The organism is Xylanimonas ulmi (assembly GCF_004216535.1).
Lineage (GTDB): Bacteria > Actinomycetota > Actinomycetes > Actinomycetales > Cellulomonadaceae > Xylanimonas > Xylanimonas ulmi.
On the sequence record NZ_SGWX01000001.1, the window covers coordinates 288,199 to 518,416 of the forward strand.

Here is a 230,218-nt window from a genome sequence, read left to right on the forward strand (position 1 = left end):
CCCACCTGTGCGGGTTTCGGCTGGCAGACTGGTCGCATGAAGTCGCGTGTTCTTGTCGTCGACGACGACACCGCCCTGGCCGAGATGATCGGCATCGTGCTGCGCGCCGAGGGCTTCGAGCCGGTGTTCTGCGCCGACGGCGACGGCGCCGTCGCCGCGTTCCGCGCGGCCCAGCCCGACCTCGTCCTGCTCGACCTGATGCTCCCGGGTAAGGACGGCACGCAGGTGTGCCGCGAGATTCGCGCCGAGTCGGGTGTCCCGATCATCATGCTGACCGCCAAGAGCGACACCGTCGACGTCGTCCTGGGCCTGGAGTCCGGCGCCGACGACTACGTGCCCAAGCCGTTCAAGCCCAAGGAGCTCGTGGCCCGCATCCGCGCGCGCCTGCGCCGCACCGAGGACCCGGGCCCCGAGCGCCTGCTGGTCGGCGACCTCGAGATCGACGTGACCGGCCACACCGTGACGCGCGACGGCGCCCGCATCGGCCTGACGCCGCTCGAGTTCGACCTGCTCGTGGCCCTGGCCCGCAAGCCGTGGCAGGTGTTCACCCGTGAGGTGCTGCTGGAGAAGGTGTGGGGCTACCGGCACGCGGCCGACACGCGCCTGGTCAACGTGCACGTGCAGCGGCTGCGCTCGAAGGTCGAGCGTGACCCTGAGAACCCGGAGATCGTCCTGACCGTCCGCGGCGTGGGCTACAAGGCGGGCGCCCCGCGGTGACCACCTCGGGCGCCGCCGCGCCGGCGGACTGGGACGCCCGGCGCGCCGGGCCGGGTGGGCTGTGGCGTCGCCTGCGCGTGCTGGTCGGTCGCCGCGCGCGCGCCGCCGTCTACCGCTGGCGCTCCTCGATGCAGGTGCGCGTGGTCACCTCGGCGCTCGCGGTCGGCGTCGTGACCGTCGCGCTGCTGGGTGAGTTCCTGTCGACGTCGGTGCGCGACGGCCTGTTCGAACAGCGGGTCGCGCAGCTCGACCTGGAGGCGGCGCACTCGGCCGTCATCGTGCGCGAGGCGTTCGCCTCGGCCCCCGTCACCTCGACGGCCGACGTGCAGGCGTTGGTCATCACGCTCGCCGACACGCGGCGCAACGGCGCGTCGAGCGCGCGCGGGTCGATGCTGGCCAGCTCTCCGGACGCGTCCGCCGCCCTCAACACTGTCGCCTCACCCCAGTGGATGGCCCGCGACGACGTCACCTCGCACGCGCTGCGCGCCGCGACGCTCGCCTCGGACCACCAGATGTGGCAGTCCGTCATGATCCCCGCGGCCTTCAGCGAGTCCGGTCACGACGAGCCCGGCGTGGTGTTCGGTGCGGCCGTCGACGTGCCCCTGGGCGGCAAGTTCGGTCTGTACACGCTCTACTCGCTCCAGCCCGAGCAGGAGACGCTGCGGTTCGTCCAGCGCACGCTCGCGCTCGGCGCGCTCGCCATCGTCGCGCTCATCGGCGTGATCACGTGGCTCGTCACACGGCAGGCCGTCACGCCCGTGCGCCGTGCCGCGGCCACGGCCGCGCGTCTGGCCGACGGGCACCTGTCCGAGCGCATGCCCGGCAAGGGCTACGACGAGATGGCCACGCTCGCCCGGTCGTTCAACGAGATGGCCGCCAGCCTGCAAGACCAGATCCGGCGCATGGAGGCATTGTCGACCGCCCAGCGCCGCTTCGTCTCCGACGTCTCGCACGAGCTGCGCACTCCGCTGACCACGATCCGCATCGCCGGTGAGGTCATCCACTCCGCGCGCGACGAGCTCGACGACGGGGCGCGCCGCTCGGCGGAGCTGCTGCAGCAGCAGCTCGACCGCTTCGAGGAGCTGCTCGCCGACCTGCTGGAGATCTCGCGGTTCGACGCCGGAGCGGCGGTGCTCGACGTCGAGCAGCGCGACCTGGAGGGCATCGTGTCCGCCGTCGTCGACACCGCGACCCCGCTCGCCGAGCGCAAGGGCGTGTTCCTGTCGGTGCACCTGCCCGACGAGCCCGCGGTCGCCGACGTCGACCCGCGCCGCGTCGAGCGGGTCCTGCGCAACCTCGTGGTCAACGCCGTCGAGCACGCCGAGGGCAAGCCCGTGGAGATCACTGTCGGCGCCAACGCCCAGTCCGTCGCCGTCGTGGTGCGCGATCACGGCATCGGCATGACGCCCGAGGAGGTCGCCCACGTGTTCGACAGGTTCTGGCGCGCCGACCCCGCCCGGGCCCGCACCTCGGGCGGGACCGGGCTCGGCCTGGCGATCTCGCTCGAGGACGCGCACCTGCACGCCGGGCGCCTCGAAGCCTGGGGCCGCACCGGGCACGGGGCCAGCTTCCGGCTCACGCTGCCGCGGCGCGCCGGCCTGTCGGTCGAGGACCCGCCGTTGCCACTGGTCCCGACGCCGCGCGCGCTGACGGGCCTGCCGACCGGCCAGATCCCCGTCGTCATGCCCGCCGAGGGGCCCACACCGAGCGCGATCCCCGACCTGAGCGCGCTGCCCGACGTCGAGCCGTCGACGGCGCCCGCCCCGCAGGGACGCGAGGCGCGCGCATGAGCGGCGCGCGGCGGCTGCGCGCCGCCGTGGCCGCCGCCGTGGCCGCCGCGCTGCTGGCGGGGTGCAGCGCCATCCCTGTCTCGGGGCGGGTGCAGGAGGGCGGCACCGACGTGCGGCGCGACCCCGGCATCGGGTTCATCGCCGAGAGTCCGGTGCTCGGCGCCGAGCCCGACGCGATCGTGCGCGGCTTCCTGCTCGCCGCGCAGGCCGGCCCGACGTCGACCACGCCGTTCAGCGTGGCGCTGGAGTACCTGACGGCGGGGGCGGGCACGACGTGGAAGCCGTACGCGCAGGTGTTCGTGCTCGACGGGGTCGCCCAGCTCACCGTGTCCGACACCTCGGACGACCAGCAGGGCCACGCCGTGGTGCACGCCTCGGGCACCGTCGTCGCCTCGCTCGACGAGCAGGGGGTCCTGACCGAGGAGCCGACGCCGATCAGCAAGGAGACGACGTTCGAGCTGACCAAGGAGAGCGGGCAGTGGCGCATCGACTCGCTCGAGGACGGGCTGTTGGTCCCGTCCCAGGTCTTCACCACCACGTTCCACCGCACGCGCCTGAACTTCCTGTCCCCGGACCAGCAGGCCTGGGTGCCCGACGTGCGGTGGTTCCCGCAGCAGTCCTGGCGCACCAACGCCGTGCGGGAGATCCTGGCGGGCCCGCCCGACTGGCTCGGCGCCGCCGTCGAGCCCGTGCTGCCCGCCGGGACGGCGCTCGCGCTCAACTCGGTGACCGACGGGCCCGACGGCAACCTCCAGGTCTCGCTCACGGACCAGATCAGTGAGGCGTCGGCCACCGCGCGCGGCCTGTTCGTGGCGCAGCTGCGCGCGACGCTCTCGGACGGCACGGGCGAGTCGATCGGCATCACGCTGCTGGACCGCAACGGTCCGATCGCGCCGTCGGACGTCGCCTCGCTCACGCCGCCGCGGCCGTCCGGGCCCGCGCTCGTGCTGCGCGACGGCGCCCTGTGGTCGCTCGCGGGCCGCGAGCTCGTGCAGTCCGACACGGCCGTGAGCCTGGGCGGGCTCGACCCGACGGCGCTCGCGGTCGGCTCCGGCGGGGCTCCGGTCGTGGTGCGTGACGGCGCCGGCCGCCTGGTGCGCGTGACCGGCGATCCCACCGCGCTGCTGCAGGGCACGACGCTGCTCGCGCCGTCGGTCGACCGGTTCGGCGCCGTGTGGAGCGGCGAGCCCACCGGGCCGATCCAGGTGGTGCTGCCGAGCGGGGGGGTCTACCCGGTCGCGGCGCCATGGCTCGACGGACGCACCGTGACGTCGCTGGCGGTCTCCCCCGAGGGCGCCCGCGTGGCCCTCGTGTCGGTGGGCCAGGGCGGAACCCAGGTGCAGGTCGCGGGCGTCGTGCGCGACGTCCACGGCGTCCCGACGGCGCTCGCGCGGCCCCTCATCGTGGGGCAGTCGGTCGCGGGGGTCACGCAGGCGGTGTGGCAGGACGAGACGGCGCTCGCGCTGCTCGGCCAGGGTGAGGGCAGCGCCGGGGTGTACCTCGCGGGAGTGGGGGGCCTGGCCGGGTCGGCCGGAGGGCTCGCGCGCCGGGTCCCCGGGGTCAACGGGGTCACCGCGCTCAGCGCGTCGGTCGGCACGGGCGACATCCTCGCGCTCGACGCGCAGGGTGTGCTGTACCTGCACCAGGCCTCGGCCGTGTGGCCGGTGATCGGCCAGGACGTGAGCCTCATGGCGTTCCCCGGCTGAGGCGCCCGCACGCGGCGGCCCGCTGTGGATCGCCGACGTCGTCCACAGCGCGCGCCGCGGCGGCGCCCCCGTGCGCGGCGGCGGCGGCAGGATGCGGGCATGCCCCGACCGTTGACCGCCGCTGTGCGCGACCTCGCCCGCCTCGTCGTGCCGGTCGAGTGCCCCGGCTGCGGCATGCCCGACGTCGCGTGGTGCCCCGCATGCGCGGCGCCGTTCGCCGGCCGCCCGGTCCGCGCCGAGCGCGCCGCGGCGCGCCTCGACAGGCTCGACGGCGTCGCGCCACTGCCGGTGTGGACGCTGGCGCGCTACGAGGGCGCGGTGCGCGGCGTCGTCGTCGCCTGGAAGGACAAGGGGCGCGTCGACCTCGACGCGCTGCTGGCGCCGGCGGCCGCGCGGGCGGCCGGCGCGCTCGCCGGGACGCTGGCCCGCGCCGTCGGGAGTCGGCCCCTGCTGGTGGTCCCGGCGCCGTCGAGCGCGGCCGCGCGCCGTGTGCGCGGGCGCGAGCACCTGGCGCCCGTCGCCCGCGCGCTCGCGGCGGGACTCGGCGCGCGGCCCGCCCCCGCACTGCGTCGCGTCCGGGGTTCGGACCAGGTCGGTCTCGGGGTCCGTGAGCGGGGCGCGAACGTCGCGGTGCGCGCCGACCTCGCGACGCTGGCGCGCGCGGCCCGGCGCACGGGACGCGGGGGCGCGCCCGTGTGCCTCATCGTCGACGACGTCGTGACCACGGGCGCGACTCTCGCCGCCGCGGAGCGCTGCTTGGAGGCGGCTGGGACCGACGTTGTCGGCGCATTTGCGCTGGCCGCGACACCCTCCCCGGGGCGTACGGCGGATCTGGTCGCGCCACGCGGCCCTTAGCGGTGTTGCACAGGCGTGACCGGGGCTAGCCTGAGGGCTCACCGAGGGCGCCAGTCCCGCTCTCGGGCCGCCGCTGGCCCGTGTCACGGGCGCGTCTTGGAGGTGGTGCCGTCACCGGCATCCGGTCATCCGGATGACCCCAGAGCACACCGGGCGCTCGCGGGACGGGCGCCCTCCCCAGAAGGGAGCTACACGATGGAGATCGTCGTCGTCGGCAGGCACACGGAAGTGCCCGAGCGTTTCCGCCGCCATGTAGAGGACAAGCTCGCCAAGGTCACACAGCTCGCGCCGCTCGCGCAGCGCGTGGACGTCGAGCTCACGCACGAGAACAACCCCAAGCTGGCCGACGTCGCAGAGCGCGTCGAGCTCACCGTGCGTGCGAAGGGACCCGTGATCCGCGCGGAGGCCGCTGCGGACGACCGGTACGGCGCCCTTGACCTCGCCATCGACAAGCTGACCGAACGCTTGCGCCGCACCCGCGACCGCCGCAAGGACCACCGCCGCAGCTATGTGCTGGCTCCGGTCGACGTGCGTCCGTACGACGAGGTCAAGGCCTCCGAGCCCGAGCCGGCGGTCGAGGCCGCCGCGCTGGTGGCGGACGGCGCCGCCGTCGAGCACCAGCTCGGCGACTCGCCCGTCACCATCCGCCAGAAGCTCCACTCGGCCGACCCGCTGACGGTTGACGAGGCCGTGTACCAGATGGAGCTCGTCGGCCACGACTTCTTCCTGTTCATCGACAAGGAGTCGGCGCGGCCGTCCGCGGTCTACAAGCGCAAGGGCTGGACGTACGGCGTCGTGCAGCTCGACCAGCAGTGCATGGGCGTGCTGCCGGTGAGTGAGCTGACCTGATCCGACCGGCGACCGATGTCGGTGGCGGCGGGCACCCTGAAGGGGTGACCGTCGCCACCGTCGTGTCCGGGCGCTCCCGCGCGCGGGCGCCCGAACGCCTCTCGCTCTCGCAGGCGCGCCGCGTCGCGCTCGCAGCCCAGGGTCTGCACCGCGCCCGCCCCGACGGCCCCGCGCCCGGCCTGCGCCAGGTGACGGCGGCCGTGCGCCGCCTGGGGCTGCTGCAGATCGACTCGGTCAACGTGCTCGCGCGCGCCCATCTGGTGCCGTTGTTCTCGCGCCTGGGCCCCTATGACGTGGGGCTGCTGGACCGCCTGCACTCGCGCGCGCCGCGGCGGCTGGTCGAGGCGTGGGCGCACGAGGCGTCGTTCGTGCCGGTCGAGACGTGGCCGCTGCTCGCCTGGCGCCGGCGCGCCTACCGCGACCACGCGTGGGGCGCGATCTCCTCCGCCGCCGACGCGCACCCGGCCGAGCTCGCGGCGGTGCGCGCGATCCTCGCCGAGCGTGGCCCCGTGACCGGCTCGCAGGTGCACGCGCTGCTGACCGAGGACGGGGTCGGCGCCCGCGCGGCCAGCCAGGAGTGGGGCTGGAACTGGTCGGCCGCCAAACGGGTGCTGGAGCTGCTCTTCTTCACGGGCGAGGTCGTCTCAGCCGGGCGCACGCCCCAGTTCGAGCGACGCTACGACCTGCCCGAGCGGGTGCTGCCGCACGCCGTGCTCGACGCGCCGCCCGTGTCGGACGCCGAGGCGATCAAGGCGCTGCTGGAGGTCGGCGCACGGGCGCACGGGATCGCCACCGTGCGCGACCTGCGTGACTACTTCCGGCTGCGGCGTGGGGTCACCAACACCCTGGTTCCGACCGCGCTGGCCGAGCTCGTGGAGGAGGGCGCGCTCGTGCCGGTGGACGTCGAGGGGCTGCGCGGGCCGTGGTACCTGCACCGCGACGCCGCCCTGCCGCGCCGGGCGCAGGGGGCGGCGCTGCTGAGCCCGTTCGACCCGCTGGTGTTCGAGCGATCACGTCTGGAGGAGCTGTTCGGGACGACGTACCGCATCGAGATCTATGTGCCGGCGGCCAGACGGGTCCACGGGTACTACGTGCTGCCGTTCCTGGACGGCGAGCGCGTCAGCGCGCGCGTCGACCTCAAGGCAGACCGGCAGGGCGCGGGTGGGGGAGCGTTGCGCGTGCGCTCGGCGCACGCCGAGCCGTGGCTCACCGCGCCCGACCGCGGCGCGACGGCGGCGCGACTGGCCGCGCAGCTGCGAGCGATGGCGGGGTGGCTGGGGCTGGGCGACGTCGTCGTCGAGCCGTCCGGTGACCTGGCGCCGGCGCTCACCGCCGCGGTTGCGTCCGACGGCGGTTGAGCCCGTCGGAATGAGGTCGTGCGCGCGCCGCGTCGTGCGACGCAGGCGGACGGGGGGTTCTCCCACGGGCGAACCCCGCGTCGTCGCCGCGGCCCTCGGGCCTAGGATGGCCGGGGTGACCTAGGGAGCGACGACTTGTCGCGCCCTCGATATGACATAGGAGAACCGCGTGCCTGCGATCCTCGAGAAGGTGCTCCGGCTTGGCGAGGGCCGGGTCGTGAAGAAGCTGCACGGGCTGGCCCAACAGGTCAACGCCCTGGAGTCGGGCTTCACGGACATGAGCGACGAGGAGCTGCGCGAGGAGACCGCACGGTTCCGCGAGCGGCTCGCCCACGGCGAGAAGCTCGACGACCTGCTGCCCGAGGCGTTCGCCACGGTGCGCGAGGCCGCGCGCCGCACGCTCGGCCAGCGGCACTTCGACGTGCAGCTCATGGGCGGCGCGGCCCTGCACCTGGGCAATATCGCCGAGATGAAGACCGGTGAGGGCAAGACCCTGGTCGCGACCACGGCCGCCTACCTCAACGCCCTGGAGGGCAAGGGCGTGCACGTGGTGACCACCAACGACTACCTGGCCAAGTACCAGGGCGAGCTCATGGGCCGCGTCTACCGGTTCCTCGGCATGACCACGGGCGTCATCGTCACGGGCCAGCAGCCCGCTGAGCGCCGTGAGCAGTACCAGTGCGACATCACCTACGGCACCAACAACGAGTTCGGCTTCGACTACCTGCGCGACAACATGGCGTGGGCGACCGACGACCTGGTGCAGCGCGGCCACCACTTCGCCATCGTCGACGAGGTCGACTCGATCCTCATCGACGAGGCGCGCACGCCGCTGATCATCTCGGGGCCGTCGTCGGGCGACGCCAACCGCTGGTACACCGAGTTCTCGAAGGTCGTGCGCCGGCTGAGCGCGGGCGACGACTACGAGGTCGACGAGAAGAAGCGCACCGTCGGCGTGCTTGAGCCGGGCATCGCGAAGGTCGAGGACTACCTCGGCATCGACAACCTGTACGAGTCGCTCAACACGCCGCTCATCGGGTTCCTCAACAACGCGATCAAGGCCAAGGAGCTCTTCAAGCGCGACAAGGACTACGTCGTCCTCGGCGGCGAGGTCATGATCGTCGACGAGCACACGGGACGTATGCTGCCGGGCCGCCGCTACAACGAGGGCATGCACCAGGCGATCGAGGCCAAGGAGGGCGTCGAGATCAAGGCCGAGAACCAGACGCTCGCCACGATCACGCTGCAGAACTACTTCCGCCTGTACTCCAAGCTCGCGGGCATGACCGGTACGGCCGAGACCGAGGCCGCCGAGTTCCAGGGCACCTACAAGCTTGGCGTCGTGCCGATCCCGACCAACAAGCCGATGATCCGCATCGACCAGCCCGACCTCGTGTACAAGAACGAGGAGGGCAAGTTCGCGGCGGTCGTCGCCGACATCGTCGAGCGGCACGCCAAGGGCCAGCCGGTGCTCGTGGGCACCACCTCGGTCGAGAAGTCGGAGTACCTGTCGGCGCAGCTGCGCAAGGCCGGCGTGCCGCACTCGGTGCTCAACGCCAAGGAGCATGAGCGTGAGGCGTCCGTCGTCGCGCTCGCGGGCCGCAAGGGCGCCGTCACCGTGGCGACCAACATGGCCGGTCGAGGCACCGACATCATGCTCGGCGGCAACGCCGAGTTCCTCGCCGTGCAGCAGATGGCCGAGCGCGGCTACGACGCCGTCGAGCGGCCCGAGGAGTACGAGGCCGCATGGCCCGAGGCGCTCGAGAAGGCCAAGGAGGCCGTCGCGGCCGAGCATGACGAGGTCACCGCGCTGGGCGGCCTGTACGTGCTGGGCACCGAGCGCCACGAGTCGCGCCGCATCGACAACCAGTTGCGCGGCCGGTCGGGCCGTCAGGGCGACCCGGGTGAGTCGCGGTTCTACCTGTCGATGCAGGACGACCTCATGCGCCTGTTCAACTCGGGCCTGGCCGAGTCGATGATGAACCGCGCCGGGTTCCCCGACGACGTGCCGCTCGAGTCCAAGATGGTCACGCGCGGCATCCAGTCCGCGCAGTCGCAGGTCGAGGCGCGCAACTTCGAGATCCGCAAGAACGTCCTGAAGTACGACGACGTCATGTCGCGTCAGCGCGAGGTCATCTACGCCGAGCGCCGCCGCGTGCTCGAGGGCGAGGACCTCGTCGAGCAGGTGGGCCACTTCCGCACCGACGTCATCGGCGCCTACGTCGACGGCGCCACCTCCGAGGGCGCGCCCGAGTCGTGGGACCTGGAGGGCCTGTGGACCGCGCTCAAGTCGGTCTACCCGGTCTCGATCTCGGTCGACGACGTCGTCGAGGAGGCCGGCGGGATCGGCCGCGTCACGCGTGAGATGGTGCGTGACGAGCTGCTGTCGGACGCGCAGGTCGCCTACGAGGCGCGCGAGGAGACGCTGGGCGAGTCGGCCATGCGCCAGCTCGAGCGCCGCGTCGTGCTCTCGGTGCTCGACCGCAAGTGGCGCGAGCACCTGTACGAGATGGACTACCTCAAGGAGGGCATCGGCCTGCGGGCGATGGCCCAGCGCGACCCGCTGGTCGAGTACCAGCGCGAGGGCTTCCAGCTCTTCTCGGCCATGACCGACGCCATCAAGGAGGAGTCGGTCGGGTTCCTGTACAACCTTGAGGTTCAGGTGCAGCAGGCGCCGGCCGAGGGCGCCCCGGCCGTCACGGCCGCCGACGCCGCGGCCGCAGCGCAGTCCGCCCCCGGCCTGGCATCGGCTGCGCCGGCGCCCACCGCAGCGGCCGACGCCCCGGCTGCGCCCGCGGTGCCGGCTGCGGCCGGCGCCCCGGCCCCGGCGAGCGCGGGCAGACCGGTCGCGCCGGTGCTGCTCGGCAAGGGTCTGGAGGATCGCGGCCCCCAGGTGCCGCTGTCGTTCAGCGGTCCCAGCGAGAGCGGCACGGGCGTCACCGCGGCCGCCGACGGCGAGGCGGACCGCCGCTCGCGCCGCGCGCTGCACGGCGAGGCCCAGGCGACCGAGGCCGACGGCCGCACGTTCCCGGGCACCCCGCGCAACGCGCAGTGCCCGTGCGGCTCGGGCAAGAAGTACAAGGTGTGCCACGGCCTCAACGAGAACGAGTAGAGCCTCTGGTCAGCGATGGTGGGCGCTACAGGCAGCTAGGGGTCTGTAGCGCCACCTACGCTCGCGCGTAGGTCAGAGAGTCCCTGTTCGTTGACCAAGCGTGGAGAAGAAGGCAGCCGCGAGGACCCGTCTGGAACCGGGCGAGACGTCCATCGATCGGAACACACCGACCCAGCGCGAGGACGGCACCGTGGTCCTCGGCTGGGCGGTGCGTCTGCGCAACTGCCGGTTGGTCCGCAAGCGCACGCAGGGCGCCGGAGTCGGGGTCAACTTTCGGCTCTGGCGCGCTTTCGGTGGTGGCTGGCTGGCGGTGTGATGTCAGGACATCGTGGACGATGTGTCTCGGGACATCGTGCACGTTCGTATGTCTCTGTGAGTCTTCAGGTGGCTGGTCCGGGACTGGCTGCTGAGGATGGCGCTGGTCGTCTGCTCTTGCTGTGACTCGTTGTGTCTCTGGCCCGCGTCGTGTGGTGCCTTGGTCCTGAACTGTCCGGTGGGTGCGGGTGGCCGGCGCCATCCCGGCCCACCTCGGTGGCTTGATCAGAAGGCTGTCCGACCCCGCTGTCGCGGACTCGTCGTGACTCATCACAGAGCTGCCCTGAAGTGACTCTTCCCCGGGTCGGCGCCGGCCGTTGCGGCCGGACCCGTTGTTCCCGGAAGGAAGGACCCAGTCGCAGTGACAATCGTCGCGCATGCTCACCCGTACGTCGTCGGGGTCGACACCCATGCCCAGAACCACGTCCTGTCGATTCTGGCCGCCGCCACCGGCGAACAGGTGGACGCCGCCCAGTTCCCAGCTGCCGAGGCCGCGATGGCGCGAGCCCTGGACTGGGTGGCCCGTCGCACCGGCGGTGACCTCGATGTGCTGTGGGTGATCGAGGGCACCGGCTCCTACGGATCGCGCTTGGCAGCGGTTGCTGCCCGCCGCGGCTATCAGGTCGTCGAGGCGGCCCGGATGGACGCCCGCTCCCACCGTGGGGTAGGCAAGTCTGATCCGCTCGACGCCCGCCGGATCGCTGCCGCCGTCCTGCCTTTGCAGGTCGATCAACTGCGCCACCCGCGCCGGGAGGACGGGGTACGTGCAGCGTTGCGGGTCTTGATCATGTCTCGCGACGCGATGACGACCGAGCGGACTGGCTACGTCAACGCGCTGACCGCGCTGGCGCGCACCGTCGACCTGGGGCTCGACGCGCGCGAACCGCTGACGAACGCGCAGATCGTCGAGGCGTCTCACTGGCGGACCCGCGCTGAGGACGTCGGCGCCGCCACCGCCCGAGCCGAGGCCGTGCGGATGGCCAAGCGGATCACGGCCCTGACCGACGAGCTCGCCGAGAACACCAAGCACACCCTCGAACTCCTTGAACGCTCCCCAGCGAGGGTGCTGCTGGAGAAGATCGGCATCGGCCCCGTCACCGCCGCCGTCGTGACGGCCGCGTGGTCACACCCAGGGCGGCTGCGTGACGAGGCCGCGTTCGCCTCCCTCGCGGGCGTCAACCCGATCCCGGCGTCGTCGGGCAACACCGTTCGTCACCGGCTCAACCGAGGCGGGGACCGGCGAGTGAACCAAGCCCTCCACGTGACCGTCGTCACCCGCATGATCCATGACCCCGAAACCCGGGCCTACGTGGAACGACGCCTCGCCGAAGGGCGCACCAGACGTGAGATACGACGCGTCCTCAAGCGCTACCTCGCCCGCCAGATCCACCGCACCCTGACCGCCGCCTACGAAGCCGCCGCCAGCACGGCCGCCGGGACACCCGCCCCGGCTTGACAAGACATAGAAGGTTCAGGACTTCGTGGGCGGTTGACTTTCTGCCCTTGGCGTGTGGTGGAGGCGTAGAACTTGCAGCCGAGCGCGCCGACGTATCCGCCCTTGGGGACGGTGCGTTCGACGGGGTCGGGTGCGCCGGCGGTCGGGGTCTGGTGGACGCTGGCGAGGGGGAACCCGTCCGGGTTGCGGGGGCCGTAGTACTAGCCCGTCGACATCGGGCGCGGGTAGCGGGTCAGGGACTCGCCGTCCTGGATCGTGAGCATGTCCGTCACGCGAGGGGCTGCCCCGACGTCAAGGTCCACGCCGCCGTTCGTCCGTGGCGGTGCGCGATCACTCAGGCCGCCGTGGCCATGGAAGGTGATGAGGGCGAACGGGCGGGCGTGTGAGCAACGGAGCGCGGAGAAGACCGGGCCCTGCGCTGGCGAGACGAACGGTGACCTCACTCACGGGACGCCGGAGCGAGCATCCAACTCCCGGTCAGGACACAGCGACTCGCTGAGCGGACCCCCCGCCCGGTGGGCGGGTAGTCAGGTCGCGCGGCCCCATCCCGCGACTACCAGCGCTACGGTGAGGAGCAGTGGCAGCAGGAGCACGACCCGCGCTGCCATCACGGGTCCGCGCTGCGACGCGTCGTCGTCATCGAGCGGGGCCCGGATTACGTCGACGGTGCGCGGGGCCGCGATCTGGGCCCACACGGTGCCAGCCGCGACGGCCAGCAGGCCGACGGAGACGACCCACCTGCTTGGAAGGTCGAGGTTTCCTCCGATCGTGAGGGCACCTGTGGCGAGCAGGAGGGCGAGCAGCACGAACGTCAGACCGACGAGGATCGTGATGGCCAGGAGGCCCCAGCGATGGGAGACGGCCGCTCGCAACAGTGGCGCCGCCCAACGCGCCGCGAGCACGAAGGTCGCGACGGCGAGCAGCGTCGCGAGGATGACCGAGACCCGCACGATGACGTTCGCCCCGGTCGCGGCTTCTGGCGCTGCGGTGATCGCGGCCATCATCCCGGGCACCCAGAGCACCACCGGCCAGACGGTGCGCAGGGTGGCCGCGGTGGTCTGGTCGGGCGCGGTGGGCAGGCCCAGACTGCGGGCATAGTCGGCCGGCTCACCGAAGGCGTCGCGCGCTGTCTCCCCGCTGTCGACGACGTGTGACTCCACCTCCGCCAACGACGCGCCGACGTCCGCGCCGCTCACGCCCGCCAGACGGAGCTCGAACACAAAGGTCTCACGCCAGGCGGGCTCAACGTGGGGGGCGATGTCGGGGTACCAGCCGGGTCTTGGTGTGCTCATGAGAGAGCCTCCTCGGAGGTGTTCTGCGCGTTGGCGAATGACGTGACGACGGCGGCGAACGCGTTCCAGATATCTGCGCGCTCGTTGAGGACAGCCCGACCGGCTGCGGTCAGGACGTAGAACTTGCGGCCAGGGCCGCCGTCGCCGGGGCGCCAGTCGACCGTGACCCACCCGGCGCCCTCGAACCGCTTGAGCAGCGGGTAGAGCGTGCCGCCCTTGACAGTTCCCAGGCCGCGCTCGGACAGGGCCGCGGCGATGGCATACCCGTAGGTAGGACCGTCGCCGACGATGCGAAGCACGCAGAGGTCCAGAGCTCCCCGCATGAGATCGGCTGGCCACAGGCGCTCGTCCATGACTAGATGGTATCGCTGACTAGATGGTGAGCCAATCCAGTGGGTGCGGCCCGCCCAGCGTGACGCTGGACCGGCGTCTGCGCTGCCGGGGATGCGGTTCTCCACGGCGACCCGCCCCATGAGGACGCCGACCTGTTGACGACGCCTGAAAACTGACCCTGTGGCGACGGATGAATCTTGACCCCTTTGGCTGAGTCTGGAGGGATGATCTCGATGGAGGACTGGGCGGAGATCCGCCGGTTGCACAGGTCTGAGGGCGTGCCGATCAAGGCGATCGCGCGGAGGCTGGGTGTCGCGCGGAACACGGTGCGGGCGGCGTTGGCGGCGAGCGATCCGCCGCGGTACTCGCGGCCGGCGAGGGGTTCGCTGGTCGACGAGGTCGAGCCGCTGGTGCGTGAGCAGTTGCGGCTGGACCCGACGATGCCGGCGACGGTGATCGCCAAGCGGATCGGGTGGACGCGCTCGTTGACGATCCTCAAGGATAGGATCCGCGACATCCGTCCGGAGTATCGCGGGATCGATCCGGCCGACCGGGTCGTGCACGAGCCCGGAGACACGGTGCAGTGCGACCTGTGGTTCCCCGAGCCGCGGATCGCGGTGGGGCATGGGCAGGCGATGATGTTGCCGGTCCTGGTGATGGTCGCGACGTACTCGCGGTACATGTGCGCGGTCATGGTGCCCTCGCGGCGCAGCGGGGACCTGACCGCGGCGATGTGGCAGCTGCTGGGGCAGATGAACGCGGTCCCGCACCGGTTGTGGTGGGACAGGGAGTCAGCGATCGCCACCACGCGCGGGGTGCCGACGCAGTCGATGCGCGCGTTCGTCGGTTCGCTGGGCGCCCGTGCGGTGATCGCTCCGGCCGCGGACCCGGAGTTCAAGGGCGGCGTCGAGCGCCACAACCGGTACCTGGAGTCGTCGTTCTTGCCGGGGCGCCGGTTCGCGGGACCGGGCGACTTCAACACCCAGCTCGGCGGGTGGCTGGCGCAGGACGCCAACCAGCGCGTCGTGCGGGCGCTCGGCGCCCGGCCCGCGGAGGTCTTCGATCGGGAACGGCCCCTGATGCTGCCGCTGCCGCCGGTGGCCCCGACGACGGGCTGGCATCACCGGGTGCGCCTGGGCCGGGACTACTACGTGCGCCTGGACTCCAACGACTACTCCGTCGACCCGTCCGTCATCGGGCGGATGGTCGAGGTGCACGCGGACCTGACGAGGGTATGGGTCACGTGCGAGGACCGGCAGGTGGCCTCCCATGCCCGCTGCTGGGCCGACCACGCCACGATCACCGATCCCGCGCATGTGGCCACCGCGGCGGTCCTGCGCAAGCAGTACCAGCAGACCATCGACGCCCGCGCCGAGCAGGCTCGACTGGCCGGCGCCAGGACGCACGCGGACGGCACGATCGTGCCGCTGCGCGCCTTGTCTGACTACGACACCCTGTTCGGCGTCGACCCCGCCATCGGCCACGCGGCCGCCGAGGACGGGCAGGGGGTGGCCGGATGAACGCCGAGCAGACGACGTCCCGGATCGCCTACCAGGCCCGGGCTCTCAAGACGCCGACGATCGGGCGGGTGTTCGCCGAGCTCGGCGATCGGGCCCGCGCCGAGGGCTGGTCCCACGAGGAGTACCTCGCCGCGGTCCTGGACCGCCAACTCGCCGACCGGGAAGCCGCCGGGATCGTCACCCGCATGGGCCAGGCGCACCTCCCTGCGCTGAAGACGCTCGAGGACTTCAACACCACCCACCAGCCCGGGCTTCGCCGCGATCAACTCGCGCACCTGGCCTCGTGCGCGTTCGTGCCGAAGGCCGAGAACGTGATCCTGCTCGGCCCGCCCGGGACCGGCAAGACCCACCTAGCGATCGCGCTGGGCATCAAGACGATCCACGCCGGGAACCTCGCCCTGTTCAACACCGCGACCGGATGGCTCGACCGCCTCGCCACAGCGCACGCCGCCGGCCTCCTGGACGCCGAGCTGCGACGCCTGCGCCGCTACAAGGTCTTGATCATCGACGAGGTCGGCTACATCCCGTTCGACCATGACGCCGCGAACCTCTTCTTCCAGCTCGTCGCAGCACGCTACGAACAAGGCTCGCTGATCATCACCTCGAACCTGCCCTTCGGGCGCTGGGGTGAGGTCTTCGGCGACGAGGTCGTCGCCGCCGCGATGATCGACCGCCTCGTGCACCACGCCGAGGTCGTCACCCTGACCGGCGACTCCTACCGCACCCGAGCGCGCCGCGAACTACTCACCACAAAAACCGACAAGTAGGACACAACCACCACCGGAGGGGTCAACTTTCAGACGACGATAAGGGGTCAGTCTTGGGCCGTCGTTGACACGACCACCCGGCTGTCGCACACCGCGACCTGCGCGTAGGCGCTGTCCAGGCAGGTGCGCCAGTAGACCTCGAGGGCGCCTCGGACGCGGCTGCGCTTCTTGGCATTCCGGTCGATCGAGAACGCCTGGTTGATGATCGGCGCGACGGCGTCGGCGTCGAGCCGCTCGTAAGGGCGGTGCAGGAGCCGTGTCACCGTGTTGCCGCGGTGGCGTCTGCCAAACCCGGCGAGCCGCCGCGTCGATCACGACGGACGCGAGCAGCGCCGCGCTGACTAGGGCGGTCATCGGACCATCCACACGTCCGTGGCACCGAGAATCAGACCCAGTGGTGCGGACCTGGAGACCCATCGGCGTGACCGCCCTCGACAGGTCTGCGCCGACGAACGTGATCTGAACTAGGCCGTGGGCCAGGACGTACATGGTCCGGCTGGATGGTCAGCGACCCTCCCCACTCGCGGGCGCCCGACCTCATGGCGCAGGCGTGTGCTCACCTGCGGACACGAGCCACTCGCGAATGGCTGCCACAGCCCGTTCGGGAGCCGGAGCCGAAGGGCTGACCGTGAGCTCGAGGTAGTCACCGGACGAGATGCCCAACGAAGCCAAAGGCGACTCACGCAGCCTGACCACGAGCGCACCTGCGGCCAGGAGATCCTGAGACTTGTCGAGGTCCACGCCAGCCTTCGCGGCATGCCAGTAGCCGCCGTCGTACTCCACCATGAGGGTGCGCCCGCTCGCGAGATGCACTGTCACGTCCGGCACCCACACCGTGCGTCGCTTGAAGGCCGGGTTGCGGACAGCCAAGCCGCTGAACGCCTCCCCGAACTCAGTACGCAGCGCCTCGAAGTACCGCAGCTCGACCATCGACTTCCCGCTCTCGCGGCACATCGGACACGTCGACCCCTGCACACGCGCCGTCGCGGCCATCCGCCAACGGTGCGTGGCGTCCTTCGGGCAGACCCACTCCGGGGTGAAGGTGAGCGATCCGCTCGGACGAACGTGCCAGGCGCTCAAAGGGTTGTCCTTCGACCACTGCGCTGCGAGATCGGGGTGATGCCAGGCGAGGGAGTCGAGGATCGTCCGGCACTCCGGGCAACGCAACCGCGGTCGCTTCTCGCGATCGGCCGGCGTGGCGACCCACCCGTGCCCACACACCGGGTCACGCCAATGGACGCGCCGCTTGGAGTTGGGCGAGATCGTCGTGACACGCAGGGGGTCGTTGAGTGTGGGATGCCACTGCTCGACCAGCTCGGGGTTCAGCCGAGGCACAGGGTCAAACGCCTGCTCAGGCTGACCCTGGACCGACGCTGGCCGCCGGGGGTTGACCTGGCAGCTACAACCCCAGCCGATGTCGCCCAGACGGTCGGCGGTGATCCGCCCGCAGTACCGACAGCGAACCCGGTATGCAGGCGGGATCGGAGCCGCTCCGAGGTAGTCGTACCCATGCGACTCCGCCACGAGCCGGGCGTGCTCGTCGTCAACGATGTCAGCACCCACCAGTTCTGCGCCAAAGCGCAGCGCGGTAGCCGTCCACTTCGCCCAGTGACAGGCACGGCACGTCGGTTCTTGATCGCGGTTCTTGTCGAGCGTGTAGACGAACCGGTAGTGCGCCTCGCAGCCGCACGCGAGACACCGTGTCAGCCGGAAACCGGTTGAGCTGGCGAACGGCTCCAGAGGCTCAAGACCACCCCGCCGGAGGATCTCGGTGATGTGCTCATCGCACCACGCGGGCTTCGTGCGGGTGCCGTAGGCAGCAAACGAGTCGCACCCGTCCCATGAGCACTGCTTCACCGCCATGGCCCGATTATCCAGGAGCGCATCCACGGCCAGAAGTAGGAACGGAGCGGGAGCAGAACTACCGGCGCCCTACCTCCGGCGGATACGACGTCACCCCGGTCGCCGACGCGCACACCACTGGCCACGGCAGAGCAAATCGTGGCGCACACCAGCATCTACCTTGCGGGTCTGATGGAGCCGGGCAGTCGTTCACCGTGGCCGGGCACGCATGGGTTGCGGCATCCGTGAAGCACCAACCCTCTGGCAGCGAGTACGAGGTGGTCGCATGAACAACCAACAGTCCCCGAACCGCAACACCAGGAATCTCCCGGCTTCAGCCGGGAGAGGAAGTCAACACAGGGCAAGGCGGCGTCGTTCATGGCCCCTGCGATGTGGACGCTGTTCATCAGGATCACTGGAGACACCATCTGGGGCACGCTCGGGATCCTCCTCGTGGTCCTCGTCGGCCTTGGTGATGTTCCTGACGCTACGCGGCGAGCAGGAGCGGACCGTCACCGCTTGACGACGACGGTGGAGGGGCGGGTGCCGCCGCTCGCGCTGCGTGCACCCGCCTCGACGGTGAAGCATGGCGGCATGGGAGACGTCACCGACTACCTGGCCACGCTCGAGGGACCCGAGCATGAGGCCGTCGCGCACGTGCTCGACCGCGCCCGTGCCCTCCTCTCCGAGGTCGAGGAGGGGCGGTCGTACGGGATGCCGGCGCTGCGCTACCGGGGGAGCCCGCTGATCTCGGTCATGGTGACCAAGCAGCACCTGGGGCTGTATCCGTTCAGCCCGGCCGCGCTGGAGGGCGTTGCCGACCGGCTCGCGGGCTTCCGCCTCACCAAGGGCTCGGTGTCGTTCCGGCCGGAGGCCCCGCTGCCCGACGACGTCGTGGACGCCATCGTGCGGGCGAGAGCCGCGGAGATCGACAGCAAGCAGAAATAGTGTGCCAAGAAGCTCGCCTCTATGCTTGACCCACCGTGACCGCCAGGCGTCGGCGACAACGGCTCGAGCAGAGCCCACTGCGCGTCCGTCATCGAAGACGACGGGTAGAAGTGCCTCCGCGTCGGGACGCCGCCCCGGCCCGTGACCTGGGCGCGCCGAGCACAGACACCTGCTGGAGGCCGAGGACGAGACGCTGTGGGCCGGGTTCGGCGAGCAGACCATGGACGGGCTGAGCCTGTACTTCCGGGCGATGCGCCACCTGCCCGTCTCCGAGATACGTCGGCTGGCCATCAACGAGGACGCCTCGCTGCGCGCCATGGGCGGCTCCGAGCGCACCATCAGCTCCGTGTACGGCATCGCGCTGGCCGCGATGAACTACTTCTCCGACCCGACGGTGATGATGCTGACCTCCGGCCCGCCGTCGGAGACCGTCGACATCGCCAGCCTGTCGTTCCCGCGCCGGCTCGCCGTGCGCCTGGACCCCGCCTACGTGCGCAACAGGGCCATGGGTGGCTCCCAGGTGCGGTGGTCGGCGTACGCCGACCCGCTGTTCTCCGAACCGCTCGGTGGGCGCGTGACGTTCGAGTGCGCCGATGCGAGGTGCGCCGCCAAGACGGGCAAGGTGACCGGCGCGTGGCCCGACGACGGCCTGTGCCCCACGTGCCAGGCGGCGATGGTCGACCTGGTGACGCCGGACCCCGAGTTCAGCCACACGGACACCCTCACCCAGAACGGGTGGGCCTACTTCTATCTACGCGGGATGTTCCCGGCCGACACCACCTACGTGCTGCTCGAGGCCGTCTCCCAGACCGCCGGGACCACGGTCGAGACGATGCGGTTCCGGTTCGACAAGGGCTACCGCCACGCCGACCGCGGCCGGACGATCGTGACCAAGCCGCTGACCGGCGAGCGGATCGTGCGCGACGGGCTGCTCACCGAGATCGCGGTGGGCGGCCAGCCGCGCACCTCGGTGTACGACCAAGAGCTCGTGGCCAAGCGAGACGGCCAGGCCCACCTCGAGGAGGTCGCCACGCCGATCGTGCGCTCGACGTCGGTGCGGTACTCGCAGTCGCCCAAGGCGCTGTTCATGATCACCCCGCCGCACCTGGACAAGTACGCGCGCCTGCTGCTGGTGCTGCTACGAGACATGGTCGACCTCAACTTCGAGGCGGCGTACATGACCCGCACGAACCAGCAGCCGGACCTGGGCACGAAGTTCATGCTCGACGAGATCGGCAACCTCAAGTCCGAGGGCAACGGTCTGCGCGGCTTCGAGACGCTGCTGTCCATCGGTCTCGGCCAGCGCCAGCAGTTCCATCTGATCCTGCAGTCCTTGCAGCAGCTCACCGAGATTTACGGCGGGTCGGTCGAGTCGATCCTGCAGTCCAACACCGCGAACCTGATTTTCCTGAAGTCCACCGACACCGAGCTCATCGAGCGGCTGTCGAAGATGAGCGGGCAGCGCCACGTCGCCTACCGCGGATCGAAGACGGTGACCAAGGACATGGAGGATCTGCTCCAGTTCAAGTCCGTCGAAGGGCGCGTGTCGTACACGATGGCCCTCGACACGGAGAACGTCATTCTCGCCAACGACTTGACGTTCTTGCCTGCCCGTAACTGGGTTGTGCTGCGCAGCGGTGAGTACCCGATCTGGAACCGCGACGAGACCATCATGCCGATGGCGTACGCCCTGCTGGACAAACAGCCGCCCGTCGGGGCGCCGACGTTCTCACTGCAGAACCTGCCGTCGCTGTCGAACGCCGGCGCATATGACCCGCGCAAGGACACCCCGAACTTCGAGTCCGCGCTGCAGCGCATCTGCGCCCAGGCGTTGGCCTCAACCCAGTCCAAGGCCGAGTACCAGCAGGTCGCCGGCATCGACGAGGACGAGATCACCTACATGGAACCGGACTTCTACGCCGAGCAGGTCATGTCGCTGATCCAGGCCAATGTGGTGGGGCGCCCGTCCCTCGACGAGACCATCGCCCTGCTGCGCGAGGAGTTCGCTCCCTGGGTCATCGGCGCGACCGCTCAGGGGTCCACCTCGACGGCGTCGGCGGCCGGCGGCGCCGCCAGCGAGCGGATCATGGGCGACTCGGGGTCTGGCGAGGCCGCCGCGGGAGCCGCGTCCGGCCAGACGGCGGACAAGCCCCGCGGCGGCCCGGCGTTGATCGTCGACGACGACGAGGGGTTCCCCCTGGACTTCGACGACTACGACGAGCCCGGGGCTTGAGCCCCGTGCGCGAGCGCTCTGTCTTTGTGCGAGTCGCCTCTGACGCCGGGCGCACCGTGATCTTCCTGCTAGCGGCGCAGACTCCGTCCTTCAGGGCGGAGATAGCCGCGTCATTCTGCCCCCGTACCGGTTACGGGACAGGTGTAGCACCCCACCCCACAGAGGTGGTGTCGAGTTCATGGATGGGAGGTTCCACCGTTGAGTATCAGGGCGCGTCTGTATCCGACCCCGGCCCAGGCCGAGGCGATGGTCGTGCACTGCGGGCATGCCAGGTTCGTGTGGAACCTCGCAGTCGAGCAGTCGAACATGTGGCGCCGTGACAAGGGTCCGACCCCGAACTATGTCGCCCAGGCTGCTCAACTCGCTCAGGCCCGCCGTGAGCATGCCTGGTTGGGTGCGGGGTCATCGGTGGTCCAGCAGGCCGCGTTGCGTGACTTCGACCGCGCCCGGCAGTCCTGGTGGAAGAACCCTCACCACTTCTCTCGCCCGACGTGGCGGAAGAGGGGTGTTCATGAGGGGTTCGTGATCCGCGACCTGACCGTCACGAAGGTCAACCACCGGTGGGCCACCGTGCACGTGCCCAAGGTCGGTGCGGTCAAGTTCCGCCTGACCCGCCCCCGGGCTCAGGTCACCGCCGCCACATCAGCACGGGTCACGTTCAAGGCCGGACGCTGGCACGTGTCCCTGGTCACCCCACCTCCTGTGTTCGACCGCAAGCCCACGGGCGCGGTCACCGGGATCGACCGGGGTGTGGCGAACACGATCGCGACCTCGGAGTCGGTCATGGGTTCCATCCCCGGGTGGACGCCCGGGGAGCAGGCCCGCTACGTGGCGTTGCAGCAGCAGTTGGCCCGCCAGGTCAAGGGCTCCAACCGGCGCGCTGTCACCAAGGGCAAGATCGCGCGCCTGCACCAACGCCTGACCGACCGGCGCACCGACTGGATCGAGCAGACCACCACCACCCTCGTGCGCGAGCACGACCTGATCGGGATCGAAGCCCTGAACACCCGGGGCATGGTCCGCAAGCCCGCCCCGAAGCCCGACCCCGAGAACACCGGCGTGTTCCTACCTAACGGCGCGAAGGCCAAGGCTGCCCTCAACAAGACGATCCACGCCTCGTGCTGGGGCAAGTTCGCGAAGCGCCTGCACGACAAGGCCGCAAACACCCCGGCCGGTGCCAAGACCCTGGTGGTCGAGGTGCCCGCCAGATACACGTCCCAGCGTTGCCACCACTGCGGTCACACCGCACCCGAGAACCGCAAGAACCAAGCGGAGTTCCGGTGCGTCGACTGCGGTCACGAGGCGAACGCCGACACCAACGCCGCCGAGAACATCCTGTCTCGCGCGATCACCCTTGCCGCCGGACAGGCGGTAGACCCCCGACCACGTCGGACGGTCGATGGACGCAACCGTGGCACGACCACAACCGCGTCAACCACCCGAGAACGGAAGGCAGTATGACCGCCAACCAGAACCCGGGAATCCCCGTCCTTCAGGGCGGGAGGATGTCAACTCGCATGGATACCAGTACCTCTGTGGTTCCTACGACACTGAGGTATACGCCGGCCTGCAGGACGAAGGCCGGCTGGACGTGCCCGGCCGTGGTGAGCGCGAAGATCCCGAGAGCGGTGGCGAGGACACCACTCATCAGGTGCAGGATGCCCTGTAGGCGCCGACGTGGACGTTCGTCCCACCGACGAAACGCCCGCCGAGAGCTACCCCATGCATGGGCGAGGAACGCGATGCCGAGCAACAGGTTCGTCGGCACGACGAGGACGTCCAGTCGAGGGATGAGGGTGAGCAGCAGGCCCAGCAGCAGGGCCTGGGCCGTGATGAACCGCCAGTCGAGGTTGTGGACGGTGCGGAATCGAGCCACGTACCGGCTCACGCGGACGGTTCCCCAGACGGCGAGGATGAAGACGCCCGTCGCCCCGACGATCTGCACGGCGAGCGAGGGCAGTGCCATGAAGAAGATGCCCAGGGCCAGGGAGCCGACGCCGCGCAGGGTGCGGTTGTCGCGCCCGATCGCGCGGTAGTCGGCTGAGGCCAAGGTGCGTGCGGCGACGCGCAGGGCGAGGGCTACCGGCCGCCGTGTCTGGGGGCGCGAGCGCATGAGGGCGACGAGCACCGACTCGACGCTCCCGTAGTCGACGTGCGCGATCTCGGTGGTCAGGCGTGCGCCCCCCGCACCGAGCGCGCCGAAGAGTGCGTTGGTGAAGTCCCTGCGGTCGTCGACGGTGGCGTCGCGCAACCACTCGTCGATTGCTCCGTTGAGGACGCCAGCGCGGCGGGAGATCTCGGCGACCTCTTTCAAAGAGGCGCGCTCGACCTGCCAGCTCATGATGTCGTGCTGGAGTAGTCCTCGTGCGTCGCTCGCGACGACATGGGTGGGTGGGTCGTTCTCGAACAGTGCGCCGATGAGCGCCCACTCGGGGACGACTTTCGTGATGCGGTCGCTGATCCGGTTCAGGCCTGCGCGATCGATGAGGTCGGTGCTGAGCCCGGGCCCGTCGTTGCTGTGGACGTCGAGGAGCCGGGCCTGGTGCTCGGGCGGGAGGAGCATGGCGGAGTAGACGGCGAGGTTGCCTCCTTTGGAGTGCCCGCCGACGCGTAGTGGGGTCGTCGTGCGCTCGGCCACGGCCCGCAGGTAGGAAGCGGCTTCGACCTGCGCCGGCATGACTTGGAAGCTCATCGCGAAGTCCTCGCGCCACCCCATGATCGTGTTGTCCGTGCCGCGGAAGGTGACATAGGTCGTGTCGTCGTCGAGCTGGATCGTCAGGGCCGAGAACTGCATCCCCAAGCTCTCGTCGGAGTCGTCGCGGTAGTCGCTCAGGAGCGCATCCGCGAAGCGCGCAGTGCGAGCGACGTCGTCGAGGAGTGTCGCCGGCACGATGTCCAGCCGGCGGTCGGTGCCGCGGTGCTCGTGGGTGGTCGCACGCACGGCGGCCTGCCTGATCGAGATCGAACCGGCGCCGGGTCCGGGGACGATGCCGTCGAGGTCGAGGTACGCGAGCGCGCTGATGACAAGGTTGTCGACGATGTTGAACGGCCGTTCCGCCAGCGTGACGTCGCCGCGCCAGCGAAGGTAGTCCAGCACGTCAGCCACGCGAGCTCACCCGGCTGACGATGCTGCGGGGTGCGCCATCAGGCCCGGCCAGAGCAGCGACACCGCGGTGTCGACGGTACCCAGACGCGCGCCGAGCGCTGACCAACGACGGTCATCGCCTGCGCCGAGGACGTGCTTAACCAGCGAGGACAGGTCGGCGAGCGTGTAGTGCACCCCCCGGTCGTTGCCATTCGGGCCGAACAGGATTGCGGCGTCCGCGTCAGGGTGTGACGGACGCGGCTCGTGGTGCGGATCCGTGGCGATGTCGCAGAGACGGACGTGGTCACCGAGCGGACCGACCGAGCTCGTCCCAGCACGTCCGGTCAACGCGATCCGTAACTCGGGTGCCGGAAGGTCGCGGGTCTGGATGAGGCCCCGGGAGTCGGCCACCAGGATGTCCGGCTCACCGAGCCGGAACGCCCGCAGCCGACGGCGATCGCGAAGGCTTGGATCTGAGGCCACCACGACGGCACCGATCGACCAGCACGCCCACGCGGCCACGGCTCGTGCGCTCGCCCTGTCGATCGCAATCGCCACCCTCACACCGAGGCCTGCTCCCGCCGCTGCCAACCGACAGGACATCGTCGCAACCTGTTGCGAGAAGGTCGATATGCCGTTCCCGGCTCGGCGAATGCTGCACAGGTCAAGTTTGGCGTGGGGCTCGAGCTCGGCGGATGGGGTCGCCTCGTCTTCTACGTTCATGGGTCATCGCTCGCTCACTGAAAGGGTCGGGGCACCATCGTCGCCAGAGACGGTTGCCAGTGTCGTCACCCAGCCGACGTAACGCCCATACCGCGTCGGCCGTACGTCGCGTCGTGCCTTCAGGCGCTCCCGCCCGGGGTGACCAGGCCGTTCTCGTATGCGAAGACCACGAGCTGGGCGCGGTCGCGCGAGTCCGTCTTCATCATGGCGCGGTTGACGTGGGTCTTGGTCGTCGCCGGGCTGATGAACAGCCGACGCGCGATGTCGATGTTCGACAGTCCTCGTCCGACCAGCGCGGTGATCTCCCGCTCGCGCGGGGTCAGAGCCTGCAGCGCCGGCCCGGCGGAGAGGGGCGGGATGTCCTCATGTGAGGTCGCCGGCGAACGAGTGCCGCTTGCGCGGCCCAGAAACCGGCCGATAAGCGCGGTGGTCGCGAGCGGTGACAGCAGGGAGTCGCCCGCTGCGACGGTCCGGATCGCGTCGAGGAACGCACGAGGCTCGACGCCTTTGCTGAGGTACCCGCTCGCGCCTGCGGTGATCGCCTGGATGACGAGGTCCTCCGTCTCGAAGGTGGTCAGGACGAGAACCCTGACGCCTGCCAGGTCGTCGTCGGACGTGATCCGGCGCGTCGCCTCGATGCCGTCCATCTCGGGCATGCGGATATCCATCACGACGACGTCCGCGCGGTCGGAGCGAGCGCGGGCGACCGCCTCGACGCCGGTGGCGGCCTCGCCGACGACCTCGAGGTCCGGTGTCGCGTCCAGCATCAGACGGAAGGTCGAGCGCAGCAGGGTCTGGTCGTCTGCGAGCAGAACGCGGATGGGCGCCGCCCGGCCCTCGGGGCCGACTGGTGGTGTGACAGCGACGTCATCGTTCATCGGTACCGCCGGGGTGCGTCGTGGGGATGTGGGCGCGGACGGCGAACCCGCCGTCGTCGCGTGCCGCCGAGTCGAAGCGGCCGCCGGCGGCGAGCGCTCGTTCGCGCAGCCCGATGAGGCCGCTGCGCGATCCGATACCTTGCACCTGCCGGCCATCGCGGCGTAGCCCGTTGACGACCTGGATCTCGAGCTCGTCGGGTCGCCAGGTCAGGTGCACCCGGATGTCGGACCCGGGTGCGTGCTTGAGCGCGTTCGTCAGGGATTCCTGGACGATGCGGTATCCGGCGAGGTCCCCGCTCGTGGTCAGCGGCTGGGGCTCACCCTCGAGGTGGAGGGTGATGCGGGCCCCTGACGCGCGGAACTCGGAGACGAGTCGCTCGACATCGCCCATCCCCGGCGAGGGTGTGCGTGCCTCCACGGTCGCCGTGGTCTCCCCACCGTCCTCGCGCAGCACACCAACGGTGGTGCGCAACTCGTCCAGCGCCTCGCGGGTGTGTCGGGCGATGTCCTTCACGGCGGCGCCAGCCCCGGGCTGTCCCTCCTCGACCAGGTACTCGGCGACGGACGCCTGGGCGTTGACGAGCGTCAGGCGGTGGGCGAGCGCGTCGTGCAGCTCGCGTGCGATCCGCATCCGCTCGTCCACGACCGCCCGGCGAGCGTGCTCGGCGCGGGCCTGCTCCTGCCGGTGGATCCGCTCCCGACGGGACGACTGCGCGGCACCGACGACTGTCGCGAGCACCACGGTGTCGAGCATGACGAAGTCGGTGGTGACCAGCCCTGACCTGCCCGCCACCAGGCCGGTGACAAACAGCGCCGCGGCGGCCACGACCCCGGGCGCCCAGCCACGAAGCCCGGGGTGGCGGGCGGCGAGGGTCCACGCGGCGAAGGACGTCGCGAGCGGGACGGGCTGGTACGCCCCCAGGCCCACCGCGTCTGCGAGCCCATGGGCGTCGACTGGGAGAACCACGATGTGCAGACACTCGACCACGGCCGTGCCGACGAGCGCGACCAGCGGGTACGGCCTTCGCGCCGCGAGGGGCGCCCACGCGCCGACGACGAACACCAGGAGCAGCCCATCGGGCGCCTTCCACGAGCCCTCGTACAGCCAGGACACGCTGAGCATGGCCACGAGAACGACGAGTAGGACGACGGACTCGGTCAGCCACGTCCGCGTTCTCGAGACCGGCTTCACCGGCCCGCTGATCGCGTCCCTCACGGCTGACCGCTCCCCTCGTGGTGGTTCCTCGGGCGCCGTCGCGGCGCCAAGACCCATCGTGCCGTGCCCCGGGGTCCGCGGTGTCCTGGTCGCGCCGATGTACACCAACAGCGGTATGGCGATACCGCACCGGTCCGACGACTGCGAACGACCGAGCAGCGAGGGTGGCGACATCCAGTCCAGCTCCCGTGGAAGGCCGTGTCCATGTCTGCTCTCGCCCGGTGGTCCGTCAGGCACCGCTTCGTCGTCGTCGGTATCTGGCTCTTGTTGTTTGCGGGTGCCGGTGTCGGGGTCCTCACCGCAGGCAACGCCTTCACCGACGAAACGTCCGCGCCCGGGACCGAGTCGAGCACGGCCTATGCTCTGCTCGCTGACGCGGGAGCGGGCGCGACGAAGGCGAGCGCCGGTACCGCGAAGATCGTGTGGCACGTCGAGGACGTACCGATCGACGACCCGTGGGTCGTCCAACAGGTCGACACCTTGCTGGCCGAAGTGGCCGAGGTTGACGGCATCGAGTCGGTCCTGAGCCCGTACGACGACGCGGGAGCCGCTCAGCTCAGCACGGAGACCGGTACTGCCTACGCCACGCTGGGCGTAGCGGACGGTGCCGACACGGCGGCCGTGACCGAGTTGGTGGACACGTTCGACGAGTCGGCCGGGTTCGATGCCGCAGCCTGGGGCTCGCAGTTCCATCAGTCCTTCGGCGGCGCTCCCGTCGAGCTGATCGGCGTGGTCGCTGCGCTGCTCGTACTGCTCCTGGTCTTCCGCTCGGCCTGGGCCGCAGTGCTACCAATCGCGACTGGGGTCGCCGGGGTCGCGTTGTCCGCGCTGGTCGTCATGCTTGGCTCCCACGTGATCGACCTGTCCAGCCAGACCACGTCGATGGGCTCGCTCATCGGGCTCGGGGTCGGCATCGACTACGCCCTGTTCATCGTGAACCGCCATCGCAAGGCGCTGCTGCGCGGCAAGTCCGTCGAAGCGGCGGCGGCCGAGGCGATCAGCACGTCCGGTCGCGCAGTGATCTTCGCCGGCGGGACGGTCATCGTCGCGCTCTTGGGCCTGCTGGTGCTGCAAGTTGGGATCCTGTCCGGCATGGCCGTGGGAGCGGCGATCACGGTCGCACTCACAGTCGCCTCCGCCGTGACTCTCCTGCCGGCCTTCCTCGGCTTCATGGGGCATCGAGTGCTGAGCCGCAAGCAGCGCCGCGCCCTACCCATGGACAGTGCGGTGACGGAGACGGCCGGCGGCGTGTTCGCGCGCTGGGCTGCGACCGTCGGGCGCCGGCCGGTTGCCGCCGCCGTCACGGCGGGGATCGTCATGCTGACGCTCGCTGTGCCCGCACTGAGCATCCGCCTGGGTTCGGCCGACGCGAGCAGTGACCCCGTCTCCTCCGCCACGAACCGCTTCCACGTCCTCATGGCCGACGGTTTCGGAGAGGGCTTCGACTCTCCGCTGCTGCTCGTGGCCCAGACTCCGGACGACGCTGCTCGTACGAGCTTCGACAAGCTCGCCTCCGAGATCACGGACACGCCCGGAGTCGCGAGCGTCGCCGCTGCCCCGACGGGACCAGATCAGCAGATCGCGGTCCTGACCGTCACACCCACGACCACGGCGCAGGACGAGGGGACGGCCCGACTGGTCGACACCCTGCGGTCCGACGTGATCCCCGACGCAGAGTCCGGAACGAGGCTCCAGGTGTACGTGGGCGGCACGACGGCCTCGAACGTGGACTTCGCGCAGTTGCTCACGTCAAAGCTCCCGTTGTACCTCGCCATCATCGCGACCCTGGGATTCCTGCTGCTCGTCCTCGCGTTCCGCAGCATCGTGGTCCCGCTCGTCGGAGCGCTCAGCAACCTGCTGACGATGGCGGTCTCCCTCGGCGCCGTCACCGCAGCCTTCCAGTGGGGCTGGCTCTCCGGCCTGCTTGGCGTCGGCGGGGCCGCACCGATCGAACCCTTGGTTCCCGTGGTCGTCGTAGGCATCGTGTTCGGGCTCTCCATGGACTACCAGGTGTTCCTCGTGAGCCGAATCCACGAGGAGTGGAGCCTCACCCGGGACAACCACCGCGCCATCCAAATCGGCATGAGCGAGACCGGCCACGTCATCGCCGCCGCCGCAACGATCATGTTCCTGGTCTTCGCCTCGTTCGGCACGATCGGGTTCCGCATCATCGCCGAGATGGGCATCGGCATGGCCGTCGCCATCCTCGCGGACGCCTTCATCGTGCGACTCGGCCTGATGCCAGCCCTGATGCACCTCATCGGCCCTCGCAACTGGTGGTTCCCCCGCTGGGCCGACCGCATCACACCGCAAGTCTCGATCGAAGGAGAGCACCTCAGTCGCACGGTCGACGCCACCCAGCCCTTAGCGACCTCGACGCGATGAGCAACCGGTACGTGGGGTACCGCACCTGCGGTACCCCACGTCCTACCCCGGTCCGATGCCCCGCACCGGACCAGGCTCGCATCGTGGTCTCACCGACACCAGAGAGCAAGGAACACCATGATCGAGCTGCACGAGCTCACGAAGAGATACGGCGACAAGACCGCGGTGGACGGGATCACCGCAACGATCCAGCCCGGCGCCGTCACCGGGTTCCTCGGACCCAACGGGGCCGGCAAGTCCACCACGATGCGCCTCATCCTCGGTTTGGACGGCCCGACGTCAGGCCATGCACACGTCAACGGCAAGCCCTACTCGACATCCAAGGCGCCGCTCGCCGAGGTCGGGGCGGTACTGGACGCGAAGGCGATCGACGGCGGACGCTCCGCCCGCAACCACCTCCTCGCCCTCGGAGCCAGCGTGAAGGTCGGCCCGCGCCGAGTCGACGAGGTCATCGACCTCGTCGGCCTGACCGACGTCGCGCACCGTCGGACCCGACAGTTCTCCCTCGGCATGGGCCAGCGCCTCGGGATCGCCTCAGCGCTACTCGCCGACCCCGAGATCCTCATCCTCGACGAGCCGGTTAACGGGCTCGACGTCGACGGCGTGCAGTGGCTGCGCGGCCTCCTCACCGACATGGCCGCCGAGGGCAGGACCGTCCTGCTCTCCTCGCACCTCATGAGCGAGATGGAACTCGTTGCCGAGCGACTGCTCGTCATCGGGCAGGGAAAGATCCTCGCCGACTCCACCATCAGGGACTTCATCCAGCACTCCGCTGTGGGGTCCGTCTCGGTCGTCTCCCCAGACGCCGACCGGCTCATTCATCTGCTCCAGGGCGACGGGATCGCCATCACGACCACCGGGAGCGAGCGGTTCCAGGTGCAGGGGATGGGAACCCGAACCATCGGTGACATCGCCTTCCAGAACAGGCTGCGGATCCACGAGCTCGCACCGCACGCTGGTTCGCTCGAGGAGGCCTACATGGCCATGACGCGCGACGCCGTCGAGTACAGCGGGACCCACGCCCACACACCGGCAAGCACCACCGTGACAGGAGCCCTGCGATGAGCACCACGATCACCACCGATGTCGGCGCACCGCGGACCGTGCCGTACCGGCAGACCATGGCGACGGTCATCCGGTTCGAGTGGATCAAGGCACGCAGCCTGTCCAGCACCTGGTTCCTCGCCGGTGCCGTGATCGCGCTGATGATCGCCTTCGCCATCATCGCAGCCGCGGTCCAAGGCGCCGACACCCCCGACGACGCGGTCACGACGATCATGTCCGGGGCCTCCATCACCGTCCTGGTCATCGGCATCCTCGGCTGCCTCACGGGCGCTCGCGAGTACGGCTCACGGATGATCGCGGCGACGATGTCCGCCGTCCCCAGGCGGTGGAAGGCTCTGGCAGCCAAGGCCATCGTGCTCACCGGCCTGAGCGTCGTGACCGCAGCGATCGCCGTCGCCGGCGCGTTCTTCATCGGCGCCGCCGTCCTGTCCGGGAACGGCGACCCTGCCCCCGCACTCGGTGACCCCGGGGTCCTGGGCGACCTGCTGGGCATGGTGCTCTACCTGACCGTGGTCGCACTGATCGGCCTCGGGGTCGGGCTGCTGCTGCGGAACGTGGCAGGCAGCATCGGGACCGTCGCCGCCGGGCTGCTGCTTGTCCCCGGGCTGATGGCCGGCCTGCTCCCCGACAGCTGGGGCCCGGCAGTGCTCAAGTTCATGCCCAGCGAGGCCGCAGCCGGCATCACCACCGTGTACGGCACCGGCTCAGAGTCGCTCGGCGCAGGAGCCGCGATCATCGTCGAGCTCGCGTGGGTCATCGTTCTGGTCGGCGGAGCCGTCGTCGCAGTCAACCGGCGGGACGTCTGATTCGCTCGCTCATGTGCCGGACGTCCTATTCCAGGGACACTGGCGCGCGCATGGCGAGCAGCCGCCGGGCGCCGCCAGCGCGGCATCCCGAGGGGGGGAGTGCATCTCCGGGCATGCAGCGAGCTCACCGCAGGTAACGACATCGACATGCTCCACCGCACCCTGCGCGTTCGCCGGCTCGCCGAAGACCTGCCGCGCGAGGCTGCCGGACGGATACGCACCGTGCGCCCGCCCCGCGTGCACGCCAGGTCCGGCCCGGCGCTGGTCGTCGACGACGAGGGGTTCCCCCTGGACTTCGACGACTACGACGAGCCCGGCGCTTGAGGTGCGCGAAGACGCGCTGCCCCCGGGATGCTCAGCGCGGTCGGCACCAGGACTCGAGGGCGTGCGCCAGGGACGGCACATCGCGCATCGACCCATCGGCCACGGACATGATCAGGTCGAAGATCTCGTCCTGGGGTGCGTCGAAGTCAAGGCCGTTGAGGCCGTAGAACACGAACACCGCGACAAGGCCGGCGCGCTTGTTCCCGTCGACCAGTCCGTGGTTGTTGACCACGGAGTCCAGCAGCGCGGCCGCCTTGAGGTGCAGGCTCGGGTACGCCTCGACGCCGAGCATCGCGGCGCGGGGGCGTGCGAGCGCGGACTCGAGCATGCCCAGGTCGCGCACCTCGGGCTCGTTGCCGAGGAGCGAACCCGAGAGCGTCAGCAGGTGGAACAGGTCGAGGTAGCGGACCTCATCCGTCATGCGCCCTGGGCCAGCCGGTCGAGCGCGTCCTTGTACCGGTCGATGCCCTTGGCCACGAGAGCGGCGAACTGCTCGTCGTCCTCGGCGTACCGGCGCACGGCGTCACGAGCCGCCTCCTGCTTGCTGATCCCCCGCCGTTGGGCGGCGCGCTCAAGAGCGGCGTCCTCGGCGGGTGTGAGCCGCAGTGTCATTGCCATCGTGGGATCTCCTTCGTGGTATCTGCATGATACCGCCCGACGGTTTGGACGGGCGCGGTGGTCGACCGGCGCACGTTCGTTGAAGGGGCATGACGCTCTACACCGAGCAGCTGGCCATGGTCCCGCCCGCGCAGCGGGCGGGGTACATCGCAGACCAGCCGTCCTACGAGATGGTCGCCGACGACGACGGCGACGTCCTGGACCTGCCTGACTGGCTGGCGTCCGACGCCGGCCGGTCGTGGCTCGCCGGTGGTGACGCGCCCGCCGAGCCGGCGGCCTCGAGATCGAATCCGGCGCCGCCGAGCGAGACCTCGGCTCAGACGGCCAGCCGGGCGCTGCTGGACGCGGCGCGCGCACAGTCGGTGGCGCTGCGAGGAGCCACAAACCGACCGTGCCTGCGCCTGCAGATCCCGGTGGACCTGGCCGTCGAGCTGCTCGCCGGGCACCCGGCGCTGGCGTTGGCGGTGCGCGAGCTCGACACGCGCAAGACGCCGAACAAGGACACCGTCGCCCCGCAGGCTTTGGCCGCGGCGCTGCTCGCCGCAGCCTCGCTGCACGGGGCCAGCGTCGAGCACGCCGAGCCCGACCTGACCTGGGTGGCCGCCCGGGAGGCGGCCGCCGCGTCACGAGAGGCGGTGCGTGAGTCCGCCGCTGCGACATCGGACCTGCACGGCGAGATCTCCGGGCTGGGGGACAAGATCGCCGCAGAGGTCGCCCGCGCAGCGGGCCAGGTGGCCCGCGAGGTGGCCAGCGTCGTGGCGGCACAGGTAGCCGACGCGGCCACCGTCAGCCGGCTCGCCGCGGAGAGGGCCGACGAACGGGTCATGCTGCGGCTGCTGGCGACGCTGCTGGCCCACTCGCCAGTGTCATCGGGCGCCGACTCGATCGACCTGGTCGCCTCCGACAAGACGACCCGGATGGAGAACGCCGTGCGCGAGCAGGCGGGTGAGCTGTTGGCCACCGACGCTGGTCGCGGGCAGGTGCTCGCACGCGCCGCCGAGTCGGGCGCCGACCCGCGCACGGTCGTGGTCCACGGCGCGCACCTGCAGACCGCCATGGACGCCGCAGCGACCACCTCGGGCGCCCCACTCGGGGTGGCGGACTGGGTCCGCAGCGAGCTGACGAAGCTGCGCGCCCTGCGCGCCCCGCGCGCCCCGCGCGGCCCGGGCGGCCGGGTGACCTGGGCGTTCGACAACCCACGCCAGGTGCTCGACGCCGCCGACATCATCGATCTCGTCGGCGCCGACCACGTGCTGTTGACGGGGTTGACGGAGACCACGCTCGAGGCGTTCGCGACCGTCGTGGACGCCAACCCGTCACCGGCGTTGCGGCGGCTGAGCACCGGCGCGAACTCCGAACACGTCACCGCGCTCAAGCGCGGCTCGTCGGTGGTGTGCTTCGAGCGGGTTCGTTGAGCTACAACGGTCTGCCTGTCGGCGTACACAGACATCGCAGGAGTGTCTGCGTACGTTGACATCATGGAGGTGTACAACGCGAGGTCGCTGCCCCGTCTGGGCTCATCCGTCAAGAGCCTGCGGCTCGCGCGCGGGCTGACTCAGGCGACCCTGGCGTCCTCGGCCGACGTCTCGCGCCAGACCGTCGTCGCGCTGGAGGCGGGCAAGACACGCGGGATGGAGATAGGCGTCATCCTGCGCGTCCTGGACGCCCTCGACGCGAGCCTGCTCATCCGCGACGATTTGGAGACGCGATGACGAGAGCCAGTCGCCTCGCCGTGCTGCTGGCGGGCGAGCACGTCGCAGACGTCGAGCGCACGCGCGCCGGGGCCCTGCGCCTGACGTTCACCGACCTCGGACGCACGCCGGGTTGCACGCCCCTGTCCCTCTCGCTTCCTGCGAGGACCGGGCCGCACACCGGCGAGGCGGTCGAGTCGTACCTTTGGGGCTTGCTGCCCGAGAGCGACGCGGCCGCGTCGAGGAGGCATGGCTGCTGGGCCGCGTCGCGCACATGGCCGACCGAGCGCCCGACCTGTTCAGCGACGCGCTCGACGAGGTCGACGACTGGGACGGGTCAGTCAGTGTGTTGCGCGAACGGCTGCTGCCTGCCCTGCGCTCCCACGCTCGACGCATGGCCGGCGGCTGCGGCGGTGGGCGATGATCGCTCAGCCTGGCGTCAACGACCTTTCACCTGTCTTGCGTCACCGCAGGTCGCAGGGCTTCGGCGTCCGTCGCCCCACCCACCCCGGCCGACCCGTCGGCTCCGCGAGCGCTCAGGCGAGCTCGAGGACGGTGACGCGCCACTGGCCGCGGTGGGCCTGCAGGCGCACGGCCGCCGCGCGGACGCGTCCGTTGTCCTCGACGATCACCGCGGCCTCGGCGGACTCTCCGCGCAGGTCGACCCGCACGCGGCGCACGTGTGCCGGCCGGCCTCCGGGGGACTGGCGGGCCGTCTCGCGCAGCACGCGTGCGCGTTCGGTGAGCTGGTCGAGCACCACGGGGGAGACCCAGCGGGCCAGTTGCGCGGCCGCGCGCTCGCCGCGCAGCACCTCGACCGCCGCGCGGACCACGGAGCAGCACATCGCCGTCGGATCGGGCAGGGGCGGTGCGGGCCGCTCGGCGACGGGTCGGGCCGAGGCGAGATCTTCGGCGGCCTCGGAGGTCAGCACCCGGTCGGAGCCGAGCCGCACCCGCGCCACGCGCGGCGGACGGGTCGGGGCGCGAGGGGGTAGACCCGGACGCGGAGTAAGTCCGCGCACGGTCAGGCGGGGGACGGCGGGCGAGGGGTGCTCGACGGTGGTGGACATCGGTGTCTCCAGGGTGTCGGGGTCGTGCGTCAGGTGGGCCGGACGAGGATCTGGCCCGGCAGGATGAGGTCGGGGTCGTCCCCGATGACGGCGCGGTTGGCCTGGTGCCAGGCGAGCATGGCGGCGAGAATCTCGCCGTCGGTCGGTCGGCCGCCGAGGTCGCGCGCGGCGATGTCCCAGAGCGTGTCGCCGCGCGCCACGACGACGGTCTCGGCGCCACGCGAGGTCGGCGCCGGTGTGACGATGACAGGCGAGATCTCCTCCGTCGGCGCCGACGTGCCCGGGGTCTGGGGGGTTCGCGATGCCCCCGCAGTGGCCGCATCTGCCGTCGCGGACCCGGACGTCCCGGCGCCTGTGGAGGCGTGCGACGGCGTCGGGGCCGACGTGGGCGCCTGCGTGCTGGCCGCGGCGGAGGCGGACGGCGTCGTCGCTGAACCGGCGGGGGTCCCAGAACTCCCCGGCGTGGCCGCGCCCGCGGAGGCCGGGGCGGGGTTCGCCGCGGGGGACGGGCCCGCTGAGGGGGTGAGGTCCGAGGCTGCGGAGCGGTCTGCGGTGGGGGACTGGGCCACCGTGGGCGACAGCGCCGCGGTGGACCGCCAGGCGAGGTCGAGCCCGCCACTGGCGTTCGCGCCGACAGTGAGGATCGCCCCGGCGCCGGAGTCGCGCCCCGCGCCGCCTGCGCCGAGCGCGCTCGGGCCGGCGCCATCAGGGAAGCGGGCGCCCTCGTCGACGCCTCCCTCATGGATGGCGTCACCCTGCGCGACGGCGGCGATCGGATCGGGCGGCGCGGTCGCGGCGAACGCCGCCGCGGGCGTGAGCGCGAGCGAGGCGCCGACGCCGACGCCCGCGCCGACCCGCACGAGCCGCCGCACGACGCCGGGCGCCATGCAACGCACCACGGCCTCACCCGCATGCCAGCGCGCTCCGGCGCGCGAGCAAACGACGACGGCGAGTCCGAGCAGCGCGCTGACCCCCACCCAGGTGGCCGCAATCGCCGCGGCGGCGAGGACGCCGAGTTCGACCCAGTCTTCGACTCGTGCCGCGGGCGAATGGGCCTGCGGCCAGATCGCGACAGCGCGCGAGACGAGCGCTGCCACTGCCGCGCCGAGTCCGGCCGCGAGTGAGAAGAGCGGTCCGACAGTGATCGGGCGGCTTCGCGGCCTCATAGCGGCTCCTTGTGGTGACGTTTGACGTCGTTTGGCGACGATGGCTGCCGGAAGGGAAGCACGCCTCGCGGCGGCTGTCCAGAGTCGTGTCGCAACGGGACTCACGGGTGTCAGGGCGATCCGTGGCACGCTGTGCCGCGGCGCCGCAGGGCGCCACCGGCCGCGTCAGGCCGATCCGGTGGGTGTCACAAGGAGGGGTGATGACCGCAGCGGGAGCCCAACGCTGGGACCTGCTCTTCGCCGACCTCGAGGCGCAGCTCGTCGCGCACGAGCAAGCCGTGCGCGACGGTCAGGTCGCCGAGCTCACGCGCGCCGAGCACGCGCAGATCGCGCTCGCGGACCGGCTGCGCGCCGTCGTCGGCGCGCGCGTGGCCGTCGACCTGGGCGACGGCGACGGTGTGCGGGGCGTGGTCCGCCAGGTCGCCGCGGCATGGGTCCTGATCGAGGGACACGGCGCCCGCGGGCGGACCGAGCACCTGGTGCCGTTGGCCGCCGTCGGCGCGATCACGGGCCTGACCAGGCGCTGTGTCCCGTCGACGGCGCGTACTGACGCCCTCGGGTTGGGCGTCGTGCTGCGCGAGCTGCAGCGTGACCGCGCTCGCGTCTTGGTGCGGACGAGCGCGGGGCAGGCGGTCGGTCGCCTCGCGCGCGTCGGACAGGACCATCTCGACCTGGAGGAGTCCGACCGGGCGCCCACCTGCGTGCGGACCGTGCCGTTCGCGGCCCTGCGGTGCGTCAGCCAGGCGTAGGGCTCACAGCTGTCCGGAGTCGATGCGCTCGCGGGTGCGCGCGTACTGGCGCGCGATGTAGGCCTCGAGCTCGCTCGCCTCGACCCGCCAGACTCCGCGTCCGCCGATCTGGATCGCCGGCAGCTCTCCGCTGCGCACGAGCGCGTACGCCTGGCGGGTCGAGATCGCGAGCATCTCCTCGACGTCGGCGAGGGACAGGAAGCGAGCGGCCATGGCGTCAGTCTCGCACAGCGGAGCCAGGCAGGAGATGTCGTTTATCCACAGGTGGCTTCGTTGTGTGGCGGTAGACCGCTGATGATGTTCGCTGCCGACCCGGCACCACGACGAAAGGACGCGCATGAGCGACCAGAGCCTCTCCGCGCCGCTGGCGCCCCGCCTGCGACGCCCGTCCTGGCGCGACCCTCGGCTGGTCACCGGCGTCGTGCTCGTGGCCCTGGCGGTCGCGCTCGGCTCGTGGGCGGTGTCCTCGGCGTCACGCACCGTCCCCGTCTGGGCGGCCGCCGGAGCGCTCACGCCGGGCGACCCGGTGACCGCCGAGACGGTGCGTGCGGTCGACGTGCGGCTGGCCGACGGCGTCGGGCGGTACCTGCCGGCCGACGAGCCGCCGCCTGCGGGACTGGTCGTGACGCGCGCCGTGGGTGAGGGCGAGCTCGTGGCGCGCTCCGCGCTCGGCGACGCCGCGAGCCTCGACCTGCGCTCGGTCGCGGTCCCCGTCTCGGGCGCGCTGTCGCCGCGCGTGCGCAAGGGCGCGGCCGTCGACGTCTGGTTCGTGCCCGACGAGGGCCCAGGCGCGACGGCCGCGGCGCCGCAGCCGCGCGCCGTCGTCGAGGGGGTGCTGGTCGAGAAGGTCGACGACGCCGGGACGCGGCTCGTGGTCGGGTCCTCCACGACGCTGCACGTGCTGGTGCCGTCCGCCGACCTCGCCGATCTGCTCGCCGCGCTCGCCGCCGACGGAACGGTCGGGGTCGTGCCCGTCGCCGGGTCGGGGGCCTGATGCCCACTCCGGTCACCGTCCTGGCGGCTGTGCGCGGCGCGGCCGAGACGCAGGTCGTCGTCGCGCTCGGAGCCCCGGACTCGGGGGCGAGGGTCACACGCCGGTGCGGCGACGTCGTCGAGCTGCTCGCGGCCGCCGCGGCGGGAGCGGGGTGCGTCGCGATCGTCTCCGGGGACCTTCCCGGCCTCGACCGAGAGACGGTCACCCGGCTGCACGCCGCGGGGGTGCGCGTCGTCGGGCTCGACGACGGACAGGTGGCGGGGCGCCTGCGCGCGATGGGCGTCGACGTCGTGCTCGACGTCGCGTCCGGACCGGCGGCAAGCGAGCTGGTCGCGGCGGTGGGCGAGGCGGCGAGCGCCGTCGAGCCCGCGTCCGAGGGGCCCGCCGGCGCGCCCGCGGTGCGCGGCGCCCCGTCGCCCGACGAGGCGGCCGCCGCGGGGGAGCCCTCGGGTCAGGTCGTGACCGTGTGGGGACCAGTCGGCGCGCCGGGGCGCACCACCGTCGCGCTCGAGCTCGCGGCGCACCTGGCCGGTCTGGCGGGCTCGGGCGCCCGCGCAGGACGGCGTGCGGGGACGGGCCGCCACGCGCGTCCGGCGCCAGCGCCCGTCGCCGGCGACGTGTTGCTGGTCGACGCCGACACCTACGGCTCGTCGCTCGCCATGCGGCTGGGGCTGCTCGACGACGCTCCCGGACTGGCCGCCGCGTGCCGCGCCGCGGGCCAGGGCTCGCTCGACGCCGCCGCTCTGGCCCGCCAGTGCCCCGTGGTCGCGCCGGGCCTGCGGGCCCTGACGGGGCTCACGCGGGCCGCGCGCTGGCCCGAGGTCCCGGCCTCCGGGTTGGAGGTCGTGTTCGAGCAGGCCCGGCGGATCGCGGTGTGGACCGTGGTCGACACCGGCGCACCGATCGAGGCCGACGAGCTGCTGATGTACGACACGCACGCGCCGCAACGCAACGCCGCCGCGCTGGCCTCGCTCGCCGCGGCCGACCATGTGGTGGTCGTGGGTTGCGCCGACCCGGTGGGGATCGGGCGGTTGGTGCGCGCGCTGGAGGATCTGCGCGAGGCGCCGATCGCGGTGGCCGCGCCCAGCGTCGTCGTGGTCAACCGCGCGCGGGCGTCGTCCGTCGGGCCGCGACCCGAGGCCGCGGTGCGCGAGGCCATGGCACGCTACGCGGGGCTCGACGACGTCGTCGTGGTCCCTGACGACCCGGGCGCCGCCGACGGGGCGCTGTTGGCGGGGCGCAGCCTCGCCGAGCACGCCCCTGCCTCACCCGCCCGTGCGGCGATCGCCCAGGTGGCCGACCGACTGCGGCGCGCGGCCACCTGATCTGCGGCGGCGTGGGCTTCGACACACTGGCGCACATCGATTTGTCGCGTGACCGCTTGGGGGCGCACCCTGTACAGGTTGCCCGCGCGCACCGTGCGACCACTCCGCGGCCCGGGCGACGGATCCGACGACGGTGAGAGGGCACAGCCATGACCGCGACCATTGAAGGCGCTGGGAGCGCTCTCAGGCTCGAAAAGCCTGGTGAGGAGCACGGCTTCTACCGCCTGACCTGGACTCAGCGCATCGGCTTCGGCTCGGGCGACCTGGCCCAGAACCTCATCTACAACACGGTCTCGACATACCTGCTGTTCTTCTACACCGAGGTCTTTGGCCTCTCGGCGGCGGCCGCGGCGACAATGTTCCTGGCCGTGCGACTCATCGACGTGGTGTGGGACCCGATCGTCGGCGCGATGGTCGACAAGCACTCGACCCCGTGGGGCCGCTACCGCGGCTACCTGGTGATCGCGGGCATCCCGCTGTCGGCGCTCGCCGTCCTGGTGTTCTGGACGGGGATGTCGGGCTCGCTGGTGTACGCCTATGTCACCTACGTCGGCCTGTCGATGCTCTACACGCTGCTCAACGTGCCCTACGGCGCCCTCAACTCCTCGCTCACGCGTGACAACGACGAGATCTCGGTGCTGACCACCACGCGCATGTTCCTCGCGAACATCGGCGGCCTCGCCGTCGCGTTCGGCGTGCCGGTGCTGGTGCGCCTCTTCTCCGCCGACGGGCACTGGGACACCCCGGCCGCGGCGGGCGGATGGCTGACCACCATGGCGATCTACGCCGCCGTCGGCCTGGCGGTGCTGGTCTTCACGTTCACGCAGACCAAGGAGCGCGTCGTCATGGACGACGCCGCCGCCGAGCAGGTCCGCGTCTCCGACCTGGCCACCGAGTTCCGCCGCAACCAGCCGCTGCGCGTGGTCGCGTTCTTCTTCATCACGGCGTTCGCGATGATGTCCGTCGGCAACGCGGGCGCGGCCTACTACATGAACGACGTCGTGCGCGCCGAGGGCGCCGTGCAGTGGTTCAACGCGCTGGGCGTGCTGCCCGCGTTCGTGTTCCTGCCGCTGGTGCCGCGCATCAAGCGCCGCGTCGGCAAGAAGCCGCTGTTCATCGGGTTCCTTGCGATCGCGATCGCCGGCATGGCGATGCTCTACCTCATCCCGAACCCGGCCGAGCATGTGGGCCTGGTCATGGCGGCCCAGTTCGTGCGGTCCACGGGCGTCATCGTCGCCACCGGCTACATGTGGTCGCTCATCCCTGAGGTCGTCTCCTATGGCGAGTGGCGCACCGGTCGACGCATCTCGGGCATCGTCAACGCCCTGACCGGCATCTTCTTCAAGGCGGGCATGGCCCTGGGCGGCGTGGTGCCCGGCGTCGTGCTGGCGATCACGGGCTACCGCTCCGACGCCGGCACGCAGTCGCACGCCGCCACGCAGGGCATCTTGTGGCTCGTCTCGGTCATCCCGGCGGCCCTGCTCGTGGTGGCCATGGTCGTCATCAGCCGGTACGACCTGGACGACGACCGGCTCACCGCGATGAACGCCGAGATCGAGCAGCGCGCGGCATCTGACGCCGCAGCCGCCTGAGCCGCCCGGCTCGGGCACAATCGGGACATGCGCCTCTACGTGCCCGCCACGCTCGACGACCTGGACTCCGCCGACGTCACTGACGTCGGCGCCACGTGGACGGTTCCGGGCCGCCTCGCCCACGCGGTCACGGCCGGGCTTCAGACCTCCTTCCCCGACGAGGACGAGGAGGGGCTGGAGTGGCAGGCGTTCCTCGCCGCGGCCCACGACTCGCTGCTGCGTGTCGCCGAGTCGCCCGACGGCGTTCGGCTGCGCGTCGTGGTCACGGTCGAGGTGCCCGACGACGTCGTCCAGGTGCCGCGCGCCCGCACCAACGCGCTGTCCCAGGTGTGCGTGACCGACGACGTGCCCGGGGTCGAGGTTGTGGCGCTGCACGTCGACGAGCCCGACGCCTTCCTCGACATCGCCGACGTGCTCGACGCCGCGGCCGACGAAGCGCCCGGCGCCGACGCGGCGCTCGACGACGCCATCCAGCGCGTCACCGACCGTGACCTGTTGTGGTACGCGCCCGCCGAGCTGCGCGCGATCCCGCGCGCCTGAGACGCGGCGCCGCCTGAGTCTGTCGCGCCGACGTCGGCGGCACCTGAGGCAGCGGTGCCTGCGGCTGCGGCGCGAGCGTCCTGAGGCGTGAGCCTCCTGGGAGCGCTACGCCGCGAACACCGCACGCCGGGCGGTGCGGCGCAGCACGTGCAGCAGCCCCGGGCCGAGCACCGTCAGGAGCACGACGCACGTGATCGCCCGCCCGAGGTTCCACCCGAGCGAGGTGACGGTGTTGACGACGGCGAAGGTGCGCAGGTTGGCCCACGGCCCCGCGGCCGGGTCGAACCCGGCCTGGGAGCCGGTGCCGAACACGAAGGGCCAGAACGCCAGGTCAAGCAGATACCCGTAGGCGAACGAGGCCACGAAGCCGTAGGCGCCCAGGAGCGCGACCTCGGCGCGCGACCCCGCCCGAGTCGGGGGCAGCAACCCCGCGCCCAGGCCCACGAACGCGGCGGCGACCATCTGGTACGGCATCCACGGGCCCACCCCGGCCGTCACGAGCGCGGAGGCGAAGATCGTCAGGGCGCCCAGCAGGTAGCCGAACCCGGCGCCGAACGCGCGCCCGCCGAGCACGATGAGGAAGAACACCGTCTCCAGCCCACCCGCGCCCGCGCCCAGCGGGCGCACGATGGAGCCGATGGCGGCGAGCACACCGAGCATCGCCAGCGTCGTGGTGCGCACCTCGCGCGCCGACAGCTCGACCAGCACCAGTCCGGCGACGACCAGCAGCACGACGCCCATGACGACGGGAGCCACGCTCGCCCCGGTGCGGTCGTCGCCGACCAGCGACGACGGGTCGACCAGCAGCGGCCAGGTGAACGCGAGCAGCCCGATCAGGGCCGCGGCGACGAGCGTGACCCGCGCTCGGGGGGCGAGCGGGACGGCGCGCACCCGCGGGGCGCGGTCGGCGCGACCGCCGGGGTCGGGGCCACTGGCCGACGCCGGGGCCGGCGCCCGAGCCGGGGCCGTCATGCCCGACCGCCTGCGGCCGGGTCGCGCTCGGGCCCGCCGGCCTGCGGCCGCGTGTGCAGGCCCGCGCGCACGTCGTCGAGCGTGAGCCACGGCAGCGGCCAGAACACCTTCGCGAGCTGCGGGGCATAGGCGGGCGACGCCGCGCAGATCTCGCGCGCGGGACCGTCGGCCACGACCTGGCCGTCCGCGAGGATGACCGCGCGGTCGGCGACCTCGGCGGCGAACTCGACGTCGTGCGTCGCGCACACGACCGTGGCGCCCTCGCTCGCGAGCTCGCGCGCCAGGGCGGCGAGCCGCTCCTTGGTCGCGTAGTCGAGCCCGCGTGTGGGCTCGTCGAGCAGCACGACGGCGGGGCGCGAGACGAGCTGCACGGCCAGCACGAGTCCGAGGCGCTGGCCCTCGGACAGGTCGGCCGGGTCGGCGTTCGGGTCCGCGCCCAGCCGGCGCTCGCCGTCGCCCCGTTCGGCGCCCTCGAGCCGGGCCAGCAGCCGTGCGGTGCTGCCCGGGGCCGCCGCGCTGTCGCGGTCGGCCTGCGCGCACTCGGCCGCGACCGTGGGCAGGTAGAGCAGGTCGGAGGCCGTCTGCGGCACGAGCGTCACCACGCGCCGGGCGGCGCCGGCGGGCAGCCGGCGCGGGTCGGCGCCCGCGACCGAGAGCGCGCCCGACGACGTCGTCGCCCCCGCCAGCGCCCACAGCAGCGAGGACTTGCCCGCGCCGTTGCGCCCCATGACCACGGTCACGGTCCCGGGCGCGAGCGTCAGGTCGAGGCCGTCGACCGCAGCGGTCTCCCCGTACCGCACGGTCAGGTCGCGGGCGACGACGGCGGGCTCCGCGCAGCCGGGCCCCGGGCCGTCGTGGCCCGCTCCGGCGGGCGCCGCCGCGACGGATGCGACGGCCTTCGCCAGCTCGGGGTGCTCGCGGCGCACCGTGCGCCGCGCCTCGCGCACGTCGAGCGGCACGCTCGGCCAGCCGAGCTCACGCGCGAGCGCCGCCAGGGGCGGGCGCACATCGGCGCGCGCGAGCACCTGCGAGCCCGGCCCGACGACGGCGGACCCGTCGCCCGGAAGCCACACGACCTGGTCGGCGGCCTGCATGACCCGTTCGACGCGGTGCTCGGCGAGCACCACGGTGAGCCCGACGTCGTGCACCAGAGAGGTGATGGCCGCGAGCACGTCGCCCGCCGCCGTCGGGTCGAGCGCCGACGTCGGCTCGTCGAGCACCAGCACGCGCGGCTGCGCGGCGAGCACCGACGCGATCGCGACGCGCTGCTGCTGCCCGCCTGAGAGCGTCGCGAGCGGCGCCCGGCGCAGCTCGCCGATGCCGAGCAGGTCGCACGTCTCCTCCACACGCTTGCGCATCGCGGTCGGGGCGACGCCGAGCTGCTCCATGCCGTAGGCGATCTCGTCCTCGACCCGGTCGGTGACGAACCCGCGCAGCGGGTCCTGGCCGACGTAGCCGACCAGGCGGGCCATCTGACGCGGGGGATGCTCGCGTGTGGCGCGCCCCGCCACGGTGACCGTGCCGCTCATCGTCGCGCCCGTGAAATGGGGCACCAGTCCGTTGACCGCGCCCAACAGCGTGGACTTGCCGCTGCCGGTGCGCCCGACGACAAGGCACAGGTCGCCCTCGGCGACCTCGAGGCCGACGTGGCTCAGCACGGCGCGGCGCGACCCCGCGGGGGTGATCGTGACGTCGTCGAACCTGATCATCGCGTGGCCTCCGGGGCGGGCGCGGGCGTCCACAGCAGGGCGCTCGCGGCCAGCGCCGGGACGGCGAGCATGGCCAGCGTAGGCGCAGGCCACGGGGGAGTCGTCGGGCGCATGACCGACGTGGCGGTCGCGAGCGCCCACGCCGCGACGGCGAACGTGGCGGCCCCGGTGGCGGCCAACGCCCACTCGACGCGCGTCCACTCGGTGGGGCGGTAGCGCGTGACGGCCAGGCGCCGGCGCGCGAGGGTCACGGCGCCGGCCGCGCAGGCCGTCCCGGCGACCAGGCACGCCGTCCCGGTGGCGCCCGCGCCGGGCAGGCCGAGCACGGCGAACGCCCCGAACCCGAGCAAGGCCAGCGCGGTCGCCGTCAGCGCGGTCGTCGCAGGCGGCACGCGCCGGGCGTCGAGCGTGGCGCCGTAGCCGCGCGCCTCCATCGCCGCGGCGATCGACACCGACCGGTCGACGGCGTCGCCGAACACGGGCAGCACCACCGTGCGCATCAGGCGCAGGCGCCCGGGCGGTCCGCCGCGCAGGCGCCGGGCGCGGCGCACGCGGGCCGCGGAGTCGAGCAGCTGCGGGGCCACGGTGAGCGCGATCGCCAGCGCGGTGGTGACCTCGCCGAGCGCGGCGGGCACCGTGCGCAGCGCCCGCCGCGGGCTGGCCAGCACGGCCGCGGCGCCGACGCACATGACGATCGCGGCCAGGCGCGCGCCGTCGCCGAGGGCCAGCGCCAGGCCGTCGGTGGTCACGGGGCCGCCGAGCCGGATGCCCGCCGCCCAGTCGGGCAGGGGGACGCGGGGGAGCGTGAACAGGACGGCGCCCGAGCGGTTGACGCCGAGCAGCGCCTGGAACACGACCCGCACCACGACGATCGCCGCGCCGAGCCCGGCGTACAGCCACCACGTGCGGCGGGCGCCGTCGGCCGGGCGCCGGCGCAGCGCGACGGCGCCCGCGACGGCCGCCACCAGGACGGACAGCAGCGCGTGGGTGGTCAGGGAGACGGCCGCGGCCGCGCCCAGGGCCCACACCCACCAGGCGCCTGGGTGCGCCTCGCGCCCCCGGGGGGCACGGGCCATCGCTCAGCCCACGGGGTCCGGCTCGGTCACGCCGGCGATCTTGGGCGGGGCGCACACGTCGCCGTAGCACCAGCCCTCGATCGAGCCGGGGGCGGGCACGGCGTCGTCGGACCCGGTCGTGGCGAACTGCCACTGCCCGTCCGGGACGGCGCTGTAGTACTGCCAGAAGCGGCCGTCGAACGTCGTGGGGCACGCAGCTGGCTCGCCGCCAATCGCACAGATCAGGCCGTTCGCGTCGCGTGCGATCTCGAGCCCGGCGGCCTCGAGCGCGGCGGTCCCGGTCTGCGGGGTTCCGACGCACTCGTCGGCCAGCACGGTCCCATCCTCGGCGCCCACGACGAGCCAGACGTCGCCCGCCGTCGTGCAGCCGGCCACGTCGACGACCTCGGCGCCCGTCGCGGCGTCGGTGGGCTCGGGCGAGGATCCGCCGTCGGACGACGGCGAGCTGGAGCACGCGCCCAGCAGGAGCAGAGCGCCGCACGCGGCGGCGAGGGCGCTCAGCGCGCGACGGGAGCCCGGGGTGGGGGCGGGGCGTGTCGGTCTCATGGTGCCTCCTGGAGACGGGCGCGACCAGGCGTGGGCACCGCCGACGGCGGGGTGACCCACCCGCAGTCCGCGACGGGTGTGGTGCTCGATGCGGTGCGGGGAGGGCGGTCCGGCTCGGCGCGCACGCGCCTCACGGTTGCGGGTCAGCTCCGGATTCGCACCGGATTCCCCCGCCCCGACGGGGGCAACGGTAGCCCGCGGCCGTCGCCGCCGCGCTCACGTCTGCGCTCTGTGACAACTGGTCCTGCGGATCGAACGATTACTGGTCCAGATCTACCCGGCGGCGCGCGGCGCGCCGTTCCTAGCCTGGCAGGAAAGCCGCTGGCGAGGCGCCCATCCCCGGGCGCCCGACCTGCGGTCGGGCGACGAGGCCCGGTCCGACGGGTGACAAGGAAGTGACTGTGGACATCAACGAAGTGATCGTCTGGATCCTCATGATCTGCATGGTCCTGGGTGGCCTGGACCGTGCCTTCGGCAGCCGGTTCGGGCTGGGCCAGCAGTTCGAGGAGGGGTTCAACGCGATGGGGCCCCTCGCCCTGGCGATGGTCGGCGTCATGTCGCTGTCGCCGGTCTTGGCCAAGGTGCTCGACCCCGTGATCACGCCAATCTACTCGCTCGTCGGAGCGGACCCGGCCATGTTCGCCGGGACGCTGCTCGCGTGCGACATGGGCGGTTGGCCGTTAGCGATGGAGATGGCGCCAGGCGTCGACGGGGTTCCGTCGATGGCGGCGCAGCTCTCGGGCCTGATCCTGGGCTCGATGATGGGCCCCACCATCGTCTTCTCGATCCCGGTCGCCCTGTCGATCATCGACAAGAAGGACCGCGGCTACCTGGCCAAGGGCATCCTCGCCGGCATGGTCACCATCCCGCTGGGTGTGCTGGTCGGCGGTCTGGTGGCGGGCTTCCCGCTGTCGATGGTGCTGCCCAACCTCGTCCCGATCATCGTGGTCGCGATCCTCATCGCGCTGGGCCTGTGGTTCATCCCCAACAAGATGACGCGCGGCTTCGAGGTCTTCGGCAAGGGCCTGGTCGGCCTCATCTCGATCGGCCTGGTCGTGGGCGTCTTCGAGGAGCTCACGGGCACCGCGATCATGCCTGCGGGCTGGGAGCTCATCCCGCCGTCCGAGGGCATCGCCGTCGTCGGCTCGATCGCCATGATGTTGCTCGGCGCGTTCCCGGCCGTGCACCTCATCATCCGGTTCGCGTCCAAGCCGCTGACCAAGGCCGGCACGCTCATCGGCGTCAACGACACCGCGGCGGGCGGCCTCATCGCGACGCTCGCGAACAACATCCCGATGTTCCAGATCATGAAGGACATGGACCCGCGCGGAAAGGTGGTCAACGCCGCCTTCGCCGTCTCCGCGGCCTTCGCGTTCGGCGACCACCTCGGATTCGTCGCAGGCGCCTCGCGCGACCTGATCTTCCCGGTCATCGCGGGCAAGCTTGTCGCGGGCATCACGGCGATCGTGGTCGCGCTGCTCATCTTCGGCCGGTCGATGCCCGCCTACTCGGACGAGGTCAGCTCCGACCTGCCCGCCGGCGCCGCGGGAGAGGCGGCCTGAGATGCTCATCGCCCGCGTCGTCGGGTCGGCGGTCGCCACGATCAAGGCGGACTCGCTGCGTGGGGTCAAGCTCCTCGTGGTGCGCAGCGCGACGCCCGCCGACGAACTGGTCGGCGAGCCGTTCGTGGCGGTCGACGCCGTCGGCGCGGGCCAGGGCGAGCTGGTGCTGGTGGCGCGCGGCAGCGCGGGCCGCCAGACCGGCCCGACCCAGGACGCGCCCATCGACGCCGTCATCATGGCGATCCTCGACTCGCTCGAGGTCGCCGGTGACGTGACCTTCAGGAAGAGCTGAGGGCGGCGACGTGGCTGAGACGCGGCAGGTGCTGAGCGTGGGAATCGACATCGGCACGACGACGAGCCAGTTCGTCGTCTCGCGTCTGACCGTGAGCAACCAGGCGCGCGGCGGGCTGGTGCCGCGCCTCGGGGTCGACGACCGCGCCGTGCTCTACCAGTCCCAGCCGCACCTGACGCCCCTGGCCGCCCCCGACCGCGTCGACGTCGCCGGGGTGCTCGCGATGGTCCACCGCGAGTACGAGCTCGCCGGGATCGACGCCTCGCAGGTCGAGAGCGGCGCCGTCATCGTGACGGGCGAGACGGCGCGCACCCGCAACGCCGAGGCGATCCTCAACGGCCTGTCGGACCTGGCGGGCGAGTTCGTCGTCACCGTCGCGGGCCCTGCCCTGGAGGCGCAGATCGCGGGGCGCGGCTCGGGGGCGTGCGAGTGGTCGAGCGGGCACTACGCGACCGTCGTCAACGTCGACATCGGCGGCGGCAGCTCCAACGCCGCGGTGTTCCGCTCGGGCAAGCACATCGCGTCGGCCGCGGCCATGGTGGGTGGGCGCCAGGCGATGGTCGACCCCGACACGGGCGTGCTGACCCACCTCAAACCCGCGGGCGCGCAACTGGTCGAAGCACTCGGCCTCGACGACCTGGTCGTCGGCCGGCGCGTCGAGGTGGCGGCGCTGCGCCGGCTCACCGACGCGATGGCCGACGTCGTCGTCGACCTCGTGTTGGGCGCGACGACGCCGCTGACCGAGTTGGTCGCGCTCACCCCACCACTGCGGGTCGAGGAGCAGGTGTCCGCGTGCTTCGTCTCGGGTGGCGTCGGGCACCTGTACTACGCCGACGAGCCGTGCGAGACGCTCGCCCAGGTCGCGCGCTTCGGTGACGTCGGGCCGCTGCTGGCGCGCTCGCTGCGCGAGAGCCCGCGGTGGGCCACGCTGCGCGTCGAGCGCCCGCAGCAGACGCTGCGGGCCACGGTGCTGGGCGCCTCCAACCAACAGGTCACGCTGTCGGGCTCGACCATCTGGACAGACGCCGCCTACCTGCCGCTGCGGAACCTTCCGGTGGTCGAGCCGCGCTTCGGGGCGCTGCTCGACGGCGCCGTCGAGCCCGACGACGTGCGCACCGCCGTCGCCGGGGCCGTGCGGCGCTGGGACCTGGAGGCCGAGCGCGGCACCTTCGCGCTCGTGCTCGACCTGCCCGAGCGCATGGCCTACCGGCAGGTCGTCGGCCTGGCCGAGGGCCTGGCCGCGTTCGCCGGCGACTACCTGCCGCCGTCCCGACCCCTGGTGCTGGTCACCGAGGCGGACTACGCGCAGGTCATCGGTCAGACCCTCAAGGGGCGCCTGCCCGACCTGCCCCTCGTCGTCGTCGACCAGATCGGCCTCGACGAGGGCGACTTCATCGACATCGGCGAGCCGTTGTTCGACGGGCGGGCAGTGCCCGTGTCCGTCAAGACGCTCGTCTTCTACCAATGACCCGACTCATGACCGACAGATCGAAGGAGGTGGCCCGATGATCCTGCGCACCAAGCTGTTCGGCACGACCTACGAGTTCGGCTCGGTCAAGGAGCTCCTGGCCAAGGCGAACGAGCCGAAATCCGGTGACCAGCAGGCAGGCATCGCGGCGCGCAGCCAGGCCGAGCGCGTCGCGGCCCGGTTCGTGCTGGCAGAGGTACCGCTGAGCGTGCTGCGCGAGAACCCGGTGGTGTCCGTCGAGGAGGACGAGGTCTCGAGAGTCATCGATGAGGGCGTCAACGAGACCGTCTACCGGGAGATCAAGGGCTGGACGGTCGGGGACCTGCGCGAGTGGATCCTGGCCAACTCGACCGACTCGGACATGATCCGGAGGGTCTCCAACGGCCTGACGGGGGAGATGGTCGCGGCCGTCACCAAGCTGATGAGCAACCTCGACCTCATCCTCGCGGGCAAGAAGATCCACGTGGTGCGCCACTGCCAGAACACCATCGGGCTGCCCGGCACACTCGGCTCGCGCAACCAGCCCAACCACCCGACCGACTCGGTCGAGGGCATCCGCGCGACGCTGTACGAGGGGCTGTCCTACGGGTCGGGCGACTCGGTCATCGGCATCAACCCGGCCGACGACTCGGTGGGCTCGGTCTCCCGGCTGCTCGACATGACCAAGGACGTCATCGACCGCTGGCAGATCCCGACGCAGAACTGCGTACTGGCGCACGTGAGCACCCAGATGGAGTGCCTGCGGCGAGGCAGCCCCGTGGGCCTGGTGTTCCAGTCGATCGCGGGCTCGCAGAAGGCGATGGAGTCCTTCGGCGTCTCGGTCGCGCTCATCGACGAGGCCGCCGAGCTCGCCGCGAAGTACTGCTGGACCGAGGGCCCCGACTACATGTACTTCGAGACGGGCCAGGGCTCGGCGCTGTCGGCCGACGCCCACCACGGCGCCGACCAGCTCGTGCTGGAGGCGCGCATCTACTCGATGGCCAAGCGGTGGCACCCGTTCCAGGTCAACACGGTCGTGGGGTTCATCGGCCCCGAGTACCTCTACGACGCCGTGCAGATCACCCGGGCCGGCCTCGAGGACCACTTCATGGGCAAGCTGACGGGCATCTCGATGGGCTGCGACGTCTGCTACACCAACCACGCCAAAGCCAACCAGAACGACCTGGAGAACCTGGCCGTGCTGCTCGCCGCCGCCGGCGGCAACTACATCATGGGCGTCCCGATGGGCGACGACGCGATGCTCTCGTACCAGTCCACGAGCTACCACGACGCCCCCGCCCTGCGCCAGGCCCTGGGCCTGCGCCCGCTGCCCGAGTTCGAGGCCTGGATGCAGGACCTCGGGCTGTGGCGTGACGGGGCCCTGACCGACCTGGCCGGCGACCCCTCCTTCTTCCTGCAGAGGTGAACCCATGACCGAGGAGATCACGCGGGCTCAGAGCCCGGCGGACATCGAGCAGATCGTGGCCAAGGTCATCGCCGAGCTCGTGCGTGAGGGCCTGCCGCTGGGCGTGCCCACGCCCGGGCCGCGCGCGGTGGCCGGCGACGACGGCGGGCTCGTCATCGACCTGCCCGACCCCACCCTGGAGCCCGCGCGCCGCACGCTCGGGGTCGCCCACCCCCACGACCCGGACGGCCTGCGCAACCTGTGCGCGGCCACGACGGCGCGGCTGGGCGTCGGGCGCACCGGCGCGCGCCCGCGCACGGCGTCGCTGCTGTTGTTCCAGGCCGACCACGCGGTCACCCAGGACGCCATCTACGGCGTCGTGGAGGAGTCGACCAAGGACGCGCTGGGGCTGTTCACGGTGACCACGCAGGTGGCCGACCGTGAGGAGTACCTGCTGCGGCCCGACCTGGGGCGGCGGCTGTCGGAGGAGTCCAAGGCGACGATCGCCGAGCGCTGCGTCAAGGGCGTCGACGTGCAGCTGTGCGTCGGCGACGGGCTGTCGGCGGCGGCCATCACCAACAACCTCGCCGACATCTACCCGGTCATCGAGCAGGGCCTCAAGGCGGCCGGACTGAGCCTCGGGACGCCGTTCTTCATCGAGAACGCGCGCGTCGGGGTCATGAACGACATCAACGCGATCGTCGGCGCCAAGGCCGTGGTGCTGCTCATCGGCGAGCGCCCCGGCCTGGGGATCGCCGACGCGATGAGCGCCTACATGGGCTTCGACCCGCAGCCCGGCAAGTCGGACGCCGACCGCGACCTGATCTGCATGATCACCACCCACGGGGGGACGAACCCGCTCGAGGCGGGCGCCTACGTCGTGGAGTTCGTCAAGAAGATGATCCAGCACTCGGCCAGCGGCGTCCGGTTGCGCGACGCCATCGGCGCGCAGTGAGACGAAGGAGCCAACGGCCATGCCCATCCTCGAACCAGTCAAGCCCACCATCCTCGCCACGCGGATGATCCCGAACGTCGACCGCGGCTACGCGGCCAAACTCGGGCTCAGCGACGCGCAGCGGTCGATCGGCCTGATCACGTGCGACATCGACGACTCGCTGTACGTCTCGCTCGACGAGGCCACCAAGTTCGCCGAGGTCGACGTCGTGTACGCCAAGAGCTTCTACGCGGGCTCGGGCTACCCATCGGGCCCCCTGTCCGGCGAGATCATCGGCATCCTCGCCGGCCCCGACCCGGCCGAGGTGCGCGCCGGAATGGACGCCTGCATCGCCTATTGCGAGGAGGAGGCGTGGTTCTACTCGGCGAATGAGGCCGGTGACCTGACCTTCTTCCCGCACCTGATCAGCTCGACCGGCTCGTACCTGTCGCAGGGCGCGGGCATCGCGCGCGGGCAGTCGCTGGCCTACCTCATCGCGCCGCCGCTCGAGGCGACGTACGGACTCGACGCGGCGATCAAGGCCGCCGAGGTCGAGATGAAGGTCTTCTACGAGCCGCCGTCGGAGACCAACTTCGCGGGCGGCCTGCTGACCGGCTCGCAGAGCGCGTGCCGTGCGGCGTGCGCCGCGTTCCAGGACGCGGTGCTCGACGTCGCGGCCTCGCCCCGCAAGTACTGACCCGGACCACACGACACGCGCCAGGAGGTGACCACACCGGTGAGCACGACTCAGAGCACGACCGCGGGCGTGACGTCCGAGGCGGAGACCGGCCGGTTCGACGCCGACCTCGTCGCGATCCAGCACGCCCGTGACAAGGTCGTGGCCGCGCACGAGGCGATGCGCTCGTTCCAGTTCGCCTCGCAAGAGGAGGTCGACCGCGTCTGCGAGGCGATGGTCGCGGCCGCGATGCGCGAGGCGGGACCGCTGGGCCGCATGGCCCACGAGGAGACCGGGTTCGGTGACCCCGCGCACAAGCGGATCAAGAACGAGTTCGCGGCCTCCAGCGTCTGGGAGTCGATCCGCGACGTGCGCACCTGCGGCGTCATCGGCCGCGACGAGGCGCGTGGCATCGTGGAGATCGGCTGGCCGGTGGGAGTGGTCGCGGCGCTCGCGCCGTCGACCAACCCCACGTCAACCGCCATCTTCAAGGCGCTCATCGCCGTCAAGGCCCGCAACGGCGTCGTCGTGGCGCCGCACCCCTCGGCGCGTCGCTCGACCGCCGAGGCCGTGCGGGTCGTGGCCGAGGCGGGTGAGCGCGCCGGGATGCCTCCCGGGCTGGTGTCCTGCCTGACCGAGGTGACGGTCGAGGGCACCCACGCGCTCATGAGCCACCGGCTCACGTCGCTGGTGCTCGCCACGGGCGGACCCGGCATGGTGCGCGCCGCGCACTCGTGCGGCAAGCCCGCGATCGGCGTGGGCCCCGGCAACGTGCCCGCCTACGTCGACCGCAGCGCCGACGTCGAGCAGGCCGCGCGCATGATCGTCGAGTCGAAGGCGTTCGACTGCTCGACGATCTGCGCGACCGAGCAGGTGGTCGTCGCCGACGCCCCGATCGCCGACCGGCTGCGCGAGGCCATGCGGGCCAACGGCGCGCACTGGCTCACGCGCGACGAGGCCAACCGGCTCGCGGCGATGATGTTCCGCCCCGGTGGGCTCATGGTCGCCGACTACGTCGGACGCACCCCGCAGCACCTGGGGGAGCGGGCCGGGATCGCGGTGCCGGCCGACGCGCGCGTGCTGGTCGCGGACCTCGACGGCGTCGGGGCCGCGCACCCGCTCTCGCGCGAGAAGCTCACCACGGTGCTCGGCTTCATGGTCGCCGACGGCTGGCGGGCCGGGTGCGAGCGCTCGATCGAGCTGCTGCGGTTCGGCGGCGACGGGCACTCGATCGTCGTCCACGCCAGCGACGAGGAGGTGATCCTCGCCTTCGGCGTCGAGAAGCCAGCCTTCCGCATCCTGGTCAACACCTGGGGGTCGCTCGGCGGCATCGGCGCCACCACGGGCCTTGACCCGTCCCTGACGCTGGCGCCCGGCGGCCTGGGCGGGGCGACCGTCTCCGACAACGTCTCGGTGCGGCACCTGCTCAACGTCAAGCGCATCGCCTACCACCGAGCCGACCCGCCGCCCGGGGCGCGGGTCGCGGGCGGCGGAGCCCCGCGCGCCGTGGCGCCGCCCGAGGCCGACGCCGACGCGGCGGCCATCGAGCGCATGGTGCGCCGCGTCCTGGAGCAGCTCGGGGGAGGGGTGAGCCGTGGCTGACGACACTCCCAGCGTCCCGCCGCCCGAGGTCCCGCCGACGGCGCCATCGCCCGCAGCCGAGGCCGCGGGCCTGCTGCCCGCGGCGCGCGCGACGCCCGCGTTGCCCCCAGCGGCATCACCGCAGGCCGCCTCACCCCGTCCGGCGCGCAAGAGGGCGCCGGGCGCCCGCAAGGACTCCAAGGCCGCCACGAAACCCACGACGGCGCGGGCGAAGGCCCCGCCACGGCCCTCGGAGCCGCAACAACCCCCGGCCGCCCGGCCGGCGTCCACCAGCATCACCACATCCCGCACAGCAAGGAGCACTCTCATGGCTGACGTACAGATGATCGCGCTCGGCATGGTCGAGACCCGGGGACTGATCGGCGCCGTGGAGGCCGCCGACGCCATGGTCAAGGCCGCCAACGTCAAACTCATCGGCAAGGAGCAGATCGGCGCCGCCTACGTGACGGTGATGGTGCGCGGCGACGTCGGGGCGGTCAAGGCCGCGACCGACGCCGGCGCCGCCGCGGCAGGACGCGTGGGCGAGCTCATCTCGGTCCACGTGATCCCGCGGCCGCACACCGACGTCGAGCAAATTCTCCCGCAGGCCCAGTAGGGGGTGACTGGTGATGGGTCGCATCGCAGTCAGTGCCGCTGACGTCCGTGCGGCCGGCGAGGGCGGGCGGCTCGTGCTGCCCGCTCGGGCGGTGGTCACGCCCCTCGCACGCGAGGTGGCCCGTGACCTGCGCGTCACCCTGGTGGACGACACGCCTGCGGCGGGGCAGACCTCGCCGCAGGCGCCCGCCACGCCGGTCCACACGCCGGTCCAGCCAACGCCGGGACCCGGGCCGTCGTCGACGGCGGGACCTGGCGCCCCGACGCCCGGACTCGCCGGGCAGTGCGCCGACGGCGTCGAGGCCCGCGTGCGGGCGATCGTCGCGTCGGTGCTGGGCGCGGTCGCGCCCACGTCCGCCCCGCCGCCCGCTCCCACGCCCGCACGCCCGGTCGTCCTGGCCCGCGCGTGTGACGCGCCGCTGGCGCCGTTCGGGCACCCGGGCCCCGAGCCCGGCCAGGACGTGCGCACCGTCGACGTCGTGACGTCCGCCCATGGCGCGCCCATGGCGGCCGGCTACATGACGCTGACCAAGGGCTCGTTTCCCTGGACGTTGACCTACGACGAGGTCCAGGTCGTGCTCGAGGGCGAGCTGCGCATCGGCACGAGCGACGGCGAGCGCGTCGGACGCCCGGGCGACGTGCTGTACGTGCCCAAGGGCTCGCGCATCACGTTCGGCACGCCGGGATGGGCGAAGTTCGTCTACGTGACCTTCCCGGCCGACTGGGAGGGGCAGGCGGGGTGATCCTCACCGAGGCTGACCTGCGCGACCGCCTGCGCCGGCCCGTTGCCGGGGCGGTGGTGGCCGTGCCGCCGGGCGTGCGGCTGACGCCGGCCGCGGCCGACTTCGTCGCGCAGTGGAAGCTCGAGTTGACGCAGGAGCCCGCCGACATGACCAGGCAGACGCCCGCCACGCCGACGCCCCCGCAGGGGGGCGGCCAGGCCACGCAGCCCGCCGCACCCGCCCGACCCGACTGGGACGCCGACGCGTCGTTCCCGGTGGACCGGGACGCGACACCGCTGTGCACGCAGTGCGGCTGCGCCGTGACCGCCAAGCCCGCGTGGCTGACGCAGCTCAACCACAACCACTATGTGGCCAAGACACATCCGCGCATCGTGCTGCGCGGCCAGCTCGACACCCTCGGCGCCCAGCTCCTGGCCGCGGCTGCCGAGGCGTTGGCCGCCGGGCAGCAGGAGGCCGGCGCCAACCTCGCCACGCTCGCCGCCTACTGCCGCGAGCTGCTCAGCGCCGAGTACAACGAGCGTCCGGCGGGTGAGCTGGTCATGGCGGGGTGGGACGACGAGCGGATCCACCGGGCGACCCACGACCCCGTCACCGAGGTCGGCGTGCCGCATATGACGCTCACCGAGCGGTCGGCGCCGCTGCAGCACCACGTCAACCTGGCCCGCGCCCGGTCGCGCGAGGTCGAGGTCACCGCGGCGGGCGTCTTCCCCAGCCCGCACCACCCCTACGGCGCCTCGGTCTGCCAGGGCCTCAACCGCCTGTCCTCGGCGTGCTACCTCGTCCAGCTGCTCCTGGCGCGCGGGGGTGTCACGTGAGCGAGGCCACCGGCGAGCGTGCCGCGCAGGGGATCGACGAGCGTGTCGACGCCCTCATGGCACGCGCCCGCGCGGCGATCGACTTCCCGCAGCCGATCGCGCTCGACGTGCCCATCCGCGTCGGCGTCGACCTCGGCACCGCCTACACCGTCATCACCGTGACCGACGCCGAGGGCGTCCCGCTCGCCGCGGCGACGACGTTCGCCGACGTGGTGCGCGACGGCGTCGTGTGGGACTTCGCGGGCGCGTCGGCCGTGGTGCTCGGTCTGCGCGAGGACCTCGAGCAGGCGACCGGGCGGCGGCTGGCGTGCGCCGCGGTGACCCTGCCGCCCGGCGTCGACGTCTCCGACGCGCGCGCCCACCGCTACGTGCTCGAGTCGGCGGGCATCGAGTGCGTCGCCGTCATCGACGAGCCCACCGCGGCCAACGCCGTCCTGCGGCTGCGCGAGGGCGCCGTGGTCGACATCGGTGGCGGCACCACGGGCACCGCCGTCGTGCGCGGCGGCGTCGTGGTCGCGACCGACGACGAGCCCGGCGGCGGGACCCACCTGAGCCTCGTGCTCGCCGGAGGGCTCGGCATGTCGTTCGAGGAGGCCGAGCTGCTCAAGCGTGACGCCGCCTTCCAGAAGCGCTACCTCCCGCTGGCCGTGCCCGTCTTCGAACGGCAGGCGGGCATCGTGGCGCGTGCCGTGGCCGGGTACGAGGTGACCCAGATCGTGCTGGTCGGCGGCACCTGCGCGTTCGCCGGGATCGACCGGGTCGTGGCCCGGGTCACCGGCGTTCCGTGCGTCGTCGCGCCCGAGCCCGCGCTGGTGACCCCGCTCGGGGTCGCCGCCTTCGCCCCGACCATCACCGAGGACGGTGCCCTGCCATGACCGCCGACGCACGCTCCCGCACGCGCGAGGCCTTCCAGTTGCGCGCCTACTGCCACATCGACCGCATGCAGCCGCAGTTCGCGGCGTTCATCGGCACCATCACCCAGGGCGACCCGGTCGTGGAGGGGTGGGCGGCGCTGTACGTCGAGATGGCGCCCGGCAACTGGGTCTTCCCCATCGTCGACCGCGTGGTCAAGTCGACCGACGTGCGCCCCGGAAGCCAGATCGTCGAGCGGCACTACGGCATGTTCGAGGTGCACTCGGGCTCGCAGGCCGACGTGCTGCGGGCCGGCGAGGTGGTGCTCGAGGAGCTGGGGCTCGCGCAGTCGGAGCGGATGCGCCCGCAGGTCGCGTCGGTGCAGGTGGTCACCAACGTCAACCCGTTCCAGTGCCAGCTGCTCAACCGCTTCAACCGCGGGTCGATGATCGTCGCGGGCGAGACCATGCTGGTGCTCGAGGTCGAGCCCGCCGCGTATGTCACGCTCGCCGCCAACGAGGCCGAGAAGGCCGCGGCCGTCCGGCTCAACCACTTCTCCTCGGTCGGCGCGTTCGGGCGGCTGTGGATGTCGGGCACCGAGGCCGACGTGCTGGCCGCGCGCGACGCCGCGCTGACCGCGCTCGAGGCGATCGACGGAGTCGACCATGCGTGAGTCGGCGTGGCCCGAGTCGGCGTGGCCCGAGGCGCCGCCGCGCGCCACGTCCGGGCCGCGCCCCGTCGCGGGTCACCCCGTGTGGACCCGCGCGCGGGTGCGCGACGCGGTCGGGAGCGGGCTGCGCGAGTTGCGTGTGCCGGCCGGGGCCATCCTCACCCCCGACGCCCGCGACCTCGCCCGTGACCACGGGCTGCGGCTCGTGGTGGCCGTCCCCGGAGCGCGCGTCACACCCCCCGAAGCGATCCCGGACCTGCCCGCGCAGGCCGCCGAGCGGCCAGGCGCCGCGTTCCTCGCCACCCTGCACGCGCGCGCCCGCGCGGCCGACCGCACGATCGTGCTGCCCGAGGGCGACGAGCCGCGCGTGTGCGCCGCCGCCGCCCGCGTGGTCGCCGAGCGCCTCGCCCGCGTGGTGCTGCTCGGGCCCGACGACGTCGTGCGCGCCACCGCGCGCGAGGCGGGGCTCGACCCGGACGCCGTGGCGATCTGGGACCCGCAGACCTCCCCGCACCGTGAGGCCTTCGAGCGCCGCTACCTGGAGTTGCGCGCCCACAAGGGCGTCACCTGCGACCAGGCGCGCGCCGCGATGGGAGACGTGTCGTACTTCGGCACGATGATGGTCGAACGGGGCCTGGCCGACGGCATGGTCTCGGGCGCGGCCCACACCACCGCGCACACCGTGCGCCCGGCGCTGGAGGTCATCGGCGCCCGCGAGGACGCCGACCTCGTCTCCTCGGTGTTCCTCATGTGCCTGCCGCACGGCGGCGACGACGTGCTCGTGTTCGCCGACTGCGCGATCAACATCAGCCCCACGGCCCCGCAGATCGCGGCGATCGCGGTGACCTCGGCCCGCACAGCGCGCCAGCTCGGCGTCGAGCCGCGCGTGGCGCTGCTCTCGTACGCCACCTACGGCTCGGGCGCCGGGCCCGACGTCGACCTGGTGCGTGAGGCGACGGCGCTGGCGCGCCAGGCGGCGCCCGACCTGCCCATCGACGGACCGCTGCAGTACGACGCCGCCGTCGTGCCCGAGGTCGGCGCGCGCAAGGCGCCGGGCTCGCTCGTCGCGGGGCGCGCCACGGTGCTCGTCTTCCCCGACCTGTCGGCCGGCAACATCGCGTACAAGGCGGTGCAGCGATCGGCGGGGGCGCTCGCGGTCGGGCCGGTGCTGCAGGGCCTGCGCAAGCCGGTCAACGACCTGTCGCGCGGGGCGAGCGTCGAGGACATCGTCTCGACGATCGCCGTCACCGCCGTCCAGGCGACCGGATAGCCCGTTCGGCCCCCGGGCCGAGGGCCGAGGCGAGCGCGACGGCGAAGCCGCGCGCCGCGAGCGCCGGAAGGTTGCTGTAGTCCACCACCAGGGCGGCGCGTTGCGCGTGCACCGCGAAGTCGCCGAGGGTCGAGCAGCGGAAGCCCGCCTCGCGCACCGCGCGCGCGATCCGGAAGGGGTCGGCTCCGGCGGGCAGGACGACGACAGCCTCGGTGCCGCTGCCCGCGCCGCGCACGCGCACGGTGGGCGCGCGAGCCGCGAGCGCGGCGACGAGGGCGTCGCGCCGATCCTGGACCAACCGCAGCGTGCGGGCGTGCTGGCGGTAGAGGGCGCCTGAGGTGAGGTAGTCGGCCAGCGCGCGCGCCGTGAACCCGCAGACGGGCGCCGACGCCTCGTCGCGACCGGGCGCCCGACGCGCGCCGACGAGCCACACGACCTGCAGGTCGGTGGCGACGAGCTTGGCCGAGGAGCCGAGGTAGACCAGGTTCTCGCAGGCGTCGTCGCCGCGGGCCTGAGCGAACAGCGGCACGGAGGGGGCCGAGTCGAAGACGAACAGCGCGTCGTGGTCGTTCTCGATGATGACGCCGCCGGTGCGGCGCGACCAGTCCAGCAGGGCGGCCCGGCGCTCGGCGCTCAGGGGCGCCCCTGTGGGCCACTGCCGTGCGGGGGTCACGTGCACGGCGGCGACCTCGTTGCCGAGCAGGTCGACGCGCAGCCCCTGCTCGTCGACGGGGACGCAGCGCACCCGGCACCCGGACATCGCCAGGCGGCGCTGGAGGCCCGGCAGGCAGGGGTCCTCGATCGCGATCTCGCGGCCGGTCAGGTCGAACGCGTCGATGACGTCGCCCAGCGCGGCGCCCAGGCTCGGGCGCAGAACAAGCTCTTCCGGGGTGGTGACGATCCCGCGGGTCGTGCGAAGGAAGTCGACCAGGGCGTCGCTCAGGCAGGCGTCCGGCGCGAGCGGCGCGATGGCGCGCCGCCACGCGCGGTTCCAGTCCTTGGGGTCGAGCGCCTCGGATGCGGCGCCTCCGGGCACCGACAGGTCGATGGAGTCGGGCGCTCGACGCGGCGGCGCGCGCGGCGGCTCCGGTGTGGCGGGGTCGACGAGGCGGGCCGCCCCGAGCCGCACCGCCGTCGCGCGTCCCTGCACCGCGATGAGCACGCCCATCCCGGCCAGGCGCTCGTAGGCGCACACCACCGATGAGCGGGCGATCCCGCTGGCGTCGGCGAGCGCGCGCGACGACGGCATCGGGTCGCCGTCCTTGATCAGCCCGTCGCGCAGCGCCCGCACCACGCCGCGCACCACGCGTTCGGTCGCAGGTCGGACCGCGGGGTCGAGGGCGAGGCACGGGGTCACGGTGGCTCGACGTCGGGCCATGCCCCCACAGTGGCGCCTGGTGGACCCTGCTGTCCGCAATATGGCAGACGCAGTATGCGCGTGTGGCACGCTCGCGCTGGCGAGATGCGTCACGCCGCGGGCGGGGGCGGCGCCCGCGGGCCGTCAGCCGAGGTAGACCAGGACCTCGTCGTGCAGGCGCCCGTTGGTCGCCACGGCGTTGCCGCCCCACGGACCGGGCTCGCCGTCGAGCGAGGTGAAGCGTCCGCCCGCCTCGGTCACGATCGGCACGAGCGCGGCCATGTCGTAGAGCTGGAGCTCGGGCTCGGCCGCGATGTCGGCGGCGCCCTCGGCCACGAGCATGTATGACCAGAAGTCTCCGTAGCCGCGCGTGCGGTAGCAGCGGCGCGTCAGGTCGAGGAACCCGCCGAGCTTGTCGCGCTCCTCCCAGCCGCCGAGCGAGGCGTAGGAGAACGAGGCGTCCTCGATGGCGCGCACCCCCGAGACGTTCATGCGCGTGGCCGAGGAGAGCGCGCGGCCGGTCCACGCGCCCTGGCCGCGGGCGGCCCACCAGCGCCGCCCGAGCGCCGGGGCGGACACCAGGCCCATGACGACCTCGTCGCCGTCGGCGAGTGCGATGAGCGTGGCCCACACGGGCACGCCGCGCACAAAGTTCTTGGTGCCGTCGATGGGGTCGATGATCCAGCGCCGCGCGCCGCCACCGGCCGTGCCGTACTCCTCTCCCACCACGGCGTCCCGCGTGCGGGCTCGCTTGAGCTGCGCGCGGATGAACTCCTCGGCGGCTTTGTCGGCGTCGGAGACTGGCGTGTTGTCCGGCTTGGTCTCGACGTGCAGGTCGAGGGCGCGGAAGCGCTCCATGGTCAGGGCGTCGACCTGGTCGGCGATCACATGCGCCAGTCGCAGGTCGTCCTCGTACGTGCGATCGGTGCTCACGCTCACACGCTAGCGGTGCGCGAGGCCAGAAGGCGTCGAAAGCTCACCACACGGGCCTGCCGTGTCGCCCGCGTCTCGGCGTCGGGCGACGCCTCAAGCCACTCGTCGAGCGCGCAGTCGGGCGCTTCGGCCAGGTGCGTGCACCCGCGCGGGCACTCGGCCGCGGCCTCGTCCAGGTCCTCGAAAGCGGCCAGCACGTGGTCCACCTCGACGTGCGCGAGGCCCAGCGACCGGACGCCCGGGGTGTCGACCACCCAGCCCTGTGCGCCCGGCAGGCGCAGCGCCACCGCCGACGTCGAGGTGTGCCGTCCGCGCCCGGTGACGTCGTTGACGTGCCCGGTCGCCCGCCGCGCGCCCGGCACCAGCGCGTTGACCAGCGTCGACTTGCCGACGCCCGAGTGCCCCAGCAGCACCGAGACGCGCCCGCGCAGCCGCTCGCGCACCGCGTCGAGGGAGGCGGGGTCGGTGAGCGTCGAGGTGACCACGACGTCGACTCCGAGCGGCTCATAGAGCCCGCGCAACCCGTCGGCCGGGGCGAGGTCGGACTTGGTCAGGCACAGCAGCACGCGCATCCCGGCGTCGTACGCCGCGACGACCGCGCGATCGATCATCCCGGTGCGCGGCTCGGGCTGCGCCAGCGCTGTGACGATCACGAGCTGGTCCGCATTGGCGACCACGATGCGCTCATACGGGTCGGTGTCGTCCGCGGTGCGCCGCAGCACCGAGGTGCGCTCGGCGATCCGCACGATGCGCGCCAGGGTGCCCTTGTCGCCGCTCGTGTCGCCGACGACGTCGACGCGGTCGCCGACGACGGCGCGCGTGCGCGAGAGCTCGCGCGCCTTCATCGCCAGCACCGCCCGCTCGTCGTCGCCGCCCTCATCCAGCAGCAGCGTGTAGCGCCCGCGGTCGACGCCCGTCACCAGGCCCGTGACGGCGTCGGCGTGCTCGGGGCGCTGCTTGGAGCGGGGCCGGCTGCCCCGTTTGGACGGGCGAGCGAACGCCTCGTGCTCGTCGCGCCCGCCCCGTCGCGCCATCAGAGCATCGCCTGCCACAGCCCCGCGAACCCGGGCAGGGTCTTGGCGGTGGTCTCGACGTCCTCGACCATGACCCCGGGAACCCGCAGGCCGAGCAGCGCGCCCGAGGTGGCCATGCGGTGGTCGGCGTAGGTGTGGAACACGCCGCCGTGCAGGGGACGGGGAGTGATGACGAGCCCGTCGCGCGTCTCCTCGGCCTGGCCGCCCAGCCGTGTGATCTCCGCCGCCAGCGCCGCCAGGCGGTCGGTCTCATGCCCGCGCAGGTGCGCGATGCCGCGCAGGCGGCTGGGGGAGTCGGCCAGCGCGGCGAGCGCGGCGATCGTGGGGGCGAGCTCTCCCGCGGCCTTGAGGTCGACGTCGACGCCGCGCACCGTGCCGTCTCCGGTCACCGTGAGCACGCCGTCGGGCGACAGCGACGTGGAGGCGCCCATCTGCTCCAGCAGCCCGGGCACGAGCGCGCCCGGCTGCGTGGTCGCAGCCGGCCACCCCGGCACCGACACGCGGCCCCCGGCCACGAGCGCGGCGGCCAGGAACGGCGCCGCGTTGGACAGGTCAGGCTCGACGCGCACGTCGCGCGCGGAGATCGGTCCGGGGGTGACCACCCAGATGCCGTCCCGTGAGTCGTCGACGCGCACCCCGGCGTCGCGCAGCGTGGCGACCGTCATCTGGATGTGCGGCAGGCTCGGCAGCGTCGTGCCGACGTGGCGCAGCGTCAGACCCTGCTCGAACCGCGCGGCGGCCAGCAGCAGGCCCGAGACGAACTGGCTCGACGCCGACGCGTCGACGTCCACGGCGCCGCCGCGCAGGCCGCCGCGCCCGGCCACCGTGAATGGCAGCGTCGAGGGCAGGTCGGGGGAGCCGGGCGCGCTCACGACGACGCCGAGGGCGTGCAGCGCGCGCAGCACCGGACCCATGGGGCGTACGCGGGCCTGCGGGTCGCCGTCGAAGCGCACGGGGCCGTCGGCCAGCGCCGCGACGGGCGGAAGGAAGCGCATGACGGTGCCGGCCAGACCGCAGTCGATGTCGACGTCGCCCGTCAGCGGGCCGGGGGTGACGTGGAGCGTGGAGGGCGCCTCACCCTCCTCGACGCCGACGCCGAGCGTGCGCAGCGCGCCGATCATGAGGTCGGCGTCGCGGCTGCGTAGTGCGCCACGCAGCGTGCCCGGCCCGTCGGCGAGCGCCGCCAGCACCAGCAGCCGGTTGGTCAGCGACTTGGAGCCGGGGACCTCGACGGTCGCGTCGAGCGGCCTCGCGGTGACGGGCGCCGCCCACAGGTCGGCGGCGGTGGGCTGGGGCGCCCCGGCGGGCGCGGTCGACGTCATGGGGCCCAGGCTACTGGGCGGGGTGAGGGCCCCTCGCGGCGCGGCCGGAGTCGGTCGGCCGACCGGACTGCCGCTGACGGCTAATCAGCGTGGCGGACGTCGGCCTGGCGCGCCTGCGCCTTGAGCCTGCGGGCGTTGCTCACCCGCCACGACAGCCCCGGCTTGCCCTCGGTGTCCAACCCGGCGAGCAGCGCGCCCCCGACGAGCCCGAGCGCGCGCACGAACCGCGCGGACTTCTCGGCGCGCTCGGGGCCCCTGGTGGTGAACGGCTGGTGTGCCACCGCCAGCGGCGCCGTGAGCGCCGCGAGCTTGAGCGAGGCGACACGCGGCAGGAGCCCGACGCCCAGCCCGACGCCGAGCGCCGCCGTGAGCCCGCCGTGCGCGCGCACGGCGAGCGTGAGGTTCGCGTCGGTGAGCCGGGCGACGCCCAGACGGTCGGTGACCTGGTCGGCGAGTCCTCGCGCGGCCTCGACGTGCTCGTCGGGGTGCAGGGCCGCCTGGACGCCGTCGTACACGAACGGAGCGGCCAGGAGGGGGCGGGCGATACGACGCAGCAGCATGGCTCCACCATTCCAGAGCGGCGGGCCGCGCGCAGGCCGGCGGCGGCGCCGACCGCGCCACACCGCGCTGTGGCGCGCCATGGCGCGCGCGGGAATGCGGACACCGCGCGTGGGCGTTGAGCCCAACGATGTCGTACGCACCCTGCCCCAGCCGACCCGCGCCACCCGTCGCGCAGGTCGCCGCGCCTCGTCCCGTCGAGACGGTCCGGCTGTTCGCCTTCCCCGCCGAGGTCGACGGCGTGACCAAGGAGCGCGCGTCGGCGAGGGCCTGGCCGCCCGGCGCGATGGTCCAGGGGCTAGGCTCGTCGGCGATGAGCGACGACCTGACCGACGAGCGGGACACCGACCTGGGCGAGCCCGGGACGGCCCGCGCCCCCGAGGGCGAGGACGCCACCGCGCGCGCGGCGCGCTTTGAGCGGGACGCGATCGTGCACCTGGATCAGCTCTACTCGGCCGCGCTGCGCATGACGCGCAACCCCGCCGACGCCGAGGACCTGGTGCAGGAGACCTTCGCCAAGGCGTTCGCGGCATTCCACCAGTACCGTCCGGGCACCAACCTCAAGGCGTGGCTGTACCGGATCTTGACGAACACGTTCATCAACAGCTACCGCAAGAAGCAGCGTGAGCCGCAGCAGTCCCAGACCGACGACGTCGAGGACTGGCAGATCGCGCGCGCGGCGTCGCACACCTCGCAGGGCCTGCGCTCTGCCGAGGCAGAGGCCCTGGACCGCCTGCCCGACTCCGACGTCAAGCGCGCCCTCGCGCAGCTTCCGGAGGACCGCCGCATGGTCGTCTACTACGCCGACGTCGAGGGCTTCCCCTACAAGGAGATCGCCGAGATCATGGGCACGCCCATCGGCACCGTGATGTCCCGGCTCCACCGCGGTCGCAAGCAGCTGCGTGAGCTGCTCGCCGACTACGCCGCGGAGCGAGGGCTGGTCGCACCCCACGTCCCTGCGCAGGCGCACGGAGGCACGAAGTGAGCAAGCCGATCCCGCACGACACCACGGGCGAGTCCGAGTGCGAGCACGCGCTCGTGCACCTGTACGAGTTCCTCGACTCGGAGATGACGCCCGACGATGAGCAGCGCATGCGTGACCACCTCGCGCACTGCTCGCCGTGCCTCGCCGAGCTCAGCGCCGAGGAGATCGTCAAGAAGCTCGTGCGGCGCTCGTGCGCCGAGCGCGCCCCCGAGGCGCTGCGCGTGCGCATCCACGCGCAGTTGACGGTGATGACGACGGGCTGAGCGCCCCACCCTCGACGCAGATGAGGCCGCGGACCCTGGGGGGTCCGCGGCCTCATTCGCGTCAGCGACGGCTCAGGCTGTCCTTGTGAACGCCTGAGCCTGCGGCTTCGCTGCGGGCGAGTGCCTCGTACCTCGGCCCTCACCCTCCGCTACGCCTACGGCTCAGGCTGTCCTTTTGAACGCCTGAGCCTGCGGCTTCGCTGCGGGCGAGTGCCTCGTACCTCGGCCCTCACCCTCCGCTACGCCTACGGCTCAGGCTGTCCTTTTGAACGCCTGAGCCTGCGGCTTCGCTGCGGGCGAGTGCCTCGTACCTCGGCCCTCACCCTCCGCTACGCCTACGGCTCAGGCTGTCCTTTTGAACGCCTGAGCCTGCGGCTTCGCTGCGGGCGAGTGCCTCGTACCTCGGCCCTCACCCTCCGCTACGCCTACGGCTCAGGCGTTGGGACGCTTGCCGTGGTTGGCGCCGTTGCCCTTGCGGGCGCGACGCTTCCGACCGCGCTTGCTCATGGTTACTCCCACTGATGGTGGACGGGGGTCGCTCCATGATCCCACATGGGGTTGGCAGTCCACGAAACGCGATATATCGTGTTCGGGAGAGACGCGATATATCGCGTCGCCCCCCGGAGTTCGAGGAGAGCACGACCATGGCGGCAGAGCACTGGACCGTGACCGGTCCGCAGACCCTCGAGCTCGAGGGCGTCACGTCGTTGTCGGTGCGGTGCGTCGACGGGCGCGTCGACGTCGTCGCGCACGACGAGCCGGTGACGCGGGTCGAGGCGCACGCGGTCGACGGCAGGGCGCTCGAGGTGCGCCTTGACGACGACGGCCGGCTCGTCGTCGGACACGAGACGCTCAGCGGCTGGAAGGCGTTCTTCGAGAACTTCGCCGACTTCACGGGGCGCGCCCGCGCCGACCTGCAGGTGGCCGTGCCGCGCGCCGTGCCCGTCAGCGCCGGCCTCGTGCGCGGCGACGTGCTGGTGGCCGGAACCCGCGCCGCGACACGCGTGCACACGGTCACCGGCTCCGCGCTCGCCGCCGACGTGCGCGGACCGCTCGACGTCAACACCGTCTCGGGCGAGGTCACCGTGCGCGACCTGCGCGGCGACGTGCGCGCGAACAGCGTCTCGGGCGACCTGACCGTCACGGGCGCCGTCCCGTCCGCCGACATCAGCACGGTCTCGGGCAACGTCACGCTCGACCTGCACGAGCAGCCGCGCTGGGTGCGCTGCAACGCCGTGTCCGGGTCGTTCGTCGTGCGCGTGCCCGACGCCGAGGCCGTGCGCGCGCGACTGACCGGCGTGGGCGGGCGGCTCGTGGTGGGCGGCGTCGAGGCGAGCGGGTTCGGGACCAAGACGCTCGGGCCGAGCGGCTCGGTCCCCACGACGCTGGAGGCGAACGTCGTCACGGGCGACGTGACCGTCATCGGCGCGAGCGTGGGAGCCCGCTGATGCCACCGGTCTTCGCCCACGGCGAGCTGCGCCTGTACCTCCTGGCCCTGCTCGAGGACGGCCCGCGCCACGGGTACGAGCTCATGACCGCGCTGAGCGAGCGGTTCGGCGGCACCTACCGACCCAGCGCCGGCACGGTCTACCCGCGGCTGGCCCGCATGGAGGAGGAGGGGTTGGTGCGTCGCGACGACGCCGGGCGCACGGCGCCGTACGTGCTGACCGAGGCGGGCCGCGCGCTGCTCGACGAGCGCCGCGGCGACCTGCGCCGCCTGGAGCACTCCGTGGCCGAGACGGTCCGCGCCCGCGCGGACGAGCTGCGCGCCGACGTGAGCGCGGCGATGCGTGGCCTGCGGGCCGAGCTGGCCGCCGCGGCGCAGGAGGTGCGCGCCCGGCCCGCCCCCGACGTGCCGCCCGACCCGCGCCGGGCCCAGTCATACGCCGCGCGCCGCGAGGTCGAGGCGCTCGTGCAGGGGTTCCGCGCCGACGTGCTTGCCGACCTGCGCCGGGCCGACGTCGAAGGGGCGATCAGCGCGCTCACCGTCGAGACCGCGCGCACCGTGCTCGACGGCGCCCGGGCCGCGATCCGCGCCACCGTGCGCCCCTGAGGGCCGGGCCGCGCGCGGCCTCACTCCTGGTCGGGCAGCCCCAGCCAGGCGTGCCACCCGGTGTGCAGCACGAGCCACGCCATCAGCCCGTAGCCGGCCTGCCCGGGGTAGAGCGAGGCGTTCTGCGCGAGGTCCGCGAGCCACTGCTCGTGGTGGGCCAGGGGTGTGTAGGTGTCGACGTAGGGCACACGCCGACGCGAGGCGACGTCCTCGAACGCCGCCGACAGCTCGGCGATCCGGTCGCCGTCCTCAGGCCGTCCGGGCGGCGGGCCGACGACGAACGCCGCCACGCTGCCGTTCGCGGCCACGTCCAGGATGTTGGCGAGGTTGAGCCGCGAGCGCGCGATCGAGAGCCCCGCCGTGACGTCGTGCCGACCGAGCGCGACCACCAGCCGGTTCTCGCACTCGGCGCCAGGACCGAACCGCGTGGCGACCTCCGGCTGCCAACGGGCGCCGAGCCCCGACGTCGTCTCGCCCGGCACCGCGAGCGTGAAGTGCATCGCGGGATGGTCGAAGTGCGACCGTGCCATGACGCGGCCCACCCAGCCCAGCGCACGAGGGTCACCGACCCCCACGCTCAACTCGTCGCCGACCACGCAGATGCGCACCGCTCGTGCGGTCACGGCCCCACCCTGCCTTCCGATGTCGTCACCCCCGCGCCGACATTCTCGCGTGCGCAGCCCGCGATGGCGGGGATGTCAGAGCAGCGTGGCGCCCCAGCGCACGACGTGCACGTCACCCGGCGCCAGGCGCACCAGGCGCTCACCGGTGTTGAAGGCGTCCGCGACGCAGCTCATCGGCTCGGCCGCGAGGCCCGCGCGGTGGAAATGCGGGATGTGGTCGGCCGAGCACACCTGCCAGGCGTCCATCGACTCGTCCATCCACACCGCGGGCGTGCGCCCGTCGGGGCGCCCGAGGCGGCACCACGAGCGGCCCTCGGCGTCGCGGGTGACGCCGAGCCAGGCGTCGTCGAGGTCGAGTCCGGCGAGCGAGCGCTCGGCGACCAGGTCGAACGGGCCGGCGACCGGCTCCGTGCCGGTGGGCAGCAGGCGCTCGTCGACGGTGACGTGCGTCGTCGCGTCGAGGCGCACCGTGCACTCGTCGAGGCTCGCGCCGCCGGGCGACAGCCACGGGTGGAACCCGACGCCGTAGGGCGCCGTCCCGACGCCGACATTGCGTGTCGTGAGCGTGACCTCGAGCCCGGCGTCGGACAGCGCGTAGCGCGCCTGCGAGACGAGCTGGAACGGCCAGCCCTTCTGCGCCGGCAGAGCCAGTTCGAGCGTCACGGAGCTCGCGGTGGTCTGGACAAGCGACCAGCGGGTCCAGCACGCCAAGCCGTGCAGCGCGTTGCCGCGCGCGGGCTCGCTCTGGGCGAGCTCGTAGGTCGTCCCGTCGACCGTGTAGGCGCCATCGCGCAGGCGGTTGGGCCACGGGAGCAGCACCGCGCCGTTGAAGACGGGGGCCACCTCGCTCTGCGCGAAGGGGACGAACACGTCGCGCCCGCCGACCGTGTACTCGCGGACCATGGCGCCGACCTCGACGATCACGGCACGATGCTCGGCATAGGAGATGACATATTGGGCGCCCGAGGGCGCTGGAACGATTTCGGGCTCGCTCAGGGTCACGAGCACACCGTAGCCGCCCGTCGAGCGGTGCGCGTCGTACTGTGTGCTCACTGAACTATCGGGGAGGAACGATGGAACGACGGGTTCTCGGCCGCACGGGCCGGCTTGTCTCGGTCGTCGGCCTAGGCACCTGGCAACTGGGCGCCGACTGGGGAGAGGTCAGCGACGACGACTCGCGGGCCGTCCTCGAGGCGGCGCTCGAGTCCGGAGTGACCTTCTACGACACCGCTGACGTCTACGGCGACGGGCGGTCCGAGCAGGCTCTCGGACGGTTCGTGAAGGACCATCCGGACGCTGGGATCACGGTGGCCACGAAGATGGGCCGCCGGGTCGACCAGACGCCCGAGAACTACGTGCTGGCCAACTTCCGCGAGTGGACCGACCGGTCGCGGCGCAACCTCGGCGTCGACACGCTCGATCTGGTCCAACTGCACTGCCCGCCGACGTCGGTCTACTCGACGGCGGAGGTCTACGACGCGCTCGACACCCTCGTGGCCGAGGGCGCGGTCGCGAACTACGGCGTCAGCGTCGAGACGTGCGACGAGGCGATCGAGGCGATCAAGCACCCCGGCGTGGCGAGCGTGCAGATCATCCTCAACGCCTTCCGCCTCAAGCCGCTCGAGCAGGTGCTGCCCGCCGCGTCGGCCGCCGGGGTCGGCGTCATCGCGCGGGTTCCGCTGGCCTCGGGTCTGCTGTCGGGGCGCTACACCAAGGAGACGGCGTTCGCGCCAAGCGACCACCGGTCCTACAACCGGCACGGGGAGGCGTTCGACGTCGGCGAGACGTTCTCGGGCGTCGACTACGACACGGGCGTGACGGCCGCGGCCGAGTTCGCGGCGCTGACGGCGACGCTGCCGGGCGGGCTGAGCCCCGCACAGGCCGCGATCGCCTGGATCTGGCAGCAGCCCGGCGTCTCGACCGTCATCCCGGGGGCGCGCAGCGCCGAGCAGGCGCGCGCCAACGCCGCCGCGGGCGCGGTCCCGGCGCTCGGTCCGCTGTTCGCCTCGGAGATCCGCGAGCTGTACGACCGCCACCTGCGCGACCAGATCCACTCTCGCTGGTGACCGTCTGGCCACCAGCCGACCACAGACCGCGAGGCTGACAGTTCGCCTGAACTGTCAGCCTCGCGGTCTGTGCCGGCGCGGCCCGCGTCAGCGGGCGAAGGCCTCGGCGATCAGCGTCTGCTGCTGGGCCGCGTGCAGGCGGTGCGTGCCCGCCGCGGTCGCGGCGGACGCCGGTCGGGACACGACGCGCACCGTGCGGCGCAGGTCGGCCGGCAGCGCCAGGTGCAGGTAGGACCACGCGCCCTGGTTCTGCGGCTCGTCCTGGACCCACACGACGTCGTCGGTCCCGTACCTGGCCAGCTGCGCGAGGATCTCGTCCTCGGGCAGCGGGTAGAGCTGCTCCAAGCGCACCAGCGCCGTCGAGGTGTCACCGCGCTGCGTGCGCTCGGCGAGCAGGTCGTAGTAGACGCGGCCCGAGCACAGGATCACGCGCGTGACGCCCGCCGCGGGCGTGGCGACGTCGGGCAGCACCGGCTGGAACGTGCCTGTCGTGAAGTCCTCGACGGCCGACGCCGCGGCCTTGAGGCGCAGCAGCTGCTTGGGCGTGAACGCGATGAGCGGCTTGCGCGGGCGCTGGTAGGCCTGGCGGCGCAGCAGGTGGAAGTAGGACGCCGGGGTCGAGGGGTGCGCGACGACCATATTGTCCTCGGCCGCGAGCTGCAGGAACCGCTCGATGCGCGCCGACGAGTGGTCCGGCCCCTGGCCCTCGTACCCGTGCGGCAGCAGCATGACCAGTGACGAGGACTGGCCCCACTTCTGCTCGGCCGAGGAGACGAACTCGTCGATGACGGTCTGCGCGCCGTTGACGAAGTCGCCGAACTGCGCCTCCCACAGCACGAGCGCGTCGGGGCGCTCGACCGAGTAGCCGTACTCGAAGCCCAGGGCCGCGTACTCCGACAGCGAGGAGTCGTAGACCCAGAACTTGGCCTGGTCCTTGACCAGGTAGTTCAGGGGCGTCCACTCGGCGCCGTTGGTGCGGTCGTGGAACACGGCGTGGCGCTGCGTGAACGTCCCGCGCCGCGAGTCCTGACCCGCCAGGCGCACCGGGGTGCCCTCCATGAGCAGCGAGCCGAACGAGAGGATCTCCCCGAAGCCCCAGTCGATGCCGCCGTCCTTCGACATGATGCGGCGGGTCTCCAGGAGCTTGAGCAGCTTGGGGTGCACCGTGAACCCCTCGGGCGGGGCCGAGTGCGCCTCGCCGATGCGCTCGATGACCGAGTGCGACACGGCCGTGCGCCAGCCGACCATCGTGCCGGCGTCCTCGCGCTGCGACTCGGGCCGCTCCAGGCCGCCGACGTGCTCGGCCTTGGGCTTGGCGCCGACACCCTGCTTGGTCTCGGTGAACACGCGCTCCAACTGCTGCTGGTAGTCCTGCAGCGCGAGCTCGGCCTCCTCGACCGTGATGTCGCCGCGGCCCACCAGGCTCTCGGTGTACAGCCGGCGCACCGAGCGCTTCTTCTCGATGAGGTTGTACATGAGCGGCTGCGTCATCGACGGGTCGTCGCCCTCGTTGTGGCCGCGGCGCCGGTAGCAGATCATGTCGATCACGACGTCGCGGTCGAACTGCTCGCGGTAGGCGAACGCGAGCTCGGCGACGCGCACGACGGCCTCCGGGTCGTCGCCGTTGACGTGCAGCACCGGCACCTGGAAGCCCTTGGCGATGTCGGTCGCGTACGTCGTCGAGCGAGATGAGGACGGGCCCGTGGTGAAGCCGACCTGGTTGTTGACGATGATGTGGATCGTGCCGCCCGTGCGGTACCCGCGCAGCTGCGCGAGGTTGAGCACCTCGGGCACCACGCCCTGGCCGGCGAACGCGGCGTCGCCGTGCACCAGGATCGGCAGCACGGAGAAGCCGTCGCCACCCAGGTCGATGCGGTCCTGCTTGGCGCGCACGATGCCCTCGAGCACCGGGTCGACGGCCTCCAGGTGCGAGGGGTTCGCGGCCAGGTGCACCTTGGTGGTCGCGCCCGACTCGGCCGTGAACGTGCCCTCGGTGCCGAGGTGGTACTTGACGTCGCCCGAGCCCTGGACCGAGCGCGGGTCGAGCTGGCCCTCGAACTCCTTGAAGATCTGCCCGTAGCTCTTGCCCGCGATATTGGCCAGCACGTTGAGCCGGCCGCGGTGCGACATGCCGATGCCGACCTCGTCGAGTCCGTTCTCGGCGGCCTTCGACAGGATCGCGTCGAGCAGCGGGATGAGCGACTCGCCGCCCTCGAGCGAGAAGCGCTTCTGGCCCACGAACTTGGTCTGCAGGAACGTCTCGAACGCCTCGGCCGAGTTCAGGCGGCGCAGGATGCGCAGCTGGTCCTCGCGCGGGGTGCGGGCGTAGCCCGTCTCCAGGCGGTCCTGGATCCACTTGCGCTGTGTGCGGTCGGCGATGTGCATGTACTCGATGCCGATGCTGCGGCAGTAGGAGTCGCGCAGCAGGCCGAGGGTCTCGCGCAGCGTCGCCTTGGGTTTGCCGCCGAATCCGGCGGTGGGGAACGTGCGGTCCAGGTCCCACAGCGTCAGGCCGTGGTTCTGCACGTCGAGGTCCGGGTGCTTGCGCAGGCGGTAGGCGAGCGGGTCGGTGTCCGCCATGAGGTGCCCGCGCGAACGGTAGGAGTGGATGAGCTCGGCGATGCGCGCGGGCTTGGCGGCCTCGTCGTCGGCGTCGTGGGTGTTGTCGCGCACCCAGCGCACGGGCTCGTACGGGATGCGCAGCGACGTGAACACGCGGTCGTAGAAGCCGTCGAGGCCCAGGAGCTTGTCGGAGATGGCCTTGAGGAACTCGCCCGACTGCGCGCCCTGGATGATGCGGTGGTCGTACGTCGAGGTCAGGGTCATGACCTTCGAGACGCCCATCTTCGACAGTTGTTCGAGCGAGGCGCCGGCGAACTCGGCCGGGTAGTCCATGGCGCCGACGCCGACGATCGCGCCCTGGCCCTGCATGAGGCGCGGCACCGAGTGCACCGTGCCGATGCCGCCCGGGTTGGTCAGCGAGATCGTGGTGCCCTGGAAGTCCTCGACGGTCAGGCGGCCGTTGCGCGCCTTGCGCACCAGGTCCTCGTAGGCGGAGACGAACGCCGCGAAGTCGAGCGCCCCGGCGTCCTTGATCGAGGGCACCAGGAGCTGGCGCGAGCCGTCGTCCTTGGCCAGGTCGATGGCCAGCCCGAATCCGACGGCGGCGGGCTGGACGACGCCCGGCTTGCCGTCGACGAGCGTGTAGTGCGCGTTCATCACGGGCGTGTCGGCCAGCGCCTCGATCAGCGCGAAGCCGATCAGGTGCGTGAAGGAGACCTTGCCGCCGCGCGTGCGCGCGAGGTGGTTGTTGATGACGATGCGGTTGTCCACCATGAGCTTGGCGGGCACGGCGCGCACCGACGTCGCGGTCGGGACCTCGAGCGAGGACTCCATGTTGGTCACGACGCGCGCGGCCGGGCCGCGCAGCTTCGCGACGGCGTCCTGTGCGGCCGCCTGTGGCTTGGACTTGACGACGGCGGCCTCCGCGTACGGCGCGGTGGTCGGCTGTGCGGTCGCGACAGGGCGCTCGGCGGGCAGCGGGTCAGTGGGGAGCACCGGCCCGGGCGCCGTGGCGGGCGGCATCGGGGCCCGGCTCGCCTGGGTGGAGGAGCCGTTGGCGGACACCGTCCGTTCGGCCACGCCCGACGGGGCGTACCCCTCGAAGAAGTCCCACCACGCGGGGTCCACCGTGCTCCGGTCGTTCAGGTACTGCTCGTACAGCTCGTCCACGAGCCCGGCGTTGGCGCCGAACGCGGCTGCGGCGCTCTCGCTGATCGACGTCGACTCAGCCTTAGGGGACACCACGCGTGTTTCGCCCACTTTCCCGTGTTGCAGAGGGTTTGGTTGTCGCCCGGAGTGATACGCGGCACACTCTCGGACGCGCCCAGCCTATGCCTTGTCGCTCGGTGATCACCGGGGTGTCCGGCCGGTGTTCCTGACCCGGTCGGGGGCAGGCAAAAGGTCGGGCAAGGCCTGTCCCAACGGACTGGTGAAACGTCAACCGCCGGCATCCGTCGGCTTGGTAAGTGGCCCCTCACCTGCGTCTGGCGTGATCGAAATCACACCTTGATCGCTCGTGGTGGTGTTCAGGTGTCGGACGCCGCCGTCGTGACGCCCGGCGCCGGACGCGCCTTGGCGGGCAGCACGAGCCGCATCGTCGCGCCCCTGCCCGCGGGCGAGTCGGTGACGCCCACATGCCCGCCGTGCAGGTCGACGGCCCAGCGCACGATGGCCAGACCGATGCCCGTGCCCCCCGACGCTGTGCCCACCCCGCTCGTCGCCGCACCGCTCGCGGCGCCGCCGCGCGCGAAGCGCTCGAAGACGCGCTCGCGGTCCTGCGGCGCGATGCCCGGCCCGTCGTCGGCGACCTCGATGACGACGTCGTCGCCCTCGGGGTAGGCGTCCAGCCGGATCTCGCCGCCGGGCGGCGAGTGCCGGATCGCGTTCTGCAGCAGGTTGACGACGATCTGCCGCAGCCGCTCGGCGTCGGCCTCAAGCACCAGGTCGGACGGCGTGACGTCGACGACGTAGCGCAGGTTCTTGGCCGCCTCGACCATGCTGAGCGCCTGCGCGCACTCCTCAAGGAAGTCGCCGACGTCGATCGGGGTCACGGTGAGCGCCGACGCGCCCGCCTCGACGCGCGACAGGTCGAGCAGGTAGGTGACCAGGCGGGTCAGGCGCTCGGTCTGCGCGAGCGAGAGCTCCAGGGCCGCGGGCGTCGGCTCGGTGACGCCGTCGACCATGTTCTCCAGCTGCGCCTGCAGCGCGGCGACCGGCGTGCGCAGCTCGTGCGAGACGTTGGCGATCAGGTCGCGGCGCGTGCGGTCCGCCGAGGCCAGGTCCTCGGCCATCTGGTTGAACGCCGTCGCGAGCGCGCCGACCTCGTCGCGGCTGGTCGCCGTGACGCGTTGGTCGTAGTCACCGGCCGCCATCGCCTGTGCCGCGGCCGTCATCTCGCGCAGCGGCGAGGTCATCCCACGCGCGAGCACCTGGGTGATGACCAGCGCCAACACGATCACCAGGGGGAACGTGCGGCTGGGGCCGAGGTGCTGGCGCAGCCCCAGCCAGGTCATCGCGGCCGCGAACGTGGCGGCGGCGACCACCAGCACGCCCAACTTGATCTTGATCGACCTCAGGGGGTCGAGCGGACGGATCGCCATGGCGTGCCTCCGGCCCCTCAGGAGGCCGGCGGCTCGAACGCGTAGCCGACGCCGTGCACCGTGCGGATCAGGTCCGGCCCGAGCTTGCGGCGCAGCGCCTTGATGTGCGAGTCGACGGTGCGCGTTCCGGACGCGTCGGCCCAGTCCCATACCTCGGCGAGCAGGCGCTCGCGCGTGAGCACGGTCTTGGGCGAGGAGGCCAGCATGACGAGCAGCTCGAACTCGGTGGGGGTCAGGTGCACCTCGTCGCCCGCGCGGTGCACACGCCGCTGCGCCCGGTCGATGGTCACATCACCCATCACGAGCGGCGGGTCGGCGGGCGACGTCGCAGCCGCCTGCTGGGCGCGCTCGACGCGGCGCAGCAGCGCCTTGAGCCGCGCGACGAGCTCGCGCATCGAGAACGGCTTGGTCATGTAGTCGTCGGCGCCGACGCCGAGCCCCACCAGCATGTCCGTCTCGTCGTCGCGCGCGGTGAGCATGAGGATCGGCAGGGGGTGGTCGGCCTGGATGCGGCGGGTCACCTCAAGCCCGTCGATGCCGGGCAGCATGACGTCGAGCACGACGGCGTCAGGGCGCAGCCTCGCGGCCGCGTCCACGGCCGCGAGCCCGTCGCGCGCCACCTCGACGCGCCATCCCTCGGCCGTCAGACGCTGGGCGACGGCGGTGGCGATCGCGGGCTCGTCCTCGACCACCAGAATGGTGGCCGGTTGCTGGTTGACGTCGGTTGCCATGACCTCAGGTTGGCACACGCCGATGGGCGAAGCCTGGCAGGTGGTCGCCGCGGCGTCGTCTCGCGCCGCGGCGGGCGCCACGTCGCGGATGCGATGTGACCCGGACGCGACAGGCTCCGGACGTGACGTGCTCGAACGCCCGACGCCGATACGATCGGTGCCGATGGATGAGCCTCGACATCCCAGCGCCCTTGCCCGCCTCACAACGTCGCACGTGCCATGACGGGCGAGTGGCTCATGGTCGCCCTCGGTGTCGCCCTCACCGTGGGCACGGCGGTCTTCGTCGCCGGCGAGTTCGCGCTCGTCACGCTGGACCCGGCGACCCTCAGCGACGGGTCGGGCCGCCGCCACCGCGCGGTGCGCGCAAGCCTCAAGCACCTGTCGATCGAGCTCAGCTCGGCGCAGGTCGGTGTGACGGTCACGACCATCCTGCTGGGCTACACCACGCAGCCCGCGCTGCTGTCGCTGTTCTCGGCGGGGTTGCGCGCCACTCCCGTCGCCCCGGCGCTCGCGTCGGTGCTCGCCGCGGTGTTCGGCCTCATCGTCGTCAACGGATTCTCGATGCTCGTGGGCGAGCTCATCCCCAAGAACTTCGCGCTGTCGGCGCCGTACCGCACCGCGCTGTGGGTGGTGCCCGTCGTGCGCGGCTTCACCCGCGTGTTCCGCCCGCTCATCCTGGTGCTCAACCGGTCGGCGAACGGGCTGCTGCGCCGCGTGGGCGTCGAGCCGCGCGAGGAGCTCTCGGGCGCGCGCTCGGCCCCCGAGCTGCTGTCGCTGGTCAAGCGCTCGGCGCAGGAGGGCACGCTGGAGCAGTCGGTCGCGACGCTGCTGACCAACTCGATCGAGCTCGACGAGCTCTCGGCCCGCGACGTCATGACCGACCGCCTGCGCATGGCCGTCGTCGGGCGCGAGGACACCGCCGACCAGGTCATCGCGCTCGCCCGGCGCACCGGCCACTCGCGGTTCCCGGTCATCGGCGCCGACCGCGACGACGTCGTCGGCATCGTGCATCTGCGCCGCGCCGTCGGCGTGCCCCACGAGCGGCGCGCCGAGGTGCCGGTCGCGGCGCTCATGGGCGACGCGCCCCGCGTGCCCGAGACCGTGCGCCTGGGCCCGCTGCTGGTCGAGCTGCGCTCGTTCGGGCTGCAGATGGCCGTCGTCGTCGACGAGTACGGCGGCACGTCGGGCATCGTCACGCTGGAGGACGTCGTCGAGGAGCTTGTCGGCGACGTGGCCGACGAGCACGACCCCCGTCGAGCGGGCGCCGTGCGCGCCGCGGACGGCTCGTGGATCGTCCCGGGCGTCATGCGGCCCGACGAGTTGGAGGAGGCCACGGGCCTGGTGGTTCCCGAGGAGCCGGCCTACGAGACGCTGGGCGGGCTCATCATGGCGCGGCTGGGGCGCGTGCCGACTGTCGGCGACGTCGTCGAGGTGCGCGAGCCGCGCGGCGGCGTGCGGCTGCGTGTCGAGGCGATGACGGGGCGGCGCGCCGAACGGGTGCGCGTCCTGGGCGTGGAGGAGGAGCGATGAGCACGCCCGTCGCGATCGCCATCGGGGTGCTGCTGCTGGCGGGCAACGCGTTCTTCGTCGGCGCCGAGTTCGCCATCATCTCCGCGCGTCGCGCCGCGATCGAGCCTCGGGCCGCCGCGGGCGACCGGCGCGCGCAGGTGGTGCTGTGGGCCATGGAGCACGTCTCGCTCATGCTCGCCGCCGCGCAACTGGGGGTGACGGTGTGCTCGACCGGGCTGGGCATCGTCGCCGAGCCCGCCGTCGCGGCGCTGCTGGAGGGCCCGTTGCACGCGGTGGGCGTGCCCGAGGCGCTCGCGCACCCCGTCTCGTTCGTCGTGGCGATCACACTGGTCGTCTACCTGCACGTGGTGCTGGGCGAGATGGTGCCCAAGAACCTCGCCGTCGCGGGACCCGAGGCGGCCGTGCTGTGGTTCGGGCCACCCCTGGTGGTGCTCGCGCGGGCCGTGCGACCCGTGATCGGGGCGCTCAACTGGCTCGCCAACCACGCCGTGCGCCTGGCGGGCGTCGAGCCCAAGGACGAGGTCGCCTCGGCCTTCACCGCGCAGGAGGTCCAGTCGATCGTCGAGCACTCGCAGGCCGAGGGTGTGCTGAGCGACGAGCAGGGCCTGCTCGGCTCGGCGATCGAGTTCTCCGCGCGCACGGCGGGCGACGTCATGGTCCCGGTCGAGGACCTGGTCACCGTGCCCGACGACGTCACACCCGACGCCGTCGAGCACCTGGTCGCGCGCACGGGCTTCTCGCGCTTCCCCGTCGCGGCGCCGGGCCGCGCGGGAGGCGAGCTGGTCGGCTACCTGCACCTGAAGGACGTGCTCTACGCCTCTGACGGCGACCGCCACGAGCCGGTGCCGGCCTTCCGTGTGCGGGCACTGGCCATGGTGCGTCCGCACGACGAGGTCGAGGACGCGCTGCGCGCGATGCAGCGCAGCGGCGCCCACCTGGCACGGGTCGAGAGCCCGGGCGGTCTGGTCGGCGTCGTCTTCCTCGAGGACATCCTCGAGGAGCTGGTGGGCGAGGTTCGCGACGCCATGCAGCGCCATCTGCCGCGCGCCTGAGGCCTCGGTGACCTTCGTCACATGAGGCGCGGGTTGCGCCACAGCGTGCCCGATTCGGCGTCTTTCATCACGGAAGGGCTTGGCGGGGGCGGAACGCCCCGTTATGGTTCCGTGACGAGCGGGCCGTGGCGGAGGCGGACCACGCCGGCTCTTGCGAGCAAGACCCTTCGTGACCAGGACAACAGTGACGCCTGCGCCGGTCGGCGGCGCGTGAACGGGAGGCAGACGTGGAGCAGATGAGCGCCACGTCTCGACCCCCGGGTCAGGTCCTGATGACCCGACGAGAGCGCCGCGAGGCCGAGGCGCGCGAGCGCGAGGCGGCACTGCGCGCGACCGGGCGCTCCGGCGACACCGTCGTGGTCGGAGGCATCACGTTCCCCGGCCCAGCGCCGGTCAGCCCCGCGCTCGGCAACCCGGTCGTCGAGCCGGCGCGCCGCGTGGTCCAGCCGCGGCACGGCGCCGTGGCGGGTGGGCCGACGCCGCCCGCGAGCGCCCCTCGGCCCAGTCGCCCCGACGTGCCCGCCCGACTGCCCGCGCTGAGCCGGCCCGACGCCCACGCGGGCCGCCCATCGCCAAGCGGTCCCGACGCTCCTGCGGCCCGCCCGTCGCCGCGCCGCGCCGAGCGCGTCGCCCCGGCGGCCCCCGCAGCGCCCCGGCTGTTCCCGGCGACCGCCGTCCCGGCCCCAGTGGCGCCCTCGGCCCCGGCGCCGTGGCACACCGCCGTCTCGCCCTTCCCTGAGCCCCGCCCCGCCGCCGTCGTCCCCGCCCGCGAGGTCCCGATCGCGGCGCGCCCCGCCGAGCCCCGCCCCGCCGTCCCCCGCCCCGCCGTGCGCACGCGCGCCGAGCGCGCCGGGCGCACCCGCTCGGCCCTGCCCGAGCAGCCGTGCGAGCGCAAGCGCGGCGCCTGGCTCCCGCGCGTCGCCGTGCTCGGCACACTCGCCGCGGCCACGATCGCCGCGCCGCTGACCCCTCTCAGTTCGACGCTCAGCGCCGACGCGCGCTCGCCGTTCGACCTCGACATCGCCCCCACCGGCCCCTCGACGCTCGACGTCGTGCGCGACCCCGTCGTCGCGTCGGCGACTGCGCCCGGCATCGCTGCCCCGCCGGCTGTCGCGCGCGCCACGAGCGGCGCCTCGCGCTCGTTGGAGCGCGACCCGCTGCCGGGGTGCGACGGCGCGGTGACGGTCACCAGCACCAACGGCCACCTGACGGACGGCGAGCTGTGCGACCTGCCGTTCGCGCCCGGGATGCGCCTGCAGCCGCGTGCCGCGGTCGCGCTGACGGCGCTCAACGAGGCGTTCCGCGCGCAGTTCGGCACGGACATCGGTCTGGTGGACTCCTACCGTTCGCTCGGCCGCCAGTACTCGGTCAAGGGGTCGCGCGGCTATCTCGCCGCGCAGCCGGGCACGTCCATGCACGGCCTCGGCCTGGCCATCGACCTGTCGTCGGCGGTCACGGGCAGCTCGGCCGCATACCGGTGGCTGGTCGAGAACGGCGCCGCGTACGGCTGGGAGAACCCGGCGTGGGCGCGGCGCGGGGGCAGCGGCAACTATGAGCCCTGGCACTTCGAGTTCCGCCCGGGCGTCGAGGAGCTGTCGGCCGGCTGAGGTCGCTACAGGGCGAGCCGGGTGTTGGGGCCGAAGTCCTGCCGGAAGCTCGGCCCGGCCTGGGCCAGCTCGCGCGCGAATCCCGCTGCCCACCCGCTGAACGGGTCCACCGCGAGCGACTCGTTGGAGAACCGGCGGTCGTCGGTCAGCTCGGTGACGCAGAACTCGGGAATCTGCAGGTCGACGACCGGACCGGAGCGCTCGCACTCGGCGACGATGAGCGGGTGGTTGGCGCCGCCGAACACGTCGATGACCCAGCCGTCGGCGCCGAGCCAGGCCGCGTAGCGCGTCTTGAGGATCTGCGCGCCGCCGCGCCGCACCAGCTCGACGCCCACGCTCGGCTCGATCTCGCGCTCCGCCTCGTAGCGCGTGCCGCCCACGCTCGGACCCTTGACCGTGACCGCCGCGAAGTCGACCTCGCCCTGGTGGCGGTCGAGCACCTCACGCGCGTCGGACGACGCCCCCAGACCCGCCTCGACCCCCGACGCTTGGCAGCGCACCCGCAGCGCGTACCCGCCGTCGGACAGGAAGTAGCTCTGCACGATGAGGGCCGGGGTGTCGCGCAGCGTCGCCGGCAGATCGCGCACCAGGAACCGACGCTCGAACTCGAAGTCGGCGTAGCCGGGGGTCTCGTCGGTCATACGGCCACCCTACGAGGCCGTCCACCCGGGCACGGACCGCTCGGCGACGCCGTCGTAGGCGGCGAGCGGGCGGATCAGCGCGTTGCGCGCCTGCTGCTCCAGGATGTGCGCGGTCCAGCCGGTCACGCGCGCTGCGACGAACAGCGGCGTGAACGTCGGGGTGTCGAAGCCCATGAGGTGGTAGGCGGGCCCTGACGGGAAGTCGAGGTTGGGGTAGATGCCCTTGCGCTCGACGAACGCCGCCTCCAGGGCCTCGTAGAGCGTGAGCAGGTCAGGGCGGACGTAGTGCTCGACCAGGTCGCCGAGCGCGGCCCGCATGGTCGGCACGCGCGAGTCGCCGTGCTTGTACACGCGGTGGCCGAACCCCATGATCTTGCGCTTGTCGGCGAGAGCCCGCTCCAGCCACGGGACCACGTTGTCCGCCGCGCCGATCTCGTCGAAGGTGTGCATGACCATCTCGTTGGCCCCGCCGTGCAGCGGCCCCTTCAGAGCGCCGATGGCCCCGACGACGGCGGAGTACAGGTCGCTGAGCGTGCTCGCGATGACGCGCGCGGTGAAGGTCGAGGCGTTGAACGAGTGCTCGGCGTACAAGATCATCGAGCGGTTGAACGCGTCGACCACGACGGGGTCGGGCAGGGAGCCGTGCGTCATCCACAGGAAGTTCTGCGCGTAGGTGAGGCTCTCGTCCGGGGCGATGGGCTCCAGCCCGTGCCGGCGCCGTTGCCCGTAGGCGACGATCGCCGGCAGTGCGGCGAACAGGCGCAGGCTGCGCGCGACGTTCTCGGCCCGCGTCCCCGCGGTCTCCTCCAGTGCCCGGCCGGCGGTCTCGGCGGCGCCGATGATGCTGACGGCGGTGCGCACCTCGTCCATGGGGTGCGCGTCGCGCGGCAGCGCGTCGATGGCCGCGCGCACCTCGGGAGCCAGCGACCGGAACGGGCGCCCGTTGGCGTGCAGCCAGGCGAGCTCGTCGGCGGTGGGCAGGTCGCCGTTCCACAGCAGCCAGGCGACGGCCTCGAAGGGCTGGGTGTCGGCGAGCTGCTGCACGGGGTAGCCGCGGTAGAGCAGCGAGTTGGTCTCCGGGTTGACGCGGCTGATTGCGGTGGCGTCGGCGTAGACGCCGGCGAGGCCGGGGTGCACTTGGGGGTTCACTGCTCCTCCTTGAGTGTGAAGTCGTACACGGCGCCGTCGAACGCCGCGTAGGCGGCGTAGTCGAGCAGCTCATACAGGCGCGAGCGGGTCTGCATGCCCGCGACCTGGGAACGCAGCGACCCCTGCGCGCGCAGGGCGTCCAGGGCCCGCTCGGCCGCCCCCATCGCGACGCGCAGCAGGGACACCGGATGGATGACGATCGCGACGCCGGCGTCACGCAGCTGCTCGCGGGTGAACAGCTCGCCCTTGCCGAACTCGGTCATATTGGCCAGCACGGGGACGCCGAGCGCGTCGGCGAACGCCGCGAACTCGTCCAGGCTGGTCAGCGCCTCGGGGAAGACGGCGTCGGCGCCGGCGTCGACGAGCGCGCGCGCCCGATCGAGCGCCGCGTCGAGGCCGAGCACCGCGCGCGCGTCGGTGCGCGCCATGAGGAGCAGGTCGGGGTCGCGGCGCGCCTGGGCGGCGGCGCGCACACGCTGCGCCGCCGTTGCGTCGTCGACGACCTGCTTGCCGTCCAGGTGGCCGCACCGCTTGGGGTTGACCTGGTCCTCGAGGTGCAGGCCCGCGACGCCGGCGTCCTCGAGCGTCTGCACGGTGCGCGCCACGTTCATGGCCTCGCCGAAACCCGTGTCGGCGTCGACCAGCGTCGGCAGGTCGGTCATACGGGCGATCTGCGCGGCGCGCGCGGCGACCTCGCTCAACGTGGTCAGCCCGACGTCGGGCAGGGCCAGGTCGGCGGCCACCACGGCGCCTGAGACGTAGACGCCGTCGAACCCCTTGTCCTGGATGAGGCGCGCCGCGAGCGGGTTGAACGCGCCTGGCAGGGTCAGCAGCTCACCGCTGCGCAGCCTCTCGCGCAACGCGCGCCGCTTGGCGGACGGCGTGAGCGTCGAGTACAGCATCAGAAGATCCCCCCTCGTGGCGCGTGCGCGGCCGCGGGGTCGGTCAGCGGGGTGACGGTCAGGCCGTCGAGCTCGTCGGGGCGCAGGTCGGGCAGGCGCTGGGCCAGGTCGAGGAACCGCTCGGCCTCGGCGTCGGCCACGACGCCCTGGGCGAGCGTGCGGAACTTGCGCACGTAGTCGGCGCGCGCGAACGGGCGGGCGCCCAGCGGGTGCGCGTCGGCGACGGCGATCTCCTCCACCACGGTGTCCCCGCTGGTCAGGGTGATCTCGACGCGCCCGCCGAACGCCTTCTCGTTCGGGTCCGGCGAGTGGTAGCGGCGCGTCCACTCGGGATCCTCGGCCGTGGTGACCTTGCGCCACAGCGCGAGGGTGTCGGGGCGGGCCGCGCGCGTGGGGGAGTAGGAGTCGACGTGGTGCCACGCGCCGTCCTGCAGCGCGACGGCGAAGATGTAGGGGATCGAGTGGTCGAGCGTCTCGCGTGAGGCCGTCGGGTCGTACTTCTGCGGGTCGCCGCTGCCCGAGCCGATGACGTAGTGCGTGTGGTGGCTGGTGTGCAGCACCACCGACTCGACCGCGGCCGGGTCGCGCAGCTCAGGGCGCTCGCGGCCCAGGCGGCGGGCGAGGTCGATCCACGCCTGGGCCTGATACTCGGCCGAGTGCTCCTTGGTGTAGGTGTCGAGGATCGCCCGGCGCGGCTCGCCCGGCTCGGGCAGGGCGACGTCGTACGCGCCGTCGGGCCCGTCGAGCAGCCAGGCGATGACGCCGTCCTCGCCCTCGTAGATGGGCGACGGGCTGGTCTGGCCGCGCATCGCGCGGTCGACCGCCTCGACGGCGGCCTTGCCCGCGAACGCGGGCGCGTACGCCTTCCACGTCGAGATCTCGCCCTTGCGCGACTGGCGGGTCGCGGTGGTGGTGTGCAGCGCCTGCGCGACGGCCTGGGAGATGGTGGCGGCGTCGAGCCCCAGCAGCGTGCCGATCCCGGCCGCCGCGCTCGGGCCCAGGTGGGCGACGTGGTCGATCTTGTGCGCGTGCAGGCTGATGGCCTTGACCAGGTCGACCTGGATCTCGTAGCCGGTCACGACGCCGCGCACGAACGCCGCGCCGTCGGCCCCGGTGTGCTGCGCGACGGCGAGGATCGGCGGGATGTTGTCGCCCGGGTGCGAGTACTCCGCCGCGAGGAAGGTGTCGTGGTAGTCGAGCTCGCGCACCGCGACGCCGTTGGCCCACGCCGCCCATTCGGGGCTGGTGCGCTGGGCGCTGCCGACGACGGTGGCGCCGCGCCCGCCCGACGACGGCGCGTGCGCCTGCGCCTGCGCGCGCGCGGCGAGCACCGGGGCGCGCCCCAGGCTGGCGACGCTGACGGCCGCGTTGTCGATGACGCGGTTGACCACCATGTCGGTGACCTCGGGCGTCGGGTCGATCCGCTCGGCGGCGACCGTGGCGATCGCGTGGGCGAGCTGGCGCTCGCGGGGCAGGGGCTCGTCGCTGCGGTGGACGCGGACGTGATGGGTTCTCATGCGGGCTGTGCTCCCGTTCGGATGACGTTCTCGAGGCTGTGGTGCAGGTGGACGTGGGTGGCGTGCGCGGCGAGGTCGGCGTCGCCCGCGGCGATGGCGGCGGCGATCGTTCGGTGCTCGACGGCGGCCGCGGCCAGGCGGGCGGGGTCGTCCTGGGCGACGCGCCGGATGCGCTCCAGGTGCGTGCGCACGCTCGCGAGCGCGGCGGTCAGGTAGTCGTTGGCGGCCGCGGCGTCGATCGCGGCGTCGAGGCGGGCCACGAGGCCGTAGTAGGCCGCGCGGTCGGGGGACTCGGCCGCGCCGGCGCCGTCGGGCGTGGGGCGCGCGCCGTCGGGCGTGGGGTGTGCGCCGTCGTCGGGCCGGGGCTGGGTCGCGGCGAGCTCACGCGCGAGCGCGGTGAAGACGGTGGGGTCGCCGCGGCGGGCGGCCAGCCGCGCGGCCTGTGTCTCCAGCGCCTGGCGCACCTCGTACAGCGCGTGCACCCGCCCCAGGTCCATGGGAGCGACGGCGAGCCCGCGCCCGCCGACGGCGACCGCGAGCCCGTCGGCGACCAGGCGGGCCAGCGCCTCGCGCACCGGGGTGCGCGAGACGCCCAGCCGTTCGGCCAGCTCGATCTCGCCGAGCGCGTCGCCGGGCCGCAGCTCCCAATGGACGATGGCCTCGCGCAGCGCGCGGTACGCGCGCTCACCCGCGCGCGGTGTGACATCGGCGACACTCATGTATACAGAACGTAGCCTTCCGCCGCCCTTCTGGCTAGAGCCGGGCCGGTTCTGTATACGCGGGCCCGCTGTGACCGACGTCGGCCGACGTGTCCCCGCGGCCGGCGTGACGACGGGACTACCGTCGGAGCACGACGAGAGGAGCACTCATGAACGCCCTCCACCACGGCGGCGACTTCCCGCCGCAAGACCTGCGCGGGTACATCGAGTACCTGCGCGAACGCGGCTACTCGGTGCGCGACGGGCAGTCGCCCGACCCCGACCTCATCGACCCGCACGGCAACCCGGTGCTCACCTGGCAGGAGGGGTACCCGTACGCCGAGCGCATGGAGCGTGAGGAGTACGAGCTGATGAAGTACCGCCTCCAGGTCGAGCTGCTCAAGTTTCAGTACTGGTTGGAGGACCACGGGGAGCGTGTCGTGGTGCTGTTCGAGGGCCGCGACGCCGCGGGCAAGGGTGGCACCATCAAGCGCTTCACCGAGCACCTCAACCCGCGCACCGCGCGCGTCGTCGCGCTGACCAAGCCGAGCGAGCGCGAGCGGGGGCAGTGGTATTTCCAGCGGTACGTGCGCCACTTGCCGACGGCCGGGGAGATCGTGCTCTTCGACCGCTCCTGGTACAACCGCGCCGGCGTCGAGCGGGTCATGGGCTTTTGCACCGATGAGGAGTACGAGAGCTTCATGGTTCAGGCGCCGGTCTTCGAGCGCATGCTCGTCGAGTCCGGCATCCGCGTGATCAAGCTGTGGTTCTCGGTGTCGCGCACCGAGCAGCGCACCCGGTTCGCGATCCGCCAGCTCGACCCGGTGCGGCGCTGGAAGCTCTCGCCGATGGACCTCGCCTCGCTCGACCGCTGGGAGGACTACACGGTGGCCAAGGAGGCGATGTTCCAGCGCACCGACAAGCGGTACGCGCCCTGGACCATCATCCGCTCGAACGACAAGAAGCGGGCGCGCACCAACGCGATGCGGTTCTTCCTCAACCAGTTCGACTACGAGGACAAGGACCCCGCCGTCGTCGGCGCCCCCGACCCCCTCCTGGTCATGCGAGGCAAACAAGAGACCGCCGACGAATAACCCACCCCCACCCCACCCATTCCCGCGAGATACCGGAATCCCGTCGAAGTACCGGGGTCTGGTGCCCGAGAACCGGTACCTCGACGGGATTCCGGTATCTCGCGGGGGTGCGGGTGGGGTGCGGGTGGGGTGGGTGTGCGGACGGCCCGCCACCCATGGGGTGGCGGGCCGTTGCGTGTGGTGCGCCTGAAGGGACTCGAACCCCCGACCTTCTGCTCCGGAGGCAGACGCTCTATCCACTGAGCTACAGGCGCGGGGCCGACCGGGCTCTCACCCAAGCGGCCGGGACGAGACTACCAGCACCACCGCGCTCGTCGGCGCCCCCAACGCGGCGCCCGCCCATCGCGCGACCGCGAGACGGTGGCGCGGCGACGGCGCTGCGACACCGACGAGACGGCCCCGAACAGGCCGCGCGCTGGCCCCGGCCAGCCTGCGCCCGCCGGAAATCCGCTGTCCGCGCCCACGTAGAATCGCCCCCGTGACCCCCGACGAGCTCTCCCGAGCCCTCAGCGCTGCCCTCGCCTCGGCTGTCGCCGACGGCGCCCTCGCCCTCGACCCCGCGGCCGTGCCCGCGCAGGTCCACGTCGAGCGACCCCGGCAGCGCGAGCACGGCGACTGGGCCACCAACGTCGCGCTCCAGCTCGCCAAGCGGGCGGGCACCACGCCGCGCGCGCTGGCCGAGGACCTCGCCGCGCGTCTCGCGGCGGTCGCGGGCGTCAAGAAGGTCGACGTCGCCGGACCCGGGTTCCTCAACATCACGCTCGACGCCGCCGCCGCGGGCGAGCTCGCGCGCGCCATCGTCGAGGCGGGGCCGGCGTACGGCCGCAACGAGACCGAGGCCGGCAAGCACATCAACCTGGAGTTCGTCTCGGCCAACCCCACGGGGCCGATCCACATCGGCGGCGTGCGCTGGGCCGCCGTCGGCGACTCGCTCGCGCGGGTGCTGGAGGCCAGCGGCGCGCAGGTGACGCGCGAGTACTACTTCAACGACCACGGCACGCAGATCGACCGCTTCGCGCGCTCGCTGCTGGCCGCAGCCCGCGGGCAGGCCGCGCCCGAGGACGGCTACGGCGGCGCCTACATCCAGGAGATCGCCGACGCCGTCACGGCCGCCGCGGTCGCCGACGGCGAGACGCCCCCGGCCGAGCGCGACGACGTCGCGGCGCAGGAGGCGTTCCGTGCGCGCGGCGTCGAGATGATGTTCGGCGAGATCAAGACGTCGCTGCACGACTTCGGCGTGGACTTCGACGTCTACTTCCACGAGGACTCGCTGCACGAGTCGGGCGCGGTGGACCGCGCCGTCGAGCGCCTGCGCGAGCTGGGGCACATCTTCGAGGCCGACGGCGCCACCTGGCTGCGCACCACCGAGTTCGGCGACGACAAGGACCGCGTCGTCATCAAGTCCGACGGCGACGCCGCGTACATCGCGGGTGACATCGCCTACTACCTCGACAAGCGCGAGCGCGGCGCCGACGAGGCGATCTACATGCTCGGCGCCGACCACCACGGCTACGTCGGGCGCATGATGGCGATCTGCGCGGCCTTCGGCGACACGCCGGGGGTGAACATGCAGATCCTCATCGGCCAGCTCGTCAACCTGGTCCGCGAGGGCCAGCCGGTGCGCATGTCCAAGCGTGCGGGCACCGTCATCACCATCGACGACCTGGTCGACGCCGTCGGCGTGGACGCCGCGCGCTACTCGCTCGCGCGCTTCGCCGCCGACTCCACGATCGACCTGGACCTCGACCTGCTGGCCAGCCAGAAGAACGAGAACCCCGTCTTCTACGTCCAGTACGCGCACTCGCGCACGGCCGCCGTCGACCGCAACGCCGACGAGCGCGGCGTGCGCCGGGCCGACGGGTTCGACCCGTCGCTGCTCGACCACGAGACCGAGTCGGTGCTGCTCGGCCGCCTGGCCGAGTTCCCGCGCGTCGTGGGGGAGGCCGCCGCGCTGCGCGAGCCGCACCGCGTCGCGCGCTACCTCGAGGCGCTCGCGGGCGACTTCCACTCCTGGTACCAAGCGAAGGACGCGGACGGCGCTCAGCGCCGGGTGCTGCCCTACCCCGACGAGCCGGTGACCGACACCCACCGCACGCGCCTGTGGCTCAACGACGCCGTGCGCCAGGTGCTCGCCAACGGCCTCGGCCTGCTCGGCGTCTCCGCCCCGGAGCGCATGTGAGCCCCCGCCCGGCGCCCGCCCTCGGCGGGCCACCGTGGCCGTCGTCGGCGCGCCGCGGCGACGACGGCGCCCTCGTGCTGGGTGGTGTGGGCGTCGCGGCGCTCGCGGCCGAGCACGGCACGCCGGCGTACCTGCTCGACGAGCGCGACTTCCGCGACCGCGCGCGCGCCTACCGCACGGCGTTCGAGGACGCGTTCGCCGCGGTGGGCGCGGGCGTCGACGTGTACTACGCGGGCAAGGCGCTGCTGACGGTCGCCGTCGCGCGCTGGGCGCACGAGGAGGGCTTGCGGGTGGACACCGCCTCGGGCGGCGAGCTCGCCATCGCGCTGCGCGCGGGCGTGCCGGGCGCCGACCTGGGCCTGCACGGCAACAACAAGTCCGACGCCGAGCTGGCGGCGGCGCTCGACGCCGGGGTGGGCCGCGTCATCGTCGACTCGCTCACCGAGATCGAGCGCGTCGCGGACCTCGCCGCCGCGCGCGGCGTCGTCGCGCCCGTCATGGTGCGCGTGACCACGGGCGTGCACGCGGGCGGCCACGAGTACATCTCGACCGCGCACGAGGACCAGAAGTTCGGCCTGTCGGTGAACGCGGGGCCCGACGGCGGTGACTCGCCCGCGGTCGCGGCGCTGCTGCGCGTCCTGGAGCGCCCGAGCCTGCGACTGCTGGGCGTTCACAGCCACATCGGGTCGCAGATCCTCGACGGCGCGGGGTTCGTCGAGGCCGCGCGCACCGTGCTGCGCCTGCGCGCCCACCTGGCGTTGCGCACCGGCGTCCTGGTCGAGGAGGTCGACCTCGGCGGCGGCTACGGCATCGCCTACCTGCCCGGCGAGGAGACGCTCGACCCGCGCGCGGTCGCGGGTGACATCGCGGCGGCGGTCGCCCATGCCTGTGACGAGCTCGGCACCGGACTTCCGCGCATCTCGATCGAGCCGGGGCGCGCCATCGTCGGCCCGGCCGGCGTCACGCTGTACACGGTCGGCACGGTCAAGCCCGTCGTCGTCACCGACGGCGGGCAGGGCGATGACGCCGCGTTCACGCGTCTGTACGTCTCGGTCGACGGGGGCATGAGCGACAACATCCGCCCCGCGCTCTACGGCGCCCGCTACCACGCCGAGCTGGTGGGGCGCGCGAGCGACGCCGAGCCGGTGCGCGCGCGTGTGGTGGGCAAGCACTGCGAGTCAGGCGACATCGTGGTGCACGACGTCGAGCTGCCGGGCGACATCCGCGCGGGCGACCTGCTGGCGGTGCCGGCGACGGGCGCCTACGGGCGCTCGATGGCGTCGAACTACAACCAGCTCACGCGTCCGCCGGTGGTCGCGGTCGGCGACGGCGCGTCGCGTGTGCTGGTGCGCCGCGAGACCGTCGAGGACCTGCTGGCCCTCGACCTGGGCTGACCGCCGCGTCCCGCGTGGTTTCGACAGGCTCAACCCCCGGTGGTTGAGCCCGTCGAGACCCCCGGCGAGTTCGGTGGTTGAGCCCGTCGAAACCACCCGTCCGGACAGGGCGGCCTCCGCGGGCTCGACCATCGACGATCCACCCGGCGACGGCGTGGCGCTCCACGCGCTGGACGGGGGCCGTCTCGCCCGCCAAGACGCCCTATCCTGGGGCCGACATCCCCCCGATGACCGGAGGTGCCCTGTGCCCGAGACGTCGAGCCCCGCCCCGCTGCGCGTCGCGCTGCTCGGGTGCGGTGTGGTGGGCACTGAGGTGGCCCGCGGAATCCTCGAGAACCCGATCGACCTCGCAGCCCGCGTGGGCGCCCCCGTCGAGCTGGCCGGGATCGCAGTCCGCTCGCTCGACGCCGAGCGCGACCCCGCCGTCCCGCGCGACCTGCTGACCACCGACGCCACGGCGCTGGTCGACGGCGCCGACGTCGTCGTCGAGGTCATGGGCGGCATCGAGCCCGCGCGCACGCTGATCGCGCGCGCCCTCGCGGGTGGCGCCGCCGTCGTCACCGCCAACAAGGCGCTGCTCGCCGAGCGCGGCCCCGAGCTGTTCGAGGCGGCCGACGCGGCCGGCGTCGACCTGCTGTACGAGGCCGCGGTCGCCGGCGCCATCCCGATCGTGCGACCCATCCGCGAGTCGCTCGCGGGCGACCACGTGCGCCGCATCCTCGGCATCGTCAACGGCACCACGAACTACGTGCTCGACCGCATGGCCACCGAGGGGCTTGAGCTCGACCAGGCGGTCAAGGAGGCGCAGGCGCTCGGGTACGCCGAGGCCGACCCGACCGCCGACGTCGACGGGTTCGACGCCGCCGCCAAGGCCGCGATCCTGGCCAGCCTCGCGTTCCACACGCGCGTGGCGCTCAAGGACGTCGCGCGCGAGGGCATCCGGGGCGTCAGCGCCGCCGACGTCGCCTGGGCGAGCCGCACGGGCCACGTCATCAAGCTGCTCGCGGTCGCCGAGGTCATCGGCCCGGTCGACGACGGCGAGATCTCGGTTCGCGTGCACCCTGCGCTCGTGCCCGCCGACCACCCGCTGGCCGCGGTGCGCGGCGCGTTCAACGCGGTGTTCGTCGAGGCCGACGGCGCGGGTCCGCTCATGTTCTACGGCCAGGGCGCCGGCGGCCGTCCGACGGCGTCGGCGGTGCTGGGCGACGTCGTCTCGGTCGCGCGCCGGCGCCTGACCGGCGGCAAGGGCCTGCGCGAGTCGAAGGACCAGGCGTTCCCGGTGCTGCCGCCCGAGGCGGCCGTGACCCGCTTCCAGGTGCGCCTGTCGGTCGCCGACCGCCCGGGCGTGCTCGCCCAGGTCGCGGGCGTGCTGGCCGACCACGGCGTCTCGATCGACACGGTCCGCCAGTCCTCGCCCGACGAGGAGGGCGGTGCCGCGCACCTGATCATCTCCACGCACGCGGCGCGTGAGGCCTCGCTGCGCGCGACGGTCGACGCGGTCGCCGGCCTGGAGCCCGTGCGTCAGGTCATCTCCGTCCTGCGAGTCGAGGGAAGCTGAGGAGCCCACCAGTGGCCAAGCAATGGAACGGCGTCATCGCCGAGTACGCCGACCGCCTGCCCGAGCACGTGCGGCAGACGGTCGTCACGCTGGGCGAGGGCGGCACGCCGCTCGTGCCCGCGCCGGCGCTGTCGGAGCGCACCGGCGCGCAGGTGTGGATCAAGGTCGAGGGCATGAACCCGACCGGATCGTTCAAGGACCGCGGCATGACGACGGCGATCTCGGCCGCCGCGGGCCGCGGCGCCAAGGCCGTGGTGTGCGCCTCGACGGGTAACACCTCGGCGTCGGCGGCCGCCTACGCGACCCGCGCGGGGATGCGGTGCGCGGTGCTGGTGCCCGACGGCAAGATCGCGATGGGCAAGCTCTCGCAGGCCATCGCGCACGGCGCGGTGCTGCTGCAGGTCGACGGGAACTTCGACGACTGCCTGGTCGCGGCGCGCAAGCTCGCCGAGGCCTACCCGGTCGAGCTGGTCAACTCGGTCAACCCCGACCGCATCGAGGGGCAGAAGACGGCCGCGTTCGAGATCGTCGACGCGCTGGGCGACGCGCCCGACATCCACGCGCTGCCGGTGGGCAACGCGGGCAACATCACCGCCTACCGCAAGGGCTTCGTGGAGTACGCGGCCGACGGCGTGGCGTCGAAGGCGCCGGTCATGTGGGGCTTCCAGGCCGCGGGCGCCGCGCCCATCGTCAAGGGCCACCCGATCGACGAGCCCGAGACCATCGCCACGGCGATCCGCATCGGCAACCCCGCCTCGTGGGAGCAGGCCGTCGCGGCGCGCGACGAGTCGGGCGGCGTCATCGAGGCCGTCACGGACGCGCAGATCCTCGCGGCCCACCGCGTGCTGTCGAGCGAGGTCGGCGTGTTCGTCGAGCCCGCCTCGGCCGCGGGCGTCGCGGGCGTGCTGGCGCGCGCCGAGGCCGGGCTCGTCCCGGCCGGCGCGCGCATCGTCATCACGGTGACCGGGCACGGACTGAAGGACCCGGGCTGGGCGCTGCGCACGCTCGAGGGCGAGGAGGTCGAGCCCGTGCGGGTCACGGCCGACGTCGTCTCGATCGCCGCGGCCCTCGGGCTCGAGTGACGCGACCGGACTGAGAGGAGCGGCCGTGCAGTTCGGAGCGGACCACGTCGTCGTCCGGGTCCCGGCGACCAGCGCCAACCTGGGCCCAGGCTTCGACGCGCTCGGTCTGGCGCTGGCGCTCTACGACGAGCTCGAGGTGCGGATCGTCGCGAGCGACGACGTCGTCGTCGAGGTCTACGGCGAGGGCGCGGGCCAGGTGCCGACCGATGAGGAGCACCTGGTGGTCCGCGCGCTGCGGCACACGCTCGACGCGGTCGGCATGCCGCAGACCGGGCTGCGGATGCGCTGCTCCAACCTCATCCCGCACGGCCGTGGGCTCGGCTCGTCGGCCGCGGCCGTCGTCGCGGGCGTGATCGCGGCCCGAGCGCTGCTCGCCGACCCGCGCGTGCTGGACTCGCGCGCGGTGCTCGGCATCGCGACGCAGTTCGAGGGCCACCCCGACAACGCGGCGCCCGCGATCATGGGCGGCGCCACGGTCGCGTGGCAGGACGCCGACGGCCCGCGCGCCGTCGGGCTCGACGTCGACCCGTCGGTCGTCGCGACGGTGCTGGTGCCCGACGCGCGCCTGGCCACCTCGCGCGCGCGGGCCGTGCTGCCCGAGGCCGTGCCGCACGCCGACGCGGCCTTCAACGCGGGGCGCGCCGCGCTGCTGGTCGAGGCGCTCGCGCGCCGGCCCGAGCTGCTGTGGGAGGCGACCGAGGACCGGCTGCACCAGCAGTACCGCGCGGGCGTCATGGCGGCCTCCTCGGAGCTGCTGCGCGCGCTGCGCGCGGAGGGCTTCGCCGCGACGGTCTCGGGCGCCGGCCCGACCGTGCTCGTGCTCACTCCTAAGGACGACGTGCGCGCGCTCGACCAGGTGCTGGCCGGGCTGGTCGACGGCCTCGCCGGGTGGCGGGTGCTGCGCCCTGGCGTCGACACGCAGGGCGCGCGGGCGCGACGTGTGGCATCGGCGTCCAGTGGCGTCACCCCGAGTGGTAGAGTGCAGTAAGCCTTCAGGCATCGGCCACACCCATTTGCGGTCAACGGCCGACCTCGGAGCCACCCCCACCGAATCGCGCAGTTCGAGCGCTTGTTCTGCCTGTTCCGTACGTGTTCGCGGGCGCAGGCGCCGAGGGAGAAGGCCAAGAACCCCGTCAGTGACGTCGACGTACCGCTGACGCGGGGATCACGCGCTCCGGCGACACCGCCGGACGCCCCGCGAACGAGGGGGAAGGGTCCTTCGTGACAGACACCACCGAAACCCGGGTCAGCTCGACCGGGTCCCTGGGCTCGATGAAGCTCGCCGAGCTCCAGGCGCTGGCCTCCCAAATGGGGGTCAAGGGCACATCCAAGATGCGTAAGGGTGACCTCGCCGAGGCCATCCGGGCGGCCCGCTCCGGCAACGGCAAGGCGGCCTCGGCCGCGCCGACCGAGCGCGCCGACGCGGCGGCAGAGGCCGCGGCCCCGGCCCGCCGCTCGCGCCGCGCCACGCGCCCGACGGGCGTCGAGCGCACCGCCGACGCGCCGTCGCAGACCGCGCGCGCCGAGCAGCCGACCCGCACCGCCGACCAGCAGGTCCGCGCTGAGCAGCCCGCGCGCGCCGAGCAGCCCGCGCGCGCCGAGCAGTCGGCGTCCGACGCCGACCGCGCCGCGCGCCTCGCCGAGCTCGCCGACGCCGTCGCCGCGCCGCGTCAGCAGCGCCGCCAGGGTCAGGGCGCCGGCCAGCAGGGCCGCGCGAACACCGAGCAGGGCGAGGGTCAGCAGCGCGAGCAGCGCAGCGACCGCCAGGGCGACGGCCGTCAGAACGACAACCGCCAGGGCGACCGCCAGAACGACAACCGCCAGAACGACCGCGGCTTCGGTCCGGACGACGAGCGCGGCTCGCGCCGCCGTCGGGGCCGCGACCGTGGGCGCGACCGCAAGCGTGGGCGCAACCCGCGCGGCGGCGCCCCCGACATCGTCGGTGGCGAGGACGTCGAGGTCCGCGAGGACGACGTCCTGCTGCCCGTGGCGGGCGTGCTCGACGTGCTCGACAACTACGCGTTCGTGCGCACCAGCGGTTACCTGCCGGGCCCGAACGACGTCTACGTCTCGCTCAACCAGGTCAAGCGGGCGGGTCTGCGCCGCGGCGACGCGATCGTCGGCGCCATCCGCCAGCCGCGCGAGGGCGAGCAGCAGCCGCAGGGCAACAGCGCGCGCTCGAAGTACAACGCGCTCGTGCGCCTCGACTCGGTCAACGGCATGACGCCGGAGGAGTCGCGGCAGCGCCCCGAGTTCACCAAGCTCACGCCGCTGTACCCGCAGGAGCGCCTGCGCCTGGAGAACCCCGAGGCCACCAAGCTCACGCCGCGCGTGATCGACATCGTCGCCCCGATCGGCAAGGGCCAGCGCGGCCTCATCGTCGCGCCGCCCAAGGCCGGCAAGACGATCATCATGCAGCAGATCGCGAACTCGATCACCGCCAACAACCCCGAGGTCCACCTCATGGTGGTGCTCGTGGACGAGCGGCCTGAAGAGGTCACCGACATGGAGCGGTCGGTCAAGGGAGAGGTCATCGCCTCGACGTTCGACCGCCCCGCCAGCGACCACACGATCGTCGCCGAGCTCGCCATCGAGCGCGCCAAGCGTCTCGTGGAGCTGGGTCAGGACGTCGTCGTGCTGCTCGACTCGATCACCCGGCTGGGCCGCGCCTACAACCTGGCCGCGCCGGCGTCGGGTCGCATCCTGTCGGGTGGTGTGGACGCCGCGGCGCTCTACCCGCCCAAGAAGTTCTTCGGCGCCGCCCGCAACATCGAGCACGGCGGCTCGCTGACCATCCTGGCCTCGGCGCTCGTGGAGACGGGCTCGAAGATGGACGAGGTCATCTTCGAGGAGTTCAAGGGCACCGGAAACATGGAGCTGCGCCTGTCGCGCAACCTCGCCGACAAGCGCATCTTCCCGGCCGTGGACGTCAACTCCTCGGGCACGCGCCGCGAGGAGATCCTCATGGCCCGCGACGAGCTGCAGATCGTCTACAAGCTGCGCCGCCTGCTCGGGGCGCTCGACCAGCAGCAGGCGATCGAGCTGCTGCTGGGCCAGCTCAAGAAGACCAAGACCAACGTCGAGTTCCTGCTGCACGTCCAGAAGACGACCCCGGGCAGCCTGCAGGACGAGAACGCGGGCGAGACGATCTGACGCCGTCCGCCCCCGGTGGTTGAGCCTGTCGAAACCACCCCGCGTCACCCGGTGGTTGAGCCTGTCGAAACCACCCCGCGTCACCCGGTGGTTGAGCCTGTCGAAACCACCCCACCGACCGGTGGGGTGGCCTCGACAGGCTCAACCCGCGTCTGGCCCGCTATTCGACGTCGAGCAGCCGCCGTGCCGTCGCGCCCACCTGGTCCCACTGCCAGCTCGCCAGCACCCGCTCGCGGCCCAGCGCGCCCATGCGCGCTGCGGCCGCGCGGTCGGTCAGGAGCTGCACGACCCGTCGCGCCACCTCCTCGGCGTCGCGCGGGTTGACGACGTACCCCGTGACGCCGTCCTCGGTGGCCTCGGGCGCGCCGCCGCTGCGCCCCACGATCACGGGCTTGCCGCACGCCATGGCCTCGAGGAACACGATGCCCAGGCCCTCGGCCTCCAGGCCCAGCAGTCGTGAGCGTGACGGCATCGCGAACACGTCGGCCGCGTCCATCCACTCGGTCATGTGCTCGACGAGCCCGGCGAAGGTGACGGCCTCGGCGACGCCGCGCCGCTGCGCCCGCTGCTCCAGCCGGGCGCGGTAGGGCCCGCCGCCGACGATGACGAGCCGTGCGTCCGGGACCTGGGCGAGCACCTGCGGCCAGGCGTCGATGAGCGTGTCCTGCCCCTTGCGCCGCACGAGGCGCGCGGCGCACACGACGACGGGGGTGGAGTCGTCGAATCCGAGGTCCTGGCGCACCTGCGCGCCGCCGCAGCCGGGGTGGAAGCGCTCGGTGTCGACGCCCGGGGCCAGGCGCGTCTGCTTGGCGCGCCCCGCGGGGGACAGGGCTCGCCCGATCTGCGCGCGGGTCCAGTCGGAGATGTCGGTCAGCGCGTCGACGCCGTCGCCCGCCCGGCGCAGCGCCTGCCGCGTGCCGGGCAGCCGTGCCCACCACACCTCGTGCCCGTGGGTCACGGCGACCACGCGCTGGGCGCCCGCCGCGCGCACCGCGCGCGACAGCAGCCCCAGCGGCATCGAGGCGCCGAACAGCACGCGGTCGCACTCGTGCTCGCGCATCGTGCGCACGACGGCGTCGCGCACACGTCGCGTCGGCACCAGCATGGTGGACCGGTCGCGCACGACGGGGTAGGGGAGCGCGGCGTCGACCTCCTCGGACCCGGGCATGGTCGCCGTGTAGACGACGACGTCGCCGAGGCGGTCCGCGAGGGCGTGCACGAAGGACTCGATGCCGCCTCGGCGCGGAGGGAAGTCGTTGGTCACGATGAGCGTCCTCGGCATGTGCCGGATCGTACGGGTCGTGGACGCCGTTTTCGGAACGAGGGCGTCTTCTGGCACAATGATCTGTCGGCCTGCCGGTTCACGGCCCACGTGAACACTCACGCCAGTGGGGCGACCCGGCGGCACCAACCACCAAGGAGCATCATGAAGTCCGGTATCCACCCCGAGTACGCGGTCACGCAGATCACGTGCACGTGCGGCAACTCGTTCGTCACGCGCACCACCGAGACGTCGGGCCGCATCAACGTCGAGGTCTGCAGCGCGTGCCACCCGTTCTACACGGGCAAGCAGAAGATCCTCGACACCGGTGGCCGCGTGGCCCGCTTCCAGGCGCGCTACGGCAAGAAGGACGCCAAGTAGCACACCGGTAGCGCCGGTGGTCCGCCCGACGATCTCGACAACCTCTCCAGGGGCAGTCGCAGTGTCGTCGGACGCCGGACCACCGGCGCTTTCGCGTTCACCCGCACCGGACCCCAAGCCTCGACCACCTGGGAGCAGGCATCGTGACCACTGACCCGTTCGCCGCCGTTCGGCCGCTGCTCGACGAGCACGCCGAGATCGAGCGCGCGCTCGCCGACCCCGCGGTGCACGCCGACGCCGGCCGCGCCCGCACGCTGGGACGCCGCTACGCCGAGCTCAACCAGGTGGTGGGCGCCTATCGCGCCTGGCACGCCGCGCGTGACGACGCGCAGGCGGCGGCCGAGCTCATCGACCTCGGCGAGGGCGACGACGCCGAGCTGGCGGCCGAGATCCCGGCGCTGCGGGCCGCCGAGGCCGAGGCGGCCGAGCACCTGCGCCGTGTCCTGGTGCCGCGCGACCCCGACGACGGGCGTGACGCGATCGTGGAGATCAAGGCGGGTGAGGGCGGCGAGGAGTCGGCGCTGTTCGCCGGCGACCTGCTGCGCATGTACCTGCGGTACGCCGAGCGCAAGGGCTGGTCCACCCAGGTGCTCGAGTCGACCGAGACCGACCTGGGCGGGTACAAGGACGTCCAGATCGCGGTCAAGGCGAGGGGCGCGGCGGATCCGGCGCAGGGCGTGTGGGCGCACCTGAAGTACGAGGGCGGCGTGCACCGCGTGCAGCGGGTGCCCGTGACCGAGACGCAGGGGCGCATCCACACCTCCGCCGCGGGCGTGCTCGTGTTCCCCGAGGTCGACGACCCGGGTGAGGTCGAGATCGACCAGAACGACCTGCGCATCGACGTCTACCGCTCCTCGGGTCCGGGCGGACAGTCGGTCAACACCACCGACTCGGCGGTGCGCATCACGCACCTGCCGACGGGCATCGTCGTGTCGATGCAGAACGAGAAGTCGCAGCTGCAGAACCGCGAGCAGGCCATGCGCGTGCTGCGCGCGCGCCTGCTGGCCGCGCAGCAGGAGGCGGCCGCGGCCGAGGCCGCGGACCTGCGCCGTTCGCAGGTGCGCACGGTCGACCGCTCGGAGCGCATCCGCACCTACAACTTCCCCGAGAACCGCATCGCCGACCACCGGACCGGCTACAAGGCCTACAACCTCGACCAGGTGCTCGACGGCGACCTTGAGCCGGTGGTCCGCTCGGCGATCGACGCCGACGAGGCTGCGCGCCTGGCGGCGGCGGGTGCCTGAGCCGTGCGCGGGCGCGCTGCTGCGCGGGGCGACCACCGCGCTCGCGGCGGCGGGCGTGCCCAGTCCGCGCGCGGACGCCGAGCTGCTGCTCGCCCACGCCCTGCGCGCCGAGCGCGCCGAGGTGCGGCGGCTCGCGATCCTCGACGCCCCGGTGCCCGACGACGCCGCCGCGGCCTTCGATGACCTGCTGGCGCGCCGGGTGCGCCGTGAGCCCCTGCAGCACCTGACGGGGGCCGCGCCCTTCCGCCACGTCGAGCTCGCCGTCGGCCCGGGCGTGTTCGTGCCCCGGCCTGAGACCGAGGTGGTCGCGCAGGTCGCGATCGACGAGGCGGCTCGGCTCATCAGGTCGCGCGACCGGTCCGTGAGCGACACGCCGACGAGCGACACGCGCGCGAGCGACACGACCATGGCGCGCGATGACGCATTTTGTGGCGCACGCCCGCGAGCCGGTGGCGCTGCGCGATCGCACGCCCACGGGCCGCTCGCCGTGGACCTGTGCACGGGGTCGGGCGCGATCGCCCTCGCGGTGGCGACCGAGGTCCCCGGAGCCCGGGTCGTCGCGGTCGAGCTCGACGCGGCCGCGCATGCGTGGGCGGCCCGCAACCTCACGGGCAGCGGCGTGCGCCTGGTGCGCGGTGACGCGCGCACCGCGCTGCGCGATCTCGACGGGACGGTCGACGTCGTCGTGTCCAACCCGCCCTACGTGCCGCCCGGCGCCGTGCCGCGCGACCCCGAGGTCGCGCACCACGATCCCGCCGTCGCGCTCTACGGACTGGGCGCCGACGGGCTTGAGGTGCCGCGCGGCGTCACCGCGGCGGCGGCGCGCCTCCTGCGGCCCGGCGGGCTGTACGTCATGGAGCACGCCGAGACGCAGGCCGCCGCGGCCCGCGCGATGGTCGAGGCCACCGGGGCGTTCGAGGCCGCGCAGACCAGGACCGATCTCACAGGGCGCCCGCGCATGGTCGTCTCCCGAAGGACGGCCACGTCCGTGGAACACTGAGACGGTGACCGAATCACGAGACGCCCTGGGGCGCTCGCACTGTGGAGGGCGCCGGCAGTGAGCGCGACGCACGACGCCACCGATCCCCAGACCTGGGGCCCCGCGATCGACGAGGCAGTCAACGCGCTCCAACGCGGCGGGCTGGTGGTGATCCCGACCGACACGGTCTACGGCGTCGCCGCCGAGGCCTTCGACCCCACCGCGGTCGCCGCGATCGGGGCGGCCAAGGGCCGCGACGACGCGACGCCGGCGCCGGTGCTCATCCCCGACGTGCGCACGCTCGACGGCCTGGCGGCCGACATCCCGGCGCACGCGCGCGCTCTCGCTGAGGCGTTCTGGCCCGGCGCCTTGACGCTGCTGCTGACCGCCCAGCCCTCGTTGCAGTGGGACCTGGGCGACGCGCGCGGAACCGTCGCGCTGCGGGTGCCCGACCACCCGGCCGCCCTCGCACTGCTGCGCCGCACCGGCCCGCTCGCGGTCACCGGGGCGCACCGCAGCGGGCAGGGCGCCCCGCTCGAGGTGGCGGGAGCGCGCGAGCAGCTCGGCGACGCCGTCGCGCTGTACCTCGACGGCGGCGCGGCCCCCGGTGGCGCGTCGAGCGTCGTGGACGCGACCGTGACCCCGCCGCGCCTGGTGCGCGAGGGCCTGATCGGCCTGGAGCGGCTGCGCGAGGTGGCCCCCGGCGTCGTCGGGCCCGACGACGAGCCCACGCAGACTGAGCCCACGCAGACTGAGCCCACGCAGACTGAGCCCACGCAGACTGAGCCCACGGGCGCCGATCCCGCGACCGCGGACCCGGCGGACGTCCGGGTTGCGGACGTCCGGGTTGCGGACGGAGCCGACGGGTGAGGGTCTACATCCTCCTGCTCCTGGTCGCGGCGTCGGTCACCTACCTCTCGACGCCCGCGGCGCGCTGGCTCGCGCGCCACACCCACGCGATCTCGGCGGTGCGCGACCGTGACGTGCACACGTCGCCGACACCTCGGCTGGGCGGGCTGGCGATCTTGCTGGGCATCGTCGTGGCGGTGCTCGTCGCCTCACGCATGCCGTTCCTGGACGAGGTGTTCACCCGGCCTGAGGTGTGGGGCATTGTGGGAGCCGCCGTCATCGTCGCGCTGCTCGGGTGGGCGGACGACGTCTGGGACCTCGACTGGATGACCAAGCTCGCCGGCCAGGTGCTCGCGGGCGGGTTCATGGCCCTCATGCACGTCCAGCTCACGACCTGGCCGGTGCCGGGACAGCTCGTGATCCCGGGCTCGCGCCTGTCGCTGGCTGTGACGATCTTCGTGGTGGTCGCGACCATGAATGCGGTCAACTTCGTCGACGGCCTCGACGGCCTGGCGGCGGGGATCGTCGCCATCGGCGGCGCCGCGTTCTTCCTGTACACCTACGGGCTGACGACGCAGACGAGCCCGCAGGACTACTCCTCGCTCGCCTCGCTCATGCTGGCCGTGCTGGTGGGCGCGTGCCTGGGCTTCCTGCCGCACAACTTTCACCCGTCGCACATCTTCATGGGCGACTCGGGCTCGATGGTGCTGGGTCTGGTGTTCGCGGGCTCGACGATCGCGGTGACCGGTGAGGTCAAGACCGATCTGACCACCGCGGCGCAGACCCTGCCGGCGTTCGTGCCGCTGCTGCTGCCCGTGGCGGTGGTGCTGCTGCCGTTCCTCGACATGGGCATGGCGGTGGTCCGCCGTCTGGCGTCGGGCAAGTCGCCGTTCCACCCCGACCGCATGCACCTGCACCACCGCATGCTCGCCATCGGGCACTCGCACCGGCGCGCCGTCGTCATCCTCTACGTCTGGACCGCGGTGTTCGCGTTCGCGGGCGCGGCGCTCGTGTGGTGGGACTGGCGCCTGGTGCTCGCCGGAACCCTCGCCGCCGCCGCCGTCGCGCTGGGCCTGACCCTGGGCCCGCTGCGCACGCGGGGCCGCCTGCTGGACGACGACGTCGCGACCGGCGCCATTCCGGTGGTCAGCCAGACCACGCCCCACCCTGGACAAGGAGAGCAGCCCTCGTGACGACGCCCCCCGCCCCTGACGCCACGCCCGGAGCCCAGCCCGACGACGCGGCGGCCACCCGCCCCCGCAGCGCCGCCGGTGACGCGAACGCCCCCGAGCGACGGGTGCTGCGCGCCGCCCTGCGCGACACGGGACTGTTCCTCGCCGCGCTGGCGGTCCTCGGCGTGGCCGTAGGCGCCCTCGTGGCTGGGCGCGCGGGTGTGTGGGGCGCGCTGGTCGGCGTCGCGCTCTCCGGGTTCTTCTGCGCCACGACCATCTGGTCGATGCTGCGCTCGGTGGGCGCGAGCCCGACGGCGATGGCGGGCATCGTGATGGGCACGTGGGTCGCCAAGATCGTCGTGCTGATCGCCGTGCTGGCCGTGTTGCGCGGCCGGGATTTCTACCAGCCGTGGGTCTTGCTCGTCGTCGTCGCGGTCGGGGCGATCGGCTCGTCGCTGCTCGACTACCGCGCCGTGACGCGAGGGCGTGTCCCTTATGTCCAGCCGTGAGGACCCCGCGAGGTCATCTCGATGACTCAGGCAACTGATTGTTCCAGGATTCACAAGCCGCGGGATTGCAGTCATCCGTGGCCATCTCACCGAGCGGACCACGCCAGATCATCCGGTAGGCTGTCCGCGAATCCACGACGGCCCGGTCCGACGGCGTACCCACAGGTGGTGGTCCGCATCGGTCTATTCGATCTTCAGGAGTCATCCTGTCTACGTCATTGACGCCTCTGCTGCTCGCCGCCTCCGAGGGAGACGGCGGCTTCCACGCGCCGACCATCGCGGACTTCTTCCCGCCGGCCATCCTCTTCGAGGGCACGCCGTTCGAGATCAACCGGATCATGCTGGTGCGGTTCATCGCGGCGCTCGCGCTCGTGCTCATCGTGACCATCGCGGCGCGACGTGCCAAGGTCGTCCCGGGCCGCTTCCAGGCCGCGGTCGAGTTCGTGCTCGACTTCGTGCGCAAGCAGATCGCGGTCGAGGTGCTGGGCGAGAAGCTCGGACGCAAGTACTTCCCGCTGCTGGCGACGATCTTCTGCACCGTGCTGTTCATGAACATCACGGGCATCGTCCCGTTCCTGAACATCGCGGGATCCTCGGTCATCGGCCTGCCGCTCGTGCTGGCCCTGTGGGTGTACGTCACCTACCTGTGGGCCGGCGTCAAGGCGCACCACGGCGTGGGCTCGTTCCTCAAGAGCTCGCTCCTGCCGCCCGGGGTGCCCAAGCCGCTGTACCTGCTGCTTGCGCCCATCGAGTTCCTCCAGGTCTTCGTGCTGCGGCCCGCGACGCTGGCCGTGCGACTCCTGGCCAACATGGTCGCCGGGCACCTCATGCTCGCGATCTGCTTCGTGGCGACGCAGTACTTCTTTTTCACCTCCGACGGGGCGATGAAGCTCTTCGGCGCCGGCACGCTGCTCGCCGGATTCCTGTTCTTCCTCTTCGAGGCCTTCGTCGCGGCGCTGCAGGCTTACGTGTTCGCGATCCTGGCCGCCGTGTACATCAACCTGTCGGTCGAGGACCACTGACCCTCGCTCGCCGCACCGCCCCCCAGACGAATCAACAACGCGACGCCGACCCCGCCCGGGGCGGCGCCCAACGGAAGGAAAGCCAGTGGACGTCACCAACCTCGCCGAGATCACCGGCAACATCGGTACCGTCGGTTACGGCCTCGCGGCCGTCGGCCCCGGCATCGGCCTCGGCATCCTCATCGGCAAGACCATCGAGGGCATGGCCCGCCAGCCTGAGGTCTCCGGCCAGCTGCGCACCACCATGTTCATCGGTGTCGCCTTCGTCGAGGTGCTCGCCCTGCTGGGCCTGGTCGCCGGCTTCATCGTCCCGTGATGACCACGCTGATCCACACCGGGCTGACGCAGGCCGGCACGGTGCTGGCCGCGTCCGAGGGGGAGGGCAACATGCTCATCCCGCACCCGGCCGACATCATCTGGTCGCTCGTTGTCGTCGTGGTCATCGCCGTGGTCTTCCGCAAGTTCGCGCTGCCCAAGCTCCAGCAGGTGCTTGACGAGCGCGCCGCGCTCATCGAGGGCGGCATCGCCAAGGCGGCCGAGGCCCAGCAGGCCGCCGACCAGGCGCTCGAGGAGAAGCAGGCGGTGCTCGCTGAGGCCCGCGCCGACGCGGCGAAGGTCCGCGACGGCGCCCGCGAGGAGGGCAAGGCGATCGTCGCCGAGCACCGCGCGCGGGCCACTGAGGAGGCCACCCGCATCGCCGAGGCCGCGCAGCGTCAGATCGCCGCCGAGCGTCAGGCCGCAGCCGAGTCGCTGCGCTCCGACGTCGGCGACCTGGCCACCCAGCTCGCGTCGAAGATCGTGGGCGAAGAGCTGGCCGACAGCGTCGCCCGCTCGCGCGTCGTCGACCGGTTCCTCGACGAGCTCGAGGCCTCGCAGTCGGTCGGCTCCGCCGGCAGGGAGGGCTGATGCGCGGAACGAGCGGAGCGTCGCTCGCCGCGGCGGTCGGGCGCCTCGACCAGGTGCTCGGCGCCGCGGGCGACGGCGCGATGGCGCTCGGTGAGCAACTCTTCGCCGTGGTCGACGCGCTGGACTCGTCCGCCGCGCTGCGCCGCGCACTGACGGACCCGTCGCTGCCCGCAGCGTCGAAGCAGGCTGTCACCGCACGCGTGCTGGCCTCGGGCTTCGACCCTCGCGTCGTCGACCTCGTCAGCTCGATGGCCGCGGCGCGCTGGTCGGCCGACAAGGACCTGCCCGACGCCATCGAGCGACTCGCGGTCTCGGCGACCCTGACCGACGCCGCGCAGCGCGGCACGCTGGAGTCCGTCGAGGACGAGGTGTTCCGGATCACGCGAGCCCTGCAGGGTCAGCGTGAGGCCCGTCGCGCGCTGTCGGACCCGGCCAGCAAGCCCGAGCGCCGGATTGCGCTGGTCGACGCGCTGCTGGCCGACAAGACCGACCCGGTGACCCTCGCGATCGCCCGGCGCGCCACCACGGCGCTGCGCGGGCGCCGGTTCGTCGCGGCGCTCATCGACGTCGGCCACGTCATCGCCGAGCGGCGCGAGCGCCTGGTCGCCACGGTGACCAGCGCCGTCGAGCTGACCGAGGCGCAGTCCGCGCGGCTGAACTCGCTGCTCGAGCAGGCCTATGGCCGACAGGTCCAGGTCTACGTGACCCAGGACCCGGCCGTGGTCGGCGGTCTGCGAATCCAGATCGGCGCCGACGTCGTCGACAACACCGTCCTGTCCCGCCTGGCCGACGCCCGCCGCCGGCTCGCCGGCTGAAGACAAGACAGCCGGCTGTCCGGCTGGAGAGACCACAGGAGATGAAGCAATGGCTGAGCTGACGATCCGGCCGGAGGAGATCCGGGCCGCGCTGGACAGCTTCGTGAAGTCCTACGAGCCCGACGGGCCCGTGACCGAAGAGGTCGGACGCGTGACCCTCACCGCCGACGGTATCGCCAACGTCGAGGGCCTGCCCGGAGCGATGGCCAATGAGCTGCTGCGCTTCGAGGACGGCACGCTCGGCCTCGCGCTCAACCTCGACGTGCGGGAGATCGGCGTCGTGGTGCTGGGTGACTTCACGGGCGTCGAGGAGGGCCAGGAGGTGCGCCGCACGGGCGAGGTGCTCTCCGTCCCGGTCGGCGAGGGCTACCTGGGCCGCGTCGTGGACCCGCTCGGCAACCCGATCGACGGCCTCGGCGAGATCACGGGCATCGAGGGCCGTCGCGCGCTGGAGCTGCAGGCTCCCGGCGTCATGCAGCGCAAGTCGGTGCACGAGCCGCTGCAGACGGGCATCAAGGCCATCGACTCGATGATCCCGATCGGCCGCGGCCAGCGTCAGCTCATCATCGGCGACCGGCAGACCGGCAAGACCGCGATCGCGATCGACACGATCATCAACCAGAAGGCCAACTGGGCCTCGGGCGACCCGTCGAAGCAGGTGCGCTGCATCTACGTCGCGATCGGCCAGAAGGGCTCGACCATCGCCTCGGTGCGCGGCGCGCTCGAGGACGCCGGGGCCCTGGAGTACACGACGATCGTGGCCGCACCGGCGTCCGACCCGGCCGGCTTCAAGTACCTCGCGCCCTACACCGGCTCGGCCATCGGCCAGCACTGGATGTACCAGGGCAAGCACGTGCTGATCGTCTTCGACGACCTGTCGAAGCAGGCCGAGGCCTACCGCGCCGTGTCGCTGCTGCTGCGCCGCCCGCCGGGCCGCGAGGCCTACCCCGGTGACGTGTTCTACCTGCACTCGCGTCTGCTCGAGCGTTGCGCCAAGCTCTCGGACGAGCTGGGCGCGGGCTCGATGACCGGCCTGCCGATGATCGAGACCAAGGCCAATGACGTCTCGGCGTACATCCCGACCAACGTCATCTCGATCACCGACGGCCAGATCTTCCTGCAGTCGGACCTCTTCAACGCCGACCAGCGCCCCGCCGTGGACGTCGGCATCTCGGTGTCCCGCGTCGGCGGCGACGCCCAGATCAAGGCCATGAAGAAGGTCGCGGGCACGCTCAAGCTCGAGCTGGCGCAGTTCCGCTCGCTCGAGGCCTTCGCGATGTTCGCCTCGGACCTTGACGCCGCCTCACGCGGTCAGCTCGCCCGCGGCGCCGCGCTGATGGAGCTGCTCAAGCAGCCGCAGTACACGCCGTACCCGGTCGAGGAGCAGGTCGTGTCGATCTGGGCGGGCACCAAGGGCAGGCTCGACGACGTCCCCGTCGAGGACATCAAGCGCTTCGAGGCCGAGCTGCTCGACCACCTGCGTCGCACGGGCGACGTCCTGACCACCATCGCGTCGTCGGGCAAGCTCGAGGACGAGACGGAGGAGGCGCTGTCGACGGCGGTCGAGACGTTCCGCCGGGGCTTCCTCAAGGGCGATGGCACGCCGCTGGTCGGGGCCGACGCCGACGACACCGACGTGACGATCGAGCAGGAGCAGATCGTCACGGGTAAGAAGGCCTGACGGCATGGCCGGAGGATCCCAGCGCGTCTACAGGCAGCGGATCAAGTCGACGCAGTCGCTCAAGAAGGTGTTCCGCGCGCAGGAGCTGATCGCGGCCTCCCGCATCGGCAAGGCTCGCGCCCGCGTGGCGGCCGCGACCCCCTTCGCGCAGGCCATCACGCGAGCCGTGTCCGCTGTCGCGACGCACGCGCACGTCGAGCACCCGCTGACCGAGGTGCGCCACGACACCGACCGCGTCGCGGTGCTGGTCATCGCCTCCGACCGTGGCATGGCGGGCTCGTACTCGGCGTCGATCATCCGCGAGACGGAGCGCCTGTTCGAGCAGCTCTCGCGGGAGGGCAAGCCGGTCGACCTGTTCGTGGCGGGCCGCCGGGCCGTGTCCTACTACCGCTACCGTGGGCGCCCGCTCGCCGGGCAGTGGGCCTACGGCTCGGACAACCCGACGCCCGAGGTCGCCAACGAGATCGCGGACGCGCTGCTGGCGCGGTTCGAGGCGGCAGCCGCCGATGACGGCGTCGCCGAGCTGCACGTGGTGTACACGCAGTTCGTCAACATGGTCACCCAGCGCCCACGCGTCGTGCGGATGCTTCCGCTCGAGGTGGTCGAGGGCGTCGCCGAGCATGACGACGTCGAGCCGCTCTACGACTTCGAGCCGTCGGCCGAGGTCGTGCTCGACACGCTGCTGCCGCGCTACGTGCGCAGCCGCCTGTTCAGCTTCCTGTTGGAGGCCGCGGCATCCGAGCTCGCGTCGCGTCAGCGCGCGATGCACACGGCGACCGACAACGCCGAGGACCTCATCCGGACCTACACGCGCCTGGCGAACCAGGCCCGCCAGGCGGACATCACCCAGGAGATCAGCGAGATCGTCTCGGGTGCCGACGCCCTCGCGGCATCGAAGTAAATGACGACCTTTCCGAAGCGAGGCATGCAATGACCGCCACCACCGCCGGGCTCCGTCCGGACGGCACCGCCGGCAACTCCGGATCGGCCGCGACCGGCCGTGTCGCCCGAGTGATCGGCCCCGTCGTCGACATCGAGTTCCCCGAGGACGCCATCCCCGACATCTACAACGCGCTCACGGTCGACATCGACCTGAGCTCGCAGGGCGAGGGCGAGAAGTCCTTCACCCTCACGCTTGAGGTCGCCCAGCACCTGGGCGACTCGCTCGTGCGCGCCATCGCGCTCAAGCCGACCGACGGCCTCGTGCGCGGCGCCGTCGTGACGAACACGGGCTCGCCGATCACGGTGCCCGTGGGTGACATCACCAAGGGCCACGTGTTCGACGTGACCGGCAACGTCCTCAACCTCAAGGAGGGCGAGAAGTTCGAGGTCACCGAGCGCTGGCCCATCCACCGCAAGGCCCCCGCGTTCAAGGACCTTGAGTCGAAGACCTCGATGTTCGAGACGGGCATCAAGGTCATCGACCTGCTGACCCCCTACGTCCAGGGCGGCAAGATCGGCCTGTTCGGTGGCGCGGGCGTCGGCAAGACGGTGCTCATCCAGGAGATGATCCAGCGCGTCGCCCAGGACCACGGCGGTGTGTCGGTGTTCGCCGGCGTCGGCGAGCGCACGCGTGAGGGCAACGACCTCATCCACGAGATGGAGGACGCCGGCGTCTTCGACAAGACGGCCCTGGTCTTCGGTCAGATGGACGAGCCGCCGGGCACGCGTCTGCGCATCGCCCTGACCGGTCTGACGATGGCGGAGTACTTCCGCGACGTGCAGAAGCAGGACGTGCTGCTGTTCATCGACAACATCTTCCGCTTCACGCAGGCGGGCTCCGAGGTCTCCACGCTGCTGGGCCGCATGCCGTCCGCGGTGGGCTACCAGCCGAACCTCGCCGATGAGATGGGCATCCTCCAGGAGCGCATCACCTCCACGCGCGGCCACTCGATCACTTCGCTGCAGGCGATCTACGTGCCGGCCGACGACTACACCGACCCGGCCCCGGCCACGACGTTCGCGCACCTGGACGCCACGACCGAGCTCAGCCGAGAGATCGCCTCGAAGGGTCTGTACCCGGCCGTCGACCCGCTGACCTCGACGTCGCGCATCCTCGACCCGCGGTACGTGGGCGCCGAGCACTATGCGGTGGCCACGCAGGTCAAGTCGATCCTGCAGCGCAACAAGGAGCTGCAGGACATCATCGCGATCCTCGGTGTCGACGAGCTCTCGGAGGAGGACAAGACGGTGGTGGCGCGTGCGCGCCGCATCCAGCAGTTCCTCTCGCAGAACACCTACATGGCCGAGAAGTTCACGGGCGTGGCGGGCTCGACCGTGCCGCTGACCGAGACCATCGAGGCGTTCAAGAAGATCGCTGAGGGCGAGTTCGACCACGTCGCCGAGCAGGCGTTCTACAACATCGGCGGTCTTGAGGACCTCGAGCGCAACTGGGCCCGCATCCAGAAGGAGTACGGCGCCTGACGGCGTCGCCGGTGGCCCGTGACCGCCCCGCGCGGGTGGGCGCGGGCCACCGTCCCTTCTTCCCCGAAACCGTGAGGAGCACAACGTGGCAGAGCTGAGCGTCGACCTCGTCGCCACCGACCGCAAGGTCTGGTCTGGGATCGCCCGTCAGGTGAGCGCGCCGTCGGTCGACGGCCAGATCGGCATCCTGGCCGGTCACACGCCCATTCTCGCCGTGCTGCGTCCCGGCACGGTGCGGGTCACCGCGGACGAGGGCCCGGTGTTCGAGGTTCACGTCACGGGCGGCTTCGTCTCGGTCGACGACAATCTTGTGACCGTCGTCGCCGACGAGATCACGCAGACCGACGGCTCCGAGGCCTGAGGCCGCCGCCGTGACCGCCGCCGTCTGGGCCGTGCTCGCGATCCTGGCGTTCGCGGGGATCGTCGTGGCGCTCGGCGCCTCGCGGCTGCACCGGCTCTCACACCGCGTCGGGTCGTTCCCCTGCCAGGCGCGGGCGGGCGGGAACCCGTCGGTGGCGTTCACGCTCGGCATCGCCCACTACGCGGTGGGGCGGATCGAGTGGTATCGGTGCTGGTCTTTGTCACCGCGCGCGGCGCGCACCTGGCTGCGTGACCGACTGGTCGTCACCGGACGCGTTCCGCTCGACCATGCGGGCCAGAGCGACCAGTACCTTGTGCGATGTCGTTACGACGGCGCCGACTTCGAGTTGTCGATGTCCGCGGCCGCGTACGCTGGGCTCGCCTCGTGGCTCGAGGCGGCGCCGCCCGGGCGGCGTGACCTCGTCCTGTAAGGAGAATCCGTGCGTCTTGTCGTCGCCACCTGCTCGGCCCGCTACTCGGGCAGGCTGACGGCCCATCTGCCGCTCGCGACGCGGCTGCTGGTGGTCAAGGCCGACGGGAGCGTGCTGCTGCACTCCGACGGCGGCTCGTACAAGCCGCTCAACTGGATGAGCCCGCCGTGCACGCTCAAGGTCACGGATCCCGACGACGAGGCGGCCGCGCGAGGCGTGACGCAGGTGTGGACCGTCCAGCACGCCAAGTCGGACGACCGGCTTGAGATCGAACTGCACGAGGTCGCGCACGAGTCGAGCCACGACCTCGGGATCGACCCCGGCCTGATCAAGGACGGCGTCGAGGCGCACCTGCAGGAGCTGCTCGCAGCGCAGATCATGCTGCTGGGTGACGGACACTCGCTGGTGCGCCGCGAGTACATGACCGCGATCGGCCCGGTCGACATCCTGGCGCGCGCGCCCGGCGGGGGACACGTCGCCGTCGAGATCAAGCGCCGCGGCGACATCGACGGCGTCGAGCAGCTCACGCGGTACCTCGACCTGCTCAACCGCGACCCGCTGCTGGCGCCCGTCCGTGGCGTCTTCGCGGCCCAGGAGATCAAGCCGCAGGCCCGCGTGCTGGCGACCGATCGCGGGATCGGCTGCCTCGTGCTTGACTACGACGCGATGCGCGGCATGGACGACGCCGAGGCTCGCCTCTTCTAAAACGTTACCCACCGATCGCGGCGTGCCGAGGCGCCCGAAGGTGCGCTTTCGCCTGCGTACGCGGCGCTGGGTGCGCAAGGATGGGCGACATGTCGCATCCCTCCACCCCTGTCACCACAGCCCTGCGCGGTCGCCTCGTGCTGCCCGACGCCGTCATCGAGGACGGCGCTCTCGTGCTTGAGGGGGACCGCGTCGCCTATGCGGGACCCGCGGCGGGCGCGCCGGTCGCGGCGGCGCATGCCCCCGCGGGCACGACGCTGCTGCCCGGCCTGGTCGACGTGCACGACCACGGCGGCGGTGGCGCCAGCTTCCCCGACGCGACGTCCGCCGAGCAGGCTCTCGTGGCCGTTCGGGAGCACCGCGCGAACGGCACGACGACGATGCTCGCGTCGCTGGTGACCGCGGGCCGCGAGACCCTGATCGCCCGCGCGCAGTTGCTGGGCGCCCTGGCGGATGCGGGCGAGATCGCGGGCATCCACTCCGAGGGCCCCTTCCTGTCCTACGAGCGCCGCGGCGCGCAGAGCCCGGAGCACCTGGTCCCCGGCGACGCCGCCCTGGTGCGCGACCTCGTGGCGGCGTCGGGCGGCCATCTGCGCTCGATGACGGTCGCGCCCGAGGTGCCCGGCGTGGCGGGGCCGGGCGGTGTGGCCGAGGCGCTCATCGCGGCCGACGCGGTGCCCTCGCTGGGACACACCTCCGGGTCGGCCGAGCAGGCGGAGGCGCTCATCGCGCAGGTGGCGCCCGCGCTGCGCGAGCGGGGCCTGGAGATGACCGCGACGCACCTGTTCAACGGCATGCCGCCGCTGCACCACCGCGAGCCCGGTCCGGTCGCCGCGTGCCTGGCCGCGGCTGCGCGCGGCGACATGGTCGTCGAGCTCGTGGCCGACGGCGTCCACCTGGCGCCCGCGACGATCCGCTCGGTCATCGAGATGGTCGGAGCCGACCACGTCGCGCTGGTGACCGACGCGATGGCCGCGGCGGGCATGCCCGACGGATCCTATGTGCTGGGCCCGATGGCGGTCACGGTCGCCGACGGCGTCGCGCGGCTGACCGAGGGCGGCTCGATCGCAGGTGGGACCGCGCGGCTGATCGACGTCGTGCGGGCCACCGTGGCGGCCGGTGTGCCCCTGCTGGACGCGGTGCGTGCGGCGTCGTGGGTGCCGGCCCGCGCGCTCGGGCTGAACGACGTCGGCGGCCTCGTCGTCGGGCGTCGCGCCGACGTGCTCGTGACCGACGCCGACCTGCGTCCGGTGCGCGTGATCCGCGCGGGAGTCGACGTGGCCTGAGGCGGTCACTTTCGAAAGTGACCCAGATCACCCTCTCCGCTTGACAGGGGCGAGCGGTGTCGAAATCGTTGTCGAACCGGGTGGACCAATGGTGGCCCACCGTGTTGAAGGGACGACGATGAACCATCAGCACCACCGTCGTGGGCTGCGCACTGTCGCGGCCGTGGCGTTCGCCTCCCTGGTCGCCGTGGCGGGTGTCGCGAGCGCGCAGGCGGCAGGGACCACGCTCCAGGCGGCGGCCAGCGACACCGGCCGCTACTTCGGCGCCGCCATCGCGGGCTATCGCCTGTCGGACTCGACCTACTCGACCATCGCGAACCGCGAGTTCAACATGGTCACGGCCGAGAACGAGATGAAGATGGACGCGACCGAGCCGACCCAAGGTCAGTTCAGCTACTCGAGCGCCGACCAGATCGTCAACTGGGCGACCTCGAACGGCAAGAGGGTGCGCGGGCATGCGCTCGCGTGGCACTCGCAGCAGCCGTCGTGGATGGCGAACCTGTCCGGGGCCGCGCTGCGCAGCGCGATGCTCAACCACGTGACCCAGGTGGCCACCCACTACAGGGGCAAGATCTACGCGTGGGACGTGGTCAACGAGGCGTACGCCGACGGCTCATCCGGGGCGCGGCGCGACTCCAACCTGCAGCGCACGGGTGACGACTGGATCGAGCAGGCGTTCCGGGCCGCCCGCGCTGCCGACCCGACCGCCAAGCTCTGCTACAACGACTACAACACGGACAACTGGACCTGGGAGAAGACCCAGGCGGTCTACTCGATGGTCAGGGACTTCAAGGCGCGCGGCGTGCCGATCGACTGCGTCGGCTTCCAGTCCCACTTCAACTCCGGCAGCCCGTACCCGAGCAACTACCGCACCACCTTGCAGCGGTTCGCCGACCTGGGCGTCGACGTCCAGATCACCGAGCTCGACATCGAGGGATCGGGCAGCGCGCAGGCGGACACCTACGCCAAGGTCGTCGCCGACTGCCTCGCGGTGAGCCGGTGCACCGGCATCACGGTCTGGGGTGTCCGGGACTCCGACTCGTGGCGCGCGAGCGGCACGCCGCTGCTGTTCGACGGGCAGGGCAACAAGAAGGCCGCCTACGCCTCGACGCTCGCCGCGCTCAACGGCGGCGCCTCGACCCCGACGCCCACCCCGACCCCGACGCCCACGCCCACGCCCACTCCGACCCCGACCCCGACGCCGACGCCGACGAACCCCCCGGGGTCCGGGGCATGCACGGCCACGATGAGGATCACCAGCTCGTGGCAGGGCGGCTTCCAGGGCGAGGTGACGGTCAAGGCCGGCGCCGCTCGCACGTCGTGGTCGACGTCGTTCACCTCGTCGGCGAGCGTGCAGGTGTGGAACGGGGTCCACACGGTCTCCGGCTCGACGCACACGGTGACGAACCAGCCCTACAACGGCGCGCTCGCCGCGGGCGCGTCGACGACGTACGGATTCACTGCCACCGGGACGGCTCCGATCAGCCCGCCGGCGGTGAGCTGCTCGTGAGGTGAGGCGACCGGACGTCTCAACGTCTGGCCACGAGCGCCTCGTCGAGGGTGCGGCCCAGGCGGCCGCACCCTCGATCCGCGTCGGGGCCGGCGCGGCGCCGTGACGTTGCGAACACGCCCGCCCGCCGGGCTCGGGGGCCGGATCCGCGACGTTCCGCGGCTCGTGCGGCGGGCGTGTCGGTGGTGCGTGGCAGGATCGTGCGCATGGTCACACACCACGCCCAACCACTACATGTCGTTGTGGCGCGCGCGCGCACCACTAGGTGTAGTGTTTGAGGCCTGCGGGACCTTCAGGCCCTCGCGTGAACCACACCGACGTAACTTCACGGGTGTCAGTCCAGGTCAGGGGAGCGAACATGAGCATCACCGTCTACAGCAAGCCGGCTTGCGTGCAGTGCGACGCGACCTACCGTGCCCTCGACAAGAAGGGCATCGACTACACGGTCGTCGACATCACGCAGGACGCCGAGGCGCTGGAGATGGTGCGCGGCCTCGGCTACCTGCAGGCGCCCGTGGTGGTGGCCGGTGAGAACCACTGGTCGGGCTTCCGCCCGGACCAGATCAGCGCTCTCGCCGCGGCCCGCCAGGCCGCGAACGCCTGACGCGATCGAGCGACGCGCCCGCCGCGAGGCGGGCGCCACAGGAGGCGTGACATGGGCTCGCTCGTGTATTTCTCCAGCGTCTCCGAGAACACGCACCGGTTCGTCCAGAAGGTTCGGCTGGATGAGTTCGGCGCGACGGTCCACCGCATCCCGCTGCGCCCGGCGGACGGCTTCCTGACGGTCGACGAGCCCTACATCCTCATGGTCCCCACCTATGGCGGGGGAAACGAGGGTGGGGCCGTCCCACGTCAGGTGCGCCGGTTCCTGGGCGACGAGGGCAACCGGTCGCTGATCCGCGGTGTGATTGCCGCGGGCAACACCAACTTCGGCGCTGCCTACTGCATCGCCGGCGACATCATCTCCTCGAAGTGCCAGGTCCCGTACCTGTACGCCTTCGAGCTCTTGGGGACGATCGAGGACGCGCAGCGCGTCCGTGAAGGATGGGGACGGTTTTGGCAACGACAACTGATCTCGGCGTGAGCGCGTCGGCCGCGGGGGCGGCGCCCGCGGCTGCGCAGGGCGTCCAGCTCGACTACCACGCGCTCAACGCGATGTTGAACCTGTACGGCGCGGACGGGAAGATCCAGTTCGACAAGGACCGCGAGGCGGCCCGCCAGTACTTCCTGCAGCACGTCAACCCGAACACGGTCGAGTTCGACACGCTCGAGGCCAAGCTCGCCTACCTCGTCGAGAACAAGTACTACGAGGCCGCGGTGCTGGACAAGTACTCGCCGGCCTTCGTCAAGGAGCTGTTCCAGCTCGCGTACTCGAAGGACTTCCGTTTCGAGACGTTCCTGGGAGCGTTCAAGTACTACACGTCCTACACGCTCAAGACGTTCGACGGAAAGCGGTACCTCGAGCGCTTCGAGGACCGCGTCTCTATGGTCGCCCTCGGCCTGGGCGACGGCGACGAACAGCTCGCGCGCGACATCGTCGAGGAGGTCGTGGCCGGACGCTTCCAGCCCGCGACTCCGACGTTCCTCAACATCGGCAAGGCGCAGCGCGGCGAGCCCGTGTCCTGCTTCCTGCTGCGCATCGAGGACAACATGGAGTCGATCGCGCGCGGCATCAACTCGGCGCTTCAGCTGTCCAAGCGCGGCGGCGGTGTGGCGCTGCTGCTGAGCAACATCCGCGAGCACGGCGCGCCCATCAAGCACATCGAGAACCAGTCCTCGGGCGTCATCCCGGTGATGAAGCTGCTGGAGGACTCGTTCAGCTACGCCAACCAGCTCGGCGCGCGCCAGGGCGCGGGCGCGGTGTACCTGCACGCGCACCACCCCGACATCCTGCGGTTCCTCGACACCAAGCGGGAGAACGCGGACGAGAAGATCCGCATCAAGACGCTGTCGCTCGGCGTCGTGGTCCCCGACGTCACGTTCGAGCTCGCCAAGGCGAACAAGGACATGCACCTGTTCTCGCCGTACGACGTCGAGCGCGTGTACGGCGTGCCGTTCGCCGACATCTCGATCTCGGAGAAGTACGACGAGCTCGTCGCCGACGACCGCATCCGCAAGACGACGATCAGCGCCCGCGACTTCTTCCAGACGCTCGCCGAGCTGCAGTTCGAGTCGGGCTACCCGTACATCATGTTCGAGGACACGGTGAACAAGGCGAACCCGATCAAGGGCCGCATCACCCACTCGAACCTGTGCTCGGAGATCCTCCAGGTCTCGACGCCGTCGACGTTCAACGAGGACCTGTCGTACGCGCACATCGGGCGTGACATCTCGTGCAACCTCGGCTCGCTCAACATCGCCAAGGCGATGGACTCGCCCGACTTCAGCAAGACGATCGACACCGCGATCCGCGCGCTGACGGCCGTGAGCGACCAGACGTCGATCGAGTCGGTGCCCTCGGTCAAGCTCGCCAACGAGATGGGCCACGCCATCGGCCTGGGCCAGATGAACCTGCACGGCTACCTCGCCCGTGAGCGCGTGTTCTACGGCTCCGACGAGGGCGTCGACTTCACCAACATCTACTTCTACACGGTCGCGTACCACGCGATCGCGGCCTCCAACCGCCTCGCGATCGAGCGCGGCCGGGCGTTCGGCGGCTTCGAGGACTCGAAGTACGCGACGGGGGAGTACTTCGACAAGTACACCGAGCAGGAGTGGCGGCCCGCCACCGAGCGCGTCGCGCGGATCTTCGCCGACGCCGGGGTCGCCATCCCGACACAGGACGACTGGCGCGCGCTCAAGGCCTCCGTCATGGAGCACGGCATCTACAACCAGAACCTCCAGGCCGTGCCGCCCACGGGCTCGATCAGCTATATCAACAACTCGACGTCGTCGATCCACCCGGTGCCGGCCAAGATCGAGATCCGCAAGGAGGGCAAGCTGGGCCGCGTCTACTACCCGGCGCCCTACATGACGAACGACAACCTGGAGTACTACCAGGACGCGTACGAGATCGGGTTCGAGAAGATCATCGACACGTACGCCGCCGCGACGCAGCACGTCGACCAGGGCCTGTCGCTGACGCTGTTCTTCAAGGACACCGTCACCACCCGCGACGTCAACCGCGCTCAGATCTACGCGTGGCGCAAGGGCATCAAGACGCTCTACTACATCCGCCTGCGCCAGCTCGCACTGGAGGGGACGTCGGTCGAGGACTGCGTCTCCTGCATGCTCTGAGCCAACTATCGGGACTTCAGGAAAGAAGACATGGCACCCACCGGCAAGCTCAAGCTCATCGACCGCGTGACGGCGATCAACTGGAACCGGCTCGAGGACGAGAAGGACCTTGAGGTCTGGGACCGACTGGTCGGCAACTTCTGGCTGCCCGAGAAGGTTCCGGTGTCCAACGACATCCAGTCGTGGGCCACGCTCAACGAGGCTGAGAAGCTCATGACCACGCGCGTGTTCACGGGCCTGACGCTGCTGGACACCATCCAGGGCACGGTCGGCGCAGTCTCGCTCATCCCCGACGCGCTGACGCCGCACGAGGAGGCGGTGTACACCAACATCGCGTTCATGGAGAGCGTCCACGCGAAGTCGTACTCCTCGATCTTCTCGACCCTCATCTCCACCAAGGAGATCGACGAGGCGTTCGCGTGGTCGGAGCAGAACCCGAACCTGCAGCGCAAGGCCGAGATCGTGCTGGAGTACTACCGGGGCGACGACCCGCTCAAGCGCAAGGTCGCCTCGACCATGCTCGAGTCGTTCCTGTTCTACTCGGGCTTCTACGCGCCCATGTACTGGTCCAGCCGGGCGAAGCTGACCAACACGGCCGACCTGATCCGCCTCATCATCCGCGACGAGGCCGTGCACGGGTACTACATCGGCTACAAGTTCCAGAAGGGCCTGCAGCGCGTCACACAGGCCGAGCAGGACGAGATCAAGGCCTACACGTTCGAGTTGCTCTTCGAGCTGTACGAGAACGAGGTCGAGTACACCGAGGCGCTCTACGGTGAGCTGGGCCTGACCGAGGACGTCAAGAAGTTCCTGCGGTACAACGCCAACAAGGCCCTGATGAACCTGGGCTACGAGGCGCTGTTCCCCAAGGAGGAGACGGACGTCAACCCGGCGATCCTCGCGGCGCTGAGCCCGAACGCGGACGAGAACCACGACTTCTTCTCGGGGTCGGGCTCGTCGTACGTCATCGGCAAGGCCGTCGACACGACCGACGACGACTGGGACTTCTGAGACTCCTGATGGTTGAGCCCGTCGAAACCATCTGAGCCCGAAACCACCTGAGCCGGCCGATCGGAGGTCCGGAGCCGCGTCATTCCGCGGTTCCGGGCCTCTCTGTGTGCGTGCGACGCCGCGCGCGCAGGCACACCGTGCTCAGGGTTACTGACAGGCGGCGAGCGCCCGGCGGCGCCGTGCGGAGCCGCCGGGCGCAAGTCGTGCTCCGCCGGGGCAACGGATGCTGTTGTTGTGCGGGCGTGCGGTGACCCCAGCGCGTCCGTCAGACGAGCGGCGTCCCGGCCAGCGATCGGAGGAGGTCGTTCACGAGGAACGCGTGCGCGGGCGCAACGGTTGGGTCTCCAATGCGCATGGTGCGTGTCTGGTTGGGCACGGCGCGACCGGCTCGGACGAGAACCACCGACCCCGCCCGTCGAGACCCACCGAGCCGGCTGACCAGAGGCCCGGCGCGGCGGAGTCTCACGGCACAGGACTTCTGCGCGTGCCTCCCGACCGGAGGCGCGGGAGGTCGTCTCCAGCAGCCATCACCCCTGCGCAGGCGCGGAGTGGACGCGACGGGCGTGACGAACGGGCAGGGATGAGGCCAGCTCCGGTGGGCCTTCGCCGCTCAGCGCTCGATGGCTGCGTGCCTGCCGGGCAGGGACGCCACGCCCCAGGCGACGAGTGCGCCGACGGCGACGGCGAGCACGGTGAAGGCGATGCGCTCGCCGCCGAAGAACCTCTCGACCAGGGCGGGGTTCCACGCCCCGGCAGGCAGCGCGGCGGTGACGAGGGTGGCGATGAGGGTGCCGACGACGGCGGTGCCCAGGCTGGAGCCGACCTCCTGGGCGGTGTCGTTGAGGGCTGTGGCCATCGATGTGCGGTTCTCGGGCATGGCGTCCACGAGCGCGACGGCGCACGTGGTCATCACGGTGCGCATCCCGACGGTGAAGACCACCACGAAGACCGAGATCGCGAGGTAGCCATGCTCGACCGCCCAGGCGAGCCCGCCGAGGGCGCCGGCGAGCAGGACTGCGCCAACGAGGCAGGCGACCCGGTTGCCGAGCCTGCGTCCGAGGGCTTCCGAGATGGGGTTGGCCGCGACCATCGTGATGATGAAGGGCAGGTTGGCCAGCCCTGCCTTGAGAGGGCTCCAGCCGAAGGCGTACTGGTAGTGGAGGATGAGGGAGAACATCACCCCGGCCATGGCGATGGCCGTGCCGACCTGGGCGATCGCCGCTCCGCGGACGGCGCCGTCGCGGAAAGCGACGAGGTCGAGCATCGGAGTCGGGGCGGTGCGTTCGCGCGCGATGAAGCCCACGACGGCGGCCACGGCGCCGACCGCCGAGCCGATCGTGACCGGAGAGGTCCACCCGTGGTCGACGCCGGCCGTGGCGGTGTAGCACGCCAGCCCGATCGCGACGACGGACAGCAGCGCCCCGGGAAGGTCGAGCCGGTCGTGGGTCAGGCCCGCCGGGTCGTCGACGCCGACGCCGAGCCTCACTCCGAGGAGGGCGAGCAGGGCGATGGGCGCGTTGACCGCCAGCAGCCACTCCCAGCGCACGTGCGCCAGGGCGGTCCCGCCGAGCAGCGGGCCGAGGACGAACCCGCTCATCCCGACGACGATCATCACGGTGATCGCCTGGCGGCGGACGACGGCGGAGTCGAAGAGGCGGAACACCAGCGAGTTGGTGATCGGGGCCATCATCGCGGCCGGGACGCCGAGGGCGGCGCGCAGGGCGATGAGGTGCGCCGGGGTGTCGACCCAGACGACCAGCAGGCTGATCAGGCCGAACAGCGTCAGGCCGACCTGCAGCACGCGGCGTCGACCGAACCGGTCGGCCACGGAGCCCGCCGTCAGCAAGAGCCCGCCGAACGTGAGCGAGTAGGCCCCGGTGACCCACTGAAGGTCGGTGGTGCCCGCGCCGAGGTCGCGCCCGATGGTGGGCAGCGCGATCGACAGCAGAGTGTTGTCGACCATCTCGACGAAGAACGCCATGCACAGCGCGAGCATCGGGATCCACGCGGCGCGCAGGGTCGGATAGGCGCGAGTGGCCGTGACGGTCGCCACGGCGTCGGGTGCGGGCAGAGCCATCAGAGAGACCTCCTATCGATCGAACGCCGTTCGAGTATCGAACGGTGTTTGATACTCTAGAACGGTGTTCGACTCCTGCCAAGCTGTGATGGGATGGAGCCCATGACCTCGCCCGCCGCCGCCCCGTCGCCGTCGGCCGCGCGATCGGACGGCCGCCGTCGAGCCGCCCTGTCCCTCGACGCGATCCTCACCGAGGCGATCGCCCTGCTCGACGCGGACGGTGAGGCCGCTCTCACCTTCCGCGCGCTGGCCGCTCGCCTCGGCGGTGGGGTGGCGAGCATCTACTGGTACGTCGAGACCAAAGACGACCTGCTCGCCAAGGCGGCCGACCGCACGCTCGAATCCGTCCTCGAGGCGACCGCGGGCTTCACCTCGGCGCCCGACCCCGTCGACGACTTGCGCGAGATCGCCACCGCGTTCTACCGCGCGCTCGACGCGCGCCCGTGGCTCGCCCAGTTCTTCATGCGCGACACCGGCGGGCAGCCGAACGCCACCCGCTTCTACGAGCACCTCGGCCAGCAGGTGCTACGACTGGGGCTGACGCCCCGGCAGAGCCTCGACGCCGTCTCGGCGATTCTCGGGTTCACCATCGGCACCGCAGCCGACCTCGGCCGGCGCGGTGGCGCCGAGCGCGGGGAGCGCGACGCCGAACGGGTGGCGACGGCGGCGGCCGTGTGGCGTGAGCTGCCGAGCGACGAATACCCGTTTGTCGCCTACATCGTCGAGGAGTTCGCGCGCCACGACGACGCGGAGCAGGTTCGCGCCGGCCTCAACCTGCTCCTCGCCGGGCTCCGGCTCCAGGCGTCCGGCTGACGCTGGCCCGATGGCGTCGTCATGATGGCCTGGGCCGCTCCCGGCGGTTGAGCCTGTCGAGCCCACCCCGCAGGTGGCGCCAGACGACCCCGCGAGCGGTAACCTGGCCCCGGCGATGGATCCCGCCAGGGCCGCAGGCCCGAACCGCCGTACCGGCTGATGGCTCCTGACTCGACGCACGATGTCGGGCAGGGGTCTGCCCGCGGAACGGAGACGCCGGTGGCCGACCACCCGCAGCCCGCCGTCGACCGGATGGTCGAGCCCGTGGGGCACGCCATCGTGGCGGGAGTCGCGCCCGGACAGGACGAGCTCGTCCCCCTCACCGCCGTCGCCTGGGCGCGTGCCGTGCGCGCCCCGATGGTCCACTTCGCCTACGCGGACGTGTCCCGGTACGCCGTCGAGGAGCATCCGGATGGGACGGTGACCCACGCGCCGATCGACCCCGACACGGCTGACGTCGACTGGCAGCAGACGGCGGCGGGTCTGCGCTCCCATCTGGAGCGGGTGCTGGCTGGCGCCGACGTGCCGTGGCGGTTCGTCTACCTCGCGGGCCGGCCCGACCGCGCGTTGACCCACCTGGCGCGGGCTGTCGACGCCGCGGCGATCGTGGTGGGCACGCGCGCCCCCGGCGGCGCCGGGCGCCTGCGCGAGGCGATCGAGGGGTCGGTGGCCGTGCACCTGGCCCAACACCAGCACCGCCCCGTGCTCACGGTGCCGTTGAGTGTCGTGGACTGGAAGGAGACGCGGGCGCCGTGGCAGTGACGCGAGGAGGCGCGAGCACGCTGGCCTCCGCGGGCCTGGTCGCGCTCGGGGGCTGCGTGGGCGTGGCCGCGCGGTACGGGTTGGAGGAGCGGTTCCCCGCGTCGCCTGGCGCGTGGCCGTGGACGACGTTCTGGATCAACGTCGTCGGGTCGCTCCTGCTCGGGGCGCTGCTGGAGACCCTGTTGCGGACCGGGCCCGACGACGGCTGGCGGCGCACGGCGCGCCTGGGCTGCGGCACCGGGGTCATGGGCGGGTTCACCACCTACAGCACCTTCGCCGTCGAGACGGTGCGGCTGGCCGAGGGCGGGCAGGTGTGGCTGGGCGTCGGCTACGCGCTCGCGAGCGTCGCCCTCGGGATCCTGGCCGCCGTCGTCGGCATCGGCGTGGCGGCGGGCCTCTGGCGGCGGGCGACCGGCATGCAAGCCCCGAGCCGGGCAGGAGGCCACGCATGATCACGGCCCTGCTGGTGCTCGCCGGCGGCCTGGGCGCCGCCGCCCGCTTCCTGGCCGACACCGCGATCGCTCGCCACAACCGCCTGTCGCTGCCCGTGGGCACCTTCGCGGTCAATCTGTCGGCGTGCCTCCTGCTCGGGCTGCTGACGGGATGGGCGTTGGCGCACCCCGGGCACGACGGGGTTCGCGCGGTGCTCGGGGTCGGGTTCCTCGGCGGGTACTCGACCTTCAGCACGGCGAGCGTCGAGGCCGCGCGGCTCGCGTTGGCTGGGCGCAGCCTCGTCGCGCTCGTGCATCCGGCGCTGATGGCAGTCGCCTGCCTGGCCGCCGCCGCCCTCGGGATCGGTCTGGTCGCGGGCTGATCCCTGGCCGCCCCAGCGGACCCGGCGCGGCTCGGCGACCGGCTGGCTCGCGACGCCGCCGCCCCGCACGAGCCCGCGTACGCGGGTGTCAGCGGAGCCGGTCGTGCAGCGCCCACGCGGCCGCGGCGGACGTCGCCGCCGCGGTGAGCACCGCGGGCCACGCCCCGATCCGCTTCGCCAGGGGGTGCGACAGCCCAAACGCGGCCAGGTACGTGGCGACGAGCGTCGTCGTCGTCGCCGGTCCGCAGTCCTTGGCCCATTGCCTGCCCGCGGCGACGCCTGCCGCCGCCAGCACGAGCCCAGCGAGCGGGCGTCGGTGGGTGGCGCGCCCAACGGCGAACCCGCCAACCAGTCCGGCGGCGACGACCGGGGCGGTGGGGAGCGGCGCGGAGGTGTGAGCGGGGGATGTGGCGGGAGTCGCGGTGGGCATGCGGCGACCGTACCGTGGCGATCGGGCCGAGTGCTCGAGGCGAGGACGCGGGGCGAGGAGGCGACGATGGCCCGCAGGGGCCAGCCCTATGTGACGGTGACCGTCCGCACACAGAAGCAGGCCGAGAGGCTCGTGCGCGCGGGGTGGGAGGTGGTGGCGCAGTCCGGCAGAGAGAGTTGGGTCTGGGGCTCGGACCTACAGATCACGCTGCGGCGGCCGAACCCACGGTTCCGTGGCGCGGCGCCATCGAGCGCGCACTCGCACACCGGGATCGTGGTGGGCTGGTTCCCGGATCAGCGGGGCGAGCCTGGTGTGGCCTGGTACTGGGACGGCACGGCGTGGGCGCAGCGGCGAGCGAAACTTAGGTAAGGCTTCCCTGGGTGCCGCGCGGTCGGCTACGCTGCGGCGCGTCGCACCGATGCGGCCGGGCGCTGAGCCCGCCACGCAGACCCGCGCCGCGACAGCCCGAGACCACCCAGAGAGGGAAGCCACCCGTGTCGTACAAGGACGCTCGCAAGGTCACCGGCCTCTACCAGGCCGAGGTGGTGCGCGCTGAGCGGATCAGCCCGCACCTGGTCCGCGTCACGGTGGGCGGTGACGGGGTGGCGCGGATGCCGCGGCGCGGGTTCGACCACTGGGTCCGCCTCTTCCTGCCCACCGCGGGCGAGCAGACGGCGTGGGACAAGTTGCCCGAGCGGTTCGGGGTGGGCGGCTATCTCAGGTACCTCGCGAGCGCGTCCGGGACCCGCCCGGTCCTGCGCGCGTACACGGTGCGCGAGCACCGCCCGGAGATCGGCGAGCTTGACATCGACTTCGTCGCCCACGGCGACGACGGCGTCGCGGGGCCCTGGGCGCAGCGGGCCCAGCCGGGGGAGCGGGTCGCGTTGCTCGACCAGGGCGTGGGGTTCGACCCCGCGCCCGGGGCCGACTTCCACCTGCTGGTGGGCGACGAGTCCGCGATGCCGGCCATCTGCGGGATTCTGCGCGACCTGCCCCACGACGCTCGGGGTCTGGCGATCGTCGAGATCCCCGATGAGGCCGACGCGCAGAAGGTCGACGCGCCGACGGGGGTCGAGGTGCGCTGGCTGCCGCGCGCCGACCCGCACGCCCGGCCGGGGCGGCTCGCGTTGGCCGAGCTCACGCAGTTCGTCCCCCAGGACCCGCAGCGGCTCGCGGCGCATCTGATCGGCGAGCAGGCGCTGCCCACCGAGGGCCGCCGCCACCTGGTCTCGCTGGGGGCGCCGAAGCGCAACATCACCTTTATCGGCTACTGGCGCCACGGCAAGGCCGCGGCCTGAGCCAGACGGCGACCGGGGGCCCGCCTCGGGCGCGTTGCCGCCGTCAGGCTCAGTCGCGGTGCAGATGCACGGGGGTGCGGTCCAGGCGCATCGCCAGGTCGTCGCACGCCGCGTCGACCGCGGGATTGCCCGAGTAGCCGACCCACATCGCGATGATCTGGCCGGCGTCGAGGGCGTCCTCGGTGGCCCACTCGTCGGCCCAGGCGGTCAGCGCACGGGCGAGCGGCTCGCCCGGGTTCGCGCCGTCGGCCCGCGGGCGCCGCTCCAGCAGCGTGAGCGACATGCCCTCGGGCAGCACGCTCGGCAGCAGGGCGCGCGCGCTCGCCGCCTCGCCGGCGCCGACCTCAAGGTAGATCTGCCCGTAGACGCAGTGCACGGCGTGGTCGAGGACCTGCCTGATCTGGGGCAGGTCGTCGGCGCTTCCTGCGAGCAGGACCTGCGGACCGCCGGTGTGCGTCATGGCATTCCACTCCTCGTGCGCGGGCGCCGTCACGCGGCGCCGGAAGAGCGCCGTCAACATGGTGAGGCGAGCCTTACCTAAGCATGCCGGGAGGGGTGGGGGCAAGAGCTGGGCGATTCCGGACACCGACGCACGAGCGCCCGGCGCCGCGGACCGAAGGGTCGCGCGGGGCCGGGCGCCGGCGTTCGCTCAGACGGCGAAGGTCAGGCAGTCGGCGGTCGCGTCGCTCGATCCGGCGCCCACGCGGATGGCCTCGGCGGAGCACTCCAGGTTGTCGTTGAACCGGCACTCCAGGCGCTGGCAGGCGCCGACGTGCGCGAGCACCGACGCCAGACCGCCCTTGGCGTCGAGCGGGATGAAGGTGGCGCACGCCGCGCCGCCGATGGTGACCGCCGCGGCGTGGCAGCCGGAGTCGTGGTTGAAGCCGCAGCCTGCGACCGTGCACTCGGCGACGGACGGCATCTCCTGCAGGGTGGTCATGGTCTCGCTCCTTGGGGCCGGGTCCGCGGTGCGTGCCGACCCTCGTCGACGGTCGCGGACAGGTGTCAGTGTGCGCAGCAGGGTCCGGGCGCGCAGCGCGCTGGCACGCAGAGATTTGCGCACGCCACCGTTGCCCAAATGCCGGGCCGACCTGCGCCGACGCGCTCAGCGGCTGAAGGGGCACCCGCCGCACGCGGGGCCAGCGGCGGTCACGCCGCGCCCGCCCACCACCGCCTGAGCGGGGCCGCAGCCGGAGCACCCGAGGGTGAGGTCGCCTGCGGGCGTGACGAGGCCGAGGCGCACCCAGTGGTCGAGCGCGGCCTGAGCGAGGCCGTCGTCGACCCCGAGGTACGACCCCAGGCGATCGGTCGAGACCCCGCTGCGGACCGCGTCGAGCACGCGGACGAGCACGCTCACCAGATCAGCCTGCCGACCTGGAAGACGAGCGCCGCCAGCGCCCAGGCGACCGCGAGCTGGACGGCGACCGCCGAGAAGGTCCACTTCGCGCCGAACACCCGCTTCTGCTCGCCAACCGTCGCCAGACACGGGGTATAGGCGAGCACGAAGACCATGAACGCGAGCGCGGCGGCCACGCCGTGCCCGCCCGACGACGCCTCGAGCGTGTCGCGCAGATGCGCGCCCAGGGCTCCGGCGGGGGCGCCCTCCTCGGGCTCGTCGACGGCGTAGGACTGGGCGAGCGCTCCGACGACGACCTCCTTGGCGACGAACCCGGTGGTCAGGGCGGCCGAGATATGCCAGTCGTCGAGCCCGGCGGGAGCCAGGACGGGGGCGATGCCGTCGGCCAGGCGCCCGTACGCCGAGTCGTGGATCGGCACGTCGGCGACCTGGTGCCCGCCGGTGACGGGGATCGCGGTCAGGATCCACACGACCACGAGCGTGCCGGCGATGATGCCGCCCGCGCTCTTGACGAATGACACGACCCGGGTCCAGGCCGACATGACCAGCACCCTCAGGCGCGGGCGCTGGTAGGCGGGTAGTGCGATGGCCAGGGCCCGACCCTGCTTGAGGTCGCGGAACAGCGTCGAGCGCAGCGCGAGCCCGCCAAGCACCACCAGCAGCGCGGACAGCACGTACATGGCGAAGACCACGGTGCCCGCGTTGTCGGGGAAGAACACCCCGGCGACCAGCACGAACACGACCAGGCGCGCGGGGCACGAGGTGAATGGGACGAGCAACCCGGTCAGCAGACGGCGTCGCGCGTCGGGCATGGTCCGGGTGGCGGTCATCGCCGGCACGTTGCAGCCGAAGCCCACGACCAGCGGCACCATGGCGCGCCCGTCGAGGCCGATGGTCCGCAGGGCGCGGTCGGCGACGAACGCCGCCCGGGCGAGGTAGCCCGAGTCCTCCAGCACGCCGATCGCGACGAAGATCAGCGCGAGCAGCGGCACGAACGACAGCACGGTGCCCACGCCGGCGAGCACGCCGTCGACCGCGAGCCCGTGGACCCACGCGGGACCAGGCAGCCAGCCGCCGAGCCAGTCGGCCACGGGTCCGTCGAAGAACCCGCTGACCCCGTCGATCAGCGGGGCGGCGACGACCGTCGTGAGCTGGAAGACGGCCCACATGACCGCGAGGAAGACCGGGATGCCGGCGGCCGGGTGCAGCAGCACGCGGTCCACCCGGTCCGAGAGGGTGCGCACCGCGCGCTGCTGGGCGTGCGAGGGGTGCGCCGCCGCCAGGACCCGCTCGACCCAGTCGAACCGGGCGATCTCGGCGTCCAACACGGCGTCGAGATCGTCGGGCCCGGCCTGCGCGCCGCGGTCGGCGGCGCAGCAGTCACAGTCGGGCTCGCACGAGTCCGAGGCGCAGCACGGGCAGGTGTCTCCGTCGATCGCCTCGGCCACCACCCGCGTCAGCTCGCTCAGACCCTTGCCGGAGCGGGGGTCGATGCCGACCACGCGGACACCGGCCGCCAGCGCGAGCGCCGACAGGTCGGGGCGCACCTGCCGCCCGGAGGCGACGTCGAGCATGCACACGGCCGCGACGACGGTGGCGCCCGAGTCGATGACCTGCTTGAGCACCGCGAGTGAGCGGGCCAGCGCCGTGGCGTCGAGCAGCACCAGCGCGACGTCTGGGACGGGCAGCGACCCGGCCCCGGCCAGCGCGTCGGCGGTGATCTGCTCGTCGGGGGAGTGGGCGACCAGCGAGTAGGTGCCCGGCAGGTCGATCAGCGCGACCTTGGCGTCGGTCGCCTTGCTCAGCGAGCGCCACGTGCCGGTCTGTAGCTCGACCGTGGTGCCGGGCGCGTTCATCACGGCCTGGCGCGCGCCGGTCAGGGCGTTGAACAGCGTCGACTTGCCCACGTTCGGGTTGCCCACCAGCGCGACCGTGACCAGCGACTTGCCGACCGGCGCCTCGAGCGTGACCGCGCCGGACGGGCTGTGGCAGCTCATGAGCCCACCTCGACCTCGATGCGGGCGCAGGTCGCGGCGTCGAGCGCGACCCGGTCGGCGCCGAGCGCGAGCACGCACGCGCCGAAGGGACTGCGGTTGACCACTTCGACGACGGCGCCCTCGCGGACGCCGAGGTTGCGCAGTCGGAGCCGGTCGTCGTCGATCAGGCCCACGGTTCGCACGACGGCGAGCCGGTCCGTGGGACACGCGCGAAGGTCCATGCCACTGACGGTACGACCGAGGTAAGCCTGGCCTAAACGGTCAAAGGTCCTTTTGTTGGAAATCCAAGGAAACGGCGCGAGAGCCTGGCGCTGCGTGATCGACGGGTGACGCGCAACAGCACAGGGCGCCCGCCACGGTCCGTGGACCGGGCGGGCGCCCTGTGCTGTAGGAGGCGGACTGGACTCAGAACGCCTGGAGGATGTCGACGACGAAGATGAGCGTCGCGCCGCCCGGGATCGAACCCTGGCCCGCGTCGCCGTAGCCCAGCGAGGCGGGGATGACGAGCAGCACCTGGGAGCCGACCGTCTGGCCGGCCAGGCCCTGCGTCCAGCCCGGGATCACCTGCTGCAGCGAGAAGGTCGCCGGCACGTTGCGGTCCCAGGAGGAGTCGAACTGCGTGCCGTCCGTCAGCCAGCCCGTGTAGTGCACCGTGAGCGACTGCTCCGCGGTCACCTCGGCGCCCGACCCCTTGATGAGCGGCTGCACCACCAGGTCGTCAGACGGCTCGAAGCCCTCGGGGATGGCGATCGACGGCTTGCCGTTGTCGTCCAGCGTCACCGTCGGCAGGCCCGCCGCGGGCGTCACGGGCTCGCCCTGCGCGCGCCACTCGCCGACGCTCGCCACCTCGAGCAGCATGACGGTGGTCGTCGTCTCGCCGTCCTCGCCGGCGCTGGGGTTCGCGACCAGCGCGCGCGCGCCGACGTGCGTGCCCTCCAGCACGTCGTTGATCACGCCGAGGTTCGGGTCGCCCAGTGTGACGGCCTCGGACGTGTTGTTGCCCTCCTGCCACGTCGAGCCCACGCGCTCGCCGCTCGCGTCGAAGAACACGTAGTGCAGGTCGACCCTCGCTCCGTCGGTCAGAGCGTCTCCCGTGCCGTCCGACACCAGGCGGGTCGTGGGGACCGAGACCGACAGCGGCGCGTCGAACGCGAGGGTGGGCTCGGAGCCAGGGTCGCCCTCGACCCGGACCCCGGCGAGGGCGGCGACGTCCTGGGCGGTCGGCGTGGCTTCGTCGGCGGCGGGCGTCGAGGTCGACGAGGCCGCGGTGTCGTCGTCCGACGAGCAGCCCGTCAGGGCCAGGGCGGCGGCGAGCGCGAGCGCGGCGGCGCCAGCGGAGAGGCGGAGGTTCACGGAGAGGGTTCCTTCGGTCGGAGTCGCGGGCCATGCTAACGGCCGAACCCGAACGCCCCGTGGAGAGTTCGGCGAGAATGGGGGCATGCCATCGTCCCGTCGCTCATCCCGGCGCCCGTATGGCGCGCAGCACGTGCCCGTCGACCTGGACCGCGCGCTCGGCGGAGTGCGCCACGTGTCGGCCGACGACGGCGAGTGGACCGTCCGCGCGGTCAAGGGCGGGGACAAGACGTACCGGTGCCCGGGGTGCCAGCAGGAGATCGCGCCGGGTACGGCGCACGTCGTGGCCTGGGCGCGCGACGCGATCGGCGGCGAGTCCGCGGGGCTCGACTCCCGCCGCCACTGGCACCGCTCATGCTGGGCGCGGCGCTCGCGGCTGCGCTGAGCCGCCAGATTCGGCCGCTAGGCTCACCGATGTGTCGCAACCGATCCGTTCGCTGACCGTCCTGCCCGCGCTGCGCGAGGACATCGAACTGCACACGGCCGACGGTCTGACGCTTGTGGGCGAGCTGGCGCTGCCGGCCGAGGTGGAGCCCGCAGCCACGCTCGTCACCTTCCACCCGCTGCCCACGCACGGTGGCTTCATGGACTCCCACGTCCTGCGCAAGGCCGCCTGGCGCCTGCCCGCGCTGGCGGACCTGGCGGTGCTGCGCTTCAACACGCGCGGCACGTCGTCACCGCGCGGCACGTCGCAGGGCGCGTTCGACGGCGGCGTCGGCGAGCGCTACGACGTCGAGGCCGCCTACGAGTACGCGCAGTTCCACGGACTGCCGCGCCGGTGGGCCGTGGGCTGGTCGTTCGGCACCGAGCTCGTGCTCAAGTACGGCGCCGATCCGAGCGTCGAGGGTGCGATCCTGCTCTCGCCTCCGCTGCACCGGGCGAGCGACGCCGATCTGGACCGCTGGGCGCAGTTCGGTCGGCCGCTCACGGTGCTCGTCCCCGAGCACGACGACTACCTCAAGCCTGACGAGGCCCGGCGTCGGTTCGCCCGCGTGCCGCAGGCCGAGGTGATCGCAGTCGACGGCGCGCGGCACCTGTGGGTGGGTGAGCCCGCGGTGCGGCGTGTGCTGGACGAGATAGTGACTCACGTGCGCCCTGGCCAGGCGCCTTTGCCGCTGACGTGGGACGGTGAAACCAGCATTTTGCCGGCCGCCGCCGACGCCTGAGAACTCGAACCGGATACCGACCCGACGGAGGGCGATGATGACCCCGCTGCCGACCCTGGCCCTGCATGAGCTTCACGACGGCGGTGGTGTGCCCATCGTGTTGATACACGCGTTCCCGCTGGACCACCGGGTCTGGAGCGCGGCCGCCGCCGCACTTCCGGTCAACCTGCGCGCCGTCGGGGTCGACATGCCCGGGCAGGGGTACAGCGAGTCCGGCAACATCGCCGCGAGGATGGACCTCGTCGCGGACGCGGTCTATCAGACGCTCCAGCACGCCGGCATCGCCAACGCGGTCGTGGTCGGCCTGTCGATGGGCGGGTATGCGGCGCTCGCGCTCGCCGACCGGCATCCCGGGTTCGTCTCCGGCCTCGGCCTCGTCGACACCAAGTCGACGGCGGACGCGCCCACGGCACGGGCCAACCGGCTGCGCATCGCGCACGAGATGGAGATGGGCCAGACGCTCCAGCCCGTGCTCGCGCTGCCCGCGCAGCTCCTCGGCGAGACGAGCCTGCGCGAGCGGCGTCAACTGCTGCCCACACTCGACGCCTGGGTGCACTCGCAGGCGCCCCGGGGCCTGGCCTGGGCCTTGCGCACCATGGCGGGGCGGCCCGACCGCACGCATGTGCTCCAACGGTTCGCCGGGCCCGTGTCGGTCATCGTCGGCGCGGAGGACACCGTGACGCCGCTCAGCGACGCGGAGCACATGGCGCACGCCGCCGCCGACGGCGCGCTCACCGTGATTCCCGCGGCCGGGCACCTGAGCCCGCTTGAGGACCCGCGCAGCGTGGCGGCGGCGCTGGCGCTGCTGCACCGCCGGGTGGTGCGCCGCCACCGATAGGGCCGTGCCGCGATCAGGCCGTGCCGCGATCAGGCCGTGCGGCGTCGCACCCACGCGACGCCGCCTCAGCGGTCTGGTCAGGCGTCCGCGGTCTGAGCGTCGGCGTCCGCGGCGCCCTCGGTTGTCGCCGCGGTCTGCGTGGCCGCGGCGCGCGCGGCCTGGGCCGGGGTGTTGCCCGTCGAGCGCGGCTTCTTGCGCGCCTCGGGCTGGGCCGGCGCGTCGGCGGGCGGCTGGGGCGGCGCGTCGTCATGCTCACCGCGCTCGGCCCCGAGCAGGCCGCGCAGCTCGTCCAGGTAGGTGTTGATCGACTCCTGCTTGCGTGACAGGTCCTCGAACTGACGTTGGGCCGCGTTGCGGTGGGCCTCGGCCTCGGTGCGGGCGTCGCTGACCGTCTGGTCGGCGAACGCGCGCGCCTCGGCGACGATGCGGTCAGCGGTGCGGCGCGACTCGCTCACGAGGTCCTTGACGTACTGGTCGGACTCGGTGCGCACCTTCTCGGCCTGCTGGAGGGCGACGGCGACACGCTTCTCGGCCTCGGCGGCGTGCTCCTCGGCGGTGCGCACGAGCCGATCGGTCTCCGCCTTGGCGGCTTCGTGCCGCTCGGCCGCCTCGCGCTCGACCTGCTCGCGGCGCTGGGCGACCTCGAGCTCGGCGTCCGCGAGCGTGCGACGGGCCGCTTCGCGCAGCTCCTCGATCTCGCTCGCGGCGGTGTGCGCCGCCTCGGTGGCCTGGTGCTTGGCCTCCGCGATGATCCGGGCCGCCTCGCGGCGCGTCGACTCCAGCAGGGTGTTGGCCTCGGCCTCGGCCTCCTGGCGCAGCGTGGCGGCGTCGGCGGCGGCCTGGGCGCGCAGCTGGGAGACGTCGCGCTCGGTCGCGAGCCGCAGTTCGGTGACCTCCCGCTCGGTCGTCGAGCGCAGCACGCCGAGCTCGCGCTCCAGGCTGGCGCGACGCTCGGACTCCTCGGTCTGGATGGTGCTCGCGATGAGCGCGGCCTCGCGCTCGGCCGAGCCGACGAGCTCCTCGGCGCGGCGCTGGGCGGCCAGCAGCGTGCCCTCGGCCTCGGCCCCCGTCGTCGTGCGGATCTCCTCGGCCTCTCGGCGGGCCGAGGCGAGCATCTCGGAGACCTCGGCCTCGGCGCGGGCGCGCACCTGGCCGGCCGAGAGCTTGGCGCGGGCCATGACGTCCGAGGACTGCTGGTTCGCCTGGGTCAGCACGTCGGCCGACTGCTCCTCGGCCGAGCGCAACAACTGCTCGATGCGTGAGCCGAGCCCCGAGTAGGACGGACGGTCCTGCTCACGCAGCTGGCGCTGGGCCTCGGCGAGCTCGGACTGCAGCTGCATCGCCCGCGTGTCGGAGCCCTCGACCTGGCGCCGCGCCTCGTCAAGGGCCTGCTCGAGGCGTGCCAGCTGGTTCTCGACCTGCGCACGGTCATAACCGCGCATGGTGATCGGGAAGAGCGTGCGCTCGTCGGACACGGCGGGACCTCCGGAGAGAGTGGGTAAGGGCAGACGCTCGCGCCAGGATAGTGGTCGTGGGGGTCGATCGGCACCGCGAGGCTCAGGCCAAACCTGCCGAATTCGGGCGAAGCGCCTGGTGGGGGGCACTCGTCGCGAACGCGGCGGCCCGTGGTGGGCGGCTGATGGGCGGCTGGCGGGCGGTCTCGCCGGGTGAAGGAGTCGTGCAGATCTCGGCGTCGTGCGGGATGAAGGTCATGCTCCCGCGCGCGCCAGGCGCGTCAGCGCCCCGGCTTCCGTATCCTGGGATGTCGTTCGTGCGGGCCAATCGGAAGGAACCCCTCGGTGCTGCGTAGATTGCTCGGGATCGCCCTGATCGTCCTGGGCCTGGCTGCCGCGGGCCTGGGGGTTGCCTCGGCCACGATCTGGCGCGAGTCGGACTCGGTGGTCGCGACTGCCACGCCCCAGGGCGACGGCACGCTGGTCGTGACCGACCCGGGCGTGCTCGAGCTCGTCGGCGCCGACGTGACGGTCGCGGCGACGGTCCCGGGCGACGGCACGGTGACGCTGGCGATCGGCCGCGACGTCGACGTCGACGGCTGGGTCGGGATCGACCACTACACCCGTGTGACGGGGCTGAGCGACTGGACGACGCTCGCGACGTCGAGCGTGACGCCCGAGGCGCCGGAGCCCGAGGAGGGCCAGGAGCCTGAGGCCCTGACCCCCGGCGCCGACCCCGCGGGCAGCGACATGTGGGTCGTCCAGGCGACCGGCGAGGGCTCGGCCACGTTGCGCTGGGACGACCGTCCCGGACGCTGGTCGCTCCTGGCGGCGGGGGTCGGCGAGGACGCGACGGCCCCGACGATCGAGCTGACGTGGCCGCGCGTGGTGACGGCGCCGTGGCTGTGGCCCGGCGTCGCGGGCGGCGGTGTGCTGGTGCTGGGCGGCCTCGCACTGCTGTTGCTGGGTCGCCGCGGGCGGCCGGCCGCGGAGGGTCCGGACGCGCCGTCCGGGGGCTCCGGCGACGCTGAGGTCCGCCCGCTCGCCCCGGGCCGTGGTGACGCGTGGCGCGCGACGACGGCGGCCTCGACCGCCGTCGGGCCCGACGTCGCCGCGGCGCCGCCTGGCGCCGCACCCGCCCCGAAGTCCGACGCGACCCCTGCGGGCGCGGGTGACACCGGCCGCGCCGGGAGTGATGCCGCGAAGTCCGGTCAGGACCCGGAGCGGGCCGACAAGCCCGCGGCGCTCAGCCGCCGCAGCCGCCGACGCGCAACCGCCGCCGCGGCCGCCGCCGCAGGAGCGGGTGAGTCGAGCCAGGCCGCGCCGACCGCCCCCCGCGCCGACCAGTCGACGCAGCCCGAGTCCGCCCCCGCGGCGCCGGACGCCGCCGCGGCGCAGACGCCCGGGGACGGCGCCGCCCCGGTCACGGGGTCGATGCCCCGGCTGACCCGGCGTGAGCTGCGCGAGCGCGAGGAGGCGCGCAAGGCCGCCGAGCAGACCGGGATCACCGGTCGGCTGCGCGCCCTGACGGGGGCGATCCCCACCGTCCGGGCCGCAAGCCCGGCGCCCGCCGAGCCCAAGCCCGACGCGCCGCCTACGCGCGCGAGCCGTTCGCAGGCCTGGCGACAGGCGTGGGGCTTTGACCCTGACGCGACCGATCAGCGCGACGAATCCGCAGACCAGGACACCGAAGGGGGCACCCGATGACCACGACCTTCCGCACGCGCGGCACGCGGTGGGCCGCCCTGGGCGGCCTGCTCGCCGCGGCCCTGACGCTGGGCGGCTGCGCGCCGGCGATCCCGACCCCGGCGCCCGACGCCGCGTCCGTGAGCCCCGCGCTCTCGGTGGACCGCAACACCCAGGTGCTCGAGGCGATGAACGCCGCGCTGGCCGAGGCGGGCGAGTCGCTCGACCCGAGCACGCTCGAGGGGCGGGTGACCGGACCGGCGCTCGCGCTGCGCACCAGCCAACTTCAGGTCGCGCAGATCCGCCAGAACTCGGACCTCGTCACCGTCCTGCCGACGCAGTACAAGCAGATCATCCTGCCGCTGACCGACACCTGGCCGCGCACGACGTTCGCGATCACCGAGCCCACCGACGAGCTGCAGCCGCCGCGCCTGATCGCGCTGACGCAGGACGCGCCGCGCGCCCCGTTCAAGCTCTGGGGCTGGGTCCAGCTGCGTCCCGGCGTGACCATGCCGGCGTTCGCCGACCCCAAACTGGGCAGCGAGCTGCTCGCCCCCGACGACGCGTCGCTGGCCGTCACGCCACAGGACGTCGTGGCGCAGTACGCCGACCTGCTCACGACCGGTGACCAGTCCGCGTTCGTGGACACGTTCGAGCCCGCCGAGGAGGACCCGTTCCGGGTGCTGCTCAAGTCGACCGCCGAACGCCAGCTCCAGGAGCTGGAGCCGGACAACGACCTCGTGCGCGGCACCTACACGTTCACCTCCACGCCCAACCCCGACGCCGTGATCCAGACGGTGCGCACCGCCGACGGCGGAGCGATGGTCCTGGCCTCGCTCAACGGCTCGGAGCATATGGAGGCGGTCGAGGGCGCCGTCCTCGCACCCTCGACCAAGACGGCGCAGGCCCTGCTGGAGGGCCAAGAGCTGACCAACAAGCTGACCGCCGGGTTCATGGACATGGTGGCGCTTTTCGTGCCCCCGGCGGGCTCGGATCAGCGGGTCAAACTGCTCGGGTACTCGCACGTGCAGACCTCGGCCTCGGTGGGCTGACAAGATAGCGCTCATGAGCACCACTCCTGAGCCCGCGTTCTCCGTACGCGGCGCCGTCGACCTGTCCGCGCTCCAGCGCCCGCAGTCGCCGCCACCGGGGGAGCCCGGCGGCGCACCCGCCGCAGGCGGGTACGTGCTCGACCTGACCGAGGAGTCGTTCCCGCAGGTCGTGCAGAGTTCGGCGACGTACCCCGTCATCGTGCTGCTGTGGATCCCGACCGACCAGGCCAACGCCGAGCTCGGCGCGCTGCTCGGCCGGCTCGCCGACGAGTACGCGGGCAGGTTCCTGCTCGCGCGCGTCGACGCGCAGGCCTACCCGCAGATCGCGGCCGCGTTCCGGGTCGAGGGCGTGCCGACGGTCGTCGCCGTCCTCCAAGGCCAGCCGCTGCCGCTGTTCGCGGGCGGTGCGGCCGAGGACCAGGTGCGCGCCGTGCTCGACCAGGTGCTGCAGGCCGCCGAGCAGAACGGGGTCACCGGTCGGGCGCCCGCGCAGGGTTCCGAGCCCGACGACGAGGAGCCGCAGGAGGAGGCCGAGCCCGAGTTGCCGCCGCTGCACCAGGAGGCGTACGACGCGATCGAGCGCGGCGACTACGAGGCGGCCATCGCCGCCTACGAGAAGGCGTTGCGCCAGGACCCCAAGGACACGCTCGCGACAGCGGGCCTGGCCCAGGTGCGGCTCCTGCTGCGCACGCACGACGCCAACCTCCAGGCGGTGCGCGCGGCCGCGGCGCAGGCGCCGGGCGACGTCGAGGCACAGCTCGCCGTGGCCGACCTGGACATGCTCGGCGGCAAGGTGACCGACGCGTTCGATCGACTGCTGGAGCTGCTGCCGGGCGCCGACGCGGACGCCAAGGAGAGCGTGCGCGTGCGCCTGGTCGAGTACTTCGAGATCGTCGGTCCGAGCGACCCGCGCGTGGCCAGGGCCCGTCAGCGCCTGGCGATCAGTCTGTACTGAGGCCTCTCGGGGGCGCGCCCGCTGACCCCGCGGGCGCGCCCCCGAGGTCAGCGGGCGCGCGGCTCAGCCCTCCGGGGTCAGGATCAAGGCGCCCAGCGGGGGCACGCGCACCGAGGCCGAGTGCGATCGGCCGTGCCACGGGACCGGCTCGGCCTGGACCGCGCCGAGGTTGCCCACGCCCGAGCCGCCGTAGATCTCGGCGTCGGTGTTGAAGGCCTCGCGCCAGGTGCCGCCGAAGGGAAGCGCGAGCCGGTAGCCCTCGTGCGGCACCCCCGCGAAGTTGACCACGACGGCGACGGGCTTGCCCGCGGCGTCCTTGCGCAGGTAGGCGAGCGTGTTGTTGTCGGCGTCGTTGGAGTCGATCCACTCGAAGCCGTCAGGAGTGAAGTCCCGCTCCCACAGCGACGGGGTCGCCTTGTACAGGGCGTTGAGGTCGCGGACCATGCGCTGGATCGCGGCGTGCGACGGGTTGTCGAGCAGCCACCAGTCGAGGCCGACGCCCTCGCTCCACTCGGCGTCCTGCCCGAACTCCGAGCCCATGAACAGCAGTTGCTTGCCCGGGTGGGTCCACATGTAGGCGAGGAACGCGCGCACGCCCGCGAGCTGCTGCCAGCGGTCGCCCGGCATCTTGCGCAGCAGCGAGCCCTTGCCGTGCACGACCTCGTCGTGGCTGATGGGCAGCACGTACTGCTCCGAGAAGGCGTAGATGAGCGAGAAGGTCAGCTCGCCGTGGTGGTAGCGGCGGTACATCGGGTTCTCCTCGATGTAGCGCAGCGAGTCGTTCATCCAGCCCATGTTCCACTTGAGGCCGAACCCGAGGCCGCCGTGCGACGTCGGGGCGGTGACGCCGGGGAACGCCGTCGACTCCTCGGCGATCATCATGACGCCGGGGGAGCGGCGGTAGGCCGTCGCGTTGGCCTCCTGCAGGAACGAGATGGCCTCGAGGTTCTCGCGTCCGCCGAACTGGTTGGGCGCCCACTCGCCGTCGTTGCGCGAGTAGTCGAGGTAGAGCATCGAGGCGACGGCGTCGACGCGCAGCGCGTCGACGTGGAACTCCTCGAACCAGAAGGTCGCGTTGGCGACCAGGAAGTTGCGCACCTCGCGGCGGCCGAAGTCGAACACGTAGGTGCCCCAGTCGGGCTGCTCGCCGCGGCGGGGGTCCGGGTGCTCGTACAGGGGCGTGCCGTCGAAGCGGGCCAGCGCCCAGTCGTCCTTGGGGAAGTGCGCGGGCACCCAGTCGACGATGACGCCGACGCCGGCCTGGTGGAGCCGGTCGATGAGGTGGCGCAGGTCGTCGGGGTGGCCGAAGCGCGACGTCGGCGCGTAGTACGACGTGACCTGGTAGCCCCAGGACCCGCCGAACGGGTGCTCGGCGACCGGCATGAACTCCACGTGCGTGAAGCCCTGCTGGACGACGTAGGCGGTGAGCTGGTCGGCCAGCTCGCGGTAGCCGAGTCCGGGCCGCCACGACCCCAGGTGGACCTCGTAGACGCTGACGGGGCCCGAGTGCGGGTCGCGCGTGGCGCGCGCCGTCATCCAGTCCAGGTCGTCCCACTCATGCGTGGAGTGCACGACGACCGACGCCGTCGCGGGCGGCACCTCGGTGCCCTTGGCCATGGGGTCGGCCTTGGCTCGCCAGTGGCCGTCGGCGCCGAGGATCTCGTACTTGTAGCGGGCGCCCTCGCCGACGCCCGGGACGAAGATCTCCCACACGCCGGTCGAGCCGAGCGAGCGCATCGGGTGCACGGGCGTCCAGCGGTTGTGGTCGCCGACCAGGCGCACAGCGCGCGCGTTGGGCGCCCACACCGCGAAGCCCGTGCCCTCGGCGTCGCCGAGCGCGCTGGGGAAGCGGCGCGGGTTGGCGCCGAGCGCCTGCCACAGCTCCTCGTGCCGGCCCTCGCCGATCAGGTGCAGGTCGACCGCGCCCAGCGTCGGCAGGAACCGGTACGGGTCGTCGGCGTTCTGCGCGTCGGCGCCGTAGCGCGTGCGCACGCGGTAGTCGGGCGCGTGGGCGTGGCCCTCGTCGTCGAGCGGCGCGGGCACGACCGCCTCCCACACGCCTGCGGCCTCGTGGTGTGCGCTGTACTCGCCGTCGCCGGTCACGACGACGACCTCATCGGCCAGGGGGCGCAGCGCACGCACGACGGCCCAGGCGGCGCCGTCGGGGCCGATCGCCATCAGGTGCGCGCCGAGCACGGCATGCGGGTCGTGGGTGTGCCCCTGCGCGACGGCGGTGAACACCGCCGGGTCGACGCTGGGCGCGAGAGGGGGCGTGCTGGCAGGGCCGGTCGTCATGTGGCCAACCTTTCCATGTGAGGACGGGCGATGCGCACCGCAGGCCAGGTGCGCCCGGGCGCTCGGCGCTGACCGTGTTCTCCCCGGGGCGCCGAACGCTGTCGCGGGAGGTCAGACGAGGAACTGGAGCACGAACAGCGCGCCGATGGTGGCGGCCGGCCAGCTGATCTCGCGCCAGCGCCCGGTGGCGAGCTTGAGCACGACGCAGGAGATCAGCGCGAACGCGATGCCGTTGGCGATCGAGAACGTCAGGGGCATGATCGCGATCGCCAGGAACGCGGGGACCGCCTCGGTCAGATCATGGAAGTCGACCTGCTTGACCTGCGACATCATGAGGCAGCCGACCATGATGAGCGCCGGGCCGGTGGCCACCAGCGGGATGAGCGGCACGAACGGCGCGGCCACGAGCGCGAGCACGAACATGCCTGAGGTGACCAGCGCGGTCAGGCCGGTGCGACCGCCCTCGTTGATGCCGGACGCCGAGGAGACGACGGTGGCGGTCGAGGAGGATCCGAGCAGCGCGCCGCCCGCGGTGCCGATGGCGTCGGACAGCAGGCCTCGCTCAAGCCCGACGACGTGTCCGTCGCGGTCGACCATGCCGGCCGCTGAGGCGACGCCGAAGATCGTGCCGAGCGAGTCGAGGGCGTTGACCAGGCAGTGCGCGAGCACCATGGCGAGCACGACGGCCAGGACGTGGCCGAGGCTGCCGAGATTGAGGAACGAGCCGACGTCGAGGCCGAACAGCGAGTACTGGGCGAAATCCGAGAACTGGCGGCCGAGGTCGAACGAGAAGCTCTCCGGCAGCGCGGTCTGGCCCGTGGCGTACGCGAGCGCCGTGGTGGCGAAGATGCCGATGAGGATCGCGCCCTTGACCTTGCGCGCGTGCAGCACCGCCATGAGGAGGAAGCCGGCGACGGCGAGCACGGCGCCGAGCACCTGCGCGCGGACCGCGGCGTCCTGGTGGCCCCAGTCCGAGAAGTTGACCAGCGTGACGAAGGTGCCGCCGCTGGCGACGACGACGCCCGACTGCCGCAGGCCCAACAGTGTGATGAACAGGCCGATGCCGGCTCCGAGCGCGACCTTGATGTTGCGCGGGATGCCGTCGATGATCGCCTGCCGCACGCCTGTGGCCGACAGCAGCACGAACAGCAGGCCCGAGGCGAAGACGAGCGCCAGCGCCATCTGGAAGACCTGCACGTCGGTGAGCGTGGCTGGGGCGGCGAGCACGCCGATGGCGGGCATGACGGTGAACGCGAGGTAGGAGCCCAGGCCCATGCCGGGCGCTTGGACGAACGGCAGGTTCGCGAGGAACGCCATGAGCAGCGAGCCGAGGATCGAGCTGAGCACCGCGGCGATGTAGACGGCGTTGACGATGCCCGGGTTGGGGCCGTCGGCGCCCACCGCCATCGCGGCGCCGCCGGCCATCATGCCGGGGATCGCCAGGACGGTGAAGACCGAGGCGAAGAAGGTCGTCAGTCCGGCCATGACCTCGACGCGCACGGTGGTGCGGTTCTCGGAGAGGCGGAAGACCCGATCGAGGAGCGGTGCGTCGTGAGGGGTCTTCGGGGCGGGAGGGGCGGGGGTTGCGTTTTTATACGTGGTTGGCGCAGACACGACGAGAATTGTCGCGACATGGTGGTTTGTTGACGCGTGTTTGGCGTGATCGACGCCAGGTTTCGGCATGCGGGGGCGTGGCCCCCGGGTCACGGCCGGCTGAGCCGCTCGACCGCCCCCAACGGAATGTGGACCCAGTGCGGACGCTGCCGGGTCTCGTAGACCACCTCGTACAGCGCCTTGTCGAGCGTCAGGGCGCGCAGCACGATGTCGTCGACGCCCGCCGCGGCACGGACCGCCGCCCGGTACCCGTCCAGGAACGCCCGCTGCGCGCGCGCGGCCCACTCGGGGTCGCTCGCGCCGCCCACCGCGGCGGCGTAGTCGAACGACCGCAGCATGCCGGCGACGTCGCGCAACGGCAGGTCGGGCGCCGTGCGCTCGGCCACCGGACGCTGCGGCTCGCCCTCGAAGTCGAGCACCTGCCAGCCGTCCGCTCCGTACAGGACCTGGCCCAGGTGCAGGTCGCCGTGGATGCGCTGCAGCGGCACGGCGGTCAGGTCGGCGCGCAGGTCGTCCAGCACGCGCGCGATGGCCGCGGCGTGCGGGGCGAGCGCGTCGGGCGCCGCGTCGAGCGCGGCGTCGGCCCGGCGGCGCAGCCCCGCCACGAACGGCTCGGGGTCGAGCAGGGCGGTCGTGGGCAGCGCGTCGCGCAGCGCGGCGTGCAGGCGCGCGACGACGGCGCCCAGCTCGGCCGCGAGCGCGTCGAAGGGCTCGCCCCGCCCGGCGTGGCGGCAGGCGAGCTCGAAGCCGTCGTCGGCGTCGGGGACCAGGGCGGCCAGCACCGCCAGATCGGCCGTCACGGGCGCCGCGTCGGGCGCCGAGTCGGGCAGACGCACCTCGACCGCGCCGAGGAAGCGCGGCGTGCCCGTGAACCCCACGGCCGTCAGCGCCTGCGGCACCGTCACGTCCGGGTGCTCGCCACCGGCCACGGTGCGCAGGATCTTGAGCATGGCGCCGTGCGGGGCGCCGTCGGGCCGCACGGCGGGCAGCACCACCGAGGTGTTCGACTGCTCGCCGGTCAGGGCGCGCCCGCCGGTGACGTCGGGCTCGGCGACGCCCGCGGCGCGCAACAGCGCGGACCAGGCGGCGGGATGGACGCCGCCGTCGTGCACCGCGAGGCCCGCCGCGCCGCCGATGTACCCGGGCTCGGCATGCTCGTCGAGGCCCTGGGGCACGACGACCAGGGGCGCCAGGAGCACCGCGCCCTCCAGACGCAGCAGGGCCAGGACGACGTCGGGCGCGCCATCGACCGTCAGCTCGAGCCACGGCGTCGGGCGGCCCGTCAGCCCGCCGGGGAACCAGCGCCGTCCCGGCGCCCACGCGGCGACGAGGTCGGTGACCTCGGCGGACAGGTGGGACCCGGCCGGGGCCACCCGCACGACCGCGTGCGGGGTCGCGGGCTGCGCGCTCACCGCTCGCTCGCCGCTCCGGTCGAGCGCGCCGGCCGGCCCGGCGCGGTCTTGCCCGCTGCGGGGGCCGCCGCCGTCGCGCTCACCGCGGGCTGTTGGCCCGTCCCCTCCCGCTCGGGCGGCGTCAGGCGCAGCCAGTAGAAGTCGCGCGAGCCCCACGTCATGGTGAGGCGGCCGTCGGCGCCCACAGCGGGGAACCGGGCGCCGCCGAAGATGTCCACCAGGCTCCAGCCCTCGAAGCCGGGCAGCGCGATCGTCGCCGAGCGTGCGGTCGCCGACAGGTTCGCCGCCACGAACAGCATCTCGCCGTCCGCCTCGCCCACCGCGGCGACGTCGGAGCGGGTGAAGGCGAGAATCGCCTCGTCGTCGGCCTCGCGGGCGACGAAGTCCCCGGTCCCGAACGCCGGGTGCGCGCGGCGCACCGCGAGCATGCCGTGCACCCAGTGCAGCAGCGAGGTGGGCTGCGCGAGCTGAGCCTCCACGTTGTGCTGGGCGTAGTGGTACACGAGCGACTGCACCAGCGGCAGGTAGAGCTTGCCGGGGTCCGCGGTCGAGAACCCCGCGTTGCGGTCGGGCGTCCACTGCATGGGCGTGCGCACGGCGTCGCGGTCGGGCAGCCAGATGTTGTCGCCCATGCCGATCTCGTCGCCGTAGTACAGGCAGGGGCTGCCGGGCAGCGACAGCAGCAGGGCGTGCGCGAGCTCGATCTCCTTGCGCGAGTTGTCGAGCAGCGGCGCCAGCCGACGACGGATGCCCACGTTGGCGCGCATGCGCGGGTCGGTCGCGTACCACCCGTACATCGACGCGCGCTCCTCGGTCGAGACCATCTCGAGCGTCAGCTCGTCGTGGTTGCGCAGGAACGTCGACCATTGCCCACCCCGGGCGGGGATCGCGGGCGTGTCGGCCATGATGTCGAGGATCTGGCGCGCTCGCTGGTCGCGCAGCGCGTAGTAGATGCGCGGCATGACCGGGAAGTGGAAGCACATGTGGCACTCGGGCTCGTCGTCGGTGCCGAAGTACTCCACGACGTCCTGAGGCCACTGGTTGGCCTCGGCCAGGATGATGCGGCCCGGGAACTCGGTGTCGATCATGCGGCGCACCCGGCGCAGGAACGCGTGCGTCTCGGGCAGGTTCTCGCAGTTGGTGCCCTCGGCCTCGAACAGGTACGGCACCGCGTCCAGGCGGAACCCGTCGACGCCGATCTGCAGCCAGAACCGCGCGACGTCGAGCATGGCCTCCGCCACGCGCGGGTTCTCGAAGTTGAGGTCGGGCTGGTGCCCGAAGAACCGGTGCCAGAAGTACTGCCGGCGCACCGGGTCGAACGTCCAGTTCGACGTCTCGGTGTCGACGAAGATGATGCGCGCGTCCTGGTAGCGCGTGTTGTCGTCGCTCCACACGTAGAAGTCGCCGTAGGGCCCCTCGGGGTCGGAGCGCGAGGCCTGGAACCACGGGTGCTGATCGCTCGTGTGGTTCATGACGAGGTCGACGACGACGCGGATGCCGCGCGCGTGCGCCTGTTCGATGAGCTCGGTGAAGTCCGAGGTGGTGCCGAACTGCGGGGCGATCGCCGTGTAGTCCGACACGTCGTACCCGCCGTCGCGCAGCGGCGAGGGGTAGAACGGCGGCAGCCACAGACAGTCGACGCCGAGCCACTGCAGGTAGTCCAGGCGCGCGATGATGCCGCGCAGGTCCCCCGTCGCGTCGCCGTCGGAGTCGGAGAACGCGCGGACGATGACCTCGTAGAACACCGCCTTGCGGTACCAGTCGGGGTCCTCGACCAGTCCGGGGCGCTCCAGCGGCGGCGGCTCGGGCTGGCGGCGCGGGGGCAGGGCCTGGATCGGCAGTGGCGCGGTCAGCGGGCGAGGGACGTCCCCGGCGGACGTCGCGCTCATCCGAGCCTCACCTGGAGCACGTGCGCGACCTGACGGCGCGGGTCGAGGCGCACGAACGGGTGCGCGCCCCACGGATAGGACTCGCCCGTGAGCAGGTCGTGCGCCTCGAAGAACGGCGCATGGGGATCGGCGCCAGGCGGCGGCACGAGCCCGAGCGCGTCGAGGTCGAGGTGGATGGTCGACTCCTGGGCGCCCCACGGGTCGAGGTTGAGGACGACCAGGATGACGTCGTCGGTGTGGCCGGGCTCCTGCGAGCCGTCCTGGCCGCTGGCCAGCGGCAGGTGCTCGGCGCGCACGCGGCGCGAGTACACCAGCACCTGGCCGTTGTCGGCGCCGTGCACGCTCAGGTTGCGCAGCTGCTGCAGCGCGGGGTGCTCACGGCGCACCTGGTTGAGCCGGCCGAGCAGCAGCGAGATGCCGATGCCCTCCGCGCTCTCCCACGCGCGCGGCTTGAACTCGTACTTCTCGTTGTCGACCTGTTCCTCGACGCCCGGACGCGGCACGTTCTCCACGAGCTCGTAACCCGTGTAGATCCCCCAGGTCGGGCTGCCCGTGGCGGCCAGCACGGCGCGCACCGCGAAGCCCGCGACCCCGCCGTGCTGCAGATACGGCGGCAGGATGTCGTGCGTCGTCGGCCAGAACGACGGGCGCATGACCGAGCCCTGTGGCCCCGAGACCTCGCGCAGGTAGTCGAGGATCTCGTCCTTGTGGTTGCGCCAGGTGAAGTACGTGTACGACTGGTGGAACCCGATGCGCGCGAGCGTGGCCATCATCGCGGGCTTGGTGAACGCCTCCGAGAGGAACAGCACCTCGGGGTGGCGGGCGTGCACCTGGGCCAGCAGCCACTCCCAGAAGTCGAGCGGTTTGGTGTGGGGGTTGTCGACGCGGAACAGCGTGACGCCGCGCTCGATCCACACCTCGACCACGCGCAGGATCTCCTCGCGCAGCCCGACCGGGTCGTTGTCGAAGTACAGGGGGTAGATGTCCTGATACTTCTTGGGCGGGTTCTCGGCGTAGGCGATGGTGCCGTCGGCGCGCGTCTTGAACCACTCGGGGTGCGCGGTGACCCACGGGTGGTCGGGCGAGCACTGCAGGGCCAGGTCGAGCGCGACCTCCAGCCCGTGGTCGCCCGCGGCGGCGACGAACGCGCGGAAGTCGTCCTCCGTGCCCAGGTCGGGGTGGATCGCGTCGTGCCCGCCCTCGGCCGCGCCGATCGCGTACGGGCTGCCCGGGTCGCCCGGCTGGGCGTGGAGCGAGTTGTTGCGGCCCTTGCGAAACTGTGTGCCGATGGGGCTGACGGGCGTGAGGTAGACGACGTCGAAGCCCATGCCGGCGATGGCCGGCAGGCGCCGGGCCGCCGTCGCGAACGTGCCCGACGTCCACGTGCCGTCCTCGCCGCGCACCGCGCCCTCGGAGCGCGGGAAGATCTCGTACCACGAGCCGAACAGCGCCCGACGGCGGTGCACCCGCAGCGGGTAGGTGGCGCTGGGGGAGACCAGGTCGCGCAGCGGCGAGCGTGTCAGGGCGTCCTTGACGGCCTGCGTCGTGGCGATCGCCAACCGCGCCTCGGGCAGCCGGCTCTCGTCGCCCAGGACGTTCGCGGCCTGCGCGAGCGTCTCAGCGTCCTGCGGGCTGCGCGCCGCCTGCGCCTCGGAGGCGGTGATGCGCTCGAACAGCAGCACCCCCTCGGCGAGCATGAGCTCCTGGTCGATTCCCGCCTCGAACTTGACCGTCGCGTCGTGCGCCCACGTCGCGTACGGGTCACCCCACGCCTCGACGCGGAACGACCAGTCGCCCTCGGCGTCGGGCTGCACGAAGCCCTGGAAGCGGTCGAGCCCGGGGGCGATGTCGCGCATGGGCGCGGTCTGGCGGACCGCGCCGTCGGGGCCGAGGAGCACGGCCGTGGCGTTGACGGCGTCGTGCCCCTCACGGAACACGGTCGCCTCGACGGGCACGACCTCCCCGACGCTGGCCTTGGCGGGCCAGCGCCCCCCCTCGACCACCGGGGAGACCTCGACCACGGGGACGCGGCCGATGGGGGCGTGCGGGGCCGGGACCGGCGCGGGCGCGGGAACCACGACCGGCACATGGTGCGAGGTGGGCTCAGGCACGGCGGCGACCGACGCCGAGGCGCCGCCGACGCGGGACCCGGCGCCCGCCGCGACGGCCCTCTTCGCCGGGGCAGCGGCCTTGCGGCGGGCCGCGGGCTTCGCCGGGGCCGACGTCTCGGACGACGCGGGGGGCTGAGCCGGGGCCGGGGTGCTTCGCTTGCTCGCGCGTGTGGTCACGCGGACCACGCTAACCAGGCGCGTATGCCCCCGCGCGCGCTGGACACGCCGCCGCACCGTGTCTCGACGCGTGTTCCACCCGCGACATGCCCCGGCGGGCCCGCGGCCGACGTCATGCGACGGCGCCGCGACGTCACAGCGACGCCGCGAGCGCCCGCCCGGTCACCCGGCCGGTGTGCAGGCACCCGCCCAGGAACGTGCCCTCCAGCGCGCGGCGCCCGTGCGCCCCGCCGCCGCCGAACCCGGCGGCCTCGCCCACGGCCCACAGCCCGTCGAGCGGCGAGCCGTCGGCGCGCAGCGCCCTGCCGGCCGGGTCGCACCACAGCCCGCCGAGCGTCTTGCGCGTCAGCACCGACAGCCGCACCGCGAGCAGCGGGCCGTCCTTCGGGTCGGTCAGCGCGCGCGGCGTCGCGACGCGCATGCGCCGGTCGACCCAGAACCGCCGGGCGGCGGCGGTCGCGGTCACCTGCGGGTCCTTGCCGAGCCCCGAGACGACCTGCGCGTCACGCAGCGCGACCATGCGCGCGAGCTCGTCGGCGTCGACGGCGCCCGCCGACCCGGGCGTCGCGGCCGTGAGCGCGTTCATGCGCTGGGCGAGCTGCGCCGTCGTCGCCGCCCACAGGAACTCGGGCGACTCGCGCGCGAACCGCGCCACGGGTCCCACCGCGCCGGGCAGCACCCGCCTGCTCAGCAGGCGCACGTCCTTGCCCGTCAGGTCGGGGTTCTGCTCCGATCCGGACAGTGCGAACTCGGTCTCGAGGATGGCCTTGTTGAGCACGAACCAGGAGTGGTCGTGCCCGCGCCGCGTCAGGTGCGTCAGCGCGCCGAGCGCGTCGAACCCGGGGAACAGCGGCGCGGGCAGGCGCCGCCCGTCGGCGTCGAGCCACAGCGCGGACGGCCCGGCCAGGATGCGGATGCCGTGCCGCGTCCACACGGGTGAGTGGTCGGCGACGCCCTCGGGGTAGTGCCACATGCGGTCCTCGTGCACGAGCCTGGCCCCGGCGTCGGCGGCGACGGTGAGCATGAGCCCGTCGGTCGAGTCGGGCACACCCTGCAGCATGCGGGCGGGCAGCGTGCCCGCGTCGGGGGTCCAGCGCGCCCGCGCGACGTCGTGGTTCGCGCCGATGCCGCCCGAGGCGACCACGACGGCGCCTGCGGCGATCTCGACCTCGCCGACGACCTCGCGCGACGACGGCGCCGCCCGCCCGCGGTGGGGCAGCGTGGCGCGCGAGGCGGCGTCGTCGACCAGGACCTGCGCGCGCACCCCGCTCACGCGTCCGTCGGTGACCACGAGTGAGGTGACACGTCGCCGGAACAGGATCGTCAGCCGCCCGGCGTCGCGGTGGGCCTTGGCGCGTGCGACGAACGGCGCGAGGATCGCCGGACCGGTGCCCCAGGTGACGTGGAAGCGGGGCACGGAGTTGCCGTGCGCGCCGTCGGGGCCCAGGGCGTGCCCGCCGCGCTCGGCCCACTGGAGCAACGGGAACCAGCGCACGCCCAGGCCGCGCAGCCATGAGCGCATGCCCCCGGCGGCGAACTCGACGTAGCGCTCGGCCCACGCGTACCCGTGCCGGTCAGGCCCCTGCCCGCGCTCGGCTCCACGCTCGAAGGCCGCCGAGCCGCGCCAGTCGTCCCAGGCGAGCTCGGCGCTGTCGCGCACGCCCAGGCGGCGCTGCTCGGGGGTGTCGATCAGGAACAGTCCGCCGAACGACCACCAGGCCTGCCCGCCGAGCGAGTCGGGGTGCTCCTGGTCGAGCACGATGACGCGTCGGCCGGCGTCGGCGAGCTCGGTGGCGGTGACCAGGCCGGCCAGGCCGGCTCCGATGACGACGACGTCGGCGTCTGGGCTCATGACCCCGCAGGCTACTCCCGCGTGGCCTGCCCGCCTCGTCGTCCCACGAACAGCTGGACGCTCAACGCCTCGAGCGTCGACGTGCCCTCGTCAGGGTCGTCGCCGGACGCCTGGGCCGGGTTGTCCCACGTCGAGCTCCACACCCGCTCCCACGGCTCGGCGCCGGGCAGGACGGGCGGCAGCACGACGTCGAGGTCGTCGAGGTGGCCGTTGAGCACCAGCAGCACGTCGCAGTCGGCCGGGCCGGGCCCGGGGCGCAGCATCTGCACGGCGCGCCGACCGGCCTCGTTCCAGGCCGTGTGGTCCATCGGGGCGCCCGCCTCGGTGAACCACAACAGGTCGGCGAACGCCTCACCGGGGCGCGGACTGCCCAAGAAGAACGAGTCGGCGCGCAGCGCCGGGTGCTCGCGGCGCAGGGCGAGCAGCAACTTGGTGGTCTCCAGCAGGTCGCGCCCGGCGTCGTCGAGGTCCCAGGCGACCCACGACACCTCGGTGTCCAGCGCGTAGGCGTTGTTGTTGCCGTCCTGGCTACGCCCGAACTCGTCGCCCGCCGTGATCATGGGCGTGCCCGCCGACAGCAGCAGCATCGCCAGCAGGTTGCGCTGTGAGCGCCGCCGCAGCGGCACGACGGCGGACCATGGCTCGGTGGTCGCGTCGGCCCCGTCGTCGGCGTGGCCCTCGACGCCGTGGTTCCACGACAGGTTGTTCGACGTCCCGTCGTGGTTGTCCTCGCCGTTGGCCCAGTTGTGCTTGTGGTCGAACGCGACCAGGTCGGCGAGCGTGAAGCCGTCGTGCGCGGTGACGAAGTTGACCGACGCGACGGGCCCGCGCGCCAGCGGCGGGTCGGAGCGGCCGAACAGGTCGGCCGACCCGGCCAGGCGCGTGGTCAGCTCGCGGATGCCGTCCATCGGACGCCCGTGCGAGCCGTCGCGCGCCGAGGACAGCCAGAACCCGCGGATCGCGTCGCGGAACCTGTCGTTCCACTCGGCCATGGGCGGCGGGAACGAGCCGGTCTGCCAACCGCCGGGGCCCACATCCCACGGCTCGGCGACGAGCTTGAGGTTGTTCAGGACGGGGTCGGTCTGCAGGCCCACGAGGAACGGGTGGTCGGGGGCGTACCCGTACAGCCCGCGCCCCAGCGTGACGGCCAGGTCGAAGCGGAAGCCGTCGACACCCACGACCTCGGCCCAGTACCGCAGCGAGTCGAGCGCGAGCTGCACCACGCGCACGCGCCGGAAGTCGAGCGTGTTGCCGGTGCCTGTGGCGTCGGCGAGCGCGGCCGGCGTGTTGCCGTCGTGCAGGTAGTAGACCGGGTTGTCCAGGCCGCGCCAGGACACGTGGAGCTGGTCGTCGCCGCCCTCGCAGGTGTGGTTGTAGACGACGTCGAGCAGCACCTCGATGCCCGCCTCGTGCAGCACGCGCACCATCGCGCGCACCTCGTCGAGCACCGCGGCCGGCCCGGCCTCCTGGGCGGCGCGCGTCGCGTAGCGCGGCTCGGGCGCGAAGAAGCCGAGGGTCGAGTAGCCCCAGTAGTTGGTCAGCCCGTGCGCCACGAGCCGCGGCTCGGACGCCGAGGCGTGGATGGGCAGCAGTTCGAGCGTCGTGATCCCGAGGTCCTTGAGGTGCGCGATCGTGGCGGGGTGCGCCATGCCCGCGTACGTCCCGCGCACCTCGGGGGGCAGCGCCGGGTTGAGCAGCGTGAGGCCGCGCACGTGCGCCTCGTAGATCACCGTGTCGGCCCACGGCACGCGGGGGCGGGTCAGCGGCGGCGGGGGCGGCGTCGGCGGCATGACGACACCGTGGGGCACGAACGGCAGGGAGTCGGTCGGGTCGGCGGCGCCGTAGCGCTCGGCCATCCACCAGCGCGAGTCGGGGGTGCCCGCCTCGCCCGAGCGCGGTGTGCCCACCGCGCCGAGGGTCTGCGGTCCGTAGGACAAGGTCCCGACCAAGCCGCGCGCGTAGGGGTCCAGCAGCAGCTTGGCCGGGTTGTGGCGCAGCCCGGCGCGCGGGTCCCACACGCCGTACACGCGGAACCCGTACCGCTGCCCGGGCCGCACGCCCGGCACGTGCGTGTGCCACACGCCGTAGGTCGGGCCCCGCAGCGGCACGCGCCGCTCGGCATAGCGCTCCGGGTCGCGCTCGGGCAGCTCGGGCCGCACGACGTCGATGAGGCAGAAGTCGACCGCCGCGGCGTGGGAGGCGACGACCGCGACATCGACCCCGCCCGGCGTCGCCGTGACACCGAGGGGCGGCACGTGCGAGCGCCGCGCCGTCGGGCGCGTCAGGGGGCGAACGACGGGGCGGGGTGCGGGCAGCTCTCCGTCTCGGGCGTCCATGCGCTCATGCTCGCTTACCGGGCGAGACCCTGCTACCTCCTGGCGCGTCCTGGCGCCGACGCCGGGTAGTCTCGGTGCTCGTGCGCATCGTCGTCCTGCTCAAATACGTCCCGGACATCACCAGCGACCGCCGGTTCGCCGACGGGCGCGTGGTCCGCGACCCGGGCGAGGGGTCGCTCAACGAGCTCGACGAGAACGCGGTCGAGGCCGCGCTGCGCCTGGTCGAGGCGCAGCCCGACGGCGGTGAGGTCGTCGCGGTCACCCTCGCCCCGCCGACCGCGGACATCGCGCTGCGCAAGGCCTTCCAGCTCGGCGTGCACCGCGGGGTCCGGGTGTCGGACGACGCCCTGGCCGGCTCCGACTACTTCGGCACGACGGCGGCGCTCGCGGCCGCGGTGCGCCGACTGGGCGACCAGGCCCCGGTCGACCTGGTGATCACGGGCATGGCCGCCCTCGACGGCCTCGGGTCCGTGGTGCCGGCGCTGCTGGCCGAGGAGCTCGGCTGGCCCCAGCTCACGCTCGCCACCTCGGTGTCCCTCGACGGCTCGACCCTGACGATCACGCGCGAGAGCGACGACGTCGCGCAGACGCTCGCGGCGCCCCTGCCGGTCGTGCTGTCGGTCACCGACTCGGCCAACAGCCCGCGCTACCCGAACTTCAAGCTCATCATGGCCGCGCGCACCAAGCCCATCGAGGAGTGGACCGCCGCCGACCTTGAGCTGGACCCGGCCGAGGTGGGCGCCGCCGGCGCCCGCACCACGACGGTCGAGGCCACCGCGCGTCCCCCGCGACCTGAGGTCGAGCTGGTCGTCGACAAGGGCGAGGGCGGCAAGGCCCTGGCCGAGTTCCTCATCCGCAACGACCTCGTCTGACGAGAGGCCCCGATGACCCGCCCCACCGTCCTCGTCCTGCTCGACAGCCCGCAGGGCGCGCTCGACGACGTGCGCCAGCCGGTGCTCGAACTGCTCACGCTCGGCCGCGAGCTCGGCCGCGTCGACGTCGTCACGCTCGCCGCGCCGAGCGTGCAGGTGCTGGCCACGCTGGGCGCCTACGGCGTCCAGGCCGTGCACCAGGCCGCGCTGCCGACGACGCTGCCGGCGAGCGCGCACCATGTGACCAGCGTGCTCGCGTCGGTCCTGACCACCGCGGTGCGCCGCACCGACGCCGATGTGCTGCTGGTTCCGTCGTCGTTCGCGGGCAAGGAGGCCGCCGCCGTCGCCGCCGCGCGGCTCGGCGCGGGCCTGGTGACCGACGCGTCGGGCGCCGCGTGGAGCCAGGACGGCCGGCTGCTCGCCGTCAAGCGCGTGTTCGCCGGGACCTGGGACACCACCAGCGCCGTCGCGACCGACCCCGCCGTGGTGACGGTGCGCGCGAACGCCGTGAGCGCCGCGCCCGCGCCCACGCCCACCCACCCCGAGGTCGAGGCGCTTCCGATCGAGGTCGCGGCGCCGGCCACGACCGTCGTCGCGCGCGAGGTCAAGGCGCGCGCCTCGGGACGTCCCGCGCTCGAGGAGGCCGCCGTCGTCGTCGCGGGTGGGCGCGGCACGGGCGGCGACTTCGGGCCTGTCGAGGACCTGGCCGACGCGCTCGGCGCGGCCGTCGGCGCCACGCGCGACGCCGCGTTCGAGGGCTGGTTCGACTCCTACATCGGGCAGACGGGCGTCACCGTCGCGCCGCGCCTGTACATCGGCGCGGGCGTGTCCGGCGCCCCGCACCACCGCGGCGGCATGCAGGCCTCGCAGGTGGTCGTGGCCGTCAACAACGACCCCGAGGCGCCCATCTTCGAGATCAGCGACTTCGCCGTCGTGGGTGATCTCGCCGACGTGCTGCCGCAAGCGGCCGCCGTGATCCGGGAGCACAAGGCGCGCTCGTAGACTGGGGCACCGTGACACCCGGCGCCTACCTCGACCACGCGGCCACGACACCCATGTCGTCGGACGCGCTCGCGGCGTTCGTCGCCGAGGCCCAGCGGCCGGGCAACGCGTCGAGCCTGCACGCCGCGGGCCGCGGCGCCCGGCGCGTCGTCGAGGAGTCGCGCGAGTCGATCGCATGCGCCGTCGGCGCCCGCCCGTCCGAGGTGCTGTTCACCTCGGGGGGCACCGAGGCCGACAACCTCGCGATCAAGGGATTGTTCTGGGGTCGCCGGGCGCAGGACACGCGCCGCACGCGCGTGCTGGTCTCCGCCGTCGAGCACCATGCGGTGCTCGACCCCGCGTTCTGGCTCGCGGGGCACGCGGGCGCGGAGATCGTGCTGCTGCCCGTCGACCGGGTCGGGCGCGTGGACCTCGACGCGCTGCGCGCCGATCTGGCCGCGCACGCGGCGCAGACCGCGCTGGTCAGCGTCATGTGGGCCAACAACGAGGTCGGCGCCCTCCAGCCCGTGCGCGAGGTCGTGCGCATCGCGCACCAGTACGGCGTGCCCGTGCACACCGACGCCGTGCAGGCCGTGGGCCAGGTCGAGGTCGACTTCGCGGCGTCGGGCGTCGACGCGCTCACGCTCACGGGCCACAAGCTCGGCGGGCCGATCGGGGTCGGCGCGCTGCTGGCCCGCCGCGACCTGCCGCTCGAGGCCGTCCAGCACGGCGGCGGGCAGGAGCGCGGCGTGCGCTCGGGCACGCTCGACGTGCCCGCGATCCGGGCGTTCGCCGTCGCGGTCGAGCAGGCCGTGGGGGAGCGCGAGGCGCGCGCCGCGCACCTGACCGCGCTGCGCGACGCCCTCGTGGCGGGTGTGCGCGAGGCCGCGCCCGACGCCGTCCTGCGCGGGCCCAACCCGGCCGAGGACCCGGCCAGCCGCCTGCCCGGCAACGCCCACTTCACGTTCCCCGGCGCCGAGGGCGACTCGCTGCTCTACCTGCTCGACTCGGCGGGCGTGCAGGCCTCGACCGGATCGGCGTGCCAGGCGGGCGTGCCGCAGCCCTCGCACGTGCTGATCGCCATGGGTGTGCCCGAGGCCGAGGCGCGCGGCGCGCTGCGCTTCTCGCTCGGCGCCACCTCGACGCCCGACGACGTGGCGGCGCTGCTCGCCGCGCTGCCCGCCGTCGTCGCCCGCGCGCAGGCCGCCGGGCTCGTGAGCGGGGGCAGAGCGTGAGCGGCCGCCTGCGCGTGCTCGCCGCCATGTCGGGGGGCGTGGACTCGGCCGTCGCGGCGGCGCTCGCGGTCGAGGCGGGGCACGAGGTCGTCGGCGTGCACATGGCGCTGAGCCGCAACCGTGACCAGTTCCGCACGGGCTCGCGTGGGTGCTGCTCGATCGAGGACGCCTCGGACGCGCGGCGGGCCGCCGATGTGCTGGGCATCCCGTACTACGTGTGGGACCTGTCCGAGCGCTTTGAGGACACGGTCGTGGCGGACTTCCTCGCCGAGTACGAGGCGGGCCGCACCCCCAACCCGTGCGTGCGCTGCAACGAGCACATCAAGTTCGAGACGCTGCTCGACAAGGCCACCGCGCTGGGCTTCGACGCCGTCGCCACGGGCCACTACGCGCGCGTCGTCGAGGGGCCCGAGGGGCGTGAGCTGCACCGCTCGCCCAACGCCGACAAGGACCAGTCGTACGTGCTGGCGGTCATGGGCCCCGAGCGCCTGCGCCGTGCGATGTTCCCGCTGGGGGAGTTCGCCTCGAAGGCGCAGGTGCGCGCCGCGGCGGCCGAGCGCGGGCTCGCCGTGAGCGCCAAGCCCGACTCCTACGACATCTGCTTCGTCGCCGACGGCGACACCCGCGGGTTCCTGCGCGAGCGGCTCGGGTCGCGTCCGGGCGAGGTGCTCGACGTCGAGGGCAACGTCGTCGGTGAGCACGACGGCGCCTACGCCTACACCGTGGGGCAGCGGCGCGGCCTGGCGCTGGGCCGCCCGGCGCCCGACGGCCGCGCCCGGTACGTGCTCGACGTGCGCACCGACACCAACACCGTCGTCGTGGGCCCGTCCGAGCTGCTCACGGTCGACACCATCACCGCCGACCGCGCCGTGTGGTTCGCGCCCCCACCCCGCGCCGACCAGCCGACCGCCGACCAGCCCGCCGCCGCTGCGCAGGCGCCGTCGAGCGCATGGGACGACGTCGAGGTCCAGGTCCGCGCACACGGCGCCCCGGTCCGCGCCCGCGCCGTCGCCCACCGGGACGACACCCTCACGGTCCACCTGGACACCCCGCTGCGCGGCGTCGCCCCCGGCCAGTCCCTCGTCATCTACCGCCAAACCCAAGTCCTCGCCCAAGCCACGGTCCACTCCACCTCGCGAGATACCGCTTCTCGGGCGAGATACCGTTCCTCGGCGCCGATTTCGACCCCAGATAACCGGATTCCGGTATCTCGCGGGGAGGTGTGGGGGTGACGGGGGTCAGTGGGCATGGGGCGTGGCCTGGGCGGGAGGGTGACGAGCTGGAGGGGCAGCGCGTCGTCTTCGGGGATCTTGGGGAGCTGCCGACCGGGGTGGACGCGCTGCCGTTCCTGACCCAGCTCGTCGAGCGCGGGCCCGGCGCCGACGCCGTCGGGCGCACCGCCGCGCTGCTGCGCGAGATGCCCGCCGAGCTCGGACCGCACGGATGGCGGCTCACCGACCACCCGGGCATGGACCGCCGCCGCGCCGACGCCTTCTGGCGCGAGGACCTGGGCGCGCTCGCGATCGCCGCGCTCGGCCACACCGGGCCCCTCGCGGTCGAGGTCCTGGGGCCGTGGACGCTCGCCGCGACGCTCTGGTCAGCGCGCGGTGACCGCGTGCTGGCTGACGCCGGCGCCCGCCGCGACCTGTCGCTCGCGCTCGCCGAGGGCGTGCGCGACCACCTCGCCGCGGTCCGTGAGCAGGTCCCCGGCCTCGGCGACGTCGTCGTGCAGCTCGCCGAGCCACAGCTCGGCGCCGTGCACGCCGGGGTGCTGCCGACCTTCTCCGGCTACGGACGACTGCGCCCCGTGCCCGGCCCCGACCTCGTCGAGGGCCTACGCCCCGTCATCGAGGCCGCCCACGACGCCGGCGCGCGCGTCGTCGTCCACCTGGGCGAGACGTGGTCGGGCCTGCCGCCCGTGGCGCTCGCGGGCGCCGACGCCGTCGGGCTCGACGTCGGCGCGATCGGCTGGAACGAGCGCGCCTGGGAGCTGGTGGCGCGAGCGAGCGAGCGTGGCGTGGGCCTGTGGGCGGGCCTGCCGCCCGCGCAGGTCTCGCAGTGCGCGGGGCCCGCGCTCGGCGAGCTCGTGCGCCTGGTCGCCGACCCGTGGCGACGCGTCGGCCTGCCGGCGCTGGGCTTGGACGGCGTGACGCTGCTCGCGGCGCCGCGCCGCGAGCTCGCCGGGATGGACGCGCACCGCGCCCAGCTCGCGAACCTGGGGCGGGTGGCCGAGGCGCTCGCGGAGCGCGCCGCGGCCTGAGGGCGCGAGGCGGCCCCGTGTGTGAGGCGCCCCGGCGTCACCGCGCCTGGGCTCGGCCGCGCTCAGCCGCGCTCGGCGTCGAGACCCAGCCGCCGCGCCAGGAACTGCCACGCCAGCGCCGACATGTGCGCGGACTGCGCGTTGGTCGCCGCGCCCCCGTGCCCGCCCTCGACGTTCTCGTAGTAGGTGACGTCGGCGCCGATCGACTCGAGCAGCGCCGCCGTCTTGCGCGCGTGCCCGGGGTGGACGCGGTCGTCGCGCGTGGAGGTCAGCAGCAGCACGGGCGGGTAGGAGCGCCCCGCCGCGATGCGGTGGTACGGCGAGTACTCGCGCAGTCGCTCCCATTGCGCGGGGTCGTCGGGATCGCCGTACTCGGCCATCCATGACGCGCCCGCCAGCAAGTGGGAGTAGCGCCGCATGTCGAGCAGCGGCACCTGGATGACGAGCGCCCCGAACAGGTCGGGGTAGCGCGTGAGCATGTTGCCGACCAGCAGTCCGCCGTTCGACCCGCCCTGGGCTCCCAGGTGCGCGGGCGTGGTGATCCCGCGCTGCACGAGGTCGCGCGCGACGGCGGCGAAGTCCTCGTACGCCTTGTGCCGCAGTGGCCCGAGCGCCGCCTGATGCCAGGCGGGCCCGTACTCGCCGCCCCCGCGGATGTTCGCGACGGCGTAGACGCCGCCGCGCTCCAGCCATGCGCGCCCGAGCCCGCCCGAGTACGACGGCGTCAGGGAGACCTCGAAGCCGCCGTACCCGTACAGCAGGGTGGGCGTCGCCGACGGCGCCTGCCGCCACGTGCGGCGCAGCACGTCCTCGCGCCCGACGACGAAGTAGGGCACCCGGGTGCCGTCGTCGGACGTCGCGAAGTGCTGCTCGGCGACGAGCCCGGCGGCGTCGAAGAACGCGGGCGCCGCCCTGAGCGGGTCGAGCTCCGCGTCCGGGTCCCCGACGCTCGCCAGCGAGAGCGTCGTGGGAGTGAGGTAGCCCGTGGCGAGCACCCACACGTCGTCGCTGTCGACGGGGTCGACGGCGCGCACGCCGACGGTCGCGACGGGGTCGGTCGCGGGAAAGGCCGAGCGTGTCCACCCGCCAGCGCCCGCCCCCGGCCCGAGTGGAGGGGGAGTCAGGACGCGCAGCCGGCTCTTGACGTCGTCGAGCACGTTGAGCACCAGGTGGTGGCGGGTCCAGGTGGCGCCGGCGAGCGACGTCGTCGGCGTGGGCTCGAACAGCACGGTCAGGTCGCGCGATCCCGCGAGGAAGGCGTCGGCCGGCGCGGCGAGCAGGGAGCCCGCCCGGTAGGTCGCGCCGCCGACGGCCCAGTCGTCGCGCAGGTCGACCAGCAGCCACTCGCGGTGGAAGCCGACGGATGCGGACTCGGGGACGTCGAGGCGGGTCAGCGTCTGCTCGGCTGTGCCGAGGCCGGAGACGAGGAAGGTCTCGGAGCGGTAGAACGCGATGGACCGCTGCACGATGTCGCGCTCGAATCCGGGGGTGCGCGAGCGGCGCCCGGAGATGTACAGGTCGTCCTCGCGGCCCTCGTAGACGAGCGCGGCCTGCTCGACGGGGGTTCCGCGGCGCCACAGCCGCACCGTGCGGGGGTATCCCGACGACGTCGTCGTGCCGGGTCCCAGGTCGGTGAAGACATAGACCGTGTCCTCGTCGGCCCAGGCGAGCCCGCCCTTGGCGCCGCCTGTGGCCGAATCGTCCGGCCTGGTGGCGCGCTCGAACCCCTCGGGCGCGGGCACGAACCGCTTGTCGACGAGGTCGAACTCGCGCGTGACGTCGGCGTCGGATCCGGCGACCGACAGGTCGACGAGCGCGCGGCGCCACGGTTGGCCCGCGGCGACCTGCTCCGGGGTGGGGCGCAGCACCGACGCGCCGTGCCAGACCCAGCCCACGCCCTCCTCGCGCGCGAGCGCGTCGAGGTCGAGCACCGTCTCCCACTCGGGGTCGGGGGTGCGGTAGGACTCGGGCGTGGTGCGCCGCCATAGGCCGCGCTCGTGGGCGCCGTCGCGCCAGAGGTTGTAGAGCAGCCCGCCGATCAGGGAGACGTCGGGGATGCGCTCGTCGGAGTCGAGCACCTCCAGGACGGCGGCGCGCGTCGACTCGAAGGCCGGCCCCGAACTGAGCGTCCGTCGCGTGCGGGCGTTGCGCTCGCGCACCCAGGCGAGCGCCGCCGGGCCCTCGACGTCCTCGAGCCAGGCGAAGGGGTCGGCGGCGCCCGGGTCGAGCGGTGTGCCCGGAGCCGGGTCGTGGTCTGCGGCGATGCCCATGGCCTGGCACCTTAGCCCGCGCCGCCGGGCTGCGGCGAGGTCTGTCACGAGTCGCGGACCCTGAGTGGGAATGCTTGCCTAGTACTGCGATGAGACGGACGTCACACCCCGGCCATTTGTGGTCTGACCACACATGTGAAACCCTTCACAAGCAACAGGGACGACGGACCTGCGGTCCCACCCCAGGAGGAGATAACCCGTGAGCACGACCACGACGAAGAAGGCGAAGCCGGTCGACGAGACCGCCGCCATTCCCGACGCCGCCGCGGAGGTCGACGCGCTTGTCCAGCGCGGCCTGCGCGCCCTGAAGGCCTACGCCTCCTTCACGCAGGAGGAGATCGACCACATCGTCAAGAAGGCCTCGGTCGCCGCGCTGCACGAGCACGGCAACCTCGCCAAGCTGGCGCACGAGGAGACCGGCCGCGGCATCTTCGAGGACAAGGCCACCAAGAACATCTTCGCGTGCGAGCACGTCACGCACTCGATGGCCGGCGTCAAGACCGTGGGCGTCATCGCCCGCGACGAGCTGCGCGGCATCGTCGAGATCGCCGAGCCCGTCGGCGTCGTCGCCGGTGTCACCCCGGTGACCAACCCGACCTCGACCGCGATCTTCAAGAGCCTCATCGCTCTCAAGACCCGCAACCCGATCATCTTCGGCTTCCACCCCAACGCCCAGCAGTCCTCCGTCGCCGCCGCGAAGATCGTGCGCGACGCCGCGGTGGCCGCCGGCGCCCCCGCCGACTGCATCCAGTGGATCGAGCACCCCTCGATCGCCGCGACCTCGGAGCTCATGAACCACCCGGGCGTCTCGCTCGTGCTGGCCACCGGCGGCAACGCCATGGTCCGCGCCGCCTACTCGACCGGCAAGCCGGCCCTCGGCGTCGGCGCGGGCAACGTCCCGGCCTACATCGCCAAGGACGCCAAGCTCGGCCGCGCCGTCAACGACATCGTGCTGTCCAAGGGCTTCGACAACGGTGTGGTGTGCGCCTCGGAGCAGGCCGCGATCATCGACACCGAGATCTACGACGAGGCGCTCGCGGAGTTCCGAAAGATGCACGCCTACATCGTCAACGCCGAGGAGAAGGCCAAGCTCGAGGAGTTCTTCTTCGGCGTGACCGCCAACTCGGAGAACTGCGCCGGCGCCAAGCTCAACGCCGCCGTCGTCGGCAAGTCGGCCACCTGGCTGGCCGAGCAGGCCGGCTTCTCGGTGCCCGAGGACACCTCGATCCTCCTGGCCGAGATCTCGGGCGTCGGCCCGCAGGAGCCCCTGAGCCGCGAGAAGCTCTCGCCGCTGCTGGCCGTGCTGCGTGCGCGGACCACCGAGGAGGGCATCCGCCTGTCCGAGCAGATGGTGGAGTTCGACGGCCTGGGCCACTCGGCGGCGATCCACACGCAGGACAAGGAGCTCTCGGAGAAGTTCGGCCACCGCGTCAAGGCCGTCCGCATCCTGTGGAACCAGCCGTCGGCGCTCGGCGGCATCGGCGACATCTACAACGCCTTGATCCCGTCGCTGACCCTCGGCTGTGGCTCCTACGGCCACAACTCGGTCTCGAACAACGTGTCGGCCGTCAACCTGATCAACGTCAAGCGTGTCGCGAGGCGGAACAACAACATGCAGTGGTTCAAGGTCCCGCCGAAGACGTACTTCGAGCCGAACGCCATCCAGTACCTGGTGGACATGCGCGGCGTCGAGCGCGTCACCATCGTCACCGACCGCGTGATGAGCACCATCGGCATCGTCGACAAGGTCCTCGACGTGCTGCACCGCCGCACCAACGAGGTGGCCGTGCAGATCATCGACACCGTCGAGCCGGAGCCGAGCGTCGGCACCGTCGCGCGCGGCGCCGAGCTGATGCGGGACCACCGTCCGGACACGATCATCGCCATCGGCGGTGGCTCGCCCATGGACGCAGCCAAGGTCATGTGGCTCAAGTACGAGAACCCCGAGCTTGAGTTCTCCGACCTGCGCGAGAAGTTCTTCGACGTGCGCAAGCGCGCGTTCCAGTACCCGACCCTCGGCAAGGTCGCGCAGCTCGTCTGCATCCCGACGTCGTCGGGCACGGGCGCCGAGGTCACGCCGTTCGCGGTCATCTCCGACCCCGAGACCGGCTACAAGTACCCGCTCGCCGACTACGCGCTGACCCCGTCGGTCGCGATCGTCGACCCGGTGCTGACCGCCTCGATGCCGGCCAAGCTGGTCGTCGACTCCGGTATGGACGCCCTGACGCACGCCACCGAGGCCTTCGTCTCCGTCTACGCCAACGACTTCACCGACGGCCTGGCGCTGCACGCGATCAAGCTGGTCTTCGAGAACATCGAGAAGTCGTTCCAGGGCGGCGCGGGGCTCGACGAGGCCCGCGAGAAGATGCACAACGCCGCGACGATCGCCGGTATGGCCTTCGGCAACGCGTTCCTGGGCATCGTGCACGCCATGTCGCACACGGTCGGCGCCCAGTTCCACCTGGTCCACGGCCGCACCAACGCGATGTTCCTGCCGTACGCGATCCGCTACAACGGCCTCGTCCCGGGCAAGGTCACGGGCTGGCCCAAGGCGGAGAAGTACATCGCTCCCGAGCGGTTCCAGGCGATCGCCAAGCACCTGGGCCTGCCGGCCTCGACGCCCGAGGAGGGCGTGGAGTCCTACGCCCGCGCGGTGCGCGACCTGGCCGACCGGATCGGTGTGGAGAAGTCCTTCGCCGAGCAGGGTGTGTCCGAGAAGGACTTCGTGGGCGGTCTCGACACGCTCGCGATGCGCGCCTACGAGGACCAGTGCGCCCCGGCGAACCCGCGCCTGCCGATGCTCCAGGACATGAAGGACATCATGGTCGCGGCGTACTACGGCCTGACCCGCGAGGAGGTCGCCGCCAAGCGTCGCGACGGCGTCGCCTACCTGGACATGAACCCCGCGCGGGGCTGAGTCCAGCACCCGGCCGGGCGTGAGCCCGGCCGAAGGCTCCCGCCCCACGCCCACTCCTCCGGGCGTGACGGCGGATGGCACCCGGTTCGTGGCCCGGGTGCGCACCCTCACGGGTGCACCCGCCCTCGGGTTCGTGGCCCCGAGGGCGGGAAGCCGTACGAGTGGGTTCGTGGCCCCGCTCGTGCCGCGCCGGGCTTGCCCGGCGCCGGCGTCCGGTTCGTGGCCCGGACGCCCTGATGGGGCCCGGCGGCGCAATGCGCCGCCGGGCCCCGTCCCTTTGCCCACCCGCCCGAGTCGACGACGACGTGTCGACGGGACGACAGGGCTGGTCCGCGCGCGCGTGTCGTGGCTGTCGGAGGGTTCGGCGAAGATGGTTCGGTGAGCGAGACGACGACGCACCTGGCTGCCGAACTCGACGAGCAGGCGGCGCAGCGCCGGTGGGCGCAGCTGCGGAGCCTGGTCGAGGCCGACCAGCGCGCCTACTACGAGCAGGACTCGCCGCTGGTGTCCGACGCCGAGTACGACGCGCGCATGCGCGAGCTGGCGGCGCTCGAGGCGGCGCACCCCGCGCTGGCGACTCCGCAGTCGCCGACGCAGCGCGTGGGCGGCGCGGCCGCGGCCGGGTTCGCGACGGTCGAGCACATCGAGCGCATGCTCTCGCTCGACAACGTGTTCTCGGTCGAGGAGCTGCGCGAGTGGGACGCGCGTGTGGCGCGCGATCTGGGTGAGGCCGAGGTCGGGTACCTGTCCGAGGTCAAGATCGACGGCCTGGCGATCGCGCTGCTGTACCAGGACGGGCGCCTGACGCGCGCGGCAACCCGAGGCGACGGGCGCACGGGCGAGGACGTGACGGTCAACGCGCGGCGCATCGCCGACATCCCGCAGATCCTCGACGGCGACGACCACCCGGCGCTGGTCGAGGTGCGCGGCGAGGTCTTCCTGCCGACGGCGGCGTTCACGCGGCTCAACGAGCTGCAGGCGACGCTGCGCGAGCGCGTGGTGGCCGAGACCCGCGAGCGGCAGGGCGCCCGCTTCGACGAGGACCGGGCGCGGCTGGCGGCCGAGCGCCGGTTCCCGGCCTTCGCCAACGCCCGCAACGCCGCGGCGGGCGGGCTGCGCCAGCAGCTCGACAAGAAGGAGGGCCTCGACCTTGAGGCGGGCCTGGCGCGCGTGGAGTCGCTGCGCCTGTACGTCCACGGGATCGGTGCGCTGGCGTGGACCGCGGGTGAGCACACGGCGCTCGAGCACCAGTCCGACGCGTATGCGCACTTCGCGGCGTGGGGACTGCCGATCTCACCACACAATCGCGTGGTCGCGGGGATCGGCGGCGTCGTCGAGATGATCGACCACTTCGGCGCGCACCGGCACGACATCGAGCACGAGCTCGACGGCATCGTCGTCAAGGTCGACTCGCTCGCCGACCAGGCGCGTCTGGGCGCGACGAGCCGCGCTCCGCGCTGGGCGACGGCGTACAAGTACCCGCCCGAGGAGGTCAACACCCGTCTGCTGGCCATCCAGATCGGCGTGGGCCGCACGGGCCGCGCGACGCCGTACGCGGTCATGGAGCCGGTCAAGGTCGCGGGCTCCACCGTCCGTCAGGCCACGCTGCACAACCAGGACGTGGTGCGGGCCAAAGGTGTGCGCGTGGGCGACGTCGTCGTGCTGCGCAAGGCGGGCGACGTCATCCCGGAGATCCTGGGCCCGGTTGCGGCGCTGGCCGACGACGGCTACCCGCGCCACGACTTCGTCATGCCCGAGGCGTGCCCCGAGTGCGGCACGCCGCTGCGCCCGATGAAGGAGGGCGACGTCGACCTGCGGTGCCCCAACGCCCGGTCGTGCCCCGCACAGGTGCGCGGGCGCGTCGAGCACATCGGCTCGCGCGGCGGACTCGACGTCGAGGCCTTGGGTGAGGTCACGGCCGCGGCGCTCACGCAGCCGCTCGAGCCGGCGACCCCGCCGCTGGCGACCGAGGCGGGGCTGTTCGACCTGTCGATCGACCAGCTCCAGCCCATCCGTGTCGTCGTGCGCGACCCGGAGACGGGCCTGCCGCGCCCTTACGACGGCGTCGGCGAGTCGGTCGAGCTGCCGACCGCCGACGGCGCGATGTTCACCGCGAAGGTCGTGCGCCCCTTCCAACGCCTCGTCGGGCGTGTCTACCCACCCGGCGCCGAGTCGATGACCCCCGCGCAGCGGCGCGCCGCGGGCATCCGCAAGGACCACCCGGTCTACGGCCCGGCCAAGTCCGCCCAGGTGCTGCTCGACGAGCTCGAACGGGCCAAGTCCAAGGACCTGTGGCGTCAGCTCGTCTCGCTCAACATCCGGCACGTCGGCCCCGTCGCGGCCCGCGCGCTCGCCGACTGGTTCGGCTCGCTCGACGCGATTCGCGCGGCATCCTTGGAGGACCTCGCGGCGGTCGAGGGGGTCGGCCCGGTCATCGCGGCCGAGCTCCAGGAGTGGTTCGAGGTCGACTGGCATGTGGAGATCGTCGAGGCGTGGGCTCGGGCGGGCGTCCGCTTCGCCACCCCGGGCCACCCCGGCCCCGAGGCCATGGCCGCCCGCGCCGCGGCGGGAGCGGTGCCGACGGGGCCGCTCGCGGGGCTGACCGTCGTGGTCACCGGCTCGCTTGAGGGCTACTCGCGCGACGGCGCCAAGGAGGCGATCATCGCGGCAGGCGGCAAGGCGGCGGGTTCGGTCTCGAAGCGGACCGACTACGTCGTCGTCGGCGAGAACGCGGGGTCGAAGGCCGCCAAGGCCGAGGAGTTGGGACTGCCGATCCTCGACGAGTCCGGATTCACGCGCCTGCTGCGCGGCGGCCCCGCCGCGGTCGAGGGCGGCGATGCCGAGGACGAGCCGACACGGGTGGGCGAAGGCGATGCGGCGGACGAGCGCGATGCGGCGGACGACGGCGAGGCGTGACGTCCGGCTCCTGACGTTGACGGAGCGCGGCGAGCTCGCGTTCGACGTCGGCCCGGACCCGCGCACGATCGGCGTCGTGCTGCGCCTGGCCGGGCCTGCGCCACCCGAGGCCGAGATCGCCGCGACCCTGGCCGACCGCCTGGCCGACTCCCCGCGCTGGTCGTGCCGCGTCGTGCGGCCACCCGGCCTGCTCCCGCGCTGGGAGCCGATGGCCGTCGACACGGCCGCGCACGTGCGCACGCTCACGCTCGCGCCGGGCGACGGCGCGCGCGAGGACGACGTGATGGCCGCGGCGGTGCGCGTGCTGCGTGAGCCCTGGGACCTGAAGGCCGCCCCACCCTGGCGGGTGACGCGCCTGGTCACCGGAACGGGGCGCGACGCCGTCGTGCTGAGCCTGCACCACGTGCTGACCGACGGGACGGGTGTGCTCGCCACGGGCGCCGCGCTGCTCGGGATGACGCCCCCGCTCGCCGGCTCGGCGCGGGCGGCGCCTGAGTCTGGCGGCGCTGCGGCGCACGAGCCTGGCGCGGCAGGGGCTGCGGTTCGCGCTCCCGCCCGCGCCGCGGCGCACAGCCCCGCCAGCGCTGTGGCCCACGCGCTCGGCGCCGTGCGGACGGTGGCGCTCGGTGTGGCGGAGCTCGCGGCCGGCCTCGGCCCCCGAGCCGAGCGGACCTCGCTGAGCGCGCCGATCGAGCCGGGCTTCTGCCTGGCGAACCTCGACCTCGACCTCGACGGCGTGCGCCGCTCCGCCCACCACCATGGCGCGACGGTCAACGATGTGCTGCTGGTCGCCGGCGCCGGCGCCGTGGCGCGCCTGCTCGCCCGCCGCGGCGAGCGGGTCGACAGGATCCTGTGCAGCGTGCCCGTCTCCCGGGCGCGCCCCGGCGACACGGACCGCCGCGCGCGCACGGGCGTGCTGCGTGTCGCGGCGCCGGTCGCCGCGCCGGCGACGGCGCACGGGAGGCCGGGGCCGACCGCGTCTGCGCTACTGCTCCACACCGCCGCACGCACGCGGCGGCGCCGCCGCTTCGCGACAGGTGAGTCGGCGCCCCTGCTGGCCTTCGCGTTCGAGTCGCTCGGACGCCTCGGGCTCTATCGGGCCGTGCTGCGCCGCCAGCGCCTGATCAACATGGTCGTCAGCAACCTGCGCGGACCCGCCGAGCCGATGGCCATCGCGGGCGTCCCGGTGACGCATGTCATGCCCATCGCCCCGGGGGTCGGCAACGTGCCTGTCTACGTCACGGCGCTGTCGTACGCGGGGCGTCTGTCGGTGACGCTGCGTGTCGAGGCGCGTCTGGCGTCCGAGCTGCCGGGTCTGGCGGCCGACGTGCGCGACGTCGTCGACGAGCTGGCCAGCGCGCGCGGTCCGTGGTGAGCCGGCGCGCGCGGTCCACGGTGAGCGGGCTTCGCGGTGAGCGTGCTGCGCACCGCGCGCGACGCGGTGAGGTCTTCCTCCGGCGGCGTCTGCCCGCAGGCGTCAGCGCCGCAGCATGACGACGTCGTCGTGCGCCTGCCCGCCGACGTCGTAGGTCCGCGTGCCCACGACGACGAACCCGTGCTTGCGGTAGAAGGCCTGCGCCCGCGCGTTGGCGGCGTTGGTGCCGAGCCACAGCGGGGTGTCGCCGCTCCCGTGCCCTTCGGCGAGGTGGGCGGCGCCCAGGTGAGCGGCGGCGTCGATCGCACCGCGCATCAGGGCCGCGGCGGCGCCCGTCCCGAGTGCGTCGGGGTGGGCGTAGATCTTGGAGAGCTCGACGTACGGTCCCGCCGAGCCTGTGGCCTCACGCAGTACGGCCGCGTCCTGCGCGCCGTCGGGCAGGCCGTAGGTGAGCAACGCGTACCCCAGGTGCGCGCCGTCCTGCGACTGCGCGACGAGCAGCACGTGGTCAGCGCTGATGGACCAGCGGCGAAAGTGGGCGGGCGTGAGCTGCCGGGCCACATGGCGGGCGACCTCGGCCGCGGCGGCGTCGGGCGGGCACGCGAGGGGGAACGTCATGGCGGCGAGCCACGCGACGTCCGCGGCCTCCTGCGTGAGTGCGGGGCGGACGACGACGTGCGGCTCGGGCGCTGTCACGTCGCGACTGTAGGGCATGGGGACTCCTGAGCGCGGGCGCGTCGGCTGTCGCCGTACGGTGTGGCGATGAGCCGCCGACAGGAGTACGCACGGGCGCTGTCCGACGTGATGCCGGGTGGGGTCGAGGCGGTCGGCGTCTATCTCACGGAGCACTCGGGCCTGCCGGGCCCGCGTGGCAACCTGGAGTTGGCCGAGGCATGGGCCGACGTCGGTCCCGATGCGATGGTGCGCGCCCTGGCCGCTGAGGAGGACGAGTACCTGCGGCTTTGTGGCGTCGTCGGACTTGGCAGGATGCTCGCCGACGCTCTGGCGGCCGCTCGGCCCGGCACGTCGGCCGACTGCGGGTCGGGGGAGCGGGCGGTCGGTGGCCCGGCGGACGGTGGCCCGGCGGCCGTCCCCACGACGTCCCCAGCGGCGGCCGCGTTGATCGACCGGCTGCGCGCGCACGCGACGGATGGGTCGTGGCGTGTGCGGGAGGCGACCGCGATGGCGCTGCAGCGGGTGGGGGACGCCGAGCCGGCCGCCCTGCGCTCCCTGGTCCGCGCCTGGGCGCAGGACCCGCATCCCCTCGTGCGACGTGCCGCGGTCGCGGGCGTGTGCGAGCCGCGACTGCTGCGCGACCCAGCCACGGCGACGGCGGCGCTCGCCGCCTGTCAGACGGCGACGGCTCTGCTGGCGAGAGCGCCCGCAGACGCTCGGAGGGACCCCGACGTGCGCACGCTGCGCCAAGGGCTCGGGTACTGCTGGAGCGTGGCGGTCGCCTCGGACCCCTCCCGAGGGGTCCCGCTCTTCCAGGCGCTCGAGCGTGACCACCCTCAGGACGTAGACGTGGCGTGGATCGTGCGGGAGAACCGGCGCAAGAGCCGCCTGCGACGGGTGCTCGACGAGCCGGAGGGCGGCCGTTCGGCCAGGTGAGGGCGGTCGCCGGGCTCCAGCGCGGCAGCGACAGACCCGAGTGTGTGCGCCGTCACCGCCGCGCTGGTTGTCCGGGCCCGCTGGGGCGTGTAATGTTCTACGACGTCAGCCCGACAGGCAGACGGACTCGCACAGAGGCCGCGCCGGGGTTTGAAACTCACACCGAAGGTTCTTCCAGGGCTCTTTGCGCCCTGGATCCGGAGTGTGTGGGGCCTGGCGAACGGCTTTCTCAGTCGATTCCGGACACCGAATTCCTCGGAACACGGATTAGGCGGGACGGAAATCGTCTGGTAGGTTTGAGACATCGCCCCGAGGGGGACGGAAGAGAAAGAATCCTCCGAATCTCCGGTGTGCGTCGGTTGTTTGAGAACTCAACAGTGCGTTTGATAGTCAATGCCAAATTTTTATCCCTTGTCGGGTTGGCCCTTGTGGGTTGGCTCGTGAGGATTCCTTTGGACATGATCAAGCAGTTCAGCTTGGTTCTGTCAGTGTTGGACGAACCGTATGGTTGTTGACTCTGGCCGCTCTTTTGGGGTGGTGGGGGTTGATGTTTTCTTTTACGGAGAGTTTGATCCTGGCTCAGGACGAACGCTGGCGGCGTGCTTAACACATGCAAGTCGAACGGTGAAGCCCTTCGGGGTGGATCAGTGGCGAACGGGTGAGTAACACGTGAGCAACCTGCCCTCCACTTCGGGATAAGCCTTGGAAACGGGGTCTAATACCGGGTATGAGCGTCTGCCGCATGGTGGGCGTTGGAAAGTTTTTCGGTGGGGGATGGGCTCGCGGCCTATCAGCTTGTTGGTGGGGTGATGGCCTACCAAGGCTTCGACGGGTAGCCGGCCTGAGAGGGCGACCGGCCACACTGGGACTGAGACACGGCCCAGACTCCTACGGGAGGCAGCAGTGGGGAATATTGCACAATGGGCGAAAGCCTGATGCAGCGACGCCGCGTGAGGGATGACGGCCTTCGGGTTGTAAACCTCTTTCAGCAGGGAAGAAGCGCAAGTGACGGTACCTGCAGAAGAAGCGCCGGCTAACTACGTGCCAGCAGCCGCGGTAATACGTAGGGCGCAAGCGTTGTCCGGAATTATTGGGCGTAAAGAGCTCGTAGGCGGTCTGTCGCGTCTGGTGTGAAATCCCGAGGCTCAACCTCGGGCTTGCATCGGGTACGGGCGGACTAGAGTGCTGTAGGGGAGACTGGAATTCCTGGTGTAGCGGTGGAATGCGCAGATATCAGGAGGAACACCGATGGCGAAGGCAGGTCTCTGGGCAGTCACTGACGCTGAGGAGCGAAAGCATGGGGAGCGAACAGGATTAGATACCCTGGTAGTCCATGCCGTAAACGTTGGGCACTAGGTGTGGGGGCCATTCCACGGTTCCCGTGCCGCAGCTAACGCATTAAGTGCCCCGCCTGGGGAGTACGGCCGCAAGGCTAAAACTCAAAGGAATTGACGGGGGCCCGCACAAGCGGCGGAGCATGCGGATTAATTCGATGCAACGCGAAGAACCTTACCAAGGCTTGACATGCGCCGGACAGCGTCAGAGATGGCGTCTCCGCAAGGTCGGCGCACAGGTGGTGCATGGTTGTCGTCAGCTCGTGTCGTGAGATGTTGGGTTAAGTCCCGCAACGAGCGCAACCCTCGTCCCATGTTGCCAGCGGGTTATGCCGGGGACTCATGGGAGACTGCCGGGGTCAACTCGGAGGAAGGTGGGGATGACGTCAAATCATCATGCCCCTTATGTCTTGGGCTTCACGCATGCTACAATGGCCGGTACAGAGGGCTGCGATGCCGTAAGGCGGAGCGAATCCCAAAAAGCCGGTCTCAGTTCGGATTGGGGTCTGCAACTCGACCCCATGAAGTCGGAGTCGCTAGTAATCGCAGATCAGCAACGCTGCGGTGAATACGTTCCCGGGCCTTGTACACACCGCCCGTCAAGTCACGAAAGTTGGTAACACCCGAAGCCCATGGCCCAACCACCTTGTGTGGGGGGAGTGGTCGAAGGTGGGACTGGCGATTGGGACTAAGTCGTAACAAGGTAGCCGTACCGGAAGGTGCGGCTGGATCACCTCCTTTCTAAGGAGCTCACCGGCGTCCGCCGTCTGGGGCCTTCGGGTCTGGGTGGGGGGCGTCCATGGTGGACCACGCGCCGGCCGAGTGTGCTGGTGGTGGTGCTCTGGGTGGAACGTTGACTGTTGAGTCGGTTCGGGTCGTTGGCCTGTCCAGTACGCCTGGTCGCCGTCGTCGTGTCCTGTGGGCTTGTCCTGTGGGGTGTGGTGGTGGTGGTGGGGTGGGAACGCTGGTCGGTGATCTGGGTTGGCTCGTGAGCGCACTGTTGGGTCCTGAGGCAATCGCCGCGGGGCCGCCTGGCTCCCCTGGTGGGCTCTGGGCCTCCTGGTTTCGTGCTCGTCCTCCCCTGGTGGGGTGGGTGGGGCGGGGTTGGGGGGTGTGGGGTCTGGTGGGGGTGGGTGGTTCGTTGGTGGGGGTTGTGCTCTGTAGCGGGTCGCTGGTGGTGTCGTACCGCCTCCCAGGTTTGTGGGGGTGGGCGCGCTGGGTCTGGCGGGTCGTCCGTAGCTTGAGAACTGCACAGTGGACGCGAGCATCCAAGATGTTCATACGGCGGTCGCCCTTGGGGTGGCCGTCCCTGAATGTCTCTGTAGTGTGATCGTATTTTTGTTGAAGTTTTTAAGGGCACAGGGTGGATGCCTTGGCACCAGGAGCCGAAGAAGGACGTCGTAGCCTGCGATAAGCCTCGGGGAGTTGGCAAACGAGCTGTGATCCGAGGATGTCCGAATGGGGGAACCCACCCGCAGTCATGTGCGGGTACCCACACCTGAATATATAGGGTGTGTGGGGGGAACGCCGGGAAGTGAAACATCTCAGTACCGGCAGGAAGAGATATTCCGTGAGTAGTGGCGAGCGAAAGCGGATGAGGCCAAACCGTGGCGGTGTGAAAGCTGTCAGGCGTTGCCGTCACGGGGTTGTGGGACCGTCTGGGAGGGGCTGACACCTCTCCAGCCAGTCAGAAAGCCGTGTCATAGTCGAACCGGGTTGAATACCGGACCGTAGAGGGTGGCAGTCCCGTAGACGAAATGGTGCGGCCTGGTGGACGGGATCCCAAGTAGCACGGGGCCCGTGAAATCTCGTGTGAATCTGGCGAGACCACTCGCTAAGCCTAAATACTACCTGGTGACCGATAGCGGACTAGTACCGTGAGGGAAAGGTGAAAAGTACCCCGGGAGGGGAGTGAAATAGTACCTGAAACCGTGTGCCTACAATCCGTCGGAGCCTCCTTTGCAGGGGTGACGGCGTGCCTTTTGAAGAATGAGCCTGCGAGTTAGTGCTCGGTGGCGAGGTTAACCCGTGTGGGGAAGCCGTAGCGAAAGCGAGTCCGAACAGGGCGCCCATAGTCGCCGGGTCTAGACCCGAAGCGAAGTGATCTAGCCATGGGCAGGCTGAAGCGACGGTAAGACGTCGTGGAGGGCCGAACCCACCAGGGTTGAAAACCTGGGGGATGACCTGTGGTTAGGGGTGAAAGGCCAATCAAACTTCGTGATAGCTGGTTCTCCCCGAAATGCATTTAGGTGCAGCGTCTCGTGTTTCTTGCCGGAGGTAGAGCTACTGGATGGCCGATGGGCCTCACCAGGTTACTGACGTCAGCCAAACTCCGAATGCCGGTAAGTTTAAGCGGGGCAGTGAGACTGCGGGGGATAAGCTCCGTAGTCGAGAGGGAAACAGCCCAGATCACCGGCTAAGGCCCCTAAGCGTGTGCTCAGTGGGAAAGGATGTGGAGTTGCACAGACAACCAGGAGGTTGGCTTAGAAGCAGCCACCCTTGAAAGAGTGCGTAATAGCTCACTGGTCAAGTGATTCCGCGCCGACAATGTAGCGGGGCTCAAGCACACCGCCGAAGCCGTGGCAGCGCAGCGACACCCAAGCCGCGACCCTTGTGGTCGTTGGTTCAGGGGCTGTGCTGGGTAGGGGAGCGTCGTGTGGGCGGTGAAGCCGCGGGGTGACCCAGCGGTGGAGACCACACGAGTGAGAATGCAGGCATGAGTAGCGAATGACGGGTGAGAAACCCGTCCGCCGAATGACCAAGGGTTCCAGGGCCAGGTTAATCCGCCCTGGGTAAGTCGGGACCTAAGGCGAGGCCGACAGGCGTAGTCGATGGACAAGGAGTTGATATTCTCCTACCGGCGAAGGACCGCCCATACCGAACCTCGAGATGCTAAACGCCCCAAGCGCGCCACCGCCGGCTTCGGCCGGCACCGGCGCGGGCGGCGCGTGACCCGATCGGGCAGTAGGTAAGCGTGTTAACAGGGGTGACGCAGGAAGGTAGCCCGGCGTGGCGATGGTAGACCACGTCCAAGGCCGTAGCCCGGTGTGTAGGCAAATCCGCACACCACCACGGGTGAGAGCTGACAGTGACCGCGTATGCGGGAAACGGGTGATCCTCAGCTGCCAAGAAAAGCCTCGACGCGAGGTCCTAGCCGCCCGTACCCCAAACCGACTCAGGTGGTCAGGTAGAGAATACCAAGGCGATCGAGCGAATCGTGGTTAAGGAACTCGGCAAAATGCCCCCGTAACTTCGGGAGAAGGGGGGCCCGAACCGTCAACCCACTAGCTGGGGGAAGCGGGGAGGGCCGCAGAGACCAGGGAGAAGCGACTGTTTACTAAAAACACAGGTCCGTGCGAAGTCGCAAGACGATGTATACGGACTGACGCCTGCCCGGTGCTGGAAGGTTAAGAGGACGAGTCAGCGCAAGCGAAGCTCAGAATTTAAGCCCCAGTAAACGGCGGTGGTAACTATAACCATCCTAAGGTAGCGAAATTCCTTGTCGGGTAAGTTCCGACCTGCACGAATGGCGTAACGACTTCTCCGCTGTCTCAACCGCGAGCTCGGCGAAATTGCACTACGAGTAAAGATGCTCGTTACGCGCAGCAGGACGGAAAGACCCCGGGACCTTTACTATAGCTTGGTATTGGTGTTCGGCGCAGTTTGTGTAGGATAGGTGGGAGACTATGAGACCCGGGCGCCAGCTCGGGTGGAGTCAACGTTGAAATACCACTCTGACTGCTTCGGACATCTAACCTCGGTCCGTGATCCGGACCAGGGACAGTGCCTGGTGGGTAGTTTAACTGGGGCGGTTGCCTCCCAAAATGTAACGGAGGCGCCCAAAGGTTCCCTCAGCCTGGTTGGCAATCAGGTGTCGAGTGCAAGTGCACAAGGGAGCTTGACTGTGAGACCGACAGGTCGAGCAGGGACGAAAGTCGGGACTAGTGATCCGGCGGTGGCTTGTGGAAGCGCCGTCGCTCAACGGATAAAAGGTACCCCGGGGATAACAGGCTGATCTTGCCCAAGAGTCCATATCGACGGCATGGTTTGGCACCTCGATGTCGGCTCGTCGCATCCTGGGGCTGGAGTAGGTCCCAAGGGTTGGGCTGTTCGCCCATTAAAGCGGTACGCGAGCTGGGTTTAGAACGTCGTGAGACAGTTCGGTCCCTATCCGCTGCGCGCGCAGGAAACTTGAGAAGGGCTGTCCCTAGTACGAGAGGACCGGGACGGACGAACCTCTGGTGTGCCAGTTGTACTGCCAAGTGCACCGCTGGTTAGCTACGTTCGGGAAGGATAACCGCTGAAAGCATCTAAGCGGGAAGCCTGCTTCAAGATGAGGTTTCCAAGACCCTCGGGTCTGAAGGCACCCAGCGAGACCACTGGGTAGATAGGCCGGATGTGGAAGGCAGGACCAACGACTGCCGCAGCTGACCGGTACTAATCAGCCGACAACTTCAACACACACACACACTTACATGCGACGCGTCCACTGTGCGGTTCCCGAGTCACGGGCAACCACCCCCCACCCCCACACACGTGAGGGACAAGAGGGGGCACCCCGAACAACTCGACACTGTTACGGCGGTCATAGCATAGGGGAAACGCCCGGTCCCATTCCGAACCCGGAAGCTCAGCCCTATAGCGCCGATGGTACTGCCCTGGAGACGGGGTGGGAGAGTAGGACGCCGCCGGACACCCTTCACGAAAGACCCCGCACCCCAGGTGCGGGGTCTTTCGCATACCCGCAGACGCTGCGCATTCGCGGTCGGCGTCAGGGGCGTGGGATCCGCCGGTTCGGCCGATAGACTGGCGGCCATGTCCACCATCTCCCGCGACGAGGTCGCGCGCGTGGCCGTCCTGGCTCGCATCGACCTGCGGCCCGAGGAGGTCGACCGGCTCGCCGGCGAGCTCGACGTCATCGTCGAGTCGATCGCCAAGGTCAACCAGGTCGCCACCCCTGACGTGCCCGCGACCAGCCACCCCCTGCCGATGACGAACGTGTTCCGCGAGGACGTCCCGGCCCCGGCGCTGCCCGTGGCCGACGTGCTGGCCGCCGCGCCCGACGCGCAGGATGGCAAGTTCCTCGTCCCGCAGATCCTCGGTGAGGAGTGAGATGACCGACGTCACCCGTCTGTCCGCCGCGGCTCTGGCGGACCGCCTCGCCGCGGGCGAGGTCACGAGCGTCGAGGCCACGGCAGCCCACCTGGACCGGATCGCCGCCGTCGACGGCCAGGTCCACGCGTTCCTGCACGTCTCGGCCGACGCGGCGCTCGCCACCGCGCGCGACGTCGACGCGCGCCGCGGCGCGGGCGAGCGGCTGCACCCGCTGGCGGGCGTCCCGATCGCGGTCAAGGACGTCGTCGTCACCCAGGGCATGCCCACCACTGCGGGCTCGAAGATCCTCGAGGGCTGGGTGCCGCCGTATGACGCGACGCTCGTCGAGCGGATCAAGGCCGCCGGGCTGCCGATCCTCGGCAAGACCAACATGGACGAGTTCGCCATGGGGTCGAGCACCGAGCACTCGGCGTACGGCGACACGCACAACCCGTGGGACCTGGACCGCATCCCTGGCGGCTCGGGCGGCGGCTCGGCGGCGGCGGTCGCGGCCTTCGAGGCGCCGTTGGCGATCGGCACCGACACGGGCGGCTCGATCCGCCAGCCTGGAGCGGTGACGGGCACGGTGGGCGTCAAGCCCACGTACGGCGGGGTCTCGCGCTACGGCCTCATCGCGATGGCCTCGAGCCTTGACCAGGCCGGCCCGGTCACCCGCACGGTGCTCGACTCGGCTCTGCTGCACGAGCTCATCGGCGGGCACGACCCGCGCGACTCGACGTCGATCCCTGAGCCGCTGCCGTCCCTGGTGGACGCGGCGCGGCTCGGCGCGAGCGGCGACCTGTCGGGGGTGCGGGTCGGCGTCGTGACGCAGTTGCAGGGCGAGGGCTATCAGGCGGGCGTCCTGGACCGCTTCCATGAGTCGCTGGCCCTGCTGGAGAAGGCAGGCGCCGAGCTGGTCGAGGTCTCCTGCCCGCACTTCCCCTACGCGCTCGACGCGTACTACCTGATCATGCCCGCCGAGGCGTCGAGCAACCTCGCCAAGTTCGACGGCATGCGCTTCGGGCTGCGCGTCGTGCCCACGCAGGGTCCGGTGACCGCCGAGCGCGTCATGGCCGCCACGCGCGGCGCGGGGTTCGGCGACGAGGTCAAGCGCCGCGTGATCCTCGGCACCTACGCGCTGAGCGCCGGGTACTACGACGCCTACTACGGCAGCGCCCAGAAGGTGCGCACGCTCATCCAGCGCGACTTCGCCGCCGCGTTCGCCCAGGCCGACGTCCTGGTCAGCCCTACGGCCCCGACGACGGCGTTCAAGCTGGGCGAGAAGCTCGACGACCCGCTCGCGATGTACCTCAACGACGTCGCCACCATTCCCGCCAACCTCGCGGGCGTCCCGGGCATCTCGGTGCCCAACGGCGTCGCCACGCCGCCCGACGGGAGCAACCCCCTGCCGACCGGATTCCAGATCCTGGCGCCGGCCAAGGCCGACGACCGCCTGTACCGTGTCGGCGCCGCACTCGAGCGCCTGCTCGAGGCGCAGTGGGGCGCGCCCCTGCTCGCGCAGGCGCCCGACCTGACGGCCCAGGCGCCGGCCTGACGAACGAGAAGACGGAGAACGAAACCGTGTCAGTGAGCACGCCCGCACTCGTCGACTACGCCGACGCCGTCAAGCGCTACGACCCGGTGCTCGGCATCGAGGTCCACGTCGAGCTCGGCACCCGCACCAAGATGTTCTGCGCGGCCGAGGTGTCCTTCGGCGCCGATCCCAACACGCAGACGACGCCGGTCAGCCTCGGCCTGCCCGGGGCCCTGCCCGTCGTCAACGGCGTCGCGGTCGAGTACGCCATCCGCATCGGCCTGGCCCTCAACTGCCAGATCGCCGAGACGTGCCGGTTCGCCCGGAAGAACTACTTCTACCCGGACGTTCCGAAGAACTTCCAGACCTCGCAGTACGACGAGCCGATCGCCTACGACGGCTGGGTCGACGTCGAGCTCGACGACGGCGCCATCTTCCGCGTCGAGATCGAGCGCGCGCACATGGAGGAGGACGCCGGCAAGAACACGCACGTCGGCGGCGCCACCGGGCGCATCCACGGCGCCGAGTACTCGCTGGTCGACTACAACCGCGCGGGCATCCCGCTCGTGGAGATCGTCACCAAGCCCATCGAGGGCGCCGGTGAGCGCGCCCCCGAGGTGGCCCGCGCGTACGTGCAGACGCTGCGCGACATCTTCCGCGCGCTGGAGGTGTCCGAGGCCCGCATGGAGCGTGGGAACGTGCGCGCCGACGTCAACGTCTCGCTGCGCCCCACGCCGCAGGACAAGCTCGGCACGCGCTCCGAGACCAAGAACGTCAACTCGTTCCGCTCGGTCGAGCGCACGGTGCGCTTCGAGATCTCGCGTCAGGCGGCGATCCTCGACGCGGGCGACGCCGTCGTCCAGGAGACCCGGCACTTCCACGAGGACACCGGCACGACGTCGTCGGGCCGGGTGAAGTCCGACGCCGAGGACTACCGCTACTTCCCCGAGCCGGACCTGGTGCCGGTCGCGCCCAGCCGCGAGTGGGTCGAGCGGATCCGCGCGACGCTGCCCGAGCTGCCCGCGGCGCGCCGTCGTCGGCTGCAGGGGGAGTGGGGCTACGCCGACGCCGAGATGCGCGACGTCGTCAACGCCGGCGCCGTCGAGCTCATCGAGGCGACGGTCGCCGGGGGCGCCAGCCCCGCGGCGGCGCGCAAGTGGTGGATGGGCGAGCTCGCGCGGCACGCCAAGCAGGCGGAGGTCAGCCTCGACGAGGTCGCGATCACGCCCGCTCAGATCGCGCAGCTCCAGGCGCTGGTCGACGCCGGGCGCATCAACGACAAGCTCGCGCGCCAGGTGCTTGACGGCGTCTTGGCCGGGGAGGGCGACCCCGAGGCGGTCGTCGTCGCGCGCGGCCTGGAGGTCGTGTCCGACGACGGCGCGCTGCTCGCCGCCGTCGACGCGGCGCTGGCCGCGCAGCCCGACATCGTCGAGAAGGTCCGGGGCGGCAACCTGGGGCCGGTCGGCGCGATCATCGGGGCCGTCATGAAGGCCACGAAGGGGCAGGCCGACGCCAAGCGCGTGCGCGAGCTGGTCCTTGAGCGCATCGGCTCTTGAGGGACGGAGGACGCCGTGACCCGGAGTCCTGAGCTCCACGGCGAGATGGTGCGCCTGCGGCCGCTTGAGTCTCGTGACGCGCAGCGCCTGTGGGACAGCCTGCAGGACCCGGAGGGCATGCGTCAGACGGGCACGACGGCGTCGTTCACGCGCGCGCAGATCGACGAGTGGGCGGCCAGCGTCAGCGACCGTCCCGGGCGGTATGACTGGGCGATCACGCCCGGCGCCGTCCGGGACGGGGCGCCGGTGAGCGACGACCTGATCGGCGAGATCGTGCTGAACGACATCGACGAGATCGCTCGCTCGGCCAACCTGCGCCTGCAGATGCTGCCCGACTACCGCGGGCGCGGCTACGGGCGCGAGGCGATCTGGGAGGTGCTGCGCTTCGCGTTCCACGGTGTGCGCGTCGACGGCGAGCACGAGCCCGGTCCGGGCCTGCACCGCGTGTCCCTGCAGGTCTTGAGCATCAACCCGCGCGCCCGGGCGCTGTACGAGTCGCTGGGCTTCCGCGAGGAGGGCCGGCTGCGCGACGCGTACCGCGACGGCGACGGCTGGGCGGACGCCATCGTCATGAGCATCCTGGAGGACGAGTACTGGGCCGCCGCAGGCCACTGACCACCCCCGCGAGGTACCGCTTCCGCGGCGAGATACCGTTCCTCGGCGCCGTATCCCGCCTCCGGTGACCGGATTCCGGTATCTCGCGGGAGGGGTGGGGTGGGTTGCGGTGGGGCGGGGTTCGGAGAAGCATCCTCTGGGACTCGACAACGGTCGGGCGACGAGAGGACGCAGACGATGACGATGCCCAGTCCCAGCTACACGATCACCTTGCGCGTCGAGGCCCCGGCCAGTCAGCGCGCGACGAGCGAGATCGTCCACGAGGTGGTCGCGGCGGGGGCAGCGGTGATGGGCGTCGACGTCGTCGACTCCCATCCCGCCACGATCGTCGTCGACGTCACCTGTGACACCGTCGACAGCGAGCACGGCGAGCGCATCGTCGCGGCGCTCGACGCCCTCGACGGCGTGCGGGTGCTCAAGATGTCGGACTCGACGTTCCTCATGCACCTCGGCGGCAAGATCGAGGTCACCCCCAAGGTGCCGCTCAAGACCCGCCGTGACCTGTCACGCGCCTATACCCCCGGGGTGGCGCGTGTCTGCCTGGCGATCGCCGACCATCCCGAGGACGCGCGCCGCCTGACCATCAAGCGCAATACGGTCGCGGTGGTCACCGACGGCACCGCCGTGCTCGGCCTGGGCGACATCGGACCCCAGGCGGCGATGCCGGTCATGGAGGGCAAGGCCGCGCTCTTCAAGCAGTTCGCGGGCGTCGACGCGTGGCCGCTGGCGCTCGACACCACCGACACCGAGGAGATCATCCGCACGGTCAAGGCGATCGCGCCAGGATTCGGCGGCGTCAACCTCGAGGACATCTCCGCGCCGCGCTGTTTCGAGATCGAGCGGCGACTGCGCGCGGAGCTCGACATCCCCGTCTTCCACGACGACCAGCACGGCACCGCCATCGTGGTGCTCGCGGCCCTGATCAACGCGCTCAAGGTCGTCGACAAGGCGATCGGCGACGTGCGGATCGCGGTGTCCGGAGTCGGCGCCGCTGGCAGCGCCATCGTCCGCCTCCTGCTGGCCCAGGGGGCCACCGACATCATCGCGTTCGACCGCCACGCCGCGCTCACGGCCGAGTCGGCCGCACGCGACGAGAACCGCCAGTGGCTGTTCGCGCACACCAATCCGACAGGCTTCCGGGGAACGCTCAGGCAAGGGCTGATCGGCGCCGACGTCTTCATCGGCGTCTCGGCCGCCAACATCCTCGACGGCGCGGACATCGCTCGGATGAACGATCGCGCCATCGTGTTCGCGCTGGCCAACCCGACGCCTGAGGTCGACCCCATCGCGGCGGGCGAGGTCGCCACCGTCGTCGCCAGCGGCCGCAGCGACTACCCGAACCAGATCAACAACGTCCTGGTGTTCCCGGGGCTGTTCCGCGGCCTGCTCGACTCGGGCGCGCGCCATATCGACGACGAGATGCTGCGTGTCGCGGCGGTGGCCATCGCGGGGGTCGTGGGGGACGACGAGCTCAACTCGGCGTACATCATCCCCAGCGTGTTCGACACGCGCGTCGCCGAGGCGGTCGCCGAGGCCGTCTCAGCCGCGCACCTGCGCACCCACCCCGTGGACGAGCGACGCGCGCACGACGCCGAGCACCTCGCGCACCAGGTCGATCGGGCGCTGCGGCCGGGGGCGCTCGGCCGTTGACGACGTCGGGCCGGCGCGCGGGCGGCGTGACGGTTTCTCGCGTCGCGGACCCCAGCGGCGCTCAGAGTCCGAGAGTGCGACCATCGGATGGTGACTGCCCATCCTGAGGCGCGGACCCCTGCCGCCGCGGTCGCCGGCGATCGCCGGTTCTTCGGCCATCCGCTCGCACTGTTCACCCTGTTCGGCACCGAGCTGTGGGAGCGCTTCAGCTACTACGGCATGCGCGCCATCCTCGTCTACTACATCACCGACACGATCGCCAACGGCGGGCTCGGGTTCGAGAAGTCGCAGGGTGAGGCCGTGGTGTCGATCTACGGCACCGGCGTGTATCTGCTGTCGATCGTCGGCGGCTGGTTCGCCGACCGCCTCATCGGCGCCTATCGGGCGACGTTCGTCGGCGGGGTCATCATCGCCGCGGGCCACGTCGCGCTCTCGCTCCCGTCGGCGGGGTTCAGCTGGCTGGGCATCTGCCTGGTGGCGCTCGGCACGGGCTTCCTCAAGCCCAACGTCTCCTCGATGGTGGGTGAGCTCTACGAGCGCCAGGACCCGCGCAGGCAGTCGGCGTTCTCGATCTTCTACATGGGCATCAACCTCGGCTCGTTCTTCAGCCCGCTCATCGTGGGCGGCGTGCGCAACGCGTGGGGCTACCACGCCGGATTCCTGGTCGCCGCGATCGGCATGGCGTTCGCGCTGGTCTGCTTCGTCGCGGGGCGCAAGCTCCTGGCCGGGGCGGGCGACCACATCGAGAACCCGATCACCCCGCAGGAGCGCCCCAAGGTCGTGCGCCTGCTGGTGCTGATCGTGGTCGGCGTCGCGGTGCTCTACCTCGTCGTCGCTGCGCTGAACTCGACGTTCGGCCTGCGCGCGATCGTCAACTCGCTGAGCTACCTGGCGTTCATCGTGCCGATCGCGTTCTTCCTCGTGATGTACCGCTCGCCCCAGGTCAGCGTCGCCGAGCGCAGCCGACTGCTCGCCTACATCCCGCTGTTCGTCGCCGCGATGCTCTTCTTCATGATCTTCGAGCAGGCCGCGACGACGCTGTCGACCTATGCGCGCGACGAGACGGTCCTGTCGTTCCTGTGGTTCCACGACTTCAGCCCCGAGGTGTTCCAGTCGGTCAATCCGCTGGGCATCATCGTGCTGGCGCCGGTCTTCGCGTGGGTGTGGCTGCGCACCGGCGACCGGCCCGCCACGCCCTACAAATTCGCGATCGGCCTCGCGCTCGCGGCGATCTCGTTCCTGTTCCTGGCCGGCGCCTCGGCGGTGTCGGGCGACGCCAAGACCGGCGCCTGGGTGCTTGGCCTGGTCTACGTGATCCAGACGCTCGGCGAGCTGTGCCTGTCGCCCGTGGGACTGGCGGCCACGACGCTGTTGGCCCCACGCGCGTTCCGCGGGCAGGCGATGGCGCTGTGGTTCCTCGCCCCGGCCGCGGGGCAGGCCATCACCGCGCAGCTTGTCCAGGCCACCGAGGGTGTGGCGCCGACGCCGTTCTTCGGCGGCATCGGCGCGGTCGCGCTCGTGTTCGCGGGCGTCGTCGCGGCCCTCGGGCCGTGGGTGCTGCGCCGCATGCGCGCGGCCGACGCTGTCGAGGGCGTGCACACCTCGGGCGACTGACGGGTCAGCCTGCGGACGGGGGGCATCCACCCTGCGGACGCCGGCGTAGGGTTACCGCCATGAGTCGGCCCCTGCGCTCCCGTACCTCGACCCACGGCCGCAACATGGCGGGTGCGCGCGCCCTGTGGCGCGCGACCGGCATGGGCGCCGAGGACTTTGGAAAGCCGATCATCGCGATCGCCAATTCCTACACCCAGTTCGTCCCCGGGCACGTCCACCTCAAGGACATGGGTGACCTGGTGGGGTCGGCGATCCGCGAGGCCGGCGGCGTCGCCAAGGAGTTCAACACCATCGCCGTCGACGACGGCATCGCGATGGGCCACGGCGGCATGCTCTACTCGCTGCCCAGCCGCGACCTCATCGCGGACAGCGTCGAGTACATGGTCAACGCGCACACGGCCGACGCGCTGGTGTGCATCTCCAACTGCGACAAGATCACGCCCGGCATGCTCAACGCCGCCCTGCGCCTGAACATCCCCACGATCTTCGTCTCCGGCGGGCCCATGGAGGCCGGCAAGGCGGTCGTGGCCGACGGCGTGGCCAAGACGCACCTGAACCTCATCAGCGCGATCAACTACTCGGCCGACGACAACGTCTCCGACAGCGCCTTGGGCCTCGTCGAGGAGAACGCCTGCCCCACGTGCGGGTCGTGCTCGGGCATGTTCACCGCCAACTCGATGAACTGCCTGACCGAGGCGCTGGGCCTGTCGCTGCCGGGCAACGGCTCGACGCTCGCGACGCACACCGCGCGCAAGGACCTGTTCCTTGAGGCGGGCCGCACCATCGTCGACCTCGCCAAGCGCTACTACGAGGACGCCGACGACGCCGCGGCTCCCCGGGGCATCGCCACCAAGGCCGCCTTCACCAACGCCATGACGCTCGACGTCGCCATGGGCGGCTCGACCAACACGGTGCTGCACATCCTCGCCGCCGCCCAGGAGGCCGAGGTTGACTTCACGCTCGACGACATCGACGCGATCAGCCGCCGCGTGCCGTGCCTGAGCAAGGTCGCGCCGAACCACCCCGACTTCCACATGGAGGACGTGCACCGCGCGGGCGGCATCCCCGCGCTGCTGGGCGAGCTCGACCGCGCGGGCCTGCTGGACCACGCGGTGACCTCGGTCCACACCCCGACGCTGCGCGCGTGGCTCGACGACTGGGACATCCGCGGTGGCAAGGCGACCGAGCGCGCGACCGCTCTGTTCCACGCCGCGCCGGGAGGCGTGCGCACCACCCAGGCCTTCTCGACGTCGAACGTGTGGGAGTCGCTCGACACCGACGCGGCCACCGGCTGCATCCGCGACGTCGCACACGCCTACACGGTCGAGGGCGGCCTCGCGGTGCTCAAGGGCAACCTGGCGCAGGACGGCGCGATCATCAAGACCGCCGGCATCGACCCCGACGTCTTCCACTTCGTCGGCAAGGCCCTGGTGGTCGAGTCGCAGGAGCAGGCGGTCGAGAAGATCCTCACCAAGCAGGTCGAGCCGGGCCACGTCGTCGTCGTGCGCTACGAGGGCCCCGCGGGCGGTCCCGGCATGCAGGAGATGCTCTACCCGACGTCGTTCATCAAGGGCCGCGGGCTCGGCAAGGTCGTCGCGCTCATCACCGACGGGCGCTTCTCGGGCGGCTCGTCCGGAATCTCGGTGGGCCACGTGTCCCCGGAGGCGGCGGCGGGCGGCACGATCGGCCTGGTCGAGGACGGCGACGAGATCGAGATCGACGTCGAGTCGCGGATCATCCGGGTCAACGTGTCCGACGCGGTGCTCGCCGAGCGGCGCGCCAAGATGGAGGCGTCCGAGTTCCCGTGGACGCCCCAGGAGCGCGACCGGTACGTGTCGCCGGCGCTGCGCGCCTACGCCGCCATGGCGACGTCGGCCGACCGCGGCGCCGTGCGGGACGTTTCGCGTCTGCCGCGCCGCTAGGTCGGCCCGGCCGCCGCCACGGCCTGGCGCTGTTGGGCCTGGCGCTGCGGGGCTCGGATGGCGGGCTTACGTTGCGGGTATGGGGTCCGACAGCGGTGAGGGGCGCTCGCTCAAGCCTCGGTCGTGGCAGGTGACCGAGGGCCTGGAGGCGACCGCAGCGCGCGGAATGCTGCGCGCGGTGGGCATGGGCGACGACGACTTCGACAAGCCGCAGATCGGGGTCGCCTCGTCATGGAACGAGATCACTCCGTGCAACTTGTCGCTCGACCGGCTCGCGCAGGCGTGCAAGGAGGGCGTGCACGCCGCGGGCGGGTACCCGCTCGAGTTCGGGACCATCTCGGTGTCTGACGGCATCTCGATGGGGCACGAGGGCATGCACTTCTCGCTCGTGTCGCGCGACGTCATCGCCGACTCGGTCGAGGTGGTCATGTCGGCCGAGCGGCTCGACGGGTCGGTGCTGCTGGCCGGGTGCGACAAGTCGCTGCCCGGCATGCTCATGGCCGCGGCGCGGCTCGACCTGGCGAGCGTGTTCCTCTACGCCGGGTCGATCATGCCCGGCTGGGTCAGGCTGTCGGACGGCTCGGAGCGCCAGGTGACCATCATCGACGCGTTCGAAGCCGTCGGGGCGTGCGCGCGCGGGCTCATGAGCGAGGAGGACGTCGGCCGCATCGAGCGCGCCATCTGCCCCGGCGAGGGCGCGTGCGGCGGCATGTACACCGCCAACACCATGGCCTCGGCGGCCGAGGCGCTCGGGATGTCGCTGCCGGGCTCGGCCGCGCCGCCGTCGGCCGACCGGCGGCGCGACGCCTGGGCGCACCGCTCGGGCGAGGCCGTCGTCAACCTGCTGCGCCAGGGGGTCACCGCCCGGCAGATCCTGACCAAGGAGGCGTTCGAGAACGCCATCGCCGTCGTCATGGCCTTCGGTGGCTCGACCAACGCTGTGCTGCACCTGCTGGCCATCGCGCACGAGGCCGAGGTCGACCTCACGCTCGCCGACTTCGACCGGATCGGCGACCGCGTGCCGCACCTGGGCGACCTCAAGCCGTTCGGGCGCTACGTCATGAACGACGTCGACCGGGTGGGCGGCGTGCCCGTGGTGATGAGGGCGCTGTTGGAGGCGGGCCTCGTGCACGGCGACGCCCTGACGGTGACGGGCCGGACGGTCGCGGAGAACCTCGCGGACATCGCCCCGCCCGACCCTGACGGCGTCATCCTGCGCGCGATGGACAACCCGATCCACGCGACGGGCGGCATCACGATCCTGGGCGGATCGCTCGCGCCCGACGGCGCCGTCGTGAAGTCCGCGGGGTTCGCGCAGGACGTCTTCGAAGGGACTGCGCGCGTGTTCGAGCGCGAGCGCGCCGCGCTCGACGCCCTGGAGGACGGCACCATCACCGAGGGCGACGTCGTCGTCATCCGCTATGAGGGGCCCCAGGGCGGGCCGGGCATGCGCGAGATGCTCGCGATCACCGGGGCGATCAAGGGCGCCGGGTTTGGCAAGGACGTGCTGCTGGTCACCGACGGCCGGTTCTCGGGCGGCACCACGGGGCTGTGCGTGGGGCACATCGCCCCCGAGGCCGTCGACGGCGGCCCCATCGCGTTCGTGCGCGACGGTGACCGCATCCGCCTCGACGTGCGCGCCAAGACGCTCGACCTGCTGGTCGACGACGGCGAGCTCGCCGCCCGCCGCGAGGGCTGGGCGCCGCTCGCGCACCCGTACACGCGCGGTGTGCTCGCGAAGTACACGAAACTCGTGCAGTCCGCCTCGCGCGGCGCCGTCCTGGAGTGACTCGGGCGCGAGCGTCCCGGAAAGGCGGCTTCCCGGGGCCGGTGGGCGACATCGCGGGACGCTCGGCGGGCGTGTCCGACGGCCGATCGGCGATCCCACGATGTGGGAAGCGCGCCACAAGAGGTGACACCCCGCGCCCAGCGGCGTAGGTTGCCGACATGCAGACGATCCGCCTCGTAGTACTTCCCGGGCGCGCTGGCTGACGCCAGACGTACCGACGGCCTCGTCAGCGCGCTCACCCTCCGATCGTCCCCGCAGCTCCACCAGGGGAACCCGGGGGGTTTTTTACTGCCCCGCACCACCAGCACCACCAGCACCGCACCACCGACTGGCAGGAGATTCCGATGGCAACGCCGCACCCGAGCCCCGCACAGGTCGCCGCGCGCAGCACCGTCGTCGTCCCCGGCGCGCAGACGGCTCCGTCCGTCGCCGGCGAGACGATGTCGGGCGCGCAGGCCGTCGTCCGCTCGCTTGAGGAGGTCGGCGCGGAGGTCGTCTTCGGCATTCCCGGCGGCGCGATCCTGCCCGCGTACGACCCGCTGCTCGACTCCACGCGCCTGCGCCACATCCTGGTGCGCCACGAGCAGGGCGGCGGGCACGCGGCGTCGGGCTACGCGCACGCGACCGGCAAGGTCGGGGTCACGATGGCGACCTCGGGCCCCGGCGCCACCAACCTTGTGACGCCGCTGGCCGACGCCAACATGGACTCGATCCCGATGGTCGCCATCACGGGTCAGGTCGGCGCGGCGATGATCGGCACCGACGCGTTCCAAGAGGCCGACATCGTCGGCATCACGATGCCGGTCACCAAACACTCCTACCTGGTGACCGACGCGGCCGACATCCCGCGCACCATCGCCGAGGCCTTTCACATCGCCGCGACGGGCCGCCCCGGCCCGGTGCTCGTGGACATCGCGAAGTCGGCGCTGCAGGCGAGCGCGCCGTTCGCCTGGTCGAACGAGCCCCGCCTGCCCGGCTACCACCCGGTGACCAAGCCGCACGCCAAGCAGGTGCGCGAGGCCGCGCGGCTGCTGGCGACCTCGCGGCGCCCCGTGCTGTACGTGGGCGGCGGCGTCATCCGGGCTCAGGCGTGGGAGGGCCTGCGCGCGCTGGTCGACCTGTCGGGGGCGCCGGTCGTGACCACGCTCATGGCGCGCGGCGCCGTGCCGGACACGCACCCGCAGCACCTGGGCATGCCCGGCATGCACGGCACGGTCCCGGCCGTCGCGGCGCTGCAGAAGGCCGACCTCATCGTGGCGCTCGGCGCCCGGTTCGACGACCGCGTCACCGGCCAGCTCTCGTCGTTCGCGCCGCACGCCACCGTCGTGCACGCCGACATCGACCCGGCCGAGATCGGCAAGAACCGCACGGCGGACGTGCCCATCGTCGGCGACCTGCGCGAGGTGCTGGGCGACCTGGCGCCCGCGCTGCGGGCCGAGCACGAGCGGGTCGGGCTGCCGGACCTCGCCGGCTGGTGGCGCCAGATCGACGAGTGGCGCAAGACCTACCCGCTCGGCTACACCCCGACGGCCGACGGGCTGCTGTCGCCCCAGCACGTGATCCAACGGCTGGGCGAGGTCAACGGCCCCGACACGGTCTTCGTCTCGGGCGTCGGACAGCACCAGATGTGGGCGTCGCAGTTCATCACCTACGAGCACCCGCGCACGTGGATCAACTCCGGCGGCCTGGGCACCATGGGTTACGCGGTCCCCGCGGCCATGGGCGCCAAGGTCGGGCGCCCGGACGCGAACGTGTGGGCGATCGACGGCGACGGCTGCTTCCAGATGACCAACCAGGAGCTGGCCACCTGCACGATCAACGACATCCCCATCAAGGTGGCGCTGATCAACAACAGCTCACTCGGCATGGTGCGCCAGTGGCAGACGCTCTTCTACGAGGAGCGCTACTCGAACACCGACCTGCACACAGGGCACGGCACGATGCGCGTGCCGGACTTCGTCAAGCTCGCCGAGGCGTACGACGCCGTCGGCATCCGCGTCGAGAGGGCGTCCGACGTCGACGACGCGATCCGCCGCGCCAACGAGGTCGACGACCGGCCCGTCGTCGTCGACTTCACCGTCTCGCGCGACGCGCTGGTGTGGCCCATGGTCGCGGCCGGCGTGAGCAACGACGAGATCCAGTACGCCCGCGGCATCTCGCCGTCCTGGGACCGAGAGGATTAACGATGACCCGCCACACGCTGTCCGTCCTGGTCGAGAACAAGCCCGGCGTGCTCACACGCGTCGCGGGGCTGTTCGCCCGGCGCGCGTTCAACATCCACTCGCTCGCGGTGGGCCCGACCGAGCACGAGGAGATCTCGCGCATCACCGTCGTCGTCGACGTCGACGCGCTGCCGCTCGAGCAGGTGACCAAGCAGCTCAACAAGTTGGTGCACGTCATCAAGATCGTCGAGCTCGAGTCCGAGTCCTCGATCCAGCGGCAGCTGCTGCTGGTCAAGGTCCGCGCCGACGCGCAGACCCGCTCGGGTGTGCTCGAGGTCGTCAACCTGTTCCGCGCGCACGTCGTGGACGTGGTGCCCGATACGGTGGTCGTCGAGGCCATCGGCACCGACGCCAAGCTCACGGCCCTGATCGGGGCGCTCGAGCCGTACGGCATCCGCGAGATCGTGAAGTCCGGGACCATCGCCATCGGGCGCGGGTCGCGGTCGATCACGGACCGCGCGCTTGAGCGCGTGCGGGCCACCGCCTGACCCCCGAACCATCCGACCCTTCCACCCACGCATCCTGAGGAGCATCACCGTGGCAGAGCTTTTCTATGACGACGACGCCGACCTGTCGCTGATCCAGGCCAAGAAGGTCGCCGTCATCGGCTACGGCAGCCAGGGGCACGCGCACGCGCTCAACCTGCGCGACTCGGGCGTCGACGTCCGCATCGGCCTCAAGGAGGGCTCGAAGTCGCGCCCCAAGGCCGAGGAGCAGGGCTTTCGCGTCCTGACCCCGGCCGAGGCCGCCGCCGAGGCCGACGTCATCGTCATCCTCGCCCCCGACCAGGTGCAGCGTCACCTGTACGCCGACGACATCGCGCCGAACCTCAAGGCGGGCGACACGCTCGTGTTCGGGCACGGCTTCAACATCCGCTTCGGCTACATCAAGCCGGCCGAGGGCGTCGACGTCATCATGGTCGCCCCGAAGGCGCCGGGCCACACCGTGCGCCGCGAGTTCGTCGCCGGTCGCGGCATCCCGGACATCATCGCCGTCGAGCAGGACGCCTCGGGCAAGGCCTGGGACGTCGCGCTGGCCTACGCCAAGGCCATCGGCGGCACGCGTGCGGGCGTCATCAAGACGACGTTCACCGAGGAGACCGAGACCGACCTGTTCGGCGAGCAGGCCGTGCTGTGCGGCGGCGTCTCGCACCTGGTCCAGGCGGGCTTCGAGACCCTGACCGAGGCCGGCTACCAGCCGGAGATCGCCTACTTCGAGGTGCTGCACGAGCTCAAGCTCATCGTCGACCTCATGTGGGAGGGCGGCATCGCCAAGCAGCGCTGGTCGGTCTCCGACACGGCCGAGTACGGCGACTACGTCTCGGGCCCGCGCGTCGTGACCCCGGCGGTCAAGGACTCGATGAAGGCGATCCTCGCGGACATCCAGTCGGGCGCCTTCGCCCAGCGGTTCATCGCCGACCAGGACAACGGCGGCAAGGAGTTCTTCGAGCTGCGCGAGAAGGAGGCCCAGCACCCGATCGAGAGGACCGGCCGCGAGCTGCGCGCCCACTTCGCGTGGAAGCAGCAGGACACCGACTACACCGAGGGCTCCGCCGCGCGCTGAGGAGTGCAGCGTAGGCGGGGGCGAGCGCAGCGAGTCCCCGCCGGAGCGGAGCCCCGAAGGCGCGCGGCCATGGGGTCTGCGCGCTGAGGAGTGGGTTTCGACAGGCTCAACCACCGATGGGCTCAACCACCGGTGGGCTCAACCACCGGTGGTTGAGCCTGTCGAAACCACCCCCGATCCGCCCCTCGCACCGGCACCTGCTTGGATGGTCTCGTGACCCACGACCTGCACGCCCCCGACGCCACCGAGCCTCCCGCCGACGACGCCGAGCAGGCGCGCCGGATCCAGGAGTTCTGGGAGACGGCCCGCACGCGCGCCGGGATGGCGCGCATCGGCGTCGTCGTGGGGACCGGGTGGACCGAGACGCTGCCGCCGCCCGCGTGGTCGTTCGGCGACTCGCCCGCACTGGCCGACGAGCTGCTCGCGCTGGTCCTGGCCGGGGTCAAGACCGCCACGTCCTCGCTCGCCGTGGAGTACGGCGACGACGAGCCCGCGCCCCAGCCCGGCGAGCTCTCGGTGGTGCTCGACGGCGCCGGCGCGCCGCAGGCGCTCATCCGCACGACGGCGGTCGACGTCGTCGCGTTCGGCGCCGTGACCGAGGAGTTCGCGCGGCGTGAGGGGGAGGGCGACGGGTCGCTGACGTCCTGGCGGGCCGAGCACGAGGCGTACTGGCGACGGAGCATGCCCGAGGGGCACGAGTTCTCGCCCGACCTGGAGGTCCTGTGCGAGCGGTTCGAGCTGCTCTACCCGAAGGCGCAGTCGCGGTGACGACGATCGCGCGCCACGCACGTCCACGCTGCGAGACACGCGTCCCGCATGGTGGCTGGTCAGCGGTATTCTCGGGCGCATGACGCGCAACATCGAGCTGGCAGTGGTCGCGGGCGACGGCATCGGCACCGAGGTCGTCGAGCAGGGGCTGACGGTCCTGGAGGCGGCGCTCGCCGGATCCGACATCGCCGTGGCCACCACCGACTTCGACCTGGGCGCGCGCCGCTGGCACGCCACCGGCGAGACGCTGACCGACGAGACGCTCGACGCGATCAAGGGCCACGACGCGATCCTGCTCGGCGCGATCGGCGACCCGACCGTCCCGTCGGGTGTGCTTGAGCGCGGCCTGCTGCTCAAGCTGCGCTTCGCGCTCGACCACTACGTCAACCTGCGGCCCAACAAGCTCTACCAGGGCGTCACCTCGCCGCTCGCGAACCCGGGCGACGTGGACTTCGTCGTCGTGCGTGAGGGCACCGAGGGCCCGTACGTCGGCAACGGCGGCTCGATCCGCACCGGCACGCCCCACGAGGTCGCCACCGAGGTCTCGCTCAACACGGCCTTCGGCGTCGAGCGCGTGGTGCGCTACGCGTTCGCCCAGGCCGCGCGGCGCGAGCGCAAGCACCTGACCCTGGTGCACAAGCACAACGTGCTGGTCAACGCCGGGCACCTGTGGCGCCGCACGGTCGAGGCCGTCAACGCCGAGTTCCCCGAGGTCACCACCGACTACCTGCACGTCGACGCCGCGACGATCTTCCTGGTCACCAACCCGTCGCGGTTCGACGTGATCGTCACCGACAACCTGTTCGGCGACATCATCACCGACGAGGCCGCCGCGATCACGGGCGGCATGGGCCTGGCCGGCTCGGCCAACATCAACCCGGACGGGGCGTTCCCGAGCATGTTCGAGCCCATCCACGGCTCGGCGCCCGACATCGCCGGACAGGGCAAGGCCGACCCCACGGCCACGGTGCTGAGCGTGAGCATGATGCTCGACCACCTGGGCCTGACCGAGCAGGCCGTCCGCGTCGAGCGGGCCGTCGCGGCCGACCTGGCCGAGCGCGGCGGCGCCGTGCGCACGACGGCGCAGGTCGGCGTCGACCTCGCGGCTCGCGTGCGCGGCTGACCGCGCCACGACACCGCAGAGGCGGCGCCGGAACACGCCCCCCGCGGGGGTTCCCGCGGGCGTGGGCGTGGAAGACTGAGGCGTTCACATGGAAAGGCGTACACCGATGACGAGCACGACTGAGCCGACCACCGCCGGGCTGGGTGCGGCCGGGGCGGGGATCCTGTCGCAGGACATCGAGGAGATCGCGTCGCTGTTCAGCGTCTCGCGGACCGACGCCCCGACGTCGGACGACGAGCGGGCGGCGATGCTGGAGAGCCCGAAGTTCGGCACGGTCTTCAGCGACCACATGGCGCGCGTCTCGTGGCGCCGCGACGAGGGCTGGGTTCACCGCCGTGTCGAGCCGTACGGGCCGCTGCGGCTCGACCCGGCCACGGCCGTCCTGCACTACGGGCAGGAGATCTTCGAGGGCATGAAGGCCTACCGGCACGCCGACGGCGCTGTCTGGACGTTCCGGCCCGAGGAGAACGCCGCGCGCCTGGCGCGCTCGGCCCACCGCCTGGCCCTGCCGGCGCTCCCGGTCGACGACTTCATCGCGGCCTGCGCCGTGCTGGTGCGCACCGACATCGACTGGGTGCCCTCGTCGCCCGACTCGAGCCTGTACCTGCGCCCCTTCATGTTCGCCTCGGAGCCGTTCTTGGGCGTGCGGCCCTCGAACGAGGTCGAGTTCCTGGTCATCGCCTCGCCGTCAGGCGCGTACTTCGCCGGCGGCGTCAAGCCCGTGTCGATCTGGGTCGACGCCGAGTACCACCGCACGGGCCCCGGCGGGACCGGCGCGGCCAAGTGCGGCGGCAACTACGCCGCGAGCCTGCTGCCCCAGGAGGAGGCGGCCGCCAAGGGCTTCGACCAGGTGTGCTTCCTCGACGGCGCCTCGAACACCTATCTCGAGGAGCTCGGCGGCATGAACGTCTTCCTCGTCATGGACGACGGGTCGGTGCACACGCCCGAGCTGACCGGATCGATCCTCGAGGGCGTCACGCGCTCGTCGATCCTGCGGCTGGCCGCCGACCACGGGCGCGACGTCGTCGAGCGCCGCATCCCGCTGAGCGACCTCGTCGAGGGGCTGGGCAGCGGACGGGTCACTGAGGTCTTCGCGTGCGGCACGGCCGCCGTGGTGACCCCCGTGGGCCGCATGGCGGGCGAGACGTTCGACGCGACGGTGGGCGACGGGCAGCCGGGTGAGCTGACCACGACGATCCGCCAGGAGCTCACCGACATCCAGTACGGCCGCGCGGCCGACCGGCACGGCTGGATGCGCCGGCTGGCCTGAGCGGCCGGGGCCAGGCACAACGGAGCCGGCCCACGCGGGGACGCTCGGTGAGCGAACGTCGAGCATCCCCGCGCGGGCCGTGTGGCACTATGGGCCTGTGCAGCACACCCGCAGCATCATTGCGTAGCGCGTCCGGCGCCACCCTCCCCGGACGCGCAGACCTTCCGTCCCCGGAGGGTCTTTTTTGTTGGCGGAACAAGCAGGACTGCTTCAGGAAGAAGGACCCGACGTGACCTTCGACGTGTACGACACCACGCTGCGCGACGGCGCGCAGCAGGAGGGCATGAACCTCACCGTCGCGGACAAGCTCGCGATCGCGCCGCTGCTCGACGAGCTCGGCGTCGGGTTCATCGAGGGCGGCTGGCCGGGCGCGATCCCCAAGGACACCGAGTTCTTCCGGCGCGCGCGCACCGAGCTGACGCTTAAGAACGCGGTGCTCGCGGCGTTCGGCGCGACCCGCAAGGCCGGCGTCACGGTCGACGCCGACCCCCAGGTCCGCGCGCTGCTCGACGCGGAGGCGCCCGTGGTGACCCTCGTCGCCAAGTCCGACGTGCGGCACGTCGAGCGCGCGCTGCGCACCACGCGCGAAGAGAACCTCGCGATGATCACCGACACCGTCCGATTCCTTGTCGCGCAGGGCCGCCGCGTGGTGCTCGACGCCGAGCACTTCTACGACGGCTTCCGCTTCGACCCCGCCTACGCGACGTCGGCCGTGCGGGCTGCGTTCGACGCCGGCGCCGAGGTCGTCACGCTGTGCGACACCAACGGCGGCATGCTTCCGGCCTTCGTCACCGACGTCGTCGGCGCCGTGCGCGCGGCCGTCGGGCAGGGGCCGCGGCTGGGCATGCACGCCCATAACGACACCGGCTGCGCGGTCGCGAACTCGCTCGCCGCGGTCGCCGCGGGGGCCAGCCACGTGCAGGGCACGGTCAACGGCTATGGCGAGCGCACGGGCAACGCCGACCTCATCGCCGTCGTCGCGAACCTGGAGCTCAAGCACGGCGTCGAGCTGCTCGTGAACGCCGGGCTGCGCGAGGCCACCCGCATCGCGCACGCCATCGCGGAGATCACCAACATCGCGCCGTTCGCGCGCCAGCCGTACGTGGGTGCGAGCGCGTTCGCGCACAAGGGAGGCCTGCACGCCTCGGCGATCAAGGTCGACCCCGACCTGTACCAGCACGTCGACCCGGTCGCCGTCGGCAACGACATGCGCATGCTCGTCTCGGAGATGGCCGGTCGCGCGTCGATCGAGCTCAAGGGGCGCGAGCTCGGCTTCGACCTGACGGGGCAGGGCGACCTGCTCGCGCGCGTGACCACGCGCGTCAAGGACGCCGAGGCGGCGGGCTACACCTACGACGCCGCGGACGCCTCGTTCGAGCTGCTGCTGCGCGAGGAGCTGACGGGTCAGCGGCCTGTCTACTTCGAGGTCGAGTCGTGGCGCACGATCATCGAGACCCTGCCGGGCCAGGGGCAGGGCCGCGGAGCGGTCGCCTCGGCCGAGGCGACCGTCAAGCTGCGCGCGGGCGGTGAGCGCATCGTCAGCACCGGCGAGGGCAACGGTCCCGTCAACGCGCTCGACCAGGCGCTGCGTAAGGCGCTCGTGCGCACCTACCCGCAGATCGAGCGGTTCGCGCTCACCGACTTCAAGGTGCGCATCCTCGAGTCCGAGCAGGGCACCGACTCGACCACTCGCGTGCTCGTGGTGACCACCGACGGTGAGCGCACCTGGTCGACCGTCGGCGTGGGGCCCAACATCATCGAGGCGTCATGGGAGGCGCTGCTCGACGCGCACGTCTTCGGCCTGCTGCAGGCCAAGGTCGAGGCGCGCTGACTTCGGCGCCGCCCGGCGTCCGGCCCACAGCACACCCGCGACGACCAGCGCGGAGCCCGCAAGCTCGCCGACGCTGGGCGTCTCGCCGAGCGCCAGCCAGGCCGCGGTGACGCCGACGACGGGCACGAGCATCGAGTAGGGGGCGACGCGTCCGGCCGGGTGACGCGCCATGAGCGCGGTCCACAGCCCGGAGCCGAGCAGCGTGCCGAGCAGCACCGTGTAGGCGAGCCCGCCGAGCGCGAGCGCGCCCGTGCGCGAGCCGAGCGTCGTGAACGAGGCGGCGATCGCCGTCGGGCCCTCGAAGGCGAGCGACGCGGCGGCCATGGGCACGGGCGGCACCACGCTCATCCACAGCACCAGGCGCAGGGGCTTGACGTCGGGCGCCGAGGCGACCGCGAGCCGGTTGCCGAGGTTGCCGAACGCCCAGCCGAGACCGCCTGCGATCACGAGGAGGAACGGCGCCAGGCCCGCGGCGGCCCAGCGCTCGCGGCCGACGACGACCAGCCCCGCCACGGCGACCGCGACGCCGACCAGTTGGCGTGCGCGCAGCGGCTCACGCAGTAGCGCGGCGCCCAACAGCACCGTGAACGGCGCCGAGCACTGCAGCACGAGCGAGGCGATCCCCGCGGGCATCCCGGCCGCCATGCCCGCGTAGAGGAAGAGGAACTGCAGCACGCCGAACCCGGCGCCGTACAGCAGCCACCAGCGCACCGGGACGCGCGGCCACGGGACCAAGAGCACGGTGGGCACGGCGATCACGGCGAACCGCAGCGCGACGGCGAGCAAGGGTGGGAACTGGTCGAGCGTCGCGTCGATCGCGACGAAGTTCAGCCCCCACAGGACGGCGACGGCGACGGCGATCAGGCGATGACGCGTAGGCACCCGGCGATCGTGCCGTGGATTCTTTGAAGGCACAATCATGGCTTGACGCGCCACGATGTAGGTTGCCTTCATGGAGCCGCAGCATTTGGCGTTGCTGCGCGACCTGGCGTTGCACGGCACCGTCACGGCCGTCGCGGCCGCGACCTGCCGCACGCCGTCAGCGGTGTCGCAGCAGCTCAAGGTCGCCCAGCGCCGCGCGGGCGTCGCGCTGGTCGAGCCCGACGGCCGGGGACTGCGCCTGACCGCGGCCGGGCGCCTGGCCGCCGAGCTGGGCCAGGAGGTCGAGGTCGCGCTCGCGCGCGCGGCCGCCCGCTGGGACGCCTACCGTGGCGCGAGCACCGGCGCCGTGCGCGTGGCCGCGTTCCCGAGCGCCGCCGCGCTCCTGCTGCCGCGCGTGCTCGGCGAGCTCGCCGCCGTCGGCGTCGAGGTGGTGTGCGACGACGTCGACGTCGCCGAGCGCGAGTACGCGGCGCTCGTCACCACGCACGACATCGTCATCGCGCACTCGCTGGACGGGCCGACGCCGCGCGGCGCCGAGGGGCTGCGCTGCGTCCCGCTCGCGCGTGAGCCCCTCGACCTCGCCATGGCGGCAGGTCACCGGCTTGCCGTCCGCCCGAGCGTCACCGCGGTCGAGGCGGCCGGCGAGACGTGGGTCGGCGTGCCGTCCGGCTACCCGTTCGACGCCGTCGCCCGCGCGGTCGCCGCGAAGGCGGGCCGCGGCCTGCGCGTCGCGCAGCGGGTGCGCGACAACCGCCTCGTCGAGGCGCTCGTCGCGGCGAGCGACCACGTCGCGGTGCTCGGGCGCCTGACGACGCCGTCGGGCGGCGGCGTCGTGCTGCGCCCACTGGCGGATGTGCCGGCGACGCGCCACGTCGTGGCGGTGCTGCGTCCCGACCGCGCCGAGCGCCTCGTGGTCGCCACGGCGCTCGACGCGCTGCGGCGCGCGGGCGCGGCGGCCCAGTGACCGGGCGCGCGACGAGGGCCATGCGCCCCACCACGGCGCCGGGGGATCTACGGTGGTCCCGTGCGTGGTGAGTACAAGGTCCCGGGCGGCAAGTTGGTCGCCGTCGAAGTTGATGTGACGGACGGCCGTCTGGCCAACACCCGCCTGTCGGGCGACTTCTTCCTCGAGCCCGACGACGCCCTCGAGGTCATCGACCGGGCGCTCGACGGGCTCGCGGCCGACACGCCCACCAGCGCGATCGCCGAGGCGGTCGAGCGCGCGCTGGCCGAGGCCGAGGCGAGCGGCGCCCTCGTCGGGCCGGTCGCGCTGGTCGGATTCGACGCGTGGGGCGTGGCCGTCGCCGTGCGCCGCGCGCTCGGGCACGCGACCACGTGGGACGACCACGTCTTCGAGGTGCTGCGCCCCGGACCGCTTCCGCCGCGCACGCTCGCGGCGCTCGACCAGGTGCTCACCGAGGAGCTCGCCGAGGGGCTGCGCGGACCGACCTTGCGGTTCTGGGACTGGGACGAGCGCGCGGTGTTCATCGGCTCGTTCCAGTCGCTCGCCAACGAGCTCGACGCCGAGGGTGTCGCCAAGCACGACGTGACGGTGGTGCGCCGCATCTCGGGCGGTGGCGCCATGTTCATGGAGGCCGGCAACTGCGTCACGTTCTCGCTCGTGGTGCCCGCCTCGCTCGTGGACGGGCTCTCGTTCGAGCAGTCGTACGCGTTCCTCGACGCGTGGGTGCTGGGTGCGCTCGCGAGCATCGGCGTCGAGGCGTTCTTCTCCGGCATGAACGACGTCGCCTCGGCAGCCGGCAAGCTCGCCGGCTCCGCGCAGAAGCGCCTCGCGGGCGGCGCGGTGCTGCACCACATGACGATGGCCTACGACATCGACTCCGACAAGATGCTCGAAGTGCTGCGCATCGGCCGCGAGAAGCTCTCGGACAAGGGCACGCGCAGCGCGAACAAGCGGGTCGACCCGCTGCGCTCGCAGACGGGCATGACGCGCGAGGCGATCGTGGACGCGTTCGAGGCGTACTTCAAGGGCCAGTACCGCACGGTCGACTCCGCGCTGCGCCCCGACGAGCTCGACCGCGCGCGTGGGCTCGTCGAGACGAAGTTCGCGACGCCGGAGTGGATCGCGCGGGTGCCCTGACCGAGCGTGCCCTGACCGGGCGCGAGCGGCGAGACGGTCAGCGGGGGCCGAAGACCGCCGTGCCGACGCGCACGATGGTCGCGCCCTGCGCGACCGCCAGCTCCAGGTCGCCCGTCATCCCCATCGACAGCTCGCGCGCCTGGGCCGTGCCAGGGGCGCCGCTCGCGACGACGTCGTCGCGGATCGCCCGCAGCCGAGCGAATCCGGCGCTGACGAGCGCGGCGTCGTCGGACCGGGCGCCGATCGTCATCAGGCCCGTCAGCCGCAGCCCGGCGAGTGCGGCGACCTCGCACGCGAGGTGGGGGGCCTCGTGGGGGCCGACGCCGGCCTTGGTGGGCTCGCCCGACACGTTGACCTGGACCATCACATCGAGCACGCGCCCGTCACGCTCGCAGCGCGAGGCCAGCGCCGCCGCGAGTGCGAGTGAGTCCACCGTCTGCACGCACGACGCCGTGGCGAGCGCCGCGTTGACCTTGTTGCGCTGCAGGTGGCCGATGAGGTGGGTCTCGACGCGCCCGTCGGCGACGAGCCCGGCGAGCGCGGGGGCCTTCGCGGTGAGCTCCTGAACCCGGTTCTCGCCCAGCAGCACAGGCCGTTCGCCGTCCCACGCCGCCTCGACCGCGGCGAGCACGGTCGCGGCGTCCTGCGTCTTGGTCGCGAGCAGCACCCGGACCCCGCGCGGGTCGCGCCCCGCGGCGCGGGCCGCGTCGGCCACGCGCGCCCGGACGGCGTCGATGCGTGCGCGCAACGCGACGATCGGGACATTCCCGGTCAGGGGGGAGGGCATGGCGACAGTCTAGGCGGGCCGGATCAGGGGGCTTCTCAGGGACATCCTTGATGTGCGCGGCGCCACGCCGGGAGACGATGGAGGCGCTATGAGGACTCTCCTGAACCTGATCTGGCTGGTGTTCGCCGGCTTCTGGCTCGCGGTCGCCTACGCGATCGCGGGTGTGCTCCTGCTGGTGCCGATCGTGACCATCCCGTTCGCCATCGCGTCGTTCCGCATCGGGGCCTACGCGCTGTGGCCCTTCGGGCGCACCGTCATCGACCACCCGAGCGCCGGCGTCGGCAGCGCGCTGGGCAACATCCTGTGGATCCTGCTCGCCGGCTGGTGGCTCGCGCTCGCGCACCTGTGCACGGCGATCCCGCTGTTCGTCTCGATCATCGGCATCCCGATGGGCTGGGCCAACCTCAAGCTCATCCCGGTCTCGCTCATGCCGCTCGGCAAGGTGATCGTGCGCGCCTAGCGCGCGATCGCGGCGAGCGCCCCGCCCGTCAGCGCGAGCAGGTCGCCCGGCGCCAGCCCCACGTCGAGCCCGCGGCGACCGCCGGAGACGTAGACGACGTCGAACCCCTGCGCCGAGGCGTCGACCACCGTGGGGTGGCGGTGCCGCTGGCCCAACGGCGAGATGCCGCCCACGACATAGCCCGTCGCGCGCTCGGCCACCGCGGGCGGCGCCATCGCCGCGCGCTTGCCGCCGACAGCGCGGGCAAGCGCCTTGAGGTCGAGCTGGCGGTCCACGGGCACGACGCCCACCACGAGCCGCCCGTCGACGTCGGCCACCAGCGTCTTGAACACCTGTGCCGGCTCGACGCCCATCGCCACGGCCGCCTCCAGACCGTAGCCGAGCGCCGAGACGGGGTCGTGCTCGTAGGCGCGCACCGTGTGGGGCGCTGCGGCCCGCTCCAGCGCGACGATGGCGGGCGTGCCGCCGGCCCGCGCGTTCCTCTTCGCCACCCGGGGAGTGTACGGGCGCACGCCGCGCTCGGAGCGGGGCGAGGACGCCGCCGGTAGGGTGGCACGCGTGCTCGCCGCCCTCGTCGTCGCGATCCTGGTCGGCGGAGTCCTGCAGCGCGTCACGGGCCTCGGGTTCGCCATGGTCGCCGGACCGTTCGTCGTGCTGCTGCTCGGCCCGCACCAGGGTGTGCTGGTCGTCAACCTCATGGGGGCCACGAGCGCGCTGCTCATCCTCGTGCGCGTGCTGCGTGACGTCGACTGGCGCCGCTTCGCCGTCATGGCGCCCGCGTCGCTGTGCACCACGATCCCCGGCGCCTGGCTGCTGCGCGACGCGTCGAGTGCGTCGCTCGAGGTCACCGTCGGGGTCGTCGTCATCGTGGGGCTGACCGTCTCGCTGCTCGCCCACCGGCTGCGCGGCGAGCGACGGCTGTGGCGCCCCGAGGCGCTGTGGCCCGCCGCGGTCGGCGCGTCGCTCGCCGGGGCGGGCAGCGTCGCGGCGGGCATCGGCGGCCCGCCACTGGCGGCGTACTCGGTGCTCGACCGCTGGGACCCGCGCGTGTTCGCCGCGACGCTCCAGCCCTTCTTCGTGGTCAACGCCCTGGGCGCCGCCGGCGCCAAGCTGACGCTCACCGACGCGAGCCTGCCGCCGCTCGCGTGGTGGGCGTGGGCGGCGCTCGCGGCCGCCGTTGTCGCCGCGTTCGTCGCCGGCGACGTCGTCGCCCGCCACGTCTCGCGCGCGCTGATGCGCCGCGCCCTGGTGGTGCTCGCCTACGCGGGCGGCCTGGCGACGGCGCTGCGGGGGCTCGGGCTGGCGCCCGGGTAGCGCGCCGGGCGCCCGTGCCCGGGCGCGGCCGGGTCAGTACGTCGTCGGCGTGAGCACCGACTGCCAGTGCCACGGCTCGGGCAGGCGCCCGGTCGGCTCGGCCCAGTCGGGGTGCGTCCACCCGTACGTCCCGGCGTTCGCGGCGAGCCACGCGTACTCGGCGCTGCCCGGCTGCGAGATGCCGTCGATGTCGACGGCGGTGCCCAGCCCGTGGTTCGAGCAGCCGGGGGGAGCGGCGAGCGGGTTCGGGTTCGCCGGGTTGTACACCGCGACCTGGTCCGCATAGGTGCGATACGCCGAGTTGATGGCCAGATGGCGCCCGAACCGGGCGTGGAACGCCGCGTCGAGCTGCTCGAAGCCCGGAAGCACGTCGGCGCGCAGCCGGAACGAGGGCGCCCAGGGGATCGGCGCGAGCTGTGCGTCGTCGAGCCGTCCGGCCTCGGGGAACCACACCTGGTCGGGCTCGGGGCAGGTCACCGCGTCCTGCGCGGTCAGCAGCGCGATGGTCGCGTCGCCGACGTCGTGGCTCGCCGCCGTCAGATCACCGGTCGCGCGCTCGACGTCGGCCGGGTCGCTCGCGGCGGCCAAGCGGTCGTCGGAGGCCTCGGCGCTCGCGGCGGCCGCCGCGTCGAGCGCGCTCGCCAGCGTGGCGCGCACCGCCGGGTCGGCGCCGAGGCCGTCGGTCGCGGCGAGCACCGTCGCGCCACGCTCGGCCATCGGGCCCAGCGCGTCGCGGGCCGTGGCCGCCACCGTGCGCCCCTGCGCCAGACGTGAGGCCGTGACGGCGGCGACGTCCGCGGCGACACGCTCGCCCGCGCGTGGCGCGTCGCCGGGGCGTCGGTCGATCAGCGGCGTGCCGGCCAAGACCGCCTCGGCGTCATCGATCGCCGCGGCCAGGGTGGTGCGCGTGCTGTCGTCGGCGACGCGGCCCTCGGCGTCGGCGAGCGCCTGCCGCGCCGAGACCAGGGCGGGACGCAGGTCGTCGGCCTCGGCGCCGACGCGCCAGGCCAGCGCGCCGCCGCCCGCGGCGAGCGGCACGACGACGGCGAGCACGCCCGCCAGGACGCGCCCGGGCCGCGGCCGCACGGCGCCGGTATGGCGGATCGTCACGGGCGCAGCCCGCCGCACGGCACGCGCGACGGCCACGAGCGTCGCACCGAGCAGGGCGCCGACGGCGTACCAGGCCAGGTCGCTCGCCACGAACGTCGTGCCCAGCGCGTACCGGGCGATGGGCAGGCGCGCCACCACGGCCGCCGGCACACCGGTCAGCTGGAGGGCCTCGACCGCAGCGGAGACGGCGAACCCGGTGACGCCCGCCCGCAGCGGCGTCACGCGCGCCCACACCAGGGCCACCAGGAGAGCGACGAGTGTCGCGTAGAGCGCATCGCCCGCCGGGCCCGCGACGGCGGCGGGCAGCGCGGCGCGCGAGGCGAGCGCGGCCAGGACGACGACGACCGCGAGCGCCGCCGTCGTCGGACGGCTCGCGCGCTCGCGCGGCGCGGTGCGGCGCATCAGCCGATCGTCCCGACGTCGAGCACGGTCAGCACCACGGCCCCGGCCTCGTCGCTCGCCGCGAGGTCGACGCTTGCGGTCACCGCCCAGTCGTGGTTGCCGTCGAGGTCGTCGAGCACCTGACGCACCCACCACGTGCCCGGCTCGACGCGACCGCCGTGGGGCAGCGGCGCGCCCGGCTCGAGCATGGTCAGCAGGCTCGCCGCGCGGGCGGGCGCGTCGACGCCGATCGCGTCGTCTCCCTGCTCGACGAACAGCGCGTCGAGAGCGTCCTCCCACGCCGCGGCGTCCCACCCCGACGTCCCCGACGCCGCGCCGAGGGCCGGGTAGTCCTCACGCGCCGCGAGCTCGACCAGGCGGAAGAGCGCGTTGCGCACCAGACGCCGGAACGCGCGCGGGTTGCCGGTGACGGGCCGGGCCGGCGGCTCGGCGTCCTCGGGCTCGCGCAGCGACGTGGCCACGTCGTCGTCGGTCGGGTTGGCCAGCCGCTCCCACTCGTCGAGCAGCGACGAGTCGGTGCCGCGCACCACCTCGCCCAGCCACTCGACGATCTCGGCGACCTCCTCGGTGCGGTGCTCGTCGGGCACCACCTGGCGCAGCGCGCGGTAGGCGTCGGCCAGGTAGCGCAGCGCCACGCCCTCGGTGCGCTCGAGCTGGTACCGGCTGATCAGCTCCGCGAACGTCATGGCGCGCTCGACCATGTCGCGCACCACCGACTTGGGGGAGAGCTCGGCGTCGGCGACCCACGGGTTGGTCTGCTTGTAGACGGCGAACGCGGGCTCGAGCACGTCGGCGAGCGGGCGCGGCCAGGTGACGTCCTCGAGCAGCGCCATGCGCTCCTCGTACTCGACGCCGTCGGCCTTCATGGCGGCGACGGCCTCGCCGCGCGCGGCGTTCTGCTGCCCGTACAGGATCTGGCGCGGGTCGTCGAGCGTCGCCTCGATGACCGAGACGACGTCGAGGGCGTGCGTCGGTGACTCGACGTCGAGCAGGTCCATGGCCGCCAGCGCGAACGGCGACAGCGTCTGGTTGAGCGCGAAGTCGCGCGGCACGTCGAGGGTGAGGCGGACGCTGGGGCGCCAGCCCTCGGGGCGCGTGGCGTCCGGGACCCGCACCCGCTCGACGACGCCCGCCTGACGCAGCGACCGGTAGATTCGGAACACTTGGCGCACGTGGCCGGCCTTGGCGCCCTCGGCGTCATGGTTGGCCGTGAGCAGGTGGCGCATGGCGTCGACCGGGTCGGTCGTGGCGGCCTCGCCCGGCGCGGGCTCCGGGTGGGCCGTGCGCGTGCGCGCCAGCACGTTGAGCACCATGGCGTGCGACACGCGGAACTGGCTGGCCAGCGGCTCCGGGTCGGCGTCGCGCAGACGCTCGAACGTCGCGTCGGTCCAGTTGACGGACCCCGCCGGGGCCTTCTTGCGGACGATCTTCTTGAGCTTCTTCGGGTCGTCGCCCGCCTTGGCCAGGGCGCGGCGGTTCTCGATGACGTGCTCGGGCGCCATGACCAGCACCTCGCCGACGGTGTCGAACCCGGCGCGGCCCGCGCGGCCCGCGATCTGGTGGAACTCGCGCGCGGTCAGGTGGCGCATGCGCTCGCCGTCGAACTTGACCAGGCCGGTCATGAGCACGGTGCGGATGGGCACGTTGATGCCCACACCGAGGGTGTCGGTGCCGGCCACGACCTTGAGCAGGCCCTTTTGCGTCAAGCGCTCCACGAGCCGCCGGTACTTGGGCAGCATGCCCGCGTGGTGGACCCCGACGCCGTGGCGCACGAGCCGCGACAGCGTCTTGCCGAACCCGGAGCCGAACCGGAACGCGCCGATCTCGTCCGCGATCTGCGCCTTCTCCGCCTTGGACGCCACGTTCATCGACAGCAGCGACTGCGCGCGCTCGACGGCGTCCTTCTGGGTGAAGTGCACGACGTACACGGGCGCGCGATGCGTGGTGACGAGCTCCTCGATGACCTCGGTGAGCGGCTCGACGACGTAGGCGAACGTGAGCGGCACGGGCCGCTCGGCGCCCGAGACCTCCGCGACCGGGCGGCCCGTGCGCTCGCTCAGGTCCTCACGCAGCCGGGTCGTGTCGCCCAATGTGGCCGACATGAGCACGAACTGTGTGCGCGGCAGCTCGAGCAGCGGCGCCTGCCACGCCCAGCCGCGCTGCGGGTCGCCGTAGTAGTGGAACTCGTCCATGACGACCTGGTCGATGCGGTCGGGGTCGTCCACGTCGCCGGCGCCGCGGCGCAGCGCGAGGTTGGCGAGGATCTCGGCGGTGCAGCAGATGATCGGCGCGTCGGCGTTGACGGCGGAGTCGCCCGTCATCATGCCCACGTTCTTCGACCCGAACGCGGCCACCAGGTCGAAGAACTTCTCGCTGACCAGCGCCTTGAGCGGCGCCGTGTAGTAGGTGCGCCCGCCCGCGCCGGCCCGGTGCGCCGCGAGCGCGGCGAACTGCGCGCCCATCGCCACGAGTGACTTGCCGGAGCCGGTCGGCGTCGCGAGCACCACGTGCGAGCCCGTCATGACCTCCAGGAGCGCCTCCTCCTGGTGCGGGTACAGCGGCCGTCCGCCGTCGGCGGCCCACTGCGCGTACGCCTCGAACAAGGTGTCGGCGTCGGGCGCCCTCCCGGTGGGCGGCGGCAGGTACGGGATCACGGTGCCCGCCGGGCGCGGGGAGGGGGGAGTGGACGTCATGGTGCGGCTATTGTCCCGCACGCTCGCGCTACGTCGTCGGCGTCGCGCCGAGCAGGGCTTCGCACACGGCCAGCAGTCGCTGGCGCAGCGCCTGACCTCGACGGGCGAAGTCGCGTTGACGGCGCACATACTCGGCCTTGCCCGCCGGCGTCTCGATCGCCACGGGCGCCAGGCCGTAGGCCGAGACGTCATACGGCGAGGCCTGCATGTCGGTGTACCGCACGTCGCGCGCCAGCTCGAACGCGTCGAGCAGCAGGTCGCCGGGTACGGCGGGGCCGAGCTTGAGCGCCCACTTGTAGCAGTCCATGGTCGCGTGCAGGCAGCCCGGCTGCTCAAGCGCCGCCTGTGTGGCCCGCGTGGGCCGCAGCGTGTTGAGGGAGCGCGCCTCGGGTGCGAAGAACCGGAACGCGTCGATGTGCGAGCACACGATGCGGTGCCCCTCGACGACGGCGTCGGTCCCGGCGGCGCCGAGCCGCAGGGGCAGCGGGTGGCGGTGATCGCGCCCGGTGGCGCCGTCGCGGTAGACCATCGCCCACTCGTGCAGCCCGAAGCATCCGAACGTGCCCGCTCGCTCGGCCGTCGCCGTCAGGAACGACCGCAGCCACCGCACGGTGTCGCCGCGCTCGGCGAGGAACGCCGCGACGTCGAGCGTGACGCCCACGGTGACGGTGACGGACTCGGTGGCGGCGCCGGCGACGGGGCCGGCCAGCGGCACGGCCGTGTGCCATCGCCAGCGCAGGCGCTCGTCGTCGGCGCCGACGGGCAGGACGGCGCCGACCCCGGGGTGCCAGCGCCGCAGCACGCCGAGCCGCGTCGGGTAGTAGGTGAACAGGAAGTCCTCGATCGCGTGCCTGCGACCGGCCTCGTGGGCCGCGCGCCAGACGGCGGTCAGCGCGTCGGCGCGCTGCGCGTGCGCCGCGGCGGCCTCGCGCCACGTGGCGGGCAGGGCGGTCTCGACGAGGGCGGGCACCGCTCCAGGGTAGGGCCGTGTCGGCGGGCGCGTGCGCGCTCACTCCGGCGCCCCGGACACCGTGACCTCAGGCGCGGCGCCCGAGCCGCGTGAGGGTTCCCACGCCGGCGAGCGCGCCGTCGCGCACGCGTCCGCCGACGCCCTCGGCGAGCGAGAGCCGGCCGACCACCAGCGAACCCCAGGTCACGGCGCTCGCCACCGGGCGTCGTCGTCGGTCGTAGGAGCGCAGCGCCGCCGCGACGCCGCGTGGGTCCGCCGCGTCGAGCAGGCGCACCAGCGCGCCAGCGTCGACGATCGCCTGGTTCGCGCCCTGGCCCAGGTGCGGTGTCATGGCGTGCGCGGCGTCGCCGACCAACGCCACGCGCCCGCGCACGTACGTCGTCAAACCCCTCGCCAACTCGACGGCGTCGGCGCGCACGACCCCCCGCGCGTCGGTCGCCTCGATGACGGCGCGGATCGGCGCGTGCCAGTCACCGAAGCGGACGAGCGCGTCCTTGCGCGCGTCCGCGGTGGTCACATTCGACGGCGCGTGGGCGGCGCCGAACCAGTAGGCGTGCCCGCCGAGCAGCGGCACGAGCCCGACCACGGCCCCGCGCCCCCACGTCTCGCTCACCCGCCCGCGCAAGTCGAACGGCTCATCGGTCACTCCGCGCCACGTCGTCCACCCCGCGTAGCGCAGCCCAGGGTCGAGGCCCAACGCCGCGCGCGCGGGCGAGCGGGCGCCGTCGGCGGCGAGCACCACGTCGTAGGCGTGCTCCCGCCCGTCGACGACGACGATCGGCTCACCCGAGGGCGAGACCGCCGCGTCCACCCCCAGCCGGACCGGCCCGGCCTGCGCGCCGAGCGCCGCGTGCAGCGCCGGTCGGGTCAGCGCGAGCAGGTTGACGCGCCGCCCGGACACGCGCAGGACGACGGCGCCGTCGGGCCGCAGGAGAGCGCCCTGCGCCACGTCACGCCGGGCGAGGGCGTCGCCCAGCACGGCCTCGGCCAGGCCGAGGCGTCGCAGCGCGCCAACGGCGTTGGGCGCGATCGAGATCCCAGCGCCCACCGACATGAGCCGGGGCGCGCGCTCGAACACCTCGACGTCGTGGCCACGACGTCGCAGCCCACCGGCCAGCGCGAGCCCCGCGATCCCGGCCCCGACGATCCCGACGCGCAGCGGCCGTGCCGTGAACGACTCCATGGCCGGAGGCTACGGCGTTAGACCCGGGCGCCGCAGAAGATGGCGGAACGTGACGTCCGCACCGTGGGACCCCGGGCGAGCCGCGCCCCCCTGATGGATAGCGTGGTGCCATGACCGAGCAGACCTGGCGCCCCGTCGACGGCGCCGAGCGGACCCCCGAGCCCCCCGCGGGCGCCGACTTGACCGACGCGATCGAGGCGCCGAGCTCGCACCACACCGTGCCGAGCAAGGAGTCGGAGTCCTACACGCACGGTCACCACGAGTCGGTGCTGCGCGCCCACCGCGCGCGCACGGCCCAGAACTCGGCCGGGTTCCTGCTTCCGCACCTGCGCGACGACCTGAGCCTGCTCGACGTCGGTTGCGGACCGGGCACGGTCACCGTCGATCTGGCCCGCGTGCTCGCGGGCGGCGAGGTCGTCGGCGTCGACGCCGCGCCCCAGGTGCTCGACGCAGCGCGCGAGCACGCCGCCGCCGTCGGCTACCAGAACGTGCGCTTCGAGGAGGCCAACGCCTACGAGCTGCCGTTCGAGGACGACACCTTCGACGTCGTCTACGCCCACCAGCTCCTGCAGCACCTGTCCGACCCGGTCGCCGCGCTGCGCGAGATGCGCCGTGTCGCCAAGCCCGGCGGGCTCGTCGCGGTGCGCGACGCCGACTACGCCGCGATGGCCTGGTACCCCGAGTCCGCGGGACTGACCGAGTGGAACACGCTCTACCACGAGGTCACGCACGCCTACGGCTTCGAGCCCGACGCCGGTCGCCGCCTGTTCGCGTGGGTGCAGCAGGCTGGGTTCGAGCCCGCGCAGATCGTGCCGAGCGCGTCGTCGTGGTGCTACGCCACGCCGACCGACCGCCAGTGGTGGGGCCAGGTGTGGGCCGAGCGCTGCGTCGCGTCCAACTTCGCCGTCCAGGCGCAGGAGTCCGGCCTGGCCGACGACGTCGCACTTGAGCAGCTCGCGCAGGACTGGCTCGCGTGGGCGCAGGCGCCCGACGGCTGGTTCGCCATCCTGCACGGCGAGGTCCTCGCGCGGGTCTGACGCGCGGGTTCGCGTGCCCACACGGCGCCGCGGCGAGCCGGCCGGGAGCTCGGTCGAGCCTGGGGCGAGCCCGGCGTCGTAGGCTCACGCCGTGCGCATCGCGAGATTCACCACCGGAGACGACCCCCGCTTCGCCCTCGTCCAGCAGGAGGGCGACCGCACCTTCCTCGCCGTCCTGGGCGGCGACCCGCTCTACATGCCCGCCATGCCGACGGGCGAGCGCATCGAGCTGGGCGACCCCGAGTCGGGCTCGGGCACGCCCGGCGTGCGCCTGCTCGCGCCGGTGATTCCGCGCTCCAAGGTGGTGTGCGTCGGCAAGAACTACGCCGACCACGCGGCCGAGATGGGCGGCGAGGTCCCGACGACGCCGCTGCTGTTCCTCAAGCCCAACACCGCCGTCGTGGGGCCGGACGACCCGGTGGTGCTGCCCGAGTGGACGCAGGAGGTCTCCTACGAGGCCGAGCTCGCCGTCGTCATCTCCAAGGTGTGCAAGGACGTGACACCCGAGTCGGCGCTGTCGTACGTGCTGGGCTACACCGTGGCCAACGACGTGACCGCGCGCGACGCGCAGCGCACGGACGGGCAGTGGGCGCGCGCCAAGGGCTTCGACACCTCGCTGCCGCTCGGCCCATGGATCGACACCGACCTGGACCCCGAGGACGTGGCGGTGCGCTCGCGCGTCAACGGCGAGCTCAAGCAGGACGGGCGCACGAGCGACATGGTGTTCGACGTGCCGTTCCTGGTCTCCTACATCTCGGAGGCGATGACGCTGCTGCCGGGGGACGTGATCCTCACGGGCACGCCCGCGGGCGTCGGCCTGGTCGACCACGGCGACCGCATGGAGGTTGAGGTCGAGGGCCTCGGCGCGATGAGCAACCCGGTGTTCCGCCGACGCTGACCCGCCGCGAGCCGCACCCCCGACCCGTCTGGTCGTCGGTTCGAGGTCTGGACGTCACGTTGATCCGACGACCAGACCTCGAACCAACGACCAGACGCGTGCCCGGGCGGTTTCCACAGGGGCACGGGCGGGCGAGGGCGGGTGGGGCATGCTGCCGGGGTGGTCAGCACCCGGATCCTGCTCGCGCGCAACGAGGAGCCGAACGGTCTGCGCCGCGCCTTGGCGAGCGGCCACGTCGTGCGCATCCGGCGCGGCGCCTACGCGCCCGTCGACGCCGATGGCGACCCGTCACCTGCGGACCCCGGACGAGCAGGGGCGACCACCAGCGGGGCCGGGGGCCACGGAGCCCGCGGAAGCGAGGCGGGCGCGAGCGCTCGATCATGCGTACGCCGTCAACGCGCAACTGAGCGCACCGCGGGTCTTCTCACACGCGACCGCCGCGCTGATCTGGCGGTTGCGGCTGTGGACCCCTCCCGCGGTGACCCACCTGCGGCAGCAGTCCAAACCCGGAGGTCAGCGCGCGGGCGACGTCGTGCGCCACGTCGGTCTGCCTGAGTCATATGGCGTCATCGACGGGTTGCCGGTCACGTCACTGGAGCAGACGGTGCTCGACTGCGCGCTCACGATGCCGCCGCTCGACGCCCTCGTCATCGCCGACGCGGCGCTGGCGCACGGGCTGCGCCTCGAGGCGACACGCGACCTCCTCGCCCGTGTGCGCAAGCCGAACGGTAAGGCGCGGGCCGCGCTGGTCCTCGATCTGGCGGGCGGTGGGTCGCAGTCGGCGTGGGAGACGTGGCTGCGCTATCTCGCGGCGCGCCTCGGGCTCCCGCGACCCGTGCTCCAGTTCCCTGTGCGCACGCACCTGGGCGTCTACCGCGTCGACCTGGCCTGGCCCGAACACCCGGTCCTCGCGGAGTTCGACGGACAGGTCAAGTACACGGACGGCGCGTTTGGGCAGGACTACAGCGGCCGCCGAGCGCTCGTGGAGGAGAAGCGCCGCGAGGACGCGATCGCCGAGGCGCTCGGCGTGCGCCCGATCCGCTTCATGGCCGCCGACGCGCGCGACCCGGACGCCGTCGCGCGGCGCTTGCTCGCGCGGTTCCCGCCCGACGTGCGCGCGGCCGCGCGCGTCGACCGCCGCCTCCCACTGTGAGCGCCGCCGCGCCGACCCTCCGCCCGGCCGCGGCGCCGGTCTGGTCGTCGGTTCGCGGTCCGGTCGTCAGATCAACGCGACGTCCAGACCTCGAACCGACGACCAGACCCGCCGCGGCCCTGGTGTGCGGGGCGCAGGCTGGGCAGGGTGCGTGGGGGCGGGCAATTAGGCTGGTGCCGTGACTCTTCCTGCCGCCGGCTCCTGCGACGTCCGCGTTCGTTTCGCCCCCTCGCCCACGGGCATGTTCCACGTCGGTGGAGCCCGCTCGGCGCTGTTCAACTGGGCCGTGGCCAAGCACACGGGTGGTGTGTTCGTGCTGCGCATCGAGGACACCGACGCCGCGCGCAACAAGCCCGAGTGGACCGAGGGCATCCTCTCGGCGATGGCGTCGCTGGGCATGCACGCCGACGACCCGACGTTCGAGGGCCCGTACTTCCAGTCGAAGAACGTCGCGCTGCACACGCAGGCGGCGGCCCGGCTGTTCGCCGCCGGCCGCGCCTACTACTGCGACTGCACGCGCGACGCCGTCGCCGCCCGCACGGGCAACGCGCAGACCGGGTACGACGGCTTCTGCCGCGACCGCGCCCTGGCCTACGAGCCGGGCCGTGCGCTGCGCTTCCGCACGCCCGACGAGGGTGAGACCCACGTGGTCGACCTGATCCGCGGCAACCCGACGTTCCCGAACGCCGCGATCGAGGACTTCGTCGTGGCCCGCGGAGACGGCTCGCCGGTGTTCCTGCTCGCCAACGTGGTCGACGACCTGGACGAGGGCATCACCCATGTGATCCGCGGTGAGGAGCACCTGCCCAACACGCCCAAGCAGCAGTTGCTGTGGGAGGCGCTCGGGGCGACGCCGCCCACGTGGGCGCACCTGCCGGTCATTGTCAACGAGCGTCGACAGAAGCTGTCCAAGCGCCGCGACAAGGTGGCGCTCGAGGACTACCTGGCCGACGGCATCCTGCCCGAGGCGATGGTCAACTACCTCATGCTGCTGGGCTGGGCGCCGGGCAACGACGAGGAGATCCTGCCGTTCGATACGCTCGTCGAGCGTTTCGACATCGCCGATGTCAACTCGTCCTCGGCGTTCTTCGACGTCAAGAAGCTGACCGCCTTCAACGGTGAGTACATCCGCGCGATGTCGCCCGAGGCGTTCGCGGTCGCCGTCGGCCCGTGGCTGCGCGCGCCGCACGCGCCGTGGAGCGAAGAGCAGTTCGACGCCGCCGCGTTCGCCGCGGTCGCGCCGCTCGCGCAGACGCGCGTGGCCACGCTGAGCGAGATCACGGCCAACGTCGACTTCCTGTTCCTTGACACCCCGGTCGATGACGCGCAGTCGTGGGCGAAGGCCATGAAGGACCCGGCGCGTGCGCTGCTGCCCGATGCCCGTGCGGCGCTGGCCGCGCTCGAGCCGTGGGCGGCCGAGCCGCTCAAGGAGGCGGTGACGGCCGTCGGTGAGCGGCACGGGCTCAAGCTCGGTAAGGCGCAGGCGCCGGTGCGCGTCGCGGTGACGGGCCGCACGATCGGCCTCCCGCTGTTCGAGTCGCTCCAGGTGCTGGGCCGTGAGCGGACGCTCGCGCGGATCGACGCGGCGATCGCGCGCCTCGACCGCGAGGCGCCCGCCGGTGCCTGAGCCGGTCGCGGCAGGTCCGGCGGTCACGACCGGTCCGGCGACCGATCCGGCGGTCGAGCCTGTCGAGGCCATTGTCGACGCCGTCCTGTTCGACATCGACGACACCCTCGTCGACACGCGGGGCGCGTTCGCCGAGGCGGTCGCCGCCGTGCGCCGCGCGTTCCTGCCGCACGTGCCCGCCACACGCGAGCCGGAACTGCTGGCCATGTGGCGCGACGACCTCGGCGGGCACTACCGCGCGTACACGCGCGGCGAGCTGGGCTTCGACGAGCAGCGACGCCTGCGTGCGGACGAGCTGCACGTGGCGTTCGGCGGTCCGCGCGTCGACGAGGCGGCCTACCCCGGCTGGCTCGCGGTCTTCTGGGGCGCCTTCGAGCGCGCCTGGGCCGCACACGACGACGTCGCCGCCGCGCTCAGTGCCCTGCGCCAGGCGGGCGTGCGCGTCGGGAGCGTGACCAACGCGCGTGTCACCCTGCAGGAGTCGAAGCTGACCGCGGCCGGGATCGCGGGTGTGCCCGTCCTGGTCGGGGTCGACACCTTGGGCTTCGGCAAGCCGCGTCCCGAGGTATTCCATGAGGGGTGCCGGCTGCTGGGCAGCGACCCGGCGCGCACGGCGTACGTCGGTGACGAGCCCGACGTCGACGCCCGAGGGGCCACCGACGCCGGGCTCGTGGGCGTCTGGCTCGACCGCCCGGGTGTGCGGCGGGGCGGTGTGGACCATGCGGTGGGCGCCGGCGTGCGTCGCATCGGCGGGCTCGACGAGCTCGCGACGGTGCTCGGGATCGGCTGAGCGAGGGCGCGGGGGGTTTCGACGGGCTCAACCACCCGGGTGGGCGCGGGCGGTTTCGACGGGCTCAACCAGCGGGCGCGGCGGGGGCGGTGGTCAGCGGCGGCGGGCGACGTAGGCGCTGGTGACGTAGGGGAGGGCGACGGTCTCGCGTCCGGCCAGGTCGGGATGCGTGGCCACCAGGTCGTCGACCGCCGCGAGCAGCGCGTCGCGTTCGGCCTCAGGCAGCGTCAGCAGGTAGCTGCGTGACGCCGCCAGCGGCCGCAGCGAGGCGGTCGCGACGTCGTCGGACCACGCGAAGGTCCGGCGCTCGAGCGGCCCGAACGTGGCGCCGAGCACCGGGGCGCGCTGCTCGGGCGTCGGTTCGAGCCGGTCGCCGCGATGCAGGATCTGGCCGAAGCGCGCGACCCAGTCGCGCGTGTCGTCGCGGTCGTTCCATACGACACCGAGCGTTCCGCCCGGCCGCAAAACTCGGGCGATCTGCGTGGCGGCCGCGGCCTCGTCGAACCAGTGCCACGCCTGGCCGACGACGACGGCGTCGACGCTCGCGTCGTCGAGCGGGATGGCCTCGGCCGCGGCGAGGTGCGCCTCGACGCCGGGCAGGGCGTCGGTGAGGCGGCTCAGCATGGGCTCGGACGGCTCGACGGCGACGACGTCGAGCCCGCGCGCGACGAGCGAGGCGGTGAGCTTGCCAGTGCCGGCGGCGAGGTCGAGCACGCGGCGGGCGCCTGTCGGGACCAGGTAGTCGACGGCCGCGGCAGGGTAGTTCGGGCGGACGGCGGCGTACAGGTCGGCGCCGAGTGAGAACGAGGCGGCGCGCGTGGCGTGGTCGTGGGGGTTGGGCACAGGGGCGTGGGTCACGGCGTCGATCTTGCCCGCAGGCGCGCCCGCGCACACGCCGCGCAGGGAGGTGACGTAGGACACCAGCCCGCTGGCCGACCTCGTTTTGGTGGACAGCCCTGCGTCGGGTAATGTTCTCGGCTGTTGGCCCGGTGCGGAATCGCGGGGCTGATACCACCATGGGGTATGGTGTAATTGGCAGCACGAGTGATTCTGGTTCACTTAGTCTAGGTTCGAGTCCTGGTACCCCAGCGCAGCATCCTCGTCTGGTCACCGGCGCCGCCGGAGTCGGGTAGGATTCTCCGGCAGCCGGTCAACGACCGGCAGTCACAGGCCCCCATCGTCTAGCGGCCTAGGACGCCGCCCTCTCACGGCGGTAACGCGGGTTCAAATCCCGCTGGGGGTACGCACCGCTCATGCGGCAGGTCCGCGCGAGCGGAGTCACAGGCCCCCATCGTCTAGCGGCCTAGGACGTCGCCCTCTCACGGCGGTAACGCGGGTTCAAATCCCGCTGGGGGTACACGGTGTGAAGGCCCGGTCCATCTGGACCGGGCCTTCGTCGTCGCGGTGAGGAGTCGGAGCGCCGTCCCCGCCTCCAGGAGAGCTGGTGCACCGGCGGGCTGCGGCGTCAGCGAGGCGGGTGCGGGTCGTACGGGCGCGGGCGCTGCGACTCCTGCGGGCGATCCCATCGGGGCGTCGGGTGCGGCTGCGCAGGCGGCGTCGCCCCGGCCACCGGGATCGGCTGCGTCGTCGGGCGTCGCGCCTCACGGGCCTCGCGCCCGGGCACGATGACGGGCGGACGCGCCGTCGACCCGTCCGCCGGGGAGGCCGGGCGGTCCGTCCGGCCAGCCTGCGGGCGGAAGATCTCGGCGCACAGCGCGCGGTAGGTCGCGTCCGGGTGCGGGACGTAGTCGATCTGGCGCAGCGCCTGCTCCTGGCCCGCCGACTCCATGACGAAGCGCCCGTAGCCCAGCACCTGACCCAGCGGGGTGCGCGTGTAGCCCATGTCGGTGACCTTGGTCAGCGGCATCATCGCCACCTTGTGGATCACCAGGCCGTAGAGCAGCAGCAGGCGCTTGTCGGTCGAGACGAACCACTCGTGGCGCCACTCCAGCCAGCGGAAGGCGAGCCAGCCCAGCACCACGAGCCAGGGGAGCCAGAGCCACTCCAGCACGCCCTGCGCCGTCGGCGGACTGGCGGCCAGGATCACGGCCACCAGGAGGAACGCCCCCACTGTGCTCGCGGCGGGCTTGAGCAGCACCGCCCAGTGGCGGCGTGTGGCCAGGACGACGCGCTCGGTGGGCAGCACGTAGCGCCGCAGGTCGTGGTTCTGACGGGTGGTGATCTCCGGCGTCGGGGGCACGTCGGTCTCCGCGGCCTCAGGCCAGGAGGTTGCCGAAGAACTGCCCGATGCTCTTGAACGCGTTGACGATCACGTCGACGAGCGCGCGGACGATCTCGGCGGACCGGTCGGGGCTCTTCACGATCGCGTAGATCAGGAAGATCACGACGAGCCAGATCAGGAAGGTCTTGGCCTTGGCCGGCATCGGGTCCTCACGCGGGGTCGGCGACGGTGCGGCGGTCGCACCATCTGTGCAGCGTAATGAGGCGCGCGGTCTGCGCGTGGCTCATTCTCCGGCGCGGCGCAGCACCTCGGTGAGGCGGTTCGCGGCGGCGACGACGGCGGCCGAGTGCAGTCGCCCAGGCTGGCGGGTCAGGCGCTCGACGGGGCCCGACACCGAGACGGCGGCCACGACCTTGCCCGACGGGCCGCGCACGGGCGCCGAGACGCTCGCGACGCCGAGCTCGCGCTCGGACACGGACTGCGCCCACCCGCGCCGACGCACGCCGGACAGGATCGTTGCGGTGAAGACGGCGTCGCGCAGGCCGCGGTGCAGGCGGTCGGGCTCCTCCCAGGCCAGCAGGATCTGGGCGGCCGACCCGGCGTGCATCGTGAGGGTCGCGCCGACGGGGATCGAGTCGCGCAGGCCGACGGGCCGCTCGGCGGCGGCGACGCACACGCGGTGGTCACCCTGGCGCCGGTACAGCTGGGCGCTCTCGCCCGTGTGGTCGCGCAGCGCGATCAGCACCGGGTTGGCGGCCGCCAGGAGGCGGTCCTCCCCGGCGGCCGTGGCCAGCTCGTTCAGGCGTGGGCCGAGGATGAATCGCCCCTGCATGTCCCGGGCCACCAGGCGGTGGTGCTCGAGCGCCACCGCGAGGCGGTGCGCGGTCGGTCGCGCGAGGCCCGTCGAGGCCACGAGCTGGGCCAATGTGGCCGGACCCGACTCCAGAGCGCCGAGTACGGACGCGGCCTTGTCAAGTACGCCGACTCCGCTAGTATCGTCCATAAGGCGATATTGCCGTCTCGGCACGTGAGATTGCAAGTTTGGCGCACCATGGTCCCTGTCACAGGGACGAGGAGGGAACGACGATGGCCGGCACGCTGGCGGAGAAGGTCTGGCAGGCGCACCTGGTGCGCCATGGCGCGAACGGAGAGCCCGACCTGCTCTACATCGACCTCCACCTGCTGCACGAGGTCACGAGCCCGCAGGCGTTCGAGGGCCTGCGCCTGGCCGGGCGCCCGGTCCGCCGTCCGGACCTGACGATCGCGACCGAGGACCACAACACCCCGACGCTCGACATCGACCTGCCGATCGCGGACCTGACCAGCCGCACGCAGATCGACCAGCTGCGCAAGAACGTGCGCGAGTTCGGCGTCCGCATCCACTCGCTGGGCGACGCCGACCAGGGCATCGTCCACCAGGTGGGACCGCAGCTCGGCCTGACGATGCCGGGCCTGACCGTGGTGTGCGGCGACTCGCACACCTCGACGCACGGCGCGTTCGGCGCGCTCGCGTTCGGCATCGGCACGTCCGAGGTCGAGCACGTGCTGGCCACCCAGACGCTGCCGCTGGCGCCGTTCAAGACCATGGCCATCACCGTTGACGGCGACCTGCCGCCCGGGGCGACGTCGAAGGACATCGTCCTGGCGATCATCGCCAAGATCGGCACCGGCGGCGGGCAGGGCTACGTGCTCGAGTACCGCGGCGAGGCCATCCGCAGGCTCTCCATGGAGGCCCGGATGACCATCTGCAACATGTCGATCGAGGCCGGCGCGCGCGCCGGGATGATCGCGCCCGACGAGACCACCTTCGAGTACCTCAAGGGCCGCCCGCACGCCCCCGAGGGCGCCGACTGGGACGCCGCCGTCGAGTACTGGCGGACGCTGCGGTCCGACGACGACGCGACGTTCGACGCCGAGGTCGTGCTGCACGCCGCCGACCTCGAGCCGTTCGTCACGTGGGGCACCAACCCGGGCCAGGGCCTGCCGCTGTCGGCCAACGTGCCGGTCCCGGCCGAGATCGCCGACGCCAACGAGCGCGTCGCCGCCGAGCGCGCGCTGGAGTACATGGGCCTCGAGCCCGGCATCCCGCTGCGCGAGGTCAAGGTCGACACGGTGTTCATCGGCTCGTGCACCAACGGCCGCATCGAGGACCTGCGCTCGGTCGCCAAGGTGCTGCGGGGCCGTCGCAAGGCCGAGAGCGTGCGCGTGCTCGTGGTCCCGGCGTCGGCGCGGGTGCGCCTTCAGGCCGAGGCCGAGGGGCTCGACGTCATCTTCAAGGAGTTCGGCGCCGAGTGGCGCAACGCCGGGTGCTCGATGTGCCTGGGCATGAACCCCGACCAGCTCGCGCCGGGGGAGCGCTCGGCGTCGACGTCGAACCGCAACTTCGAGGGGCGTCAGGGCAAGGGCGGGCGCACGCACCTGGTCTCGCCGCTCGTGGCGGCGGCCACCGCCGTGCGCGGCACGCTGTCCTCGCTCGCCGACCTGGACCTGCCCGACGACGTCGACCTGACGTCGTTCGACGGCACGCCCCTGGCCCCGCTGGCCGTCCCCTCGCTCGTCTGACCCCACACGCCCTCGGTGGTCGCGCCAGCCGGGACCACCCGCACGGAAAGAGTCCGCACATGGAGAAGTTCACCGTCCACACGGGCGTCGGGGTGCCCCTGCGCCGCAGCAACGTCGACACCGACCAGATCATCCCGGCCGTCTACCTCAAGCGCATCACGCGCACCGGGTTCGAGGACGCGCTGTTCGCCGCGTGGCGCGGCGACCCCTCGTTCGTGCTCAACCAGGACGCCTACAAGACCGGCTCGGTGCTGGTCGCCGGCCCCGACTTCGGCACCGGGTCCTCGCGCGAGCACGCCGTGTGGGCGCTGAAGGACTACGGATTCCGCGTCGTGCTGGCCCCGCGGTTCGCCGACATCTTCCGCGGCAACTCGGGCAAGCAGGGCCTGGTGGCCGGGGTGGTCGCACAGGAGGACATCGAGCTCCTGTGGAAGATCCTCGAGACCAAGCCGGGCACCGAGGTGACGGTCGACCTCGAGCACCGCACCGCGCACGCCGACGACGTCACCGTGCCGTTCCAGATCGACGACTACACGCGCTGGCGGCTCATGGAGGGCCTCGACGACATCGGGCTCACTCTGCAGCACGCCGACGAGATCTCCGCGTTCGAGGCCAAGCGTGAGGCGTGGCGGCCCAAGACGCTGCCGGCCAAGCACCTGCCGTCGGTGCCGATCGAGCCAGCGCGGCCCGTCCAGGTCTGACGCGTCCGCGTGGTCTCGACAGGCTCGACCACCGCTGGTTGAGCCTGTCGGAACCAGCGCCCCGCCGCTGGTTGAGCCTGTCGAAACCAGCGCCTCACCGCTGGTTGAGCCTGTCGAAACCCGTGTCAGCGCTCCGCGAGCGATCCCCGCACGACGTCGATCAGCACCTCGTCGGGCACGCCGGCCGTTCGCGCGGCCTCCACGAGGGCGCGCGCCCGGGCGACGACGTCGGCGGGCGGGCGTGGCGCTCGGCCGCCCGAGGCGGTGGCGCCCGCGCCTGCGGCCACGACGGTGCCCGTCCGGCGCCGGGACTCGACGACGCCGCCCGCCTCCAGCTCCTTGTAGGCGCGCTGCACCGTGCCGACGGCGACGCCCAGGTCGCGGGCCAGGTCGCGCGAGGCGGGCAGCCGGTCCCCGGGCGCGAGCGTCCCCACCGCGACGGCGGCCGTCACCTGCGCGCGGATCTGCTCGTAGACGGGGACGGGCGACCGGAGCGCCACCACGATCTCGGTCATGCGAGCACCCTTCCGCCCGTCGGGCGGTCGGCGGCCTGGACCCGTCGTGACCCGACCGCGAGCAGCGCGACAACCGCCGAGACGAGCGCCACCACCACCCCGGCCACGATGATCGTGACGCCGATCGCGGTGAGCAGGTCGTCCTCGACGAGCCGCCCGTCCACCTCGAAGCCGCGGCCTCGGGCCGCGATCGCATGGCCCGCGAACCACGCCGTGCCCGCGACGGCGAGCCCGAGGCACAGCTGGACCCCCGCGAGCAGGCGGTCGCACGAGGTGCGGCGGACTGCGTCGTCGTGGGCTGCGGGGACGCCCGCGAGCGGGCGTCGGCGCGTGATCGCGGTCAGGGCGAGCCACGTCGCGACTGCGACCAACGCGAGCCCCACCAGCATCGGGGCGCCGTAGGGCCACCCCGGATACGGCCCATTGGCGCCGCTGACGACACCTGCGTCGGGCAGCGTGACGGGCCGGGACGTGAAGGCGCGGCCCGTGGAGTCGGCGGTCACGCCGGTCACGACCAGTCCGACGGCCAGGAGCGCGCCGGTGAGGACTACCCCGGTGAGGCGCGCGCCTGCGAGCGAGCGGGGGGAGCGGCGGGTGAGCGGCGCCGTGCGGACCGCGCCGCGCGGCCGCGGCCAGGTGAGCTCACCGAGGCCTCGCACGAGGGCGAAGACGACGGCGATGGCCAGCGGCGTGAGCGCCTGGATGACGCCTGGCGCCGGCGCCCACGCGGGCCAGCGCACGGGCTGGGCGAGCAGCACGAACGCGACGGCGACGGCGGCGACGCCGGCGAGGGTGGAGACGAGGAGCTCGTGGCGGCGCGCGGTGCGGGCGGGCGCCCCGCCGCCGTCGTCGGGCGCGCGCTGGGAGACCAGCCAGAGGATCACCCCGATGAGCGCGACAGGGCCTGCGACGGCGATGAGACCGGGGATGATCGCGACGAGGAAGAGGGACACGCCGACCTCCGGAGAGCAGAATGTGTAATGACTCAATTCATTGTGGCATTGAGTGCCGCGTCCGTCCAGGGGCGCCGTCGGGGCGCCCGACGGCGCCCCGACGGGGTCAGGCGCGCGCGGCCGTGGTCGCGCGCGCCTGCGCTGCGGGGTGCTCCTCCTGTTCGGGCCAGTCGGCGAACTCGACGCCACCGCGGCGTCCCGGCGCGGTCTCGGGCAGCAGGACGAGCGCCACGATCGAGCAGGCGATCAGAGCCATGGCGTAGGCGGCGACCCAGCCGAATCCGCCGTCGGACACGACGAGCAGCGCGGTGCCGACCACCGTGAACGGTCCCGAGGCGACCATGGCGCCGAACTGCCAGACGACGGACACGCCCGAGTAGCGAGACGTCGAGTCGAAAAGCTCGGGGAAGTACGACGCCTGTGGCGCGTACGTCCCCGCGTGGCCGAACGCGAGGCCCGCGGTCAGGAACGCGGCCATGACCCAGAAGTTCTCTGTCTGGACGGCCAGGAAGCCGGGGATGACGAGCAGGAAGTTGAGGATGGCGAGCGCGAGCATGACGGGGCGTCGGCCCACGGTGTCGGTGAGCCGGCCCCACAGGGGCAGCATGATCAGCTCGGCGACGATGCCGACGATCACGGCCTTGAGGATGACCTGGTCGTCGACGTCGTTGAACGTGGCGTAGGCGACCAGGAACGCCGTGTAGAACGGGAAGACGGCCGCCTCGACGAACTTGGCGAAGAACCCTCCGACGAGGACGCGGCGCTGGGTGCGCAGCAGGTGCGTGAGCGGCGACCCCGACTCGGAGCGGCGGGCGCGGGCCGCCTTGAACGTGGCCGACTCGTCGATCTGCGAGCGGATCCACAGGCCGATGACCACGACCAGCGCGGACAGCAGGAACGGCACACGCCAGCCCCAACTCAGGAACTGGTCCTCGGAGAGCGCGCCTTCGAGGGTCGCGAACAGGACGGTCGGCACCAGGTAGGCGGCGGGCGAGCCCAACTGCACGAGGGACGCGTAGAAACCGCGCCGTCGCTGCGGCGCCGCCTCGGCGGTCAGCAACACGGCGCCGCCCTGCTCTCCGCCGACGCCGAAGCCCTGCACGAGGCGGACCGCCACGAGGAGGACGGCGGCCCAGATCCCGATCTGGTCGTAGGTCGGCATGAGCCCGACGGCGAACGTGCCCAGCCCGGTCAGCAGGAGCGTGAACACCAGGGCGCGCTTGCGGCCCAGCTTGTCGCCGACATGGCCCCAGACGAGGCCGCCGAGCGGGCGTGCGAAGAACCCGACGGCGTAGGTCGAGAACGCCGCGAGCGTGCCGACCACCGGGTCGACCTCGGGGAAGAAGATCTTGCCGAAGACGAGCGCGGAGGCCGTCCCGTAGATGAAGAAGTCGTAGTACTCGGCGATCGTGCCCACCACGGAGGCGGCGACCGTCCGGCGCAGGTCGCGGGGCGAGATCTCCTGCGGGGTGACGTCATTGACACTCATGGCGGACAGAATGCAAACGTTTGCGCTTCGGTGTCAAGAGGTTCCCGCGGTGTGGACGGCTACGCCGAGGGCGACCGGTGCGACCTGGGCTAACGCGACGGAAGTGCGCGCCTGGCCTTGTCCAGCAACAGCTCGGGCGTGACGGGCTCGGGGGGCCACCAGCTCTCCACCCACCAGGTCGCGCCCGCCTCCTGCGCCGCCGCGAGCTGCTCACGGGCCCGACCCCGGTCATCCGACAGGCGGCCCTGGATGACGACGTCGAACGGCCCGGCGTCCCTGCTGCGGCGGCCGGCCATCCACGCGACGAGCGCCGCGACGTCGTCCGGCCCGGGCTCGGCGTCCGTGGCGCGCAGCTGTGGCACGACGCCGTCCCAGCGCAGCGCGCGGCGCAGGCTCTTGAGCGGGGGACGCTCCGCATCCCACACCGCGACCGGCCACACGGGAATCCGGCCGCGCACGGGCGGCTGGGGGAGGCGGAAGTCGCCCGTGCTCAGGTGCTCGCCCTCGAAGCGGAAGGTCTCGCCCGACCACGAGCGCTCGAGCCAGGCCAGCACCTCGTCGAGCAGCCCGGCGCGGTCGCGCAGCGCCGTCGGCTGGCCGTGCGCGGACGTGAACGCCCGATCGGAGGGGACGCCGACGCCGACCGGGAGCACCAGGCGGCCACCCGACAGGTGGTCGACCGTGAGCGCGCGCTGCGCCAGCTCCCAGGGCCGGTGGCGCGGCGGGGCGAAGACCATCGCGCCGAGCGTCATGCGCTCCGTGACGGCCGCGGCGCCCGCGAGCACGGCGAACGGGTCCCAGGTCGCGACCCCGTCGAACTCCGGGTCGTCGAGGCTGATCGCGTCCCACGCGAAGAAGCCGTCCCAGCCGTGCTGCTCGGCCTCGCGCGCGAGCCGCACCATCTGGGCGGGTGTGCCGCAGGAGCCGATGAGACCGATCCTCATGCGCCCAACGTACGACCATCCTGTGACACACATCGCGTCAGCATCATTGACGGGGCGCAATAGGCTTGCGCCCATGGCTTCCCACTTTGACGTCGTACTCCTCGGTGCGGGCCCCGGCGGCTACGTCGCCGCGATCCGCGCCGCGCAGCTCGGCAAGTCAGTCGCGATCATCGAGGAGAAGTACTGGGGTGGTGTGTGCCTCAACGTGGGGTGCATCCCCTCCAAGGCGCTCCTGCGCAACGCCGAGCTGGCGCACATCTTCCACACGCAGGCCGACTTCTTCGGCATGTCGGGCGAGGTGAGCTTCGACTTCGGCCGCGCCTGGGACCGCTCCCGCGAGGTCGCGGACGGGCGCACCAAGGGCGTCCACTTCCTGATGAAGAAGAACAAGATCACGGAGTTCGACGGCCGTGGCACGTTCGTCGACGCCAAGACGATCGAGGTCGCGCTCAACGGCGGCGGCACGCAGACCGTGACGGCCGACAACGTCATCATCGCGACCGGCTCGCAGGTGCGACTCCTGCCCGGCGTCGAGCTGTCGGACAACATCGTCACGTACGAGACCCAGATCATGACGCGCGAGCTGCCGAAGTCGATCGCGATCGTCGGCGCCGGCGCCATCGGCATGGAGTTCGCGTACGTCCTGAAGAACTACGGCGTGGACGTCACGATCATCGAGTTCCTCGACCGCGCGCTGCCCAACGAGGACGCGGACGTCTCCAAAGAGATCGCCAAGCAGTACAAGAAGCTCGGCGTCACGCTCCTCACCTCGACCGCGGTCCAGACGGTCCAGGACAACGGCTCGTCGGTCACGGTGTCGTACAAGGGCGTCAAGGACGACAAGCCCGGCGAGATCACCGTCGACAAGGTGCTCATGGCCGTCGGGTTCGCGCCCAACGTCTCGGGCTACGGCCTGGAGAAGACCGGCGTCGCGCTCACCGACCGCGGCGCCATCGCCATCGACGACCACATGCGCACCAACGTCCCCGGCGTCTACGCCATCGGCGACGTCACGGCCAAGCTCATGCTCGCCCACGTGGCCGAGGCCCAGGGCGTCGTCGCCGCCGAGACCATCGCCGGCGCCGAGACCATGACGCTCGGGGACTACCGCATGATGCCGCGCGCGACGTTCTGCTCGCCGCAGGTCGCCTCGTTCGGCCTCACCGAGGCGCAGGCCAAGGACGAGGGCTACGACGTCAAGGTCGCCTCGTTCCCGTTCATGGCCAACGGCAAGGCCCACGGCCTCGGCGACCCGACCGGGTTCGTCAAGATCGTCGCCGACGCCAAGTACAACGAGCTCCTCGGCGCCCACATGATCGGCCCGGACGTCTCCGAGATGCTGCCCGAGCTCACGCTCGCCGCCAAGTGGGACCTGACGGCCGACGAGGTCGCGCGCAACGTGCACACGCACCCGACGCTGTCGGAGGCCATCCAGGAGGCCATCCACGGCATCGCGGGGCACATGATCAACTTCTGACCGTTCGGACGGTCGAGCCTGTCGAGGCCCGGGGAAGGGGCCCGGATCTGCGAGTTTTCGCAGGTCCGGGCCTCTTTCTGTCTCCGGGGAGAGAAGGAGCCCTCGAGGCGCGGTCCGTTCCCTGATATCCCGGCGGCCGCCTGTCACTCCGGGCGGCTCGAGGGCAACGGGTGGAGGTAGCCCCACGTCACGAGCGGCTGCATGGCTTCGATGAGCTCCTCGCCGAGGGGGGTGAGCGTGTACTCGGAGTAGGCAGGGGTCGTCGGCACGATGGTTCGCGTGACCAGTCCGTGGGCCGCGAGCTCCTTGAGCCGCTGGGACAGCAGGCGGTCCGAGAGCCCGGCGACGACGCGAAGGATCTCGCCGAAGCGCCGCGAGCCTCGGGAGATTGCGAGCATGATCGCGCCCGTCCAGCGCTTGCCGACGATCTCCATGGCTGACTGGAAGGCGCGGCACGCCTCGTCGTCGAGGATCTGCATGGCGCTGGCGGGACGGCTCAAGCGTGAGGACACTTACGAATGGTAAGTACCTAATGGGATCCTTGGCAACAGCGCGCCCCAGGCGCAACCTGGGCTCATGACCGACTACGGGCACACGCTTCGATTCGGGGTCAGCATCGACCCCTCCGCCTCAGACTTTCCAGAGGCGCTCAGCCTCGCGCGCCAGGCAGACGCAGCGGGCCTCGACCTGCTCGCCGTGCAGGACCATCCGTACCAGGAGTCGCACCTCGACGCCTGGACGATGCTCACCCAACTCGTCGCGCACACCGAGCGCATCGCTGTGATGGGCGATGTGCTCGACCTGCAGCTCCGTCCGCCGGCTCTCACGGCGAAGGCGGCAGCATCCCTCGCCGTGATGAACGGGGGTCGGGTGCACCTCGGCGTCGGCGGCGGCGCAAGCGCACAGGGCGTTGCCGCGATGGGCGGGCGTCCGCGGAGCGCGGGCGACACCATCGCGTTCACCGAGGAGGCGATCGGCATCATGCGGGGCGCACTCGAGGGCGGCCTGGTCCAGGCCTCGTCCGAGCAACATCAGGTCGCCGGCTACCGGGCCGGGCCGATTCCCCCGGAACACGTGGGCATCTGGCTGGGCGGCCAGCGGCCACGCATGCTCCGCGTCATGGGGCGGGTCGCCGACGGCTGGATCTCACCCCTGAACATCTACGTCGCCCCGCACGAGGTTCCCGAGAAGCAGGAGATCATCGACGACGCGGCCACGGCCGCAGGGCGCGACCCGAAGGACATCCGCCGCATCTACAACGTACTTGGCGCCATCGGGCCGTTCCGCGGCGGGCAGGGTCTTGTCGGCCCCGTGGCCGAGTGGGTCGAGACCCTCGCGTCCTGGGCCGTCGACCTCGGCTTCGACACGTTCGTGTTCTGGCCGATCACTGATGCGGAGGACCAGGTGCGGCTGTTCTCCGACCTCGTCGTCCCCGCGGTCAGGGACCGCGTCGCGTCACTGCGCGCCGAGCGTGGCACGACCCTTGCCGACGCCGACGCCGACGCCGAGGGGAGCCTCGCATGACTGGGCTCGCCGTGCCAGCGTCCTTGCGGGCCCGTGCCGTCGAGCCGGGGGACCGTCGATGGGAGGCTCTGCGCTCCACGTACACGACGGCGCACGATCCGGCGCTGGTCCTCCTGCCTCGCACGTCCGAGGAGGTGGCCGACGCGCTGGTGTTCGCCGGCGGGTCCGGGCTGCCGGTCTCGGTCCGCAGCGGCGGTCACGGCCTGCACGGCCGTTCGTCGAACGACGGCGGAATCGTCGTCGATCTGTCGGTGATGGACGCGATCGAGGTGCTCGACCGGGACGCGGGTCTCGTGCGCCTGCAGGCTGGCGCGCGCTGGGGGCGGGTCGCCGAGCGGCTCGCCCGAGACGGCCTCGCGATCAGCTCCGGCGACCACGGCAACGTCGGTGTCGGTGGGCTCGCCACGGCGGGAGGCATCGGCTGGTTGACTCGCACCTACGGTCTGACCGTCGACCACGTGCGCGCAGCGACCGTCGTCCTGCCCGACGGGCGAGTCGTGCGCACCGACCCTGAGCACGAGCCTGATCTCCTGTGGGCAGTGCGAGGCGCGGGGGACAGCGTCGGGATCGTCACCGACCTCGACATCGAGGCCATGCCCCTCGGCCTGGTCGGGATCGGTCAGGTCGCTGTGGCGGCCGACGCCGACGTGCTGCTCCGTTGGTCGCAGCACCTGCAGGGCGCGCCTCGCGACCTCACGGTGAACGGCCTGCTCAGCGGCTCGAGCGGCGGCGCAGTCCTGCAGATGACCGCCGTCGTCGCGAGCGACGAGCCCGACCGCGTCCGCGAGCTCCTCGAGCCGCTCGGCGATCTCGGTGGGAGGGTCCTCGGGATGCAGGCCCAGCTCGCGCCCTACACGGCACTCGTGTCCAGCGAACATGCCCACGCCAACTACGGGCAGCAGCCCGCGATCACCACGAACCTGCTCCTGCCGACGCTCACCTCGGACAGCGCCCAGGTGTTGCTCTCCGTGGCGACGCACCCGGCCCGGCCATTCGTCCAGGTCCGCTCGCTGGGGGGTGCGACGCACGACGTGGCGCCCGAGGAGTCGGCGTTCCCGCACCGGAGCCAGAACGCGCTGACCACGCTCACGGTCTTCCCGCCTCAGACAGGCAGCGAGCTCGATGAGGTGGCAGCGCCTCTGCGTCCGTTCGGGACGGGGGCTTACCGCAACTTCGAGAGCCGGCCCGACGAGCGCACCTTCTGGGCGGCCTATCCCGGCGCGACAGGGGAGCGGGTGCTGGAGCTGCGCCGTCGATACGACCCTGAGGGGGTGCTGCGCCGACTGGACGCGCCGTCGCAGCCGGTCAGAGGCGACGGTCAGGTGGTCGGCTCGACACCGAACCAGAGCTCGTTGAACGCGATGCTGTCGTAGAAGGCGGTGCCGTCGACGACCAACCCGCCCTTGAGCCGCATGACCCAGGCATAGGTGTTCTCGTACGTCGTTCCGGCAGTGGTGGTGCCTTGTCCGTCCCAGAGGACCACCACCGTTCCGGTCGACTCGTCCGCATGCACGCTCCGCACGGCGACCGGCCGGAACGGCGCGTCGGCGCTGAAGCGCCGCGCGAACGGGATGAGGACTTCGTCCGTGAAGGCTTGGCGGCTCGCGTAGCGACCCGCGGACGTCGAGCGGCCCGTGATCTCCCACGTCATGTCGACGGAGAAGATCCGGCTGACGTGCGCCCTGCCTGCGACCCAGTCGTCGAATGCCGCTGTGACGATCTCCCGGTTGCCCATCACGTCCCTCCTGGTCTGGTGTGGGAACCGCGCGACGAGGACCCGTCCGGCCGCGGCGAGGTGGTCGGAGAGTAGGGTCGCAGAGCGTCGAGAGTCCACGACATGAGGGCGTCGCCGAGGTCGGCGTCGAGTGCCTCGTCGCTCGGTTGAACGAGCCGGCCGTCGTCGAAGTAGTCGCCACCACGCGCGTCGTCCATGAGCGCGCTGATGACGTTGCGGGCGCCTCGGCCGACGTCGGCTCCCTGCGCGCCGAACATGGCGTGGAGCAGGGAGGTGCTGATCACTCCCGGGTTCAGGCATACGGGGGTCACTGGGAGGTCTGCCAGCCGTTCGGCGGCCAACCATCGGGTATAGAGAATGATGGCGAGCTTTGACCGGGCGTAGGCGCGCACCTGGTCGTAGTCCTGCTCGAGCTCGATGTCTGGGAGGTCGAGGCTCGTCATCCGGTGCGTTGCGGAGGCGAGGTTGACGACGCGTGCTCCGTCCGCCAGGGCGGGGAGCAGATGCTCGGTCAGCAGCACCATCGCGAGATAGTTCACTTGGAGCGTGCGTTCGTGGCCGTCAGGGGTGACGCGCCGCTGGAGGGCTCCCGGGACTGCCGCGTTGTTGATCACCGCGTCGACGGGCCCCGCTGCGGTCTCGACCATGGTGTGCGCGGCTGCGGCGACCTCGCTCAGGTTCTCGAAGTCGCACGAGACGTAGCGCACTGCGGCAGTGCCCGCGCTCAGCGCGCGCAAGGCGCCCTGCGCGTCGTGCGTGGACTCCGGGCCCTGGACGACGACGCGACGTGCCGTCATGGCCAGTCGGCGTGCGGTCTCGAGGCCGATGCCGCTCGTGGCGCCGGTGACAATCAACGTGGCTGCGTCTGGACTCATGGCGCTTCTCCGACGAGGTCGAGGCTGCGGGTGCTGGCCTGGGTCAGGTCTCAGGCTTATCGCTCCGGTCATCACCCGTACCCGGGACTGCCTGGGGTTGCTCCCGTGTCTCGGTTGCGCGGGCGCCGGGGTTCCGTCCCCGCCGGTGCCCAACTCCGGGCGGCTTCGGCATGCTGACGATGGCGAGAGCCTGTGCTCGCCGTCTCATGCGCGGCGGAGTTACCGGGCGACGAGAAGAGGTGGAGCCGTGCCATTGGTGCAGGACTCACGGCTGGTCGACGAGCCGTTCCCCTTGCGGGGGCGGACGGCGGTCGTCACCGGGGCGGCGTCGGGTATCGGGCGTGCGGTTGCTCGCGCGCTGGCGCACACGGGCGCCCGGGTGGCGGCGCTCGACGTCGACGACGCAGGTCTTGACCTGGTCAGCACGCTCGACGAGGAGGGCGCGGTGGGGTCGGTGGTCGGCGTCCGGGCGGACGTGACCGACCGACGCCGTCTCGAGGCGGTGCGGGGAGAGGTCCGGCGCCGTCTGGGACCGGCTGATCTCGTCGTCGCGAACGCGGGCGTGATGTTCGGCGGGCCGTTCGAACTCTCCGACGTGGGGGAGTGGGACCAGATGATCGCCGTCAACGTGATGGGCGTGCTGAACACCGCCCGGGTCTTCGTGGAAGACCTTCTCGCCGCCGCGGACAAGGGTCGGTCCACCGACCTCGTGATCGTCGGGTCGGTCGCATCCCATCTTCTCCTCGCGGGCTTCTCGGTGTACTCGTCGACGGCGGCCGCGCGCGCCCAGCTGGCCCGCTCGCTGCGTGCGGAGCTCTCGGACCGCGGGGTGCGTGTTCGGCACATCGAGCCGGGAACCACGACGACCGGTCTGGGCCGCGGCATCAGTGACCCTCGAGCCCGCGAGAGCCTTGAGCGTATGCGCGCGGTCCGCGATCCCCTGACCCCGGCGGACGTCGCCGACGCCGTCGTCTTCTCGGCGTCGCTGCCGGTCGGAGTCAATCTCGCCGAGGCCGTGGTCCTGCCCACCAGGCAGGGATGAGCCGATGGGTGTGACGGGCGGCAAGGATCGGGTCGTGGTGGTGACCGGCGCCTCGCACGGCGTCGGCGTCGAGACCGCCGCCGAGCTCCTCGGGCAGGGTGCGAACGTGGTCCTCGCGGAGAGCGACCGGGCGTGGCGCGCCTCACGCGTGCGCGAGCTCGTCGAGGCGTTCGGCCGCGACCGGGTCCTCGCGCAGCGTGTCGACGTCACGGACGCGTTCGCGCTGTTGGAGCTGCGCGACACCGTGCACGAGCGATTCGGGACCGTGGACGCGGTCGTCGTCGGCGTCGGGGTGGCGTCCTGGGACGCGTTCGAGGACGCCGTCCCGGGGGAGTGGGCGAGCATGCTGAACACGAACGTCTCGGGGATGCTTCAGACCGCGCACGTCTTCGCCCGGGACCTGATCGAGAGCGCCACCGACGGGGTCGCGGACCTGCTGTTCGTCGGCGCGCTCGTGGGGTCGGTCGCGTACCCGCGATGGTCCGTCTTCGCCGCGGTGTCCGCGGCTATCGGGCAGCTGGCCGTGAGCCTGCGGCAGGAGCTCGGTCCGCGCGGCGTCAGGGTGCACCAGGTGCAGCCCGGGCTCACGGAGGTCGACGGGTTCGGATACGACGGCAACGCCCGCACCCGGCGCGCCTGGAACTCGCTCATCGCGGACCTGCCCCCTGTCCCGGTCACGACGGTCGCCCACGTGATCACCGCCGCGCTACAACTGCCCGCGCACGTCAACCTGGCGGACATGGTGATCATCCCGACCGGCCAGGACGCTCGGCTGCCGACCCGACTCGGCGTCGACATCGGGGAGAGCCGCCGGTGACTGCGACGCCGATCCGGCTGAGGGGCGCGGTGTCGCACGAGAGGCTACAGCGGCTCTCACGGTCCTCCGCCGCCGCAGCCGGCGCTCTGCTCCTCGCGACGTTGTGCGCCCTGGTGTGGGCCAACGTCCCGGGTGGAACGTACGACGCCCTCTGGCACGCCGAGGCTGAGATCGCGATCGGTGGAGCCGAGCTCCGGCTCGACCTGCGGCACTGGGTCAACGACGGACTGATGACCCTCTTCTTCCTCCTCGTGTCGCTCGAAGTCAAGCACGCGTTCGCGCTCGGCGAGCTGCGAGACCGGGCCCGTGCTCGCCTGCCGGTGTTCGCGGCCGTCGCAGGCCTCATCGTCCCCGCGCTGCTCTTCCTCGTGGTGATGTCGCTCGGCGACGGGGACCCGCGCGCCGTCGGCGCGTGGGGAGCGGTCATCTCGACCGACACGGCGTTCGCTCTGGGCCTCTTGGCGCTGGTCGGCCGCTCCGCACCGCCGGCGCTGCGGCTCTTCATCTTGACGCTCGCCGTCGTCGACGACGTCGGCGCGCTGGCCGTCGTGGCGGTGGCCTTCACTGACGACCTCGCTGTCATCCCGATGGCCGTCGCCGCTCTCGCGCTCGTCGGTCTCGCGGTCCTGTCCCGGATAGGCGTGTGGCGGGGCCCGGTGTATCTCGCGGTGGCGGTGGTCGCATGGCTCGCCTTCCTCGCGTCCGGGGTCCACGCGACCGTCGCAGGCGTCGCCATCGGTCTCGTCCTCCCGGTCCACGCACCGCGCCGCGAACGTGTGCAGGAGGCCGCGACCAGCGCGCGCGAGTTCTCCCGGGCGCCGAACCCGCGGCGTGGACGAGACGCGACCCTTCGCATCGCGCGGGCGGTGTCCGTCAACGAGCGGCTGCAGACCCTCTTCGGCCCGTACGTCAACCTCCTCGTCGTGCCGGTCTTCGCGCTGGCGAATGCCGGCGTCGTGCTCGACGGCCCGTCGCTGCTCGGCGCTGCGACGTCCACCTTGACCTGGGCGGTCGTGGTCGGCCTGGTCGTCGGCAAGTTCGTGGGCGTGGTATGCGGGGTCGGCGCCGCCCTCGCGCTGGGCGCGGCGCGGCTCGCCCCTGGTCTGCACGTGAGGCACGTCGCCGCGGCGGGCGCGATCTCGGGGATGGGTTTCACGATCTCGCTGTTCATCGTCGATCTCTCGCTCGACGACGCCGAGACGCAGAGCCAGGCACGGATCGGTGTGCTCGCCGCGACCGTCGTGGCGGCGGCGCTGTCCTCGGCGGTGTTCGCGGTCGCTCGCCGCCGCGATCGGCGGGCGGGCGACGAGACGCCGCGCCTCCTGCGGCCCGTCGATCCGGCCCGGGACCACCTCCGGGGGCCCGCCGACGCGCCCAGCCAGCTCGTCGTCTACGCGTCCTTCGCCTACTCGACTGCTGGACGGTTCGAGGAGCTCTTGGATGAGTTGAGGGAGCGGCTCGGTGATCGACTGCTCATCGTGTTCCGGCACCTACCGACGGCGGACCCGGTCGCGCTCGAGGCCGCCCAGGCAAGTGAGGCGGCTGCCTCTCAGGGGCGGTTCTGGGAGATGCGCGACGCGCTCGCGCGGGCCGGTGGACAGCTCACCTCACGAGAGGTCCGACGGTGCGCGGCCCGTGCCGGCCTCAACGTCGACCGGGTCGAGGACGCGGTCCAGAGCGGTCGTCACCTCGCGCGCGTCACCGAGGACGCTGTCGACGCCGAGGCGATCGGCTCCGGCGAACCCCCTCAGATCTTCGTCAACGACCGCCTCTATCAGGGGCCGGTCGACATCGATGACCTCGAGGCACAGCTCGAGTCCGCTCCCGTCGCGCCGGCCGCGCCGCAGCACGAGAGGCAGGTCGCCCGGCGCGCCCGCCCGACCGTCTACTCCTGGTGAAGCGCACGCGCCAGCTCGTGCCGTGACGAGATGCCGAGCTTCGCGAACACGTTGCCCAGGTGGTATTCGACGGTGCGCGGGCTGATGTAGAGACGAGCCCCGATCTCCGGGTTGGTCAGCCGCTCCCGCGCGAGGCGCGCGACGCGCGCCTCCTGCGGCGTGAGCCCGAGGCTTGTGGGCCCGACCGACGCAGGAGTCGGCAAGCCACACGCGACGAGCTCCTGCGCCGCCCGCCGGCCGAAAGCCCGCATGCCCATCGACGTGAACATCCCGTGCGCCGCCGTCAGCTCGCGCCGAGCCGCGGAGCGGCGTCGGGCTCGCCTCAGCCACTCCCCGTAGAGCAGGTGGGCGCGCGCGAGCTCGACCCGCACCCGCGTGCCGGAGAGCTCCTCGACGGCCGTTCTGTACCAGTTCTCGGCGTCGGGACCGGGCGTGACGAGCGCGCGGCACCGCGCGGCCATCCCTGCGGCGAAACGCGTCCCGGCGTTGGCCGTCGCCTCCTCCACGCGGCGCATGGCGACCCGCGCCCGCTCGCCCTGGCCGGAGCGGGCCGCGGCCTCGATCAGCTCGACCGCCCCGAAGCCTGATGACCACAGCTCTTCCGGGTTGGCGCAGGCGACCATCGCCTCTCCCGCCGCCTCCCCGTACCGGCCCAGCGCGTTGCCGGTCACGGCGCCGGCCCAGGCCGCGACTGTCAGCCCGATGCCCTCACCGGAGGCGGCAGCCTCGGTCCGGGCGACCTCGACGGCGGACGCCGCCTCGTCTGCGCCCTGGAGCGCGAGAACTGCGAGGGACACGTAGCGGCTGATCGGCGCGTCGGTCACCTCCGAGAGCGCGGCGACCTCGTCGAGGGCGCGCACTGCTTCGGCGAACTCGCCGGTGCCGGCGGCGACGCCGACGCGTGTGTTGAGCGCGATCGGGAGGATCGCCAGCGCTCCGGCGTCTCGGGCGAGCGCGACGTGCTTCCGGGAGAGCTCGTCCCAGGCGGCGTCATCCCATACGGCGAGTGCGACATGGCTCGCGAACCACAGCCAGCGCAGGCCGTCGCGCGGGTCGAGGTCGTCCGCCCCGAACGCCTCGAGCGCACGGCGGACTGCGGTCGCCCCCGCCGCATGGCCACCGGTCACGGTGAGTGCGAGGCCGTCCATCAAGAGGTCGGGGGCACGTGTCGGTCCGTCCGGTGGCGGCGCGTCGCGCGCCGCCAGAGCGACGTCGCGCAGGCCGACCGGGTCCGCCAGGCGTCCGGCCACCGTCGCAGACGCGAGGGCCTCGAGGTAGGTCTCCCGCGCGAGAGAACGATCGAGAGGCTCGAGACGGCGGGCTGCGTCAAGGATCTGTGCCGTCGTGCCGGGCCCGCGGTGCGTGACGAAGGCGATCTGTGCGCGCAAGCGCTCGACGCGGGCGGTCTGCAGCGGTTGAAGAGGGCCGCCCTCAGCCCGGGCGAGGAGGTCGAGCGCGGCGTTCGTGCCGCCGGCCTCGAAGCGTCGCTGGGCTGACGCGAGCAGGCGAGAGGACCGTCGCTCGGGGTCGGGTGTGAGCAGTGCGGACTGCTCGAGGAAGGCAGCCGACGCCGCCACCCCTCCGCGAGCCCGCGCCCTCTCCGCGGAGGTCTCGAGCTCGAGGGCGACGCGCTCGTCCGGGCGAACCGTGCCCCGCGCGGCGTGCCAGGCGCGGCGGTCAGGGTCGGTCCTTGGGTCGGTCGCGGCGGCGAGGGCGAGATGCGCCTGGACGCGCTGCCGCGGGGTCGCGCTCCGGTAGGCGGCGGAGCGGACGAGCGGATGCCGGAACCGCACCCAGGTGTCGACTGAGAGCAGCGACGCAGCGGCTTCGAGTTGGTCGACACCTATCTCGAGGCCAGCCTTCCCCACCGCGCGCCACAGCAGGGCGGGGTCTCCGGTGGGGTCTGCCGCGGCGAGGACCAGGAGTTGCTGCGCCGGCGGCGCCAACTCAGCCATCTCCTCGCGGAAGGACGCCTCGATCCTGTCGGTGATCTGCACCGCCGACGGGAGGCCGAACCCTCCTGCGGTATCGGTCAACGTCGCCGAGCGGCCAAAGGTCGTGATTGCCAGCGGGTTGCCGCCGGCCTCCGAAAGAACACGATCGCTGACCTGCGGATCGAGGCGGCCGTGCACCGATGCCTCAAGGAGCGCGGCCGCGTCCGTTCTGCCCAGGCCGCCGAGGGTCACGGAGGGCAGGCTGCGGAACGCTGACCTGTCGACGACCGCGCGCGTGGTCGCCAGGACCGCGACAGGCTCCGCGACCAGGCGACGCGTCGCAAAGACGATTGCCTGCGCTGACGCCGCGTCCACCCACTGGGCGTCGTCCACGAGGCAGAGGATCGGGGCGTCCGCGGCGGACGCGGCCAGGAGGTTGAGCACGGCAAGACCGACGACGAGTTGGTCGGGCGCGGGGCCGGTGGCGCGGCCCAATGCCACGTGAAGTGCTGCGCGCTGCGGCTCCGGCAGGGCCCCGTAGGCGTCGAGCATGGGCGCGCAGAACTGGTGGAGCGCCGAGTACGGGAGCTCCATCTCCGACTGCGCGCCGGTCACACGAAGCGTGCGGAAGCCGTCGGCCGCGGCCGCGGCCACGTCCAACAGCGCTGACTTTCCCATGCCCGGCTCGCCTCGTACCACGAGAGCCGCGCTTGACCCCCGCCGGGCTACGGCGAGCAGCCCGAGCAGACTGGACTGCTCCGACCGCCTGCCAAAGAGCCTCGGTCCGCCCTCTCGTGACGCGCGGGGCGCTCGTTCGCCGTCCTGGCTCACGGACATAGCCCCTGGCGACGTTGAGCAGGAGCGTTTCCCGAGGTCACGCCGCTCGAGCACAGGACCACCGGGTCACGCCCCCCACCGAAGTGCCAGACCGCACGCATCCCCGACTCTACGGAAGCCCATCCCGCGATGGAAGGTGCGCGCCAGCCCGGGAGTCCGACCCACCCGTCTCAGTCAGCGATGCGCGCGATGCGGCCCGAGCGCGGGGTCACCGCAGACGCTGACGCCGGCTCCTGGTAGTCGTACCAGTGCTCCTCGATGACGTAGCACAGGCCCTCGTTCAGGCGATGCTGCCGGCGTTGACGCCGGCGCCGCCGGTGCCGAAGACCTCGGCGCCGTCAGCGGCGATCGCCAG

At 72.3% G+C, this 230,218-nt stretch carries 200 protein-coding genes, 4 tRNA genes, 3 rRNA genes, 2 pseudogenes and 2 riboswitches; of the genes and pseudogenes, 137 read left to right on the forward strand and 72 right to left on the reverse strand.

Annotation, left to right across the window (positions count from 1 at the left end; genetic code table 11):
* Positions 1-36: 36 nt before the first annotated feature.
* From mtrA to EV386_RS01270, 10 genes and pseudogenes are all read left to right on the forward strand, one after another.
* Positions 37-717: an MtrAB system response regulator MtrA gene (gene mtrA, locus EV386_RS01230; RefSeq protein WP_130411597.1), complete on the forward strand. Its 681-nt coding sequence runs from the start codon at positions 37-39 to the stop codon at positions 715-717.
* Entirely contained in the window at positions 714-2,507 is a 1,794-nt protein-coding gene (gene mtrB, locus EV386_RS01235; protein ID WP_341272795.1) for an MtrAB system histidine kinase MtrB, read from the forward strand. The genes mtrA and mtrB overlap by 4 nt, the downstream gene beginning before the upstream one ends.
* Positions 2,504-4,213 carry an LpqB family beta-propeller domain-containing protein gene (locus EV386_RS01240; RefSeq protein WP_130411599.1) on the forward strand — a complete coding sequence of 570 codons (1,710 nt, stop codon included), beginning with the start codon at positions 2,504-2,506 and terminating at the stop codon, positions 4,211-4,213. Before mtrB ends, EV386_RS01240 begins: the two co-directional genes overlap by 4 nt.
* A 99-nt stretch (positions 4,214-4,312) precedes the next feature.
* The gene (locus EV386_RS01245; protein WP_130411601.1) at positions 4,313-5,068 is read left to right on the forward strand and encodes a ComF family protein; all 756 of its coding nucleotides are present in this window, start codon (positions 4,313-4,315) and stop codon (positions 5,066-5,068) included.
* A gap of 195 nt (positions 5,069-5,263) precedes the next feature.
* Positions 5,264-5,917: a ribosome hibernation-promoting factor, HPF/YfiA family gene (gene hpf / locus EV386_RS01250; RefSeq protein ID WP_130411603.1), complete on the forward strand. Its 654-nt coding sequence runs from the start codon at positions 5,264-5,266 to the stop codon at positions 5,915-5,917.
* Between the two features lie 44 nt (positions 5,918-5,961).
* A complete protein-coding gene (locus EV386_RS01255; protein WP_242607776.1) occupies positions 5,962-7,275 on the forward strand; it encodes a winged helix-turn-helix domain-containing protein in 1,314 nt (437 codons plus the stop codon).
* A gap of 169 nt (positions 7,276-7,444) precedes the next feature.
* Positions 7,445-9,946: pseudogene (gene secA / locus EV386_RS01260) on the forward strand (preprotein translocase subunit SecA); the annotation flags it as partial.
* Between the two features lie 222 nt (positions 9,947-10,168).
* Positions 10,169-10,387, forward strand: coding sequence for an SEC-C metal-binding domain-containing protein (locus EV386_RS18930; RefSeq protein WP_423218989.1), 219 nt, complete (start codon positions 10,169-10,171; stop codon positions 10,385-10,387).
* A 100-nt stretch (positions 10,388-10,487) separates the two neighbouring features.
* A complete protein-coding gene (locus tag EV386_RS01265) occupies positions 10,488-10,703 on the forward strand; it encodes a hypothetical protein (RefSeq protein ID WP_130411607.1) in 216 nt (71 codons plus the stop codon).
* A gap of 360 nt (positions 10,704-11,063) precedes the next feature.
* Complete coding sequence (locus tag EV386_RS01270) at positions 11,064-12,158, forward strand: IS110 family RNA-guided transposase (protein ID WP_130411609.1); 1,095 nt, start codon at positions 11,064-11,066, stop codon at positions 12,156-12,158.
* 527 nt (positions 12,159-12,685) lie between these two features.
* Here the strand turns inward: EV386_RS01270 and EV386_RS01275 are convergent.
* Positions 12,686-13,450, reverse strand: a complete 765-nt coding sequence (locus EV386_RS01275) for a hypothetical protein (protein ID WP_130411611.1) — start codon at positions 13,448-13,450, stop codon at positions 12,686-12,688.
* Positions 13,447-13,803, reverse strand: coding sequence for a PadR family transcriptional regulator (locus tag EV386_RS01280; RefSeq protein ID WP_130411613.1), 357 nt, complete (start codon positions 13,801-13,803; stop codon positions 13,447-13,449). The genes EV386_RS01275 and EV386_RS01280 overlap by 4 nt, the downstream gene beginning before the upstream one ends.
* A gap of 204 nt (positions 13,804-14,007) precedes the next feature.
* On the opposite strand from EV386_RS01280, the gene istA reads away from it, so the two are divergent.
* Both istA and istB read left to right on the forward strand, forming a co-directional pair.
* Positions 14,008-15,303: an IS21 family transposase gene (istA, locus tag EV386_RS01285; RefSeq protein ID WP_130411614.1), complete on the forward strand. Its 1,296-nt coding sequence runs from the start codon at positions 14,008-14,010 to the stop codon at positions 15,301-15,303.
* Positions 15,300-16,070 (forward strand): IS21-like element helper ATPase IstB, encoded by a 771-nt coding sequence (gene istB, locus EV386_RS01290; protein WP_130411616.1) that lies wholly within the window; start codon positions 15,300-15,302, stop codon positions 16,068-16,070. The genes istA and istB overlap by 4 nt, the downstream gene beginning before the upstream one ends.
* A 47-nt stretch (positions 16,071-16,117) precedes the next feature.
* Here the strand turns inward: istB and EV386_RS01295 are convergent, their stop codons facing one another.
* Positions 16,118-16,333, reverse strand: a complete 216-nt coding sequence (locus EV386_RS01295; RefSeq protein WP_130411618.1) for a hypothetical protein — start codon at positions 16,331-16,333, stop codon at positions 16,118-16,120.
* A 274-nt stretch (positions 16,334-16,607) separates the two neighbouring features.
* Positions 16,608-17,933: a zinc-ribbon domain-containing protein gene (locus tag EV386_RS01300; protein ID WP_130411620.1), complete on the reverse strand. Its 1,326-nt coding sequence runs from the start codon at positions 17,931-17,933 to the stop codon at positions 16,608-16,610.
* Positions 17,934-18,290: 357 nt separating this feature from the next.
* On the opposite strand from EV386_RS01300, the gene EV386_RS18905 reads away from it, so the two are divergent.
* From EV386_RS18905 to EV386_RS01315, 3 genes are all read left to right on the forward strand, one after another.
* On the forward strand, positions 18,291-18,860 hold the full coding sequence (locus EV386_RS18905) for an iron chaperone (protein WP_341272796.1): 570 nt from the start codon (positions 18,291-18,293) through the stop codon (positions 18,858-18,860).
* A gap of 220 nt (positions 18,861-19,080) precedes the next feature.
* On the forward strand, positions 19,081-21,093 hold the full coding sequence (locus tag EV386_RS01310; RefSeq protein WP_130411622.1) for a TraM recognition domain-containing protein: 2,013 nt from the start codon (positions 19,081-19,083) through the stop codon (positions 21,091-21,093).
* 198 nt (positions 21,094-21,291) lie between these two features.
* The gene (locus EV386_RS01315) at positions 21,292-22,554 is read left to right on the forward strand and encodes an RNA-guided endonuclease InsQ/TnpB family protein (protein WP_130411624.1); all 1,263 of its coding nucleotides are present in this window, start codon (positions 21,292-21,294) and stop codon (positions 22,552-22,554) included.
* Between the two features lie 31 nt (positions 22,555-22,585).
* Here the strand turns inward: EV386_RS01315 and EV386_RS01320 are convergent, their stop codons facing one another.
* From EV386_RS01320 to EV386_RS01335, 4 genes are all read right to left on the reverse strand, one after another.
* On the reverse strand, positions 22,586-24,199 hold the full coding sequence (locus tag EV386_RS01320) for an Mbeg1-like protein (RefSeq protein WP_130411626.1): 1,614 nt from the start codon (positions 24,197-24,199) through the stop codon (positions 22,586-22,588).
* Positions 24,200-24,205: 6 nt separating this feature from the next.
* Complete coding sequence (locus tag EV386_RS01325; RefSeq protein WP_130411628.1) at positions 24,206-24,901, reverse strand: AMP-binding protein; 696 nt, start codon at positions 24,899-24,901, stop codon at positions 24,206-24,208.
* 119 nt (positions 24,902-25,020) lie between these two features.
* A complete protein-coding gene (locus tag EV386_RS01330; RefSeq protein WP_130411630.1) occupies positions 25,021-25,779 on the reverse strand; it encodes a response regulator transcription factor in 759 nt (252 codons plus the stop codon).
* On the reverse strand, positions 25,769-26,902 hold the full coding sequence (locus EV386_RS01335; protein WP_242608037.1) for a sensor histidine kinase: 1,134 nt from the start codon (positions 26,900-26,902) through the stop codon (positions 25,769-25,771). Before EV386_RS01335 ends, EV386_RS01330 begins: the two co-directional genes overlap by 11 nt.
* A gap of 297 nt (positions 26,903-27,199) precedes the next feature.
* Between EV386_RS01335 and EV386_RS01340 the strand changes: the two genes are divergently transcribed.
* The 4 genes from EV386_RS01340 (at position 27,200) to EV386_RS18170 (ending at position 31,575) form a co-directional block, all read left to right on the forward strand.
* Positions 27,200-29,380: an MMPL family transporter gene (locus EV386_RS01340; RefSeq protein ID WP_130411634.1), complete on the forward strand. Its 2,181-nt coding sequence runs from the start codon at positions 27,200-27,202 to the stop codon at positions 29,378-29,380.
* Positions 29,381-29,497: 117 nt separating this feature from the next.
* Positions 29,498-30,445: an ABC transporter ATP-binding protein gene (locus tag EV386_RS01345; protein ID WP_130411636.1), complete on the forward strand. Its 948-nt coding sequence runs from the start codon at positions 29,498-29,500 to the stop codon at positions 30,443-30,445.
* Positions 30,442-31,251: an ABC transporter permease gene (locus EV386_RS01350; RefSeq protein WP_130411638.1), complete on the forward strand. Its 810-nt coding sequence runs from the start codon at positions 30,442-30,444 to the stop codon at positions 31,249-31,251. The genes EV386_RS01345 and EV386_RS01350 overlap by 4 nt, the downstream gene beginning before the upstream one ends.
* Positions 31,252-31,398: 147 nt before the next feature.
* Complete coding sequence (locus tag EV386_RS18170) at positions 31,399-31,575, forward strand: hypothetical protein (protein ID WP_165399803.1); 177 nt, start codon at positions 31,399-31,401, stop codon at positions 31,573-31,575.
* A 31-nt stretch (positions 31,576-31,606) separates the two neighbouring features.
* On the opposite strand, the gene EV386_RS01355 is transcribed toward EV386_RS18170, so the two are convergent.
* Together EV386_RS01355 and EV386_RS01360 are read right to left on the reverse strand one after the other, a co-directional pair.
* On the reverse strand, positions 31,607-31,996 hold the full coding sequence (locus tag EV386_RS01355; RefSeq protein ID WP_130411640.1) for a type II toxin-antitoxin system death-on-curing family toxin: 390 nt from the start codon (positions 31,994-31,996) through the stop codon (positions 31,607-31,609).
* Positions 31,993-32,193: a ribbon-helix-helix protein, CopG family gene (locus tag EV386_RS01360; protein WP_130411642.1), complete on the reverse strand. Its 201-nt coding sequence runs from the start codon at positions 32,191-32,193 to the stop codon at positions 31,993-31,995. Before EV386_RS01360 ends, EV386_RS01355 begins: the two co-directional genes overlap by 4 nt.
* An 89-nt stretch (positions 32,194-32,282) precedes the next feature.
* Between EV386_RS01360 and EV386_RS01365 the strand changes: the two genes are divergently transcribed.
* The 4 genes and pseudogenes from EV386_RS01365 (at position 32,283) to EV386_RS18600 (ending at position 34,308) form a co-directional block, all read left to right on the forward strand.
* Positions 32,283-33,608: a hypothetical protein gene (locus EV386_RS01365; RefSeq protein ID WP_130411644.1), complete on the forward strand. Its 1,326-nt coding sequence runs from the start codon at positions 32,283-32,285 to the stop codon at positions 33,606-33,608.
* A gap of 63 nt (positions 33,609-33,671) precedes the next feature.
* Positions 33,672-33,905 carry a helix-turn-helix domain-containing protein gene (locus tag EV386_RS01370; RefSeq protein ID WP_242607777.1) on the forward strand — a complete coding sequence of 78 codons (234 nt, stop codon included), beginning with the start codon at positions 33,672-33,674 and terminating at the stop codon, positions 33,903-33,905.
* Positions 33,902-34,063, forward strand: a pseudogene (locus EV386_RS18935) (type II toxin-antitoxin system HipA family toxin); the annotation flags it as partial. The gene EV386_RS01370 and the pseudogene EV386_RS18935, both read left to right, overlap by 4 nt.
* Positions 34,064-34,089: 26 nt before the next feature.
* A complete protein-coding gene (locus EV386_RS18600) occupies positions 34,090-34,308 on the forward strand; it encodes a hypothetical protein (protein WP_242607778.1) in 219 nt (72 codons plus the stop codon).
* Positions 34,309-34,420: 112 nt separating this feature from the next.
* Here EV386_RS18600 and EV386_RS18605 read toward each other — a convergent pair whose 3' ends face one another.
* Complete coding sequence (locus tag EV386_RS18605; protein ID WP_242607779.1) at positions 34,421-34,954, reverse strand: Rv3235 family protein; 534 nt, start codon at positions 34,952-34,954, stop codon at positions 34,421-34,423.
* A gap of 29 nt (positions 34,955-34,983) precedes the next feature.
* Positions 34,984-36,120 carry a LysM peptidoglycan-binding domain-containing protein gene (locus EV386_RS01380; protein WP_130411650.1) on the reverse strand — a complete coding sequence of 379 codons (1,137 nt, stop codon included), beginning with the start codon at positions 36,118-36,120 and terminating at the stop codon, positions 34,984-34,986.
* Positions 36,121-36,320: 200 nt separating this feature from the next.
* Here EV386_RS01380 and EV386_RS01385 point away from each other — a divergent pair, with 200 nt between their 5' ends.
* Positions 36,321-36,869, forward strand: a complete 549-nt coding sequence (locus tag EV386_RS01385) for a hypothetical protein (protein WP_130411652.1) — start codon at positions 36,321-36,323, stop codon at positions 36,867-36,869.
* 3 nt (positions 36,870-36,872) lie between these two features.
* Here the strand turns inward: EV386_RS01385 and EV386_RS01390 are convergent, their stop codons facing one another.
* On the reverse strand, positions 36,873-37,082 hold the full coding sequence (locus tag EV386_RS01390; protein WP_130411654.1) for a helix-turn-helix transcriptional regulator: 210 nt from the start codon (positions 37,080-37,082) through the stop codon (positions 36,873-36,875).
* A gap of 124 nt (positions 37,083-37,206) precedes the next feature.
* Between EV386_RS01390 and EV386_RS01395 the strand changes: the two genes are divergently transcribed.
* The 4 genes from EV386_RS01395 to EV386_RS01410 all read left to right on the forward strand — a co-directional run bounded on the left by EV386_RS01395 (position 37,207) and on the right by EV386_RS01410 (position 41,320).
* A complete protein-coding gene (locus EV386_RS01395; protein WP_130411656.1) occupies positions 37,207-37,863 on the forward strand; it encodes a CpaB family protein in 657 nt (218 codons plus the stop codon).
* Positions 37,863-39,188 (forward strand): CpaE/TadZ family protein, encoded by a 1,326-nt coding sequence (locus EV386_RS01400; RefSeq protein WP_130411658.1) that lies wholly within the window; start codon positions 37,863-37,865, stop codon positions 39,186-39,188. The genes EV386_RS01395 and EV386_RS01400 overlap by 1 nt, the downstream gene beginning before the upstream one ends.
* A gap of 149 nt (positions 39,189-39,337) precedes the next feature.
* On the forward strand, positions 39,338-40,780 hold the full coding sequence (locus tag EV386_RS01405) for an MFS transporter (RefSeq protein ID WP_130411660.1): 1,443 nt from the start codon (positions 39,338-39,340) through the stop codon (positions 40,778-40,780).
* Positions 40,781-40,807: 27 nt separating this feature from the next.
* On the forward strand, positions 40,808-41,320 hold the full coding sequence (locus EV386_RS01410) for a DUF6912 family protein (protein WP_130411662.1): 513 nt from the start codon (positions 40,808-40,810) through the stop codon (positions 41,318-41,320).
* A 105-nt stretch (positions 41,321-41,425) separates the two neighbouring features.
* On the opposite strand, the gene EV386_RS01415 is transcribed toward EV386_RS01410, so the two are convergent.
* From EV386_RS01415 to EV386_RS01430, 4 genes are read right to left on the reverse strand one after another with little or no spacing between them, the layout of a single operon-like run.
* The gene (locus EV386_RS01415) at positions 41,426-42,292 is read right to left on the reverse strand and encodes an ECF transporter S component (RefSeq protein ID WP_130411664.1); all 867 of its coding nucleotides are present in this window, start codon (positions 42,290-42,292) and stop codon (positions 41,426-41,428) included.
* On the reverse strand, positions 42,289-44,001 hold the full coding sequence (locus tag EV386_RS01420; RefSeq protein ID WP_130411666.1) for an ABC transporter ATP-binding protein: 1,713 nt from the start codon (positions 43,999-44,001) through the stop codon (positions 42,289-42,291). Before EV386_RS01420 ends, EV386_RS01415 begins: the two co-directional genes overlap by 4 nt.
* Entirely contained in the window at positions 43,998-45,077 is a 1,080-nt protein-coding gene (locus EV386_RS01425) for a CbiQ family ECF transporter T component (protein ID WP_130411668.1), read from the reverse strand. Before EV386_RS01425 ends, EV386_RS01420 begins: the two co-directional genes overlap by 4 nt.
* 3 nt (positions 45,078-45,080) lie before the next feature.
* Positions 45,081-45,623 carry a hypothetical protein gene (locus tag EV386_RS01430; protein ID WP_130411670.1) on the reverse strand — a complete coding sequence of 181 codons (543 nt, stop codon included), beginning with the start codon at positions 45,621-45,623 and terminating at the stop codon, positions 45,081-45,083.
* A gap of 106 nt (positions 45,624-45,729) precedes the next feature.
* Positions 45,730-45,793, reverse strand: a riboswitch (cobalamin riboswitch).
* 231 nt (positions 45,794-46,024) lie between these two features.
* Here EV386_RS01430 and EV386_RS01435 point away from each other — a divergent pair.
* The 13 genes from EV386_RS01435 (at position 46,025) to pta (ending at position 58,485) form a co-directional block, all read left to right on the forward strand.
* Positions 46,025-47,185 (forward strand): ethanolamine utilization protein EutH, encoded by a 1,161-nt coding sequence (locus tag EV386_RS01435; RefSeq protein ID WP_130411672.1) that lies wholly within the window; start codon positions 46,025-46,027, stop codon positions 47,183-47,185.
* Between the two features lies 1 nt (position 47,186).
* Entirely contained in the window at positions 47,187-47,477 is a 291-nt protein-coding gene (locus EV386_RS01440) for a EutN/CcmL family microcompartment protein (protein WP_130411674.1), read from the forward strand.
* A 10-nt stretch (positions 47,478-47,487) separates the two neighbouring features.
* A complete protein-coding gene (locus tag EV386_RS01445; protein WP_130411676.1) occupies positions 47,488-48,945 on the forward strand; it encodes an ethanolamine ammonia-lyase reactivating factor EutA in 1,458 nt (485 codons plus the stop codon).
* A 37-nt stretch (positions 48,946-48,982) separates the two neighbouring features.
* Positions 48,983-50,350, forward strand: a complete 1,368-nt coding sequence (locus EV386_RS01450) for an ethanolamine ammonia-lyase subunit EutB (RefSeq protein ID WP_130411678.1) — start codon at positions 48,983-48,985, stop codon at positions 50,348-50,350.
* Positions 50,351-50,354: 4 nt separating this feature from the next.
* The gene (eutC, locus tag EV386_RS01455; RefSeq protein ID WP_130411680.1) at positions 50,355-51,284 is read left to right on the forward strand and encodes an ethanolamine ammonia-lyase subunit EutC; all 930 of its coding nucleotides are present in this window, start codon (positions 50,355-50,357) and stop codon (positions 51,282-51,284) included.
* 19 nt (positions 51,285-51,303) lie between these two features.
* On the forward strand, positions 51,304-51,960 hold the full coding sequence (gene eutL / locus EV386_RS01460; RefSeq protein ID WP_207216442.1) for an ethanolamine utilization microcompartment protein EutL: 657 nt from the start codon (positions 51,304-51,306) through the stop codon (positions 51,958-51,960).
* 39 nt (positions 51,961-51,999) lie between these two features.
* Positions 52,000-53,541: an aldehyde dehydrogenase family protein gene (locus tag EV386_RS01465; protein ID WP_242607780.1), complete on the forward strand. Its 1,542-nt coding sequence runs from the start codon at positions 52,000-52,002 to the stop codon at positions 53,539-53,541.
* Between the two features lie 307 nt (positions 53,542-53,848).
* The gene (locus EV386_RS01470; protein ID WP_130411682.1) at positions 53,849-54,136 is read left to right on the forward strand and encodes a BMC domain-containing protein; all 288 of its coding nucleotides are present in this window, start codon (positions 53,849-53,851) and stop codon (positions 54,134-54,136) included.
* Between the two features lie 13 nt (positions 54,137-54,149).
* A complete protein-coding gene (locus EV386_RS01475) occupies positions 54,150-54,878 on the forward strand; it encodes a cupin domain-containing protein (RefSeq protein ID WP_130411684.1) in 729 nt (242 codons plus the stop codon).
* A complete protein-coding gene (locus tag EV386_RS01480) occupies positions 54,875-55,693 on the forward strand; it encodes a hypothetical protein (protein ID WP_165399804.1) in 819 nt (272 codons plus the stop codon). Before EV386_RS01475 ends, EV386_RS01480 begins: the two co-directional genes overlap by 4 nt.
* The gene (gene eutJ, locus EV386_RS01485; RefSeq protein WP_242607781.1) at positions 55,690-56,568 is read left to right on the forward strand and encodes an ethanolamine utilization protein EutJ; all 879 of its coding nucleotides are present in this window, start codon (positions 55,690-55,692) and stop codon (positions 56,566-56,568) included. Before EV386_RS01480 ends, eutJ begins: the two co-directional genes overlap by 4 nt.
* Positions 56,565-57,218 carry a hypothetical protein gene (locus tag EV386_RS01490; RefSeq protein WP_130411688.1) on the forward strand — a complete coding sequence of 218 codons (654 nt, stop codon included), beginning with the start codon at positions 56,565-56,567 and terminating at the stop codon, positions 57,216-57,218. Before eutJ ends, EV386_RS01490 begins: the two co-directional genes overlap by 4 nt.
* The gene (gene pta, locus EV386_RS01495; protein WP_207216443.1) at positions 57,211-58,485 is read left to right on the forward strand and encodes a phosphate acetyltransferase; all 1,275 of its coding nucleotides are present in this window, start codon (positions 57,211-57,213) and stop codon (positions 58,483-58,485) included. Before EV386_RS01490 ends, pta begins: the two co-directional genes overlap by 8 nt.
* On the opposite strand, the gene EV386_RS01500 is transcribed toward pta, so the two are convergent.
* The 5 genes from EV386_RS01500 to EV386_RS01520 all read right to left on the reverse strand — a co-directional run bounded on the left by EV386_RS01500 (position 58,460) and on the right by EV386_RS01520 (position 63,691).
* Positions 58,460-59,863, reverse strand: a complete 1,404-nt coding sequence (locus tag EV386_RS01500; protein ID WP_130411690.1) for an aminotransferase-like domain-containing protein — start codon at positions 59,861-59,863, stop codon at positions 58,460-58,462. The two genes, pta and EV386_RS01500, sit on opposite strands and share 26 nt — an antisense overlap.
* Before the next feature lie 123 nt (positions 59,864-59,986).
* Positions 59,987-60,775 carry a histidinol-phosphatase gene (gene hisN, locus EV386_RS01505; RefSeq protein WP_130411692.1) on the reverse strand — a complete coding sequence of 263 codons (789 nt, stop codon included), beginning with the start codon at positions 60,773-60,775 and terminating at the stop codon, positions 59,987-59,989.
* 2 nt (positions 60,776-60,777) lie between these two features.
* Positions 60,778-61,809, reverse strand: coding sequence for a ribosome small subunit-dependent GTPase A (rsgA, locus tag EV386_RS01510; protein WP_130411694.1), 1,032 nt, complete (start codon positions 61,807-61,809; stop codon positions 60,778-60,780).
* Positions 61,809-63,131: a 3-phosphoshikimate 1-carboxyvinyltransferase gene (gene aroA / locus EV386_RS01515; protein ID WP_130411696.1), complete on the reverse strand. Its 1,323-nt coding sequence runs from the start codon at positions 63,129-63,131 to the stop codon at positions 61,809-61,811. The genes rsgA and aroA overlap by 1 nt, the downstream gene beginning before the upstream one ends.
* 80 nt (positions 63,132-63,211) lie before the next feature.
* On the reverse strand, positions 63,212-63,691 hold the full coding sequence (locus EV386_RS01520; protein WP_130411698.1) for a DoxX family membrane protein: 480 nt from the start codon (positions 63,689-63,691) through the stop codon (positions 63,212-63,214).
* A 128-nt stretch (positions 63,692-63,819) separates the two neighbouring features.
* Between EV386_RS01520 and EV386_RS01525 the strand changes: the two genes are divergently transcribed.
* Both EV386_RS01525 and rsrA read left to right on the forward strand, forming a co-directional pair.
* On the forward strand, positions 63,820-64,674 hold the full coding sequence (locus EV386_RS01525; RefSeq protein WP_278025403.1) for a sigma-70 family RNA polymerase sigma factor: 855 nt from the start codon (positions 63,820-63,822) through the stop codon (positions 64,672-64,674).
* Positions 64,671-64,937 (forward strand): mycothiol system anti-sigma-R factor, encoded by a 267-nt coding sequence (rsrA, locus tag EV386_RS01530; RefSeq protein WP_130411700.1) that lies wholly within the window; start codon positions 64,671-64,673, stop codon positions 64,935-64,937. The genes EV386_RS01525 and rsrA overlap by 4 nt, the downstream gene beginning before the upstream one ends.
* Before the next feature lie 432 nt (positions 64,938-65,369).
* Here rsrA and EV386_RS18940 read toward each other — a convergent pair whose 3' ends face one another.
* Complete coding sequence (locus EV386_RS18940) at positions 65,370-65,444, reverse strand: 50S ribosomal protein bL37 (RefSeq protein ID WP_423218990.1); 75 nt, start codon at positions 65,442-65,444, stop codon at positions 65,370-65,372.
* A gap of 137 nt (positions 65,445-65,581) precedes the next feature.
* Here EV386_RS18940 and EV386_RS01535 point away from each other — a divergent pair, with 137 nt between their 5' ends.
* Positions 65,582-66,385 (forward strand): DUF4097 family beta strand repeat-containing protein, encoded by an 804-nt coding sequence (locus EV386_RS01535; RefSeq protein ID WP_130411702.1) that lies wholly within the window; start codon positions 65,582-65,584, stop codon positions 66,383-66,385.
* On the forward strand, positions 66,385-66,990 hold the full coding sequence (locus EV386_RS01540; RefSeq protein WP_130411704.1) for a PadR family transcriptional regulator: 606 nt from the start codon (positions 66,385-66,387) through the stop codon (positions 66,988-66,990). Before EV386_RS01535 ends, EV386_RS01540 begins: the two co-directional genes overlap by 1 nt.
* Positions 66,991-67,010: 20 nt before the next feature.
* Here EV386_RS01540 and EV386_RS01545 read toward each other — a convergent pair whose 3' ends face one another.
* Together EV386_RS01545 and EV386_RS01550 are read right to left on the reverse strand one after the other, a co-directional pair.
* Positions 67,011-67,613 carry a GDSL-type esterase/lipase family protein gene (locus EV386_RS01545; RefSeq protein WP_242607782.1) on the reverse strand — a complete coding sequence of 201 codons (603 nt, stop codon included), beginning with the start codon at positions 67,611-67,613 and terminating at the stop codon, positions 67,011-67,013.
* A 75-nt stretch (positions 67,614-67,688) separates the two neighbouring features.
* The gene (locus tag EV386_RS01550; protein WP_242607783.1) at positions 67,689-68,666 is read right to left on the reverse strand and encodes an aldose 1-epimerase family protein; all 978 of its coding nucleotides are present in this window, start codon (positions 68,664-68,666) and stop codon (positions 67,689-67,691) included.
* A 20-nt stretch (positions 68,667-68,686) separates the two neighbouring features.
* Here EV386_RS01550 and EV386_RS01555 point away from each other — a divergent pair, with 20 nt between their 5' ends.
* Complete coding sequence (locus EV386_RS01555; RefSeq protein WP_130411706.1) at positions 68,687-69,679, forward strand: aldo/keto reductase; 993 nt, start codon at positions 68,687-68,689, stop codon at positions 69,677-69,679.
* A gap of 87 nt (positions 69,680-69,766) precedes the next feature.
* Here EV386_RS01555 and EV386_RS01560 read toward each other — a convergent pair whose 3' ends face one another.
* The 3 genes from EV386_RS01560 to EV386_RS01570 form a co-directional block, all read right to left on the reverse strand.
* Positions 69,767-73,486: a multifunctional oxoglutarate decarboxylase/oxoglutarate dehydrogenase thiamine pyrophosphate-binding subunit/dihydrolipoyllysine-residue succinyltransferase subunit gene (locus EV386_RS01560; protein ID WP_130411708.1), complete on the reverse strand. Its 3,720-nt coding sequence runs from the start codon at positions 73,484-73,486 to the stop codon at positions 69,767-69,769.
* Positions 73,487-73,767: 281 nt separating this feature from the next.
* Complete coding sequence (locus EV386_RS01565) at positions 73,768-74,841, reverse strand: sensor histidine kinase (RefSeq protein ID WP_130411710.1); 1,074 nt, start codon at positions 74,839-74,841, stop codon at positions 73,768-73,770.
* 17 nt (positions 74,842-74,858) lie between these two features.
* Positions 74,859-75,572: a response regulator transcription factor gene (locus EV386_RS01570; RefSeq protein WP_130411712.1), complete on the reverse strand. Its 714-nt coding sequence runs from the start codon at positions 75,570-75,572 to the stop codon at positions 74,859-74,861.
* A 219-nt stretch (positions 75,573-75,791) separates the two neighbouring features.
* Between EV386_RS01570 and EV386_RS01575 the strand changes: the two genes are divergently transcribed.
* The 3 genes from EV386_RS01575 to EV386_RS18610 all read left to right on the forward strand — a co-directional run bounded on the left by EV386_RS01575 (position 75,792) and on the right by EV386_RS18610 (position 79,761).
* The gene (locus EV386_RS01575) at positions 75,792-77,102 is read left to right on the forward strand and encodes a hemolysin family protein (RefSeq protein WP_130411714.1); all 1,311 of its coding nucleotides are present in this window, start codon (positions 75,792-75,794) and stop codon (positions 77,100-77,102) included.
* Positions 77,099-78,154: a hemolysin family protein gene (locus EV386_RS01580; protein ID WP_130411716.1), complete on the forward strand. Its 1,056-nt coding sequence runs from the start codon at positions 77,099-77,101 to the stop codon at positions 78,152-78,154. Before EV386_RS01575 ends, EV386_RS01580 begins: the two co-directional genes overlap by 4 nt.
* 236 nt (positions 78,155-78,390) lie before the next feature.
* Positions 78,391-79,761, forward strand: a complete 1,371-nt coding sequence (locus EV386_RS18610) for a M15 family metallopeptidase (RefSeq protein WP_242607784.1) — start codon at positions 78,391-78,393, stop codon at positions 79,759-79,761.
* Between the two features lie 5 nt (positions 79,762-79,766).
* Here EV386_RS18610 and EV386_RS01590 read toward each other — a convergent pair whose 3' ends face one another.
* Genes EV386_RS01590 through EV386_RS01610 form a run of 5 tightly spaced genes read right to left on the reverse strand, consistent with a single transcriptional unit; the run spans position 79,767 to position 84,689 of the window.
* Positions 79,767-80,402 (reverse strand): CYTH domain-containing protein, encoded by a 636-nt coding sequence (locus EV386_RS01590; RefSeq protein WP_130411718.1) that lies wholly within the window; start codon positions 80,400-80,402, stop codon positions 79,767-79,769.
* Between the two features lie 9 nt (positions 80,403-80,411).
* On the reverse strand, positions 80,412-81,551 hold the full coding sequence (locus tag EV386_RS01595) for a bifunctional 2-methylcitrate synthase/citrate synthase (protein ID WP_130411720.1): 1,140 nt from the start codon (positions 81,549-81,551) through the stop codon (positions 80,412-80,414).
* Positions 81,548-82,453, reverse strand: coding sequence for a methylisocitrate lyase (prpB, locus tag EV386_RS01600; RefSeq protein WP_130411722.1), 906 nt, complete (start codon positions 82,451-82,453; stop codon positions 81,548-81,550). The genes EV386_RS01595 and prpB overlap by 4 nt, the downstream gene beginning before the upstream one ends.
* Complete coding sequence (locus tag EV386_RS01605; protein ID WP_130411724.1) at positions 82,453-83,970, reverse strand: MmgE/PrpD family protein; 1,518 nt, start codon at positions 83,968-83,970, stop codon at positions 82,453-82,455. Before EV386_RS01605 ends, prpB begins: the two co-directional genes overlap by 1 nt.
* Positions 83,967-84,689 (reverse strand): GntR family transcriptional regulator, encoded by a 723-nt coding sequence (locus tag EV386_RS01610; RefSeq protein WP_130411726.1) that lies wholly within the window; start codon positions 84,687-84,689, stop codon positions 83,967-83,969. Before EV386_RS01610 ends, EV386_RS01605 begins: the two co-directional genes overlap by 4 nt.
* 149 nt (positions 84,690-84,838) lie before the next feature.
* On the opposite strand from EV386_RS01610, the gene ppk2 reads away from it, so the two are divergent.
* Positions 84,839-85,762 (forward strand): polyphosphate kinase 2, encoded by a 924-nt coding sequence (gene ppk2 / locus EV386_RS01615; RefSeq protein WP_130411728.1) that lies wholly within the window; start codon positions 84,839-84,841, stop codon positions 85,760-85,762.
* Positions 85,763-85,940: 178 nt separating this feature from the next.
* Here ppk2 and EV386_RS01620 read toward each other — a convergent pair.
* Positions 85,941-86,016 (reverse strand) — tRNA-Arg (locus EV386_RS01620).
* Between the two features lie 224 nt (positions 86,017-86,240).
* On the opposite strand from EV386_RS01620, the gene argS reads away from it, so the two are divergent.
* The 6 genes from argS to rho all read left to right on the forward strand — a co-directional run bounded on the left by argS (position 86,241) and on the right by rho (position 95,128).
* On the forward strand, positions 86,241-87,941 hold the full coding sequence (gene argS, locus EV386_RS01625) for an arginine--tRNA ligase (protein WP_130411730.1): 1,701 nt from the start codon (positions 86,241-86,243) through the stop codon (positions 87,939-87,941).
* Positions 87,938-89,335, forward strand: a complete 1,398-nt coding sequence (lysA, locus tag EV386_RS01630; protein WP_130411731.1) for a diaminopimelate decarboxylase — start codon at positions 87,938-87,940, stop codon at positions 89,333-89,335. Before argS ends, lysA begins: the two co-directional genes overlap by 4 nt.
* A gap of 244 nt (positions 89,336-89,579) precedes the next feature.
* A complete protein-coding gene (locus tag EV386_RS01635; protein ID WP_130411732.1) occupies positions 89,580-90,893 on the forward strand; it encodes a homoserine dehydrogenase in 1,314 nt (437 codons plus the stop codon).
* Positions 90,894-90,904: 11 nt separating this feature from the next.
* Entirely contained in the window at positions 90,905-91,975 is a 1,071-nt protein-coding gene (gene thrC / locus EV386_RS01640) for a threonine synthase (protein WP_130411733.1), read from the forward strand.
* 25 nt (positions 91,976-92,000) lie between these two features.
* The gene (thrB, locus tag EV386_RS01645; protein WP_130411734.1) at positions 92,001-92,963 is read left to right on the forward strand and encodes a homoserine kinase; all 963 of its coding nucleotides are present in this window, start codon (positions 92,001-92,003) and stop codon (positions 92,961-92,963) included.
* 233 nt (positions 92,964-93,196) lie between these two features.
* Positions 93,197-95,128, forward strand: a complete 1,932-nt coding sequence (gene rho / locus EV386_RS01650; RefSeq protein WP_278025404.1) for a transcription termination factor Rho — start codon at positions 93,197-93,199, stop codon at positions 95,126-95,128.
* A gap of 160 nt (positions 95,129-95,288) precedes the next feature.
* Here the strand turns inward: rho and EV386_RS01655 are convergent, their stop codons facing one another.
* Positions 95,289-96,410, reverse strand: a complete 1,122-nt coding sequence (locus tag EV386_RS01655; RefSeq protein ID WP_130411735.1) for a glycosyltransferase family 4 protein — start codon at positions 96,408-96,410, stop codon at positions 95,289-95,291.
* 144 nt (positions 96,411-96,554) lie between these two features.
* Between EV386_RS01655 and rpmE the strand changes: the two genes are divergently transcribed.
* The 22 genes from rpmE (at position 96,555) to nrdF (ending at position 116,911) form a co-directional block, all read left to right on the forward strand.
* Positions 96,555-96,770, forward strand: coding sequence for a 50S ribosomal protein L31 (gene rpmE, locus EV386_RS01660; protein ID WP_130411736.1), 216 nt, complete (start codon positions 96,555-96,557; stop codon positions 96,768-96,770).
* A 143-nt stretch (positions 96,771-96,913) separates the two neighbouring features.
* Positions 96,914-98,014 (forward strand): peptide chain release factor 1, encoded by a 1,101-nt coding sequence (gene prfA / locus EV386_RS01665; protein ID WP_130411737.1) that lies wholly within the window; start codon positions 96,914-96,916, stop codon positions 98,012-98,014.
* Positions 98,007-99,014 (forward strand): N5-glutamine methyltransferase family protein, encoded by a 1,008-nt coding sequence (locus EV386_RS01670; protein WP_130411738.1) that lies wholly within the window; start codon positions 98,007-98,009, stop codon positions 99,012-99,014. Before prfA ends, EV386_RS01670 begins: the two co-directional genes overlap by 8 nt.
* Before the next feature lie 57 nt (positions 99,015-99,071).
* The gene (locus EV386_RS01675; protein ID WP_130411740.1) at positions 99,072-99,863 is read left to right on the forward strand and encodes an L-threonylcarbamoyladenylate synthase; all 792 of its coding nucleotides are present in this window, start codon (positions 99,072-99,074) and stop codon (positions 99,861-99,863) included.
* Entirely contained in the window at positions 99,860-101,035 is a 1,176-nt protein-coding gene (locus EV386_RS01680; protein WP_130411742.1) for a glycosyltransferase family 4 protein, read from the forward strand. The genes EV386_RS01675 and EV386_RS01680 overlap by 4 nt, the downstream gene beginning before the upstream one ends.
* Positions 101,032-101,523, forward strand: a complete 492-nt coding sequence (locus EV386_RS01685) for a Cg1360 family ATP-synthase-associated protein (RefSeq protein WP_130411744.1) — start codon at positions 101,032-101,034, stop codon at positions 101,521-101,523. The genes EV386_RS01680 and EV386_RS01685 overlap by 4 nt, the downstream gene beginning before the upstream one ends.
* A 218-nt stretch (positions 101,524-101,741) precedes the next feature.
* Positions 101,742-102,545, forward strand: a complete 804-nt coding sequence (gene atpB, locus EV386_RS01690; RefSeq protein ID WP_242607785.1) for a F0F1 ATP synthase subunit A — start codon at positions 101,742-101,744, stop codon at positions 102,543-102,545.
* A gap of 85 nt (positions 102,546-102,630) precedes the next feature.
* The gene (locus EV386_RS01695) at positions 102,631-102,861 is read left to right on the forward strand and encodes an ATP synthase F0 subunit C (protein ID WP_130411746.1); all 231 of its coding nucleotides are present in this window, start codon (positions 102,631-102,633) and stop codon (positions 102,859-102,861) included.
* A complete protein-coding gene (locus EV386_RS01700; protein ID WP_130411748.1) occupies positions 102,861-103,451 on the forward strand; it encodes a F0F1 ATP synthase subunit B in 591 nt (196 codons plus the stop codon). Before EV386_RS01695 ends, EV386_RS01700 begins: the two co-directional genes overlap by 1 nt.
* Complete coding sequence (locus tag EV386_RS01705) at positions 103,451-104,266, forward strand: F0F1 ATP synthase subunit delta (RefSeq protein ID WP_130411750.1); 816 nt, start codon at positions 103,451-103,453, stop codon at positions 104,264-104,266. The genes EV386_RS01700 and EV386_RS01705 overlap by 1 nt, the downstream gene beginning before the upstream one ends.
* 49 nt (positions 104,267-104,315) lie before the next feature.
* Positions 104,316-105,947: a F0F1 ATP synthase subunit alpha gene (atpA, locus tag EV386_RS01710; protein WP_130411752.1), complete on the forward strand. Its 1,632-nt coding sequence runs from the start codon at positions 104,316-104,318 to the stop codon at positions 105,945-105,947.
* Positions 105,948-105,951: 4 nt separating this feature from the next.
* Complete coding sequence (locus tag EV386_RS01715; RefSeq protein WP_130411754.1) at positions 105,952-106,848, forward strand: F0F1 ATP synthase subunit gamma; 897 nt, start codon at positions 105,952-105,954, stop codon at positions 106,846-106,848.
* A gap of 29 nt (positions 106,849-106,877) precedes the next feature.
* Entirely contained in the window at positions 106,878-108,371 is a 1,494-nt protein-coding gene (gene atpD / locus EV386_RS01720; RefSeq protein WP_130411756.1) for a F0F1 ATP synthase subunit beta, read from the forward strand.
* A gap of 85 nt (positions 108,372-108,456) precedes the next feature.
* Positions 108,457-108,732, forward strand: a complete 276-nt coding sequence (locus tag EV386_RS01725; protein WP_130411758.1) for a F0F1 ATP synthase subunit epsilon — start codon at positions 108,457-108,459, stop codon at positions 108,730-108,732.
* A 10-nt stretch (positions 108,733-108,742) separates the two neighbouring features.
* Positions 108,743-109,162, forward strand: coding sequence for a DUF2550 domain-containing protein (locus EV386_RS01730; RefSeq protein ID WP_130411760.1), 420 nt, complete (start codon positions 108,743-108,745; stop codon positions 109,160-109,162).
* 9 nt (positions 109,163-109,171) lie between these two features.
* Positions 109,172-109,867 carry an endonuclease NucS gene (gene nucS / locus EV386_RS01735; protein WP_130411762.1) on the forward strand — a complete coding sequence of 232 codons (696 nt, stop codon included), beginning with the start codon at positions 109,172-109,174 and terminating at the stop codon, positions 109,865-109,867.
* 89 nt (positions 109,868-109,956) lie between these two features.
* Complete coding sequence (locus EV386_RS01740; protein WP_130411764.1) at positions 109,957-111,153, forward strand: N-acetylglucosamine-6-phosphate deacetylase; 1,197 nt, start codon at positions 109,957-109,959, stop codon at positions 111,151-111,153.
* Positions 111,154-111,271: 118 nt separating this feature from the next.
* Positions 111,272-112,663, forward strand: a complete 1,392-nt coding sequence (locus EV386_RS01745; protein ID WP_130411766.1) for a glycoside hydrolase family 10 protein — start codon at positions 111,272-111,274, stop codon at positions 112,661-112,663.
* A gap of 358 nt (positions 112,664-113,021) precedes the next feature.
* A complete protein-coding gene (gene nrdH / locus EV386_RS01750) occupies positions 113,022-113,267 on the forward strand; it encodes a glutaredoxin-like protein NrdH (protein ID WP_130411768.1) in 246 nt (81 codons plus the stop codon).
* Between the two features lie 51 nt (positions 113,268-113,318).
* A complete protein-coding gene (gene nrdI / locus EV386_RS01755) occupies positions 113,319-113,747 on the forward strand; it encodes a class Ib ribonucleoside-diphosphate reductase assembly flavoprotein NrdI (RefSeq protein WP_130411770.1) in 429 nt (142 codons plus the stop codon).
* Entirely contained in the window at positions 113,708-115,900 is a 2,193-nt protein-coding gene (gene nrdE / locus EV386_RS01760) for a class 1b ribonucleoside-diphosphate reductase subunit alpha (protein ID WP_423218952.1), read from the forward strand. The genes nrdI and nrdE overlap by 40 nt, the downstream gene beginning before the upstream one ends.
* A 30-nt stretch (positions 115,901-115,930) precedes the next feature.
* Entirely contained in the window at positions 115,931-116,911 is a 981-nt protein-coding gene (gene nrdF / locus EV386_RS01765) for a class 1b ribonucleoside-diphosphate reductase subunit beta (protein ID WP_130411774.1), read from the forward strand.
* Between the two features lie 610 nt (positions 116,912-117,521).
* On the opposite strand, the gene EV386_RS01770 is transcribed toward nrdF, so the two are convergent.
* Positions 117,522-118,988 carry an MFS transporter gene (locus EV386_RS01770; RefSeq protein WP_130411776.1) on the reverse strand — a complete coding sequence of 489 codons (1,467 nt, stop codon included), beginning with the start codon at positions 118,986-118,988 and terminating at the stop codon, positions 117,522-117,524.
* Positions 118,989-119,090: 102 nt separating this feature from the next.
* Here EV386_RS01770 and EV386_RS01775 point away from each other — a divergent pair, with 102 nt between their 5' ends.
* From EV386_RS01775 to EV386_RS01790, 4 genes are all read left to right on the forward strand, one after another.
* Positions 119,091-119,801: a TetR/AcrR family transcriptional regulator gene (locus EV386_RS01775; protein WP_130411778.1), complete on the forward strand. Its 711-nt coding sequence runs from the start codon at positions 119,091-119,093 to the stop codon at positions 119,799-119,801.
* A gap of 102 nt (positions 119,802-119,903) precedes the next feature.
* Positions 119,904-119,977, forward strand: a riboswitch (Fluoride riboswitch).
* Positions 119,978-120,020: 43 nt separating this feature from the next.
* Positions 120,021-120,563, forward strand: coding sequence for a universal stress protein (locus EV386_RS01780; protein WP_242607786.1), 543 nt, complete (start codon positions 120,021-120,023; stop codon positions 120,561-120,563).
* Positions 120,554-121,015 (forward strand): fluoride efflux transporter FluC, encoded by a 462-nt coding sequence (locus EV386_RS01785; protein WP_242607787.1) that lies wholly within the window; start codon positions 120,554-120,556, stop codon positions 121,013-121,015. The genes EV386_RS01780 and EV386_RS01785 overlap by 10 nt, the downstream gene beginning before the upstream one ends.
* Positions 121,012-121,377: a fluoride efflux transporter FluC gene (locus EV386_RS01790; protein ID WP_207216445.1), complete on the forward strand. Its 366-nt coding sequence runs from the start codon at positions 121,012-121,014 to the stop codon at positions 121,375-121,377. The genes EV386_RS01785 and EV386_RS01790 overlap by 4 nt, the downstream gene beginning before the upstream one ends.
* An 88-nt stretch (positions 121,378-121,465) precedes the next feature.
* Here the strand turns inward: EV386_RS01790 and EV386_RS01795 are convergent, their stop codons facing one another.
* Positions 121,466-121,807: a hypothetical protein gene (locus EV386_RS01795; protein ID WP_130411782.1), complete on the reverse strand. Its 342-nt coding sequence runs from the start codon at positions 121,805-121,807 to the stop codon at positions 121,466-121,468.
* 66 nt (positions 121,808-121,873) lie between these two features.
* On the opposite strand from EV386_RS01795, the gene EV386_RS01800 reads away from it, so the two are divergent.
* Together EV386_RS01800 and EV386_RS01805 are read left to right on the forward strand one after the other, a co-directional pair.
* Positions 121,874-122,176, forward strand: a complete 303-nt coding sequence (locus EV386_RS01800; protein WP_130411784.1) for a DUF2510 domain-containing protein — start codon at positions 121,874-121,876, stop codon at positions 122,174-122,176.
* A 125-nt stretch (positions 122,177-122,301) separates the two neighbouring features.
* Positions 122,302-123,105 carry a siderophore-interacting protein gene (locus EV386_RS01805; RefSeq protein ID WP_130411786.1) on the forward strand — a complete coding sequence of 268 codons (804 nt, stop codon included), beginning with the start codon at positions 122,302-122,304 and terminating at the stop codon, positions 123,103-123,105.
* Between the two features lie 49 nt (positions 123,106-123,154).
* On the opposite strand, the gene EV386_RS01810 is transcribed toward EV386_RS01805, so the two are convergent.
* From EV386_RS01810 to EV386_RS01835, 6 genes are all read right to left on the reverse strand, one after another.
* Positions 123,155-123,622, reverse strand: a complete 468-nt coding sequence (locus EV386_RS01810; protein ID WP_130411788.1) for a hypothetical protein — start codon at positions 123,620-123,622, stop codon at positions 123,155-123,157.
* 132 nt (positions 123,623-123,754) lie between these two features.
* Positions 123,755-124,045 (reverse strand): DUF1540 domain-containing protein, encoded by a 291-nt coding sequence (locus EV386_RS01815; RefSeq protein ID WP_130411790.1) that lies wholly within the window; start codon positions 124,043-124,045, stop codon positions 123,755-123,757.
* Between the two features lie 165 nt (positions 124,046-124,210).
* Positions 124,211-124,462, reverse strand: a complete 252-nt coding sequence (locus EV386_RS01820; RefSeq protein ID WP_130411792.1) for a hypothetical protein — start codon at positions 124,460-124,462, stop codon at positions 124,211-124,213.
* The gene (feoB, locus tag EV386_RS01825) at positions 124,459-126,459 is read right to left on the reverse strand and encodes a ferrous iron transport protein B (RefSeq protein ID WP_130411794.1); all 2,001 of its coding nucleotides are present in this window, start codon (positions 126,457-126,459) and stop codon (positions 124,459-124,461) included. Before feoB ends, EV386_RS01820 begins: the two co-directional genes overlap by 4 nt.
* Positions 126,456-126,680: a FeoA family protein gene (locus EV386_RS01830; RefSeq protein ID WP_130411796.1), complete on the reverse strand. Its 225-nt coding sequence runs from the start codon at positions 126,678-126,680 to the stop codon at positions 126,456-126,458. Before EV386_RS01830 ends, feoB begins: the two co-directional genes overlap by 4 nt.
* A 184-nt stretch (positions 126,681-126,864) precedes the next feature.
* Positions 126,865-127,812, reverse strand: a complete 948-nt coding sequence (locus EV386_RS01835; protein ID WP_130411798.1) for an FKBP-type peptidyl-prolyl cis-trans isomerase — start codon at positions 127,810-127,812, stop codon at positions 126,865-126,867.
* Between the two features lie 85 nt (positions 127,813-127,897).
* On the opposite strand from EV386_RS01835, the gene EV386_RS01840 reads away from it, so the two are divergent.
* The 3 genes from EV386_RS01840 to EV386_RS01850 are packed head-to-tail and all read left to right on the forward strand — an operon-like array spanning position 127,898 to position 129,816.
* The gene (locus EV386_RS01840; RefSeq protein WP_130411800.1) at positions 127,898-128,197 is read left to right on the forward strand and encodes a hypothetical protein; all 300 of its coding nucleotides are present in this window, start codon (positions 127,898-127,900) and stop codon (positions 128,195-128,197) included.
* Between the two features lie 31 nt (positions 128,198-128,228).
* Positions 128,229-128,978: an alpha/beta hydrolase gene (locus EV386_RS01845; RefSeq protein ID WP_130411802.1), complete on the forward strand. Its 750-nt coding sequence runs from the start codon at positions 128,229-128,231 to the stop codon at positions 128,976-128,978.
* A 37-nt stretch (positions 128,979-129,015) separates the two neighbouring features.
* The gene (locus EV386_RS01850) at positions 129,016-129,816 is read left to right on the forward strand and encodes an alpha/beta fold hydrolase (protein WP_130411804.1); all 801 of its coding nucleotides are present in this window, start codon (positions 129,016-129,018) and stop codon (positions 129,814-129,816) included.
* A gap of 77 nt (positions 129,817-129,893) precedes the next feature.
* On the opposite strand, the gene EV386_RS01855 is transcribed toward EV386_RS01850, so the two are convergent.
* Entirely contained in the window at positions 129,894-131,291 is a 1,398-nt protein-coding gene (locus tag EV386_RS01855) for a coiled-coil domain-containing protein (RefSeq protein WP_242607788.1), read from the reverse strand.
* 324 nt (positions 131,292-131,615) lie between these two features.
* Here EV386_RS01855 and EV386_RS01860 point away from each other — a divergent pair, with 324 nt between their 5' ends.
* The 3 genes from EV386_RS01860 to EV386_RS01870 are packed head-to-tail and all read left to right on the forward strand — an operon-like array spanning position 131,616 to position 134,963.
* The gene (locus EV386_RS01860; RefSeq protein WP_130411806.1) at positions 131,616-132,977 is read left to right on the forward strand and encodes a hypothetical protein; all 1,362 of its coding nucleotides are present in this window, start codon (positions 131,616-131,618) and stop codon (positions 132,975-132,977) included.
* Positions 132,974-134,008: a DUF8094 domain-containing protein gene (locus EV386_RS01865; RefSeq protein WP_130411808.1), complete on the forward strand. Its 1,035-nt coding sequence runs from the start codon at positions 132,974-132,976 to the stop codon at positions 134,006-134,008. Before EV386_RS01860 ends, EV386_RS01865 begins: the two co-directional genes overlap by 4 nt.
* Before the next feature lie 13 nt (positions 134,009-134,021).
* Positions 134,022-134,963, forward strand: coding sequence for a tetratricopeptide repeat protein (locus EV386_RS01870; protein ID WP_130411810.1), 942 nt, complete (start codon positions 134,022-134,024; stop codon positions 134,961-134,963).
* Between the two features lie 63 nt (positions 134,964-135,026).
* Here EV386_RS01870 and glgB read toward each other — a convergent pair whose 3' ends face one another.
* From glgB to glgX, 7 genes are all read right to left on the reverse strand, one after another.
* Positions 135,027-137,258, reverse strand: coding sequence for a 1,4-alpha-glucan branching protein GlgB (gene glgB / locus EV386_RS01875; protein WP_130411812.1), 2,232 nt, complete (start codon positions 137,256-137,258; stop codon positions 135,027-135,029).
* Positions 137,259-137,369: 111 nt separating this feature from the next.
* On the reverse strand, positions 137,370-138,872 hold the full coding sequence (locus EV386_RS01880; RefSeq protein ID WP_165399805.1) for an NCS2 family permease: 1,503 nt from the start codon (positions 138,870-138,872) through the stop codon (positions 137,370-137,372).
* Between the two features lie 89 nt (positions 138,873-138,961).
* Positions 138,962-140,284: a phosphotransferase gene (locus EV386_RS01885; RefSeq protein ID WP_242607789.1), complete on the reverse strand. Its 1,323-nt coding sequence runs from the start codon at positions 140,282-140,284 to the stop codon at positions 138,962-138,964.
* On the reverse strand, positions 140,281-142,173 hold the full coding sequence (gene treS / locus EV386_RS01890) for a maltose alpha-D-glucosyltransferase (protein ID WP_242607790.1): 1,893 nt from the start codon (positions 142,171-142,173) through the stop codon (positions 140,281-140,283). Before treS ends, EV386_RS01885 begins: the two co-directional genes overlap by 4 nt.
* The gene (locus EV386_RS01895; RefSeq protein WP_130416713.1) at positions 142,170-144,251 is read right to left on the reverse strand and encodes an alpha-1,4-glucan--maltose-1-phosphate maltosyltransferase; all 2,082 of its coding nucleotides are present in this window, start codon (positions 144,249-144,251) and stop codon (positions 142,170-142,172) included. Before EV386_RS01895 ends, treS begins: the two co-directional genes overlap by 4 nt.
* Positions 144,252-144,594: 343 nt before the next feature.
* Positions 144,595-146,313 carry an FAD-binding dehydrogenase gene (locus EV386_RS01900; protein ID WP_130411815.1) on the reverse strand — a complete coding sequence of 573 codons (1,719 nt, stop codon included), beginning with the start codon at positions 146,311-146,313 and terminating at the stop codon, positions 144,595-144,597.
* Between the two features lie 11 nt (positions 146,314-146,324).
* The gene (gene glgX, locus EV386_RS01905) at positions 146,325-148,649 is read right to left on the reverse strand and encodes a glycogen debranching protein GlgX (RefSeq protein WP_130411817.1); all 2,325 of its coding nucleotides are present in this window, start codon (positions 148,647-148,649) and stop codon (positions 146,325-146,327) included.
* Positions 148,650-148,729: 80 nt separating this feature from the next.
* Here glgX and EV386_RS01910 point away from each other — a divergent pair, with 80 nt between their 5' ends.
* The 5 genes from EV386_RS01910 to EV386_RS01930 are packed head-to-tail and all read left to right on the forward strand — an operon-like array spanning position 148,730 to position 153,997.
* On the forward strand, positions 148,730-149,521 hold the full coding sequence (locus tag EV386_RS01910; RefSeq protein ID WP_130411819.1) for an electron transfer flavoprotein subunit beta/FixA family protein: 792 nt from the start codon (positions 148,730-148,732) through the stop codon (positions 149,519-149,521).
* 12 nt (positions 149,522-149,533) lie between these two features.
* A complete protein-coding gene (locus tag EV386_RS01915; protein ID WP_130411821.1) occupies positions 149,534-150,523 on the forward strand; it encodes an electron transfer flavoprotein subunit alpha/FixB family protein in 990 nt (329 codons plus the stop codon).
* A gap of 11 nt (positions 150,524-150,534) precedes the next feature.
* Positions 150,535-151,737: a cysteine desulfurase family protein gene (locus EV386_RS01920; protein ID WP_130411823.1), complete on the forward strand. Its 1,203-nt coding sequence runs from the start codon at positions 150,535-150,537 to the stop codon at positions 151,735-151,737.
* A gap of 8 nt (positions 151,738-151,745) precedes the next feature.
* Positions 151,746-152,969 (forward strand): tRNA 2-thiouridine(34) synthase MnmA, encoded by a 1,224-nt coding sequence (mnmA, locus tag EV386_RS01925; RefSeq protein ID WP_130416714.1) that lies wholly within the window; start codon positions 151,746-151,748, stop codon positions 152,967-152,969.
* Positions 152,966-153,997 (forward strand): uroporphyrinogen decarboxylase/cobalamine-independent methonine synthase family protein, encoded by a 1,032-nt coding sequence (locus tag EV386_RS01930; protein ID WP_130411825.1) that lies wholly within the window; start codon positions 152,966-152,968, stop codon positions 153,995-153,997. The genes mnmA and EV386_RS01930 overlap by 4 nt, the downstream gene beginning before the upstream one ends.
* A 62-nt stretch (positions 153,998-154,059) precedes the next feature.
* Here EV386_RS01930 and EV386_RS01935 read toward each other — a convergent pair whose 3' ends face one another.
* Positions 154,060-156,267: a prolyl oligopeptidase family serine peptidase gene (locus tag EV386_RS01935; RefSeq protein WP_130411827.1), complete on the reverse strand. Its 2,208-nt coding sequence runs from the start codon at positions 156,265-156,267 to the stop codon at positions 154,060-154,062.
* A gap of 199 nt (positions 156,268-156,466) precedes the next feature.
* Between EV386_RS01935 and adhE the strand changes: the two genes are divergently transcribed.
* From adhE to EV386_RS01950, 3 genes are all read left to right on the forward strand, one after another.
* On the forward strand, positions 156,467-159,184 hold the full coding sequence (gene adhE, locus EV386_RS01940; RefSeq protein ID WP_207216447.1) for a bifunctional acetaldehyde-CoA/alcohol dehydrogenase: 2,718 nt from the start codon (positions 156,467-156,469) through the stop codon (positions 159,182-159,184).
* A gap of 378 nt (positions 159,185-159,562) precedes the next feature.
* On the forward strand, positions 159,563-162,100 hold the full coding sequence (gene ligA / locus EV386_RS01945; protein WP_278025406.1) for an NAD-dependent DNA ligase LigA: 2,538 nt from the start codon (positions 159,563-159,565) through the stop codon (positions 162,098-162,100).
* Positions 162,075-163,475: a WS/DGAT domain-containing protein gene (locus tag EV386_RS01950; protein ID WP_165399806.1), complete on the forward strand. Its 1,401-nt coding sequence runs from the start codon at positions 162,075-162,077 to the stop codon at positions 163,473-163,475. The genes ligA and EV386_RS01950 overlap by 26 nt, the downstream gene beginning before the upstream one ends.
* Positions 163,476-163,577: 102 nt before the next feature.
* Here EV386_RS01950 and EV386_RS01955 read toward each other — a convergent pair whose 3' ends face one another.
* Positions 163,578-164,171: a GNAT family N-acetyltransferase gene (locus EV386_RS01955; RefSeq protein ID WP_242607791.1), complete on the reverse strand. Its 594-nt coding sequence runs from the start codon at positions 164,169-164,171 to the stop codon at positions 163,578-163,580.
* Between the two features lie 66 nt (positions 164,172-164,237).
* On the opposite strand from EV386_RS01955, the gene EV386_RS01960 reads away from it, so the two are divergent.
* The 19 genes from EV386_RS01960 to cimA all read left to right on the forward strand — a co-directional run bounded on the left by EV386_RS01960 (position 164,238) and on the right by cimA (position 190,971).
* The gene (locus EV386_RS01960; RefSeq protein ID WP_242607792.1) at positions 164,238-165,086 is read left to right on the forward strand and encodes a HEAT repeat domain-containing protein; all 849 of its coding nucleotides are present in this window, start codon (positions 164,238-164,240) and stop codon (positions 165,084-165,086) included.
* A 556-nt stretch (positions 165,087-165,642) separates the two neighbouring features.
* Positions 165,643-167,161: ribosomal RNA gene (locus tag EV386_RS01965) — 16S ribosomal RNA — on the forward strand.
* A 599-nt stretch (positions 167,162-167,760) separates the two neighbouring features.
* Positions 167,761-170,881 (forward strand): 23S ribosomal RNA (locus tag EV386_RS01970).
* Positions 170,882-170,997: 116 nt separating this feature from the next.
* Positions 170,998-171,114, forward strand: a 5S ribosomal RNA gene (rrf, locus tag EV386_RS01975).
* Together the 16S, 23S and 5S rRNA genes form the textbook arrangement of a ribosomal RNA operon.
* A 121-nt stretch (positions 171,115-171,235) precedes the next feature.
* The gene (gene gatC, locus EV386_RS01980; protein ID WP_130411833.1) at positions 171,236-171,532 is read left to right on the forward strand and encodes an Asp-tRNA(Asn)/Glu-tRNA(Gln) amidotransferase subunit GatC; all 297 of its coding nucleotides are present in this window, start codon (positions 171,236-171,238) and stop codon (positions 171,530-171,532) included.
* Between the two features lies 1 nt (position 171,533).
* Positions 171,534-173,069: an Asp-tRNA(Asn)/Glu-tRNA(Gln) amidotransferase subunit GatA gene (gatA, locus tag EV386_RS01985; RefSeq protein ID WP_130411835.1), complete on the forward strand. Its 1,536-nt coding sequence runs from the start codon at positions 171,534-171,536 to the stop codon at positions 173,067-173,069.
* A gap of 26 nt (positions 173,070-173,095) precedes the next feature.
* Complete coding sequence (gene gatB / locus EV386_RS01990) at positions 173,096-174,604, forward strand: Asp-tRNA(Asn)/Glu-tRNA(Gln) amidotransferase subunit GatB (protein WP_130411837.1); 1,509 nt, start codon at positions 173,096-173,098, stop codon at positions 174,602-174,604.
* A gap of 15 nt (positions 174,605-174,619) precedes the next feature.
* A complete protein-coding gene (locus tag EV386_RS01995) occupies positions 174,620-175,219 on the forward strand; it encodes a GNAT family N-acetyltransferase (RefSeq protein WP_130411839.1) in 600 nt (199 codons plus the stop codon).
* A 177-nt stretch (positions 175,220-175,396) separates the two neighbouring features.
* On the forward strand, positions 175,397-176,869 hold the full coding sequence (locus EV386_RS02000) for an NAD-dependent malic enzyme (protein WP_130411841.1): 1,473 nt from the start codon (positions 175,397-175,399) through the stop codon (positions 176,867-176,869).
* Positions 176,870-176,959: 90 nt separating this feature from the next.
* The gene (locus EV386_RS02005; RefSeq protein ID WP_242607793.1) at positions 176,960-178,483 is read left to right on the forward strand and encodes a peptide MFS transporter; all 1,524 of its coding nucleotides are present in this window, start codon (positions 176,960-176,962) and stop codon (positions 178,481-178,483) included.
* A gap of 59 nt (positions 178,484-178,542) precedes the next feature.
* Positions 178,543-180,405, forward strand: a complete 1,863-nt coding sequence (ilvD, locus tag EV386_RS02010; protein WP_130411845.1) for a dihydroxy-acid dehydratase — start codon at positions 178,543-178,545, stop codon at positions 180,403-180,405.
* 79 nt (positions 180,406-180,484) lie between these two features.
* Positions 180,485-182,194, forward strand: a complete 1,710-nt coding sequence (gene ilvD, locus EV386_RS02015; protein WP_130411847.1) for a dihydroxy-acid dehydratase — start codon at positions 180,485-180,487, stop codon at positions 182,192-182,194.
* Positions 182,195-182,538: 344 nt separating this feature from the next.
* Positions 182,539-184,377 carry an acetolactate synthase large subunit gene (locus tag EV386_RS02020; protein WP_130411849.1) on the forward strand — a complete coding sequence of 613 codons (1,839 nt, stop codon included), beginning with the start codon at positions 182,539-182,541 and terminating at the stop codon, positions 184,375-184,377.
* A 2-nt stretch (positions 184,378-184,379) separates the two neighbouring features.
* A complete protein-coding gene (ilvN, locus tag EV386_RS02025) occupies positions 184,380-184,904 on the forward strand; it encodes an acetolactate synthase small subunit (protein WP_130411851.1) in 525 nt (174 codons plus the stop codon).
* 49 nt (positions 184,905-184,953) lie between these two features.
* Positions 184,954-185,979: a ketol-acid reductoisomerase gene (ilvC, locus tag EV386_RS02030; protein ID WP_130411853.1), complete on the forward strand. Its 1,026-nt coding sequence runs from the start codon at positions 184,954-184,956 to the stop codon at positions 185,977-185,979.
* Between the two features lie 213 nt (positions 185,980-186,192).
* On the forward strand, positions 186,193-186,747 hold the full coding sequence (locus tag EV386_RS02035; protein ID WP_242607794.1) for an ASCH domain-containing protein: 555 nt from the start codon (positions 186,193-186,195) through the stop codon (positions 186,745-186,747).
* Positions 186,748-186,826: 79 nt separating this feature from the next.
* The gene (locus EV386_RS02040) at positions 186,827-187,870 is read left to right on the forward strand and encodes a 3-isopropylmalate dehydrogenase (protein WP_130411855.1); all 1,044 of its coding nucleotides are present in this window, start codon (positions 186,827-186,829) and stop codon (positions 187,868-187,870) included.
* A gap of 106 nt (positions 187,871-187,976) precedes the next feature.
* Positions 187,977-189,140: a branched-chain amino acid aminotransferase gene (locus tag EV386_RS02045; RefSeq protein ID WP_130411857.1), complete on the forward strand. Its 1,164-nt coding sequence runs from the start codon at positions 187,977-187,979 to the stop codon at positions 189,138-189,140.
* Positions 189,141-189,369: 229 nt separating this feature from the next.
* Positions 189,370-190,971 carry a citramalate synthase gene (gene cimA / locus EV386_RS02050; RefSeq protein WP_130411859.1) on the forward strand — a complete coding sequence of 534 codons (1,602 nt, stop codon included), beginning with the start codon at positions 189,370-189,372 and terminating at the stop codon, positions 190,969-190,971.
* Here cimA and EV386_RS02055 read toward each other — a convergent pair.
* Positions 190,906-191,853, reverse strand: coding sequence for an EamA family transporter (locus EV386_RS02055; protein WP_130411861.1), 948 nt, complete (start codon positions 191,851-191,853; stop codon positions 190,906-190,908). The genes cimA and EV386_RS02055 overlap by 66 nt on opposite strands.
* Positions 191,854-191,923: 70 nt before the next feature.
* Between EV386_RS02055 and EV386_RS02060 the strand changes: the two genes are divergently transcribed.
* Together EV386_RS02060 and lplB are read left to right on the forward strand one after the other, a co-directional pair.
* The gene (locus tag EV386_RS02060; protein ID WP_130411863.1) at positions 191,924-192,817 is read left to right on the forward strand and encodes a LysR family transcriptional regulator; all 894 of its coding nucleotides are present in this window, start codon (positions 191,924-191,926) and stop codon (positions 192,815-192,817) included.
* 60 nt (positions 192,818-192,877) lie between these two features.
* On the forward strand, positions 192,878-193,954 hold the full coding sequence (lplB, locus tag EV386_RS02065) for a lipoate-protein ligase small subunit (protein WP_130411865.1): 1,077 nt from the start codon (positions 192,878-192,880) through the stop codon (positions 193,952-193,954).
* A gap of 37 nt (positions 193,955-193,991) precedes the next feature.
* Here the strand turns inward: lplB and EV386_RS02070 are convergent, their stop codons facing one another.
* Entirely contained in the window at positions 193,992-194,741 is a 750-nt protein-coding gene (locus tag EV386_RS02070) for a YggS family pyridoxal phosphate-dependent enzyme (protein WP_130411867.1), read from the reverse strand.
* Positions 194,742-194,829: 88 nt separating this feature from the next.
* Between EV386_RS02070 and EV386_RS02075 the strand changes: the two genes are divergently transcribed.
* Positions 194,830-195,201: a YccF domain-containing protein gene (locus EV386_RS02075; protein ID WP_130411869.1), complete on the forward strand. Its 372-nt coding sequence runs from the start codon at positions 194,830-194,832 to the stop codon at positions 195,199-195,201.
* On the opposite strand, the gene ybaK is transcribed toward EV386_RS02075, so the two are convergent.
* Entirely contained in the window at positions 195,198-195,692 is a 495-nt protein-coding gene (ybaK, locus tag EV386_RS02080; RefSeq protein WP_207216448.1) for a Cys-tRNA(Pro) deacylase, read from the reverse strand. The genes EV386_RS02075 and ybaK overlap by 4 nt on opposite strands.
* Before the next feature lie 67 nt (positions 195,693-195,759).
* Here ybaK and EV386_RS02085 point away from each other — a divergent pair, with 67 nt between their 5' ends.
* Positions 195,760-196,515: a sulfite exporter TauE/SafE family protein gene (locus EV386_RS02085; protein WP_130411873.1), complete on the forward strand. Its 756-nt coding sequence runs from the start codon at positions 195,760-195,762 to the stop codon at positions 196,513-196,515.
* A gap of 33 nt (positions 196,516-196,548) precedes the next feature.
* Here the strand turns inward: EV386_RS02085 and EV386_RS02090 are convergent, their stop codons facing one another.
* The 4 genes from EV386_RS02090 to EV386_RS02105 all read right to left on the reverse strand — a co-directional run bounded on the left by EV386_RS02090 (position 196,549) and on the right by EV386_RS02105 (position 202,873).
* Positions 196,549-198,027 carry a DUF2809 domain-containing protein gene (locus tag EV386_RS02090; protein ID WP_130411875.1) on the reverse strand — a complete coding sequence of 493 codons (1,479 nt, stop codon included), beginning with the start codon at positions 198,025-198,027 and terminating at the stop codon, positions 196,549-196,551.
* Positions 198,027-200,720 (reverse strand): DEAD/DEAH box helicase, encoded by a 2,694-nt coding sequence (locus EV386_RS02095; RefSeq protein ID WP_130411877.1) that lies wholly within the window; start codon positions 200,718-200,720, stop codon positions 198,027-198,029. Before EV386_RS02095 ends, EV386_RS02090 begins: the two co-directional genes overlap by 1 nt.
* Before the next feature lie 28 nt (positions 200,721-200,748).
* Complete coding sequence (locus tag EV386_RS02100) at positions 200,749-201,690, reverse strand: 3-methyladenine DNA glycosylase (protein WP_242607795.1); 942 nt, start codon at positions 201,688-201,690, stop codon at positions 200,749-200,751.
* A 67-nt stretch (positions 201,691-201,757) separates the two neighbouring features.
* Positions 201,758-202,873, reverse strand: a complete 1,116-nt coding sequence (locus tag EV386_RS02105) for an FAD-dependent monooxygenase (protein WP_130411879.1) — start codon at positions 202,871-202,873, stop codon at positions 201,758-201,760.
* Positions 202,874-202,983: 110 nt separating this feature from the next.
* On the opposite strand from EV386_RS02105, the gene EV386_RS02110 reads away from it, so the two are divergent.
* From EV386_RS02110 to EV386_RS02135, 5 genes are all read left to right on the forward strand, one after another.
* Positions 202,984-203,910: a methyltransferase domain-containing protein gene (locus tag EV386_RS02110; protein ID WP_423218953.1), complete on the forward strand. Its 927-nt coding sequence runs from the start codon at positions 202,984-202,986 to the stop codon at positions 203,908-203,910.
* Between the two features lie 91 nt (positions 203,911-204,001).
* Positions 204,002-204,808, forward strand: coding sequence for a fumarylacetoacetate hydrolase family protein (locus EV386_RS02115; protein ID WP_130411881.1), 807 nt, complete (start codon positions 204,002-204,004; stop codon positions 204,806-204,808).
* A 478-nt stretch (positions 204,809-205,286) separates the two neighbouring features.
* Positions 205,287-205,961, forward strand: coding sequence for a hypothetical protein (locus tag EV386_RS02120; protein WP_130411883.1), 675 nt, complete (start codon positions 205,287-205,289; stop codon positions 205,959-205,961).
* Positions 205,962-206,139: 178 nt separating this feature from the next.
* Positions 206,140-207,588, forward strand: coding sequence for a glutamate--tRNA ligase (gene gltX / locus EV386_RS02130; protein WP_130411887.1), 1,449 nt, complete (start codon positions 206,140-206,142; stop codon positions 207,586-207,588).
* Positions 207,581-208,378 carry an HAD family hydrolase gene (locus EV386_RS02135; RefSeq protein WP_130411889.1) on the forward strand — a complete coding sequence of 266 codons (798 nt, stop codon included), beginning with the start codon at positions 207,581-207,583 and terminating at the stop codon, positions 208,376-208,378. The genes gltX and EV386_RS02135 overlap by 8 nt, the downstream gene beginning before the upstream one ends.
* 93 nt (positions 208,379-208,471) lie before the next feature.
* Here EV386_RS02135 and EV386_RS02140 read toward each other — a convergent pair whose 3' ends face one another.
* Positions 208,472-209,299 (reverse strand): class I SAM-dependent methyltransferase, encoded by an 828-nt coding sequence (locus EV386_RS02140; protein WP_242607796.1) that lies wholly within the window; start codon positions 209,297-209,299, stop codon positions 208,472-208,474.
* Between the two features lie 96 nt (positions 209,300-209,395).
* Between EV386_RS02140 and EV386_RS02145 the strand changes: the two genes are divergently transcribed.
* The 3 genes from EV386_RS02145 to EV386_RS02155 all read left to right on the forward strand — a co-directional run bounded on the left by EV386_RS02145 (position 209,396) and on the right by EV386_RS02155 (position 209,735).
* A tRNA-Gln gene (locus tag EV386_RS02145) sits at positions 209,396-209,467 on the forward strand.
* Positions 209,468-209,548: 81 nt separating this feature from the next.
* A tRNA-Glu gene (locus EV386_RS02150) sits at positions 209,549-209,621 on the forward strand.
* A gap of 41 nt (positions 209,622-209,662) precedes the next feature.
* A tRNA-Glu gene (locus EV386_RS02155) sits at positions 209,663-209,735 on the forward strand.
* A 108-nt stretch (positions 209,736-209,843) separates the two neighbouring features.
* On the opposite strand, the gene EV386_RS02160 is transcribed toward EV386_RS02155, so the two are convergent.
* The 3 genes from EV386_RS02160 to EV386_RS02165 form a co-directional block, all read right to left on the reverse strand.
* Positions 209,844-210,578 carry a PH domain-containing protein gene (locus EV386_RS02160; protein ID WP_207216449.1) on the reverse strand — a complete coding sequence of 245 codons (735 nt, stop codon included), beginning with the start codon at positions 210,576-210,578 and terminating at the stop codon, positions 209,844-209,846.
* Between the two features lie 16 nt (positions 210,579-210,594).
* A complete protein-coding gene (locus tag EV386_RS18175; RefSeq protein WP_165399807.1) occupies positions 210,595-210,762 on the reverse strand; it encodes a hypothetical protein in 168 nt (55 codons plus the stop codon).
* An 81-nt stretch (positions 210,763-210,843) separates the two neighbouring features.
* Positions 210,844-211,563, reverse strand: a complete 720-nt coding sequence (locus tag EV386_RS02165; RefSeq protein WP_130411891.1) for an IclR family transcriptional regulator — start codon at positions 211,561-211,563, stop codon at positions 210,844-210,846.
* 83 nt (positions 211,564-211,646) lie between these two features.
* Here EV386_RS02165 and leuC point away from each other — a divergent pair, with 83 nt between their 5' ends.
* Together leuC and leuD are read left to right on the forward strand one after the other, a co-directional pair.
* Positions 211,647-213,122 (forward strand): 3-isopropylmalate dehydratase large subunit, encoded by a 1,476-nt coding sequence (gene leuC / locus EV386_RS02170; protein ID WP_130411893.1) that lies wholly within the window; start codon positions 211,647-211,649, stop codon positions 213,120-213,122.
* A 59-nt stretch (positions 213,123-213,181) separates the two neighbouring features.
* Positions 213,182-213,823 carry a 3-isopropylmalate dehydratase small subunit gene (gene leuD, locus EV386_RS02175; protein WP_130411895.1) on the forward strand — a complete coding sequence of 214 codons (642 nt, stop codon included), beginning with the start codon at positions 213,182-213,184 and terminating at the stop codon, positions 213,821-213,823.
* A gap of 125 nt (positions 213,824-213,948) precedes the next feature.
* Here leuD and EV386_RS02180 read toward each other — a convergent pair whose 3' ends face one another.
* The 4 genes from EV386_RS02180 to EV386_RS02195 form a co-directional block, all read right to left on the reverse strand.
* A complete protein-coding gene (locus EV386_RS02180) occupies positions 213,949-214,338 on the reverse strand; it encodes a GntR family transcriptional regulator (RefSeq protein ID WP_130411897.1) in 390 nt (129 codons plus the stop codon).
* Complete coding sequence (locus EV386_RS02185) at positions 214,335-215,291, reverse strand: hypothetical protein (protein WP_130411899.1); 957 nt, start codon at positions 215,289-215,291, stop codon at positions 214,335-214,337. The genes EV386_RS02180 and EV386_RS02185 overlap by 4 nt, the downstream gene beginning before the upstream one ends.
* Positions 215,292-215,397: 106 nt before the next feature.
* Complete coding sequence (locus EV386_RS02190) at positions 215,398-216,780, reverse strand: MFS transporter (protein ID WP_130411901.1); 1,383 nt, start codon at positions 216,778-216,780, stop codon at positions 215,398-215,400.
* A gap of 89 nt (positions 216,781-216,869) precedes the next feature.
* Positions 216,870-217,724 carry an LLM class flavin-dependent oxidoreductase gene (locus EV386_RS02195; RefSeq protein WP_130411903.1) on the reverse strand — a complete coding sequence of 285 codons (855 nt, stop codon included), beginning with the start codon at positions 217,722-217,724 and terminating at the stop codon, positions 216,870-216,872.
* A gap of 73 nt (positions 217,725-217,797) precedes the next feature.
* On the opposite strand from EV386_RS02195, the gene lpdA reads away from it, so the two are divergent.
* The gene (gene lpdA / locus EV386_RS02200; RefSeq protein ID WP_130411905.1) at positions 217,798-219,201 is read left to right on the forward strand and encodes a dihydrolipoyl dehydrogenase; all 1,404 of its coding nucleotides are present in this window, start codon (positions 217,798-217,800) and stop codon (positions 219,199-219,201) included.
* A 143-nt stretch (positions 219,202-219,344) separates the two neighbouring features.
* On the opposite strand, the gene EV386_RS02205 is transcribed toward lpdA, so the two are convergent.
* On the reverse strand, positions 219,345-219,713 hold the full coding sequence (locus EV386_RS02205) for a winged helix-turn-helix transcriptional regulator (RefSeq protein WP_130411907.1): 369 nt from the start codon (positions 219,711-219,713) through the stop codon (positions 219,345-219,347).
* A gap of 64 nt (positions 219,714-219,777) precedes the next feature.
* On the opposite strand from EV386_RS02205, the gene EV386_RS02210 reads away from it, so the two are divergent.
* Both EV386_RS02210 and EV386_RS02215 read left to right on the forward strand, forming a co-directional pair.
* The gene (locus EV386_RS02210; RefSeq protein WP_130411909.1) at positions 219,778-220,725 is read left to right on the forward strand and encodes an LLM class flavin-dependent oxidoreductase; all 948 of its coding nucleotides are present in this window, start codon (positions 219,778-219,780) and stop codon (positions 220,723-220,725) included.
* On the forward strand, positions 220,722-222,098 hold the full coding sequence (locus EV386_RS02215; RefSeq protein ID WP_130411911.1) for an FAD-binding oxidoreductase: 1,377 nt from the start codon (positions 220,722-220,724) through the stop codon (positions 222,096-222,098). Before EV386_RS02210 ends, EV386_RS02215 begins: the two co-directional genes overlap by 4 nt.
* Here EV386_RS02215 and EV386_RS02220 read toward each other — a convergent pair.
* Together EV386_RS02220 and EV386_RS02225 are read right to left on the reverse strand one after the other, a co-directional pair.
* Positions 222,044-222,460 carry a nuclear transport factor 2 family protein gene (locus EV386_RS02220; RefSeq protein WP_130411913.1) on the reverse strand — a complete coding sequence of 139 codons (417 nt, stop codon included), beginning with the start codon at positions 222,458-222,460 and terminating at the stop codon, positions 222,044-222,046. The two genes, EV386_RS02215 and EV386_RS02220, sit on opposite strands and share 55 nt — an antisense overlap.
* Positions 222,460-223,335, reverse strand: a complete 876-nt coding sequence (locus tag EV386_RS02225; RefSeq protein ID WP_165399808.1) for an SDR family NAD(P)-dependent oxidoreductase — start codon at positions 223,333-223,335, stop codon at positions 222,460-222,462. The genes EV386_RS02220 and EV386_RS02225 overlap by 1 nt, the downstream gene beginning before the upstream one ends.
* Positions 223,336-223,582: 247 nt before the next feature.
* Between EV386_RS02225 and EV386_RS02230 the strand changes: the two genes are divergently transcribed.
* Genes EV386_RS02230 through nhaA form a run of 3 tightly spaced genes read left to right on the forward strand, consistent with a single transcriptional unit; the run spans position 223,583 to position 227,092 of the window.
* Positions 223,583-224,377 carry an SDR family oxidoreductase gene (locus tag EV386_RS02230; protein WP_207216450.1) on the forward strand — a complete coding sequence of 265 codons (795 nt, stop codon included), beginning with the start codon at positions 223,583-223,585 and terminating at the stop codon, positions 224,375-224,377.
* A gap of 4 nt (positions 224,378-224,381) precedes the next feature.
* Positions 224,382-225,194 (forward strand): SDR family oxidoreductase, encoded by an 813-nt coding sequence (locus tag EV386_RS02235; protein WP_130411917.1) that lies wholly within the window; start codon positions 224,382-224,384, stop codon positions 225,192-225,194.
* Positions 225,191-227,092, forward strand: a complete 1,902-nt coding sequence (gene nhaA, locus EV386_RS02240) for a Na+/H+ antiporter NhaA (RefSeq protein ID WP_130411919.1) — start codon at positions 225,191-225,193, stop codon at positions 227,090-227,092. Before EV386_RS02235 ends, nhaA begins: the two co-directional genes overlap by 4 nt.
* Here the strand turns inward: nhaA and EV386_RS02245 are convergent.
* Complete coding sequence (locus tag EV386_RS02245; RefSeq protein ID WP_130411921.1) at positions 227,080-229,863, reverse strand: ATP-binding protein; 2,784 nt, start codon at positions 229,861-229,863, stop codon at positions 227,080-227,082. The genes nhaA and EV386_RS02245 overlap by 13 nt on opposite strands.
* Between the last annotated feature and the right edge of the window lie 355 nt (positions 229,864-230,218).

What these genes read in the sequence shown, in the direction of transcription:
- EV386_RS02165 (WP_130411891.1), bottom strand. Translation starts at nt 211,563, where the DNA reads ATGGACGATACTAGCGGAGTCGGCGTACTTGACAAGGCCGCGTCCGTA.
- rsgA (WP_130411694.1), bottom strand. Translation starts at nt 61,809, where the DNA reads ATGGCGCGACGGGGCGGGCGCGACGAGCACGAGGCGTTCGCTCGCCCG.
- EV386_RS01655 (WP_130411735.1), bottom strand. Translation starts at nt 96,410, where the DNA reads ATGCCGAGGACGCTCATCGTGACCAACGACTTCCCTCCGCGCCGAGGC.
- EV386_RS01830 (WP_130411796.1), bottom strand. Translation starts at nt 126,680, where the DNA reads ATGGACCTTCGCGCGTGTCCCACGGACCGGCTCGCCGTCGTGCGAACC.
- EV386_RS01705 (WP_130411750.1), top strand. Translation starts at nt 103,451, where the DNA reads ATGCGCGGAACGAGCGGAGCGTCGCTCGCCGCGGCGGTCGGGCGCCTC.
- EV386_RS02220 (WP_130411913.1), bottom strand. Translation starts at nt 222,460, where the DNA reads ATGGGCAACCGGGAGATCGTCACAGCGGCATTCGACGACTGGGTCGCA.
- mtrA (WP_130411597.1), top strand. Translation starts at nt 37, where the DNA reads ATGAAGTCGCGTGTTCTTGTCGTCGACGACGACACCGCCCTGGCCGAG.
- EV386_RS01540 (WP_130411704.1), top strand. Translation starts at nt 66,385, where the DNA reads ATGCCACCGGTCTTCGCCCACGGCGAGCTGCGCCTGTACCTCCTGGCC.
- EV386_RS01415 (WP_130411664.1), bottom strand. Translation starts at nt 42,292, where the DNA reads ATGACGGCCCCGGCTCGGGCGCCGGCCCCGGCGTCGGCCAGTGGCCCC.
- EV386_RS02195 (WP_130411903.1), bottom strand. Translation starts at nt 217,724, where the DNA reads ATGAGGATCGGTCTCATCGGCTCCTGCGGCACACCCGCCCAGATGGTG.
- EV386_RS02070 (WP_130411867.1), bottom strand. Translation starts at nt 194,741, where the DNA reads ATGCCCTCCCCCCTGACCGGGAATGTCCCGATCGTCGCGTTGCGCGCA.
- EV386_RS02225 (WP_165399808.1), bottom strand. Translation starts at nt 223,335, where the DNA reads ATGAGTCCAGACGCAGCCACGTTGATTGTCACCGGCGCCACGAGCGGC.
- EV386_RS01800 (WP_130411784.1), top strand. Translation starts at nt 121,874, where the DNA reads ATGGCCCGCAGGGGCCAGCCCTATGTGACGGTGACCGTCCGCACACAG.
- EV386_RS02095 (WP_130411877.1), bottom strand. Translation starts at nt 200,720, where the DNA reads ATGACGTCCACTCCCCCCTCCCCGCGCCCGGCGGGCACCGTGATCCCG.
- lpdA (WP_130411905.1), top strand. Translation starts at nt 217,798, where the DNA reads ATGGCTTCCCACTTTGACGTCGTACTCCTCGGTGCGGGCCCCGGCGGC.
- nrdF (WP_130411774.1), top strand. Translation starts at nt 115,931, where the DNA reads ATGGCACCCACCGGCAAGCTCAAGCTCATCGACCGCGTGACGGCGATC.
- EV386_RS18175 (WP_165399807.1), bottom strand. Translation starts at nt 210,762, where the DNA reads ATGCCGGCCAAGGCCAAGACCTTCCTGATCTGGCTCGTCGTGATCTTC.
- EV386_RS01770 (WP_130411776.1), bottom strand. Translation starts at nt 118,988, where the DNA reads ATGGCTCTGCCCGCACCCGACGCCGTGGCGACCGTCACGGCCACTCGC.
- EV386_RS01350 (WP_130411638.1), top strand. Translation starts at nt 30,442, where the DNA reads ATGAGCACCACGATCACCACCGATGTCGGCGCACCGCGGACCGTGCCG.
- EV386_RS02040 (WP_130411855.1), top strand. Translation starts at nt 186,827, where the DNA reads ATGACGCGCAACATCGAGCTGGCAGTGGTCGCGGGCGACGGCATCGGC.
- EV386_RS01405 (WP_130411660.1), top strand. Translation starts at nt 39,338, where the DNA reads ATGACCGCGACCATTGAAGGCGCTGGGAGCGCTCTCAGGCTCGAAAAG.
- EV386_RS01370 (WP_242607777.1), top strand. Translation starts at nt 33,672, where the DNA reads ATGGAGGTGTACAACGCGAGGTCGCTGCCCCGTCTGGGCTCATCCGTC.
- EV386_RS01815 (WP_130411790.1), bottom strand. Translation starts at nt 124,045, where the DNA reads ATGACCACCCTGCAGGAGATGCCGTCCGTCGCCGAGTGCACGGTCGCA.
- EV386_RS02110 (WP_423218953.1), top strand. Translation starts at nt 202,984, where the DNA reads ATGACCGAGCAGACCTGGCGCCCCGTCGACGGCGCCGAGCGGACCCCC.
- EV386_RS01570 (WP_130411712.1), bottom strand. Translation starts at nt 75,572, where the DNA reads ATGGCAACCGACGTCAACCAGCAACCGGCCACCATTCTGGTGGTCGAG.
- hpf (WP_130411603.1), top strand. Translation starts at nt 5,264, where the DNA reads ATGGAGATCGTCGTCGTCGGCAGGCACACGGAAGTGCCCGAGCGTTTC.
- EV386_RS02180 (WP_130411897.1), bottom strand. Translation starts at nt 214,338, where the DNA reads ATGACCGAGATCGTGGTGGCGCTCCGGTCGCCCGTCCCCGTCTACGAG.
- EV386_RS01715 (WP_130411754.1), top strand. Translation starts at nt 105,952, where the DNA reads ATGGCCGGAGGATCCCAGCGCGTCTACAGGCAGCGGATCAAGTCGACG.
- EV386_RS01575 (WP_130411714.1), top strand. Translation starts at nt 75,792, where the DNA reads ATGACGGGCGAGTGGCTCATGGTCGCCCTCGGTGTCGCCCTCACCGTG.
- EV386_RS01275 (WP_130411611.1), bottom strand. Translation starts at nt 13,450, where the DNA reads ATGAGCACACCAAGACCCGGCTGGTACCCCGACATCGCCCCCCACGTT.
- EV386_RS01335 (WP_242608037.1), bottom strand. Translation starts at nt 26,902, where the DNA reads ATGCTCAGCGTGTCCTGGCTGTACGAGGGCTCGTGGAAGGCGCCCGAT.
- EV386_RS01400 (WP_130411658.1), top strand. Translation starts at nt 37,863, where the DNA reads ATGCCCACTCCGGTCACCGTCCTGGCGGCTGTGCGCGGCGCGGCCGAG.
- glgX (WP_130411817.1), bottom strand. Translation starts at nt 148,649, where the DNA reads ATGGACGCCCGAGACGGAGAGCTGCCCGCACCCCGCCCCGTCGTTCGC.
- EV386_RS01960 (WP_242607792.1), top strand. Translation starts at nt 164,238, where the DNA reads ATGAGCCGCCGACAGGAGTACGCACGGGCGCTGTCCGACGTGATGCCG.
- EV386_RS02075 (WP_130411869.1), top strand. Translation starts at nt 194,830, where the DNA reads ATGAGGACTCTCCTGAACCTGATCTGGCTGGTGTTCGCCGGCTTCTGG.
- EV386_RS01520 (WP_130411698.1), bottom strand. Translation starts at nt 63,691, where the DNA reads ATGCTGCTGCGTCGTATCGCCCGCCCCCTCCTGGCCGCTCCGTTCGTG.
- EV386_RS18610 (WP_242607784.1), top strand. Translation starts at nt 78,391, where the DNA reads ATGAGCGCCACGTCTCGACCCCCGGGTCAGGTCCTGATGACCCGACGA.
- EV386_RS01935 (WP_130411827.1), bottom strand. Translation starts at nt 156,267, where the DNA reads ATGGGCATCGCCGCAGACCACGACCCGGCTCCGGGCACACCGCTCGAC.
- EV386_RS02020 (WP_130411849.1), top strand. Translation starts at nt 182,539, where the DNA reads ATGGCAACGCCGCACCCGAGCCCCGCACAGGTCGCCGCGCGCAGCACC.
- EV386_RS02060 (WP_130411863.1), top strand. Translation starts at nt 191,924, where the DNA reads ATGGAGCCGCAGCATTTGGCGTTGCTGCGCGACCTGGCGTTGCACGGC.
- EV386_RS01915 (WP_130411821.1), top strand. Translation starts at nt 149,534, where the DNA reads ATGACCCGCCCCACCGTCCTCGTCCTGCTCGACAGCCCGCAGGGCGCG.
- EV386_RS01360 (WP_130411642.1), bottom strand. Translation starts at nt 32,193, where the DNA reads ATGGCAATGACACTGCGGCTCACACCCGCCGAGGACGCCGCTCTTGAG.
- EV386_RS02245 (WP_130411921.1), bottom strand. Translation starts at nt 229,863, where the DNA reads ATGTCCGTGAGCCAGGACGGCGAACGAGCGCCCCGCGCGTCACGAGAG.
- leuD (WP_130411895.1), top strand. Translation starts at nt 213,182, where the DNA reads ATGGAGAAGTTCACCGTCCACACGGGCGTCGGGGTGCCCCTGCGCCGC.
- EV386_RS01470 (WP_130411682.1), top strand. Translation starts at nt 53,849, where the DNA reads ATGGCTGACGTACAGATGATCGCGCTCGGCATGGTCGAGACCCGGGGA.
- EV386_RS01280 (WP_130411613.1), bottom strand. Translation starts at nt 13,803, where the DNA reads ATGGACGAGCGCCTGTGGCCAGCCGATCTCATGCGGGGAGCTCTGGAC.
- prpB (WP_130411722.1), bottom strand. Translation starts at nt 82,453, where the DNA reads ATGCTGTACTCGACGCTCACGCCGTCCGCCAAGCGGCGCGCGTTGCGC.
- nrdE (WP_423218952.1), top strand. Translation starts at nt 113,708, where the DNA reads ATGGGGACGGTTTTGGCAACGACAACTGATCTCGGCGTGAGCGCGTCG.
- EV386_RS01395 (WP_130411656.1), top strand. Translation starts at nt 37,207, where the DNA reads ATGAGCGACCAGAGCCTCTCCGCGCCGCTGGCGCCCCGCCTGCGACGC.
- treS (WP_242607790.1), bottom strand. Translation starts at nt 142,173, where the DNA reads ATGAGCGCGACGTCCGCCGGGGACGTCCCTCGCCCGCTGACCGCGCCA.
- EV386_RS01490 (WP_130411688.1), top strand. Translation starts at nt 56,565, where the DNA reads ATGACCGCCGACGCACGCTCCCGCACGCGCGAGGCCTTCCAGTTGCGC.
- feoB (WP_130411794.1), bottom strand. Translation starts at nt 126,459, where the DNA reads ATGAGCTGCCACAGCCCGTCCGGCGCGGTCACGCTCGAGGCGCCGGTC.
- nrdI (WP_130411770.1), top strand. Translation starts at nt 113,319, where the DNA reads ATGGGCTCGCTCGTGTATTTCTCCAGCGTCTCCGAGAACACGCACCGG.
- pta (WP_207216443.1), top strand. Translation starts at nt 57,211, where the DNA reads ATGCGTGAGTCGGCGTGGCCCGAGTCGGCGTGGCCCGAGGCGCCGCCG.
- EV386_RS01740 (WP_130411764.1), top strand. Translation starts at nt 109,957, where the DNA reads ATGTCGCATCCCTCCACCCCTGTCACCACAGCCCTGCGCGGTCGCCTC.
- EV386_RS01430 (WP_130411670.1), bottom strand. Translation starts at nt 45,623, where the DNA reads ATGAGACCGACACGCCCCGCCCCCACCCCGGGCTCCCGTCGCGCGCTG.
- EV386_RS01525 (WP_278025403.1), top strand. Translation starts at nt 63,820, where the DNA reads ATGTCGTACGCACCCTGCCCCAGCCGACCCGCGCCACCCGTCGCGCAG.
- EV386_RS01850 (WP_130411804.1), top strand. Translation starts at nt 129,016, where the DNA reads ATGACCCCGCTGCCGACCCTGGCCCTGCATGAGCTTCACGACGGCGGT.
- leuC (WP_130411893.1), top strand. Translation starts at nt 211,647, where the DNA reads ATGGCCGGCACGCTGGCGGAGAAGGTCTGGCAGGCGCACCTGGTGCGC.
- EV386_RS01380 (WP_130411650.1), bottom strand. Translation starts at nt 36,120, where the DNA reads ATGAGGCCGCGAAGCCGCCCGATCACTGTCGGACCGCTCTTCTCACTC.
- EV386_RS02000 (WP_130411841.1), top strand. Translation starts at nt 175,397, where the DNA reads ATGACGATGCCCAGTCCCAGCTACACGATCACCTTGCGCGTCGAGGCC.
- EV386_RS01580 (WP_130411716.1), top strand. Translation starts at nt 77,099, where the DNA reads ATGAGCACGCCCGTCGCGATCGCCATCGGGGTGCTGCTGCTGGCGGGC.
- gatC (WP_130411833.1), top strand. Translation starts at nt 171,236, where the DNA reads ATGTCCACCATCTCCCGCGACGAGGTCGCGCGCGTGGCCGTCCTGGCT.
- EV386_RS01365 (WP_130411644.1), top strand. Translation starts at nt 32,283, where the DNA reads ATGACGCTCTACACCGAGCAGCTGGCCATGGTCCCGCCCGCGCAGCGG.
- EV386_RS01950 (WP_165399806.1), top strand. Translation starts at nt 162,075, where the DNA reads ATGCGGCGGACGACGGCGAGGCGTGACGTCCGGCTCCTGACGTTGACG.
- EV386_RS01310 (WP_130411622.1), top strand. Translation starts at nt 19,081, where the DNA reads ATGGACGGGCTGAGCCTGTACTTCCGGGCGATGCGCCACCTGCCCGTC.
- EV386_RS01390 (WP_130411654.1), bottom strand. Translation starts at nt 37,082, where the DNA reads ATGGCCGCTCGCTTCCTGTCCCTCGCCGACGTCGAGGAGATGCTCGCG.
- EV386_RS01700 (WP_130411748.1), top strand. Translation starts at nt 102,861, where the DNA reads ATGACCACGCTGATCCACACCGGGCTGACGCAGGCCGGCACGGTGCTG.
- eutL (WP_207216442.1), top strand. Translation starts at nt 51,304, where the DNA reads ATGCCCATCCTCGAACCAGTCAAGCCCACCATCCTCGCCACGCGGATG.
- EV386_RS18905 (WP_341272796.1), top strand. Translation starts at nt 18,291, where the DNA reads ATGGCCCCTGCGATGTGGACGCTGTTCATCAGGATCACTGGAGACACC.
- EV386_RS01605 (WP_130411724.1), bottom strand. Translation starts at nt 83,970, where the DNA reads ATGAGAACCCATCACGTCCGCGTCCACCGCAGCGACGAGCCCCTGCCC.
- EV386_RS01325 (WP_130411628.1), bottom strand. Translation starts at nt 24,901, where the DNA reads ATGAACGTAGAAGACGAGGCGACCCCATCCGCCGAGCTCGAGCCCCAC.
- EV386_RS02235 (WP_130411917.1), top strand. Translation starts at nt 224,382, where the DNA reads ATGGGTGTGACGGGCGGCAAGGATCGGGTCGTGGTGGTGACCGGCGCC.
- EV386_RS01475 (WP_130411684.1), top strand. Translation starts at nt 54,150, where the DNA reads ATGGGTCGCATCGCAGTCAGTGCCGCTGACGTCCGTGCGGCCGGCGAG.
- EV386_RS01410 (WP_130411662.1), top strand. Translation starts at nt 40,808, where the DNA reads ATGCGCCTCTACGTGCCCGCCACGCTCGACGACCTGGACTCCGCCGAC.
- EV386_RS01745 (WP_130411766.1), top strand. Translation starts at nt 111,272, where the DNA reads ATGAACCATCAGCACCACCGTCGTGGGCTGCGCACTGTCGCGGCCGTG.
- EV386_RS18170 (WP_165399803.1), top strand. Translation starts at nt 31,399, where the DNA reads ATGCTCCACCGCACCCTGCGCGTTCGCCGGCTCGCCGAAGACCTGCCG.
- EV386_RS01340 (WP_130411634.1), top strand. Translation starts at nt 27,200, where the DNA reads ATGTCTGCTCTCGCCCGGTGGTCCGTCAGGCACCGCTTCGTCGTCGTC.
- EV386_RS01440 (WP_130411674.1), top strand. Translation starts at nt 47,187, where the DNA reads ATGCTCATCGCCCGCGTCGTCGGGTCGGCGGTCGCCACGATCAAGGCG.
- EV386_RS01795 (WP_130411782.1), bottom strand. Translation starts at nt 121,807, where the DNA reads ATGCCCACCGCGACTCCCGCCACATCCCCCGCTCACACCTCCGCGCCG.
- EV386_RS01240 (WP_130411599.1), top strand. Translation starts at nt 2,504, where the DNA reads ATGAGCGGCGCGCGGCGGCTGCGCGCCGCCGTGGCCGCCGCCGTGGCC.
- EV386_RS01535 (WP_130411702.1), top strand. Translation starts at nt 65,582, where the DNA reads ATGGCGGCAGAGCACTGGACCGTGACCGGTCCGCAGACCCTCGAGCTC.
- EV386_RS02105 (WP_130411879.1), bottom strand. Translation starts at nt 202,873, where the DNA reads ATGGAGTCGTTCACGGCACGGCCGCTGCGCGTCGGGATCGTCGGGGCC.
- EV386_RS01790 (WP_207216445.1), top strand. Translation starts at nt 121,012, where the DNA reads ATGATCACGGCCCTGCTGGTGCTCGCCGGCGGCCTGGGCGCCGCCGCC.
- EV386_RS02090 (WP_130411875.1), bottom strand. Translation starts at nt 198,027, where the DNA reads ATGCGCCGCACCGCGCCGCGCGAGCGCGCGAGCCGTCCGACGACGGCG.
- EV386_RS01870 (WP_130411810.1), top strand. Translation starts at nt 134,022, where the DNA reads ATGAGCACCACTCCTGAGCCCGCGTTCTCCGTACGCGGCGCCGTCGAC.
- EV386_RS01355 (WP_130411640.1), bottom strand. Translation starts at nt 31,996, where the DNA reads ATGACGGATGAGGTCCGCTACCTCGACCTGTTCCACCTGCTGACGCTC.
- EV386_RS02210 (WP_130411909.1), top strand. Translation starts at nt 219,778, where the DNA reads ATGACCGACTACGGGCACACGCTTCGATTCGGGGTCAGCATCGACCCC.
- EV386_RS01590 (WP_130411718.1), bottom strand. Translation starts at nt 80,402, where the DNA reads ATGACCGACGAGACCCCCGGCTACGCCGACTTCGAGTTCGAGCGTCGG.
- EV386_RS01840 (WP_130411800.1), top strand. Translation starts at nt 127,898, where the DNA reads ATGCCATCGTCCCGTCGCTCATCCCGGCGCCCGTATGGCGCGCAGCAC.
- EV386_RS02190 (WP_130411901.1), bottom strand. Translation starts at nt 216,780, where the DNA reads ATGAGTGTCAATGACGTCACCCCGCAGGAGATCTCGCCCCGCGACCTG.
- EV386_RS02215 (WP_130411911.1), top strand. Translation starts at nt 220,722, where the DNA reads ATGACTGGGCTCGCCGTGCCAGCGTCCTTGCGGGCCCGTGCCGTCGAG.
- EV386_RS01330 (WP_130411630.1), bottom strand. Translation starts at nt 25,779, where the DNA reads ATGAACGATGACGTCGCTGTCACACCACCAGTCGGCCCCGAGGGCCGG.
- ppk2 (WP_130411728.1), top strand. Translation starts at nt 84,839, where the DNA reads ATGAACGCCCTCCACCACGGCGGCGACTTCCCGCCGCAAGACCTGCGC.
- aroA (WP_130411696.1), bottom strand. Translation starts at nt 63,131, where the DNA reads ATGACGTCGACCGCGCCCGCCGGGGCGCCCCAGCCCACCGCCGCCGAC.
- rpmE (WP_130411736.1), top strand. Translation starts at nt 96,555, where the DNA reads ATGAAGTCCGGTATCCACCCCGAGTACGCGGTCACGCAGATCACGTGC.
- EV386_RS01450 (WP_130411678.1), top strand. Translation starts at nt 48,983, where the DNA reads ATGATCCTGCGCACCAAGCTGTTCGGCACGACCTACGAGTTCGGCTCG.
- atpD (WP_130411756.1), top strand. Translation starts at nt 106,878, where the DNA reads ATGACCGCCACCACCGCCGGGCTCCGTCCGGACGGCACCGCCGGCAAC.
- eutC (WP_130411680.1), top strand. Translation starts at nt 50,355, where the DNA reads ATGACCGAGGAGATCACGCGGGCTCAGAGCCCGGCGGACATCGAGCAG.
- EV386_RS18605 (WP_242607779.1), bottom strand. Translation starts at nt 34,954, where the DNA reads ATGTCCACCACCGTCGAGCACCCCTCGCCCGCCGTCCCCCGCCTGACC.
- EV386_RS01300 (WP_130411620.1), bottom strand. Translation starts at nt 17,933, where the DNA reads ATGGCGGTGAAGCAGTGCTCATGGGACGGGTGCGACTCGTTTGCTGCC.
- nrdH (WP_130411768.1), top strand. Translation starts at nt 113,022, where the DNA reads ATGAGCATCACCGTCTACAGCAAGCCGGCTTGCGTGCAGTGCGACGCG.
- EV386_RS02045 (WP_130411857.1), top strand. Translation starts at nt 187,977, where the DNA reads ATGACGAGCACGACTGAGCCGACCACCGCCGGGCTGGGTGCGGCCGGG.
- EV386_RS01500 (WP_130411690.1), bottom strand. Translation starts at nt 59,863, where the DNA reads ATGGCCCGACGTCGAGCCACCGTGACCCCGTGCCTCGCCCTCGACCCC.
- EV386_RS01245 (WP_130411601.1), top strand. Translation starts at nt 4,313, where the DNA reads ATGCCCCGACCGTTGACCGCCGCTGTGCGCGACCTCGCCCGCCTCGTC.
- atpA (WP_130411752.1), top strand. Translation starts at nt 104,316, where the DNA reads ATGGCTGAGCTGACGATCCGGCCGGAGGAGATCCGGGCCGCGCTGGAC.
- istB (WP_130411616.1), top strand. Translation starts at nt 15,300, where the DNA reads ATGAACGCCGAGCAGACGACGTCCCGGATCGCCTACCAGGCCCGGGCT.
- EV386_RS01425 (WP_130411668.1), bottom strand. Translation starts at nt 45,077, where the DNA reads ATGGCCCGTGCCCCCCGGGGGCGCGAGGCGCACCCAGGCGCCTGGTGG.
- EV386_RS01555 (WP_130411706.1), top strand. Translation starts at nt 68,687, where the DNA reads ATGGAACGACGGGTTCTCGGCCGCACGGGCCGGCTTGTCTCGGTCGTC.
- gatA (WP_130411835.1), top strand. Translation starts at nt 171,534, where the DNA reads ATGACCGACGTCACCCGTCTGTCCGCCGCGGCTCTGGCGGACCGCCTC.
- EV386_RS01900 (WP_130411815.1), bottom strand. Translation starts at nt 146,313, where the DNA reads ATGAGCCCAGACGCCGACGTCGTCGTCATCGGAGCCGGCCTGGCCGGC.
- EV386_RS01420 (WP_130411666.1), bottom strand. Translation starts at nt 44,001, where the DNA reads ATGATCAGGTTCGACGACGTCACGATCACCCCCGCGGGGTCGCGCCGC.
- ilvD (WP_130411845.1), top strand. Translation starts at nt 178,543, where the DNA reads ATGAGTCGGCCCCTGCGCTCCCGTACCTCGACCCACGGCCGCAACATG.
- glgB (WP_130411812.1), bottom strand. Translation starts at nt 137,258, where the DNA reads ATGACGACCGGCCCTGCCAGCACGCCCCCTCTCGCGCCCAGCGTCGAC.
- EV386_RS01610 (WP_130411726.1), bottom strand. Translation starts at nt 84,689, where the DNA reads ATGAGTGTCGCCGATGTCACACCGCGCGCGGGTGAGCGCGCGTACCGC.
- EV386_RS01345 (WP_130411636.1), top strand. Translation starts at nt 29,498, where the DNA reads ATGATCGAGCTGCACGAGCTCACGAAGAGATACGGCGACAAGACCGCG.
- ilvD (WP_130411847.1), top strand. Translation starts at nt 180,485, where the DNA reads ATGGGGTCCGACAGCGGTGAGGGGCGCTCGCTCAAGCCTCGGTCGTGG.
- istA (WP_130411614.1), top strand. Translation starts at nt 14,008, where the DNA reads ATGATCTCGATGGAGGACTGGGCGGAGATCCGCCGGTTGCACAGGTCT.
- ilvN (WP_130411851.1), top strand. Translation starts at nt 184,380, where the DNA reads ATGACCCGCCACACGCTGTCCGTCCTGGTCGAGAACAAGCCCGGCGTG.
- EV386_RS01775 (WP_130411778.1), top strand. Translation starts at nt 119,091, where the DNA reads ATGACCTCGCCCGCCGCCGCCCCGTCGCCGTCGGCCGCGCGATCGGAC.
- EV386_RS01565 (WP_130411710.1), bottom strand. Translation starts at nt 74,841, where the DNA reads ATGGCGATCCGTCCGCTCGACCCCCTGAGGTCGATCAAGATCAAGTTG.
- EV386_RS01385 (WP_130411652.1), top strand. Translation starts at nt 36,321, where the DNA reads ATGACCGCAGCGGGAGCCCAACGCTGGGACCTGCTCTTCGCCGACCTC.
- EV386_RS01865 (WP_130411808.1), top strand. Translation starts at nt 132,974, where the DNA reads ATGACCACGACCTTCCGCACGCGCGGCACGCGGTGGGCCGCCCTGGGC.